Source organism: Microbacterium sp. TW_SC_2 (genome assembly GCF_055361165.1).
Genome location: NZ_CM143952.1, coordinates 1,642,919 through 1,866,195, shown reverse-complemented (window position 1 = coordinate 1,866,195; position 223,277 = coordinate 1,642,919). Strand labels below are relative to the sequence as shown.

General features: G+C 69.1%; 224 protein-coding genes, 6 tRNA genes and 1 other RNA gene (2 of these 231 running past the window's edge). 143 read left to right on the top strand and 88 right to left on the bottom strand.

Features of this window, described 5'->3' with window-relative positions:
- The 9 genes from hrcA to ACWA14_RS08825 form a co-directional block, all read left to right on the top strand.
- Positions 1-748: the 3' portion of a heat-inducible transcriptional repressor HrcA gene (hrcA, locus tag ACWA14_RS08865; protein WP_463792536.1), read on the top strand. It extends 284 nt beyond the left edge of the window; 748 of the gene's 1,032 nt are visible here — the last part of the coding sequence; its start codon lies beyond the left edge, outside the window; the stop codon is at positions 746-748.
- A gap of 36 nt (positions 749-784) precedes the next feature.
- Positions 785-1,897 carry a molecular chaperone DnaJ gene (gene dnaJ, locus ACWA14_RS08860; RefSeq protein WP_463792535.1) on the top strand — a complete coding sequence of 371 codons (1,113 nt, stop codon included), beginning with the start codon at positions 785-787 and terminating at the stop codon, positions 1,895-1,897.
- 3 nt (positions 1,898-1,900) lie between these two features.
- Positions 1,901-2,629: a 16S rRNA (uracil(1498)-N(3))-methyltransferase gene (locus ACWA14_RS08855; RefSeq protein ID WP_463792534.1), complete on the top strand. Its 729-nt coding sequence runs from the start codon at positions 1,901-1,903 to the stop codon at positions 2,627-2,629.
- 52 nt (positions 2,630-2,681) lie between these two features.
- Positions 2,682-3,032: an HIT domain-containing protein gene (locus ACWA14_RS08850; RefSeq protein ID WP_463792532.1), complete on the top strand. Its 351-nt coding sequence runs from the start codon at positions 2,682-2,684 to the stop codon at positions 3,030-3,032.
- 124 nt (positions 3,033-3,156) lie between these two features.
- Positions 3,157-4,185, top strand: a complete 1,029-nt coding sequence (locus ACWA14_RS08845; protein WP_463797414.1) for a PhoH family protein — start codon at positions 3,157-3,159, stop codon at positions 4,183-4,185.
- Positions 4,186-4,201: 16 nt separating this feature from the next.
- Positions 4,202-4,660, top strand: a complete 459-nt coding sequence (gene ybeY, locus ACWA14_RS08840) for an rRNA maturation RNase YbeY (RefSeq protein WP_463792530.1) — start codon at positions 4,202-4,204, stop codon at positions 4,658-4,660.
- Positions 4,657-5,952: a hemolysin family protein gene (locus tag ACWA14_RS08835; RefSeq protein WP_463792528.1), complete on the top strand. Its 1,296-nt coding sequence runs from the start codon at positions 4,657-4,659 to the stop codon at positions 5,950-5,952. The genes ybeY and ACWA14_RS08835 overlap by 4 nt, the downstream gene beginning before the upstream one ends.
- On the top strand, positions 5,945-6,841 hold the full coding sequence (gene era / locus ACWA14_RS08830; RefSeq protein WP_463792526.1) for a GTPase Era: 897 nt from the start codon (positions 5,945-5,947) through the stop codon (positions 6,839-6,841). The genes ACWA14_RS08835 and era overlap by 8 nt, the downstream gene beginning before the upstream one ends.
- Positions 6,842-6,900: 59 nt before the next feature.
- Positions 6,901-7,842 (top strand): NADP-dependent oxidoreductase, encoded by a 942-nt coding sequence (locus ACWA14_RS08825; protein WP_463797412.1) that lies wholly within the window; start codon positions 6,901-6,903, stop codon positions 7,840-7,842.
- Here ACWA14_RS08825 and ACWA14_RS08820 read toward each other — a convergent pair.
- Positions 7,839-8,486, bottom strand: a complete 648-nt coding sequence (locus ACWA14_RS08820; RefSeq protein ID WP_463792524.1) for a hypothetical protein — start codon at positions 8,484-8,486, stop codon at positions 7,839-7,841. The two genes, ACWA14_RS08825 and ACWA14_RS08820, sit on opposite strands and share 4 nt — an antisense overlap.
- Positions 8,487-8,682: 196 nt before the next feature.
- On the opposite strand from ACWA14_RS08820, the gene leuA reads away from it, so the two are divergent.
- From leuA to ACWA14_RS08805, 3 genes are all read left to right on the top strand, one after another.
- A complete protein-coding gene (leuA, locus tag ACWA14_RS08815; protein ID WP_463792523.1) occupies positions 8,683-10,437 on the top strand; it encodes a 2-isopropylmalate synthase in 1,755 nt (584 codons plus the stop codon).
- A 98-nt stretch (positions 10,438-10,535) separates the two neighbouring features.
- A complete protein-coding gene (locus ACWA14_RS08810) occupies positions 10,536-11,459 on the top strand; it encodes a DUF2268 domain-containing putative Zn-dependent protease (protein WP_463792521.1) in 924 nt (307 codons plus the stop codon).
- A 7-nt stretch (positions 11,460-11,466) separates the two neighbouring features.
- On the top strand, positions 11,467-12,237 hold the full coding sequence (locus ACWA14_RS08805) for a MerR family transcriptional regulator (protein WP_463792519.1): 771 nt from the start codon (positions 11,467-11,469) through the stop codon (positions 12,235-12,237).
- A gap of 36 nt (positions 12,238-12,273) precedes the next feature.
- Here the strand turns inward: ACWA14_RS08805 and ACWA14_RS08800 are convergent, their stop codons facing one another.
- On the bottom strand, positions 12,274-12,972 hold the full coding sequence (locus ACWA14_RS08800; protein WP_463792517.1) for a trimeric intracellular cation channel family protein: 699 nt from the start codon (positions 12,970-12,972) through the stop codon (positions 12,274-12,276).
- A gap of 34 nt (positions 12,973-13,006) precedes the next feature.
- On the opposite strand from ACWA14_RS08800, the gene recO reads away from it, so the two are divergent.
- Together recO and ACWA14_RS08790 are read left to right on the top strand one after the other, a co-directional pair.
- A complete protein-coding gene (gene recO, locus ACWA14_RS08795) occupies positions 13,007-13,750 on the top strand; it encodes a DNA repair protein RecO (RefSeq protein ID WP_463792514.1) in 744 nt (247 codons plus the stop codon).
- The gene (locus ACWA14_RS08790) at positions 13,747-14,547 is read left to right on the top strand and encodes an isoprenyl transferase (RefSeq protein ID WP_463792511.1); all 801 of its coding nucleotides are present in this window, start codon (positions 13,747-13,749) and stop codon (positions 14,545-14,547) included. The genes recO and ACWA14_RS08790 overlap by 4 nt, the downstream gene beginning before the upstream one ends.
- Here ACWA14_RS08790 and ACWA14_RS08785 read toward each other — a convergent pair.
- A complete protein-coding gene (locus ACWA14_RS08785) occupies positions 14,490-15,155 on the bottom strand; it encodes a P-loop NTPase family protein (RefSeq protein WP_463792509.1) in 666 nt (221 codons plus the stop codon). The two genes, ACWA14_RS08790 and ACWA14_RS08785, sit on opposite strands and share 58 nt — an antisense overlap.
- A gap of 131 nt (positions 15,156-15,286) precedes the next feature.
- Here ACWA14_RS08785 and ACWA14_RS08780 point away from each other — a divergent pair, with 131 nt between their 5' ends.
- Positions 15,287-15,961: a DsbA family oxidoreductase gene (locus ACWA14_RS08780; RefSeq protein WP_463792507.1), complete on the top strand. Its 675-nt coding sequence runs from the start codon at positions 15,287-15,289 to the stop codon at positions 15,959-15,961.
- Positions 15,962-16,036: 75 nt separating this feature from the next.
- Here ACWA14_RS08780 and ACWA14_RS08775 read toward each other — a convergent pair whose 3' ends face one another.
- Together ACWA14_RS08775 and ACWA14_RS08770 are read right to left on the bottom strand one after the other, a co-directional pair.
- Positions 16,037-17,263: a metallophosphoesterase family protein gene (locus ACWA14_RS08775; RefSeq protein ID WP_463792505.1), complete on the bottom strand. Its 1,227-nt coding sequence runs from the start codon at positions 17,261-17,263 to the stop codon at positions 16,037-16,039.
- Between the two features lie 153 nt (positions 17,264-17,416).
- Positions 17,417-17,908 carry a glutathione peroxidase gene (locus ACWA14_RS08770; RefSeq protein WP_463792503.1) on the bottom strand — a complete coding sequence of 164 codons (492 nt, stop codon included), beginning with the start codon at positions 17,906-17,908 and terminating at the stop codon, positions 17,417-17,419.
- Between the two features lie 60 nt (positions 17,909-17,968).
- Here ACWA14_RS08770 and dusB point away from each other — a divergent pair, with 60 nt between their 5' ends.
- From dusB to ACWA14_RS08745, 5 genes are all read left to right on the top strand, one after another.
- Positions 17,969-19,123: a tRNA dihydrouridine synthase DusB gene (dusB, locus tag ACWA14_RS08765; protein ID WP_463792501.1), complete on the top strand. Its 1,155-nt coding sequence runs from the start codon at positions 17,969-17,971 to the stop codon at positions 19,121-19,123.
- The gene (locus ACWA14_RS08760) at positions 19,113-20,516 is read left to right on the top strand and encodes a deoxyguanosinetriphosphate triphosphohydrolase (RefSeq protein ID WP_463792499.1); all 1,404 of its coding nucleotides are present in this window, start codon (positions 19,113-19,115) and stop codon (positions 20,514-20,516) included. Before dusB ends, ACWA14_RS08760 begins: the two co-directional genes overlap by 11 nt.
- Positions 20,516-22,375 carry a DNA primase gene (gene dnaG, locus ACWA14_RS08755; protein ID WP_463792498.1) on the top strand — a complete coding sequence of 620 codons (1,860 nt, stop codon included), beginning with the start codon at positions 20,516-20,518 and terminating at the stop codon, positions 22,373-22,375. Before ACWA14_RS08760 ends, dnaG begins: the two co-directional genes overlap by 1 nt.
- 36 nt (positions 22,376-22,411) lie before the next feature.
- Positions 22,412-23,185, top strand: coding sequence for an ATP-binding cassette domain-containing protein (locus tag ACWA14_RS08750; RefSeq protein WP_463792496.1), 774 nt, complete (start codon positions 22,412-22,414; stop codon positions 23,183-23,185).
- A gap of 97 nt (positions 23,186-23,282) precedes the next feature.
- Positions 23,283-23,358: transfer RNA gene (locus ACWA14_RS08745), tRNA-Asn, on the top strand.
- A gap of 198 nt (positions 23,359-23,556) precedes the next feature.
- Here the strand turns inward: ACWA14_RS08745 and ACWA14_RS08740 are convergent.
- Both ACWA14_RS08740 and def read right to left on the bottom strand, forming a co-directional pair.
- Positions 23,557-24,072: a septum formation family protein gene (locus tag ACWA14_RS08740; RefSeq protein WP_463792494.1), complete on the bottom strand. Its 516-nt coding sequence runs from the start codon at positions 24,070-24,072 to the stop codon at positions 23,557-23,559.
- Positions 24,073-24,203: 131 nt separating this feature from the next.
- Positions 24,204-24,770, bottom strand: coding sequence for a peptide deformylase (gene def / locus ACWA14_RS08735; RefSeq protein WP_463792491.1), 567 nt, complete (start codon positions 24,768-24,770; stop codon positions 24,204-24,206).
- Positions 24,771-24,831: 61 nt separating this feature from the next.
- Here def and ACWA14_RS08730 point away from each other — a divergent pair, with 61 nt between their 5' ends.
- Complete coding sequence (locus ACWA14_RS08730; protein WP_463797410.1) at positions 24,832-25,803, top strand: DMT family transporter; 972 nt, start codon at positions 24,832-24,834, stop codon at positions 25,801-25,803.
- Here ACWA14_RS08730 and pgl read toward each other — a convergent pair.
- Genes pgl through tkt form a run of 6 tightly spaced genes read right to left on the bottom strand, consistent with a single transcriptional unit; the run spans position 25,797 to position 33,910 of the window.
- Positions 25,797-26,576, bottom strand: a complete 780-nt coding sequence (pgl, locus tag ACWA14_RS08725; protein WP_463797409.1) for a 6-phosphogluconolactonase — start codon at positions 26,574-26,576, stop codon at positions 25,797-25,799. The genes ACWA14_RS08730 and pgl overlap by 7 nt on opposite strands.
- 5 nt (positions 26,577-26,581) lie before the next feature.
- Entirely contained in the window at positions 26,582-27,517 is a 936-nt protein-coding gene (locus ACWA14_RS08720) for a glucose-6-phosphate dehydrogenase assembly protein OpcA (protein ID WP_463792489.1), read from the bottom strand.
- Positions 27,514-29,064, bottom strand: a complete 1,551-nt coding sequence (gene zwf, locus ACWA14_RS08715; protein ID WP_463792486.1) for a glucose-6-phosphate dehydrogenase — start codon at positions 29,062-29,064, stop codon at positions 27,514-27,516. The genes ACWA14_RS08720 and zwf overlap by 4 nt, the downstream gene beginning before the upstream one ends.
- A gap of 21 nt (positions 29,065-29,085) precedes the next feature.
- On the bottom strand, positions 29,086-30,693 hold the full coding sequence (locus ACWA14_RS08710; protein WP_463792484.1) for a glucose-6-phosphate isomerase: 1,608 nt from the start codon (positions 30,691-30,693) through the stop codon (positions 29,086-29,088).
- Entirely contained in the window at positions 30,690-31,802 is a 1,113-nt protein-coding gene (gene tal, locus ACWA14_RS08705) for a transaldolase (protein WP_463792482.1), read from the bottom strand. The genes ACWA14_RS08710 and tal overlap by 4 nt, the downstream gene beginning before the upstream one ends.
- Positions 31,799-33,910: a transketolase gene (gene tkt / locus ACWA14_RS08700; RefSeq protein WP_463797408.1), complete on the bottom strand. Its 2,112-nt coding sequence runs from the start codon at positions 33,908-33,910 to the stop codon at positions 31,799-31,801. The genes tal and tkt overlap by 4 nt, the downstream gene beginning before the upstream one ends.
- Positions 33,911-34,118: 208 nt before the next feature.
- Between tkt and ACWA14_RS08695 the strand changes: the two genes are divergently transcribed.
- Complete coding sequence (locus tag ACWA14_RS08695; protein ID WP_463797406.1) at positions 34,119-35,039, top strand: heme o synthase; 921 nt, start codon at positions 34,119-34,121, stop codon at positions 35,037-35,039.
- Here the strand turns inward: ACWA14_RS08695 and ACWA14_RS08690 are convergent.
- Both ACWA14_RS08690 and ACWA14_RS08685 read right to left on the bottom strand, forming a co-directional pair.
- A complete protein-coding gene (locus tag ACWA14_RS08690; RefSeq protein WP_463792479.1) occupies positions 34,985-35,455 on the bottom strand; it encodes a hypothetical protein in 471 nt (156 codons plus the stop codon). The genes ACWA14_RS08695 and ACWA14_RS08690 overlap by 55 nt on opposite strands.
- Positions 35,456-35,537: 82 nt before the next feature.
- Positions 35,538-36,728, bottom strand: coding sequence for a COX15/CtaA family protein (locus tag ACWA14_RS08685; protein WP_463792478.1), 1,191 nt, complete (start codon positions 36,726-36,728; stop codon positions 35,538-35,540).
- 232 nt (positions 36,729-36,960) lie between these two features.
- Between ACWA14_RS08685 and sufB the strand changes: the two genes are divergently transcribed.
- Genes sufB through ACWA14_RS08650 form a run of 7 tightly spaced genes read left to right on the top strand, consistent with a single transcriptional unit; the run spans position 36,961 to position 43,577 of the window.
- A complete protein-coding gene (gene sufB, locus ACWA14_RS08680; protein WP_463792476.1) occupies positions 36,961-38,379 on the top strand; it encodes a Fe-S cluster assembly protein SufB in 1,419 nt (472 codons plus the stop codon).
- Between the two features lie 35 nt (positions 38,380-38,414).
- Positions 38,415-39,620, top strand: coding sequence for a Fe-S cluster assembly protein SufD (gene sufD / locus ACWA14_RS08675; protein WP_463792475.1), 1,206 nt, complete (start codon positions 38,415-38,417; stop codon positions 39,618-39,620).
- On the top strand, positions 39,617-39,943 hold the full coding sequence (locus tag ACWA14_RS08670; RefSeq protein ID WP_463792474.1) for a Rieske 2Fe-2S domain-containing protein: 327 nt from the start codon (positions 39,617-39,619) through the stop codon (positions 39,941-39,943). Before sufD ends, ACWA14_RS08670 begins: the two co-directional genes overlap by 4 nt.
- Positions 39,944-40,714 (top strand): Fe-S cluster assembly ATPase SufC, encoded by a 771-nt coding sequence (sufC, locus tag ACWA14_RS08665; RefSeq protein WP_463792473.1) that lies wholly within the window; start codon positions 39,944-39,946, stop codon positions 40,712-40,714.
- 9 nt (positions 40,715-40,723) lie between these two features.
- Entirely contained in the window at positions 40,724-41,053 is a 330-nt protein-coding gene (locus tag ACWA14_RS08660; RefSeq protein ID WP_045280093.1) for a metal-sulfur cluster assembly factor, read from the top strand.
- A 2-nt stretch (positions 41,054-41,055) separates the two neighbouring features.
- Positions 41,056-42,210 (top strand): MalY/PatB family protein, encoded by a 1,155-nt coding sequence (locus ACWA14_RS08655; RefSeq protein WP_463792472.1) that lies wholly within the window; start codon positions 41,056-41,058, stop codon positions 42,208-42,210.
- Positions 42,207-43,577, top strand: a complete 1,371-nt coding sequence (locus ACWA14_RS08650) for an MFS transporter (RefSeq protein ID WP_463792471.1) — start codon at positions 42,207-42,209, stop codon at positions 43,575-43,577. The genes ACWA14_RS08655 and ACWA14_RS08650 overlap by 4 nt, the downstream gene beginning before the upstream one ends.
- Here ACWA14_RS08650 and ACWA14_RS08645 read toward each other — a convergent pair.
- Positions 43,540-44,136, bottom strand: a complete 597-nt coding sequence (locus ACWA14_RS08645; RefSeq protein ID WP_463792469.1) for a TetR family transcriptional regulator — start codon at positions 44,134-44,136, stop codon at positions 43,540-43,542. The two genes, ACWA14_RS08650 and ACWA14_RS08645, sit on opposite strands and share 38 nt — an antisense overlap.
- Before the next feature lie 79 nt (positions 44,137-44,215).
- On the opposite strand from ACWA14_RS08645, the gene ACWA14_RS08640 reads away from it, so the two are divergent.
- The 5 genes from ACWA14_RS08640 (at position 44,216) to ACWA14_RS08620 (ending at position 48,419) form a co-directional block, all read left to right on the top strand.
- Entirely contained in the window at positions 44,216-44,806 is a 591-nt protein-coding gene (locus ACWA14_RS08640; RefSeq protein ID WP_463792468.1) for a biotin transporter BioY, read from the top strand.
- On the top strand, positions 44,796-45,488 hold the full coding sequence (locus ACWA14_RS08635) for an energy-coupling factor ABC transporter ATP-binding protein (protein ID WP_463792466.1): 693 nt from the start codon (positions 44,796-44,798) through the stop codon (positions 45,486-45,488). Before ACWA14_RS08640 ends, ACWA14_RS08635 begins: the two co-directional genes overlap by 11 nt.
- Positions 45,485-46,078 (top strand): energy-coupling factor transporter transmembrane component T, encoded by a 594-nt coding sequence (locus ACWA14_RS08630; protein ID WP_463792463.1) that lies wholly within the window; start codon positions 45,485-45,487, stop codon positions 46,076-46,078. The genes ACWA14_RS08635 and ACWA14_RS08630 overlap by 4 nt, the downstream gene beginning before the upstream one ends.
- Before the next feature lie 124 nt (positions 46,079-46,202).
- A complete protein-coding gene (locus ACWA14_RS08625; protein ID WP_463792461.1) occupies positions 46,203-47,801 on the top strand; it encodes an ABC-F family ATP-binding cassette domain-containing protein in 1,599 nt (532 codons plus the stop codon).
- A 33-nt stretch (positions 47,802-47,834) separates the two neighbouring features.
- Positions 47,835-48,419 carry a pyridoxamine 5'-phosphate oxidase family protein gene (locus ACWA14_RS08620; RefSeq protein ID WP_463792459.1) on the top strand — a complete coding sequence of 195 codons (585 nt, stop codon included), beginning with the start codon at positions 47,835-47,837 and terminating at the stop codon, positions 48,417-48,419.
- Positions 48,420-48,437: 18 nt separating this feature from the next.
- Here ACWA14_RS08620 and ACWA14_RS08615 read toward each other — a convergent pair whose 3' ends face one another.
- The 4 genes from ACWA14_RS08615 to ACWA14_RS08600 all read right to left on the bottom strand — a co-directional run bounded on the left by ACWA14_RS08615 (position 48,438) and on the right by ACWA14_RS08600 (position 50,287).
- Positions 48,438-49,253, bottom strand: coding sequence for an SURF1 family cytochrome oxidase biogenesis protein (locus ACWA14_RS08615; RefSeq protein WP_463792457.1), 816 nt, complete (start codon positions 49,251-49,253; stop codon positions 48,438-48,440).
- On the bottom strand, positions 49,250-49,444 hold the full coding sequence (locus tag ACWA14_RS08610) for a hypothetical protein (protein WP_463792455.1): 195 nt from the start codon (positions 49,442-49,444) through the stop codon (positions 49,250-49,252). The genes ACWA14_RS08615 and ACWA14_RS08610 overlap by 4 nt, the downstream gene beginning before the upstream one ends.
- Positions 49,441-49,791 carry a DUF3099 domain-containing protein gene (locus ACWA14_RS08605; RefSeq protein WP_463792453.1) on the bottom strand — a complete coding sequence of 117 codons (351 nt, stop codon included), beginning with the start codon at positions 49,789-49,791 and terminating at the stop codon, positions 49,441-49,443. Before ACWA14_RS08605 ends, ACWA14_RS08610 begins: the two co-directional genes overlap by 4 nt.
- Positions 49,792-49,867: 76 nt before the next feature.
- Complete coding sequence (locus tag ACWA14_RS08600) at positions 49,868-50,287, bottom strand: DUF4190 domain-containing protein (RefSeq protein ID WP_463792452.1); 420 nt, start codon at positions 50,285-50,287, stop codon at positions 49,868-49,870.
- Positions 50,288-50,609: 322 nt separating this feature from the next.
- On the opposite strand from ACWA14_RS08600, the gene ACWA14_RS08595 reads away from it, so the two are divergent.
- Entirely contained in the window at positions 50,610-51,320 is a 711-nt protein-coding gene (locus ACWA14_RS08595; protein WP_463792451.1) for a beta-ketoacyl-ACP reductase, read from the top strand.
- Between the two features lie 48 nt (positions 51,321-51,368).
- On the opposite strand, the gene ACWA14_RS08590 is transcribed toward ACWA14_RS08595, so the two are convergent.
- From ACWA14_RS08590 to glgC, 4 genes are read right to left on the bottom strand one after another with little or no spacing between them, the layout of a single operon-like run.
- The gene (locus ACWA14_RS08590) at positions 51,369-52,064 is read right to left on the bottom strand and encodes an alpha/beta fold hydrolase (RefSeq protein ID WP_463792450.1); all 696 of its coding nucleotides are present in this window, start codon (positions 52,062-52,064) and stop codon (positions 51,369-51,371) included.
- Positions 52,065-52,113: 49 nt separating this feature from the next.
- Entirely contained in the window at positions 52,114-52,866 is a 753-nt protein-coding gene (locus ACWA14_RS08585) for a BUD32 family EKC/KEOPS complex subunit (protein WP_463792449.1), read from the bottom strand.
- Positions 52,867-52,919: 53 nt separating this feature from the next.
- Entirely contained in the window at positions 52,920-53,555 is a 636-nt protein-coding gene (serB, locus tag ACWA14_RS08580; RefSeq protein WP_463792448.1) for a phosphoserine phosphatase SerB, read from the bottom strand.
- A gap of 50 nt (positions 53,556-53,605) precedes the next feature.
- Complete coding sequence (glgC, locus tag ACWA14_RS08575) at positions 53,606-54,847, bottom strand: glucose-1-phosphate adenylyltransferase (RefSeq protein ID WP_463792446.1); 1,242 nt, start codon at positions 54,845-54,847, stop codon at positions 53,606-53,608.
- A 46-nt stretch (positions 54,848-54,893) separates the two neighbouring features.
- On the opposite strand from glgC, the gene glgA reads away from it, so the two are divergent.
- The 3 genes from glgA (at position 54,894) to ACWA14_RS08560 (ending at position 57,231) form a co-directional block, all read left to right on the top strand.
- Entirely contained in the window at positions 54,894-56,078 is a 1,185-nt protein-coding gene (gene glgA, locus ACWA14_RS08570; protein WP_463792444.1) for a glycogen synthase, read from the top strand.
- A 17-nt stretch (positions 56,079-56,095) separates the two neighbouring features.
- Complete coding sequence (locus tag ACWA14_RS08565) at positions 56,096-56,881, top strand: ABC transporter ATP-binding protein (RefSeq protein ID WP_463792442.1); 786 nt, start codon at positions 56,096-56,098, stop codon at positions 56,879-56,881.
- Between the two features lie 92 nt (positions 56,882-56,973).
- Entirely contained in the window at positions 56,974-57,231 is a 258-nt protein-coding gene (locus ACWA14_RS08560) for a type B 50S ribosomal protein L31 (RefSeq protein WP_463792440.1), read from the top strand.
- A 90-nt stretch (positions 57,232-57,321) separates the two neighbouring features.
- Here the strand turns inward: ACWA14_RS08560 and ACWA14_RS08555 are convergent, their stop codons facing one another.
- Together ACWA14_RS08555 and ACWA14_RS08550 are read right to left on the bottom strand one after the other, a co-directional pair.
- Positions 57,322-58,569 carry an alpha/beta fold hydrolase gene (locus ACWA14_RS08555; protein WP_463792438.1) on the bottom strand — a complete coding sequence of 416 codons (1,248 nt, stop codon included), beginning with the start codon at positions 58,567-58,569 and terminating at the stop codon, positions 57,322-57,324.
- 29 nt (positions 58,570-58,598) lie between these two features.
- Entirely contained in the window at positions 58,599-60,599 is a 2,001-nt protein-coding gene (locus ACWA14_RS08550) for a DUF262 domain-containing protein (RefSeq protein WP_463792435.1), read from the bottom strand.
- Positions 60,600-60,774: 175 nt separating this feature from the next.
- Between ACWA14_RS08550 and ACWA14_RS08545 the strand changes: the two genes are divergently transcribed.
- Together ACWA14_RS08545 and ACWA14_RS08540 are read left to right on the top strand one after the other, a co-directional pair.
- Positions 60,775-61,548: a hypothetical protein gene (locus tag ACWA14_RS08545; RefSeq protein ID WP_463797404.1), complete on the top strand. Its 774-nt coding sequence runs from the start codon at positions 60,775-60,777 to the stop codon at positions 61,546-61,548.
- A 183-nt stretch (positions 61,549-61,731) separates the two neighbouring features.
- A complete protein-coding gene (locus ACWA14_RS08540) occupies positions 61,732-62,235 on the top strand; it encodes a DUF3145 domain-containing protein (RefSeq protein WP_463792433.1) in 504 nt (167 codons plus the stop codon).
- 200 nt (positions 62,236-62,435) lie between these two features.
- On the opposite strand, the gene yczR is transcribed toward ACWA14_RS08540, so the two are convergent.
- Complete coding sequence (yczR, locus tag ACWA14_RS08535) at positions 62,436-63,839, bottom strand: MocR-like transcription factor YczR (RefSeq protein ID WP_463792432.1); 1,404 nt, start codon at positions 63,837-63,839, stop codon at positions 62,436-62,438.
- Between the two features lie 96 nt (positions 63,840-63,935).
- On the opposite strand from yczR, the gene yczE reads away from it, so the two are divergent.
- Positions 63,936-64,598: a membrane protein YczE gene (gene yczE, locus ACWA14_RS08530; RefSeq protein WP_463792431.1), complete on the top strand. Its 663-nt coding sequence runs from the start codon at positions 63,936-63,938 to the stop codon at positions 64,596-64,598.
- 91 nt (positions 64,599-64,689) lie between these two features.
- Here the strand turns inward: yczE and ACWA14_RS08525 are convergent, their stop codons facing one another.
- From ACWA14_RS08525 to aceE, 6 genes are all read right to left on the bottom strand, one after another.
- A complete protein-coding gene (locus ACWA14_RS08525; RefSeq protein WP_463792429.1) occupies positions 64,690-65,928 on the bottom strand; it encodes a beta-ketoacyl-[acyl-carrier-protein] synthase family protein in 1,239 nt (412 codons plus the stop codon).
- A gap of 88 nt (positions 65,929-66,016) precedes the next feature.
- Entirely contained in the window at positions 66,017-66,265 is a 249-nt protein-coding gene (locus tag ACWA14_RS08520) for an acyl carrier protein (RefSeq protein ID WP_017830435.1), read from the bottom strand.
- Positions 66,266-66,333: 68 nt separating this feature from the next.
- The gene (locus ACWA14_RS08515; protein ID WP_463792427.1) at positions 66,334-67,335 is read right to left on the bottom strand and encodes a beta-ketoacyl-ACP synthase III; all 1,002 of its coding nucleotides are present in this window, start codon (positions 67,333-67,335) and stop codon (positions 66,334-66,336) included.
- Positions 67,332-68,252, bottom strand: a complete 921-nt coding sequence (locus tag ACWA14_RS08510; RefSeq protein ID WP_463792426.1) for an ACP S-malonyltransferase — start codon at positions 68,250-68,252, stop codon at positions 67,332-67,334. The genes ACWA14_RS08515 and ACWA14_RS08510 overlap by 4 nt, the downstream gene beginning before the upstream one ends.
- A 110-nt stretch (positions 68,253-68,362) precedes the next feature.
- A complete protein-coding gene (locus tag ACWA14_RS08505) occupies positions 68,363-69,565 on the bottom strand; it encodes a PucR family transcriptional regulator (protein ID WP_463797402.1) in 1,203 nt (400 codons plus the stop codon).
- 31 nt (positions 69,566-69,596) lie between these two features.
- A complete protein-coding gene (aceE, locus tag ACWA14_RS08500; protein ID WP_463792424.1) occupies positions 69,597-72,323 on the bottom strand; it encodes a pyruvate dehydrogenase (acetyl-transferring), homodimeric type in 2,727 nt (908 codons plus the stop codon).
- A gap of 155 nt (positions 72,324-72,478) precedes the next feature.
- Here aceE and ACWA14_RS08495 point away from each other — a divergent pair.
- A tRNA-Val gene (locus ACWA14_RS08495) sits at positions 72,479-72,551 on the top strand.
- 7 nt (positions 72,552-72,558) lie between these two features.
- On the opposite strand, the gene ACWA14_RS08490 is transcribed toward ACWA14_RS08495, so the two are convergent.
- The 7 genes from ACWA14_RS08490 to ACWA14_RS08460 form a co-directional block, all read right to left on the bottom strand.
- Positions 72,559-72,954 carry a YciI family protein gene (locus ACWA14_RS08490; RefSeq protein WP_463792422.1) on the bottom strand — a complete coding sequence of 132 codons (396 nt, stop codon included), beginning with the start codon at positions 72,952-72,954 and terminating at the stop codon, positions 72,559-72,561.
- 45 nt (positions 72,955-72,999) lie between these two features.
- Positions 73,000-73,356: a YciI family protein gene (locus ACWA14_RS08485; protein ID WP_463792421.1), complete on the bottom strand. Its 357-nt coding sequence runs from the start codon at positions 73,354-73,356 to the stop codon at positions 73,000-73,002.
- The gene (locus ACWA14_RS08480) at positions 73,353-74,627 is read right to left on the bottom strand and encodes an RNA polymerase sigma factor (RefSeq protein ID WP_463792419.1); all 1,275 of its coding nucleotides are present in this window, start codon (positions 74,625-74,627) and stop codon (positions 73,353-73,355) included. Before ACWA14_RS08480 ends, ACWA14_RS08485 begins: the two co-directional genes overlap by 4 nt.
- A 368-nt stretch (positions 74,628-74,995) precedes the next feature.
- Positions 74,996-75,250, bottom strand: a complete 255-nt coding sequence (locus tag ACWA14_RS08475; protein WP_463792417.1) for a DUF3892 domain-containing protein — start codon at positions 75,248-75,250, stop codon at positions 74,996-74,998.
- A gap of 145 nt (positions 75,251-75,395) precedes the next feature.
- Positions 75,396-75,686 (bottom strand): DUF6510 family protein, encoded by a 291-nt coding sequence (locus ACWA14_RS08470; protein WP_463792414.1) that lies wholly within the window; start codon positions 75,684-75,686, stop codon positions 75,396-75,398.
- Entirely contained in the window at positions 75,686-76,411 is a 726-nt protein-coding gene (locus ACWA14_RS08465; RefSeq protein ID WP_463792413.1) for an FAD-binding oxidoreductase, read from the bottom strand. Before ACWA14_RS08465 ends, ACWA14_RS08470 begins: the two co-directional genes overlap by 1 nt.
- The gene (locus tag ACWA14_RS08460) at positions 76,408-76,998 is read right to left on the bottom strand and encodes a sulfite oxidase-like oxidoreductase (RefSeq protein ID WP_463792412.1); all 591 of its coding nucleotides are present in this window, start codon (positions 76,996-76,998) and stop codon (positions 76,408-76,410) included. The genes ACWA14_RS08465 and ACWA14_RS08460 overlap by 4 nt, the downstream gene beginning before the upstream one ends.
- A 176-nt stretch (positions 76,999-77,174) precedes the next feature.
- Here ACWA14_RS08460 and ACWA14_RS08455 point away from each other — a divergent pair, with 176 nt between their 5' ends.
- The 33 genes from ACWA14_RS08455 to ACWA14_RS08295 all read left to right on the top strand — a co-directional run bounded on the left by ACWA14_RS08455 (position 77,175) and on the right by ACWA14_RS08295 (position 103,915).
- The gene (locus ACWA14_RS08455) at positions 77,175-78,101 is read left to right on the top strand and encodes a sigma-70 family RNA polymerase sigma factor (RefSeq protein WP_463792411.1); all 927 of its coding nucleotides are present in this window, start codon (positions 77,175-77,177) and stop codon (positions 78,099-78,101) included.
- 125 nt (positions 78,102-78,226) lie between these two features.
- Positions 78,227-79,087: a flagellin N-terminal helical domain-containing protein gene (locus tag ACWA14_RS08450; protein WP_463792407.1), complete on the top strand. Its 861-nt coding sequence runs from the start codon at positions 78,227-78,229 to the stop codon at positions 79,085-79,087.
- A gap of 102 nt (positions 79,088-79,189) precedes the next feature.
- A complete protein-coding gene (gene fliD / locus ACWA14_RS08445) occupies positions 79,190-80,557 on the top strand; it encodes a flagellar filament capping protein FliD (protein ID WP_463792403.1) in 1,368 nt (455 codons plus the stop codon).
- Positions 80,558-80,594: 37 nt separating this feature from the next.
- Complete coding sequence (fliS, locus tag ACWA14_RS08440; RefSeq protein ID WP_463792401.1) at positions 80,595-81,008, top strand: flagellar export chaperone FliS; 414 nt, start codon at positions 80,595-80,597, stop codon at positions 81,006-81,008.
- Between the two features lie 5 nt (positions 81,009-81,013).
- Positions 81,014-81,292: a hypothetical protein gene (locus ACWA14_RS08435; RefSeq protein WP_463792399.1), complete on the top strand. Its 279-nt coding sequence runs from the start codon at positions 81,014-81,016 to the stop codon at positions 81,290-81,292.
- Positions 81,293-81,416: 124 nt separating this feature from the next.
- Positions 81,417-81,764 (top strand): flagellar basal body rod protein FlgB, encoded by a 348-nt coding sequence (gene flgB / locus ACWA14_RS08430; protein WP_463792397.1) that lies wholly within the window; start codon positions 81,417-81,419, stop codon positions 81,762-81,764.
- A complete protein-coding gene (flgC, locus tag ACWA14_RS08425) occupies positions 81,761-82,156 on the top strand; it encodes a flagellar basal body rod protein FlgC (RefSeq protein WP_463792396.1) in 396 nt (131 codons plus the stop codon). Before flgB ends, flgC begins: the two co-directional genes overlap by 4 nt.
- Positions 82,153-82,473, top strand: a complete 321-nt coding sequence (gene fliE / locus ACWA14_RS08420) for a flagellar hook-basal body complex protein FliE (RefSeq protein ID WP_463792394.1) — start codon at positions 82,153-82,155, stop codon at positions 82,471-82,473. Before flgC ends, fliE begins: the two co-directional genes overlap by 4 nt.
- A gap of 11 nt (positions 82,474-82,484) precedes the next feature.
- Positions 82,485-84,116 (top strand): flagellar basal-body MS-ring/collar protein FliF, encoded by a 1,632-nt coding sequence (gene fliF / locus ACWA14_RS08415; RefSeq protein ID WP_463792392.1) that lies wholly within the window; start codon positions 82,485-82,487, stop codon positions 84,114-84,116.
- Positions 84,113-85,192 carry a flagellar motor switch protein FliG gene (locus ACWA14_RS08410; protein ID WP_463792390.1) on the top strand — a complete coding sequence of 360 codons (1,080 nt, stop codon included), beginning with the start codon at positions 84,113-84,115 and terminating at the stop codon, positions 85,190-85,192. Before fliF ends, ACWA14_RS08410 begins: the two co-directional genes overlap by 4 nt.
- A complete protein-coding gene (locus ACWA14_RS08405; RefSeq protein WP_463792389.1) occupies positions 85,192-85,836 on the top strand; it encodes a FliH/SctL family protein in 645 nt (214 codons plus the stop codon). The genes ACWA14_RS08410 and ACWA14_RS08405 overlap by 1 nt, the downstream gene beginning before the upstream one ends.
- A 5-nt stretch (positions 85,837-85,841) precedes the next feature.
- Positions 85,842-87,161, top strand: coding sequence for a FliI/YscN family ATPase (locus ACWA14_RS08400; RefSeq protein WP_463792387.1), 1,320 nt, complete (start codon positions 85,842-85,844; stop codon positions 87,159-87,161).
- On the top strand, positions 87,158-87,580 hold the full coding sequence (locus ACWA14_RS08395) for a hypothetical protein (protein WP_463792386.1): 423 nt from the start codon (positions 87,158-87,160) through the stop codon (positions 87,578-87,580). Before ACWA14_RS08400 ends, ACWA14_RS08395 begins: the two co-directional genes overlap by 4 nt.
- Complete coding sequence (locus ACWA14_RS08390) at positions 87,577-88,908, top strand: flagellar hook-length control protein FliK (RefSeq protein ID WP_463792384.1); 1,332 nt, start codon at positions 87,577-87,579, stop codon at positions 88,906-88,908. Before ACWA14_RS08395 ends, ACWA14_RS08390 begins: the two co-directional genes overlap by 4 nt.
- A 12-nt stretch (positions 88,909-88,920) precedes the next feature.
- Complete coding sequence (locus ACWA14_RS08385) at positions 88,921-89,370, top strand: flagellar hook capping FlgD N-terminal domain-containing protein (protein ID WP_463792382.1); 450 nt, start codon at positions 88,921-88,923, stop codon at positions 89,368-89,370.
- A gap of 27 nt (positions 89,371-89,397) precedes the next feature.
- On the top strand, positions 89,398-90,564 hold the full coding sequence (locus ACWA14_RS08380) for a flagellar hook protein FlgE (protein WP_463792380.1): 1,167 nt from the start codon (positions 89,398-89,400) through the stop codon (positions 90,562-90,564).
- Between the two features lie 123 nt (positions 90,565-90,687).
- Entirely contained in the window at positions 90,688-90,903 is a 216-nt protein-coding gene (locus ACWA14_RS08375; RefSeq protein ID WP_463792378.1) for a flagellar FlbD family protein, read from the top strand.
- Position 90,904: 1 nt separating this feature from the next.
- Complete coding sequence (locus ACWA14_RS08370; protein WP_463792376.1) at positions 90,905-91,714, top strand: motility protein A; 810 nt, start codon at positions 90,905-90,907, stop codon at positions 91,712-91,714.
- Complete coding sequence (locus tag ACWA14_RS08365) at positions 91,711-92,526, top strand: OmpA/MotB family protein (RefSeq protein WP_463792374.1); 816 nt, start codon at positions 91,711-91,713, stop codon at positions 92,524-92,526. Before ACWA14_RS08370 ends, ACWA14_RS08365 begins: the two co-directional genes overlap by 4 nt.
- A gap of 33 nt (positions 92,527-92,559) precedes the next feature.
- Entirely contained in the window at positions 92,560-93,450 is an 891-nt protein-coding gene (locus tag ACWA14_RS08360) for a flagellar motor switch protein FliM (protein ID WP_463792372.1), read from the top strand.
- The gene (locus ACWA14_RS08355; RefSeq protein WP_463792370.1) at positions 93,447-94,106 is read left to right on the top strand and encodes a FliM/FliN family flagellar motor switch protein; all 660 of its coding nucleotides are present in this window, start codon (positions 93,447-93,449) and stop codon (positions 94,104-94,106) included. The genes ACWA14_RS08360 and ACWA14_RS08355 overlap by 4 nt, the downstream gene beginning before the upstream one ends.
- A 2-nt stretch (positions 94,107-94,108) precedes the next feature.
- A complete protein-coding gene (locus ACWA14_RS08350; protein ID WP_463792368.1) occupies positions 94,109-94,543 on the top strand; it encodes a flagellar biosynthetic protein FliO in 435 nt (144 codons plus the stop codon).
- Positions 94,544-94,674: 131 nt separating this feature from the next.
- The gene (gene fliP, locus ACWA14_RS08345) at positions 94,675-95,505 is read left to right on the top strand and encodes a flagellar type III secretion system pore protein FliP (RefSeq protein WP_463797401.1); all 831 of its coding nucleotides are present in this window, start codon (positions 94,675-94,677) and stop codon (positions 95,503-95,505) included.
- Positions 95,502-95,780: a flagellar biosynthesis protein FliQ gene (fliQ, locus tag ACWA14_RS08340; RefSeq protein ID WP_463792367.1), complete on the top strand. Its 279-nt coding sequence runs from the start codon at positions 95,502-95,504 to the stop codon at positions 95,778-95,780. The genes fliP and fliQ overlap by 4 nt, the downstream gene beginning before the upstream one ends.
- Complete coding sequence (locus ACWA14_RS08335) at positions 95,777-96,538, top strand: flagellar biosynthetic protein FliR (protein ID WP_463792365.1); 762 nt, start codon at positions 95,777-95,779, stop codon at positions 96,536-96,538. The genes fliQ and ACWA14_RS08335 overlap by 4 nt, the downstream gene beginning before the upstream one ends.
- Entirely contained in the window at positions 96,535-97,638 is a 1,104-nt protein-coding gene (locus ACWA14_RS08330) for an EscU/YscU/HrcU family type III secretion system export apparatus switch protein (RefSeq protein WP_463792364.1), read from the top strand. The genes ACWA14_RS08335 and ACWA14_RS08330 overlap by 4 nt, the downstream gene beginning before the upstream one ends.
- Positions 97,639-97,677: 39 nt before the next feature.
- Positions 97,678-99,744 carry a flagellar biosynthesis protein FlhA gene (locus ACWA14_RS08325; protein WP_463797399.1) on the top strand — a complete coding sequence of 689 codons (2,067 nt, stop codon included), beginning with the start codon at positions 97,678-97,680 and terminating at the stop codon, positions 99,742-99,744.
- 89 nt (positions 99,745-99,833) lie between these two features.
- Positions 99,834-100,082, top strand: coding sequence for a carbon storage regulator CsrA (gene csrA / locus ACWA14_RS08320; RefSeq protein WP_463792362.1), 249 nt, complete (start codon positions 99,834-99,836; stop codon positions 100,080-100,082).
- A 121-nt stretch (positions 100,083-100,203) separates the two neighbouring features.
- Positions 100,204-100,686 (top strand): flagellar export chaperone FlgN, encoded by a 483-nt coding sequence (gene flgN, locus ACWA14_RS08315; protein WP_463792360.1) that lies wholly within the window; start codon positions 100,204-100,206, stop codon positions 100,684-100,686.
- 7 nt (positions 100,687-100,693) lie between these two features.
- On the top strand, positions 100,694-102,100 hold the full coding sequence (gene flgK / locus ACWA14_RS08310; RefSeq protein WP_463792359.1) for a flagellar hook-associated protein FlgK: 1,407 nt from the start codon (positions 100,694-100,696) through the stop codon (positions 102,098-102,100).
- Between the two features lie 16 nt (positions 102,101-102,116).
- Positions 102,117-103,004 carry a flagellar hook-associated protein FlgL gene (flgL, locus tag ACWA14_RS08305; protein WP_463792358.1) on the top strand — a complete coding sequence of 296 codons (888 nt, stop codon included), beginning with the start codon at positions 102,117-102,119 and terminating at the stop codon, positions 103,002-103,004.
- A complete protein-coding gene (gene fliW / locus ACWA14_RS08300; RefSeq protein WP_463792355.1) occupies positions 103,001-103,399 on the top strand; it encodes a flagellar assembly protein FliW in 399 nt (132 codons plus the stop codon). The genes flgL and fliW overlap by 4 nt, the downstream gene beginning before the upstream one ends.
- A 204-nt stretch (positions 103,400-103,603) precedes the next feature.
- Positions 103,604-103,915: an HU family DNA-binding protein gene (locus tag ACWA14_RS08295; RefSeq protein ID WP_463792352.1), complete on the top strand. Its 312-nt coding sequence runs from the start codon at positions 103,604-103,606 to the stop codon at positions 103,913-103,915.
- 16 nt (positions 103,916-103,931) lie between these two features.
- Here the strand turns inward: ACWA14_RS08295 and ACWA14_RS08290 are convergent, their stop codons facing one another.
- Positions 103,932-105,047, bottom strand: a complete 1,116-nt coding sequence (locus ACWA14_RS08290) for an AAA family ATPase (RefSeq protein WP_463792350.1) — start codon at positions 105,045-105,047, stop codon at positions 103,932-103,934.
- Between the two features lie 325 nt (positions 105,048-105,372).
- Here ACWA14_RS08290 and ACWA14_RS08285 point away from each other — a divergent pair, with 325 nt between their 5' ends.
- The 3 genes from ACWA14_RS08285 to ACWA14_RS08275 all read left to right on the top strand — a co-directional run bounded on the left by ACWA14_RS08285 (position 105,373) and on the right by ACWA14_RS08275 (position 107,111).
- A complete protein-coding gene (locus tag ACWA14_RS08285; protein WP_463792349.1) occupies positions 105,373-105,741 on the top strand; it encodes a hypothetical protein in 369 nt (122 codons plus the stop codon).
- Between the two features lie 122 nt (positions 105,742-105,863).
- Positions 105,864-106,109, top strand: coding sequence for a hypothetical protein (locus tag ACWA14_RS08280; RefSeq protein ID WP_463792345.1), 246 nt, complete (start codon positions 105,864-105,866; stop codon positions 106,107-106,109).
- 51 nt (positions 106,110-106,160) lie between these two features.
- Complete coding sequence (locus ACWA14_RS08275) at positions 106,161-107,111, top strand: L-lactate dehydrogenase (protein ID WP_463792342.1); 951 nt, start codon at positions 106,161-106,163, stop codon at positions 107,109-107,111.
- Positions 107,112-107,158: 47 nt separating this feature from the next.
- On the opposite strand, the gene ACWA14_RS08270 is transcribed toward ACWA14_RS08275, so the two are convergent.
- Positions 107,159-108,007 carry an aldo/keto reductase gene (locus ACWA14_RS08270; RefSeq protein ID WP_463792341.1) on the bottom strand — a complete coding sequence of 283 codons (849 nt, stop codon included), beginning with the start codon at positions 108,005-108,007 and terminating at the stop codon, positions 107,159-107,161.
- A gap of 41 nt (positions 108,008-108,048) precedes the next feature.
- On the opposite strand from ACWA14_RS08270, the gene ACWA14_RS08265 reads away from it, so the two are divergent.
- The 4 genes from ACWA14_RS08265 (at position 108,049) to rnpB (ending at position 111,345) form a co-directional block, all read left to right on the top strand.
- Entirely contained in the window at positions 108,049-108,471 is a 423-nt protein-coding gene (locus ACWA14_RS08265) for a YchJ family protein (RefSeq protein ID WP_463792339.1), read from the top strand.
- 38 nt (positions 108,472-108,509) lie between these two features.
- Positions 108,510-109,244 carry a zinc ribbon domain-containing protein gene (locus ACWA14_RS08260; protein ID WP_463792338.1) on the top strand — a complete coding sequence of 245 codons (735 nt, stop codon included), beginning with the start codon at positions 108,510-108,512 and terminating at the stop codon, positions 109,242-109,244.
- Between the two features lie 22 nt (positions 109,245-109,266).
- Positions 109,267-110,964: a bifunctional 3'-5' exonuclease/DNA polymerase gene (locus ACWA14_RS08255; protein ID WP_463792336.1), complete on the top strand. Its 1,698-nt coding sequence runs from the start codon at positions 109,267-109,269 to the stop codon at positions 110,962-110,964.
- Between the two features lie 24 nt (positions 110,965-110,988).
- Positions 110,989-111,345: RNase P RNA component class A (gene rnpB, locus ACWA14_RS08250), an RNA gene on the top strand.
- A 92-nt stretch (positions 111,346-111,437) separates the two neighbouring features.
- Here the strand turns inward: rnpB and ppgK are convergent.
- Positions 111,438-112,181, bottom strand: coding sequence for a polyphosphate--glucose phosphotransferase (gene ppgK, locus ACWA14_RS08245; RefSeq protein ID WP_463792335.1), 744 nt, complete (start codon positions 112,179-112,181; stop codon positions 111,438-111,440).
- A gap of 68 nt (positions 112,182-112,249) precedes the next feature.
- On the opposite strand from ppgK, the gene ACWA14_RS08240 reads away from it, so the two are divergent.
- Genes ACWA14_RS08240 through ACWA14_RS08225 form a run of 4 tightly spaced genes read left to right on the top strand, consistent with a single transcriptional unit; the run spans position 112,250 to position 117,769 of the window.
- Entirely contained in the window at positions 112,250-112,474 is a 225-nt protein-coding gene (locus ACWA14_RS08240) for an SPOR domain-containing protein (RefSeq protein WP_463792334.1), read from the top strand.
- A 2-nt stretch (positions 112,475-112,476) separates the two neighbouring features.
- Entirely contained in the window at positions 112,477-113,814 is a 1,338-nt protein-coding gene (glnA, locus tag ACWA14_RS08235; RefSeq protein ID WP_463792333.1) for a type I glutamate--ammonia ligase, read from the top strand.
- Positions 113,815-113,823: 9 nt separating this feature from the next.
- Entirely contained in the window at positions 113,824-116,799 is a 2,976-nt protein-coding gene (locus ACWA14_RS08230) for a bifunctional [glutamine synthetase] adenylyltransferase/[glutamine synthetase]-adenylyl-L-tyrosine phosphorylase (RefSeq protein ID WP_463792331.1), read from the top strand.
- Positions 116,800-116,848: 49 nt separating this feature from the next.
- Complete coding sequence (locus tag ACWA14_RS08225; protein ID WP_463792329.1) at positions 116,849-117,769, top strand: diacylglycerol/lipid kinase family protein; 921 nt, start codon at positions 116,849-116,851, stop codon at positions 117,767-117,769.
- Positions 117,770-117,797: 28 nt separating this feature from the next.
- Here the strand turns inward: ACWA14_RS08225 and ACWA14_RS08220 are convergent, their stop codons facing one another.
- Positions 117,798-118,901, bottom strand: coding sequence for an AI-2E family transporter (locus ACWA14_RS08220; RefSeq protein WP_463792328.1), 1,104 nt, complete (start codon positions 118,899-118,901; stop codon positions 117,798-117,800).
- A 320-nt stretch (positions 118,902-119,221) separates the two neighbouring features.
- Here ACWA14_RS08220 and ACWA14_RS08215 point away from each other — a divergent pair, with 320 nt between their 5' ends.
- The 3 genes from ACWA14_RS08215 to glsA all read left to right on the top strand — a co-directional run bounded on the left by ACWA14_RS08215 (position 119,222) and on the right by glsA (position 121,833).
- Positions 119,222-120,094 (top strand): AraC family transcriptional regulator, encoded by an 873-nt coding sequence (locus ACWA14_RS08215; RefSeq protein WP_463792326.1) that lies wholly within the window; start codon positions 119,222-119,224, stop codon positions 120,092-120,094.
- A 99-nt stretch (positions 120,095-120,193) separates the two neighbouring features.
- Positions 120,194-120,802, top strand: a complete 609-nt coding sequence (locus ACWA14_RS08210; protein WP_463792324.1) for a hypothetical protein — start codon at positions 120,194-120,196, stop codon at positions 120,800-120,802.
- Between the two features lie 92 nt (positions 120,803-120,894).
- The gene (gene glsA, locus ACWA14_RS08205) at positions 120,895-121,833 is read left to right on the top strand and encodes a glutaminase A (protein ID WP_463792322.1); all 939 of its coding nucleotides are present in this window, start codon (positions 120,895-120,897) and stop codon (positions 121,831-121,833) included.
- A gap of 30 nt (positions 121,834-121,863) precedes the next feature.
- Here glsA and ACWA14_RS08200 read toward each other — a convergent pair whose 3' ends face one another.
- From ACWA14_RS08200 to glnA (ACWA14_RS08190), 3 genes are all read right to left on the bottom strand, one after another.
- Positions 121,864-122,352 (bottom strand): pyridoxamine 5'-phosphate oxidase family protein, encoded by a 489-nt coding sequence (locus tag ACWA14_RS08200; RefSeq protein WP_463792320.1) that lies wholly within the window; start codon positions 122,350-122,352, stop codon positions 121,864-121,866.
- Between the two features lie 113 nt (positions 122,353-122,465).
- Positions 122,466-123,587, bottom strand: coding sequence for an AI-2E family transporter (locus ACWA14_RS08195; protein ID WP_463792318.1), 1,122 nt, complete (start codon positions 123,585-123,587; stop codon positions 122,466-122,468).
- 114 nt (positions 123,588-123,701) lie between these two features.
- Positions 123,702-125,126 carry a type I glutamate--ammonia ligase gene (glnA, locus tag ACWA14_RS08190; RefSeq protein ID WP_463792316.1) on the bottom strand — a complete coding sequence of 475 codons (1,425 nt, stop codon included), beginning with the start codon at positions 125,124-125,126 and terminating at the stop codon, positions 123,702-123,704.
- 145 nt (positions 125,127-125,271) lie between these two features.
- Here glnA (ACWA14_RS08190) and ACWA14_RS08185 point away from each other — a divergent pair, with 145 nt between their 5' ends.
- Positions 125,272-125,700: an RDD family protein gene (locus ACWA14_RS08185; protein ID WP_463792315.1), complete on the top strand. Its 429-nt coding sequence runs from the start codon at positions 125,272-125,274 to the stop codon at positions 125,698-125,700.
- A 27-nt stretch (positions 125,701-125,727) separates the two neighbouring features.
- Here ACWA14_RS08185 and ACWA14_RS08180 read toward each other — a convergent pair whose 3' ends face one another.
- Positions 125,728-126,216, bottom strand: coding sequence for an ATP-dependent zinc protease family protein (locus ACWA14_RS08180; protein WP_463792314.1), 489 nt, complete (start codon positions 126,214-126,216; stop codon positions 125,728-125,730).
- Between the two features lie 17 nt (positions 126,217-126,233).
- Here ACWA14_RS08180 and ACWA14_RS08175 point away from each other — a divergent pair, with 17 nt between their 5' ends.
- Positions 126,234-127,421 (top strand): RimK family alpha-L-glutamate ligase, encoded by a 1,188-nt coding sequence (locus ACWA14_RS08175; RefSeq protein ID WP_463792312.1) that lies wholly within the window; start codon positions 126,234-126,236, stop codon positions 127,419-127,421.
- Between the two features lie 93 nt (positions 127,422-127,514).
- Here the strand turns inward: ACWA14_RS08175 and ACWA14_RS08170 are convergent, their stop codons facing one another.
- Positions 127,515-128,225 (bottom strand): DUF4191 domain-containing protein, encoded by a 711-nt coding sequence (locus ACWA14_RS08170; protein ID WP_463792310.1) that lies wholly within the window; start codon positions 128,223-128,225, stop codon positions 127,515-127,517.
- Between the two features lie 175 nt (positions 128,226-128,400).
- On the opposite strand from ACWA14_RS08170, the gene ACWA14_RS08165 reads away from it, so the two are divergent.
- Positions 128,401-129,990, top strand: coding sequence for a hypothetical protein (locus tag ACWA14_RS08165; protein ID WP_463792308.1), 1,590 nt, complete (start codon positions 128,401-128,403; stop codon positions 129,988-129,990).
- Positions 129,991-129,999: 9 nt separating this feature from the next.
- On the opposite strand, the gene sucB is transcribed toward ACWA14_RS08165, so the two are convergent.
- From sucB to ACWA14_RS08150, 3 genes are all read right to left on the bottom strand, one after another.
- Positions 130,000-131,760 carry a 2-oxoglutarate dehydrogenase, E2 component, dihydrolipoamide succinyltransferase gene (gene sucB / locus ACWA14_RS08160; protein WP_463792306.1) on the bottom strand — a complete coding sequence of 587 codons (1,761 nt, stop codon included), beginning with the start codon at positions 131,758-131,760 and terminating at the stop codon, positions 130,000-130,002.
- A gap of 67 nt (positions 131,761-131,827) precedes the next feature.
- A complete protein-coding gene (gene lpdA, locus ACWA14_RS08155; protein ID WP_463797398.1) occupies positions 131,828-133,201 on the bottom strand; it encodes a dihydrolipoyl dehydrogenase in 1,374 nt (457 codons plus the stop codon).
- Between the two features lie 2 nt (positions 133,202-133,203).
- The gene (locus ACWA14_RS08150) at positions 133,204-134,676 is read right to left on the bottom strand and encodes a leucyl aminopeptidase (RefSeq protein ID WP_463792304.1); all 1,473 of its coding nucleotides are present in this window, start codon (positions 134,674-134,676) and stop codon (positions 133,204-133,206) included.
- 112 nt (positions 134,677-134,788) lie between these two features.
- Between ACWA14_RS08150 and ACWA14_RS08145 the strand changes: the two genes are divergently transcribed.
- The 3 genes from ACWA14_RS08145 (at position 134,789) to ACWA14_RS08135 (ending at position 137,836) form a co-directional block, all read left to right on the top strand.
- Positions 134,789-135,727 (top strand): proteasome assembly chaperone family protein, encoded by a 939-nt coding sequence (locus ACWA14_RS08145; protein WP_463792303.1) that lies wholly within the window; start codon positions 134,789-134,791, stop codon positions 135,725-135,727.
- 169 nt (positions 135,728-135,896) lie between these two features.
- Positions 135,897-137,144 carry an RNA polymerase sigma factor gene (locus ACWA14_RS08140; RefSeq protein ID WP_463792302.1) on the top strand — a complete coding sequence of 416 codons (1,248 nt, stop codon included), beginning with the start codon at positions 135,897-135,899 and terminating at the stop codon, positions 137,142-137,144.
- Complete coding sequence (locus tag ACWA14_RS08135; protein WP_463792301.1) at positions 137,141-137,836, top strand: coenzyme F420-0:L-glutamate ligase; 696 nt, start codon at positions 137,141-137,143, stop codon at positions 137,834-137,836. The genes ACWA14_RS08140 and ACWA14_RS08135 overlap by 4 nt, the downstream gene beginning before the upstream one ends.
- Before the next feature lie 90 nt (positions 137,837-137,926).
- On the opposite strand, the gene ACWA14_RS08130 is transcribed toward ACWA14_RS08135, so the two are convergent.
- Positions 137,927-138,943: a sugar-transfer associated ATP-grasp domain-containing protein gene (locus ACWA14_RS08130; protein ID WP_463792299.1), complete on the bottom strand. Its 1,017-nt coding sequence runs from the start codon at positions 138,941-138,943 to the stop codon at positions 137,927-137,929.
- A gap of 178 nt (positions 138,944-139,121) precedes the next feature.
- On the opposite strand from ACWA14_RS08130, the gene ACWA14_RS08125 reads away from it, so the two are divergent.
- Both ACWA14_RS08125 and ACWA14_RS08120 read left to right on the top strand, forming a co-directional pair.
- Positions 139,122-139,730 (top strand): alanine racemase, encoded by a 609-nt coding sequence (locus ACWA14_RS08125; RefSeq protein WP_463792297.1) that lies wholly within the window; start codon positions 139,122-139,124, stop codon positions 139,728-139,730.
- A complete protein-coding gene (locus ACWA14_RS08120; protein WP_463792294.1) occupies positions 139,727-140,767 on the top strand; it encodes an alanine racemase in 1,041 nt (346 codons plus the stop codon). Before ACWA14_RS08125 ends, ACWA14_RS08120 begins: the two co-directional genes overlap by 4 nt.
- A 48-nt stretch (positions 140,768-140,815) precedes the next feature.
- Here the strand turns inward: ACWA14_RS08120 and ACWA14_RS08115 are convergent, their stop codons facing one another.
- Positions 140,816-141,034 carry a DUF7455 domain-containing protein gene (locus tag ACWA14_RS08115; RefSeq protein WP_463792292.1) on the bottom strand — a complete coding sequence of 73 codons (219 nt, stop codon included), beginning with the start codon at positions 141,032-141,034 and terminating at the stop codon, positions 140,816-140,818.
- A gap of 181 nt (positions 141,035-141,215) precedes the next feature.
- On the opposite strand from ACWA14_RS08115, the gene ACWA14_RS08110 reads away from it, so the two are divergent.
- Positions 141,216-143,294: a DNA gyrase/topoisomerase IV subunit B gene (locus tag ACWA14_RS08110; RefSeq protein ID WP_463792290.1), complete on the top strand. Its 2,079-nt coding sequence runs from the start codon at positions 141,216-141,218 to the stop codon at positions 143,292-143,294.
- A gap of 9 nt (positions 143,295-143,303) precedes the next feature.
- Here ACWA14_RS08110 and ACWA14_RS08105 read toward each other — a convergent pair whose 3' ends face one another.
- Positions 143,304-144,515 carry a glycosyltransferase gene (locus ACWA14_RS08105; protein ID WP_463792289.1) on the bottom strand — a complete coding sequence of 404 codons (1,212 nt, stop codon included), beginning with the start codon at positions 144,513-144,515 and terminating at the stop codon, positions 143,304-143,306.
- 73 nt (positions 144,516-144,588) lie between these two features.
- Here ACWA14_RS08105 and ACWA14_RS08100 point away from each other — a divergent pair, with 73 nt between their 5' ends.
- From ACWA14_RS08100 to ACWA14_RS08085, 4 genes are read left to right on the top strand one after another with little or no spacing between them, the layout of a single operon-like run.
- On the top strand, positions 144,589-145,584 hold the full coding sequence (locus ACWA14_RS08100; protein ID WP_463792287.1) for an NAD-dependent epimerase/dehydratase family protein: 996 nt from the start codon (positions 144,589-144,591) through the stop codon (positions 145,582-145,584).
- Entirely contained in the window at positions 145,581-146,378 is a 798-nt protein-coding gene (locus tag ACWA14_RS08095; RefSeq protein ID WP_463792284.1) for an MBL fold metallo-hydrolase, read from the top strand. Before ACWA14_RS08100 ends, ACWA14_RS08095 begins: the two co-directional genes overlap by 4 nt.
- Positions 146,378-147,679 (top strand): F390 synthetase-related protein, encoded by a 1,302-nt coding sequence (locus tag ACWA14_RS08090; protein ID WP_463792281.1) that lies wholly within the window; start codon positions 146,378-146,380, stop codon positions 147,677-147,679. Before ACWA14_RS08095 ends, ACWA14_RS08090 begins: the two co-directional genes overlap by 1 nt.
- Positions 147,666-148,598, top strand: a complete 933-nt coding sequence (locus ACWA14_RS08085) for a 3-oxoacyl-ACP synthase III family protein (RefSeq protein WP_463792277.1) — start codon at positions 147,666-147,668, stop codon at positions 148,596-148,598. The genes ACWA14_RS08090 and ACWA14_RS08085 overlap by 14 nt, the downstream gene beginning before the upstream one ends.
- 31 nt (positions 148,599-148,629) lie before the next feature.
- Here ACWA14_RS08085 and ACWA14_RS08080 read toward each other — a convergent pair whose 3' ends face one another.
- The gene (locus tag ACWA14_RS08080; RefSeq protein ID WP_463792275.1) at positions 148,630-151,071 is read right to left on the bottom strand and encodes a DNA gyrase/topoisomerase IV subunit A; all 2,442 of its coding nucleotides are present in this window, start codon (positions 151,069-151,071) and stop codon (positions 148,630-148,632) included.
- Between the two features lie 45 nt (positions 151,072-151,116).
- Between ACWA14_RS08080 and ACWA14_RS08075 the strand changes: the two genes are divergently transcribed.
- Positions 151,117-152,238: an alkaline phosphatase family protein gene (locus tag ACWA14_RS08075; protein WP_463792273.1), complete on the top strand. Its 1,122-nt coding sequence runs from the start codon at positions 151,117-151,119 to the stop codon at positions 152,236-152,238.
- Between the two features lie 25 nt (positions 152,239-152,263).
- On the opposite strand, the gene sepH is transcribed toward ACWA14_RS08075, so the two are convergent.
- Positions 152,264-153,316, bottom strand: a complete 1,053-nt coding sequence (gene sepH / locus ACWA14_RS08070; protein ID WP_463792271.1) for a septation protein SepH — start codon at positions 153,314-153,316, stop codon at positions 152,264-152,266.
- Between the two features lie 197 nt (positions 153,317-153,513).
- On the opposite strand from sepH, the gene ACWA14_RS08065 reads away from it, so the two are divergent.
- On the top strand, positions 153,514-153,807 hold the full coding sequence (locus tag ACWA14_RS08065; RefSeq protein ID WP_463792267.1) for a DUF4193 domain-containing protein: 294 nt from the start codon (positions 153,514-153,516) through the stop codon (positions 153,805-153,807).
- 90 nt (positions 153,808-153,897) lie between these two features.
- On the opposite strand, the gene ACWA14_RS08060 is transcribed toward ACWA14_RS08065, so the two are convergent.
- Positions 153,898-154,371, bottom strand: coding sequence for a DUF3093 domain-containing protein (locus ACWA14_RS08060; RefSeq protein WP_463792266.1), 474 nt, complete (start codon positions 154,369-154,371; stop codon positions 153,898-153,900).
- Positions 154,372-154,374: 3 nt separating this feature from the next.
- Between ACWA14_RS08060 and dut the strand changes: the two genes are divergently transcribed.
- From dut to ACWA14_RS08025, 7 genes are all read left to right on the top strand, one after another.
- On the top strand, positions 154,375-154,845 hold the full coding sequence (gene dut / locus ACWA14_RS08055; RefSeq protein ID WP_463792264.1) for a dUTP diphosphatase: 471 nt from the start codon (positions 154,375-154,377) through the stop codon (positions 154,843-154,845).
- Positions 154,838-155,425 carry a DUF3710 domain-containing protein gene (locus tag ACWA14_RS08050; RefSeq protein ID WP_463792263.1) on the top strand — a complete coding sequence of 196 codons (588 nt, stop codon included), beginning with the start codon at positions 154,838-154,840 and terminating at the stop codon, positions 155,423-155,425. Before dut ends, ACWA14_RS08050 begins: the two co-directional genes overlap by 8 nt.
- On the top strand, positions 155,422-156,156 hold the full coding sequence (locus ACWA14_RS08045) for a DUF3159 domain-containing protein (protein WP_463792261.1): 735 nt from the start codon (positions 155,422-155,424) through the stop codon (positions 156,154-156,156). Before ACWA14_RS08050 ends, ACWA14_RS08045 begins: the two co-directional genes overlap by 4 nt.
- Before the next feature lie 153 nt (positions 156,157-156,309).
- Complete coding sequence (locus tag ACWA14_RS08040; protein ID WP_463792260.1) at positions 156,310-159,147, top strand: aconitate hydratase; 2,838 nt, start codon at positions 156,310-156,312, stop codon at positions 159,145-159,147.
- A 155-nt stretch (positions 159,148-159,302) separates the two neighbouring features.
- Positions 159,303-161,243 (top strand): 1-deoxy-D-xylulose-5-phosphate synthase, encoded by a 1,941-nt coding sequence (dxs, locus tag ACWA14_RS08035; protein ID WP_463792259.1) that lies wholly within the window; start codon positions 159,303-159,305, stop codon positions 161,241-161,243.
- A 95-nt stretch (positions 161,244-161,338) separates the two neighbouring features.
- Positions 161,339-162,256, top strand: a complete 918-nt coding sequence (locus ACWA14_RS08030; RefSeq protein ID WP_463792257.1) for a diacylglycerol kinase family protein — start codon at positions 161,339-161,341, stop codon at positions 162,254-162,256.
- A complete protein-coding gene (locus ACWA14_RS08025) occupies positions 162,243-163,880 on the top strand; it encodes a GMC oxidoreductase (protein WP_463792255.1) in 1,638 nt (545 codons plus the stop codon). The genes ACWA14_RS08030 and ACWA14_RS08025 overlap by 14 nt, the downstream gene beginning before the upstream one ends.
- Positions 163,881-163,943: 63 nt before the next feature.
- Here ACWA14_RS08025 and ACWA14_RS08020 read toward each other — a convergent pair whose 3' ends face one another.
- The 4 genes from ACWA14_RS08020 to ACWA14_RS08005 form a co-directional block, all read right to left on the bottom strand.
- A complete protein-coding gene (locus ACWA14_RS08020) occupies positions 163,944-166,103 on the bottom strand; it encodes a 3-hydroxyacyl-CoA dehydrogenase NAD-binding domain-containing protein (protein ID WP_463792254.1) in 2,160 nt (719 codons plus the stop codon).
- Between the two features lie 8 nt (positions 166,104-166,111).
- Positions 166,112-167,317 carry a thiolase family protein gene (locus ACWA14_RS08015; RefSeq protein ID WP_463792253.1) on the bottom strand — a complete coding sequence of 402 codons (1,206 nt, stop codon included), beginning with the start codon at positions 167,315-167,317 and terminating at the stop codon, positions 166,112-166,114.
- A gap of 73 nt (positions 167,318-167,390) precedes the next feature.
- Complete coding sequence (locus tag ACWA14_RS08010; RefSeq protein ID WP_463792251.1) at positions 167,391-168,584, bottom strand: ribonuclease D; 1,194 nt, start codon at positions 168,582-168,584, stop codon at positions 167,391-167,393.
- Positions 168,577-169,158 (bottom strand): DUF3000 family protein, encoded by a 582-nt coding sequence (locus tag ACWA14_RS08005; protein ID WP_463792249.1) that lies wholly within the window; start codon positions 169,156-169,158, stop codon positions 168,577-168,579. The genes ACWA14_RS08010 and ACWA14_RS08005 overlap by 8 nt, the downstream gene beginning before the upstream one ends.
- A gap of 25 nt (positions 169,159-169,183) precedes the next feature.
- Between ACWA14_RS08005 and ACWA14_RS08000 the strand changes: the two genes are divergently transcribed.
- On the top strand, positions 169,184-170,338 hold the full coding sequence (locus ACWA14_RS08000) for an alpha/beta hydrolase (protein WP_463792247.1): 1,155 nt from the start codon (positions 169,184-169,186) through the stop codon (positions 170,336-170,338).
- Here ACWA14_RS08000 and ACWA14_RS07995 read toward each other — a convergent pair.
- Both ACWA14_RS07995 and ACWA14_RS07990 read right to left on the bottom strand, forming a co-directional pair.
- A complete protein-coding gene (locus ACWA14_RS07995) occupies positions 170,322-170,753 on the bottom strand; it encodes a SufE family protein (RefSeq protein ID WP_463792246.1) in 432 nt (143 codons plus the stop codon). The two genes, ACWA14_RS08000 and ACWA14_RS07995, sit on opposite strands and share 17 nt — an antisense overlap.
- 19 nt (positions 170,754-170,772) lie before the next feature.
- The gene (locus ACWA14_RS07990) at positions 170,773-171,666 is read right to left on the bottom strand and encodes a sulfurtransferase (RefSeq protein ID WP_463792245.1); all 894 of its coding nucleotides are present in this window, start codon (positions 171,664-171,666) and stop codon (positions 170,773-170,775) included.
- Between the two features lie 144 nt (positions 171,667-171,810).
- Here ACWA14_RS07990 and zapE point away from each other — a divergent pair, with 144 nt between their 5' ends.
- From zapE to ACWA14_RS07975, 3 genes are all read left to right on the top strand, one after another.
- A complete protein-coding gene (gene zapE, locus ACWA14_RS07985) occupies positions 171,811-172,854 on the top strand; it encodes a cell division protein ZapE (RefSeq protein ID WP_463792244.1) in 1,044 nt (347 codons plus the stop codon).
- A gap of 128 nt (positions 172,855-172,982) precedes the next feature.
- Positions 172,983-174,221: an ammonium transporter gene (locus ACWA14_RS07980; protein ID WP_463792243.1), complete on the top strand. Its 1,239-nt coding sequence runs from the start codon at positions 172,983-172,985 to the stop codon at positions 174,219-174,221.
- A 20-nt stretch (positions 174,222-174,241) separates the two neighbouring features.
- Positions 174,242-174,829: a type II toxin-antitoxin system PemK/MazF family toxin gene (locus tag ACWA14_RS07975; RefSeq protein WP_463792241.1), complete on the top strand. Its 588-nt coding sequence runs from the start codon at positions 174,242-174,244 to the stop codon at positions 174,827-174,829.
- On the opposite strand, the gene ACWA14_RS07970 is transcribed toward ACWA14_RS07975, so the two are convergent.
- The 3 genes from ACWA14_RS07970 to ACWA14_RS07960 form a co-directional block, all read right to left on the bottom strand.
- Entirely contained in the window at positions 174,795-175,955 is a 1,161-nt protein-coding gene (locus ACWA14_RS07970; RefSeq protein WP_463792239.1) for a DUF1611 domain-containing protein, read from the bottom strand. The genes ACWA14_RS07975 and ACWA14_RS07970 overlap by 35 nt on opposite strands.
- A gap of 184 nt (positions 175,956-176,139) precedes the next feature.
- Positions 176,140-177,477, bottom strand: coding sequence for a flavin monoamine oxidase family protein (locus ACWA14_RS07965; protein WP_463792237.1), 1,338 nt, complete (start codon positions 177,475-177,477; stop codon positions 176,140-176,142).
- Positions 177,478-177,554: 77 nt separating this feature from the next.
- A complete protein-coding gene (locus tag ACWA14_RS07960) occupies positions 177,555-177,980 on the bottom strand; it encodes a GIY-YIG nuclease family protein (RefSeq protein ID WP_463792235.1) in 426 nt (141 codons plus the stop codon).
- A 142-nt stretch (positions 177,981-178,122) separates the two neighbouring features.
- On the opposite strand from ACWA14_RS07960, the gene ACWA14_RS07955 reads away from it, so the two are divergent.
- On the top strand, positions 178,123-179,307 hold the full coding sequence (locus ACWA14_RS07955) for an aminotransferase class I/II-fold pyridoxal phosphate-dependent enzyme (protein ID WP_463792234.1): 1,185 nt from the start codon (positions 178,123-178,125) through the stop codon (positions 179,305-179,307).
- A 42-nt stretch (positions 179,308-179,349) separates the two neighbouring features.
- Here ACWA14_RS07955 and ACWA14_RS07950 read toward each other — a convergent pair.
- A tRNA-Val gene (locus ACWA14_RS07950) sits at positions 179,350-179,422 on the bottom strand.
- Positions 179,423-179,573: 151 nt separating this feature from the next.
- Between ACWA14_RS07950 and ACWA14_RS07945 the strand changes: the two genes are divergently transcribed.
- The 3 genes from ACWA14_RS07945 (at position 179,574) to ACWA14_RS07935 (ending at position 179,872) form a co-directional block, all read left to right on the top strand.
- Positions 179,574-179,646: transfer RNA gene (locus tag ACWA14_RS07945), tRNA-Gly, on the top strand.
- A gap of 54 nt (positions 179,647-179,700) precedes the next feature.
- Positions 179,701-179,771: transfer RNA gene (locus ACWA14_RS07940), tRNA-Cys, on the top strand.
- Between the two features lie 29 nt (positions 179,772-179,800).
- Positions 179,801-179,872, top strand: a tRNA-Val gene (locus tag ACWA14_RS07935).
- A gap of 120 nt (positions 179,873-179,992) precedes the next feature.
- On the opposite strand, the gene ACWA14_RS07930 is transcribed toward ACWA14_RS07935, so the two are convergent.
- Positions 179,993-180,289 carry a DUF7882 family protein gene (locus tag ACWA14_RS07930; RefSeq protein WP_463792232.1) on the bottom strand — a complete coding sequence of 99 codons (297 nt, stop codon included), beginning with the start codon at positions 180,287-180,289 and terminating at the stop codon, positions 179,993-179,995.
- Positions 180,290-180,331: 42 nt separating this feature from the next.
- Here ACWA14_RS07930 and ACWA14_RS07925 point away from each other — a divergent pair, with 42 nt between their 5' ends.
- On the top strand, positions 180,332-180,604 hold the full coding sequence (locus ACWA14_RS07925; protein ID WP_463792231.1) for a hypothetical protein: 273 nt from the start codon (positions 180,332-180,334) through the stop codon (positions 180,602-180,604).
- A gap of 7 nt (positions 180,605-180,611) precedes the next feature.
- Here ACWA14_RS07925 and ACWA14_RS07920 read toward each other — a convergent pair whose 3' ends face one another.
- Positions 180,612-180,866, bottom strand: a complete 255-nt coding sequence (locus tag ACWA14_RS07920) for a hypothetical protein (RefSeq protein ID WP_463792229.1) — start codon at positions 180,864-180,866, stop codon at positions 180,612-180,614.
- Between the two features lie 202 nt (positions 180,867-181,068).
- On the opposite strand from ACWA14_RS07920, the gene ACWA14_RS07915 reads away from it, so the two are divergent.
- Positions 181,069-182,019 (top strand): manganese catalase family protein, encoded by a 951-nt coding sequence (locus ACWA14_RS07915; RefSeq protein ID WP_463797397.1) that lies wholly within the window; start codon positions 181,069-181,071, stop codon positions 182,017-182,019.
- Between the two features lie 37 nt (positions 182,020-182,056).
- The gene (locus ACWA14_RS07910) at positions 182,057-182,497 is read left to right on the top strand and encodes an SRPBCC family protein (protein WP_463792227.1); all 441 of its coding nucleotides are present in this window, start codon (positions 182,057-182,059) and stop codon (positions 182,495-182,497) included.
- Positions 182,498-182,519: 22 nt separating this feature from the next.
- On the opposite strand, the gene ACWA14_RS07905 is transcribed toward ACWA14_RS07910, so the two are convergent.
- Positions 182,520-184,061: a glycosyltransferase family 2 protein gene (locus ACWA14_RS07905; RefSeq protein WP_463792225.1), complete on the bottom strand. Its 1,542-nt coding sequence runs from the start codon at positions 184,059-184,061 to the stop codon at positions 182,520-182,522.
- 175 nt (positions 184,062-184,236) lie between these two features.
- Between ACWA14_RS07905 and ACWA14_RS07900 the strand changes: the two genes are divergently transcribed.
- On the top strand, positions 184,237-184,512 hold the full coding sequence (locus ACWA14_RS07900) for a hypothetical protein (RefSeq protein ID WP_463792222.1): 276 nt from the start codon (positions 184,237-184,239) through the stop codon (positions 184,510-184,512).
- On the top strand, positions 184,509-184,973 hold the full coding sequence (locus ACWA14_RS07895) for a BLUF domain-containing protein (RefSeq protein WP_463792220.1): 465 nt from the start codon (positions 184,509-184,511) through the stop codon (positions 184,971-184,973). The genes ACWA14_RS07900 and ACWA14_RS07895 overlap by 4 nt, the downstream gene beginning before the upstream one ends.
- Positions 184,974-185,035: 62 nt before the next feature.
- Here ACWA14_RS07895 and ACWA14_RS07890 read toward each other — a convergent pair whose 3' ends face one another.
- The 10 genes from ACWA14_RS07890 to ACWA14_RS07845 form a co-directional block, all read right to left on the bottom strand.
- Positions 185,036-185,206: a hypothetical protein gene (locus ACWA14_RS07890; RefSeq protein ID WP_463792218.1), complete on the bottom strand. Its 171-nt coding sequence runs from the start codon at positions 185,204-185,206 to the stop codon at positions 185,036-185,038.
- A 402-nt stretch (positions 185,207-185,608) separates the two neighbouring features.
- A complete protein-coding gene (locus tag ACWA14_RS07885) occupies positions 185,609-186,400 on the bottom strand; it encodes a polyprenol monophosphomannose synthase (RefSeq protein WP_463792217.1) in 792 nt (263 codons plus the stop codon).
- A gap of 22 nt (positions 186,401-186,422) precedes the next feature.
- On the bottom strand, positions 186,423-187,049 hold the full coding sequence (locus ACWA14_RS07880; RefSeq protein ID WP_463792216.1) for a class F sortase: 627 nt from the start codon (positions 187,047-187,049) through the stop codon (positions 186,423-186,425).
- Complete coding sequence (locus tag ACWA14_RS07875; protein WP_463792214.1) at positions 187,049-188,206, bottom strand: glycosyl hydrolase family 8; 1,158 nt, start codon at positions 188,204-188,206, stop codon at positions 187,049-187,051. The genes ACWA14_RS07880 and ACWA14_RS07875 overlap by 1 nt, the downstream gene beginning before the upstream one ends.
- Positions 188,206-189,048: a DUF4397 domain-containing protein gene (locus ACWA14_RS07870; protein WP_463792211.1), complete on the bottom strand. Its 843-nt coding sequence runs from the start codon at positions 189,046-189,048 to the stop codon at positions 188,206-188,208. Before ACWA14_RS07870 ends, ACWA14_RS07875 begins: the two co-directional genes overlap by 1 nt.
- A 33-nt stretch (positions 189,049-189,081) precedes the next feature.
- Positions 189,082-191,094: an ArnT family glycosyltransferase gene (locus ACWA14_RS07865; protein WP_463792208.1), complete on the bottom strand. Its 2,013-nt coding sequence runs from the start codon at positions 191,092-191,094 to the stop codon at positions 189,082-189,084.
- Positions 191,091-192,557, bottom strand: a complete 1,467-nt coding sequence (locus tag ACWA14_RS07860) for a glycosyltransferase (protein WP_463792206.1) — start codon at positions 192,555-192,557, stop codon at positions 191,091-191,093. The genes ACWA14_RS07865 and ACWA14_RS07860 overlap by 4 nt, the downstream gene beginning before the upstream one ends.
- Entirely contained in the window at positions 192,554-193,030 is a 477-nt protein-coding gene (locus ACWA14_RS07855) for a GtrA family protein (RefSeq protein ID WP_463792204.1), read from the bottom strand. The genes ACWA14_RS07860 and ACWA14_RS07855 overlap by 4 nt, the downstream gene beginning before the upstream one ends.
- 101 nt (positions 193,031-193,131) lie before the next feature.
- Complete coding sequence (locus ACWA14_RS07850) at positions 193,132-194,481, bottom strand: cryptochrome/photolyase family protein (protein ID WP_463792203.1); 1,350 nt, start codon at positions 194,479-194,481, stop codon at positions 193,132-193,134.
- 40 nt (positions 194,482-194,521) lie between these two features.
- The gene (locus ACWA14_RS07845; protein WP_463792201.1) at positions 194,522-194,935 is read right to left on the bottom strand and encodes a DoxX family protein; all 414 of its coding nucleotides are present in this window, start codon (positions 194,933-194,935) and stop codon (positions 194,522-194,524) included.
- Positions 194,936-195,080: 145 nt separating this feature from the next.
- On the opposite strand from ACWA14_RS07845, the gene thrS reads away from it, so the two are divergent.
- Both thrS and ACWA14_RS07835 read left to right on the top strand, forming a co-directional pair.
- Positions 195,081-197,009: a threonine--tRNA ligase gene (thrS, locus tag ACWA14_RS07840; protein ID WP_463797395.1), complete on the top strand. Its 1,929-nt coding sequence runs from the start codon at positions 195,081-195,083 to the stop codon at positions 197,007-197,009.
- Positions 197,010-197,072: 63 nt separating this feature from the next.
- Positions 197,073-197,615: an HIT family protein gene (locus ACWA14_RS07835; protein ID WP_463792199.1), complete on the top strand. Its 543-nt coding sequence runs from the start codon at positions 197,073-197,075 to the stop codon at positions 197,613-197,615.
- A 51-nt stretch (positions 197,616-197,666) separates the two neighbouring features.
- Here ACWA14_RS07835 and pdxY read toward each other — a convergent pair whose 3' ends face one another.
- Positions 197,667-198,518 carry a pyridoxal kinase PdxY gene (pdxY, locus tag ACWA14_RS07830; RefSeq protein WP_463792198.1) on the bottom strand — a complete coding sequence of 284 codons (852 nt, stop codon included), beginning with the start codon at positions 198,516-198,518 and terminating at the stop codon, positions 197,667-197,669.
- A 46-nt stretch (positions 198,519-198,564) separates the two neighbouring features.
- Positions 198,565-199,902 (bottom strand): aminotransferase class I/II-fold pyridoxal phosphate-dependent enzyme, encoded by a 1,338-nt coding sequence (locus ACWA14_RS07825; RefSeq protein WP_463792197.1) that lies wholly within the window; start codon positions 199,900-199,902, stop codon positions 198,565-198,567.
- Between the two features lie 114 nt (positions 199,903-200,016).
- Between ACWA14_RS07825 and pdxS the strand changes: the two genes are divergently transcribed.
- On the top strand, positions 200,017-200,916 hold the full coding sequence (pdxS, locus tag ACWA14_RS07820; protein WP_463792195.1) for a pyridoxal 5'-phosphate synthase lyase subunit PdxS: 900 nt from the start codon (positions 200,017-200,019) through the stop codon (positions 200,914-200,916).
- Positions 200,906-201,502: a pyridoxal 5'-phosphate synthase glutaminase subunit PdxT gene (pdxT, locus tag ACWA14_RS07815; protein WP_463792194.1), complete on the top strand. Its 597-nt coding sequence runs from the start codon at positions 200,906-200,908 to the stop codon at positions 201,500-201,502. Before pdxS ends, pdxT begins: the two co-directional genes overlap by 11 nt.
- On the opposite strand, the gene ACWA14_RS07810 is transcribed toward pdxT, so the two are convergent.
- Positions 201,486-202,913: a pyridoxal phosphate-dependent decarboxylase family protein gene (locus ACWA14_RS07810; protein WP_463792192.1), complete on the bottom strand. Its 1,428-nt coding sequence runs from the start codon at positions 202,911-202,913 to the stop codon at positions 201,486-201,488. The two genes, pdxT and ACWA14_RS07810, sit on opposite strands and share 17 nt — an antisense overlap.
- A 99-nt stretch (positions 202,914-203,012) precedes the next feature.
- Here ACWA14_RS07810 and ACWA14_RS07805 point away from each other — a divergent pair, with 99 nt between their 5' ends.
- From ACWA14_RS07805 to ACWA14_RS07765, 9 genes are all read left to right on the top strand, one after another.
- On the top strand, positions 203,013-203,615 hold the full coding sequence (locus tag ACWA14_RS07805; protein ID WP_463792190.1) for a hypothetical protein: 603 nt from the start codon (positions 203,013-203,015) through the stop codon (positions 203,613-203,615).
- A gap of 110 nt (positions 203,616-203,725) precedes the next feature.
- The gene (locus ACWA14_RS07800; protein ID WP_463792189.1) at positions 203,726-204,487 is read left to right on the top strand and encodes a YebC/PmpR family DNA-binding transcriptional regulator; all 762 of its coding nucleotides are present in this window, start codon (positions 203,726-203,728) and stop codon (positions 204,485-204,487) included.
- 46 nt (positions 204,488-204,533) lie between these two features.
- A complete protein-coding gene (gene ruvC, locus ACWA14_RS07795; protein WP_463792187.1) occupies positions 204,534-205,115 on the top strand; it encodes a crossover junction endodeoxyribonuclease RuvC in 582 nt (193 codons plus the stop codon).
- 9 nt (positions 205,116-205,124) lie between these two features.
- Entirely contained in the window at positions 205,125-205,745 is a 621-nt protein-coding gene (gene ruvA, locus ACWA14_RS07790; RefSeq protein WP_463792186.1) for a Holliday junction branch migration protein RuvA, read from the top strand.
- Positions 205,738-206,763 carry a Holliday junction branch migration DNA helicase RuvB gene (gene ruvB, locus ACWA14_RS07785; protein ID WP_463792185.1) on the top strand — a complete coding sequence of 342 codons (1,026 nt, stop codon included), beginning with the start codon at positions 205,738-205,740 and terminating at the stop codon, positions 206,761-206,763. Before ruvA ends, ruvB begins: the two co-directional genes overlap by 8 nt.
- 76 nt (positions 206,764-206,839) lie before the next feature.
- A complete protein-coding gene (locus tag ACWA14_RS07780; protein WP_463792184.1) occupies positions 206,840-207,268 on the top strand; it encodes a preprotein translocase subunit YajC in 429 nt (142 codons plus the stop codon).
- A gap of 53 nt (positions 207,269-207,321) precedes the next feature.
- Positions 207,322-209,052 carry a protein translocase subunit SecD gene (gene secD, locus ACWA14_RS07775; protein WP_463792183.1) on the top strand — a complete coding sequence of 577 codons (1,731 nt, stop codon included), beginning with the start codon at positions 207,322-207,324 and terminating at the stop codon, positions 209,050-209,052.
- Positions 209,052-210,041: a protein translocase subunit SecF gene (secF, locus tag ACWA14_RS07770; RefSeq protein ID WP_463792182.1), complete on the top strand. Its 990-nt coding sequence runs from the start codon at positions 209,052-209,054 to the stop codon at positions 210,039-210,041. Before secD ends, secF begins: the two co-directional genes overlap by 1 nt.
- Before the next feature lie 68 nt (positions 210,042-210,109).
- A complete protein-coding gene (locus ACWA14_RS07765) occupies positions 210,110-212,362 on the top strand; it encodes a RelA/SpoT family protein (protein WP_463792180.1) in 2,253 nt (750 codons plus the stop codon).
- Here ACWA14_RS07765 and ACWA14_RS07760 read toward each other — a convergent pair.
- Together ACWA14_RS07760 and ACWA14_RS07755 are read right to left on the bottom strand one after the other, a co-directional pair.
- Positions 212,349-212,900 (bottom strand): type IV toxin-antitoxin system AbiEi family antitoxin, encoded by a 552-nt coding sequence (locus ACWA14_RS07760; RefSeq protein ID WP_463792178.1) that lies wholly within the window; start codon positions 212,898-212,900, stop codon positions 212,349-212,351. The two genes, ACWA14_RS07765 and ACWA14_RS07760, sit on opposite strands and share 14 nt — an antisense overlap.
- A gap of 64 nt (positions 212,901-212,964) precedes the next feature.
- Complete coding sequence (locus tag ACWA14_RS07755) at positions 212,965-214,314, bottom strand: DUF349 domain-containing protein (protein ID WP_463792176.1); 1,350 nt, start codon at positions 214,312-214,314, stop codon at positions 212,965-212,967.
- A 213-nt stretch (positions 214,315-214,527) separates the two neighbouring features.
- On the opposite strand from ACWA14_RS07755, the gene nirB reads away from it, so the two are divergent.
- The 4 genes from nirB to ACWA14_RS07735 are packed head-to-tail and all read left to right on the top strand — an operon-like array spanning position 214,528 to position 219,807.
- Complete coding sequence (gene nirB, locus ACWA14_RS07750) at positions 214,528-217,107, top strand: nitrite reductase large subunit NirB (RefSeq protein ID WP_463792175.1); 2,580 nt, start codon at positions 214,528-214,530, stop codon at positions 217,105-217,107.
- A complete protein-coding gene (nirD, locus tag ACWA14_RS07745) occupies positions 217,104-217,448 on the top strand; it encodes a nitrite reductase small subunit NirD (protein WP_463792172.1) in 345 nt (114 codons plus the stop codon). The genes nirB and nirD overlap by 4 nt, the downstream gene beginning before the upstream one ends.
- Positions 217,445-218,680: a uroporphyrinogen-III C-methyltransferase gene (gene cobA / locus ACWA14_RS07740; protein ID WP_463792170.1), complete on the top strand. Its 1,236-nt coding sequence runs from the start codon at positions 217,445-217,447 to the stop codon at positions 218,678-218,680. The genes nirD and cobA overlap by 4 nt, the downstream gene beginning before the upstream one ends.
- The gene (locus tag ACWA14_RS07735; RefSeq protein ID WP_463792168.1) at positions 218,677-219,807 is read left to right on the top strand and encodes a uroporphyrinogen-III synthase; all 1,131 of its coding nucleotides are present in this window, start codon (positions 218,677-218,679) and stop codon (positions 219,805-219,807) included. Before cobA ends, ACWA14_RS07735 begins: the two co-directional genes overlap by 4 nt.
- 92 nt (positions 219,808-219,899) lie before the next feature.
- Here the strand turns inward: ACWA14_RS07735 and ACWA14_RS07730 are convergent, their stop codons facing one another.
- Positions 219,900-220,817 carry a formate/nitrite transporter family protein gene (locus ACWA14_RS07730; RefSeq protein ID WP_463792167.1) on the bottom strand — a complete coding sequence of 306 codons (918 nt, stop codon included), beginning with the start codon at positions 220,815-220,817 and terminating at the stop codon, positions 219,900-219,902.
- A 297-nt stretch (positions 220,818-221,114) separates the two neighbouring features.
- Here ACWA14_RS07730 and ACWA14_RS07725 point away from each other — a divergent pair, with 297 nt between their 5' ends.
- Entirely contained in the window at positions 221,115-222,353 is a 1,239-nt protein-coding gene (locus ACWA14_RS07725) for an NAD(P)/FAD-dependent oxidoreductase (RefSeq protein ID WP_463797356.1), read from the top strand.
- A 25-nt stretch (positions 222,354-222,378) separates the two neighbouring features.
- Here ACWA14_RS07725 and ACWA14_RS07720 read toward each other — a convergent pair whose 3' ends face one another.
- Entirely contained in the window at positions 222,379-222,681 is a 303-nt protein-coding gene (locus ACWA14_RS07720; RefSeq protein ID WP_463797355.1) for a hypothetical protein, read from the bottom strand.
- Between the two features lie 87 nt (positions 222,682-222,768).
- On the opposite strand from ACWA14_RS07720, the gene ACWA14_RS07715 reads away from it, so the two are divergent.
- A protein-coding gene (locus tag ACWA14_RS07715; protein WP_463797353.1) for a replication-associated recombination protein A crosses the window boundary here: on the top strand, positions 222,769-223,277 show its beginning. Its footprint extends 838 nt past the window's final position; only the first 509 of its 1,347 coding nucleotides appear in the window; the start codon lies at positions 222,769-222,771; the stop codon falls past the right edge of the window.

The window sequence follows — 223,277 nt, the reverse complement described above, 5'->3', positions numbered from 1 at the left end:
CCTCGGCGAACCCGCTGATCTCGACGATCTGATGGTGCGCACGGTCCGCGTGCTGACCCAGCTGACCGGCCAGGTCGCGCTCGCCCAGTACCCGTCGTTCGCGCGCGCGCACGTGACGCACATCGAACTGGTGGGGTTGGCGCCCAACCGGCTGCTGATCGTGCTGGTGACGGACGCCGGCGGGGTCTCCCAGCGCATCGCCCCGCTCCCGGTCGACCTCGACGAGACCGACCTCGCCATGCTGCGCGCTCGCCTCTCGGCGCTTGTCACCGGGCAGGCGATCAGCGACGCCTCGGATCGCCTGCAGACCCTGCTCGACGGCGAGGTGACGCCGAACGATCGCGCGCTGCATGCGGTGGCTGCGGTCGTGATGGACGAACTCGGCGAGTTCCGTCAGGAGCGTCTGGTGATGGCCGGCGCCGCCACCCTGGCGCGACGGGAACAGGACTTCCGCGGCAGCATCCATCCGCTCCTGGAGGCGATCGAAGAGCAGGTGACCCTGCTGCGGCTGATGAGCGAGATGGTCACCGACGAGCACGGCCTCGCCGCGAGCATCGGAACCGAGAACGCGTCGTTCGGTCTCGGTGAGGCCTCCATCGTGACCAGCAACTACGCCGCGCCGAGCGGCATGGCGCGCGTCGGCGTCATGGGCCCGACGCGCATGGACTATCCGAGCAACCTCGCTGCGGCACGGGCGGTCGCCCGCTACCTCACGCGGATGCTCGATGAAGACGAGGCGAGCCGCTGACGCGGCTCCCGATGAGACACACGCAGAAAGGCGATTGTGGCGGACCATTATGAGGTTCTCGGGGTTTCCCGGGACGCGTCCATCGATGACATCAAGAAGGCCTACCGGCGGCTCGCGCGGCAGTTGCACCCGGATGTGAATCCGGGGGAGGACGCCGCGGAGAAGTTCAAGCTCGTCACGCACGCCTACGACGTGCTGAGCGACGACGAATCGCGTCGACGCTACGACATGGGCGGTGGTGACGGCGCGGCGGGCAACTTCGGAGGCTTCGGCGGGTTCGGCGACATCTTCGAGACCTTCTTCGGGGCGGCCCAGGGCGGCGGACGAGGCGGTCGACCGCGTTCGCGTCGGGAGCGCGGTCAGGATGCGCTCGTGCGTGTCACGCTCGATCTCGGCGATGTCGTCTTCGGCGCGCATCGCGACATCGAGGTCGACACGGCGATCCTCTGCGAGACCTGCCAGGGATCGTGCTGCCAGGCGGGCACCTCGCCGGTCACCTGCGACATCTGCGGCGGGTCCGGTCATGTGCAGCGCCAGGTGCGCAGCCTGCTGGGCAACGTCGTCACCTCCCAGCCCTGCGGTACGTGTGAGGGCTACGGCACGACGATCCCGTACCCGTGCGGCACGTGCGGCGGTCAGGGGCGGGTGCGCTCGCGTCGGACCGTCTCGCTCGACATCCCCGCCGGTGTCGAGACCGGTCTGCGTCTCCAGCTCCCGGGTTCGGGGGAGGTCGGCAAGGCCGGCGGCCCGCACGGCGACCTGTACGTCGAGGTCACGGTCAACCCGCACGCGGCGTTCAGCCGCGACGGCGACGACCTGCTCGCCACCCTCGAGGTGTCGATGACCGATGCGATCCTCGGCACCGAGACCGCGATCGAGGGCCTCGACGGATCCGTCGACCTCGAGATCCGCCCCGGCGTGCAGTCCGGCGACGTGCTGACCATCAAGGGTCGCGGCATCACGCCGCTGCGCGGTACCCAGCGCGGAGACCTGCGGGTCGGCGTGCAGGTGGTGACGCCGACCAGGCTCGACTCGGCACAGCGTGCGCTGATCGAGGACTTCGCGAAGAAGGCCAAGGCGCCGGGACCGCAGCTGGCGCAGTTCCAGCAGGGCCTGTTCTCGAAGCTCCGCGACCGTTTCCGGCACTGATCCATGGCGCTGCACTTTCTCGTCGCGACCGCGACGGATGCCGCGGTGGGCGATGTCGTGTCGTTGACCGGGGCCGAGGCGAAGCACGCCGCGGTCGTGCGGCGTCTGCGCGTGGGCGAGACCATCACGCTGGGCGACGGTGCAGGCGTCTGGCTCTCCGGTGTGACCGAGGCGGTGTCGCCCGCGCAGGTCGAGGTGCGCATCTCCGAGCGCACCGTGCAGCAGGGGGCGAAACCGCGCGTGATCCTCGTGCAGGCTCTCGCGAAAGGCGACCGCGACGAGCTCGCGGTGCAGGCCGCGTGCGAGCTCGGCGTCGACGAGGTCGTGCCCTGGCAGGCGAGTCGCAGCGTCTCGCGGTGGGAAGGCGCCAAGGCGCTGAAGGGCCGGGAGCGCTGGTCGTCGATCGTGCGCGAAGCGGCGAAGCAGGCCCACCGGGCCTGGATCCCCCTGGTCGAGGTGCCCGTGACGACAGGGCAGCTGGCCGAGCGGGCCGGCGGCGAGCGGATGCTGGTGCTCGATCCCGGCGCGTCTCAGCGTCTGACCGACATCGAGCCGGACGGCCGCGACATCGTGCTCGTGGTGGGTCCGGAGGGCGGGATCGCGCCGGAGGAGCTGGCGCGACTGACCGCAGCCGGCGCCGAGCGCGTGCTGCTGGGCGACACCGTGCTGCGGACCTCGACGGCGGGACCGGCGGCCATCGCCGTGCTGTCGGCGAGTCTCGGTCGCTGGTGAGCGCATCCACGTCGCCCGCTCCGGTGTCCGCACGGTCAGTAGACTTGACGATATGACGGAACCCTCGATCTTCACGCGCATTCTGACCGGGGAGATCCCGGGAGAGATCCTCGGCGAGACCGACCGGCTGTTCGCGCTGCGTGACATCGCGCCCCAGGCGCCGGTGCACCTGCTCGTCGTGCCGAAGACCGGAGAGTTCCGCGATGTCGCCGAGCTCGCCGCCGGTGACCCCGAGCTGCTCGCCGAGCTCGTGGCCTTCGCCGCGCAGTTGGCCGCCGCGCACACGGATGACGGCGACTACCGTCTCGTGTTCAACACCGGCGCGAATGCCGGACAGACCGTTTTCCACGTCCACGCCCACGTCCTGGGCGGCGGACTGACCGAGAAGAGCGTCGGTGCCTGACGAAGACCTGACTCCCCGCGACGTGCCGGCCGACGAGGTGTCGGAGGCGCCCGCCCTGCGGGAACGATCCGTGAACCGACCGGCCCCCGAGGCCGTCGAGAAGATCTATGCCGACGGCGTGGCCATGGTGCAGCTGCTCGGACCCCAGGACCGCCTGCTGCGCATGCTGGAGAAGGAGCACGGCGACGTGCAGGTCCTCGTCCGCGGGAACGAGATCACCCTGAGCGGCACCCGCGCCGACGTCGCGAAGGCGACGCAGCTGGTCGACGAGCTCCTCGCGATGACGAAGGCGGGCCACGATCTCGCTCCGAGCGACGTCGCGAGCTCCGCCCGCATGCTGCGACGCGAGGGAGGCCCCCGCCCGAGCGAGGTGCTGGGCGAGGCGATCCTCACCACGCGCGGCAAGGTGATCCGCCCGAAGACTCCCGGACAGAAGGAGTACGTCGACGCGATCGAGGAGAACACGATCGTCTTCGGGATCGGCCCCGCCGGTACCGGCAAGACGTATCTCGCGATGGCGAAGGCGGTCCAGGCCCTCCAGCGCAAAGAGGTCACCCGCATCATCCTGACGCGTCCTGCTGTGGAAGCGGGGGAGCGCCTCGGCTTCCTCCCCGGCACGCTCACGGACAAGATCGACCCGTACCTGCGTCCGCTCTACGACGCGCTCAACGAGATGATGGACCCGGAGATCGTGCCGCGCCTCATGGCCACCGGCACGATCGAGGTGGCACCGCTGGCCTACATGCGCGGACGCACGCTGAACGATTCGTTCGTGGTGCTCGACGAGGCGCAGAACACGACGCCGGAGCAGATGAAGATGTTCCTGACGCGTCTGGGCTTCGGCACGCGCATGGTGGTCACGGGCGACATCACGCAGGTCGACCTGCCCCAGGGCTCCTCGGGACTGCGCATGGTCACGCGCGTGCTCGGCGACATCGATGACATCCACTTCTCCCGTCTCACCAGCGAAGACGTCGTGCGCCACTCCCTGGTCGGCCGTATCGTCGACGCCTACAGCGAGTACGACGAGAAGCGCACCGCGCAGCGGTTCGAGCGCGAACAGGCGGCGGAGTTCGCCAACCGCGCCGAACGCCGCAGCGGCACCCCCCGATCCGGCCCCCGCGACCGGATGCCGAAACGAGGCCTCTCCTGATGAAACGAGCACAGGCATGATCGAGATCAACAACGAGTCGGCGATCGACGTCGACGAGACCGTGCTCCAGCGACTGACCGACTTCAACCTCGCGCAGCTTCACGTCAGCGTCGACGCCGAGGTGGCGATCGTGCTGGTCGACGAGGGCGCGATGGAGTCGCTTCACGTGCAGTGGATGGACGAGCCGGGCCCGACCGATGTGCTCAGCTTCCCGATGGACGAACTGCGGCCCGGCACCGAGGACCGCCCGACCGCCCCCGGTCTGCTCGGCGACATCGTGCTGTGCCCACAGGTCGCGGAGGCTCAGGCGCAGGCGGCCGGACACACCCTGATGGACGAGCTGATCCTGCTCACCACACACGGGCTGCTCCACCTGCTGGGCTTCGATCACGCCGAGCCGGACGAGGAGCGCGAGATGTTCAGCCTGCAGAAGCAGCTCATCCAGGGTTTCGCCGCGGCTGAACGCCGCCGATGACCGCGGCTCTCCTGCTCGTCGGCGCGGTCCTGCTGGTCGCCTTCGGCGGATTGATGGCGGCGATCGACGCGGCCTTCGGCGTGACATCGCGCTCGGACATCGAGGAGATGAGCGAGGAGGGCCGCAACCGCGCGCAGCTCGCTCGCATCGCCGCCGATCCCGACGCGCACGTGAACGCCGTGGCGTTCATCCGCGTCCTCGCCGAGACCGCGGCCGCGGTGCTCGTGACCGTCGCGTTCATGTTCCTGATCGACAGCCTGTGGTGGGCGATGCTCGCCGCCGCCGTGCTGATGACCGGGATCACGTTCGTGCTGGTGGGTGCGAGTCCCCGCACCTTCGGGCGTCAGCACTCCGACGGCATCCTCCGGGCCACGGCGCCGGTCGTGCGGGGTGTCCGTCTGATCCTCGGACCGCTCGCGCAGGGGCTGGTCGTGCTCGGCAACAAGGTCACCCCGGGCGCCGGCCGCAGCTCCTTCAGCTCGGAGGAGCAGCTGCTCAGCATGGTCGACGAGGCGGCCTCGAACGACCTGATCGAGGCCGATGACCGCGATCTGATCCACTCGGTCTTCGACTTCACCGACCAGTTCGTGCGCGCCGTGATGGTGCCGCGCACCGAGATGGTGACGGTCGATGCGACCGCCACCACGAGCGAGGCGATGGCGCTGTTCCTGAACCGGGGTGTCTCGCGCATGCCCGTGGTCGACGACGACGCCGACGACGTGGTGGGCGTGCTCTATCTCAAGGATCTGGTGCAGTTCGCGTTCCGCGACGAGAGCGCCTGGCGGCACGCCTCGATCCGTCCGATCTCGCGTCCGGCCACCTTCGTGCCGGAGTCGATGCGCGCCGAGACGCTCCTGCAGCAGATGAAGCGCGATGCCGTGCACGTCTGCCTCGTGATCGACGAGCACGGGGGCATCTCGGGACTCGTGACCCTCGAGGACCTGATCGAGGAGCTCGTCGGGGAGATCTCCGACGAGTACGATCAGGTGTCCGCGGAGTTCGTCGATCTGGGTGACGGCCGCTACCGAGTCAGCGCGCGCCTCTCCCTCGAAGACGTGGGAGATCTCTTCGGACTCGAGCTCGAAGACGAAGAGGTCGACTCGATCGGCGGCCTGTTGGGCAAGACGCTCGGCCAGGTCCCGCAACCCGGTGCCACCGCGACCGTCGAGGGTCTGGTGCTCACCGGCGGAGCCTCCCGGGGCCGCGGGAGAGGAATCGCCACGGTGTTCGTCGAACGCGCGGCCATCGACACGGATGCAGCAGACCATGAGGGAGATCGACGCGATGACTGAGCAGAATCGAAGCGGATTCGTCACATTCGTGGGGCGCCCGAACGTGGGCAAGTCCACGCTGACGAATGCACTGGTGGGCGAGAAGATCGCCATCACGAGCGAGAAGCCCCAGACCACCCGGCGGGCGATCCGCGGGATCGTGAACCGCCCCGACGGGCAGCTCGTGATCGTCGACACTCCCGGCATCCACAAGCCGCGCACGCTGCTCGGTGAGCGCCTGAACGACCTGGTCGACCAGGTGCTCGGCGACGTCGACGTGATCGGCTTCTGTGTGCCGGCGACCGAGAAGGTCGGTCCGGGAGATCGTCGCATCGCGGCGTCGCTCGACGGCTACCCGCGTGCAAAGAAGATCGCGATCGTCACCAAGACGGATGCCGCGGACCGAGACGACATCACGGAGCGCCTGCTGGAAGTCGACGCACTCCGCGAGGACTGGGCGGCGGTCGTCCCGCTGTCCGCGCTCACGCGTGACCAGCTCGACGTCCTCTCGGACGAGATCCTGCGGCTGTTGCCGACCGGCCCGGCGCTCTACCCCGAGGGCATGACGACGGACGAGTCGCAGGAGGACCGGATCGCCGAGATGATCCGCGAGGCCGCGCTGGAGGGCGTCCGCGATGAGCTCCCGCACTCGATCGCGGTCATGATCGACGAGGTCTCCCTCCGTGAGGGAGGCGAGCTGACCGACGTGCACGCGCAGATCGTGGTCGAACGGGACAGCCAGAAGGCGATCATCATCGGACACAAGGGCAAGCGGCTGCGCGACGTCGGTGCGCGGGCGCGCGCCGGCATCGAGGAGCTCCTCGGCACCCGCGTCTTCCTCGGCCTGCACGTGAAGGTCGCGAAGGAATGGCAGCGCGACCCGAAGCAGCTCGGCCGGCTCGGGTTCTGACCCGCACGCGAGCGTCTCAGGACGACATCGGGCCGGCGAGGATGAGGACAGGGGACATGATGGCGCAGCACTGGATCGCTCCGGTTTCCGGAACACCCGAAACGTGGGAGTTCGCGGAGTACGAGGTGCCCGCCCCTGCGTCGGGCGAGGTAACGATCCGCGTGCACGCGGCCGGGGTGAACCCCGCCGACGCCAAGCATGTGATCTCGCCTCGGCCCGGCGTCGAGTTCCCTGTCCCGATCGGTTACGAGGTGTCCGGCGTGCTCAGCGCGATCGGAGCCGACACCGTGATCGGCTCGGGGCGTGCCGAGGTCGGCGATGAGGTGATCGCGTTCCGCATCTACGGCGGCTACGCCACCGAGATCACGGTGCCCGCCGAGAAGGTGTTCGCGAAGCCGTCGACGCTCAGCCACCCCGAAGCCGCCAACCTGCTGCTCGCCGGAACGACCGCCGCCGAGATGCTTGCCGTCACCGGTTCCGAGCCCGGCGAGACCATCCTGCTGCACGGGGCCTCGGGTGCCGTCGGGGTCAGCGTGCTGCAGCAGGCGCGGCTGCGCGGTATCCGAGTGATCGGCACGGCGGGTGAGTCGCGCTTCGACGAGGTGCGCCGTTTCGGCGGCATCCCGGTCCGCTACGGCACCGGACTGATCGAGCGCGTCCGGGAGGCCGCCGACGGTCCGATCGCCGCGGCACTCGATGCGGTCGGAACCGACGAGGCGGTCGACGTGTCGCTCGACCTCGTCGCCGATCGCGGACGGATCGTCACGATCGCCGCGTTCGCGCGTGCCTCGGACGACGGCATCCGTGCCATCCTCGGATCGATGCCCGCCAGCGCACGCTTCCGCGACGAGGTCCGGGCCGAGCTGATCGCTCTGGCGCAGAACGGGGACCTCGTGGTCCCCGTCGCACGGACCTTTCCTCTGGACCGGGCTCCGGAGGCGCACCGCTTCCTCGCGACGGGCCATCCCGGTGGCAAGCTCGCGCTTGTTCCTCCGGCCTAGTCGATCTCGCGGAGCGCCGAGGTGACGATCACGACGTCGTCCCCGTACTCGGCATCCGCCGCATCCTGGATCGTGCCGTCGTCCCAGACGACCTCCAGCCAGACGTACCCGCGGTCGCTCATGAGGCTGAGCGCATCGGCGCCCAGGCGCTCCGAGATGTCGTCCTGCACCCGCGTGAGCTCGGCCTCATCCGCGGCGCCGTCGACGCCGCCGGTGGGGTCCTCGGGGCGGATCGGGTCGTACAGCGCCAGCATGATGGGCGTTTCGGTGACGGCGTAGCGTTCCCCGTCGAAGGTCCCCTGCACGGCATACGTGCCCCAGGTGACGTCGCCACTGGTCTCGCTGCCGTCGACGCGGTCCCAGGTCCAATCGTCCACGGGCAGTCCCGCGCACTGCGGCGGGAAGGACTCCGCGACGGCACCGAGGCAGAACTGCACATCACCCGCGACGTCCAGCACGGTCCCGGTCGCGATCACCCGGCCCTGGGGGAGAGCGGGCCTGGTCGATGCGATGCCGTCACCCCCCGGGGCGGACGTGCTCGTCGGGGCGGGCGTGCTCCCCGGCCCGGACGCGCAGGCGCTGAGGGCGAGGAGGCCGACGAGAGATGCCGAGGCGAGGGCGAGGCGACGCTGCGAGGTGCTCATGATGAAGAGTGTCGGGGAACGCAGGATCGTCTCATGGAGGGTGCGATCGCGTCGGGCATCCCTGCTACCATGACCACATGCCTTTCGGTGGTCTGCTTCTTCTTAGCTGCCGCGACGAGTCCTAAACAGCTAGGGCCTTCCTCGTCGCGGCGCTTGTGTTGGCCCGTTTATCTTGACGAAGAGAAGAAGCCCCATCATGCAGAACACTCAGCGCCCGTCAGCGATGCCGATCCACAAGTATCGGCCGTTCCACGAGCAGATCTCCGTCCACCTGCCTGATCGCACGTGGCCCGACGCCCGCATCACCGAGGCTCCGCGTTGGTGCGCGGTCGACCTCCGCGACGGCAACCAGGCGCTCATCGACCCGATGTCGCCAGAGCGCAAGCGCGTGATGTTCGAGCTCCTCGTCAGCATGGGATACAAGGAGATCGAGGTCGGATTCCCCTCGGCCAGCCAGACCGACTTCGACTTCGTGCGTCAGCTCATCGAAGAGGACCTGATCCCCGACGACGTCACGATCCAGGTGCTGACGCAGGCACGCGAGCACCTGATCCAGCGCACGTACGAGTCGATCGCGGGCGCCAAGCAGGCCATCGTGCACCTGTACAACTCGACGAGCGTGCTCCAGCGCGAGGTCGTCTTCCGCACCGACAAGCAGGGCATCATCGACATCGCGCTCGAGGGCGCGCGTCTGTGCCGTCGCTTCGAGAAGACGATCCCCGAGACCCAGGTCTTCTACGAGTACTCGCCCGAGAGCTACACGGGCACGGAGCTGGAATTCGCGGTCGACATCTGCAACCAGGTGATCGAGGTGTTCGAGCCCACGCCCGAGCGCAAGGTCATCATCAACCTGCCCGCCACCGTGGAGATGGCATCCCCCAACGTCTACGCCGACTCGATCGAGTGGATGAGCCGCCACCTCGCGCATCGCGAGAACGTGATCCTGTCGCTGCATCCGCACAACGATCGCGGCACGGCGATCGCCGCGGCCGAGCTCGGCTACATGGCCGGTGCCGACCGCATCGAGGGCTGTCTGTTCGGCAACGGTGAGCGCACCGGCAACGTCGACATCGTCGCGCTCGGCATCAACCTGTTCACGCAGGGCATCGACCCGCAGATCGACTTCAGCGACATCGACCAGGTCAAGCGCACGGTCGAGTACTGCAACCAGCTGCCGGTGCCGGAACGCAGTCCCTGGGCGGGAGACCTCGTCTTCACCGCGTTCAGCGGATCGCATCAGGACGCCATCAAGAAGGGCTTCGAGGCCATGGCGGTGCGCGCCGAGGCGGAGGGCGTCACGGTCGACGACATCGAGTGGGCCGTTCCCTACCTGCCGATCGACCCCAAGGACCTGGGGCGGTCCTACGAGGCGGTCATCCGCGTCAACTCGCAGTCCGGCAAGGGCGGAGTGGCGTACCTGCTCAAGGCCGATCACGCGATCGACCTGCCGCGCAAGCTGCAGATCGAGTTCTCGGGTGTCGTGCAGGCCAAGACCGACGCCGAGGGTGGCGAGGTCACGAGCGAGCAGATCTGGTCGATCTTCAACGACGAGTACCTGCCCGCCGCGGACACCGCGGCGAAGTGGGGCCGCTTCGAGCTGCTCGGCACTCAGACCCGCAGCGACATGTCGGGCGATGTCGTGCTCGATGTCGTGCTGCGCGACGATGAGCAGCAGGTGTCGGTGTCGGGTAACGGCAACGGCCCCGTCGCGGCGTTCGTCGAGGTGCTGCGTGGACAGGGATTCGACATCACGGTCTACGACTACGTGGAGCACGCGCTCAGCGCGGGCGGCGACGCGCAGGCCGCGGCCTACGTCGAGTTGCAGGTGGGCGATCAGCGCCTGTGGGGCGTGGGCATCGACGGTGACATCTCGACCGCGTCTCTGAAGGCGATCGTCTCGGGCGTCAACCGGTCGATCCGCACGCGCACGCAGGAGCTCGCGACCGTCTGAGCGACCGGGCCCTTCGTCTCGCCGCTCGGAACGCGGCGGTGAGACGAAGGGGCGTCGCGTTTGACCCTGCCCCTGCGTCAATGTCTACCGTCGATATCATGACCATCACCGTGATCGACAGTGCCGCCGCGATGAACCGGATCCTGGATGCGGCACCACACCTCCGCCCGGATCTCGTGCGAGCGATGTGGGAGCCGATGGCCGGCATGTACCACTTCATCCCCGGAGGGCTGGACATGGCCTCCGTGCACCGTCAGAACTTCGGCTTCGACTGGGGGGCGTCGACGGATCGGCTGCGCGAAGGCGTGCGGCTGCTCGAGGAAGCCGACGCGTGGAACCGCGTCGCGGCGGCCCTCACCGCGGGGGTCGCGGCATTGACGGCTGCCGACCCCGGGCTCACCGTGCCCGATCTCACGGTGCTCCTGGTGCTCGGCGATCGCGATGACGATCATTTCCTGGATGAGGTGCAGGGGCTGTCGGGGTTCGGTGGTATCAGCGGATACATCGCCCTCACACTGTGGCCGACGCCGCGGGTCCTCGACCGGATCGAAGCGATCACGGTTCACGAGCTCCATCACAACGTGCGGTACTCGCCCGGCGGCGTCGTCTGGGATCCGGCCACGGTGACGGTCGGGGAACACGTGGTCTCCGAGGGGTTGGCCGACATCTTCGCGGCAGAGCTCTACGGCGCCGCGGGATACACCCACTTCGTGGCCGAAGCGACGCGCTCCGATGACCGCGTGCTCGCGAAGGTGGTGACCGGGCTCGACGTGACAGGAATGCAGGACTTCGCCGCCTGGGTTCTCGGCGACGCCACTGCGCTCCGTTTCGGCGGCTCTCCCGTCGGTCTGCCGACCGGGGCCGGGTACGCGGCAGGTGCGCGCCTGGTCGCCGCATACCTCGCGGAACGAGAGGTCACCGCGGCGCAGAGTGTGCGAACCCCGGCGGCGGAGATCCTGCGACGGGCGCTGCCCGGTCTCGGCGTCGGGCTTTCCCCGCGGATCCCAGGAGCGGGAAGATGAGGAGCACATGAGGGAGTGGACGGTCGCAGAGCTCGCGGAGCGGGCGGGGATCAGCGGTCGAACGCTGCGTCACTATCACCGCATCGGCCTGCTGTCGCCCGACCGTATCGGTTCCAACGGCTATCGCTTCTACGGCTCCGCTGCGGTCGCGCGTCTTCAGCGGATCCTGCTGCTCCGCGACACCGGGATGGGCTTGGCCGAGATCGCCCGCGTGGTCGACGCGCAGGACAGCTCCGACGCGGAGGCCGCAGCTCTCCAGGCGCACCTGCGACGACTGGGGGCGGAACGGGAGGCGCTGGAGCGGCGCATCGCCGCCGTGGAGCACACCGTGGCGATGCGGCGAGAAGGCCGTGAGCCGCAGATGGACGTGATGCTCCAGGGCTTCAACGACCGGTATGAGGCCGAGGTCGTCGAACGCTGGGGGCGTGAGGCGTTCGATGCCTCGAACCAGTGGTGGCACGGCAAGACCGTCGGGCAGCAGCAGGAGTGGAAGGCCGGGGCGGAGGCGCTCCTGACGCGCTGGCGCGAGCTCCAGGAGGACGGCCACGAACCGGAGTCCCCGGCCGCGCGAGAGCATGCCGCCGTGCACGTCGACTGGTTCGCGGCGATACCCGGGACTCCGACGCACGCCGGCGACACCGAGCAGTCCGCCGCGATGATTCTCGGCGTCGCCGATCAGTACGAGTCGGATCCTGAGTTCCACCGAGCGTTCGGCACCGAGGCGGCCGCGCGATTCGCCGCCAGGGCGTTGCGCGAGCACTTGCGGGATCCGTCCTGACGTCCGGCTCGCAGCGAGCGCGGAACCCGCGTGCTCCTAGATCTCCGCGCTCGGCTTGACGATCGCGATCGCTCCGGTCTCGGCGGCGACCTTGCGCCGGTAGAGACGGCGCTGCTCCGGAAGGGACACGTCGAAGCTTACGGCGAGCACCCGGATGACCGCGGTCACCACGATGCCGATCACCGCCGCGAGCGGGATCGGCATGCCGAGCAGGTTCGCGACCGAGATGAACGCGCAGCCCGCGCCGGCCGCCACGGCGTACAGCGATCCCACGTGCATGATCGACGTCGGAAGTCCCATCAGCATGTCGCGGAGCACGCCGCCACCGACCGCGGCGCACACCCCGATGAAGATCGCGGGAACGGGCGGGATGCCGAAGGCGATCGCCTTGCTCGTGCCGAAGGCGCCGAACATGCCGATGACCACGGCGTCGAGCACCACGATCACGGTGTTGAGACGGTTGAACAGACCGGCCAGCAGCATCCCCAGCAGGGCTGCCCCCGTGGCGGTGAGCAGATACCAGTTGCTCTGCAGAGTCGCCGGGGTCTGGCCGAGCAGGATGTCGCGGATCAGACCGCCGCCCATGCCGATCATGATGCCGATGATCGCGACCCCGAGCCAGTCGAGCCGCCTCTGCCCCTGGAAACCCGAGGCGAACATCGCACCCTGCACCCCGCCGAGGCCGACGCCGAGAAGGTCCGCCCACAGCGGAATGATGAAGAGCGGTTCGGTCACGCCTCCATTGTCGCGCACGGAGGATAATCGAACAGTGCCCACCTACCGAGACGAAGCGGTGATCCTCCGCACCCACAAGCTGGGTGAGGCGGATCGCATCGTCATCATGCTCTCCCGCGGGCACGGCAAGATCCGGGCGGTCGCGAAGGGCGTCCGACGCACGTCGTCGAAGTTCGGCTCGCGTCTCGAGCCGTTCATGGTCGCCGACGTGCAGCTGTACCAGGGCCGCTCGCTCGACATCGTGCAACAGGCGGAGTCGCTCGGCTCCTACGGGTCGGAGATCGCGGCCCACTACGAGCGCTACACGGCGGCGAACGCCATGGTCGAGACGGCCGATCGGCTCAGCGACTCCGAAGCGACCGCGAACCAGTACCTGCTTCTCGTGGGTGGTCTGCGTGCGCTCTCGCGGGGCGAGCATGCGGCGCGCAGCATCCTCGACTCCTACCTGCTCCGGGTGATGGCGCTGTCGGGCTGGGCGCCCTCGCTCGACGACTGCGCCCGCTGCGCCACGCCCGGTCCGCACACGAAGTTCGTCGCGCAGCTGGGCGGGATGGTCTGCGGTGCGTGCGCACCCGCCGGCAGCGCGCGCATCGCCGAGAAGACGCTCGAGCTGCTGCGATCGTTGATGCGCGGCGAGTGGGAGGCGGTCGACGCGGCGGCCGTGTCGGAGACCTCCGCGGCGTCCGGCCTCGTCGGCGCCTACGCGCAGTGGCACCTGGAGCGCGGCATCCGCTCGCTCGCCCACGTCACGGATCCGTCAGCAGAAGGAGCACGGTGAGCCCCAAGCCCTACACGCACAAAGACGCCGTGGCGTATCGCGCGCTCGACTGGACGGGGAAGTACCCGCCGGAGTTCCCCGCCGTTCCCGAGCATGTCGCGATCGTCATGGACGGCAACGGCCGATGGGCCAACCGTCGCGGACTCAACCGCGTCGAAGGGCACAAAGCCGGCGAGGAAGTGCTCCTCGATGTCGTCGCGGGCGCGATCCAGGCGGGCGTGAAGCACCTCTCCGTCTATGCGTTCTCGACGGAGAACTGGGCGAGATCTCCGGAGGAGGTCCGCTTCCTGATGGGCTACAACCGCGACGTGCTGCACCGGCGTCGCGATCAGCTCAACGAGTGGGGTGTGCGGGTGCGCTGGGCCGGGCGGAAGCCGCGGCTGTGGGGCAGCGTCATCAAGGAGCTGCAGTATGCCGAGCAGCTGACCCGCGACAACGACGTCCTCACGCTCACGATGTGCGTGAACTACGGCGGCCGCGTCGAACTCGTCGACGCGATGCGCGCGATCGCAGCCGATGTCGCCGCCGGGCGCGTCAAGCCGCAGGCGATCAGCGAGAAGATGATCCGCCGTCACCTTTACGTCCCCGAGATGCCGGACGTCGATCTCTTCGTGCGGAGCTCGGGGGAGCAGCGCACCTCGAACTTCCTGCTGTGGCAGTCCGCGTACGCCGAGATGGTGTTCCTCGACACGCTGTGGCCCGACTTCTCGCGCGAGGAGCTCTGGCGAGCGATCGCTGTCTATCTGTCGCGCGACCGGCGCTTCGGGGGAGCGATCGACGTACCGTCCGGTTCCTGAGCGGGCGACGTGCGTCCCGGATCCTGAGCGAGCGGTGCGAGACGAAGGGCGGACTGCACGTGCAGCCAGCGCTCCGTCTCGCGGGGATGCCGGAGTCGCACGATCGTCAGGTGCGGGAACGTCTCCTGCACCGCCGGCATCCGCTCGGACCACTTGTGCAGGGTCTTGGTCTGCCAGGCGAGGATGTTCTGCTCCGGGTCCTTGCCGAGCATCCGCCAGATCGGCTCCTCGACGTTGCCGTTCCACATTCTGGTGCGGAGGAGGCTGCGACTCAGCGTTCGCCGAATCAGACGCGTCCGCACGACGCGATAGGGGTAGTCGAGCCAGAGCGCGAGGTCGGCGCGGGGCGTGAGGATCTCATCGGTGCCCTTGCTGGTGTACTGCCACTCGGTGATCCAACGGTCCTCGGCGGCGAATGCACGGACGTCGGTCAGGAATTCGGGGCGGGGCCTCCAGTTCGGGCCGTGGAAGAGACCGTCGATCTCGACATGACGCAGACCCCACATCGCGGCGATCCGCCCGGACAGGGTGGTCTTGCCCGAACCCGAGACCCCGGCCACGAGCACCCGCTTCGGCTGCCTCGGCAGCGGGTCGTCGGCGGACAGCATCCGAAGATCCTATCGCTCGGCCCGTCTGCGTCGGCGCCCTTCGTCTCGCTGCGCTCGCTCAGGGAGCGGATGCTGCGTTCGCTCAGAGTGCCCACGGAATAGCTCATAGGCGCATGCGGTTGGATGAGGGTGTGAGCCAACCCATCTCGATCGACATCTGGTCCGACATCGCCTGCCCCTGGTGCTACATCGGCAAGCGCAACCTGGAGAAGGGCCTCGAAGCCGTCTCCGCCGACGACGACGCCCCCGAGGTGACCGTCACGTTCCATTCCTTCGAGCTCTCGCCCGACACCCCCGTCGACTTCCACGGTGACGAGATCGACTTCCTCGCCGGACACAAGGGGATGCCGCGCGATCAGGTCGAGCAGATGCTGTCGAACGTCACGGGTGTGGCGAAGGAGGCAGGCCTCGACTACCGCTTCGACCTGCTCCAGCACACGAACACCGTCAAGGCGCACGAACTGCTGCACTTCGCCAAGGAAGAGGGGCACCAGCACGCCATGGAGGAGCGGCTCATGTCCGCGTACTTCACCGAGGGCAAGCACGTCGGCCGGATCGACGACCTCGTCGCGCTTGCGGCCGAAGTGGGACTCGACGCCGACAAGGCGCGCGAGGCACTCGAGACCGAGCGCTATCTCCCGGCTGTGCGGCAGGATCAGGATCAGGCGCGTGCCTACGGCATCCAGGGGGTGCCGTTCTTCGTGATCGACGGTCAGTACGGCATCAGCGGCGCGCAGCCACCGGCTGCCTTCGAGAACGTGCTCCGCGACCTGTGGGCGAAGCGGGACGAGCCCGTCGAGGCCTGAGACGGCGCGCGATGACGGATGCGACAGGGCGGGGACCCGGAAGGGTCCCCGCCCTGTCGCTGCGTGAGCCGGGTGTCAGACGCGCTGCTGGCGCGGGGCGAGGGGCAGCGGCTCCATGGGCTGGTCGTTCGCCGTCAGGTCGATGCCGAGGTCGCGCGCGTAGGCCACGCGCGTCGCGATCGACACCTCTTCGCCCGACTCGGTGAGTTCGAAGACGCGACCGCCGCGCAGGCGGTTGCGTTCGGCTCCGTCGAGTCCGTACGCACCGAAACCCGTTCCGGGCGCGTAACCGAGCAGCACGCCGTAGTAGTCGCCGACGTAGTCGTTCACGTGGTCGTGGCCCACGAACACGCCCTTCACGTCTCCGCGTTCGATGATCGCGTTGTACATGCCGGAGTTGAAGGGACCGGGGCACTCGTCCTCATTGCGCTCCCCGACGATGCCGTGGCGGGCCTTCCCGCGCGCCGCATCCGCCTCCGTGCGCGTGTCGACGCCGCCCCACCACATGAAGCGGTGCTCCCAGAGGGCGATGTGGAGGAACATGAGGCCGGGCACCTTCCGTCCGCGGCGCTTCTCGAGCTGCTGAGACTGCTCCCGGTACCAGGCGACCTGGTCCATGCGCAGCCAGTCCCAGGTCGGATAGCCCTCGAAGTCCTGGCTGGCGATGGCGTCGGGTGCGTAGCGACCGGCGTCCATCAACCAGAGCGCGAATGCCTCGCGCTTCTTCTTCGCCGACGACGCGATCGAGACGATGGTGTTGCTGGTGCCGGTGACTCCGCGCGTGCTCTCGGCGTTCACGTTGTACTCGTACGACCGGTAGATCTTCAGCATGCCCGCCTCGTCCACCCCGGACTGGGGCAGCGAGTCCTCGTCGTGGTTGCCGTAGGTGACCGCCCACGGGATGCGGCGCGACTCCATCGGCCAGACGACGTTGTTGATGGCCTGTTTCACGGCGAGCCTCGTCTCGCACCCTCCGGTGATGACGTCGCCGTTGATGACCACGAAATCGGGCTTCTCCTGATCGAGGACCTTCTCGATCAGCTCGACGGTGCGCCGATCGGTGAGCTCGTCGTCCTGCGTGTCGTTGAACTGCACCACCTTGAACGTCCCGTCGGGGCGGAACCGCAGCTGCGAGGCGTGGGGGTGCGGCCCTGCCGACACCGCCCCTGCGCTCACCGCTGAGGGGGATGCGGACGAGCTCGCGGAGGCGGGATCGGAGCTGAGGGGGAACGCGGTGCCGAGGGCGCCGAGCGCTCCGGCGGTGAGGACGGTTCGCCGGCTGATCGGCAGTCGGTCGGACATGGTGGTCTCCTTCGTCTTACGCGCGATGTGCGCCGCGGTGAGACTAGGTCGGCCAGGTGGCGTCCGATCGACGTGCGGGTGAACGGACCTCTCGGACGAAGGAGAGTGAGCGGACAGCGCGGGTTACGCGCAGATGAAGGACTCGTCCGCGCTCTAGCGGGGGAGAGCGGCCTCGATCGCGCTGACGATCTCCGGGTCGTTCGGCTTCTGCTTCGGTCGGAAGCGCAGGACCTCCCCGTCCGGCAGCACGAGGAACTTCTCGAAGTTCCACTCGACGCGGCCGGCCTTGCCGTGGGCATCCGGTGCCTCTTTCAGCGCCTTGTAGAGGTCGGAGGCGTTGCGGCCGTTGACCTTCACCTTCTCGTTCACCGGAAAAGAGACGCCGTAGGTCGTCGAGCAGAACTCGAGGATCTGCTCGACGGAGCCGGGCTCCTGCAGGAACTGGTTGCTGGGGAAGCCGACCACGCTGAAGCCGCGGTCACCGTAGAGGCGCTGAAGTTCCTCCAACTGCTCGTACTGCGGGGTGAGACCGCACTTGGACGCCACGTTCACCACCAGGACGACGTCGGCGCCGAGGTCGTCGAGGGTCTTCTCGTTGCCCTCGGCGTCGGTGAACGGGATCGAACGGAGCGTGGAATCGGTCATAGCCCACAGCTTAGATCGCAGCGTCCGCACGGGCTCCGCGTCTGGGAGAATAGAGGCGACATGACTCTCGCCACTGCCACCGCCCGCCCCCTCCGCATCGGTCCGATCGACCTCGATGTCCCCGTCGTCCTCGCGCCCATGGCCGGGATCACGAACACCGCCTTCCGCCGGCTCTGCCGCGAGTACGGCGCCGGACTCTACGTGAGCGAGATGATCACCTCGCGCGCACTGGTCGAGCGCAATGAGACGACCATGCGGCTGATCCGCCACCACGAGTCGGAGACGCCGCGGTCGATCCAGCTGTACGGCGTCGACCCGAAGACGATCGCCGATGCCGTGCGCATCATCGTCGCCGAAGACCACGCCGATCACATCGATCTGAACTTCGGATGCCCGGTGCCCAAGGTCACGCGCCGGGGCGGGGGAGCGGCGCTGCCGTGGAAGACGTCGCTGTTCTCCGACATCGTCACGCAGGCCGTCAAGGCCGCGGGTCCCATCCCGCTGACCATCAAGATGCGCAAGGGCATCGACCGCGATCACCTCACATTCCTCGACGCCGGTCGGGCCGCGGAGGACGCGGGCGTCGCGGCCATCGCCCTGCACGCCCGGACGGCGAGCGAGTTCTACTCCGGTTTCGCCGACTGGAACGCGATCGGCGAGCTCAAGGAGGCCGTCACGAGCGTCCCGGTGCTCGGCAACGGCGACATCTGGTCCGCGGCCGACGCCGTGCGCATGATGGAGCAGACCGGCTGCGACGGCGTCGTGGTCGGGCGCGGCTGTCTCGGGCGCCCCTGGCTCTTCGGCGAGCTGGCCGCGGCCTTCGGTGCCGAGGCGCATCCGGTCGACGCCACGCTCGGTTTCGTCGCGAACGCGTTCCGACGCCACGCCGAGCTGCTCGTCGACTTCTTCGAGAGCGAGGACCGCGGCTGCCGAGATGTCCGCAAGCACGTCGCCTGGTACTTCAAGGGGTACCCGGTCGGCGGCGACATCCGCACGGGCCTCGCGACCGCGTCCAGCCTCGCCGAGATCGACGAACTGCTGGGACGCCTCGACCACGCAGCCCCGTACCCCGGAGCCGATGCCGAGGGTCAGCGCGGGCGCTCGGGCCACCCCAAGCGCACGGCGCTCCCGGAGAAGTGGCTGGAGACGCGGGAGATCGCGCCTGCCGCTTCCGAGATGATGCGCGGAGCGGAGATCGAGAACAGTGGTGGCTGATCATTCGAGCGTCTCCCCGCGCCCGCGCGGAGACGGATACGACCCCCGTGATGCCGAGCGCTTCGTCGCCGAGAGCCATCGCTCCGAGCGCAACGACTTCGCCCGCGACCGCGCCCGCGTCCTGCACTCGGCAGCTCTCCGCCGGCTCGCCGCCAAGACGCAGGTGCTCAGCCCCGCGAGCACCGCGGACTTCGCCCGCAACCGCCTGACTCATTCGCTCGAGGTCGCGCAGGTCGGGCGGGAGCTGGCCACGGCACTGGGAGTGTCGGAAGACGTCGTCGACACCGCGTGCCTGAGCCACGATCTCGGGCACCCGCCGTTCGGTCACAACGGTGAGCGGGCGTTGAACGATTGGGCTGAGACGATCGGCGGTTTCGAGGGGAACGCGCAGTCGCTGCGCATCCTGACGCGTCTGGAGGCGAAGGTCCTCGACGGGGACGAGCACTCGGTCGGACTGAACCTCACCCGGGCCAGCCTCGACGCCACCTGCAAGTACCCCTGGACGGTCGACAGCCCTGTTCCCGACCCGGGCGGGCGTCTGAAGTTCGGCGTCTACCCCGAGGACGAAGCGGTGTTCCGATGGATGCGCGAGGGAGCGCCCGGACGGCTCCGCTGCATCGAGGCGGAGATCATGGATCTCTCGGACGACATCGGGTACTCGGTGCACGACTTCGAGGACGCGATCGTCAACGGCTACGTCGACGTCGCCCAGCTCTCCGACCCGCGCCAGCACGAGGCGCTGCTCTCCCGCATCCAGCAGTGGGTGGGGTACGACTTCACCCGCGACGAACTCGCGGACGCCCTCTTCCGGCTGAGCTCGCAGGCGATGTGGCTGGGGTCGTTCGACCGCTCTCGTCGCGATCTCGCGCGCCTGAAGAACCTCACCAGCGACCTGATCGGCCGTTTCGCGCGCGCAGCCGTGTCGGCCACCCGTGAGGCGTATGCCGGGCCCGCGCTGGTGCGCTACAACGCCCACGTCGTCGTTCCCCGCGTGATCGAGGTCGAGATCGCGGTGCTGAAGGGCATCATGGGGCAGGCCATCGTCACGATCGAGGCGCGCAAGGGCGTCTACAAGGAGCAGCGCCGCGTCTTGAAGCGGCTGGCCGACGTGCTGTGGTCCACCGATGCGCTGTGGTCCGCGGGCGCCGACGTGCTCGAGCCCGCCTTCGCCGCCGACTTCCTCGACGCCGAGACGGACGCCGAGCGTGCCCGCGTGATCGTGGATCAGATCGCGAGCCTGACGGATCAGAGCGCGATCGACTGGCACAACCGGCTGGTCGGCGAGATCGATCCGGCCGAGGTCGGCATCTGGACGCCGCGAAACGCCCGTCATACCCGGGGGAGCGTTCAGGCCGGTGCCGAGAGGCAGGCCGTCGCCGAAGGGGTCGGCTGATGCCGCGGATCCGTCAGGCCGACGTCGACGAGGTCAAGGCGCGCACGAACATCGCCGACATCGTGGGGGAGCGGGTCGCCCTGAAATCGGCGGGCGTCGGGTCGCTGAAGGGGCTGTGCCCGTTCCACGATGAGAAGAGCCCGAGCTTCCACGTGCGCCAGCAGGTGGGCTACTACCACTGCTTCGGATGCGGCGAGTCCGGAGACGTCTACTCCTTCCTCCGGGAGATGGACCACGTCAGCTTCACCGAGGCCGTCGAGCGGCTCGCGGGGCGCATCGGCTACACCCTCCACTATGAGGACGGCGGTGCGGCCCCCGAGACCAGTGGACGCAGCCGCCTGTACGCCGCCAACACCGCGGCCGCGGAGTTCTTCCGCGCCCAGCTGCTGTCTCCGGATGCCGAGGCCGGTCGCCGTTTCCTCGGCGAGCGAGGTTTCGACGCGGGAGCCGCCGCGCACTTCGGCGTCGGCTTCGCCCCGCGGGGCTGGGACGGGATGCTGAAGGCGCTCACCGCGCAGGGCTTCACGCGCGAGGAACTCAGCACGGCGGGGTTGGTCTCGACCGGCCAGCGCGGTGTCTACGACCGGTTCCGAGGGCGCCTGGTGTGGCCGATCCGCGACGTGTCCGGTCAGACGATCGGCTTCGGCGCGCGCAAGCTGTTCGATGACGATCAGGGGCCCAAGTACCTCAACACCCCCGAGACGCCGATCTACAAGAAGGCGCAGGTGCTGTACGGACTCGACCTCGCCAAGCGCGACATCGCGCGCGGTGACCCGCGCCGCGTCGTGGTGGTCGAGGGATACACCGACGTCATGGCCTGCCACCTCGCCGGGCTGACCACGGCGATCGCGACCTGCGGCACGGCCTTCGGCACCGAGCACATCAAGGTTCTGCGGCGCGTGATGGGCGATGACAACGCCTCGGGCGAGGTGGTGTTCACGTTCGACGGCGACGAGGCCGGTCAGAAGGCGGCACTGCGTGCGTTCACGGAGGACGATCGCTTCAACGCACAGACCTTCGTCGCGGTCGCGCCCGAGAGCATGGACCCCTGTGATCTGCGGCTCCAGCGCGGCGATGCCGCGGTGCGGGGGCTGATGGATGCCAAGGTGCCGATGTTCGAGTTCGCGATCGATCGCAAGCTCGCCGGTTTCGACCTGTCGACAGTCGAAGGGCGCGTGGGTGCCCTCCGGGCGGCCTCCCCGATCGTGGCCGAGATTCGCGACCGCCTGCTGCGCCCGGGATACGAGCGCGTCCTCGCACGGCGCTTGGGGATGGACCCGACCGAGGTGCGCAATGAGGTCGAGCGCGCGGCACGGGGTGGGGCCTCGGAAGCGCAGACACGGAGGGATCCGGCCCCGGTCGATCCCGCGACGGGTGCCCCCGGCATCGCGCCGGTGACCCTGGCCGGCCTTCCTCGGTCACCCGACGTCGCCGTCGAGCGCGATGCCCTGATGGGCGCGCTGCAGTACGGGCATCAGGTGGACCAGACGCTCCTCAACCGCGCGCTCAGTGCGCCGTTCCGCACGCCGGGACTCGACGCGGTGCGTGAGGCCGTGGCCGCCGCTCCCGACCGGACGCGCGCGGGCTGGGTCACCGAAGCGGTGAACAGCGTGCGCGAGCCGTATCGCTCGCTCGGCGGCGAGCTCCTCATGACGCCGTTCCCGGCCCGCGACGAGGAGCGCGCGGTCGCCACGGTCACCGACCTGGCCCGTCGTCTCATCCTGCGTCAGCTCGAGCGTGAGAAGCAGGAGATGCTCGGGGCAGTCCAGCGAGTACCGGCCGACTCCGACGGCGGCCGTGCGCTGCGCATGCGCCTGCGTGACATCGATGCCGAGCGTCAGCGGTTCGCCGAGTCGTAACGCCGCTCGCCGCCGACCGCACGGCAGGATGGACTCATGTCTCGTCGCCCCGCCTCCGACAATGCGATCGAGTGCTCCGATCTGGTCATCGACCGCATCGGGCACGGTCTGCCCACGCGGGCGGTCGACGGCGTGAGCTTCTCGTTGGCGCCGGGCAATCTGATCTGTGTCGCCGGTCCGACCGGATCGGGGAAGTCGACGCTGGTCGCCGCTCTCGCCGGCTCCACCGATCCGTCGGTGAAGGTCAGCGGGGGGAGTGCGGTCGTCTGCGGTGTCGATGTGCGGCGTCCCGGGCGCAAGCACCGCATCCTCACCTATCGCACGGGCTTCGTACCGCAGGGCGCCGGCGCCGACCTGCCACCGCGCCTCACCGTCAACGAGGTGATCGCCGAGCCGATCCTGATGCGCGAGAAGCGGGTCAACAGCACGGCCCTCTCCATCCGCGTCGCGACGCTGCTCGACGAGTTGCATCTCCCACTGGGGACCGCCGACAAGTTCCCCTACGAGCTCAGCGCGGGGATGCGGCAACGCGTCGCGATCGCCCGCTCGTTCATCCTCGAGCCGCAGGTGCTCATCGCGGATGAACCCCTCGCGAACCTCGACCTCGAGGTGCGCCCGGTGGTCTTCGACGCGATCACGCGACGCCGCAAGGAGAGCGGTATGGCGGCACTGCTCGTCACCAACGACGCCGCCTTCATCCGCGAGTTGAACGCCGAGACGCTGATGCTGCGCGGGGGGCATGTCGTGGCCCGGGGCGTCGGCAAGGATCTGCTGTGGGCCCCCAACGCCGAGGCCGATTCGCAGCTCTGAGAGCGACACGCCCGGCGCCTCGGAACCCGCGCCCGATGTCATGAGTGGGCTCCGGAGTTTGCTAAGCTTGTCGAGTTGCCCGCGCAGCGGAGCACATTCCTCGGTAGCTCAATTGGCAGAGCAGCCGGCTGTTAACCGGCAGGTTCTTGGTTCGAGTCCAAGCCGGGGAGCCAATAGCCCCCGGGATTCTCACGAATCCCGGGGGCTTCCTTCTTGTCGCCATCTCGCGCCCTCGCGCCCGGGGGAACCCGGATGCATCTCCCGGGAGCGTGCGAGCTCGCCCAGACGCCCGCTGTGCTCATCTGCCTGGCGATGGACGCACGGAAGGCCTCGTCGAAGTCACGACGAGGCCTTCTCGGGTGAAGCGTGGATCAGCGCGCGGCGCCGGCGAGCGATCCGGTGGTCGGACCCGCCGGGTCGGAGATCACGCACTGGACGATGCGGTCGTTGAACTGGTCCCAGGTCTCCTGCGTCGGGGTGATCGGGTAGACGTCAAGGGTGGACTCGTCCCAGATGACACCGACGAACGTCGTGAAGGCCTCGCCGATGCACTCCTGCGAGGCGGTCTCGACGGCCGCGTCGGAGAACTCGCCGTCCTCCATCGTGATCTCGTGGTAGACCTCTTCGTCGTGCGGCTCCTCGCACGGCACGACGTCGGCGCTCTCGATCAGACCACTGGGGCTGGCCATCTTGCAGTCGCCCAGCTTGAGCGCGAAGATGTCGATGCTGGCGCTCTCGGTGACCTGACCGGTGTCCTCGTCACGGTCGGCGTCGGCGGGACCGCCGCCGAGAAGGTTGTTGATGGTGCTGCAGCCGCTCAGGGCGAGTGTGAGTGCGAGCGCGGAACCGGCCAGTGCCAGTGCGCGACGCGAGCGCGTGTTCTTCATGGATTTCCCCTCCAGAGGCGATGGCGGGCAGGCATGACGGAACCGGCCTCCTCTCGACGCTATCGGGCGCCGAGTCTGTGATGCAACTCCGAGAACACTGTGTTCCAGCTGGGAGGGGAGTGCGCGGTGCGTCAGGCTTCCAGGTCGTCGACGCCGGGCAGCCAGCTCGCCCCGGGCCGACCCCAGCCGCGCTTCCGGGAGATCTTCTGGACGGTCTTCCAGTCGCCGTCGGAGAGCCGATCGACGTAAAGGATGCCGTCGAGGTGATCGAACTCGTGCTGCATGATGCGCGCGCGCCAGCCGTCCACTTCGATGACGACCTCGTGGCCGTCGAGATCGACCCCGCTGACGCGGGCGCGTTCGGAGCGACGGAGCGGGAAGCGCTCACCCGGGAAGGACAGGCATCCTTCCGACTCGAGGTCAGGGTCCGGATCCCCCGGTTCCGGGGGAGTGATCCACAGTTCCGGGTTGATGAGGACGCCGCGCCACGGCTTGTCCTCCTCGTCGACGTACGAGTACGTGTAGATGCGCAGCGGGACACCGACCTGAGGGGCGGCGAGACCCACACCGGGAGCGAGGTCCATGGTCTCGAACATGTCGGCGACGAGCGTGCGGACCTCGTCCGTGATCTCTTCGACGGCCGAGGCGGGGGAGTGCAGAACGGGGTCGCCCATGATGCGAATCGGAAGTACAGCCACGTCATAACCCTACTGTGCAAGGTGCTCCCGGTAGGGTCGTACTGTGACTGCAGGCGTGTGGATGAGCGGGGCGGAAGAGGTCGGCGAACAGCTCGTCGGCGCGTTCCAGAACCCCGGATTGCTTCTCGGAATCCCCCTGGCCCTGGCCGGTGCCGTGTTCATGTCGCTGGGTGCGCAGTACCAGCATCGAGGCGTCGAGAAGGTCGAGCGCCTGAGCGGTTCTGCGGGTACCTCCGGCCTGAGCATGAAGCAGATCACGAGCCTGCTCACCCGTCCGTCGTGGTTGCTCGGCACCCTGATGCTCGCCCTGGCGATCGTCTGTCAGCTCGCGGCCCTCGTGCAGGCTCCGCTCATCGTCGTGCAGCCGCTCGGCGCGATCGCGCTCGTGATGACGACGCTGCTGAACGCCCGCATCTCCGGCCATTCGCCCACCAAACGCTCCATCACCGCGATCGTGCTCTGCGTCGGCGGCATCTTCCTGTTCGTCTTCTTCGCCGCGATCTTCGCCACGGAGCAGGAGATCACCGATCGCGAGCTCTTCGTGATCCTCGCCATCCTGCTCGTCGTGATCATCGTGCTCGGCGCCTGCTGGCTCATCCTCCGCTCGCGCATGCGCGCCCTGTTCTACGTGATCGGCGCCGGCATCCTCTACGGCTTCGTCGCGACGCTGGCGAAGGTCGTCATCAAGCGCATCGAGGCGGGCGACTTCGAGTGGATCACGGCGGTCTGCGTGATCGCTCTGATCGCGGCCGCCGCGGTCGGCGCGTACTTCGTCCAGACCGCGTACAGCTCCGGTCCTCCCGATCTCGTGATCGCCGGTCTCACCGTGGTCGACCCGCTGATCGCCGTGCTCATCGGCATGGTGATCCTCGGCGAGGCCGCCGCCGCACCGCCCTGGGTGCTTGCGATCTTCGCCGTCGCCGGCGGCATCGCCGTGTGGGGCGTCGTCGAACTGGCGCGCTACCACCCGCAGGTGATCAGCGACAGTCAGGACCTCGGGATCACCCGCGGCAGCGACGGCACCGCTCAGTAGGCGGGATCGATCAGGTCGGGGGAGACCTCGGAGGCCGCTGCCTCGTCGACGAAGAAGATGGTGCGCTTGCGCCCCTTCGCTCCGGCGGCCGGAACACTCGTGTAGCTCGCTCCGGCCAAGGCCAGACCCAGTGCCGACGCCTTGTCGGCTCCGGTCAGCACGAGCCAGACGCGCTTCGAGGAGTTCAGCACCGGGCGGGTGAGGGTCACGCGCTCGGGCGGGGGCTTCGGAGAGTTGCGCACGGGGAGCGCGGCGACATCGGTCACCGTGACCTCGTCGCGGTCCGGGAACAGCGAAGCGATGTGTCCGTCGGGGCCGACGCCGAGGAAGCACACCGCGAACGACGGCCACGGGTTCTCCTCGGTCCCGAAGCGCGACAACTCCTCCGCGTAGGCGGCGGCGGCCTCGTCGAGCGTGAGCCCGCTGTCGGATGCCGCGACCTCGTGGATGTTCTCCGCGGGGACGGCGATGCGATCGAGAAGTGCCTGCCGGGACTGCCGGGCGTTGCGGTCGGCGTCGTCGCGGGCGACGAACCGCTCGTCACCCCACCAGAAGTGCACGAGCGACCAGTCGATCTCCGCCGAACGCGGGTTGTCTGCCGTCGCGCTGAGCACGGCCGCGCCCATGGTGCCGCCGGTGAGGGCGATGTGCGCGATGCGCCCGTTCCGCGTGCGCGCACGCACCCGGGTCAGGAATCGCTCGGCGACGCTGGTCGCGAGTGCGGCCGGGGTGGCTTCGACCACGACCCGCTTCTCTGCGGATGCTGCCTGCATACGACTCATGCTCCTGTCTCGGGCGGACCCAACTTCTCCCAGCCCTCGGTGATCACTCGACCGTACAGGACGTCCGGGTCGAGGCGACGCAGCTCCTCCGCGAGGCATTCCCGCAGCGTGCGTCGCGGCAGATGCAGATCGTGGTTCGGCTGTCCCGGCTGCGTGAGCACCGCGACCCCGGGCGTGGGGCGCTCGAGGAGGATCTCGCCGCCGGCACGGGTGAGCCGCACCGACTTGATGCCCTCCTGCCAGTGCTCGGGGTCTTCGTACGACCAGGAGACGGGCACGTCGAGCGCGAGCTGCAACCAGGCGGCCAGCAGGGCGGTCGACGGCGATGCCGAGGCACCGCGGACCTCCACGGCGGTGATCTCCTCGTACGGCGGCTGGTCGAGAACCGCCGCGAGCTGCTCGCGCCAGTAGGTCAGACGGGTCCAGGCGAGATCGGTGTCGCCGGGCGCGTGGGTCTCGCCGAGGAGGGCGAGTCTGTCGCGGACGTCGGATGCCGTGGCGGCATCCGTGATCCGGCGCTGCGCGATCTTCCCGAGGGGGGAGTGCGAGGGAGCCGAGGGAGCCTCTTCCGGCCACCAGGCGACGACGGGAGCGTCGGGGAGCAGCAACCCCGTGATGAGGCTCTCCTCGTTGCTCGCGGCGTCGCCGAATGCGCGCAGCACGACGACCTCGCTCGCACCGGCGTCACCGCCGACGCGGATCTGCGCGTCGAGGCGGGAGTCGCCCTCGCCGGTGGTCAGGACGATCACGCGCATCGGGTGCTCGCGAGAAGCATCGTTCGCCGCATCGATCGCGGCTTCCGCGACCCCGTTGCGGGCTGCGATGACCAGCGTGAGCACGCGTCCGAGGGCGACGGCGCCACCCTCTTCGCGGACCTTGACCAGCTGCTTGGCGACCTGGCTGACGGTCGTGTCGGGAAGGTCGATGATCACGGGCGTCTCCAGACTCGTCCGTCGCGGGCCAGCAGGTCGTCGGCCGAAGCCGGTCCCCACGAGCCGGGCGCGTACTGTTCGACCGGGCCGCCGACGGCAGCCCAGTACTTCTCCACCGGGTCGAGGATCTTCCACGAGAGCTCGACCTCCTCGTGCCGCGGGAACAGCGGCGGGTCGCCCAGCAGGACGTCGAGGATCAGGCGCTCGTAGGCCTCGGGGCTCGCCTCGGTGAAGGCGTGCCCGTAGCCGAAGTCCATGGTCACGTCGCGCACGTTGGAGCCGCTGCCGGGAACCTTCGAGCCGAAGCGGATCGTCACGCCCTCGTCGGGCTGCACGCGGATCACGAGCGCGTTCTGGCCGAGCTCGGAGGCGTTGCCGCGCCCGAACAGGTGCTGCGGCGCCCGCTTGAACACGACCGCGATCTCGGTGACGCGGCGACCCAGCCGCTTGCCGGTGCGCAGGTAGAAGGGCACACCCGCCCAGCGGCGCGTGTCGATCTCGAGCTTGATCGCAGCATAGGTCTCAGTGGTCGATTCGGGGTTCATGCCCTCCTCGGAGAGGAAGCCGGTGACCTCTTCACCGCCCTGCCATCCGCCGTCGTACTGCCCGCGAGCCGTGGCGAGCGAGAGGTCCTCCGGCACGTGCACCGCGGCGAGGACTTTCTCCTTCTCGTTGCGCAGATCCGCGGCCGACAGGCTGATGGGCTCCTCCATCGCGGTCAGCGCGAGAAGCTGCAGCAGGTGGTTCTGGATGACGTCGCGCGCCGCACCGATACCGTCGTAGTACCCCGCGCGGCCCCCGACGCCGATGTCCTCGGCCATCGTGATCTGCACGTGGTCGACGTAGTTGCGGTTCCAGATCGGCTCGTACAGCTCGTTCGCGAAGCGCAGCGCGAGGATGTTCTGCACCGTCTCCTTGCCGAGGTAGTGGTCGATGCGGAAGATCGAGTCCGCCGGGAAGGCGACCTCGAGAGCCGCGTTCAGGGCGCGAGCCGATTCCAGATCGTGCCCGAACGGCTTCTCGATGACCACACGACGCCAGTGCTCGGCATCGTCGCTGTCCTCGCCGACGAGTCCCGAGTCCTTGAGCTGCTTCGCCACCAGGGGGAAGTCCTTCGGCGGGATCGAGAGGTAGAACGCGTGGTTCCCCATCGTGCCGCGTTCGACGTCGAGCTGCTGGATCGTCTCGCGCAGCTTGGCGAACGACTCCGGGTTGTCGAACTCGCCCGAGACGAAACGGATCCCCTGCAGCAGCTGCTCCCAGGTCTCCTCGCGGAACGGGGTGCGCGCGTACTGCTTCACGGCGTCGTAGACGACCTGCGCGAAGTCCTGGTCCTCCCAGTCGCGTCGGGCGAACCCCACGAGGGCGAATCCGGGCGGGAGGAGTCCGCGGTTGGCGAGGTCGTAGACCGCGGGCATGAGCTTCTTGCGTGAGAGATCCCCGGTGACGCCGAAGATCACGAGGGCGCTGGGCCCCGCGATCCGGTTGAGACGGCGATCGTCGGGGTCACGCAGCGGGTTGTGCCCGCGCGAGATGGGAACAGACATCGGTGGGGGGTTCTCCTGCTGTTACTTCTGTGCGGCTTCGAAGAGGGTGAGCACGTCGGCCGACGAATCGGTGATCGTGAGAGACACGACCGGACGTCCGTGCTCGGCGAGGACGGCGGCGTCGCCGGCGGCCTGCGCCTCGATGAGCTGTCCGAACGTGAAGGGACGCTCAGGGATCTCGAGGTCCACCTCGGTGCGCTCGAGGATCTGCAGGAACACACCCTGTGCGGGTCCGCCCTTGTGGTACTGGCCGGTCGAGTGCAGGAATCGCGGACCCCACCCGAAGGTCGTCGGGCGGCCCGAGTCGGCGGCGACGAGTTCGCGCAGACCCTGCAGCTGCGGGATGTCGAGGCGGTTCACGTACGCCTGGATCGACACGTATCCGTCTTCGGCGAGCTGAGCCCAGAGCGCGTCGAGGACGCCCTCGACGGTGCCGGACACGGCCAGAGCGGGGTCGGAGACCCGCACCTCGACACCGTTCTCGACGAACGACGGGACCGTCGGCTCGGGGCGCGCGTCGAGAAGACCGCGCGCGGCGATCTTCGCCGACTCGACATCGGGCTGGTCGAAGGGGTTGATGCCGAGCAGGTGGCCGGCGATCGCGGTCGCGTACTCCCAGACCACGAGCTGTGCGCCGAGGCTGCCGCTGACGAGGATCTCGCCTTCGTGGCGCTCGTGCAGGTGGAACTCGTTCGCGTCGTCGACGAGACGCACGATCTGCAGATCCGCCGGCAGCGCGTCGAGTTCGGGGGAGACGGGCAGCAGCACGACCGGGAGGATGCCCGTGCCGTCCTTTCCGGTGGACTCCGCGATCAGCTGCTCGATCCAGTCCGGCAGGCCGTTGATGTGCGTGCCGTCCGTGATCAGGCCCAGCTTGTCGCGGCGGGGGGTCGTCGCGGCGATCGCCGCGGCGAGACGCAGAGCCGGGTTGTCGGCGGAGTCGATGGCGACCTCGAGCAGCGAGGCCTCGGCCTCGTTCAGCAACTCGTCGATGTCGACTCCGGCGAGGCCGGAGGGCACGAGGCCGAACGCGGTCAGAGCGGAGTAGCGGCCGCCGACGTTCGGGTCGGCGTTGAACACGCGGTAGCCGGCGTCGCGCGCCGAGGAGTCGAGCGGCGAACCGGGGTCGGTCACGACCACGATGCGCTCGGTCGGGTCGATGCCCAGGTCACGGAACGCGGCCTCGAACGTCCGTCGCTGCGAGTCCGTCTCGACGGTCGATCCGGACTTGGACGAGACCACGAGCACGGTGTCGGAGATCCCGGCGTCGAGGGCGGCGAGCACCTGCCCGGGCGCGGTGGAGTCGAGGATCGTGAGGGGCACCCCGGCTGTCTGGGCGATCACCTCGGGCGCGAGCGAGGAACCGCCCATGCCCGCGAGGATCACACGGGTGACGCCCTTGGCGGCGAGGTCGTGACGCAGTGCGGTGATCTCGGCGACGAGCGGACGCGACACCGTGACGGCCTCGATCCAGCCCAGCCGCACGGACGCCTCGGCCTCAGCGGCCTGGCCCCACAGCGTGTTGTCGCCTCCGGTGAGGCGTGACGCGATCAGGTCCGCGACGAGGCGCGGCACCGTCTCGTCGATGGCAGCGCGTGCGGCGCCCGACGTGTGGATGGAGAAGGTCATCGCTGTGCCTCCAGAGCCTCGGCCACCTGGGCCAGCAGGTCGTGCCACGAGTCGATGAACTTGGCCACGCCTTCGTCCTCGAGCACCTGGGTGACGTCGGTGAAGTCGACGCCGACGGCCTCGAGGTCGGCGAACACCTGGTGGGCCTCGGCGTATCCGCCGGTGACGGTGTCACCCGTGACGATGCCGTGGTCGAACGCGGCCTCGAGGGTCTTCTCCGGCATCGTGTTGACGACGCCCGGGGCGACGAGCTCGGTCACGTAGAGCGTGTCGGGCAGCGCGGGGTCCTTGACACCGGTCGAGGCCCACAGCGGACGCTGGACGTTCGCCCCGAGGGCGAGCAGGTCGGTCGCGCGCTTCTCGCCGAACTTCTTCTCGAAGAGCTCGTAGGCGAGACGGGCGTTCGCGAGGCCGGCCTTGTCCTTCAGAGCCGCAGCCTCATCGGTGCCGATCGCGGCGAGCCGCTTGTTCGTCTCGATGTCGACGCGCGACACGAAGAACGAGGCGACCGAGTGGATGCTCGACAGGTCGACGCCCGCGCTGTGCGCACGCTCGAGACCCGCCAGGTAGGCCTCGATGACCTCGGCGTACCGCTCCAGGCTGAAGATCAGGGTGACGTTGACGCTGATGCCGGAGGCGATCGCCTCGGTGATCGCGGGCAGGCCGGCCTTGGTCGCGGGGATCTTGACCAGGAGATTCGGGCGGTCGATCTTGGACCAGAGCTGCCTGGCCTGGGCGACCGTGCCGTCGGTGTCGTGGGCGAGGTCGGGGGAGACCTCGATCGAGACGCGGCCGTCGACGTGGTCGGTGGCCTCCCAGACGGGGCGGAAGATGTCGAGTGCGTCGCCCACATCCTGCGTCGTGGCGGCGAAGACGGCGTCCTCGGCGCTCGTGCCTGCGGCGGCGAGCTCGCTGAGCTGCGCATCGTAGGACGTGTCGTTCTTGTCGGTGATCGCGTTGGCGAAGATCGTGGGGTTCGTGGTGACGCCGACGATGTTGTGCGATCCGATCAGATCCGCGAGGTTACCGGAGGTGATCCGGGTACGGGAGAGGTCGTCGAGCCAGATGCTGACGCCGGCGGCGGCGAGCTGTGCGGTGGGGGTGCTCATGCGTTCTCCTTGGTGCTGTGGGCGGCGATGGTCTCGCGCGCGGCCGCGATGACGGCCTCGGTGGTGATACCGAACTTCTCGAACAGGGTCTTGTAGTCGGCGGAGGCGCCGAAGTGGTCGATGCCGACCGAACGGCCGCGGTCGCCGACGATGCCGCGCCACGAGAGCACGGAACCCGCCTCGACCGAGACGCGGGCGGTGACGGCTGCCGGCAGTACGCTCTCGCGGTACGCGGCGTCCTGCTCGTCGAACCACTCCAGCGAGGGAGCGGAGACGACGCGGACGTTCACGCCCTCTTCGGCCAGAGCGGCGCGGGCCGCCACGGCGAGCTGCACCTCCGAGCCCGTGGCGATGATGATGACGTCCGGCGTGCCGTTCGGGGCCTCGGCGAGGACGTAGGCGCCCTTGGCCGTGTGCGCGGCCGAGGCGAACACCTCGCCGGAGGCGGCGTCCTGGCCGCGTTCGAACACCGGGATGTTCTGGCGGGTCAGTGCGATGCCGGCCGGGCCCTCCTGGCGGCGCAGGATCTCGAGCCACGCCTCGGCGGTCTCGTTGGCGTCCGCCGGGCGGACGACGGCGAGGTTCGGGATCGCGCGGAGCGTCGCGAGCTGCTCGACCGGCTGGTGGGTCGGCCCGTCCTCACCCAGGGCGACCGAGTCGTGGGTCCACACGAACACGCTGGGCACGTTCATGAGTGCGGCCAGGCGCACGGCCGGGCGCATGTAGTCGCTGAAGATGAGGAAGGTTCCACCGAACGCGCGGGTCTTGCCGTGCAGCACGATGCCGTTCACGATCGCGCCCATGGCGTGCTCGCGGATACCGAAGTGCAGGACCCGTCCGTACGGGGTGCCGGACCACTCGTGGGTCGACCACTCCGCCGGGATGAAGGACGGAGCTTCCTTGATGGTGGTGAGGTTCGACTCGGCGAGATCGGCGGAGCCGCCCCACAGCTCGGGGAGCTCGGCGGCGAGGGCGTTGATGACCAGGCCGGAGGCCGCACGGGTCGAGACATCCTTGCCGGTCTCGAACAGGGGGAGCGCCGAGGAGATGTCCTCGGGCAGCTCACCGGACTCGAGGCGGTCGAGCAGTGTCTTCCGCTCGGGGTTGGCCGCAGCCCACGCGTCGAAGCTCTTCTGCCATTCGGCGCGGGCCTCGGCGGCGCGATCGGCGAGGCCGCGCGTGTGCGCGATCACGTCGTCGGCGACGGCGAAGGTCTCCTCCGGGTCGAAGCCGAGGACCTTCTTCGTGGCGGCCAGCTCATCGGCACCGAGAGCGGAGCCGTGGATCTTGCCGCTGTTCTGCTTGCCGGGCGAGGGCCAGCCGATGATGGTCTTGAGGATGATGAGCGAGGGCTTGGCGGTCTCGCCCTTGGCGGCCTCGATCGCGGCGAACAGCTCGGCGGCGTCCTCGACGTACTCGCCGGTCTTCTTCCAGTCGACGGTCTGGACGTGCCAGCCGTACGCCTCGTAGCGCTTCGCGACGTCTTCCGTGAAGGCGACGTTCGTGTCGTCCTCGATCGAGATCTGGTTGGAGTCGTAGATCGCGATCAGGTTGCCGAGCTGCTGGTGACCGGCGAGCGAGGAGGCCTCACTCGTGACGCCCTCCTGCAGGTCGCCGTCTCCGGCGATCGTGTAGACGAAGTGGTCGAACGGGCTCGTGCCGGCCGCGGCCTCCGGGTCGAACAGCCCACGCTCGTAGCGGGCGGCGTAGGCGAATCCGACGGCGGAGGCGAGTCCCTGACCGAGAGGGCCGGTGGTGATCTCGACGCCCTTCGTGTGCCCGTATTCCGGGTGCCCGGGAGTGAGTGAACCCCACGTGCGGAGTGCCTTGAGGTCGTCGAGCTCGAGCCCGAAGCCGCCGAGGTAGAGCTGCACGTACTGCGTGAGGGAGGAGTGTCCCACCGAGAGGATGAACCGGTCGCGACCGAGCCAGTCGGTGTCGGTCGGGTCGTGGCGAAGAACGCGCTGGTAGAGCAGGTAGGCGGCGGGAGCGAGGCTCATCGCGGTGCCGGGGTGGCCGTTGCCGACCTTCTCGACGGCATCCGCCGCCAGAATCCGGGCGGTGTCCACCGCGCGCCGATCGATCTCATCCCACTGCAATTCCGACACGTTCATGCCCTTTCCGACAGTTCTGAGGGCGCCCGTATTCCCTGGCGTATCCGCAACGTGATCAGAAGGGGGTGTGCACAGCGCCGGGCGCGCGAGTGTTTTCAGCATAGTGGGGGGCCACCCCACACCGAGGGGGCTTGACAGCCGGATGACGTCATCCGGTGTCATACACTGGAGAGGTTGTCCTGGAACACGTGTGGAGGAGGCGATCGAGATCTCGACGATGTCTGGTGCGACCGTGAGGACACGGTCCTTCGGCCGCACGGTGAAGGCGTACGTCGCCCTCACGAAGCCGCGCGTTCTCGAACTTCTTCTCGTGTCGACCGTCCCGGTCATGTTCCTGGCGCAGGGCGGACTCCCCGATCTGTGGCTCGTGCTGGCCACGGTCATCGGCGGATCGCTGAGTGCGGGATCGGCCGCGGCGTTCAACATGTACCTCGATCGCGACATCGACGCCCACATGCACCGCACCGAGAACCGACCGCTCGTGACGGGCGAGATCACCCCGCGCGGTGCCCTGATCTTCTCGTGGACGCTCGCCGTGGTCTCCACCGTCTGGCTGCTCGCGACCACGAACTGGCTCGCCGCGTCCCTCTCCGCCGGCGCCATCTTCTTCTACGTGGTCATCTACACGATGATCCTCAAGCGCCGCACGGAGCAGAACATCATCTGGGGCGGCATCGCCGGGTGCTTCCCGGTACTGATCGGCTGGGCCGCGGTGACGAGCTCGCTGGATTGGCCCGCGTTCATCCTGTTCCTGCTGATCTTCCTGTGGACGCCGCCGCACTACTGGCCCCTGTCGATGAAGTACCGCGACGACTACACCGATGTCGACGTGCCCATGCTCGGAGTCACCCGCAACGCCTCGCAGGTCGGCCTCCAGGTCATCCTCTACGCCTGGGCGACCATCGCCTGCTCGCTGCTGCTCGTTCCGATCGCGAACATGGGCCTCGTCTACACCGTCTCCGCCCTCGTCTTCGGCGGATGGTTCCTCTACGAGTCGCACCGGCTGTACAACCGCGCGGTGCGTGGGGATGAGGCGCGCCCCATGCGGGTGTTCCACGCCTCGATCACCTACTTGACGCTGATCTTCGTCGCGGTCGCCGTCGACCCGCTGCTCCCGTTCTGATCGTCCTCCGTCGCGGAGCGGTCGTGGGGTCCGGCGTCTGAGGCGTCGTCCGACACGACGGTCTCCGTGACCTGAGTGGCGTGCGAGGCGTCGTCGGCCGCCTCGAGATCGTGGGCCGCGACCCCGTCGAGACGCGAGACCACGGGCGCGGCGGCTGAAGGCATGAGCGCCTGCACGGCGGTGGTGAGGCCGAGCGTGAGCAGCAGGCCGATGACTCCCGCGCCCAGGAGCGCCGAGCCGACCACGACGAGGGACTGCCCCACGTAGACCTCGACGCCCGTCGCGGTGCCGTCGGTGAGCGTGCTCGTCATCGTGCCGAGCTGCCCCGAGATGAGCCAGCCGCCGACGGCGGTCGCGCCGAGGGACAGGAGAAGGAGAAGCCAGAAGCCGATGCTGCGAGTCAGTGTCTTGTTCATGTCGACCACGCTCGCCGACACGTCGATGAGTCGCTGATGGACGGAATATGGATCCTCTGTGCGCACGCCTGCGGGGACGTCGTCAGTGAGCGGTGACCGCGTCCACCGCGTCGGCATCGGCGTCGGAGCCGGCAGACGCCGCGACGGGGCGACGAAGGTGCAGCACGACCACCGTGTAGGTGGCTGCGGAGAGTGCGGCCAGCACCATGTGGATGCCGACGAGCAGGGGCGGAAGACCCTCGCGTGCCTGCCAGATGCCGACGCCGACCTGCACGAGGATCGCGAGCACGAGGACCAGCAGCCACTTCCGCGGCCGCAGACGCAGCGTCCAGGCCGAGATCGTGAGGACGAGGACCAGGCCAGCGAGGATGTATCCGGGCCAGGCATGCACGTGCGCGAGCACGGTGGCGTCGAAGCCCTCTCTCAACACGGCGGCGTCGCCGGAGTGGGGTCCGGAGCCGGTGGTGAGCACGCCGAAGAGGATCGTCACGGCGAGGGCGAGACCGGTGAGGTGGCTGAGGGCGGCGAACCACGTCGGGACGGCGAGTTCGCGCCGGCCGGGAACGGCATACAGACGCACCAGGAAAGCGGCCGTGACGCAGACCAGCAGCAGCGAGGACGTGTAGTGGAAGCCGACGATGAAGGGGTTCAGTCCGGTCAGCACGGTGATGCCGCCGACCAGCGCCTGAGCGACGACCCCGGCGAGGACGATCCATGCCAGGGCCACGAGGTCGCGTCGATCCGGAGCGGTGCGCACGGAGTGCACCGCGGCGGCGATCACGGCGAGCAGGAGGACGCCGGTCGCGAACGGGAACGCGAGGTCGTCGAACACCGCCGCGACCGAGCTGAGGACGTACTTCGAGACCGAGTAGGCCACGACGGCCCCGGCGATCCCGCCCAGGGCGAACCACAGCGAGCGGACGAGGTGGCGCCGGCCGCCGATCGTCGAGATCACCAGCAGCACGACCGCCAGTGCGATGATCCCCACGACGCCGGTCATCAGCCGGTTGCCGAACTCGATCAGTCCGTGGACGCCCTGATCGGCATAGATCGGCACGAGCGACTCGGGCGTGCACAGCGGCCACTCCGAGCAGCCGAGCCCCGATCCGGTGAGCCGGACGGCACCGCCGGTCCCGATGATGATGGTCTCGCTGACGAACGAGAGCCACGCGAGGATCCGGAGCGCGCGACCCCACACCGGGGTGCGCGTCGCTGTCACCCGGGGACCGTCGCCGGTCTTCGCAGTGGCGGCGGGGATCTTCGTGTCGGGCATGGGTCCTCCGGACCGGGCTGACTCGGCGGGCACGGCCCGGTTGTCAGGCGAAACCTGTAGAATCGGATTGTTGTGATGAGCGCTTACCGCGCTGCACCATCGTCAACAGTTTAGGCGCGATGGATGCGTCGATGATGAGGGCCCACCAGCGGCACCCGCTCTCCGCCGACTCGGCGGAGGATCCGGTGTGTCGGGGCGGATGACACCGTTGAGGCCTGAAAAGGAGAGTGTGATGTCGGATGTGCTGATCGACCGCCCAGAGCTGGACAGCCTGGGGGTGTACGAATTCGGGTGGCATGACGCCGATGCGGCGGGTGCCATCGCGAAACGCGGTATCTCCGAAGAGGTCGTCCGAGGCATCTCGGCACTCAAGAACGAGCCCGAGTGGATGCTGAAGACCCGTCTCAAGGGATATCAGCTCTTCGGACGCAAGCCGATGCCGACGTGGGGTGCAGACCTCAGCGAGATCGACTTCGACAACATCAAGTACTTCGTGCGCTCCACCGAGAAGCAGGCGCAGACCTGGGAAGACCTTCCCGCCGAGATCCGCGAGACCTACGAGCGTCTCGGCATCCCCGAGGCCGAGCGCCAGCGCCTGGTCGCCGGTGTCGCGGCGCAGTACGAGTCCGAGGTGGTCTACCACCAGATCCGCGAGGACCTGGAAGAGCAGGGTGTCATCTTCATGGACACCGACACGGCACTCCGTGAGCACCCCGAGATCTTCGAGGAGTACTTCGGCACCGTGATCCCCGCCGGCGACAACAAGTTCGCCGCGCTGAACACGGCGGTCTGGTCGGGCGGCTCGTTCGTCTACGTCCCCAAGGGCGTGCACGTCGAGATCCCGCTGCAGGCGTACTTCCGCATCAACACCGAGAACATGGGCCAGTTCGAGCGGACCCTGATCATCGCCGACGAAGACAGTTACGTCCACTACATCGAGGGCTGCACCGCGCCGATCTACAAGTCGGACTCGCTGCACTCGGCCGTCGTCGAGATCATCGTGAAGAAGAACGCCCGCGTTCGCTACACGACGATCCAGAACTGGTCGAACAACGTCTACAACCTCGTCACCAAGCGTGCCGTCGCCCACGAGGGCGCCACGATGGAGTGGGTCGATGGGAACATCGGCTCCAAGGTCACGATGAAGTACCCGTCGATCTACCTCATGGGTGAGCACGCGAAGGGGGAGACCCTGTCGGTCGCCTTCGCCGGTCCGGGTCAGCACCAGGACGCCGGCGCGAAGATGATCCACATGGCTCCGTACACGCAGTCGTCGATCATCTCGAAGTCGATCGCCCGTGGCGGAGGCCGTGCAGGCTACCGCGGTGAGGTCCGTGTCGATGCCAACGCCCACCACTCGGCGAACACCGTGCGCTGTGACGCACTCCTGGTCGACACCAAGTCCCGCTCCGACACGTACCCCGCGATCGATATCCGCGTGGACGACGTCCAGCTGGGCCACGAGGCCACGGTCTCGAAGGTCAGCGAGGAGCAGCTGTTCTACCTGCAGTCCCGCGGCATGCCCGAGGACGAGGCGATGGCGATGATCGTGCGCGGCTTCATCGAGCCGATCGCGCGGGAACTGCCGATGGAGTACGCGATGGAGTTGAACAAGCTCATCGAGATGGGCATGGAAGGCAGTGTGGGATGACCGTCCCTCTGACGATGATTGGAAGTGTCAGCTAGATGACGGCCTCTACCACCGCGTCCGCAGGGACGCAGGAATCGAACGCGCACATCGACCCGGCGGCGCAGGTCGCCTCGGCTCGGTTCACGCCGGTGCAGACGCGCTCCGCGCGACCGCACTCGTTCGACCCCTCCGACTTCGGCGCCCCGACCGGGCGCGAGGTCAACTGGAAGCACACCCCGGTCGCGCAGCTGACCTCGTTGTTCGAGGTCGCGCCGGACGGTGACGGCGTGCGCTACGACGTGCGAGCGGGTGCCGAGTACATCTCGACGCCCCTCGCCGCCGGTACCGCTCCGCGCGGAGAGGTCTTCCTCGCCGAGGACATCACCGCCGCCGTCGCGTGGCAGGGTGCGGCCGAGGCGATGCACGTCCGCATCCCGCGCGAGGAAGAGGTCGCCGAGCCCGTCTTCATCGGGATCCACGGCCTCGGCGCCGAGCTCCGTGCCGACGCGCACATCGTGATCGAGGCGCTCGAGCACAGCGTGGCGACCGTGGTGCTGCAACACACGGGCAGCGCCCGCTATGCGCAGAACGTCGAGATCATCGCGCGTCCCGGGTCGAAGCTCACCGTGATCAGCCTCCAGCAGTGGCAGGACGATGCCGTGCACGCGGCCGCGCACCAGGCCCGCGTGGACGCCGACGCGACCCTCAAGCACTTCGTGATCAGCTTCGGCGGCGGAGTCGTGCGGGTCAACCCGAACGTCGAGCTCGCCGGTGCGGGCTCGGAGGGCTACCTGTACGGCCTCTCCTACGCGGATGCCGGACAGCACCTCGAGAGTCAGGTCTACCTGCACCACAAGGGCCCGCGCACCAAGGGCGACGTGCTCTACAAGGGTGCGTTGCAGGGCACCGGCGCGCACAGCGTCTGGATCGGCGACGTCCTGATCGGCCCGGACGCCACCGGCACCGACTCGTACGAGGCGAACCGCAACCTCGTGCTCACCGAGGGTGCGCGCGCCGACTCGATCCCGAACCTCGAGATCGAGACCGGCGACATCCTCGGTGCCGGCCACGCCAGCGCGACCGGTCGTTTCGACGACGAGCAGCTCTTCTACCTGCAGGCCCGCGGGATCTCGGAAGAAGAGGCGCGTCGCCTCGTGGTGCTCGGGTTCCTCACCGACATCGTCCAGCGCCTCGGCATCCCCGAGCTCGAGAAGGAGCTTCTCGACGCGATCGAGACCGAGCTCGCGGCGGTGACCGCATGACCGCCGAACGCGTCTGCGGCGTCGCGGATCTCGAGCAGGACATGCCCCTGCGCGTCGACCCGGGTGGGGTGCCGATCACCGTCATCAAGGACGGCGAGGGCGTCATCCATGCCATCGGCGACACGTGCACCCACGGCGAGATCTCGCTGTCCGAGGGCTTCGTCGAGGGTGACACGGTCGAATGCTGGGCTCACGGCTCCGCGTTCTCGCTGCTCACCGGCAAGCCCGGAAACCTCCCCGCTTACGAGCCCGTCCCGGTCTACGTCGTCGTGATCGACGGCGACGACGTGCTCATCGACCCGACCGTGATTAAGGAAGTCTGAATGTCTGTTCTCGAGATCCGCGACCTGTACGTGACGGTCGAGACCGAGTCGGGGAACACCCCGATCCTCAACGGAATCACCCTCACCATGAACACCGGTGAGACGCACGCCATCATGGGCCCCAACGGCTCCGGCAAGTCGACGCTGGCGTACACGATCGCCGGACACCCGAAGTACACCGTCACGAGCGGCTCCATCACCTTCGACGGCCAGGACGTCCTGGCGATGACGGTCGACGAGCGCGCCCGCGCGGGCCTGTTCCTCGCGATGCAGTACCCGGTCGAGATCCCCGGCGTCACCGTGACCAACTTCCTGCGCACCGCCAAGACCGCGCTCGACGGCGAGGCCCCCGCGATCCGCGGCTGGACCAAGGACGTCAAGGCCGCGATGTCGAACCTGCGCATGGACCCGAAGTTCGCGCAGCGCAACGTCAACGAGGGGTTCTCCGGTGGCGAGAAGAAGCGTCACGAGATCCTCCAGCTCGAGGTCCTGAAGCCGAAGTTCGCGATCCTCGACGAGACCGACTCCGGTCTCGATGTCGACGCGCTCAAGATCGTCTCCGAGGGCGTCAACCGCGCCAAGGAGACCACCGGTCTCGGCGTGCTGCTGATCACGCACTACACCCGCATCCTCCGCTACATCCGCCCCGATCACGTGCACGTGGTCGTCGCCGGGAAGATCGTGGAAGAGGGCGGCCCGGAGCTCGCCGATCGGCTCGAGGACGAGGGTTACGACCGCTTCCTCGACCCCGCCGCCCCCATCGAGGCGTAGGCTGACGGAATGACCGCGACGCTCACCGACCAGAAGTACGACGAGGTCACCGAGGCCCTGAAGGACGTCATGGATCCCGAGCTCGGGATCAACGTCGTCGACCTCGGCCTCATCTACGACCTCGCCTGGGATGACGAGAACGATGCTCTCGTCATCCACATGACGCTGACGAGTGCGGGCTGCCCGTTGACCGACGTCCTCGAGGACCAGACCGCTCAGGCTCTGGACTCGGTCGTCGATCGATTCCGGATCAACTGGGTCTGGATGCCGCCGTGGGGCCCGGAGAAGATCACGGACGACGGGCGCGACATGATGCGCGCCCTCGGCTTCGCGATCTGAGGATGCACCGGGTCACGGCGCTGCCGCTGGAACAGCTGCGCGAACGCACCAGCGCGAAGTGGCGGGAGTACCCTGCCGACGTGCTGCCTCTGTTCGTGGCCGAGACGGATTTTCCTCTCGCCCCGGCGATCACGGAGGCGCTCCAGCGTGCCGTGGCCTCGGGCGACACGGGGTACAAGCCCTCGCAGTCGCCGCTCGCGGAGACGTACGCCGGCTTCGCCCGACGCCGCTTCGGCTGGGAGATCGAGCCCGCGAGAGTGCGCAGCACAGCGGACGTGAGCATGGGGATCGTCGAGATCCTCCGTCGGGTGACGCGCCCCGGCGACCGTGTCGTGATCACCCCGCCGGTGTACCCGCCGTTCGCCGACATCGTCGAGGAAGCGGGCGCCGCGGCCCAGCGCGTTCCGCTCCACGACACCGGAGCGGGATGGGAGCTCGATCTCGAGGGCATCCGCGCAGCGTTCCAGAGCGGAGCCACAGCGATCCTGCTCTGCAACCCGCACAACCCGACCGGCACCGTGCATTCGGCCGACTCGCTCGCTGCGCTGGCCACCCTCGCCGCGGAGTTCGGTGTCAGTGTGGTCTCGGACGAGATCCACGCGCCGCTGACCCAGCCCGGCGCCGGGTTCACCCCGTTCCTGACCGCGGGAGACGACGCACGACGCGTCGGCTATGCGGTCGTGAGCGCGAGCAAGGCGTTCAACCTCGCAGGTCTCAAGTGCGCGCTCATGGTCACCGCGGACGAGGCGACGAGCCGAGTCGTGGACGCGCTGCCGGTGGAGGTCGAGTGGCGCACCGGGCAGTTCGGGCTGCTCGCCGCGGTGGCGGCGTTCTCGGAGGAGAGCGACGCCTGGCTCGACGGTCTGCTGCGCACGCTGGATGAGAACCGGCGGCTTCTGGCCGAGCTGCTGGCGCGTCTGCTCCCCGAAGCGCGCTACCGGATCCCGGATGCGGGGTATCTGGCCTGGATCGATCTGCAGGCGATGGGCTGGGGAGAGAACCCCGCGCGCCGTATCCTCCGCGATGCCAAGGTCGCGCTGCACTACGGGCCGGCCTTCGGCGACGAGGGCAAGGGGTACGTGCGGTTGAACTTCGGCACGAGCCCCGAGATCATCACCGAGGCCGTGGAGCGTATCGCCGCGCTCGCGCCGCGGTGACCGTCGAGGTCCCCGCGGCCTCGATCTGGGACCGCCAGCGCGTGTGGGTCACGCTCGGAGCGGTCGCGCTGATCTTCCTCGCCGCGATCGAATCACTCGCGGTGACCACCGTGATGCCCGTGGTCAGCGAGGCCCTCGACGGCGAGGCGCTGTACGCGGTGGCATTCGCCGGCACGCTCGCCACGAGTGTGATCGGGATGGTCGCCGCGGGAGCCTGGTCGGACGCCCGAGGGCCGCGCGGCGCCCTCTATGCGGCCGTCTCGCTGTTCCTGATCGGGCTGGTCGTCTCGGGTGTCGCGGTCACGATGCATCAGTTCCTGATCGGTCGACTCGTGCAGGGGCTCGGGACCGGCGGGCAGACGGTCGCGCTGTACGTCGTCGTGGCCCGGCTGTATCCGCCCCATCTGCACGGCCGGGTGTTCGCCGCGTTCGCCGCCGCGTGGGTGGTTCCCTCGATGATCGGTCCCTTCCTGGCCGGAGCGGTCGCCGAATACCTCCACTGGCGGTGGGCGTTCCTCGGGGTCGCCGTGCTGACCGCGCTCGCGTTCGCCATGGTCGCCGTGCGGCTGCGGGGAGTCGACCTCGGTCACGGGGTGCCGCAGGACCGTCGCGTCGTCTCGACCCGCCTGGTGCTCGCTGTGGTGGTCGCCGCCCTCGCGGTCCTCATCGGCTTCTCGGCCGACATGCCGCCTGCGGTCGGCTGGCCCGTCGCGCTCCTCGCGATCGTCATGATCGGCGTCGTGCTCCTGCCCCTGTTGCCGCGTCGCACGCTCCGTGCCGGTCGCGGGCTTCCCAGCGTGGTGCTGATGCGAGGGCTCGCCGCGGGGGCCTTCTTCACGTCCGAGGCGTATCTTCCGTATCTGCTCATCGAGCGCTTCGGCTTCTCCGTCACCTGGGCGGGGCTCGCTCTGATGCTCGCCGCCTTCGCGTGGGCGGGGGCATCGGCCCTGCAGGGGCGATTCGGGGAACGCCTCGGAAACCGGCGCATCAGTGCGATCAGCCTCTCCCTGTTGTTCATGGCGCTCCTGTGCGTGCTCGTCGCCGCGGTGTGGGGCATCACCCCGCTGCTGGTGATCTTCGGCTGGGCGTTCGCCGGAGGCGGCATGGGCCTGCTCTACCCGCGGTTGACCGTGCTCACTCTGGCGTACTCGACGGAGAGCGATCAGGGATTCAACTCCTCGGCGCTCTCGATCTCCGATTCCACCGGCGCGGCGGTCGTGATCGCCCTGGCCGGTCTCGCAGTCGCCAGCCTCGGGGGAGGCGCCGGAGCGTTCAGCATCGTCTTCGTGTTCTGCGCCGGGCTCGTGCTGCTCGCCGCCGTCCCGGGGTTCAGGCTCGGTCGCGCAGCGGAGCAGACGGCGCTCTGACGCCACCCGCGAGCGAGGTGACACCGAGGTCGAACACGCGATCGAGCCCGGCGGTCACATCGTGCTCGTCGTCCACATCGGCTTCGGTGCCGAGAGCACCGTGGCTGTCGGCGTGCATGCGCTGCTGCACGAGCGTCGCGTGACCGAGGATGAAATGCAGGAGGGCCGCCGCGCGGTCGTCCGGGGCGTCAGCGCCCTCGGCCCGGATCGCCTCCGCCAGCGCGGTCTGCGCGTGCGATGCGCCGAGACGCAGCGCATAGGTGCTGAGCACGAGCTCGGCGCCGTCGCGATGCGCGAAGAGCGCGTCTCGGATTCCGCGTGCGGTCTGCAGCACCGAGGCCGCGGGGTCGGGGATGTCCGCGGTGATCCGGTCGGCGAGTTCGGCGAGCAGCTCCTGCTTGTTCGCGACGTGCCAGTAGAGAGCGCTGGGCTGCACGTCGAGTCGGGCGGCGATGCGGCGCATCGAGAGGTCGGCGAGCCCGACCTCGTCGAGCAGAGCGAGCGCGGCGCGGGCCACGCCGTCGCGATCGTGACGGGGGGAGTTGTGCGCCGGGGTCATCGTCTCACTATACTGAACGCCGTTCAGGTGAACAGTGTTCAGGAGAACGATGTTCACGAGGGTCGACGGAAGGACCACCATGACCGAGAATCGCAGCGACGTGGGGCGCGAGCTGGGACGGGTGGCCGTCTTCGCCGCCCTCATCGTCGTGCTGGGCACCATCACCGTGCCCCTGCCGGGCGGCGTGCCGATCACAGCCCAGACCCTCGGCGTGATGCTGGCAGGTGCCGTGCTCGGGCCGCGCCGCGGGCCGCTGGCGGTGCTTCTCGTGCTCGCCCTCGCCGCCGTGGGGCTTCCGGTGCTCTCCGGCGGCCGCGGGGGGATCGGCGTGTTCGTGGGGCCGACCGCCGGATACCTGATCGGGTGGGTGGCGGGTGCGATCGTGATCGGCCTGATCGTGCACGGCGGGCGGGTCACCGTGTGGCGCACGGCCCTGGGCGCCGTCACGGGCGGCATCCTCGTCGTGTACGTGTTCGGCGTCCCGGTGCAGAGCCTCGTGCTCGGTCTCGACCTCGCTCCCACGGCCCTTTCGAGCCTGGTCTTCCTGCCCGGGGATCTGTTGAAGGTTGCAGCGGCGACCGCTCTCACCCTGGCGCTGCGGCGCGCGTACCCGCCCGCGTTCGGCATCGCCCGGGGTGCCGCGGGGTCGGTGGCGCAGAGTGCGGGCTGAGACCGCGCTGCGCACGATCGTCCTCGATCACGTCTCGGTCGAGATCGACGGGCGCCCCGTGCTGACCGACGTCTCGCTGAGCCTCGCCGCCGCCCGCATCGCGGTCATCGGCGCGAACGGATCGGGGAAGTCCACCTTCGCGCGCCTGCTCAACGGGCTGGCGGCGCCGTCGTCCGGTGCCGTGTCCGTGCAGGGGCGCGACACCGTGCGGGATCTGACCGAGGTGCGACGGCGGGTCGGGTTCGTGTTCACCGATCCGGCTGCGCAGATCCTGATGCCGACCCCGGCGGAGGATCTGGCGCTGTCCCTTCGGGGGCGCCCGCGCGCCGAGATCGCGGAACGGGTCCGCGCGGCTCTCGACGAGCACGGGCTCTCCGACCACGCCGACGTCCCGTCGTACGGGCTGTCCGGCGGGCAGAAGCAGATGCTCGCGCTCGCTTCCGTGCTCATCACGCGGCCGGAACTCATCGTCGCCGACGAACCGACCACCCTGCTCGATCTGCGCAACGCGCGGCGGATCGGCGACCTGCTTCTGACGCTGACCGCCCAGGTCGTGCTCGTCACGCATGACCTCGACCTCGCCTCCCGCTGCGATGAGGCGGTGCTCTTCCACGACGGACGGCTCGCCGACGTCGGCGCGCCCGGCGAGGTCATCGCGGCATACCGTCGGATGTGCGGGTGATCCAGCTGTATCGGCCGGGCGAGAGCATCCTCCACCGTGCGCCGGCGAGCCTCAAGCTCGCACTGCTCGCGAGCGGAGCGCTCCTCCTGTCTCTGGTGCCGCTCGACGCGCTCAGCGTGGGCTTCGCGCTCGGCAGCGCGTGCGCGTCATTCCTGCTCGCCGGTCTCTCCCCACGTGTCATCGGGCAGGAGCTCTGGCGTATTCGGTGGCTGGTTCTGGTGCTGGCTCTGGCCCTCGCGCTCCTCGTGTCACCCTTGACCGCCTGGATCAACACCGGCCGCGTCGTGACGATCCTCCTCGCCGCAAGTCTGCTCACCCTGACCACGCGGATGAGCGCGCTGCTCGACGTCCTCCACCGACTGCTCGCTCCGTTGCGCCGGCTCGGTGTGGACGCCGACGCCGTGGCGATGACCCTCGCGCTCACGCTCACGATGATCCCGGTCGTCGCCGGCTTCGCGCAGCGCGTGGGGGAGGCGCAACGTGCCCGCGGGGTGAGGCTCGGCGTCCGCGCGGCCGTGCCCCTGCTCGTCCTGGCCCTGCGGCACGCCGACGACGTGGGCGACGCCCTGGTCGCGCGCGGCATCCGGTGAGGGGCGGTGCGCGGGAGGGCCGTCTTCCTGACCCCCGGCGCGGACTCCTCCCAGCCGGAGCCGCTTATACTGGGAGTTTGGCCCCTCGGCCGCCCCTCCACCCCCGAAGAACGGATATCCCGCTGTGCTTGCCGTGCACGACCTCGAGATCCGCGTGGGCGCACGCATGCTCATGCAGAACGTTTCGTTCCGCGTCGCCGACGGCGACAAGATCGGACTGGTCGGCCGCAACGGCGCCGGGAAGACGACGCTGACCAAGGTGCTCGCGGGTGATGTGCTGCCGTCGGGAGGGTCTGTGACGCGGTCCGGCGAGCTCGGGTACCTTCCCCAGGACCCCCGCTCCGGGAACCCCGAGGACCTCGCTCGCACGCGCATCCTCGACGCCCGCGGGCTCGGCCAGCTGAACCTCGGCATGTCGGAGGCTGCGCTGGACATGGGGTCCGACGACCCTGCCGTCGCGGCCAAGGCCATGAAGCGCTACGCCCAGCTGACCGAGCGGTTCGAGGCGCAGGGCGGGTACGCCGCGGAGGCGCAGGCCGCGTCGATCGCGCACAACCTCTCCCTGCCCGACCGCATCCTCGATCAGCCGCTGTCGACGCTCTCGGGTGGTCAGCGCCGCCGCATCGAGCTCGCGCGCATCCTGTTCTCGGACGCCCAGACGATGATCCTCGACGAGCCGACCAACCACCTCGACGCCGACAGCGTCGTCTGGCTGCGCGAGTTCCTCAAGGGCTACAAGGGCGGGCTGATCGTGATCAGCCACGACGTGGAACTGGTCGGCGAGACGGTGAACCGCGTCTTCTACCTCGACGCGAACCGTCAGATCATCGACACGTACAACATGAACTGGAAGAACTACCTGCGTCAGCGGGTGGCCGACGAGGAGCGCCGCAAGAAGGAGCGCGCCAACGTCGAGAAGAAGGCGACGACGCTGCAGCTCCAGGCGGCGCGCTTCGGTGCGAAGGCTTCCAAGGCGGCGGCCGCGCACCAGATGGTCGCCCGCGCGGAGAAGATGCTCGCCGGACTCGACGACGTGCGTCAGGAAGAGCGCGTGGCCAAGCTGCGCTTCCCGAAGCCGGCGCCCTGCGGCAAGACGCCGCTCATGGCATCGGGACTGTCGAAGTCGTACGGATCCCTGGAGATCTTCACCGACGTCGACCTCGCGATCGATCGCGGCTCGAAGGTCGTCATCCTCGGCCTCAACGGTGCGGGAAAGACCACGCTGCTGCGGATGCTCGCGGGTGTCGACACCCCCGACACCGGGCAGCTCGAGCCCGGCCACGGTCTCAAAGTCGGCTATTACGCGCAGGAGCATGAGAACCTCGACGTGGGACGGTCCGTGCTCGAGAACATGGTCTCGGCCGCACCGCACATCACCGAGACCGAGGCGCGGAAGGTGCTCGGCTCGTTCCTGTTCACCGGCGACGACGTGCTGAAGCCGGCCGGTGTGCTGTCCGGCGGTGAGAAGACGCGCCTGTCGCTGGCGACGCTCGTCGTCTCCTCCGCGAACCTGCTGCTCCTCGACGAGCCGACGAACAACCTCGACCCCGCGTCGCGCGAAGAGATCCTCGGAGCGCTCGCGCACTACGAGGGCGCGGTGGTGCTGGTCTCGCACGACCCGGGCGCAGTGCAGTCCCTCAACCCCGAGCGCGTCCTCATCCTGCCCGACGGCGTGGAGGACATCTGGAGTCAGGACTACCAGGACCTGATCGAACTGGCGTGAGCCCGGCGTCATCCTCGTGGCATAGTCGAGAGTGTGACGCATACCGATCAGAACTCTGACGTCGTTCCTCTGAACCAGTGGCTCCGAGGCCGCCATGCTCTCACCGGCACGGCTCCGGAGTGGGATCTCGACCTGCTGCCGACGGATCCGGCAGAGCTGTTCCACGAGTGGCTTCTCGGGGCGGCGAGAGACGGCGTTCCGGAGCCCCAGGTCGCGACGCTCGCGACAGTGGATGCCGATGGTGTCCCCGATGCGAGAGCGCTCATCCTGAAGAGCGTCGACGAGCGCGGATGGAGCGTCGCCAGCACGCGGTCCTCCCGCAAGGGGGCGCAGTTGGCTGCTGCTCCCGCGGCGGCTCTGAACTTCTGGTGGCAGCCGCAGGTACGCGCGGTCCGCGTGCGCGGTCACGTGCAGGAGGCGACCGCCGAGGAGAGTGCCGCGGATCTGGCCGCCCGTTCAGCGGCGGCGCGGGCGGGCGTCGCGCCCGGCGACTGGGTGCTGTGGCGGATCGTCCCGGCACGGATCGAGTTCTGGCAGGGATCGAGAGATCGCCGACACACGCGCGTCGTCTACGAGCGAGCGGGCGAGGGTTGGTCGCACGCCATCACCCACGACTGAGCGTCCGCGACACCCGCGTCAGACGTTCGCGTCGAGGAGCTCGTCTTCGACGTCGGCATCCTTGTCGCGGCGTCGCGGAGTCTTCACCGGCGTCGGGATGCCCTCGACCTCTTCGCGGTGCTTCACGATCTCGGTGCGGATGATGTAGCCGATGAAGATGAAGCCCATGATCGCGAACAGGATCCACTGGATCGCGTACGAGAGGTGCGGCCCGGGGTCGTCGGTCGGGGACGAGAACCCGCCGAGCGCCGTCGCCGCCGCGGGATCCTCGCTGATCAGCTGTCCGTAGGCACCGGTGATCACGTCGCCCTCCACGAGATCGGCGATCGTGGGCAGATTGATGGTCGCGACCTGACCCTCGGGTGCCCCCCGTCCGGATGCGGGGACCTGCTCGCCCGGACGCAGCCGGACGATGACCTCGACCTCGCCCGCGGGCGGCTTGGCCACGGAGTCCGGCGAGTCGCCGTCTCCCGGCGGCACCCATCCGCGATCGACGATGAAGACGCGGCCGTCGACGTCGCGGAACGGCACCAGCACCTCGAAAGCGCTGGTTCCGCCGTGCGGGCGGTTGCGCACGAGGAGCTGCTGGTCGACGAGATATTCGCCGCGCAGGATCACAGGGTGCCACTCGTCTCCGGGCATCAGTCGTCCGTCGGCGCCGATGAGCTCCGACAGGGCGACCGGATCAGCATCGTAGTTCTGCTCGACCAGGGCGATCTGGTCCGCACGGTTCTCGTTGCGCTCGAACTGCCACTGCGACAGGAAGACACAGGCGACCGCGAATCCGATCGCGATCAGCACATACACGAACCATCGCGTCATCCGCCGACTCATGCGGGAACCCCTGCGCGGACGGCGACGGGGAAGTCACGGGCGGCCAGATAGTCGTGCAGGAACGCGACGTGCTCGTCGCAGGCGAGCCAGACCTTCTCCCGGTCGGCCGCGTGGATGCGCGGATTGCGCCACACCACATGCTGAGTCGCCGCATGCCGGCAGCCGGCGCGCGAGCATTCGAGTTCGGTCACGCCTCGTCCCGCCGCGTCTCGGTGATGCGGAACACCTGCGGTCCGCTGTCGTCGAGCGGTTCCGGCACGACGCGCGGCGCTTCCACCTGCAGCAGAGGAGATTCCGCGCCGGCATCATTGCTGTCGCTGCCCGCGTTCGCGAAGACGACCGCGATGTAGGGCAGGACCGCCGCAGCGATTGCGAAGACCCACGTGTACCAGCCGTAGGGCTGGATCAGCACCATCAGGAAGAAGCAGGCGATACGGATCGACATCGTGATGGCGTAGCGGCGCACGCGATGGTCACTCTCGGCCTGCGGAGACTCCGGCAGGGAGGTGACGGCGGGTACGGCGCGCTTGCTCTTCACGATGCCTCCAGCCTACGCCGGAACGTGCGCCTCGGCGCGCCCGAGAAGCGGGTTTCCGGGGCGGAATACGACCGCGTCAGCTGCTGAACAGGAACGGGAGCGTGAAGGCCCCGAAGAACACGAAGCTGATGACCGTGACGACGACGCCGAGTGCCAGGAAACCGAGCATGATGTAGCCGATGATCAGACCGGCGAAGGCGATGCCTCGTCCGCCGATCGCGCTGTTCGCCCGTGTCTGCTTGAGTGCCATGTGCCCGGTGATCACGGCGGCGACCGCGGCGAGGACCGGGAAGATGAGCCAGCTGAACACGACGCTCACGATGGCGCAGACGAGCGAGGTGATCGCCAGGCCGCTGGTCGGCCGGGCGACCGGGTACGAGGGCGTGCCGTATCCGGGCTGCGGGGCGGCTCCATAGGGCTGTGGGGGTGCGCCGTAGGGCTGTGGGGGTGCGCCGTAGGGCTGTGTCGGCGATCCGTACTGCTGCGGAGGTGACACGTACTGCTGCGGGGCAGGCGCGTTGTACGCGGGCGGCGGTGCGGCGGCCGATGGTGACGGCGGGGCGTAGGGCGCTGCGCCATAGGACGGCGCGGCTCCCGGGTAGGCCTGCGTCGGCGCAGGCGGGACGGGAGGAACAGGAGGGACGGGAGGAGGATTCCGCGCCGGTTCGCCTGCGGAGGGAGGGATGCTGTTGTCGCTCACGCGGAAGCCTTTCGTCCCGTTCAGCGTTCCAGCAGCACCCGCTTCTGTCAAACGTCCGGCTCGATAGGATCGAGGTGGTTCCGTCGCGGGACCATCGGATACATCAGGAGTGATACCCATGAGTGCTCAGCGCGTCGTCCTCGTCACCGGAGGCAACCGCGGCATCGGTCGTGCGATCGCCGAGCGTTTCGTGCGCGACGGCTATCGGGTGGCCGTGACCGCACGGAGCGGCGAAGGTCCGGAAGGCACGCTGACGGTCCGCGCCGACGTCACGGACGCCGCAGCCCTGGATGCCGCGTTCACCGAGGTGGAGCAGCAGCTCGGCCCGGTCGAGATCGTCGTCGCCAATGCCGGCATCACGAAGGACACGCTGCTGATGCGCATGAGCGAGGACGACTTCGACAGCGTCGTCGCCACCAACCTCGGCGGGACCTTCCGCGTGGTCAAGCGGGCGTCGAAGGCGATGCTGCGTGCACGGTTCGGTCGCATCATCCTCATCTCCAGCGTCGTCGGGCTCTACGGCTCCGCCGGACAGGTCAACTACTCGGCGTCGAAGAGCGCGCTGGTCGGTTTCGCGCGATCGCTGACCCGCGAGCTCGGCGCGCGCGGCATCACCGCGAACGTCGTCGCCCCCGGATTCATCGAGACGGACATGACCGCCGAGCTCCCGGAGGCGACGCAGAAGCAGTACAAGGCCAGCATCCCTGCGGGCCGTTTCGCGACGCCGGATGAAGTGGCCGGTGTCGTCACCTGGCTGGCGAGTGACGACTCCGGATACATCTCCGGTGCGGTGATCCCGGTCGACGGCGGCCTCGGAATGGGCCACTGACTCAGTCCACCGGCGCACGTCGCCGGCGCCCGTGGCAGACGTCGGCTGTCACCGGTCGATCGCGGCGATGATCAGCTCGGCGAGTCTGGTCGGCACGGTGAACTGCGGCCAATGGGCCGATCCGATCCGCACGATCTCGGCATCGTCGATGGCGCGGTACTCGGCCGCGTAGCCACCCCACTCGCCGATCATCGCCTCGAACTCCGCCTGGTCGATCCCGCCCATCAAGAGCGTGACCGGCACGCGGTGACGGGCCTCCTGCGTGAGCGCGATCGGTTCGGTGGGAACCCGCGCGGGTACGCTGCGGGTCAGCGGCAGCGTCCGTGCCCGGGTGGCGTCGTCGAGATCATGCACGTCCTCATCGGGGAAGAAGTCCCACCCGGGGAACGGGATGACGCCGTCCACGACATCGAACTCGCTGATCCCTGCTCCGGGCGGCGGTGGCACGGTGTCGACGAAGACGACGCGGGCCACACGATCAGGCCGGGCATCGGCGACGCCCCACGCCACGTTGCCGCCGCCACTGTGACCGACGACGACGCACGGCCCGGGGAGCGCGTCGACCGCGCGTACCGCGGCATCGACCCAGTCGGTCATCCCGATCTCGGACGACTCGGCCGCGTCGGCTCCGACGCCCGGCATCGTCAGGGGATGAGGGCGGTGCCCGGCATTCTCGAGCGCGGGGATCACGGTGTTCCAACTCGACGCCTCGAGCCAGAGACCGGGGATGAGGATGATGTCCATGGGCAGACGCTACCTCCGGTCACCGACATCCGCGACACCCCCGGACGGATCACGGCGCTGTGAGGGCGTCCTGCCAGATCTCGGCATGCTCCTGCAGATATCGGGCGACGGCATCCCAGTGCGCTCCGTGCCCGGCGGTGTACATCGACCCCCAGGGCTCCCGCCCGTCGCGGTGCGCGGTCGCGAGAAGGTCGTGCATCGCCCAGGCGCGGCGGGGGAGCGCCGTCGCGAGGTCGCCGCGCAGCCGGAGATCGGCACGATAGCCGTCGACGAAGGCCCGCAGGTCGTCGGCGGCACGCGCGGGGTCCGCCGCGGCATCGTTGAGGGTGAATGCCTGGGCGGAGTACGCGAGATCCCAGAGACGCGTGCTCGCCGACGCGCCGTCCCCGTCGATGAACACCCAGCGCTCTCCGATCAGCAGGTTCCACGGCGAGAGGTCGCCGTGGCAGACGAGGTCGGGGTCGGCGACGGGGATCAGCGCGGGACCGAGTCCGAGCGCATCGGCATCGAGCCCTTCGCTGGCATCGTGGATCGCCCGGACGAGCGCCCCGACCCGCCCGAGGTCGTCGTGCGACAGCGCGGGGGAGTTCATCGCGAGCGGTCCGACCACGTACTCGCTCATCAGGCGACCCTGCGCATCCCTCCCGAGCGGCGCGGGAAGATCGACCCCGCGCTCCCGAAGCAGGCGCATGTACTCGAGGACACCCGGCGAATGCGCGGACCAGGGCTTGCGGACCGTGTCACCGACGCGGACCACGCCGGCGCTCGCGTTGCCCCCGGACAGGGGGATCTCCTGCTGCATCCCGCCAGCGTACGCAGGATCGACGGACGCCGTCGGCGGCTCAGCGCCGGGTGCTAGGGAAGCAGCGGGATCACCGCGGAGAGATCTTGCGGGCCGATCACGAGGCTCGCGGCGGCACGGACCGCAGGCTTCGCATTGAACGCGAGGCCAAGGCCGGCTTCCGCCATCATCTGCAGATCGTTCGCGCCGTCGCCGATCGCGATCGTCGCCGTGTGCGGCACGCCGAGCTCATCCGCCCAGGCGCGCAGCGTCGCCGCCTTCGCCGCGGCATCGACGATGTCTCCGTCGACCTCGCCGGTCAGGTGGCCGTCGACGATCTGCAGGCGGTTCGCGCGCCAGCGGTCGACACCCAGGTCCGGAGCGATGTGGTCGAGGATCTCGTGGAAGCCGCCGGACACGACCGCCACGACACCTCCGCGTTCGTGGACCGCCGCGGTCAGGGCCTGCACGCCGGGGGTGGGCCGGATGCGCGCGCGCACCCTCTCGAAGGACTCCTCGGGTACGCCGCGCAGCGCCGCCACACGGGAGCGCAGGCTCTCCGCGAAGTCGACCTCGCCGCGCATCGCCGCCTCGGTCGCGGCCTGCACCTCCGCGCGCCGTCCCGCCTCGTCGGCGAGCAACTCGATCACCTCGTCGCGGATGAGGGTGGAATCGGCGTCGAGGACGACGAGGAAGCGCGCAGTGGTCACCCGAGAAAGCCTAGCGAGCCGGGCCCGCCCTCGACGACCGCGTGACGCGCTCAGCGCTCGATGAAGACGCCCTTGCCGACCACGGTGATGCCCGACTCGGTGACCGTGAAGCCGCGGGCCAGGTCGCGTTCGCGATCGACGCCGACGGTCGCGCCGTCGGCGAGCACGACGTTCTTGTCGAGGATCGCGCGATGCACCCGGGAGCCGGAACCGATCTGCACATGGTCGAACACCACGGAGTCGGTGATCGTCGATCCCCCACCGGCCAGTGTCCACGGACCCACGACGCTGCGCTCCAGATGTGTGCCCGAGAGCACGGAGCCGAGCGACACGATCGAGTCGATCGCGTTGCCGATGCGTCCGACCGAATCACGGACGAATTTCGCGGGAGGCGAGTTGACCGCCTGCGAGTGGATCGGCCACTCCATGTTGTACAGGTTGAAGATCGGCAGGGTCGAGATCAGGTCCCGGTGGGCGTCGTAGAACGAGTCGATCGTGCCCACGTCGCGCCAGTACGAACGGTCGCGGGGAGAGGATCCCGGGACCTCGTTCTGCTTCATGTCGTAGTAGCCGGCCTCGCCGCGGTCGACGAAGTACGGCACGATGTCGCCGCCCATGTCGTGCCCGGAGGTGGAGGACTCGCCGTCGGTCTCGACGGCCTCGATCAGTGCATCCGTGTCGAAGATGTAGTTGCCCATCGAGGCGAGGACCTCGTGCGGGGAATCGTCGAGTCCTGCGGGATCGGCCGGCTTCTCGAGGAACTGCTTGATGCGGCCGGTGCTCGAGTCCGCATCGATCACACCGAACTGCGAGGCGAGCGAGATCGGCTGTCGGATGCCGGCGACCGTCGCCTTGGCGCCCGAGGCGATGTGGGCGTCGAGCATCTGCCGGAAGTCCATGCGGTAGACGTGGTCCGCTCCGATCACGACGACGATGTCCGGCTTCTCGTCGTTGATCAGGTTGAGGCTCTGCAGGATGGCGTCCGCGGATCCCGAGAACCATCGCTTGCCCAGCCGCTGCTGGGCGGGAACCGACGTCACGTAGGAGTCGAGGAGCGCCGACATGCGCCACGTCTGCGAGATGTGACGGTCGAGACTGTGCGACTTGTACTGCGTCAGCACGACGACCTGGCGCAGTCCGGAATTGATGAGATTCGAGATCGCGAAATCGATGAGCCTGTACTGCCCACCGAAGGGCACTGCGGGTTTTGCGCGGTCTGCGGTGAGCGGCATGAGTCGCTTGCCCTCACCACCGGCGAGGATGATCCCGAAAACCTTCTTTGGAGCCGACATGGCTCCACCATAGATTGGATTCGGCTCGCTGTACTAGCGTTCAGGCATGCGAGTTGAAATGATCACCAAGGAGTATCCGCCGGAGATCTACGGCGGTGCGGGGGTGCACGTCGCCGAGCTCGTGACCGCACTGCGTGAGAGCATCGACGTGCGCGTGCGGGCCTTCGGGGCCCCCCGGGACGAGCCGGGCACCTTCGCCTACTCGACGCCGAGCGGGCTCGCATCGGCGAACGGTGCGCTGCAGACCCTGGGCACGGATCTCGAGATCGTCTCGGCGATCTCCGAGGCCGACATCGTGCACAGCCACACCTGGTACGCGAACTTCGCCGGACACCTCGCCTCGCAGCTGCACGGCATCCCGCACGTGCTCACCGCGCACAGCCTCGAGCCGCTGCGGCCGTGGAAGGCCGAGCAGCTCGGCGGCGGCTATGCCGTGTCGAGCGGGATCGAGAAGCTCGCCTACGAGAACGCGGCCGCCGTCATCGCCGTGAGCGCGGGGATGCGCGCGGACATCCTCCGCAGCTACCCGCAGGTCGATCCCGCCCGAGTGCGTGTGATCCACAACGGCATCGACGTCGAGCGCTGGCGTCCGGTGCAGGACGACGCCTTCCTCGAGTCCGTCGGCATGGACCCCACGCGGCCGTCCGTGGTCTTCGTCGGACGCATCACGCGTCAGAAGGGCCTGCCGTACCTGCTGCAGGCTGCCCGCCTGCTGCCCCCGGAGGTGCAGCTCGTGCTGTGCGCCGGCGCCCCGGACACGCCGGAGATCATGGCGGAGGTCCAGGAGGGGGTTCGGCTGCTGCAGCAGACCCGTGACGGCGTGATCTGGATCGAGCGGATGCTGCCGCGCGAGCAGCTCTCGGCGATCCTGACGGCGGCGACCACGTTCGTGTGCCCCTCGGTCTACGAACCGCTCGGCATCGTCAACCTCGAGGCCATGGCCTGCGGCGCCGCGGTGGTCGGCACCGCGACCGGCGGCATCCCGGAGGTCGTCGCCGATGGCGTCACGGGACGACTGGTGCCGATCGAGCAGTTGCAGGACGGCACTGGAACGCCCGTCGATCCCGACCGCTACGTCGCGGATCTCGCCGCCGTGCTCACCGAGGTCGCCATGGATCCGGAGCGGGCGCGCGAGTACGGGGCGGCCGGCCGCGAGCGGGCGCGCGACGACTTCAGCTGGGGGGCCATCGCCGACACGACCCGCGCGCTCTACGCGGAGCTCACCGCCTGAGCCGATAGGCTGGTCGTATGTCGATCGCCCTGGAATTCACCGACGTCGTCGTGCGCCGCGAGGGCCGCAACATCATCGATCACGTGACCTGGCAGGTCGCCGACGACCAGCGCTGGGTGATCCTCGGACCCAACGGCGCCGGCAAGACGACGCTGCTGCAGCTCGCCGACACGCTCCTGCATCCGACCGCGGGAACGGTCACCGTGCTGGGGGAGACCCTGGGCCGGACCGATGTGTTCGAGGTGCGCCCGCGCATCGGCTTCGCCTCCTCGGCGCTGGCCACGCGCGTGCCGCGGGACGAGACCGTGCTGAACACGGTGCTCACCGCCGCCTTCGCCGTGCTCGGACGATGGAACGAGAGCTACGAGGGCATCGACGAACGCCGCGCCCTCCGCGTCCTCGCCGACTGGAAGCTCGACCACCTCGCCGAGCGCACGTTCGGAACCCTCAGCGACGGTGAGCAGAAGCGTGTGCAGATCGCCCGCGCCGTCATGACCGATCCCGAGCTGCTGCTGCTCGACGAGCCCACGGCCTCGCTCGACCTCGGCTCCCGGGAAGAGCTGCTGGCGCTGCTCGCCGGATACGCCTCGTCGCCCCGGACGCCCGCCATGCTCATGGTGACGCATCACGTCGAGGAGATCCCGCTCGGTTTCACCCATGTGATGCTGCTGCGCGAGGGTCGTGCGGTCGCCGCAGGGCCGATCGAGGAGACGCTCACGGCCGAGTCGCTCACCGAGGCGTTCGGCATGCCGATCACGCTCTCGCGTGAAGACGGACGCTACGCCGCGCGAGCTGCCCTCTGATCCGAGTCTGCTAGACTCGACCCTTGGTGCTTTTCCGCGCCACAGACTTCCCTCGTCCCTGGCACAATCCAGGGCAGCACCTAAGGAATCCCATGAAGACTGACATCCACCCCGAGTACCGGGCCATCGTTTTCCGCGACCTCGGTTCGGGCGAGACGTTCCTCACCCGCTCCACCGTCACCAGCGACAAGACCATCGAGCTGGACGGTGTCGAGTACCCGGTCATCGACGTCGAGATCTCCTCGGCCTCGCACCCGTTCTACACGGGCAAGCAGCGCATCATGGACTCGGCCGGTCGTGTCGAGAAGTTCAACCAGCGCTTCAAGGGCTTCGGCGGCTCCTCCAAGTAAGGACCGTCCGCTCGAAGGCCCCGCACTCTCCGGAGTGCGGGGCCTTCGTCGTGCCGGGGGATGTGTCCGGTCTCGAAGCGGACACGGTGCTCAGCGGATGCGGCGCTGGTGCGCGAGGTCGATGAGGCGGCTCAGCACGGTGCCCGACCGGAGGCCGTTGTGCTCGTGCTCGCTCGTGACCCACAGCTGCACCCCGGGGAGCAGCTTCGCGGTCTCGAGCGAGAACTCCAGCGGGACGTACACGTCGTTCGCGTAGACCGCGGCGGCGCCGGTCGCTCCGGATGCCGCGATCGCGTCGGCGTCGTAAAGACGGGGCCACGCGAACTCCGCGAGCTCGAGAGTGACCTCGCGCCACGGCTGGAAGGCGGGGACGGTCTCGGTCCAGTCGCGCCGGATGTGCTCGCCGGTGAACAGAGTCACGTCGTCCCGGAAGTCGGCGGGTTCCGTGCGCTCGGCCGACCAGCGGGTCGCGTGTCCGTCGGCGTAGCTGGACTCGTGGAAGGCGAAGTAGAGCGGGTTGCGGCCGCCGTACGGCATCGCCTGGGCGAGATCGTGACGGAACGCGTTCGAGCGGTGGTCTCGTTCGAGCAGGGACCACACGGTCTGCCAGCCGTCGTTGGTGCCCAGCGCCGATCCCATCGAACGCAGCCGGGACGGCGAGACGATCTCGCCGTCGGGCAGCACGATGTCTCCCTCCGCGGCGCGGTCGACCAGGCGGCGCATGACATCGCGGTGCTCGGGGAAGCGGCGGTAGTAGTTCTCCGACGCGGTGCGCATCTTGTCGTAGCAGAGCGCGTACACGTCGTCGGGATGCCGTCCGATGGCGCTGAGACCGCCGGTGATGAACACGTCGGCGAGGGACGAGCTGTCGGTCGACAGGTACGCGAGGGTCGTGAACCCGCCGAAGGACTGGCCGAGCACGCTCCAGGTAGCGGCGCCCAGGTGCTCACTCACCGCCTCGCAGTCGCGCACGATCGCATCGGCGCGCAGGTGCGTGAGGTATTCGGCGACGACGGAGGATCCCTGCGCGAGATCGTCATCGCCGATCGGGGTCGACCGTCCGGTGCCGCGCTGGTCGAGCAGCACGAGACGGTAATGCGCGAGCGCTTCGTCGAGCCAGGCGGGGGCTGTGGCGCCGTGGAACGGGCGCGGAGCCTCGTTGCCCGGGCCACCCTGCAGGAAGACCAGGTAGGGGAGCGACTCCCCGCCCTCGCGGGAGACCACCGAGGCGAAGACCTCGATGGTGCGGGTGTCCGCGGGATCACCCCACACGAGGGGGACGGTGAGCGTGTGCTCCTCGACGGTCAGATCCAGCAGACGACGCACGACAGTACTCACCCGTCGAGCCTAACGCCGGAGCGCGTTGCTCACATCACGTTGCCGATGTAGGAGTACTTGACGAACACCTCGGCGGCGATGTCCGATTCGTCGAGCACGCCCTGCACCGCGTTCATCATGTAGTTCGAGTCCCACCCCATGTAGAGGTAGTGCCCGTCGTCGAGCATGTCCCACTGGCCCTTCCAGGCCATCTCGGAGTAGATGGGGCCACCGTGCCGCGCGCAGTACCGCAACGCGGCGTCGGTGGTGTCGGTCCAGGCACGCCGGAACACCCGGTTGAACAGGTGCCGGACGTCGTAGACCTCCCAGCGCTCGCCCCGGTACTCGACGTAGTCGAACTCGCGCTCCCAGCCGGCCGGCCAGCCGCGTCGGCGCACGGCATCCAGGATCGGCGTCAGGCCGTCGTCATCGATCTCGGGGAGCGCCGGGCGTGCCCAGATACGCAGGAGCTCGGCGGTCAATCGAACGGACCGGGCGGTGATGGCGGCGGTGTCCCAGACGGGGATCGCCTCCAGCTCGGCGGTCGCCGGCACGGAGCTGCGTGCATAGGCATCCGCGCGCTTGACGGGGTAGGAGGCGCCGAAGACCCGCTCGGTCAGCCCCTGCTCCAGCAGCGTCACGTTCCCGAGCGTCGGGGCGAGGGCGCGGTGGCTGTTCTGCTCGTCGTCGGAGTACTCGCTCCACGGTCGGAGCCCGTCGCCCGACCACGCGTCACCGGGGACGGTGGGCACGATGTGCTCGATGTCGTATGCGGACGTGTCGTCCACGCCCTGGAGCCGGCCGAGCACGTAGGCCGCGTGGGGGAGAGCGCTGTACTTCAGGACGGCGCTCACGCGCTCGTCCGAGGGGGTGATGCGCGCGAACGCCCGGGCCAGCGCGTCGCGACCTTCGCGTCGGGCTCGGCACAGGCGCGCGATCAGCCGTTCGTTCGGCAGCCCGACGAGGGTGCGTCGCAGGTACAGCGCCTGGATCCATTCGAGAGTCTCGATCAGCTCCGTCCGCGGCACGACGCCGCGCACGTGATCGCTGTAGACGCTGAGGATGAGGGGATAGGCCGAGCGTCCGAAGGTGTTGACGTTGCGCAGCTGCCGGGCGATCTCGGCATCCGGTTCCCGGGACGGGTCGAGGAGGATGCCGTAGATCTCGGCGTGGTGGCGCCACAGCTCGGCATGCTCCTGGAGGCGTGACACGTCGACGCGGGGGAACGACTGCCGGAAGGCGCTGTAGACGCCGTGCTCGCCGTCGGCGGCCACCTCGCGTCCGGTCGTCATCACGAGGAAGTGACGCCAGAACGCACCGATCGCCTCACCGGTGTGGTGCTCGATCGGCAACCAGAAGCGCGCTTCGACGTCGAGCTGTTCGGTGTGGGAGAGCCCCATCAGGATGTAGTTGTGGATCAGTTCGTGGTCGCGCAGAGGCTCGCCGGTGGAGTTGAGGCTCTCGAAGATCTGCTGCGCGTTCGCCTCAGCGCCCAGCGTGATCGACACGTGTTCCAGTCGCTGGAGGCCGCGCCAGATCGAGGACGCCTCCTCGGCGTGGATCTGGCTGCGGAAGAACGCGTAGTTGTCGTCGAAGCGCGACTCGCGGTCGGTGTCGTCGCGGCGATCGAGCACGACCGACTCGTACAGTTCGGCCCAGGCGTCGTGCGGGCGCAGCGTGGTGCGCGTCGGGTCGTCCTCGCGGACGAGAACGCGTTCGAGCTCCGCCGCGAGCGTCGGGTCGGAGTGCTTCACCGCGTGGTGCAGCGAGGCGACCAGGAGCATGAGTGTCGTGATGCGCTGCTGGCCGTCGATCAGGATGAGGTCGTTCTCGCTGACCGAGTCGTGCGCGGAGAGGATGGAACCGATGAAGTGCCGGTGTGCCGCGTCTTCACGGGCCACGGCGCGGACATCGGAGAGCAGCCGCTCGCAGCCGCCGATGTCCCAGCGGTACTGGCGTTGATAGACGGGGACCACGATCGTGGTGGAACCGGCTGCGAGCCACTCGATCGTGTTGACTGCTGTCGCCTCGACGTTGGTGGCAGTGCTCATGCTGGTCTCTGATCCTCCCGTGTCGCCGGGCACCGGGACTCGCCGGGCGCCCCGTCGAGTCTATTCGGTTATTCACGGCGACCCTCTGAGGTACGTCGGGGGTGCGCTGTTAGGCTTGCCTTATCAGGGCCTGTTAAAACGTGCTGGCCCCCGATGAAAGGACATGACGTCGATCATGGGTTATATCAAGTCTGCGGCACTCGAGGAAAAGGGCTTCGTCGTCCTCGACAGCTACAACCAGGAACTCGACCCCAAAGAGTGGCTCGACATCGAGTACAACGACTGGAAGTCGTCGGGAGACACCCGCTTCGCGCCGCTCGCCAGCGCGTTCGGTGACATCGAGTGCAACGGCTTCTGGAACCACAAGCCGCCGCGCACCGACAAGGACGGCGTGTGGATCGACTCGCAGGTCGCGAAGGCTCCGAACCTGACGCGTCGTGCGCAGGAGCCCGGTGCCAACGTCGGCCGGTGCCGCGTGATCGAACTGCAGCCCACGCCCTACGGCGAGTGCCTCTACAACCTGCACCAGGACGACAACAACCGTCTCAACCCGGACGGCACCGGGTGGGTCGTCCGCGGGTTCTTCAACCTGACCGACGACAAGGACAGCTACTTCGTCCTGCGCGAGAACCGCACCGACCCGAGCATCGAGTACCGTCTCGCGCTTCCGGCCGGCGCCCAGCTGATCGTCGACACGCAGCGCCTCTGGCACGCCGCGACGCACAACGGCACCGACCCGCGCTACTGCCTCATCACCTCCTGGACCTCCGGCCCCGAGCTGGATGCCTACATCGAGAAGTACAACGGCACCGACGACGTCCCCAACGTCGAGGTGCCGCAGGACGTGCTCGAGCAGGGATACGCCGAGCAGGCCCGCAAGGATGCCGCGCGCGCCGCGTACTACGCCGCCAAGGGTCAGCAGGTCAAGCAGGCGATGAGCGAGGCCTGAGCCGCTCTCGACGTCCTCTGACGCACAGGATAGGCCCCGGTCTTCGGACCGGGGCCTTTCCCGTCGGAATCACACGCTTGTGATTTCGCCGCCGGTGGGCGAGAATTAGCCCACAACTGCATATCGTCGCCACTCTTTGCATGAGGTCGTTGGGGAAGACGCACCTGATGAAACGGAGAGATCATGGCGACGGCTTACGCACGCGGAGTGGTTTACATCCACTCGGCGCCTCGCGCGCTCTGCCCGCACCTTGAATGGGCGGTCGGACGCGCTATCGGTCGCGCCGTGAACTTCGAGTGGGCGGACCAACCGGTTCTCGACGGCGCGCGCCGGGCCGAGTTCTACTGGGATGGGCCCGTCGGCACCGGTGCAGCTCTTGCGACCGCGATCCGCGGCTGGGAGCATCTGCGCTTCGAGGTCACCGAGGATCCGACTCCCCGCAGCGACGGCGGCCGGTGGTTGCACACGCCCGACCTCGGCATCCACTACGCCCAGACGGACGCCGCGGGGAACATCGTGATCGGTGAGGACCGCATCCGCTACGCGATGGAGATCTCCGCCGGCAACGCGCTCGAGCTGCAGCGCGAACTCGACATCGCCCTCGGCTCCGCCTGGGACGAGGAGCTCGAGCCCTTCCGCCACGCCAGCGACGACTCGCGCGTCGTCTGGCTCCACAAGGTCGGCTGAGTCGTTCACGCGACGCCGACCCGAGACCGCACCACCCAGAACCCGGAGTGCAGGAGGCCGAGTATCGGATGCCGGTGATCCATCCCGGTCGCTGAGAAACGTATCCAGCGCTCCCGCTGACGAGATCCCCGCCTCCCTCACGGGGGGCGGGGATCTCGGCGTCTGGCGCCCCGACGCCGGTCAGATGACCGCGGTATGCGTCAGATGACCGCGGTGTGGGTCGCGGCGAAGGGGCGTGCGGTCGCGCCGTCGCGCAGATCGTGCCAGGCGAGACGGAGACGCTCCATGGCGTCCGCCGTGCGCTCGGGCGGATGGGTGATCGGAATGCGGAGATAGCGCTCGAGAACCCCGCCGGTGGAGAATCGGGGCCCCGGTGGGAGGATCAGCCGACGGTCGCGGGCGGCGAGGGAGAGACGCGTGGAGTCGGGGGCGCCGAGGTCGATCCACGCGGACAATCCGCCGGGAGTCGACGGCATCTGCAATCCTCCGATCGCCTCGAGCCCCTCGGCGACGGCGGTGCGTCCGGCCTGCAACCGCGCGCGCACGTGCGCGCTGAGCGCCGGCATCTCCTCGAGCAGTTCGACCGCGATGCACTGGTCGAGCAGAGCGGTGCCGAGTTCGAACGAGGGACGGACGGCGAGCAGACGCGCGATGAGGGAGCGCTCGGCCCGGATCCAGCCGATACGGAGTCCGCCCCAGGCGATCTTCGACATCGAGCCGATCGTGATGACCTCGGGGCTGAACGCCGACATCGGCTGAGGCGACCAGCCGCGGTCGATGTCGAGCTCGGTGGTCGTCTCGTCAGCGATCAGGAATGTGCGAGAGTTGCGGGCCGTGCTCGCGATGCGCATGCGGTCGTCGTCGCTCAGGGACGCCCCGGTGGGGTTGTGGAAGTCGGGGATCGAGTACGCCACGAGAGGTCGACTGCGCAGCAGCAGCTCGGTCACGTGGCGCACGTCCCATCCGTCGACGCCGACCGGCGTCGGCAGCAGTCGATAGCCGTTGCGGTGCAGCGCGTCGATGGCGTGCGGGAAGGTCGGCTGCTCGACGACGGCTCGCTCACCCCGGCGCCCGATCGTGGAGAGGATCAGGTTGAAGGCGTTGAGGGCGCCCGAGGTGATGATGATCTCGTCCGCCGAGGTCGGAACTCCGCGCTGGCGGAAGCGCTGCGCGACGGCATCGCGGAGTTCGGGCAGCCCGCGCAAGGAGTAGCCGCTCGTGCCGCGGAGCGCTGCGAGCCGGGGCAGCGAGCGCACCGTCGCGTCGTACAGCCCCGGCGTGGAGTCCATCGAGGCGATCGAGAGATCGATGGCGGAATCGTCCTCGGTGTCGCTCGACGAGGAATCCGTGTGGGGGAGCGCGACCCGCGTGCTGCCGCCGTGCCGACGCGTGACGTAGCCGTCGCCCTCGAGCAGGGAGTACGTGCGGGTCATGGTGGACCGTGAGCGGCGCAGCTCGAGCGCGAGTGCGCGTTCACTGGGCAGACGCTCGCCGATCGTCAGACGACCGTCGAGGATCAGCGCACGGATCTGCCCCGCGAGCGCGGCCGCCGTCGCTCCTGCCGCGTTCTGCGCACCGAGCTGTTCCACCAATCGCGAGGTCATGACTCCTAGCATGGCGCAAAGTGGTCTGATATCTGCGGGCCACTTTTCCGGGAGTGGACTCCCTCATCTTCTCCCGACCAGGTCCACGATGGAGGGATGGCGCTGCGTTCCCTGTTTCTCCCCGTCACCGCATCGAGTCGGCGGGACCTCGTCGAGCGCATCGCGCAGCTGGGAGTCGGACTCTTCCTCTACGGCGTCGCCCTCGGCCTGATGGTCCGCGGCGGGATCGGTGTCGCCCCGTGGGACGTGCTCGCTCTCGGCGTGTCGGGGCAGTCCGGGATCGGCTACGGAACCGTCACGGTGCTGGTGTCGATCGTCGTCCTGCTGCTGTGGATCCCGCTGCGCCAGCGCGTCGGGGTCGGCACGCTCATGAACGCGCTCCTGGTCGGCCCGAGCGCCGACGTGACCCTCGCCGTGATCCCCCCGCCCCCCTCGATCTGGATCGGTGCCCCGATGTTCGTGGCCGGTCTCGTGCTGCTCGCGTTCGCCACCGGTCTGTACATCGCCGCCCACTTCGGTCCGGGACCGCGCGACGGTCTGATGACCGGGCTCGTGCGCATCACCGGGTGGCGGGTGTGGATCGTCCGCACGCTGATCGAGGGCAGCGTCCTGCTCGTGGGATTCCTCCTGGGCGGACCGGTCGGGGTCGGCACCGTGCTCTTCGCCTTCGGGGTGGGGCCGCTGATCGGCTGGATCCTCCCGCGCATCACCCGGTGGCGCGAGACGCGCTCCCGGAGGCTGGCGCCTCTTCCCGCCTGACGTGCTCCTGCCGCCGGACAGACGTCTTCCGCCCGATGAACGACGAAGGCCCCGGGAGTCCTCCCGGGGCCTTCGTCATGGGTGCAGCGGGTCAGTCGGCGCTCGCGAAGGCGACGACGGCGTTGTGGCCACCGAACCCGAACGAGTTGCTGATCGCGTACTGCGGCCCCTCGCCCAGCGGCGTCGGCTCTCCGGAGAGGCGGAACGGCACGGCAGGGTCCTGCTCGGTCATGTTGATCGTGGGCGGCGCGACGCGGTCGCGCAGCGCCAGGATCGCGAAGATGGCCTCGAGGGCTCCGGTGCCGCCCAGAAGGTGCCCGGTGGACGCCTTCGTGGCCGAGACGGGGATCTCGTTCAACCGCTCGCCGAAGACGCGCTTGAGGGCGACGTACTCGTTGGGGTCGCCGACCGGGGTCGAGGTGGCGTGCGCGTTGATGTGCGTCACCTGGTCGGGGGTGATGCCGGCCTCGTCGAGGGCCTGCGTCACGGCTCGAGCCGCGCCGGTGCCCTCGGGGTCGTTCCCCGTGATGTGGTACGAGTCGGCCGTGATCCCGCCGCCGATGAGGTAGGCGTAGATCTTCGCGCCGCGCGCCTTCGCGTGCTCCTCGGTCTCGAGGATCAGAGCGGCGGCGCCTTCGCCCATGACGAAGCCGTCACGGTCGATCGCGCCGGGGCGGGAGGCCGTGGCCGGGTCGTCGTTGCGACGCGACAGCGCCTGCGCCGACGAGAACGACGCCATGGTGATCGGGTGGATCGCGGACTCCGTGCCACCGGCGATCACGACGTCGGCGAGGCCGTCCTGCAGGTGGTGGAAGGCGTGGATGAGGGACTCGGTGCTGGAGGCGCACGCGCTGACGACGGTCTGCGCGTAGGCGCGGGCGTGGAACTGCAGCGACAGGTTGCCCGCCGCGGCGTTCGCCATCAGCATGGGAACGGTCAGCGGCATGACGCGGCGCGGGCCCTTCTCGCGCAGCGTGTCCCAGGCGTCGAGGAGCGTCCAGAGGCCGCCGATGCCGGTCGCGAAGTCGACGCCGAGGCGCTCGGGGTCGACCTCGGGGGAGCCGGCGTCCGCCCACGCCTCACGCGCGGCGATGAGCGCGAACTGCGACGACGGGTCGAGACGCTTCGCCTCGTGGCGGGGGAGCACCTCCTCCGGGCGCACCATCGCCTCGGCGGCGAACGTGACGGGGAGCTCGTACTGCTTCACCCACTCGTGCTCGAGGGTGCGGGTTCCGGACATCCCTGCGAGCAGGTTGGTCCAGTTCTCCGGGGCGGTGCCGCCGATGGCGGAAGTGGCGCCGATGCCGGTGACGACGATGCGCTTGGTCATGGTGGTTCCTGTCGGGCGGGTCGAGCGAGAGGCGGGGCAGGCGGAGGATGCCACACCCCGCGGGTGCGGGGGTGGCATCCTGCGGGGATTACTCCTGGCCTGCGACGATGAAGGAGACGGCGTCGCCGACGGTCTTGAGGTTCTTGACCTCGTCGTCGGGGATGGTGACGCCGAACTTCTCCTCGGCGTTGACGACGATCGTCATCATCGAGATCGAGTCGATGTCGAGGTCATCCGTGAACGACTTCTCGAGGGCGACCTCGGAAGCGTTGATGCCGGTCTCATCGGTGATCAGCTCTGCGAGGCCTGCGAGGACCTCATCGTTGGTGAAAGCCATGTGGTCTTCCTCTTTCTTACGGGTTGTATTCGGAACCGTGGAACAGTCTAGAGAAGGTCGGCGCGTTCTCAGGGGAGGACGACGACCTGAGCGGCGAACACGAGACCGGCCCCGAAGCCGATCTGCAGCGCGAGACCTCCCGAGAGCTCGGGGTGCTCGGTCATGAGACGATGGCTGGCGAGCGGGATCGAGGCGGCCGAGGTGTTGCCCGTGGTCTCGATGTCGCGGGCGATCACCGTGGTCTCGGGCAGCTTCAGCTGCTTCGCGAACTCGTCGATGATCCGCATGTTGGCCTGGTGCGGGATGAACGCGGCGATGTCGGACGGTTCGACACCGGCGCGGTCGAGAGCTTCGCGCGCGACCTTCGCCATCTCCCAGACAGCCCAGCGGAACACGGTCTGTCCCTCCTGGCGCAGCGTCGGCCAGGGCACCTCGCCGTCGCGGAACTGGGTGAGTGTGCCGTTCATGCCGACGGCGTCCGCCTTCGACCCGTCGGAGCCCCACACCGCCGGGGAGATGCCGGGCGTGTCGCTCGGGCCGATCAGGGCGGCACCGGCACCGTCGCCGAGCAGGAACGAGATGCTCCGGTCGGCGGGGTCGACGACGTCGGAGAGCTTCTCGGCGCCGATCACGAGTGCGTAGCGGGCGGCGCCCGCACGGATCAGCGCATCGGCCTGTGCGACCGCGTACGAGTATCCCGCGCACGCGGCGTTGACATCGTAGGCGGCTGCCGGATTGGCGCCCACCCGGTCGGCGACGATCGCGGAGACCGAGGGCGACTGCTTCGGATTGCTGATCGTGGCGACGATCACGAGGTCGACCTGGTCGGCGGGGATGCCGGCCTTCTCGATGGCCTCGGCGCCGGCGATGGCGGCGAGGTCGATCGCACTGGTGTCCTTGTCGGCGCGGACGCGGGTGATGATGCCGGTGCGCTGGCGGATCCACTCGTCGCTCGAGTCGATCGGTCCGATCAGGTCCTCATTCGGTACGGCGTTCTCGCCGCGGGCCGCTCCGAAGGAGTAGATGCGTGTGTACGCGGGGCCGGTGGCCTGCTTCAGGGTGGCGCTCATGCCGCTTCTCCGTTCAGCAGCGCGACGGCTGCATCGAGGTCTTCCGGGGTCTTCACGGCGACGGTCGGGATACCGCGCAGTCCGCGCTTGGCGAGACCGGTCAGGGCCCCCGCGGGTGCGAGCTCGATCAAGCCGGTGATGCCGTGATCGGCGAAGGAGGTCATGCACCTGTCCCACCGGACGGGCGACGACACCTGGTCGACGAGGTACGACAGCGCCGTGGCGCCGTCGGTGACCACGGAGCCGTCGCGGTTGGTCCACAGCGTGACCTGCGGATCGTGCGGGGTCACGGTCGCGACGGCGTCCTGCAGCGCGGTGACCGCCGAGGCCATGAAGGAGGTGTGGAAGGCGCCCGCCACCTGCAACGGGATGACCCGCGTGCCCGTGACCGGCTGCGACGAGAGCGCGTCGAGTCCGGCGAGCTCGCCGGCGACGACGAGCTGACCGCCACCGTTGTAGTTGGCGGGGGAGAGCCCGAGCTCGGTCAGTCGTTCGAGCACGACGGCCTCGTCGCCACCGAGGACGGCGGCCATGCCGGTCGGGGTCTGCGCCGCGGCATCCGCCATCGCGCGACCGCGGATGCCGACCAGGCGCATGCCGGTCTCGGCATCGATCACGCCGGCGCCCACGAGAGCGGCGATCTCGCCCACCGAGTGGCCGGCCATGCCGTCGGCCACGCGCCCGCCGCGCGCCTCGAGGGCGGAGGCAGCGATGAGCGACGCGGCGACGATCAGCGGCTGCGCGATGCGCGTGTCGCGGATCGTGTCGGCATCCGACACCGTGCCGTGCAGCTGCAGATCGACCTCGGCGGCGTCGGAGAACGCGGCGAGGCGATCAGCCACGCCGTCGAGCTCCAGCCAAGGGGAGAGGAAACCGGGGGTCTGCGAGCCCTGACCAGGGCAGACGACGACAATCACCCGTCCAGTCTGCCAATGAATGCGCGAGAACGGTGGATGATCCATCACAAGATTGCGGGAAAGCCTTGTGTGTGGCGCACAGACTCGGCGAAAGCGGGCCGAGGACGAGCTCAGCGCGGGGTGCGGCGGAAGGCCGGACGTCGGCGCGCCTGCTCGGTCGCGCCGATGGACCCCAGGATGAGAGCGGTCTGCAGGATCAGAGCCTCACGGGGGCCGGTGGCGTCCCAGCCGATGACCTCGCTGACCCGCTTGAGGCGGTACCGCACGGTGTTCGGGTGCACGAAGAGCTCGCGGGCGGTCGCCTCGAGCGAGCGTCCGTTGTCGAGGTAGCTCCACAGGGTGGTGACCAGGTCGGTCGAGTGCGCCTGCAGCGGCCGGAAGATCCGCTCGATGAGCGTCTGCTTCGCGAGGGGATCACCGGCGAGAGCCCGTTCGGGGAGGAGATCGTCGGCCTCGACCGGGCGCGGTGCACTGCGCCAGGCGCGGGCGACCGCGAAGCCCGCGAGCGCGGCGCGCGCGCTCTGACTCGCGTCGACGAGAGCGACCACCTCCGGGCCCAGGACGACGTAGCCCGGACCGAACGACGGTTCCAGGCGCGCGGCGATCTCCTGGAAGCCGAGCTCCTCCTCGCCCTCCTCGGGGTCCTGACCGGCCACTCGGGCACGCCCGAGGACCAGCACGAGGCGGGAACCCTGCACGCCGATCAGCACGTCGACGGCGAGCTTGCGCGCCGTGCGACGCACGAGATCGACATCGAACTGCGGGGGCGTCGTGCCGACCAGGACGGCGACCTCTCCGTGGCCGTGCCAGCCGAGAGCCGCGATGCGACTCGGCAGCTCCTCGTCGGCTTCGCCGGTGAGGATCGAGTCGACGACGAGGGCCTCGAGGCGGGCATCCCAGAGCCCACGGGCCTCGGCGGCGCGAGCATAGACGTCGGCGGCGGCGAAGGCGACGTCGCGCGAGTAGAGCAGGATCGCCTCGCGGAGATCGTTGCCCTTGCCGGCGACCCGCTCCTCGGTCACCTCGACGGTGACGCGGATGAGCTGCAGGGTCTGTTGCAGGCTGACGCTGCGCAGCAGTTCACGCGGAGCCGCGGCGAAGATGTCGGCCGCGATCCACGGCGTCGAGGTCGGGTCCTCGTACCACTGGATGAACGAGGTGATGCCGGCCTGCGCCACCAGCCCGACCGCAGAGCGGCGGGCTGGTGGCATGTCGGCGTACCAGGGAAGCGTGTCTTCCAGCCGCTTGATCGTCACCGAGGCGATGTCGCCCGAGATGCGGCGCAACCAGGTGAGCGTCGCGGTCTTGTCCATGCCGCGGGAAGACGAAGCTGTCACCGAGTGCTCAGCTCTCCCCGCCCGCGTTGCCGCTGGTGCCGGCGTTCACATCGAGCAGGCTGTACTTCTGGATGGCCTGCGCCGCGAGCGAGCGGTCGACCGTGCCGTCCTCGGCGAGCGACTGCAGAGTGCGCACGACGATGGACGGGCCGTCGATCTTGAAGAAGCGACGAGCGGCGGCGCGCGTGTCGGAGAATCCGAAACCATCGGCACCCAGCGTCGCGAAACGCTGCGGCACCCACGGGCGGATCTGGTCCTGCACGGCGTGCATGTAGTCGCTCACGGCGACGACGGGACCCTCGGCGCCCTGCAGCTTCTCGGTGAGGTAGGCCGTGCGGGGCTCCTCCTCCGGGTGCAGGAAGTTGTGCTCGTCGGCGGCGAGGCCGTCACGGCGCAGCTCGGTCCAGGAGGTCACCGACCACACGTCGGCGATCACGCCCCAGTCCTTCTTGAGCAGTTCCTGCGCCTCGAGAGCCCAGGGGAGTCCGACGCCCGATGCGAACAGCTGCGCGCGGGGACCGTCGCCCTCGCCGACGGAGACGCGGTGGATGCCGCGGACGATGCCGTCGACGTCCACGTTCTCCGGCTCGGCGGGCATGACGAGCGGCTCGTTGTAGAGCGTGATGTAGTACATCACGTTCGGGTCCTCGTGCTCGCCGCCGTACATGCGCTCGAGACCGGAGCGCATGATGTGCGCGATCTCGTAGCCGTACGCCGGGTCGTAGGAGACCGTCGCCGGGTTGGTGGCCGCCAGCAGGTGCGAGTGTCCGTCGGCGTGCTGCAGGCCCTCGCCGGTCAGCGTCGTGCGGCCGGCGGTGGCGCCCATGATGAAGCCGCGCGCCATCTGGTCGCCCGCGGCCCACTGCGCGTCACCGGTGCGCTGGAAGCCGAACATCGAGTAGAAGAGGTAGATCGGGATCAGCGGCTCGCCGTGCGTCGCGTACGACGTGCCGGCGGCGGTGAACGCCGCGAGGGCGCCCGCCTCGTTGATGCCGACGTGCACGATCTGACCCTGTGGGCTCTCCTTGTAGGCGAGGAGGAGTTCGCGGTCGACCGACGTGTAGTGCTGGCCGTTCGGGTTGTAGATCTTCGCCGTCGGGAAGTACGCGTCCATACCGAACGTGCGGGCCTCATCGGGGATGATCGGCACGATGCGGTGACCGAAGTCCTTCGAGCGAAGCAGGTCCTTCAGCAGACGGACGAACGCCATGGTCGTGGCGATCTCCTGCGTGCCGGAGCCCTTCTTGGGCAGGGCGTAGGCCGTGTCATCCGGCAGCGACAGTCCGACGTGGGTCGAGCGGCGCTCGGGCAGGAAGCCGCCGAGGGCCTGACGGCGCTCGAGCATGTACTGGATCGTCTCGTCCTGGGGGCCCGGGTTGTAGTACGGGGGCAGGTACGGGTTCTCCTCGAGCTGCGAGTCCGTGATCGGGATGTGCATCGCGTCGCGGAACGTCTTGAGGTTGTCCAGCGTCATCTTCTTCATCTGGTGGGTCGCGTTGCGGCCCTCGAAGTGCGGACCGAGGCCGTAGCCCTTGACGGTCTTCGCGAGGATGACGGTCGGCTTTCCCTTGTGCTCGGTCGCGGCCTTGAAGGCGGCGTAGACCTTGCGGTAGTCGTGGCCACCGCGCTTGAGGTTCCAGATGTCGTCGTCGGAATAGCCCTCGACCAGCGCGGCGGCGCGCTCGTCGCGGCCGAAGAAGTGCTCGCGGATGTACGCGCCCGACTCGGCCTTGTAGGTCTGGTAGTCACCGTCGGGGGTGACGTTCATCAGGTTGAGCAGTGCGCCCTCGGTGTCGCGGGCGAGCAGGTCGTCCCACTCGCGGCCCCAGACGACCTTGATGACGTTCCAGCCGGCGCCGCGGAAGAACGACTCCAGCTCCTGGATGATCTTGCCGTTGCCGCGCACCGGACCGTCGAGGCGCTGCAGGTTGCAGTTGACGATGAAGGTCAGGTTGTCGAGGCCTTCGTTCGCGGCGACCTGCAGCTGGCCGCGGCTCTCGACCTCGTCCATCTCGCCGTCGCCGAGGAATGCCCACACGTGCGAGGCGGAGGTGTCCTTGATGCCGCGGTTCTCGATGTACTTGTTCGACATCGCCTGGTAGATCGCGTTGATCGGGCCGAGACCCATCGACACGGTCGGGAACTGCCAGTACTCCGGCATCAGACGCGGGTGCGGATACGAGGGGATGCCGTTCGGGGAGTGCGACTTCTCCTGGCGGAAACCGTCGAGCTGGTCCTCGGTCAGGCGACCTTCGAGGTACGAGCGCGCGTACGTGCCGGGGGAGGCGTGGCCCTGGATGAAGATCTGGTCGGCGCCGCGCTCGCTGTCGGCACCCTTGAAGAAGTGGTTGAAGCCCACCTCGTACAGAGCCGCCGAGGAGGCGTAGGTCGAGATGTGTCCGCCGACACCGATGCCGGGGCGCTGGGCGCGGTGCACCGTGATGGCCGCATTCCAGCGGATCCACGCACGGTAGCGGCGCTCGACCTCTTCGTCACCGGGGAATTCCGGCTCGTTCTCGCTCGCGATCGTGTTGATGTAGTCCGTCGTCGGGACCATCGGAACGCCGAGGTGCAGCTCCTTCGAGCGCTTGAGGAGGCTGAGCATGATCTCGCGCCCACGGCCGTGGCCCTTGGCGTCTACCAGCTCATCGAGCGACTGCTGCCACTCGCCGGTCTCTTCGGGATCGCTGTCGAGGGGGCCCTGGGAATACGGATCCTGATCGTGGACGGTCACGGGTGGAGCCTTTCGTCAAGCTGGCAGGTCATGCCAATGAAACGGGAAGCGACACGGGCAGCCTTGTCGGCTGTACACAACGCGCGCCGGGTTCAGCCTATCCCTGTTCCACGACCGCGTCGCGCATCGGCCAGCGGATAGACTGTCGGGCACCAGGGCCTTTAGCTCAGCTGGTAGAGCGCCACGTTTACACCGTGGATGTCGTCGGTTCGATCCCGGCAGGGCCCACCGACGATCAGGTCGAATGCCCCTCGCTCCACTCCGGTGGTTTCGGAAGCGGCTCCTCCCTCGCGACAGGGCCGCCGCTGTGCACGGGACGTATCTCCACTCCGCCGCCGGAGAGCAGGGCCGGGTCCTTGCGGGCGAGCGCTGCCGCCTCCTCCGGGCTGGCGGCGTCCAGGATGTAGAAACCGGCGACGACATCGCCATCCGCTCGGTAGGGGCCATCCGTCGCGCCGTCGGCGCGAAGTGTGCGGGCGTGCTCACGGGGAGTGAAGGCGTACGCGCTGAGCAGCCTTCCCGTGGCCACCATCGATTCGTAGTGATCGTCGCACTCCTGCAACTGCTCCTTGGTCGCTTCGGGCGCGTGTGCGGAGTCGTTCGCGTAGATGAGAACGGCGTACTGAGGCATGGTCGTCTCGTTTCGTCGGTACCGGAAGGGTGGGCGCGCGCGGGCCTATTCCTCGTCCCACGGGAGCTTCACGACGGGCAGGATGTACACCCGCCCGAGCGTGGCGGTGGGATGCTTCGCCATGTACGCCGCGGCCTCGTCGATCGACTCGGCGGTGATGATGTCGTAGCCGGCGAACCACTCCTTGAACTCAGGGAACGGTCCATCGGTGACGATGACCCGCTCGTCGCGGACCGCCACCGATTTGGCCTGCTCGGGGCCCGCGACGGGGGCGCCGTCGTGCAGCCGCCCGTCGGCTTGACCCTCCTCAGCCCATTTCCCGAGCAATCGCTGATCCTCGGTCTGCGACAGGGGTGCGCCCGTCGAGTCGGTCATGTGGATGACCAAGTACTGACTGCTCATCTGATATCTCCCTCTGTTGTCGTGGTGGCGGCTTCCGGCTCGGCTGGCGAGGCCAGCTGACTCCGGCGTCGGGTGAGATGCGCTCGTTCCGCGGCGTTGCGTGCACGCTCGATGGCGACGCCGTACGCCGTGCGGGCCTCCTCGGTTCGACCGGTCGCACGCAGGAGCTCCGCCCGCGTCACATGAAAGCCGTGGAAGCCGTCGAGAGCGCCGCTCAGGCGCTCCACGATGGGCATCGCGACGAGCGGTGAGTCGAACTCGCTGAGGGCGATCGCCTTGCTCAGGGTGACGAGTGGATTGGGGTCGATCTGCTCCAGCTGTTCGTACAGCCGGACGATCCGCGCCCAGTCCGTGTCGCGCGGGTGCGGCGCAGTCACGTGAACCGCGTTGATCTCCGCCAACAGCGTGAACCGCCCTCGTGATGCTGAGCCGATCGTCGGTCGCTCGGCGTCTTCGAGCGCGGCGAGCCCTTCGCTGATCAGCATTCGATCCCACGATCCACGGTCCTGCTCCTCCAAGCGGACCAGCCTCTCTCCGTCCGCGCTGAGTCGGGCGTCCGCCCGTGCCTCGGAGAGAAGCATGAGTGCCAGGAGCCCTGCGGCCTCTCGGGCGTCGGGCAGCAGCTCCCGCACCAGACGGGCTAGCCGGATCGCCTCGCCGGTGAGGTCGCGGCGAAGCGGTGCCGCCGCATCCGGTCCGGAGGCGAAGTATCCCTCGTTGAAGATGAGATAGAGCACGGAGAGGACGCCGTCGATCCGACCTGAGAGATCGGTCGCGGTGGGCATACGGTACGGGATCTCCGATGCTCTGAGCTTCGCCTTGGCCCGGCTGATCCGCTGACCCATGGTGCTCTCCTGAACCAGGAAGGCGTGCGCGATCTCCGGCACCGTCAGGCCACCCACCATTCGCAGTGTCAGGGCGACCCGTGCCTCCATCGTCAGGGCCGGGTGACAGCAGATGAAGAACAGTCGCAGCCGATCGTCCTCCACTGCGCCGACGGGCTCGGGTGGCGTCGGGTCCTGGATCACGAGCGCCTCCCGATGCTTCGCCTCTCGGTTCGCCTCACGTCGCAGCCGATCGATCATCTTCCGATACGCGGTCGTCGTGATCCACCCCGCGGGGTTGGGCGGTATGCCATCGGCGGGCCAGCGAGCGACCGCGGAAGCGAACGCCTCCGCGGTCATCTCCTCGGCGAGGTCGAGATCCCCGCAGCGCCGCGCGAGTCCCGCGATGATGCGGGCCCACTCTTCGCGGTGAGTGCGCGCGACCACCTCATCACTGTCTCGAACCGTCACATCTCACTCCCGACCCGCGTTCGTCTTCCTGATGATGCTACGAACGAGACCCGCCCGATTCGACACCCCGGCCCGAGATCCGCGAAAACCCGCCTCGCGCGGGAACTCTTCGTGTCGAACGCCTCCTGTCGTCGAGGGGCTCCGGCATGTGGACGATGTTCTCCTCCGCACGCCGCACGTCCATCCGATACAGCAGGATCGCCATCATGGGGTCGTTGTACATCTCGCCGCACCTTCCGTCCCGGGCGGTGATGCGTATCGATCACCCGCCTCACGGGAACTACGAACGGCGGTGGAGTACTTCGACACTTCTGCGCCGATCTCCTGCGCGCACGGGACGGCGGTCAGAACGGGGGCAGCGCGTCGAGGTTGTTCCGCGTCGTCGTGTCGGCCGTCGTGCGCAGGTGTCGCTTCCAGTGGGGTGTCGCCGGCGCGACGAACACGTCGGCGAGCTGCGCGCCGACGCGGACGATGTACCGGTAGCGGCCGGCGTCGATGTCGCTCATCACCCTTGCGACGGTGTCTTCCCAGCGCTCGCCCCGCAGATGAGTGATATCCCCGTCGCCGTCCTTGCGGACGGCGAGTATCTCTCGCGTCATTCTTCCCCCCGGAACCGTGATCGGACTCACGCCAGCGTGCCTGATGCCCGCCGTGAAGTATGTCAGTCACGGCTATGGAAGTCACCGGCATGTCGCGTCGGACGCCGGGCGACGTCGCCGGACCGCGCGCGTGGCGACTCCGGCCTCACCCGGAGCCGCTCGTGGTCCACTCGAGCGCGGTGAGCCCGCGGACGGTGAGCGTCTCCCGCCCGCCGGTGCGCAGAGCGGAGAACAGCGTGTGTCCGCAGCCGCGGCAGAGGAGGATCACTCCGTCGGCGTCGACCTCGGCGACGGCATCGGCCACGAGCGCCGCTCGGGCGCAGTGCGCGCATGTGGCCCGGGCCGTCGTCATGTCGCGCCCGAAGATCGCGAACAGCTCACCGCCCGCGGCGTTGCCGTCGACGCGGGCGCCGTGGCCGGGATGCGAGGTGGTCATCAGCTGCCTCCGAAACGCTCGGTGCGGATGCGGTCGGGCGAGTGTCCCGCCGCGACGAGCAGGTCGGCCACTGCTTCGACGAAGCCGGTCGGACCGCAGACATAGACCGTCGGCTCCACAGCCGGTCGGAAGGTCGACGCCAGGATGGTCGCGGCGTCGACGCGTCCGGCCGGCCGGGCGGATCCGGGCGGAGCCGTGCGGGAGTACGCCCAGTCGAGGGTGAGGGTGTCGCAGGCGAGCCGTGCGAGCTCATCGGCGTAGAACGCATCGTCCGCCGAGCGCACGGCGTACAACAGTCGCATCGGAGCGGCACCCGCAGAGCCGGCGTGTACCCGGGTCATCGCGATCAACGGCACGATGCCCGAGCCGCCGGCGATGAGCTGCACGGGCTCGCGCTGCTCCGGGGACCAGACGAAGTAGCCCCCGATCGGACCGCGGACCTCCAGCTCATCGCCGGGGCGGACATCCTCGACGAGGTACGGCGAGACCTCGCCCTCGGGGACCTCGTCGACGGCGAGCTCGAGGACATCGCCCGAGCCGGAGGAGGCGAGCGAGTAGGACCGCACGGCCTGATAGCCGTCTTCCGCGGTGAGGCGGAGATCGACGTGCTGCCCGGCGAGATTGCCGGGCCAGTCGTCGACCCGCAGCTCGAGGATTCTTCCGTGACTTCCGGCTGTGCGGGCTGTGGCGACGGTCGCCCGCCGCCACAGCGGTGCGGTCGTCACCAGTACCGCTCCTCTTTCCACGGGTCTCCGTGCATGTTGTATCCGTTCTGCTCCCAGAAGCCGGGTGCGTCCTGCGTGCGCAGATTCAGGCCGTGCACCCACTTGGCCGACTTCCAGAAGTAGAGGTGGGGGACCAGGAGGCGAGCGGGGCCGCCGTGCTCCGGCGCGAGGGGCTGCCCGTCGAACTCGAACGCGATCCAGGCTCTGCCGCCCGCGAGATCAGCCCGGGACACGTTCGTGGTGTACCCGCCGTAGGAGAAGACCTCCGCGTAGGCGCCGTCGCCGGACTCGGCGAGCAGATGGTCGAGGGAGACACCGCGCCACTGCGTGCCCAGCTTGGACCAGCGGGTCACGCAGTGGATGTCGGTGGTGACGGTCTCGACGGGAAGTGCCTGCAACTGCTCCCAGGACCACGAGCGGCGGATCCCGTCGAGTCCGACGATCACGAACTCCCAGGTCTCGGTCGAGACGCGCGGGGTGGGGCCGGCGGAGAGGACCGGGAAGTCCGGGGTGAGGTATTGGCCGGGAGGGAGCCGGTCGTCGGACTCTCTTCTGCGTGCGCCGAAGCCACGGGAGATCACGCTCATGTTCGCCTGCTTTCACTCGTGGGGTCATTCAACCCGATGCACGCCGAGCGCCGCTACGCGGAAAGCCGACGGCAGCGGAGCCGACTGCCCGGGCAGCTCGGGGGAGCCGCACCCAATCCGTTACCAATTATTTGCTTGTGTATGAGTAATTCCTGATAACTTCACACGTAAACCAGTTGATAACTCGAGGAGTCACGTTGCCGCAGGGTTTCACTCTTTCTGCTGACTCCGGAACCGGCGCAGAAGCCCCCGCCACACCCGAACAGCTCGCCCGGGAGAACATGGCGTTGGCGACGTTCCTGGCGCTCGAGAAGGCCCGCACCGCCGAGCACGTCGACCTCGACGACCTGATGTCGGCCGCCCGGTGGGGACTCGCCCGCGCCGCCCTGACGTACGAGCCCGAGCGCGGTATCCCGTTCGGAGCCTTCGCCCGCACCCAGATCAACTGGGCGATGCTGTCGGAGATGCGTCGAGCCGACCCGGCGGGGGAGCGCGGTCGCGACAAGATCGAGCTGATCCGGGCCGCATCCGACACCGTGCTGGCCCGCACCGGTCGCCCGGCCACGATCGCCGAGCTGTCGAAGGAGTCGGGCATCGACGCGGCATCCATCGCGGAGATGCAGCAGCTCGACGCGATGGTGCGCACGGCCACCAGCTTCGAGGAGCACTTCGACCTCGAGTCCGGGCGGCAGGCCGCCGACCTCACCGACAGCATCATCCTCCCGGAGCACGCCGCCGAGCGGAACGAGACCCGGGCGATGCTCACCCGCGTGCTCGACGCGCTGCCGCCCGCGATGCAGCGCGTCGTGCGGGGCATCTACGTGGACGACCGCATGGTGAAGGATCTCGCCGATGAGATGGCCGTCAGCCACGCCTACGTCTCGAAGCTGCGCACCCGCGGCCTCGCCCTCATGCGCGAGGCCATGGATGCGTGGGAGAACGGCACCCCGGGCGACCGCTCCAGCGCCGCGAAGGCGGAGTTCTTCACGGCGCTGTTCGGCCCGCTGCCGGTACCCGCGCCCACCCCGGTGCAGGCGTCGACGCCGACGCGGGTGCCGACGCTGTCTGCGCCGCGGATCGGCGATCTGATCCCCGCGCTCTGAAAATCCTCCCGTGCTCTGAAAATCCTCCCGATCTCCGGTTACGGGGTCGCGGACCTGTCGCGAATGTCGGGTGTGCAGGCCCACGGATGGGCCCGCATTCGGTCCCATAACCACGGAGGATATTCATGGGTCTTCAGATCGCAACCAACGTCAGTGCGCTCAACTCGTACCGCAACCTGTCCGCCAACCAGAACGACGTCTCGAAGTCGCTCGAGAAGCTCTCGAGCGGCCTGCGCATCAACCGCGCAGCCGACGACGCCGCCGGCCTGGCCATCTCCGAGGGCCTGCGCTCGCAGGTCAACGGCCTGAACGTCGCAGCCCGCAACGCCCAGGACGGCATCTCGGTGATCCAGACCGCAGAAGGCGCGCTGACCGAGGTCCACTCCATCCTGCAGCGCGTCCGCGACCTCGCGGTCCAGGCAGGATCCGACTCCAACAACGCCGACTCGCGCACGGCGATCCACACCGAGGTCACCCAGCTGGTCGACGAGCTCGGTCGCATCGCCGACAGCACGAACTTCAACGGGATCAACCTGCTCGACGGTTCCGCCGGTGCGGCAAGCGACGGCATGCTGAGCTTCCAGGTGGGTGCGGACGGCAGCGCAGCGAGCCAGATCGCGGTGGACCTCGGTTCCGCCGACATCAAGACGCTCGCCGCAGGTCTCAAGACCGCCATCGTCGACACCGACGGATTCGCCACGCCGACGCTCGCGGCTGCGACCATCGGCACGGTCGACACGGCGATCAAGAGCGTCTCGTCGGCTCGCGCCGACCTCGGAGCGGTGCAGAACCGCTTCGAGTCGACGATCAACTCGCTGCAGGTCTCGGCCGAGAACCTGTCGGCGGCCAAGAGCCGTATCGCCGACACCGACATGGCGGCGGAGATGGTCAAGTACACCGCAGCGAACATCCTGCAGCAGGCCGGTACCGCGATGCTCGCGCAGGCGAACCAGTCGGGCCAGGGCGTTCTCCAGCTGCTGCGTTGATCCGCAGCACCTGACGCGCGCGGCGCCCGGGCGGGGTGATCTCCGCCCGGGCGCCGTTCTGCAGGACCCTCTCGACCCGCACCGCACAGAAGGCATCCGAGGATGAAACTCGACGGACTGGTATCCGGGCTCAAGACCGACGAGCTCATCACGGCGCTCATGGACGTCGCGGCGATCCCGAAGAAGCTGATCGCCAACAAGATCACCGACCGCGGCACGATCATCTCCAACCTGCAGTCGCTGAACAAGACGCTGCAGGACCTCGTCACGAAGGCGAAGACCGCCGCGGGCACGACGTCGCTGGCGGCCTTCACGGCCTCGTCCTCGGCGGAGAGCGTCTCCATCGTCGCGGGAGCCAAGGCCGGCGCCTTCTCCACGAGCATCGTCGTGGATGCCGTGGCCGCAGCCCACTCCGTCATCACGGCCTCCGCGGGCGCCGACGCCTGGGGCGGGGAGTTCACCCTGGTGGCCGCCGACGGCACCTCGACCTCGATCACGCCCGCCGGCTCGAGCCCGCAGGACCTGGCCAGGGCCGTCAACGCCGCGAAGGCGGGCGTCACGGCGACCGTCGTCCCCGCCGGGAAGGATGCCGACGGCAATCCGCTCTCGCGCGTTCAGCTCACCGCCACCGAGACCGGCGAGGCCGGGGCCTTCACGCTGCACCGCGGCACCGCGGCCGAGGTCGCGGCCGGCACCGCCGCGGACGTCTCGGGCGAGGCGGGGGCCGCCGTCCTCATGCAGGGCGCCGACGCCCGCATCCGGATGTTCGCCGGCACTGCGGCGGAGCAGACCCTGACCAGCGCCGGCAACACGTTCACGATCGGCGAGGACATCGACGTCACGGTCTCGATCGCGAGTGCCGACCCGGTCGTCGTGTCCGTCGTGCTCGACACCAAGGCGCAGACCACGAAGGCCGAGTCGTTCGTCAAGGAGATCGCGGCGCTGCTCACCCGTATCGACAACGGCTCCAAGGCCACGGTCGCGGCCGTGGGGGAGACGACCACGCTCGGCGTCTTCACGGGCGACAGCACGGTGCGCAATCTGCGGACCGCTCTCGCCGGCGCGGTGCAGCTGCCGGTCGACGGCACCTCGCCGTCGACCATCGGCATCTCGATCAGCGACAAGGGCGTGCTCTCGTTCGACGCGGAGAAGTTCGCCGCAGCGCTGGCGGAGGACCCCGAGAAGACGCAGGCCGTGTTCGCCGGCCTCGCCGGCCGACTGGAACAGGTCTCGGACACCTACTCCGACAAGTACGACGGTCTGCTCACGCAGCGGATCACCGGTCAGGAATCCGAGGTCAAGACGCTCAAGACCCAGGTGGAGCGCTGGGATGTGCGCCTCGAGCAGCGCCGTGCCACGCTCGAGCGCACCTACTCGCAGCTGGAGGTGCAGCTGTCGAAGCTGCAGTCGCAGTCCTCGTGGCTCGCCTCCCAGCTGGCCGGACTCTCGGCCTCGTCCTCCTCGTCCTGATCCCACCCCCTCTCGCACCCGGCAGGAGATCCGCATCATGTTCCTCACCTCACTCGAGCGCGCGAAGCAGCAGTACCTCGCGCAACAGGTGACCTCGGCCTCCCCGGAGCGCCTGCTCACGATGCTGTACGACCGCCTGCTCGTGGACGTCGATCGTGCGGCCGCCGCGCAGGACGCGACCGACTGGACGGCCGCCGGCGGCCATCTGACCCATGCGCAGCAGATCATCGCCGAACTCAGCGGCTCACTCACCGATGCCTGGGAGGGAGCGGGCGACCTGCGCGCGCTCTACACCTATCTGACCGGGCGCCTGATCTCGGCGAACATCGCCCGCGACCAGGCGGCGACCGCCGAGTGCCGTGCGCTCATCGCCCCGCTGCGCGACGCCTGGCATCAGGCCGCCGCGGCCACCTCCGCCGCGGCTCCCGTGCCGTCGTCGGCTCTGGCCTGACGATCGTGCCCGAGAATCTCGCCGCGTGGCTGACCGTGCTCGAGCAGTTCGAGCGGGCCCTCGACGCCGCGGACGAGCGGCTCGACGTGCAGCCGTTCGAGCCGCCGCCCGGACCGGTGCCCGAGGAGCTGCGCGCCCGCGCCGAAGCCGTGCTCTCCCGTCAGCAGCTCATGATCGGCGGCCTGATGGCCTCACGGGCGAACGTCGCGCGCGAGCTCGCGGCACTGCGACGGGTGCCGACCTCGGCGCAGGGAACCCCGGCGTACCTCGACGTGGAAGGCTGAGCGAGCACGCGGCGGAACTCGGGCGGTTACGGATCGCCGCGGCGTCGCGATAGTCGGCCACGAGCAGGGATCGCTCGACGACAGGCCACGGATCGGCTTCTCCCTCGACATCCGGAGTGCCCTCGTGCTCGAGTCCGTAACCTCTTCCGCGCTCATCAGCGCGCTCGACGGTCTGGCGCTGCGTCAGCGATCCGTCGCCGAGAACATCGCGAACATCAACACCCCCGGCTATCAGGCCAAGCGCGTGCAGTTCGAGGACGAGCTGCGTCGCGCGGTCGACGGGGGATCGGGCACCGTGGCCGCGACGGTCGAGCGCTCCCTCGAGCCGACCCGCCTGAACGGCAACAACGTCAACCTCGACACCGAGACCCTGTCGAACATCGACACCGTGCTGCGCTTCCAGTTCGCCAGCCAGGCGATCGGCGGCCAGGCGGCCTCGATCACCAAGGCGATCGGACAGGCTTCCGCATGACCTTCGATGCGATCGGCATCGCCGGCACCGGACTCACCGTGCACCGCAAGTGGCTCGACGCGGTGAGCGACAACATCGCCAACGTGAACACCGCGACGCCCGCAGGGCAGGAGGCCTTCCGCGAGAAGTTCGTCGCGGTCAGCGCGGGGACGGACGGCCCCGGCGTCTATGTCGCCGGCGTCGTCGAGTCCGAGGCCGAGGCCAAGCTCGTGTACGACCCGGAGCACCCCTACGCCGATGAGGACGGGTACGTGCAGTACCCCAACGTCGATCTGGGAGATCAGATGAGCATGCTGATCCTGGCGCAGCGCGGCTACGAGGCCAACGCCGCGGTGGTGGACCGCGCGAAGACCACCTACGAGGCCGCGCTGCAGATCGGACGCAACGGATGATCGAGCCGATCGGCGCGCCCTCGGCCGCGGGCGTCGCGCCCCTGACACCGCTCAGCTTCGAAACCGACCCCGGTATCGCGGGCCCCACGGCGTCGGCCGGCGCCTTCGCGACCTCGCTCACCGGCGCCGTCCAGGACCTGCAGCAGCTGCAGTCCACCTCGAACGAGCTCGCCGTGCAGGCCGTCACCGGCGACCTGCAGGACATCCACCAGGCCATGATCGCCTCCGCCCGCGCCGGTGTCACCCTCGATCTCGTCGTGGCCGTCCGTGACCGCAGCGTCTCCGCGTTCAACGAGATCATGCGGATGCAGGCCTGACCATGCCGAAGATGCTCACCACCCTCTACGACCGCAGCAAGACGGTCGTCTCCGGCTTCACGGTCGCCCAGCGGACGATCGTCATCATCGGCGCCGCGCTGCTCGTGATGGGGGCCGTCGCCCTCGGGTCCTGGCTGATGAAGCCACAGATGAGCCCGCTGTTCACGGGCCTCAGCGCGGGCGACGCCTCGGCGGTCGTCGAGCAGCTGAAGTCCGCCGGTGTCGGCTACGAGCTCACCGAGGGCGGCGCGACCATCCTGGTCCCGGACGACCAGGTGTACCCGCAGCGCCTCGCCGCGGCATCCGCGGGGCTCCCCGGCGACAGCAGCGAGGGATACACGCTGCTCGACAAGATGGGGGTGACGGCGAGCGAGTTCCAGCAGTCGGTCACCTACAAGCGCGCCATCGAGGGGGAGCTCGCGAGCACCGTCAGCGCGATGGACGGGATCTCCACGGCATCCGTGCAGCTCGCGATACCCGAGGAGAGCGTGTTCGTGTCGGAGCAGCAGAGCCCGACCGCCTCCGTGTTCGTGAAGACGGGCAACGGTGCGACGCTGAGCGACGAGAAGATCGAGGCGATCATCCATCTGACGAGCGCCGCCGTGCCCGGGATGACGCCGGAGGACGTCGCGGTGACCGACCAGAACGGCACGGTGCTGTCGGCGGTCGGCTCCGGCATCGCCGGGAACTCGTCGAAGCAGGCCACCGAGCACGAGGCCCGGGTCGCGGCCTCCGTGAGCCGGATGCTGGAGACGATCGTCGGTCCGGGCAATGCCACGGTCACGGTCGCCGCCGATGTCGCGAACTCCACCTCGGAGCGAATGGACGAGACCTACACCGCTCCCGAGGGCGATCTGAGCGCGTCGGAGCAGACGAAGACCGAGACCTACACCGGCGGTCAGGGCTCGGGCACCGGGGTGCTCGGTCCGGACAACATCGCGGTGCCCAACGGCGCGACGGGCGACGGTGCGTATGAATTCGAGGAGACCTCGCGCAGCAACGCCGTCAACAAGTCGACGGAGAAGACCATCACGCCGGCCGGAGAGGTGACGCGGCAGACCGTGAGCATCGCTCTGAACCGGGAGGCCGTGACGGGCGTCACGGCGAACCAGGTGGAGGCGCTCGTGGCCTCCGCGGCCGGTATCGACGTCGACCGCGGCGACACGATCGCGGTGGAGTTCGTCGAGTTCGCGGCGTCCGGCGCGACCGCTGCGCAGACCGCGCTCGAGGCGGCCGAGGCGGAGCGCGCAGCGCAATTCCAGCAGGAGCTGCTGCGATCCGTGATCATCGGCGGGTCGATCCTCCTCGCCGTCATCATCCTCGTGGTCTTCCTGTCGATCCGTCAGCGCATGAAGCGGCGCATCCTCTACACCGAGGACGGGCCGATCGAGTACCTGTCCACCCTCAGCGAGAACGAGGAGCAGAAGCTCAAGTCGCTCAAGGGGCTGCAGGACCGCGAGGCGATCACCGTCCCGCTGCTGCCGCAGGTCTCGCCCACCGCGATCCTCGACATCGAGGAGGAGCCGGAGCGCGATCAGGTGCTCGTCGACCGCCGCCGTCGCGAGATCGACGACATCGCCAGGCGCGAACCCGCCACCACCGCCACCGCGCTGGCTCGTCTGATGGATGAGGCCACGGTATGAGCGTGCAGATCGAGCTCCCCGCCACCGAGGCGGATCCGGGAGATGAGGTCTCCGCGGCCGGATCGACCGTCGCGGTCGTCGAGATGACCGGATTGCGCCAGGCCGCGATCGTCCTGCTGAACATGGACCGGGAGGCCAGCGCCGACGTGCTCCGTCACCTGGGCGAGGACCGGTCCGAGCTGCTGGCGGCCGAGCTCACGCAACTCGGCGGGGTCGACCTGGCCGCCACGGCGACGGCACTCGGGGCCTTCACCCGTATCGCCACGGGAGGCTCGGTGCCCTCGCGTGGGGGTCAGGAGCTCGCGACCGGCCTGCTCGAGACCGCGTTCGGCCGCGAGAAGGCCGTCGGCATGGTCGGTCGGGTGATGTCGCAGGGTGCCGTCTCGTTCGACTTCCTCAACGCCGCCGACCCGGCGCAGCTCGCCACGATCCTCGAGGGGGAGCTGCCGACGACCGTCGCGGTCGTGTTGGCGAACCTCCGGGCGGAACGCGCAGCCGCCGTGCTCACGGCGCTGCAGGACCCGCTGCGCACCGATGTCGCCCAGGCGATCGCGACCATGGGAACGGCGACCCAGGAGGCGATCTCGATCGTCGCCGACTCGCTGCGCTCCCGCACCGGTGTGTTCGCGATGCGGGACAACCACGAGTCCATCGGCGGCGTGCAGCCCCTGGTCGAGATCATCAGCCGGTCCGACACCGCCCTCGAGAAGGCGCTGCTGGCCAGCCTGGAAGGCCGGGACTTCGCGCTGGCGGAGGACATCCGCAGTCGGATGGTCACCTTCGCCGACTTCACCCGCCTCGAGGACCGCGACGCGCAGCGCGTGCTGCGTGGTGTGGATCTGCGGATGCTGGCGCTCGCCCTCAAGGGCGCCGACGAGCAGATCACGGCCAAGGTCACCGGCAACATGACCGAGCGCAACCGCGAGAACCTGGCCGAAGAGGCTCGCGTGCTCGGGTCGGTCCGCGTGCGCCAGGTCGACGAGGCCCGCGCCGAGGTCGTGCGCATCATCCGCGAGCTGGAGGCCGCGGAGGAGATCACGATCTCCCGTGAAGACGAGGACGAACTCATCGAATGATGCGCTCCGACACCGCCTTCCAGCCCCTCGTCGTGCCGCGCGTGGGCGAGACCCCGACCGACCCGCGCGGCGAGGCGGATCGGGCGCGCACTCGCGGGTATGCGGAGGGCTTCGCGGAAGGTCGGCGCGTCGCGCTCGACGAGGGCCGGGGGCAGCAGGTCCTCGATGCGGCTCGGCGGGAACAGGAGCGCGAGAACGATCTCCGAGTGCGCTGCTCGGTGCTGGCGGCCGTGCGCGCCTCGGCGGACGCGCTCGACCAGCGCACCGCCCAGGTCAGCACGCTCGCCGCGGAGCGGATCGAAGAGCTCGCGGTGCAGCTGGCGACCGCGATCCTGGGGGCCGAGCTGTCGGACTCCGCGCGCTCGGCCGCGCACGCGCTGCGCCGCACGCTCGCCGCGATGCCCGTCGAACGGTGGACGCGTGTCGTGTTCAGTCCGCAGGACGCGGCGGTGTTGCGGGAAGACGCCGACGCCGCGGCGATCCTGGACGGCATCGAGCTCCGGGAAGCCGCATCCGTCACCCCGGGCGGAGCGATCGTCGAGGTGGCGGAGGGTGCCGTCGACACCCGCATCCTGCAGGCACTCGCCCGTGCGGGCGCCGCGCTCGCGGGCGACGACGAGCAGCATTCCGGAGGGCGCGTATGAGCGTCATGACGGCGTCCTGGCGCCGCGCGCTGGATGCCGCGCGTCCGGAGCGCTCCGGCACCGTGAAGTCCGTGCTCGGCCTGGGCGCCGAGGTGGTCGGCATCGACGCCGCGGTCGGTGATCGCGTGCGGATCGAGATGGCGGACGGGCGTCCGGTCGACGCGGAGGTCGTCGCGGTCGACGGCGCCTCGGCCCGATGCATGCCGCTCGGTCCGCTCGACGGGATCACGGCCCGGGCGAAGGTGCTGCACGCGGGCGAGCGGCTGCAGGTGCCCACGGGGCACTCCCTGCTCGGACGCGTCCTCGACGGGCTCGGCCGCCCGATCGACGGCAAGGGGCCGTTGGACCGCGAGGTGGACTTCGTGTCGCTCGATCACGACGCGCCGAGCGTCCTGCACCGGCAGCGCATCGACACCCCGTTGGGCCTCGGCGTTCGCGTGCTCGACACCATGACCCCGGTGGGCATCGGTCAGCGCCTCGGTCTCTTCGCGGGCTCGGGGGTGGGGAAGTCCTCGCTCCTGTCCATGATCGCCCGCGGCTCCACGGCCGATGTCACCGTCATCGCCCTGGTGGGGGAGCGCGGCCGTGAGGTGCGCGAATTCATCGAGGACGACCTCGGCCCCGAAGGACTCGCCCGCTCGGTCGTCGTGGTGGCGACCTCGGATCAGCCGGCGATGGTGAGGATGCGATCCGCGTTCGTCGCCACCCGCATCGCCGAGCGGTTCCGGGAGGACGGTGCGAACGTCCTGCTGATGATGGACTCCCTCACCCGGGTCGCGATGGCGCAGCGCGAGATCGGTCTGAGCGCCGGCGAGCCGCCCGCGACCCGCGGATATCCGCCGTCGACGTTCTCCGTGCTCGCCCGGCTGCTGGAGCGCGCCGGCACGGGGCCGGTCGGATCGATCACCGGTCTCTACACGGTGCTCGTCGATGGCGACGACCACAACGAGCCCATCGCGGACGCCGCTCGGGGCATCCTCGACGGGCACGTGGTCCTGGATCGTGCTCTGGCCGTGCGCGGACACTTCCCGGCCGTGGACGTGCTGGGATCGATCTCCCGCGTCGTGTCGAAGATCACCACCGCCGAGCAGCGTGCCGACGCCGTGACGCTGCGCAGCGTGCTGGCCGCCCGGCGCAGCGCGAACGATCTGATCGACATCGGCGCGTATCGCCCCGGCGCCAACCCCCTGGTGGACGCCGCGATCGCTCATGAGGCCTCGATCTCCGGCTTCCTCACCCAGGGCATGGACGATCTCACGAGCGCCGAGGAATCCTGGCGGCGCCTGTCCGCTCTCACCACCGAGTTCGGAGGACTCCTCCCATGACGTTCCCCCTGGCCGGACTCCTGCGCGTCCGCGACGCACAGGAGCGAGTCGCCGCCGAGCAGCTCTCCCGCACCACCGCCGCCCGACTGCAGGCGGAGGCGGCCGAGCAGGGCGCCGTCGCGAGTCTGTCGGAGATCAGCGCGCAGGTCGGAGACGCCGCGACGCTGCTGGCGATGGCGGCCGCCCGCGCCGCGGGTCGCAGCGCGCTCGGCGATCTGCAGACGCTCGCCGCGATGCGTCGGGCGGAAGAGACCGAGGCCAAGGCATCGCACGTCGAGGCGCGGCGCGAGCTCAAGGGGCTCGAACGGCTGGAGGGCGCGCACCGCGTCGACAGCACGCGAGCGGAGCAGCACGCCGAGCAGGTGGCGCTCGACGAGATCGCCGTCGTGCGCAGCATCCGTGCGGAGCGGACGGCATGAGCGCCGTCTCCCCGGCTGCTGCCGGGCTCGCAGCCGGGCTCGGGGCGCTCGTCGGCGGCGCGTCGGACGGCAGCGGACTCGGAAGTGTGCCGGGGAGGGGTTCGTCGTCGTTCGGTGCCGCTCTCGCGTCGGCCGGGCGGAAGCTCGAAGCGGATGCCGAGGCCGCCGCGGGGGATGCCGTCGCTGATCACGAGTCCGAGAGTGCCCTCCCCGCAGACGCGGCGGTGACGGCACCGGGGCACGTCGCTGTGTCCGCGGAGGATCCGGATGCCGCGTGCCTGATCGACACGGCGGTCGAGGGACGGACCGTCACGGCTGCCGCACCGCCATCGGGGGAGACCGCAGCCCCGATGGCCGCGCCCGTGGTGCCCTCGATCGACTCGGCGGCGACCGCGCCGGGCTCCTCGACCGCGCCGGGCTCTTCGACCCAGGTCGTCGCGCCGGCCGTGGCCGCAGGTGCCGCGTCGGCTCAGTCGCAGACGTCGGCGGATGTGCTCCGCTCTGTCGAGCCGGCGGCGGCGCCGAGGGTGCGGGCGGGCGGGCCGGCGGAGACGGCGCCGGCGACCACTCGTGCGGCGGGGCCGTCGAGAGAGGTGTCCGTCGCCCATCCGGAGGCCGCAGCGACGTCGTCGCACCCGTCTCCGGTCGCCTCCGAGTCCCGCACGCCCCCGCCCGTTTCCGTCGTCGCCGCCGCACCGAAGGATCTCGGGGCACGTCCGGATCAGTCCGCGACGCCGCCGTCGCCGGTGACCGTGCCCGCGGCGGCGGTCGCGCCTCCGAGCGCACCTGTCCTCACGCCCGCCGATCCCACGGCCGCACCGACGCCGCGCACCGTCGCCGCGCAGGTCGTGCCCGCGGTCCTGAGCATCGTCCAGCGACCCGTCGGCAGCCATCAGCTCACCATGACCGTGACCCCCGACACCCTCGGTCCGGTCACCGTCCGCGCGCATATCGGCTCGGCAGGCGAGGTCCGGGTCGAACTGATCGGCGCATCCGAGGCCGGCCGCGACGCGCTGCGGTCGCTCGTCTCCGATCTGCGGCGTGATCTCGCCGCGATCATGCCGCACGCGAGCCTGTCCCTCGCGACAGGCAGCACCGCCGGCGCCGGCGCCAGCGGCGGTCCGACCGACGCCGGAGGTCTCGATCGCGGTTCCCACCCCGGGGGCGGCGGAGCGACGAACGGACAGTCATCCGGCGAGCGCACGCCCGGGCACGGTTCCGGCGCCGCCCGGCTGCGCGGCGATGACGGCACCGGCCGCGGCATCCTCCCCTTCGTCCCGACCACCACCCTCGCCGTGTCCGGCGGGGGTCTCGACATCTTCGCCTGAGAGGACCACCGCATGACCGTCGATGCCGTGAGCGCACCGAGTTCGATCCACACCGGCGGCACCGCCGACCCCGCAGCGCGCAAGCAGGTGCTGGACGGGGAGGTGTTCCTGAAGCTCCTGGTCACCCAGCTGACGCATCAGGATCCCTCGAGCCCGATGGACACCAACGAGATGATCTCCCAGACCACGCAGCTCGCGATGATGGAGCAGCTGACCACCCTCGCCGACAACGGCACCGAGGCATTCGCCCTGAACATGCGTCAGGCGGCGACCGCGCTGATCGGCCAGGAGGCGAGTTACCTCGATGCCGACGGGAAGACCGTGACGGGCATCGTGACCACGGTGTCGTTCGACGGGCCCATCCCGCAGGTGACCATCGGGGACAAGAAGGTCGCCCTCGACGCCATCACCGGGATCACTTCGAAGACCACCCCTGCCGCGAGCGACCCCGCCGCAGCCTGACTCCCTCATCCAGGAAAAGAGAACCCCATGCTCCGCTCGCTCTACTCCGGAATCTCCGGCCTCCGCTCGCACCAGACCATGCTCGATGTCACGGGCAACAACATCGCCAACGTCAACACAGCGGGCTTCAAGGGCTCGTCGGTCGTGTTCCAGGACTCGCTGTCTCAGCTCATCGGCAACCCCGGCATCCCCGACGGCGAGGTCGGCGGGCGCAACCCCGCCCAGGTCGGACTCGGCGTGCAGGTCGCCGGCGTCCGCACGAACTTCGCCCAGGGCTCGGCCCAGGCCACCGGTCGTGGCGGCGACCTGATGATCTCGGGGGACGGGTTCTTCGCGGTCCGCTCCGGCGGGGAGACGCTGTACACGCGCGCCGGCGGCTTCTCGTTCGATCCGACCGGGAAGATGGTCACCGCCGACGGCGCGATCGTGCAGGGCTGGTCGGCTCAGAACGGCGTCGTGAACACCGGCCAGGGCATCGGGAACATCGTCCTGCCGCTCGACGCGGTCTCTCCGGCGCGGGCGACGACCGGGGCCACCGTCACCGGCAACCTGCCCTCGACCGCGGCCGTCGGCGACGAGCTCGTGCGCGACGTCACCGTGTTCGACGCCCAGGGCACCCCGACGACGCTGAGCCTGACGTTCACGAAGTCGGCCACGGGCTGGGACGTGTCCGAGCCGACCAGCGGCGCCACCGGTTCGCTGACCTTCACCGACGGGGTGCAGACCGGCGGCGGTCTCAGCCTGGCCGCCGGCGCCGTGACCGTCGACCTCACGGCGGTCACGGGGTACGCGAGCCTGTCGACCGTCGCGGTCACCGAGCAGAACGGTGCCGCGGCCGGGACCCTCAAGTCCTACAGCATCACCGGCGACGGCTCGATCGTGGGCACCTTCAGCAACGGTGCCACGCAGACGCTGGGCAAGATCGCCATGGCGACCTTCGCGAACCCGGAAGGACTCGAGAAGGCCGGCGGCTCGGCCTACCGCGTCTCGGTCAACTCCGGCGGCGCGCAGATCGGGGAAGCGGGCCAGCCCGGGTTCGGCGGTCTCGTCTCCGGTGCGCTCGAGATGAGCAACGTCGACCTGTCGCAGGAGTTCACGAACCTGATCGTCGCGCAGCGCGGCTTCCAGGCGAACGCACGCATCATCACCACGAGCGACGAGGTGCTGCAGGAGCTCACCCAGCTCAAGCGCTGACCCGGTCGCACCCCACACGCGGATCCGCCCGTCGCACGCGGCCCGTCCTGGTTACCCGGGGCGGGCCGCGTCGCGATAGTCGGGGCTGCCCCGCCTCTCTTCCCCTGCCCGGAGACCCACCCGATGATCATCGTCACCCGCCTCGACCGCACCCGGTTCGCGGTGAACCCTGACCTGATCGAACGCGTGCACGCCTCACCCGACACGACCCTGCACATGGTCGACGGCGGCGTCTACGTCGTGCAGGAGAGCCTCGACCTCATCGTCGAGCTGATCGTGGCCTACCGGGCCCGGGTGCTCGACACGGCACAGGCCCTCGGCCGGAAGACGGGGGACTGAAATGGATCCCGCGTTCCTGATCGGCGTCTTCCTGGCGTTCGGTGCCCTGGTCGCCATGATCACGATGGAGGGCGCGAGCTTCGAGGCGCTGCTCATCCCGGCCCCGATCATCCTCGTGCTGGGATCCACGATCGGCGTGGGCATCGCCAGCCACACCCTGCGCGACACGAAGCTGGCGATCGCGAGCCTCGGTCGCATGGTCCGAGGCCCTCGTTCGACACCGGAGACCGTCATCCCGTTCCTCGTCGGCTACGCCGAGAAGGCCCGCGGCGAAGGGCTCCTCGCGCTGGAGCAGGAACTCGACGGTGCTCCGGACGACTTCACCCGACAGGCGCTGCAGGCTCTCGCCGACGGCACCGACGCCGACGACCTGCGCATGACGATGGACGACGAGATCGCGGCGACCTCCTCGCGAAACCGCGTCGCGGCGAAGTTCTTCTCCTCGCTCGGGGGCTACGCGCCCACGATCGGCATCGTGGGCACCGTGGTGTCGCTGACCCATGTGCTCGAGAAGCTCGACGAGCCCGATCACCTCGGCCCCATGATCGCCGCCGCCTTCGTGGCCACCCTGTGGGGTCTGCTGTCGGCCAACTTCATCTGGAACCCGATCGCGGGCCGTCTGGGCCGCATCGGCGCGGTCGAGCTGGAGCGCATGACGCTGGTGAGCGAGGGGATGCTCGCGATCCAGGCCGGCAGCGCACCGCACCTGCTGCAGGAGCGGCTGGAGGCCCTCTCGACCGTGAAACCGAAGCGCCGCAAGAGCGACGAGGCGAAGAACGCGGCGCCGAAGGGCGCGGAGGAGCCCCGGTGAGCACGGCTCGTCGCGCCGGCGGGCGCGGGCACGAGGACGACGCGCACGACGAACCCGATGAGCGCTGGGCCGTCTCCTACGCCGACATGGTCACCGTGCTGATGTGTCTGTTCATCGTGCTGTTCGCCGTGTCCAACGTCGACAAGACCAAGTTCGAGCTGCTCGCCAACAGCCTCGCCACGGGCTTCGGGCAGGAGGAGACGACCACCGGCGGTGCCGACATCTCCGAGGGGCTCGTGATCCCGCCCGAGATGGAGGACGAGAACGGCGAGGCCGATCTCACCGCGCGCGCGATCGCCGAGTTCGAGTCGCTGGAAGGACTCCGCGAGCGCATCCGGGCCTCGCTCGCCGCGCAGGGGCTGCAGGGCACGGTCGACTTCGCGATCGACGACCGCGGACTCAAGGTCGGGCTGGTCGGCGCCGAGACGTTCTTCGGCGACAACAGCACCGACCTCTCCGCGAAGGCCGACGTCGTCCTCGATGCGATCGGCGACGTGCTCGCCACCGTCGACAACCAGGTCAGCGTGGAGGGGCACGCGGACCGCCGGCTCGCCGCCGACCCCTACCCGACGAATTGGGAGCTCTCGGGAGGACGCGCGACGCAGGTCGCCCGGTTCCTCGTCGAGCGCGAGACCATCGAGGGCGCCCGCGTCAAGGCCACCGCGTTCTCCGACACGCGTCCGCTCCTGCAGGGCGACAGTCCCGAGGCTCTCGCCAGCAACCGCCGGGTCGACATCGTCGTCGAGTCCACCGAGGAGGACCAGGTGCGCGCGCTGCTGCCTGCCCTCGCCGATGCCGCGGGCGAGAGCTGAGGCATCGTGTCCACCATCTCCGAGGAGTCCTCCATGACCACCGTGATCGATGATCCGACCGGCCGCTATCCTGCGTACGACTTCAGCCGTCCGGCGCAGCTGGGACGCGACAGCATCCGTCGGCTCGAGGCGTCGTTCGAGTCGTTCGCGCGGCTCTGGTCATCGCAGCTGACGGCGAAGATCCGCGTCAGGACCCATCTGTCCCTCGACACGGTCGAACTGGTCTCTTACGAGGAGTACGCCCAGACGCTGCCGAGCACCACCGCGATGGTCGCCGGTTCGTTCGCCGAGCGGGACGAGCCCTGCGTCGTCCAGTTCGGACTCGACAGCGCGCTGCTGTGGGTCGTGCAGATGATGGGCGGCCGGAGCACGTCGCTTCCCGAGGCGCGTACCTTCACGCCCATCGAGCTCGCGCTGATCCGCAACATCATGGACGGCACCTTCGAGCACCTCTCCGCGAGCATGGGTTCCCTGCTGCCCGGAGAGCCGCTGTTCGGGGGCGTGCACTACAACCCTCAGTACCTGCAGGTCATCGCTGCCTCGTCCGCCGTCATCGTGGCGCGCTACACCCTGCGTCTGGGTGACACGCAGACCGTCGCCTCGGTCATGCTCCCCGCCTCCGCCGTGGTCGACCGCCTCGCGGCATCGGGAGCGGATGCCGGGGCGGCCCGCGGCGCCGGTCACACGCGCGACCAGGTGCACAGCACGCCGCTCGAGGTCACGCTGCGGCTCGCACCGATCACGATCGGAGCAGGCGAGGTGCTGAACCTCGCACCCGGCGACCTCCTGCGGCTCCCGCACCCGGAGACGACCCCCTACGAGCTCATGGCGGGGCGGACGCCCATCGCCCGCGCCACACCGGGCAGCCGCGGGTCACGCCTCGCCTGCACGATCACGACCACCCACGAGGAGACCCACTCATGAGCACCTTCCACGAGACCGCCGTCGCGGCGGCGATCGCCGGCAAGCTGCCGTTCGGCTACCCCGTCATCCCGACCCCGTCCACCGACCCCGGTGCCACCGGAGACGCGGTGGCCGTGACCTTCACAGGCACCCCCGGCGCCCGCCTGGCGATCCAGATCGCGAACCCGGCGCACCTCGAGGACGGATCCGCGGCGGCCGAGCTCGCCGACCGCCTGCACCCGGTCTTCGAGGCCGCGGCCGCCGTGCTCGGCACCGGAGCGCTCGGGGACGGGGAGCAGGTGAGCGCCGCCGAGCTGTTCACGGCACCGGGAACGCAGGTGTTCGACCTGGTGGATGCCGACGGGACCATCGCCGCCCGCGCATCCGTGCGCATCGACGGCGACCGTGCGGGCACGGCCTCCGGCGGCCCGCAGCGACTTCGCCGCATCGCCGGCGTCGAGATGGAGCTGGTCGTCGAGATCGGCCGCACCCGGATGCCGGTGCGCGACGTGCTCTCCCTCGAACCCGGCCACGTGGTCGAGCTCGATCGCGCCGCGGGTTCTCCGGCGGACATCAAGCTCAACGGACGCCTGATCGGGCACGGCACGGTCGTCGTGGCGGACGGGGACTTCGCGATCCGCGTCGAGCGCATCCTCGACGGCGCAGAGAGCGACTGAGCATGGATGATCTGCTCGTCGCGCTGCGCATGATCGTCGCCCTGGCGGCGGTGCTCGGCCTGCTGGTGTTCCTCAGCCGTCGGTTGCAGAAGGCGGGCGCGACGGGCAGCAGTCCGCTGGCCGGCCTCCTGCCCGCCAAGCTCGGACGCCTCGCGCGCAGCCGCCCCGCCCGCCCCGCGCGCGGCAGTGCGCCCCGCGTCCGCCAGGAGAAGATCACGGTCGTCGCCCGCTCGGGGATCGGCGCGCGGGCACAGCTCGTCGTGGCCGAGTTCGGTGGCATCCGCTACGTGTTGGGTGTCACGGAGCACGGGATCAACGTCGTCGACACGCAGGAGGCACCCGCCGCAGAGGTCGATGAGGCGGACACCGGTGCGGAGCCCCTCCTCGGGGCGGACCACCCCGAGGAGGACGAGCGTCCGCTGAAGTCGGTCGCCTGAGCGCCGGGGACCCCGGCGGCGGTTACCGGACCGCCTCGACGTCGCGATAGTCCCCTGCGAGCACGGATCGCTCGACCCTCTGGCTACGGATCGGCCATGTCACCCATCTTCGGAGTGCCGCCGTGCCCGCAATCGCCCTCACCGCTGCGCCGTCGGCGAGCGCCCGGCGAACGCGACGACGTCTCGGGATCCTGATCGCGGTCGGCCTGGGCGTCGCGGCTCTGATCGTGTGGGCGAGCGCGACCGGCGCGCATGCCGCGGCATCCGTTCTGCCGAGCGAGACGTCCGACAGCGAGGGCGTGACGATCAACGGCATCAACGGCACGCCGTCCGACAGCATCATGACACTGCTCGGCATCACGGTGCTGAGCGTCGCGCCGGCCCTGCTGCTGATGATGTCGAGCTTCACCAAGATCTTCGTCGTGCTCGCTCTGACCCGCAACGCCCTCTCGCTGCCGTCGATCCCGCCGAATCAGGTGCTCGCGGGGCTCAGCCTGTTCCTGACGCTGTTCATCATGTGGCCCGTGCTCACCGACATCAACGCGGTCGCCGTCGCCCCGTTCACGGATGGGCAGATCGAGTTCGGCCGCGCGTTCGAGCTGGCGCAGGAACCGCTGCGGCAGTGGATGCTCATGTACACGCGCGAGGAGGACATCGCCCTGATGCACCGCGCGGCGCAGATGGAGAATCCGAGCGACCCGTCCGCCCTCCCGCTGCAGACCCTCGTTCCGGCGTTCATGCTGAGCGAGCTGCGGGCCGCCTTCCTCATCGGCTTCATCATCTTCGTGCCATTCCTCGTGATCGACCTCGTCGTCGCCAGCGCCCTGATGTCGATGGGCATGATGATGCTGCCGCCGGTGATGATCTCGCTGCCGTTCAAGATCCTCCTCTTCCTCCTGATCGACGGGTGGGGGATGGTCATCACCGCCCTGGTGCAGTCCTACAACGGAGGTGGGGGATGAACCCCGAAGCCGTCATCGACATCGGCCAGGCCGCCCTGATCCTCGCGGCGAAGCTGTGCGCTCCGCTGCTGATCACGGCACTCGTCGTCGGGTTCGCGATCTCGCTGCTGCAGTCCATCACCCAGGTGCAGGAGATGACGATCTCGTTCGTGCCGAAGCTCGTCGCCGTCGGCATCGCCCTCCTGGTGAGCGGGCACTGGATGATCGCCGAGATGATCGCCTTCACCGACGAGCTCTTCGCCCGGATACCGTCGCTGCTGAACGGCGGCGGATGAACATCCCGATCGACTTCACCTGGCTCGAGGCGACCGCTCTGGCGTGCGTGCGCATCACGGCGTTCCTCGTCATCGCGCCGCCGTTCAGTCACGGCACCGTGCCCATGCGCATCCGGGCGATGCTGGGCGTCGGGCTCGCCCTCGCCGTGTCGCCCGTGGTCACCGCCGGGTACGAACGTCTCGACACGGGCGCGTTCCTGCTCGCTCTCGCCGGACAGGCGCTCACCGGTGCACTGCTGGGCTTCCTGGTGATGGTGCTGTTCAGCGCGATCCAGGGGTCGGGCCACCTGATCGACACGTTCGGAGGATTCCAGCTGGCGCAGGCGTTCGATCCCGGGATGGCCGTGAACGGGGCTCAGTTCACGCGCCTGTTCCAGATGACGGCGATCGTGCTGCTGTTCGCCTCGGACGGCTACCAGCTCGTGCTCGGCGGACTGTTCCGGTCGTTCGACGCGATCCCCGTGAGCGGGATGATCGATCTCGCCCGACCGGCCGAGGCCCTGGTCGGAGCCACCGCGCAGATGATGCTCAGCGCCGTGCAGATCGCCGGTCCACTGCTGATCGTGCTGTTCCTCGCCGACGTCGGTCTGGGCCTCGTGACCCGGGTCGCCCCGGCGCTGAACGCCTTCGCGATGGGCTTCCCGATCAAGATCGGCCTGACCCTCCTGCTGGTCGGCTTCGTCTACGCGGCCCTGCCCGGTGTGGTCGCCGCGATCGCCGATGACGCGGCCCGGCTGCTCCTGGGGGTGACCGGATGAGCGAGACCGACACGGGGGAACGGACCGAGAAGACCACCGACCGCCGCCTGAAGGAGGCCCGCCGCAAGGGGCAGATCGGACGAAGTCAGGACTTCACCGCCTGGGTCTGCATCGCGGCCGCGGCGATCATGGCGCTGCCGGCCATCGCCTCGGGCACCCAGGTGCTGACCGAGCTCTTCCTGCGCGTGGCCCCGGTGGCGGCCGATCCGACCGAGGGCGCAGCGGTCGAGGTGCTCGGCGTGGCGCTGGGGTCGATGGGCGGCATCCTCGTGCCGATGCTGGTCGTCGTGCTGCTCGCGACCACGGCCACCGCGGTCGCTCAGGGCGGGATCCACCTGCGGGGTGTGACCATGCGCACGGAGCAGCTGAACGTCATCGCGGGCCTGAAGCGCGTGTTCGGCCGCCAGGCACTGTGGGAGGGCGCCAAGGCACTGCTGAAGACGGTCGCGATCGGCCTGTCGCTCTGGATCGTGGTCTCGGGACTCGTGCCGGTGCTGATGGCGAGCGGCAGCCACAACATCACGTGGCTGCTGGAACAGGCCGCCGGGGGAGCGATGGCCCTGCTGCAGGTGGCGGTGGTCGTCGGCATCCTGCTCGCCGCGATCGATGTGGCCGTCGTGATGCGCCGCAACCGCAAGCACACGCATCTCACGAAGAAGGAAGCCAAGGACGAGCACAAGAAGAGCGAGGGCGATCCGCTGGTCCGCTCGCAGCGGCGCTCACGCCAGCTCGCCCTGAGCCGCAACCGCATGATCGCCGCGGTCGCGGACAGCGATGTGGTGCTCGTGAACCCCACGCATGTCGCGGTGGCGCTGCGGTACGAGCCCGGCAAGTCCGCCCCGCGCGTCGTCGCCAAGGGTGCCGGGATCGTCGCCCTGAAGATCCGGGAGCGGGCCGATGCCGCGGGCGTGCCGATGGTGCGCGACATCCCGCTCGCGCGCGCCCTTCACGGCGCCTGCGAGATCGGCCGGGAGATCCCGGAGGAGCTCTACACCGCGGTCGCCCAGGTGCTCGCCTTCATCGAGCATCTGAAGCGGCGCGGATCCGCCCGCGGCACCCACACGATGCCGTTCGCGAACACTCGAGAACGCGGCCTCTGAGCCGATGTCTCCCCGAACAGAAACGACAAGGTGGAACGCATGATCGGTCAGCTGCTGTCCAAAGGAGCGGTCCCGGTCGGTGTCGTCGGCATCGTCCTGCTGCTCATCGTCCCCATCCCGACGGGTCTCCTCGACGTCCTGATCGTGGTCAACATCGCGTTCGCGCTCCTGATCCTGCTCACCGCGATGTTCGTGAAGAAGCCGCTGGACTTCTCCGTGTTCCCGAGCCTGCTGCTCGTCGCGACGCTGTTCCGTCTCGGCCTCAACGTCGCCTCCACCCGACTCGTGCTCAGCGAGGCGCACGCGGGACAGGTCATCCAGGCGTTCGGACAGATCACGATCAGCGGATCTCTCGTGATCGGTGCCGTGATCTTCCTGATCCTCACGGTCATCCAGTTCGTGGTGGTGACCAAGGGCGCCGAGCGGGTGGCCGAGGTCGGGGCACGCTTCACCCTGGACGCGATGCCGGGCAAGCAGATGGCGATCGACGCCGACCTGAACGCGGGGCTCATCACGGATGCGGAGGCCCGCCGGCGCCGTGCCGAGGTGGCCGCGGAGGCCGACTTCTACGGCGCGATGGATGGTGCGTCGAAGTTCGTCAAGGGTGACGCCATCGCCGGCATCGTGATCGTCGTCATCAACTTCGTCGGCGGGATCATCATCGGCATGGCCCAGCACGGCATGGAGATGGGCGACGCGCTGCAGACCTACAGCGTCCTGACCATCGGCGACGGACTCGTGACCCAGATCCCGGCGCTGTTGATGGCGGTCTCCACCGGCATGATCGTCACGCGGGAGAACGTCGAAGCCGAGATGGGTCAGGCCGCGGCCAAGCAGTTGCTGCAGTCGCGCACCGCGCTCCTGATCACGGGCCTCGCGGCGATCGCGATGGGGTTCATCCCCGGGATGCCGCTGCTGGTGTTCGCGGGGATCGGGGCCGTGCTGCTGTTCGCCGCCTCGCGGGTCAAGGCGAACGAGGACCGGGAGGCCGCCCTCGAGGCCGACGCGCAGCATCAGGAGGCCGTGGAGGCCGGCGCCGAAGGCCCGGAGGATCTCATGGACCGCATGCGCGTGCACGCGCTCGAGATCTCCCTGTCGACCGACATCGTCGACCTGGCATCCGGGGGAGCCGGCGATCTGCTCACCCGGGTCAAGTCGCTCCGCCGCAAGCTCGCGCTCGACATCGGCATCCTGATGCCACCGGTGCGCACCCGGGACAACGTCGAGCTGCCCGCCGAGACCTACGCGATCCTCATCGCGGGGGTCGAGGTCGGTCGTGGCTCCGTGCCGCGCGGGCACGTGCTCGCGATCGGCGCGGGGCTCGAGCAGCTGCCGGGAAGCGTGGTGGTGGATCCGGTGTTCGGGCTCGAGGGCAAGTGGGTGCCCGCCGAGATGTCCTACGCGGCCGACATGGCCGGTGCCACGGTGATCGATCGCGCGAGCGTCATCATCACGCACCTGTCCGATGTCGTGCAGAGCCAGGCGCACCGCCTGCTGTCTCTGGAGGACGTGCGTCAGCTCACCGAGCACCTGAAGCAGTCGAGCCCCACCACGGTCGAGGAGCTCACCCCGGCGGTCCTGCCGCTCGCCGGCATCCAGCGCGTGCTCGCCGGGCTGCTCGCCGAACGTGTCCCGATCAACGACCTCGCGCGCATCTACGAGGCGCTCGCACTGCGGGGCAAGACGTCGACCGAGACGTCCGGACTGATCGATGCCGCGCGTGCCGCGCTGGGCCCGGCCATCGCCGCGCGGTTCGCCGAGGACGGGCGCCTGCGGGTCGTCATGTTCGACCCGATGCTGGAGCAGCAGATGCTCGAGGGCATGCGCGTCGTCGACGGACTTCCCCAGATCGTGCTCACACCGGAGGCGACCATGCAGGTGCTCGAGGGCCTCCGCCGCACAGTGGCCGAACTCGACCAGGCGGGACCGGAACCCGTGCTGGTGTGCGCGCCCTCGCTGCGTCAGGCGGTGCGGCGCATGACCTCGTCCCAGGTCGCCGGCCTGCCGGTGCTGTCGTACGACGAGGCCGGTGCCGGTGCCCTCGCCACCGACGTCGTGGGTGTCGTGCGCATCACGCAGTCCGTCTTGCCGAGCGCGGCGGGGTAGCACTCGGAATCCACTCGTTTACGAGGCTATGCATTAGCTTGGTGTGCGGGATGGCGTGAATGCGCCGCAGCCAGGGAAGGCGGATGGACATGCTGGTGCTGACGAGGCGCGCGAACGAGAGCATCGTGATCGGAGACGACATCACCGTCACCATCCTGGCGGTGACGCCGGGAGGTGTGCGGGTCGGCATCGACGCCCCGCGCGACATGCGCATCCACCGCGCGGAGATCGTCCTCGCGGTCGGTGACGCCAATCAGGAAGCCGTGCAGACGGCGGCGGACGCCGCGGCGGAGGCTGCCCTCCTCGGAGCCCTCGGGCACCGCATCAGCGCGCCCTGACAGCGCCGCATGGGGAGTTCTGCCCATCCCGTCCGAGTTACTGCCCCTCGGGTTGTCGCGATAGTCGTGGGTGTGACGGAGACGCTGTCACGGAGAACCCGACCCGACGAGGTGACCTACTGTGGCCGCTCACGACCTGAGCATGCAACTGCTGCGGGAGCGCGAACTGCTCGAGATGCTGCTCTTCAAGCTCGACGAGCAGCAGATGCTCCTGGCGACCGGACGCAACCGCTGGATCCGCCACGCCTCGACCGAGATCGAGCGTGTCCTGTCCGCCATGCCGACCGTCGCGCTCTCGCGAGACGCCCTCGTCGTCGCGACCGCTGACGAGTGGGGTGCGCCGGAGGCGACCACTCTGCGGGCGCTGATCGACGCTGCTCCGACCGACGGATGGCGCGAGGTGCTCACCGGGCACCTGACGACCATGACCGCTCTCGCGGAGGAGATCGAGCAGATGAAGCAGATCAACGAGCAGCGGCTGCGCACCGCGATCCGCGTCACCCAGGAGACGATCGCCGGTCTCGGTGCGCCGAGTGGCGAGTACAGCCCGTCCGGTGGTGTCGTGCGCGATGGCGACGCCCGACTGCTCGACACCCGGATGTGAGGTGACCGTGTCTTCCTTCGCAGGACTTCGACTGGCGGAATCCGCCCTCTCCGCGGCGCGCGCGGGCATGACCGTCACGGGGCAGAACATCGCCAACCAGACCACGACCGGGTACACCCGTCAGCGCATCGATCAGACGTCCGTGCTCGGCCCGGGACAGACCGGGCTGTGGAAGAGCGGCCTCGGTGCGGACGGGGGAGTGACCGTGACCGGCGTCGCACGATTGGGGGATGCCGTCCTGGACGCCCGCGTCCGCGATGCCCTGTCGACCGCGGGGTTCTGGGATGCCCGGGCGACAGCCGCCGCCCGCGCCGAGAGCATGCTGGCCGAGCCGACCGCCGCCGGGCTCGCCGCCAACCTCAACCGCTTCTGGTCCGGATGGTCCGACCTCGCGAACACGCCGGAGCCGGCGGCCGCGCAGGTCGTGCTCACGAATGCGCAGGTGCTCACCGGACAGATCGCCGCGGGCTACGAAGCGGTCGCGGGGCAGTGGACCGATCTGCGCGGCCAGGTGGACCGCGACATCGCCGACGTCAACGCGGTCGCCGGCCAGGTGGCCACGCTCAACGGACAGATCCGTGAGGCGTTGCAGTCCGGGCGCAACGCCAACGAGCTGATCGATCAGCGCGACGTGCTCGCGCAGCAGCTGTCGACCGCGGTCGGGGCCACGGGGCTGGTCGAGAGCGACGGCACGCTCACGGTGCGCGTCGACGGCAACGCCCTCGTCTCCGGCGACAGCCACCGTGCACTCGTCGTGAGCGGTCCGCGCGAGATCGAGGACGGCGGTCGCATCGGCGTCGCCTGGGCCGACCGCCCCGATCTCGCGGTCGCCACCGGCGGCGGCGTGATCGGGGGAACCATCAGCGCGCTCGCCCCGGCAGGGGAGGGCGGTTCGCTCGCGCGTGTCGCCGCGGCCTACAACGAGACCGCGACCGCGCTGGCCACCACGGTCAACGAGCTCCACCGGACGGGTGTCACCGCGACCGGGGCGCCGGGCGGGGACTTCTTCGCTCTCGACGGCGGCGGACCCGCGGCCCTGGGCCTGCGGGTCGTCCCCACCGGGCTCGACCAGTTGGCCCTGGCGGCGCCGGGAGCCGGAGCCAAGGACACCACGATCGCCGATCGCATCAGCGCGCTGGGCGTCTCCGACACCGGGCCGAGCAAGACGTGGTCGAGTTTCGTCACCGGATTCGCGGTCGCGGTCGCGGGAGACCTGCAGCGCGCGGACATCGCCGACATGGGTGCGGTGGCCGCGGTCACGGCCCAGCAGTCGAACGCCTCGGTGGACGGCGACGAGGAGACCGTCAATCTCCTCACCTATCAGACGGCCTACCAGGCGGCTGCCCGCGTGCTGACCGCCATGGACGAGGCGCTGGACCTGCTGATCAACCGAACCGGCCTCGTCGGCCGCTGACCTGGGGAGAGCCGAGATGATCGGACGCATCACGAGCAGCACCATGACGCAGCAGTCGCTGCGCACGCTGCAGACCACCCTCGCCGACCGCGAGCGCCTGCAGAATCAGGCGGCCTCGCAGCGGGCGTTCCGCTCGCCGAGCGAGGATCCGGCTGCCGCGGCGACGGTTCTGGGCGTGCACGGCGAGCAGTCCCGTATCGCGCAGTACGCACGCAATCTCAGCGACGGCATGGCCTGGGTGACCACGGTCGACACCGCGCTGGGCGCGAGCACCGACCTGCTGAACCGCGCGCGCGACCTCACCGCGCAGGGAGCGAACTCGGGAGCGCTCAGCCCCACGGCCCGCGAGTCGATCGCCCAGGAGCTCGAGACGATCAGCGCCGAACTGCTCGCCCAGGCGAACACCACGGTGCTCGGCCGCAGCGTCTTCGCCGGCACGAGCGACTCCGGCGCGGCGTTCGAGCCGGGGACTTTCACCTTCAGCGGCAGCCCGGGGGAGGGCGTGCGCCGTCGGATCAGCGACAACGAGACCGTGCGGGTGGACTTCGATGGATCTCAGGCGTTCGGGGAAGGGGCCGACAGCGCGTTCGCGCTCCTCCGCGACATCGCCGCCGAGCTGCGAGGAGGCGCGAACGTCGGCTCGCGTCTCGACGACATCGATTCCCGCCTCACGGACATGGTCGCCGCCCGCGGCACGACCGGAGCCCGTCAGGTGCAGATCGAGCGTGCGGCCTCCCAGAACCTCTCGACGTCGACCGACCTGGAGGCCCGCCGTGCCGAGGTCGAGAACGTCGACAGCCTCGAGGTGCTCGTGCGACTGCAGTCCGCCGAGCTCGTCTTCCAATCCGCCCTGCAGGTGACCGCGAAGTCGCTGCAGACCAATCTTCTGGAGTTCCTGCGATGATCGCCACGACACCCGATCAGGCCGCCGCCGTCCTCGAGTTCGCCGCCCCGATGCACGGTCTCAGCCCGTACACCGCGTTCCGGCTGCAGAACGTCGCCGGCGTCGCGGGGCTCTTCACGCTGCGCGCCGTGGATGCCGACGTGCGGCTGTTCCTTCTCGACGCGGAGTCGGTCGATCCGGCGTACGCGCCGCGGATCCCCGCCGGAGCGCGGGCCGAGCTCGGTGCCGTCGACGGGGATCCGCTCCGGATGCTGGTGATCGCGAACCCCTCCGACAATGGCGTGCACGTGAATCTGCGCGCCCCGATCGTCGTCCACGCCGATACCGGACGGGCGCTGCAGGTCATCCTGGAGGACCAGGATTACCCGATCCGCGCGCGCCTCGGCGGCTCGTGAGATCGGGTCGACACGGCTCGGGAACCAGCACAATCGCAGATTCACCGCAGATACGAAGGAAGACGCACTAGTGTCTGAGGGGTAAGGGCTGGGGCCTCACAGAACCCGGTGTCGTCGGGATGGGACTCGACGATCCGCGGAGCTGGCTGTCGGGGTACAGCGAAAGCCGCTCGGCGACGGGCGAACACACAGGGGACGAAGATCATGAGCACGACGAAGACGCTCGATGCCGGACGCGTGAGCAAGCGCGAGTTCGTACAACGGTTCGCACGCCGCGGGGGGATCTCGGTCTTCGCCGCGCAGACCGCGTACAACGCCATGATCGACGAGCTCCTCGATCTCGTGAGTCAGGGCAACACCGTGACGCTCACGAACTTCGGCAAGTTCTACCCGCAGACCCACAAAGGGCACCGTGTGCAGTTCGGCAAGGATGAGGGCGCCGGCGAGGTCACCGACTACACCGTGCTGAAGTTCTCCGCCACGCGCGAGGTGAACCGGCGCGTCAAGGCCGACTGACGGTCGCGGAGCCAGGCTACCGCGAGCGGATCTCGGCTGCGGGCCAGAGCCCGAAGCCGTAGCTCGACGAGCCGACCAGCGTGAGGCTGACGGTCGTGGGGTACACCTCGGGCTCCTCGTCGTCGTCGCCGAGCAGGTCCAGACGGTCGATCGGCACGACGATGCTCCCGTCCGGCTCGAACAGCAGGTCGCGCGGCAGGAACGACACGAAGATCGAGCGGGTGGAGTTGCGCAGCTCGAACGTGCGACCGACGTCGCCGCGCTCGAACAGGTTCATCTCCACCTCGTCGGTCCAGACCTTGCCGTCGGGGAAGCGCGCGTCGATGCGGTAGGTGCTCGGCTCGATCGCCCGGATGTTGAGGTCGTCGACGATCTCGGAGAAGAGGGTGTCCGGCTGCTGCAGCTCGAAGGCGATGGCCCGCAGATGGTCGTAGTTCAGACGGGCGCGCCGGGAGAAGAGGGCGACGTTCTCGATCTCGTCGGGGTCGGCGCCGGGCGCCTGATCCACGAGGTACTGGCGCACCTCCTCCGGGCCCGGGTAGTCGAAGCGCAGGTGGTAGTGGAAGCGTCCGGGGCGGTTGACGAGGTACGCGCTCACGTCGGCGATGTCGTTCACCGAGAGGCAGTAGATGCGCTTGGCGGAGGAGAGGCCGTCGAAGAGCGAAAGGAACTGGTTCTGGCGGTTGAGACCGTCGGCGAGCCCGCGCCGCCCCGCGGGGAAGATCTTCTCGAACTCGTCGAAGATGATGAGGCATTCGTCGAGGCTGTCCAGGAACTCCACGACGCCGTCGTTGTCCTCCGACACGATCACGACGGGCAGCCCGTGCTCGCGTGCCGCCTCGGCCACCATCCGGAGGAACAGGGACTTTCCGATGCCCTTGTCTCCCGAGAGCATCACGCCCAGGCTGCGGTCGGACCGGGCGTAGGAGTGGAAGATCTTCGCGACCTTCCGATCGCGACCGCCGTACACGCGCTCCGTCCCGACGGTGAGGTCGTCGATGCGGACGAGGCTGAAGCCGTCCGTGGGGGAGAAGCACACGCGATAGGTGCCCGACGGGAATGCCTGGTGAGTCCGCACGGCGTCGCCGTAGACACGGACGTGTCCGCCGGTCTCGATGTAGGTGCTTGCCAACACCCTCCTCCTTCATGCCCCGATGTCCCTGCCCGCCGGATTCCGCGACGATGAGGTGTGTCTCGACGAGGAGTCTCCCGCCGCGATGCGCGCAGGAGACGCTCCGGGCTCGGCAGGAGTGAGCGGTGGGGGCTCCGCCTGGATACCTTTCCACGTCACCGTGCGCCGCGACAACTGCGCGGCGGCGTGTCGAATGAGAGTTATCTCTTCGTTTACGTGGAGGCGCGAAGTCGACGCATCGACGTCGGCGCATCCTGCCCGGCGAACAGTATCCTGAGCGCACAGCGACGGGGCGACGCAGCCCGGAGCAGGTCGGAGCGTGAGCATGGACGGCATCGAGGACGAGGCGCCGGTCACCGGTTCCCTCGTGGTCCAGGTCGAGGCCGCGCCGCAGGGTGTGTTGCGGTACACGGTCGATCCCGACGGCCCGCAGCGCGTCTGGCAGACCGCGCTCCTCGCACATGATGACGTCGTGATGGGAGCTGCGACGTCGCCGGAGCAGGCCGCAGCGCTCCTGGTCCGCGGCAGCATCGACTACATCCGTGAGCGCCTCCCGAGCCTCGAGGTCGGTGGTCTCACCATGCGGCCGGAGCTCGGCCCGAACGGCAACGCGCAGATCGTCTCCACCGGTACCGTCCGGTTCCGTGCCTCGGAGTGGGAAGCCCTCGTCCGCGCTCAGCGGCACCGAGAATGACGGTCACGGCAGTGGACGCCCAGCCGACGTGGTCCATACTGAAGAGTCTTCTCCTGTCATGACAGGAGAAGTCCCGGCACCGTCGCGCGATCGCGCGGCACCCTCGAGCGAAGTGGAAGACCGTGCACGCCGACGCCCTCCGGTCCGTCAAGGCGGAGATCCTGCGCGCCACCGCGGCGGATCTCCGTCGCGCGGCAGACGCGGGCACGGATCCGGAGTCGAACCGCGTCGCCGCCGACCTGCTCGATCGACGGGCGGCCCGGATCCTCGCCGGCGCAGACGATCACTCCGCTCTCCCGGTCGATGGATCGATGCCGTCGGGCGCCGCAGGCCGGGCGTCGGAGGCCCCGGACGCGCGTTCGGAGTGAAGGTGACCGGGACCCTGGATCACCGGGCCCCCGGACTGCGAGACTGAGCCCATGGAGATCATCGAGAACTCGAAGCTCACGGTCGTCGGCGCCGGCAGCGTCGGATCCAGCGTCGCCTACGCGGCCCTGATCCGCGGCTCCGCCCGCCATGTCGCCCTGTACGACATCGCGACCGAGAAGGTCGAGGCCGAGGTGCTCGATCTGGCGCACGGGACGCAGTTCACCGGCACCAGTGACATCATCGGCGGCAGCGACATCTCGGTGGTCGCGGGATCTCATGTGGTGGTCATCACCGCGGGAGCGAAGCAGCGTCCCGGGCAGAGCCGCATCGACCTGGCCGCCGTCAACGCGGGAATCATCCGCTCCATGATGCCGCAGCTGCTCGAGGTCGCACCGAACGCGATCTACGTGATCGTGACGAACCCGTGCGACGTGCTGACCGTGATCGCCCAGGAGGAGACCGGCCTTCCTCCTGAGCGCATCTTCGCCTCCGGCACGGTGCTCGACACCTCGCGCCTGCGATGGAAGCTCGGGCAACGCGCAGGGGTGTCGACCGCGAGCGTGCACGCGCACATCGTCGGGGAGCACGGCGACACCGAGTTCCCGCTCTGGTCGCGGGCGACCATCGGCACCGTCCCGATCCTGGAGTGGGAGGCTCCCGGTCACCCGCCGATCCGGCGCGAGGAACTCGACGAGATCGCCGTCGACGTGCGGAACGCCGCCGAGACCGTGATCCGGGGCAAGGGGGCGACGAACTACGCGATCGGCCTGTCGAGTGCCCGGATCGTCGAAGCGATCCTCGGTGATGAACACGCCGTGATGCCGGTGAGCACCGTGCTGCGCGACTTCCACGGCGTCGACGGCGTCGCGCTCTCGGTGCCGTCCATCGTCAGCGCGCAGGGTGCGGTGCCGATCCGGAACACCGCTTTCTCCGAGGAGGAGAGCGCGTTGCTGAAGCGGTCCGCCGCGGCTCTCGCCGACGTCGCGGCGTCGCTTCGCTGAGCTCTCGCGGGAGAATCCCTCTGGTCTCGCCGGTCAGACGACCCGTATCAGGATTCCTCGTGGGTGGCCGGGTCGGCGGCGAAGAGCCGCCCGTCGGGCCGGCCGAGAGCGGAGATCGCCGCCACCTCCGCCTCGTCGAGCACGACCTCGGCAGCGGCCAGGTTCGCGCTCTGGTGATCCGCCGACGACGCCTTCGGAATCGAGACCGTCCCGCGCGCGACGTGCCAGGCGAGGACGGTCTGCGCGGCCGTGATGCCGTGTGCCGCCGCGACCTCGCGGATCACCCCTTCCTGCAGGAGCTCCCGGGCGCGGCCGAGCGGGCTCCAGGCCTCGGTGAGGATGCCGTGCTCCCGGTGGTGGGCGAGCTGCTCCTCCTGCGGGAAGTACGGGTGCACCTCGATCTGATTCACGACGGGGCGGACGCCGGTCTCCTGCTCGATGCGTTCCAGATGCGCGGGCAGGAAGTTCGAGACGCCGATCTGGCGGACGACGCCGCGCTGCTGGGCGTCCACGAGCGCGGCCCAGGCCTGCACGTACTCGTCCTGGCTCGGATTGGGCCAGTGGATCAGGTGCAGGTCGGTGATGTCGAGGCCCAACCGTGAGCGGCTCTCCTCGATGCTCGTGCGCGCCTTCGCCGAGGAGTGGTGGCGTCCGGGGAGCTTCGTCGTGACGATCAGTTCGGCGCTGTCGACGGATGCGGCGGCGACACCGCGACCGACCGACCCCTCGTTCTCGTAGTTGAAGGCCGAATCGATGAGACGGTATCCGCCTTCGATGGCGCGGGCGACGGCAGCCGCGCCATCGTCTCCGTTGAGGGCGTACGTGCCCAGACCGATCGCCGGGAGGGCGAAGCCGTTGTGCGCGGTGAACTGGGGGACGACGGGCTGACTGGTCACGGTTCTCCTTCTCGACTGGAGTCCCAGCGTACGCTGGGGCGGTGACGACGACAGGCGCGGTGCCGGCAGCAGAGGGCGTTCCGACGGACTCCGATCGGTGTCCGTGCGGCTCGGGAGACGTGTTCGGCGGCTGCTGCGGACCGTTGCTGCGCGGTGCGGCGGCCCCGACCGCCGAGCGTCTGATGCGGTCGCGGTACACGGCCTTCGCCACGGGCGACGCGGGCTACCTGCGAGCGACCTGGCATGCGTCCACGCGTCCCGGATCGATCGAGCTCGACGAGGATCTGCGGTGGCGGCGACTGGTCATCGTGGACCGCGTCGCCGGGGGCCCGTTCGACGGCGACGGCATCGTGGAGTTCGAGGCGTTCTGGCGTCAGGGCGACGAACGCGGGTCCCTGCACGAGCGCAGCCGCTTCGCCCGCGTCGACCGCCGATGGTTCTATGTCGACGGCGAGGTGCGGTGAGCACCGGTGGGCCGGACGGCAGACGGTAGATTGGGACGGTGAACTCCAGTCCCCAGAACCAGCGCATCCTGCTCGACATCGCCGACCTCGATCGCCGGATCGCGCAGGCAGAGCGTGCACGGGCGAATCCCACGCAGGGCGCGCGCATCACCGAGCTGGTCGCCCTGCGCCAGGCGCAGCTGCGGGAGCTCACCACGCTCGCCGGTACGCGGGACGACGCGCGCACCGAACTCAGCCGTCTGGAATCCGACGTGGCCCTGGTGGAGAAGCGCCGCACCCGCGATGCCGAGCGCCTCGCCGTGTCGACGAGTCCGAAGGACGCACAGGCGCTGGAGCACGAGATCGCGAGCCTCGCGCGCCGGCAGAGCGAGCTGGAGGACATCGAGCTCGACGTCATGGGCCGCCTCGAGGAGGCGGATGCCGCGGTCGCCGCCCAGCAGGCACTGATCGACACCACGACGAGCGAAGGTTCCGCGCTCACCGCGCAGGCCAAGGCCGACGTCGCTGCGGCGACCGAGCTCGGGGCCCAACTCGCCCGTGACCGCGAGGCGATCGCCGCACAGATCCCCGCCGATCTGCTGGCGGAGTACACGCGCCGCGCGTCGAACAGCGCGGGTGCCGCCCTGCTCACCCGGGGCACCTGCCAGGGCTGCCGCATCGAGCTCCCGCGCACCGATCTGAGCCAGATCCGCAACGCGGCCGATGATGCGGTCGTCTCCTGCCCCGAGTGCGGCTGCATCCTGGTGCGTACCGACGAATCCGGCCTGTCGTGACCGGAAGAGGCGTTCGCCGGCCATGACGGCATCGCCGCCGGCGGAACGGCGGATCGCCCTCGTGACCAGCGGAGGCGGCAGCTACACCGCCGTCACCCTGGGCGAGGACGACACGGAGCAGCATCGAGACGTGCTGACCTCGGCGGAGCTGGCCCCCTGGGTGGCCGCCGCCGATGCGTCCGAGCAGACGCGGTGGATCATCCGCAGCGCACGGGAGGTCTACGCGGTGCTGTTGAGCGAGGGCATCCGCCTCAACCGCACCCACGACCTCCTGCTCTGCCACGCGATCCTCCGCGACACCGACTCGGTCGCCCGCCCCCTGGCTCCGTCGCCGTTCTGGGTGCGCCGCGAACCGACCGAGGAAGCACCCTCGCTGTTCGACGTGATCCACGACAGCTCCGCCGATGACCCTGTCGCCGAGATGCTCGACCAGTACCGGGAACAGCGACGCGTGATGGCTTCGGCTCGAGACGGACGCCTCACGCTGCTCTGCGCCGCGGAATCCGCGGGTGGGGTCATCGCGGAGGAGATGCGCGTCGCCGGACTCCCGTGGGACGCGGGCGTGCATGACGCGATCCTCACGGAGGCCCTCGGCAATCGTCCGATGGCCGGCGGACTGCCGAGCCGGATGGCCGAGCTCGGCGAGCAGGTGCGCAGCATCCTCGGCGACCCCACGCTGCACCTCGACAGTCACCAGAAGCTGCTCCGCGCGCTGCACCGGGTCGGAGTGCAGGTCGAGTCGACGAGCCGCTGGGAACTCGCGCAGCACGCACATGCGGTCGTCGCGCCCCTCCTGGCCTACAAGAAGATGTCCCGGTTGCTGAGCGCCAACGGCTGGGCCTGGCTCGCCGAATGGGTGCATGACGGTCGATTCCGCCCCGTGTACATCCCCGGCGGGGTGGTGACCGGGCGCTGGGCGTCCGCGGGCGGTGGCGCGCTGCAGCTCCCGCGCAGTCTCCGTCCTGCCGTCCGGGCGGACCCCGGGTGGACGCTGGTCGTCGCCGATGTGGCGCAGCTGGAGCCGCGGATGCTGGCGGCGATGGCGTCCGACAAGGCGATGGCGCGGGCGGCGCAGGGTACCGACCTCTACGCGGGCGTCGTCGAGTCCGGAGCTGTGGGCACCCGGGAGGAGGCGAAGTACGCGGTCCTGGGTGCCATGTACGGCGCGACGACGGGGGACAGCGGACGGTTGGTGCCGCGATTGCGCAAGGTCTACCCGCGGGCGATGGCCCTGGTCGATGCGGCAGCGCGAACGGGCGAGGACGGCGGCATCGTGTCGACCTGGCTCGGGCGCTCGTCGCCGCGCCCGGCGGCCGAATGGTCGCGACTCCAGTCCGAGGCCTCGTCGGCCGACGCCGACCCGGCGGTCGTGGCGCTCGCCCGGCGACGGGCACGGGACTGGGGGCGCTTCACCCGCAACTTCGTTGTGCAGGGAACCGCCGCCGAGTGGTCGCTGATCTGGCTCGCAGAGATCCGGCATCGCCTGCAGCAGCTCCCCGAGACCTTCAGCGAGGCGGCCGCATCCGGTCCCTTCGCACGGACGGCGCATCTCGCGTTCTTCCTGCACGACGAGGTGATCCTGCACGTTCCGGAGCAGCATGCCGAGGCGGCGGCCGAGGCGGTGCGCGAGGCGGCCGCCGTCGCCACCCGTCGCCTGTTCGGCGGATTCCCGATCGATGTGCCGCTGGACCTGCGCATCGTGATGTCGGCGGAGAAGTAGCGCGGCGTAGACTGGACGCGCGAATGGGTCGACTGGACGGTCGCGTGGCGGGAGACCGCACCGAGGAACGTCCGGGCTCCACAGGGCAGGGCGGTGGGTAACACCCACCCGGAGCAATCCGCGAGACAGTGCCACAGAGAGCAGACCGCCCCGCAAGGGGTAAGGGTGAAAGGGTGGTGTAAGAGACCACCGGGGGTCATGGTGACATGACCTGCCAGGTAAACCTCGTCCGGAGCAAGGTCAGACAGAGGATGTTGACGCGGCTCGCCGAGTCCTCGGGTAGACCGCTGGAGCGCCACGGCAACGTGTCGCCGAGAGAGATGGCCGTCGAAGGGGCGAAGAACCCCGGAACAGAACCCGGCGTACAGGTCGGCCCATTCGCCTCGACGTGGAGAAGGGCCTGATGATCGAGGAGATCATCAGGCCCTTCCCGGTCTGTCGGTCCGATTCCGGTGGGCGCGCGGTGCTGCGGGTCAGTCGCCCGCGAGGGAGGCCGCGCCGATGATGCCCGAGGAGTTGCGGTGAATCGCCGCGACGATCGGGGTCTTCAGATCGAGCAACGGGAGGAAGTTCTCCGGGTGCTTCGACACGCCTCCGCCGACCACGAACAGGTCGGGGCTGAAGAGGAACTCGACGTGGCTGAAGAAGACCTGGAGGCGGGCGGACCACTCCTCCCAGTTCAGCTTCTCGCGCTCCATGGCGGAGTAGGCGGTCCACTTCTCGATGGACTCCCCGTTGTACAGCAGGTGCCCGAGCTCGGTGTTCGGCAGAAGCACGCCGTCGTAGAGGAACGCCGAGCCGATGCCGGTGCCGAGGGTGGCGAGGATCGTCAGGCCCTTGGCTCCGCGAGCCGCGCCGTGGCGCACCTCGGCGACGCCGGCGGCATCCGCATCGTTCACGAAGGTGATGCCGCGTCCCAGTCCGTCCTCGAAGAACTTCTCCGCTTCGAAGTCGATCCAGTCCTTCGAGACGTTCGCGGCGGAGAGCGTCTTGCCGTTCTTGACGATCGCGGGGAAGGCGACGCCGAGGGGCAGCGAGGAGTCGCGCACCTCGAGGGCGTCGAGCACCTGGTGCACCGCCGCCAGCACGTCGGACGGCGACGCGCCTTTCGGAGTGGGAACGCGTACGCGATCCGAGTCCATCGTCCCGTGAGTGAGGTCGACGATGCCTGCCTTGATTCCCGTGCCGCCGATGTCGACGCCGATCGCTTTTGCCATGGGCGATAGCTTAGCGACCGAGGTGCACGCCAGTAGGATCGATGACATCACGTGAAGAAGGGGCAGACATGTCTGACGGTGACAGCAAGTACTGGTACAACTCCGAGTCCGGCGAGGTCGAATTCGGCATGATCTCGCCCTCCGTCGACCGGATCGGACCCTTCGACACGGAAGCCGAAGCCCGCCGTGCCCCCGACGTGGTCAAGGAGCGCGCGCGCGCCTGGGCCGAGGAGGAAGCCGCCGAGCAGGGCTGGGATGCCGGGAACGACGCGAAGGGCCAGGGCGCAGAGTAGGCATGGACAAGCAAAGGGATTTCGTCCTGCGGACGATCGAAGAGCGCGGCGTCAAGTTCGTCCGCCTGTGGTTCACCGACGTGATCGGCACACTCAAGTCGGTGGCGATCGCCCCGGCCGAGGTCGAGGGTGCGTTCGCCGAGGGCATCGGCTTCGACGGTTCCGCGATCGAGGGCCTCACGCGCACCTATGAGTCGGATCTGCTGGCGCAGCCCGACCCCACGACGTTCCAGACGCTGCCGTGGCGCGGGGAGATCGACCCCACGGCTCGCATGTTCTGCGACCTCACCACGCCCGACGGGCAGCCGGCCGTCGCCGACCCGCGTCACGTGCTCAAGCGCACGCTCGCGAAGGCCGCCGATGCGGGATTCACGTTCTACACGCACCCCGAGATCGAGTTCTACCTGTTGAAGTCCTCGTCCTTCGGACCGGAGGGCCCTGTGCCGGTCGACTCGGCCGGCTACTTCGACAACGTCCCCGGCGGCACGGCGCACGACTTCCGCCGCCGTTCGGTGCGAATGCTGGAAGACCTCGGCATCTCCGTGGAGTTCAGCCATCACGAGGGTGGACCCGGACAGAACGAGATCGACCTCCGCTACGCGGACGCCCTGACCACGGCCGACAACGTGATGACGTTCCGCACCGTGATCAAGGAGGTCGCGATCGAGCAGGGCGTGTACGCGACGTTCATGCCGAAGCCCCTCAGCGGACACCCGGGCAGCGGGATGCACACCCACATGTCGCTGTTCGAAGGCGATCAGAACGCGTTCTACGAGGAGGGCGCGAAGTACCAGCTGTCCAAGACCGGACGGCACTTCATCGCCGGACTCCTGCGCCACGCGAACGAGATCTCCGCGGTCACGAACCAGTTCGTGAACTCGTACAAGCGGCTCTGGGGAGGCGACGAGGCGCCGAGCTTCGTGACCTGGGGCCACAACAACCGGTCCGCGCTCGTTCGCGTGCCGATGTACAAGCCGAACAAGGGACAGTCGTCGCGCGTGGAGTACCGCGCGCTCGACTCCGCAGCGAACCCCTACCTGGCCTACGCGCTCATGCTCGCGGCCGGGCTCAAGGGCATCGAGGAGGGCTACGAGCTGCCGCCCGAGGCCGAGGACAACGTGTGGTCGCTCAGCGACGCCGAGCGCCGTGCGCTGGGATACTCGTCGTTGCCGGCGAGCCTCGACCACGCTCTCGAGTACATGGAGGACTCCGAGCTCGTCGCGGAGACGTTGGGCGAGCAGGTGTTCAACTACGTGCTGCTCAACAAGCGCAAGGAGTGGGAGGCGTACCGCGGTCAGGTGACGCCGCTCGAGCTGAAGAACAACCTCGAGTTGCTCTGAGGCGGGTCCATGGCGCGCCCGGACGACTCCGTCTCGCTCTCGGCCCTGGCCAGGCTCGGCTTCTCCGAGCTGAGTGAGGCCGCTGCATCGCTGTCGGAACTCGCGGAGATCCTCGGATCCACGCGCACCGAGGTGCTGGAGGCGGCCGGGGTCGCCGATCCCGATGCTGCGGTGCGCGGACTCGTGCGTGTCGCGAGGCGTGACCCGGCGCCGGTGAAGCTGCTGCTCGACGAGCCTGAGTCGCGCCGCCGCGCGTGGCGGGTGTTCGGGGCGTCCGAGGGGCTCGCCGACTTCTTCCTCCGCCATCCCGACGAGCTCACCGCGCTGGCGGCGGGCATCGACGCGCCCCCGTCGGCGATCGAGCTGCGCGAGCGTCTTCTGGCATCCGTGGACTCGGTGGCGGGCTTCGCCACCTCGGGTGAGGATGCGGCGGTCGTGGCGCTGCGCGTCGCGTACCGTTCGAGCCTCGCTGCCATCGCGGCCTACGATCTCACGCACCCGGACCCCGTGTCCGTGGTCGGGGTGGTCTCCGCCGCCCTCGCCGACATCGCGGGTGCTGCACTCGAAGCCGCCCTGGCGGTCGCCCGTGCCCGGCTGCGGGCCACGTATCCGGAGCCCGAGGTCGCCGCGACCCGTCTGGCCATCATCGGCATGGGCAAATCGGGTGCGCGGGAATTGAACTACGTCAGCGATGTCGACGTGATCTTCGTCGGCGGGACCGCCGACGAAGAGATCGTGGGCGAGGCGAAGGCGATCGACATCGCCACGCGTCTGGCACGCGAGACGATGCGCGCGCTCAGCGGCATCGAGATCGAGCCACCGCTGTGGGAGGTCGACGCCAATCTCCGGCCCGAGGGCAAGCAGGGGGCCCTGGTGCGCTCGCTGGCCTCGCATCTGGCCTACTACGATCGGTGGGCCAAGAGCTGGGAGTTCCAGGCGCTGCTCAAGGCGCGGCCCCTCGCGGGAGACGAGGAACTCGGTGCCGAGTACATCGCCGCCGTGCAGCCGAAGATCTGGTCGAGTGCCGCCCGGCAGGACTTCGTCGACAGCGTGCAGCGGATGCGTCAGCGCGTCATGGAGCACATCGACCCCGAGGATGCGCCGTACCAGATCAAGCTCGGATCCGGCGGGCTGCGCGACATCGAGTTCACGGTCCAGCTGCTCCAGCTCGTGCACGGGCTGACCGACGAATCGCTGCGCACCCGCGGCACGCTCGAGAGCCTCGACGCGCTGGTCGAGGGCGGCTACATCGGTCGCGCCGAGGCGTCGGCGTTCGCGAAGGACTACTGCATCCTGCGGGTCATGGAGCATCGTCTGCAGCTGCGCGAGCTCAGCCGCACGCACCTCATGCCGCGCACCCCGGCCGGCCTGCGCGTCCTCGCCCGCAGCACGGGGCTGGCCGAGACCGGTGACGGCGTGTGGGCTCGCTGGGAGAGCGTGCGCCGTGAGGTGCGCGACATCCACACGCGACTGTTCTACCGCCCGCTGCTCAGTGCCGTCGCGGCGCTGCCCGAGGAAGAGCGGACGCTGTCCACGGCGCAGGCGCACGACCGCCTCGCGGCGATCGGGTTCCGGGATCCGGCCGGGGCGTTGCGGCACATCGGGGCGCTCACGACCGGGCTGAGCCGCAAGGCCACCATCCAGCGACACCTCATGCCGATCATGGTGCGCTGGTTCGCCGACGGCAGCGACCCCGACTACGGCCTCATCGCCTTCCGACGCATCAGCGAACGGCTGGGGGACACCCCGTGGTTCCTCCGCATGCTGCGCGACTCCTCGGGGGCCGCCGAGAGCCTCACCCGGATCCTGTCCTCGTCGCGGTACATCGGCGAGCTGATGGAGTGGATCCCGGAGTCGGTCGCCTGGCTCGATCGGCTCGAACAGCTGCGCCCGCGCGGAGCCGCCGCGCTCGACGAGGAGGCCCGCGCGATCCAGACACGGCACGAGTCGGTCGGAGATGCGCTGCGCGCCGTCCGGGCGAACCGGCGCCGCGAGCTGCTGCGTACGGCGATGGGGGCGGTGCTCGACGTCCTCACGATCGAGGAGATCGCGACGGCGCTGACCGACATCACCGAGACGACGATCCAGGCAGCCCTCCGCGCCGTGTTCCGCGAGGTCGTGCCGCCGGAGGACGAGGCACTGGACTTCGCGGTGATCGCGATGGGGCGCTTCGGCGGCGCGGAACTCGGCTTCGGCTCGGATGCCGACATCCTGTATGTGTACGACGCGAACGGTCTCGACCCGCAGCGGGCCCAGGTGCTGGCGAACCAGGTGGTCACGCGCCTGCGCGAGCACCTGACGGATCATCGCGTGCCTCTCGAGCTCGACGCCGATCTGCGTCCGGAGGGGCGCAGCGGCCCGCTCGTGCGATCGATCGAGGCGTACACGACCTATTACCGTCGCTGGTCGCTCTCCTGGGAGGCGCAGGCTCTGCTCCGAGGGCGCGGAGTGGCCGGCAGCGCCAAACTGATCGCCCGGTTCGTCGAGCTCGCGGACTCCATCCGGTATCCCGAGACGGTCGACCAGCAGGGACTGCGCGAGATCAAGCGCATCAAGGCGCGCGTCGAGGGGGAGCGGCTTCCGCAGGGCGCCGACCCCCGGCGGCACCTCAAGCTCGGTCCCGGCACGCTCAGCGATGTGGAGTGGCTGGTGCAGCTGCTGCAGCTGCAGCATGCCCACGCGATCCCCGGTCTGCGAACGACATCCACGATCGCGGCACTGGATGCCGCCGTCGAGGCCGACCTCGTGCCGGTGGAGGCCGCCGAACGACTCAGCGAGGCCTGGCGGCTGGCGAGCAGGTTGCGCTCGGCCATCACGATCCTCTCCGGGAAGACCAGTGATGTCCTGCCATCCGACCGCCGCGACCTCGACGCGATCGCACGGCTGCTCGGCTACCCCGACCGCTCCGCCACGGAGCTCGAGGAGGACTATCTCGGCGTCACGCGACGGGCTCGCAAGGCCTTCGAGCACCTGTTCTACGGGTAGTCCCTGCGCTCGAGTTGCAGTATGCCTCCCGGTCGCCCATCATGACGCTATGACCCACGCACGCATCGGAATCGTCTGGAACCCTTCGAAGGTCGAGAAGGAGGTTCTGCAGGACGCCGTGAGCACGGTGTTCGGCGATGCGACCGACGTGCGCTGGTGGGAGACGACACCGGAGGACCCGGGCCGCGGCATGGCTCGCGAGGCGCAGGAGGACGGTCGCGACACCGTCATCGCCGTCGGGGGAGACGGCACGGTCCGCGCGGTCGCGGAGTCGCTCGCCGGCTCCGACGTCGCGCTCGGGATCGTGCCGCAAGGAACGGGCAACCTGCTCGCGCGCAACCTCGAGGTGCCGCTGAACAACATCCCCGCCGCGTTCGAGCGCGTCCGCGACGCGGAGCCCCGTCGCATCGACCTCGGCTGGGTCTCCTACGATGACACCGAGCACGCCTTCGCTGTGATGGTGGGCTTCGGGATCGACGCGCAGATGCTCGTCGAGACCGACGACGACCTGAAGTCGAAGGCCGGATGGCTGGCGTACGTGGAGGCGATGGGGCGCGCCCTCGCCGGCACCGAGATGACCGACATCACCCTCGCCATCGATGGCGAGAAGGCGGTCGCGGTGCGCGGCCACACGCTGCTGATCGGCAACTGCGGCATGGTCCAGGGTGGCATCCGCCTGCTTCCCGACGCCGTGCTCGACGACGGCAAGCTCGATGTGCTGATGGTCAGCGCCGACGGTGCGTTGCAGTGGCTCGACACGTTCCGTTCGTTCGTGTGGGACAACGGCATCCGTCGCTTCTTCGGTGGCGCCGATGAGGCCGTCAGCACGGACTCCGCCCGTCACCTGCCCGTCGAGACGATCTCGGTCACCCTGAACACTCCGCTCGTGTTCGAGATCGACGGCGAGGAGATGGGCGAGGTGTCGTCCTTCGACGTCCGCGTGCAGCCGGGGGCCCTGCTCATCCGTTGAGACGAGACCGGACCGCCGGCGCCCCGGGTCAGACCGTGGCGACCGGCGGCGCGGTCTTCCGGTCCTGATTCGGGAAGACCACCTTCTGCACGATGATGATGATGCTCGCGGCGACGGGGATCGCCACGAGAGCCCCGAGGATTCCACCGAGGGCGCCCCCGGCGACCGCAGCGATGACCACGAGGGCGCCGGGAACGGCGACGGCCTTGCTCATGATGCGGGGCGAGAGGATGTACGCCTCGATCTGCATGTACACCAGGTAGTAGCCGAAGGCGATCAGCGCGGTCACCGGACTCGCGATGAGGCAGATGAGCGAGTTGATGATCGAGGCGCTCAGCGTTCCCACGAGCGGGATCATCGAGCCGATGAAGGCGATCAGCGCCAACAGCGCGGGGACCGGGGCTCCGATGATGGTGAGCAGGATCAGACTGAGGATGCCGTTGATGAGCGCGAGGCTGGCCTGCCCCATCACGTAGCGGCCCACCGCGCCGGAGACGTCCTCGAGGAGTCCGCTGAAGGTGTCGCGCTGGTACGCGGGAACGAAGCGCGCCGCGACCTTCTTCATGGTCCGCAGCGACGCCATGAAGTAGAGCGTGAGGATCAGCACGATCGTGATCCCGGTCAGACCGCCGGCGATCCCGGCTCCCACCGCGAAGACGCCGCCGCTGATGTTGGCGAGGTTGCCCGGGTCCTGCAGGAAGGAGAGCACGCCGTTGGCGGCGTCTTCGAGCGTGGAGCCGAACTGGTCGTTCAGATCCTGGAACCACGAGGAGGCCATGATGTCCTTGACCATCTGCGGGCCGTCGTCGATCAGATTCGCGATCTGCTCGACGAGGATCGGGACGATCGCCAGGATGATGCCGGCGAAGGCCAGCAGCACTCCGGCGACGACGATGGCGACGGCCGCGGGACGGGGGAGCTTGCGTTCGATGAACGCCACGATCGGATCGAGGCCCAGCGCGAGGAACACGGCGACGCCGATGTAGACGAGGACGGTCGCGAGCTGTTCGACGATCCCGCCGATGAGCAGGGCGACGAGGACACCGAGAGCGCCGAGCAGCCCGAGCTTGAACGGATTCGTCCGGGCGAGGGCGGCGACCGAGGCGGTCGGGATCGGCGGAACCTCCGTCATTGCGTGCTCGGCCTTCGTTGTGTCGGTCTTGCGACGCATGACGCCCCCACTCTATTCGTTTCGACCTCTCAGTTGACCACCCGGCCCGCACTCGGTCAAGCAAGCCACGCCGACGTTCTCCGGCAGTCGTCCGCCCCGCACACGGGCGAGCCCGTCACGGTCCGAGTCGGGGGATCGCAGATCCCCTAGTATCGGGGGTGCGCCTTGCCCGAGGCGTGGCCGCGGTGGGGATCTGCGGCAGATCCGCCTGGGGAGGGTCACATGACGAATTCCGTCGCGCGCGCACGCGCCGTCCTCGTCGTCTCGGGCGCCGCGTACCCATGCCCGTGACGCGAGCGCGCACGCTGGCGATGTTCGGCAGTGTGCGCATCCGAGAGTTCGTGATGGGACGTGACAACGAGCGCTCCCGCCTGGATCGCTTCGCCGGGATGGTCGGCCTGCACAGCGTGCGCTCCGGCGCCATGGACATCGACACCGCCACGGGGCGTCTGCGCGTCGGCGCACCTCAGGCGTTCCTGCTCGACCACGGTTCCCCGATCCACGCGGCGCCGCTCGGCGATCTCCGGCTGCTGTCGATCGTGGTCCCGTCCGAGGCCCTGACCGGGGCGACCGCGCCCGCGCCGGGCGAGGTCCGGCCTGTCCCCGCGGACAGCACTCTTCTCGATCCCACGCTCGCGTTCGCCGAACGGGCGGCAGCAGTGGATGCCGAACCCGTCAGCGGATTCGGCAGCTACTACGTCGAGCGCCTTCTGCAGGAGATGGTCATCGGCGTTGCCGTGGAGGGGGTCAGGTCTCCGCGAAGAGTCCCCCAGGTCGATGTCCATCTGAGTGCCGTGGCGATGATCGCGGCACAGCGCGAGGATCCGTCGCTGTCGCCGCAGGTCATCGCCGACCAGCTGGCGATCTCGGTGCGGCAGCTGCAGCGGGTGTTCCGAGCTCACGACACCACTCCGGAGCGGCAGATCCGGAAAGCGCGCGTGGAGCACGCCACGAGACTGCTCTCCGATCGCACCTACGATCCGCTCAGCGTCGCGGACATCGGCCGGTACGCGGGCTTCGCCGACGGCTCCAGCCTCGCGCGCGCGATGGCGAGGGAAGGTCGCAGCTCTCCGTCGACCGTGCGTCGTCGATCCCGCGAGGAGTCGGGGGACGGGGACGCCGTCATACCGGATGCGACAGACGACGGACCGTGAGCGACACCGTCGTCGGATCCGGTCCTCGCTGAGCGGCTCCCGGCCACGATGTCCTGCGGAAGTTCCCATCCCGTAGACATCCACCCAGAGGAGTACGACATGAGTGTCCACGAGCGCGGACCGCAGTCCGCCACCGGTATGAACCGGCGCACCGTCATCAAGGCCGCGGCCTGGTCCACCCCGGTGATCGCTGCGGCGATCGCGACCCCGCTGGCCGCCGCCAGCGTCGCGCAGCCGCTGGTCGCACCCGGCGGAGGCCTGTCGGAGTGGCAGGGTGGCACGTCGGTCGGCACCTGGACGGTGTCGCAGCCGAACCGCGTGCAGATCAATGCGGGGCAGAGCGTGGGGTTCAACGTGTTCGACCCCGACACCGGCGAGGTGGCTCCCGCGGGACGCTACACGTCGGGCGGCGTCACCGTCACCGTGCAGTGGGGCGCGGGCAACGGTGTGACCACCCCCACCAGCTATCGCCTCGAGGAGCGCAGCCTGAACGGGTGGGTGCGCGTCGGCGAGCTTCCCGCCGAAGGCACCAGCGGGACGGTCCAGTACGTCTACACCGGCCTTCTCAACGGTGGGTCGAACCTCGTCCCGCTCCCCGTCGTCTGGCTGTACCCGTCCGAGGGAGGCGCACTCACGCCCACCTATGTCAACACGGCGCTGTCGGCGGAGTACCTGAGCGAGAAGACCTCGGGCGCGCGCGTCCCCTGAGCCCCCTCGCCTGAGGCACGAGTCGGCCTCGCCCGGGCCGGCTCGTGCCGCGGACGTCGCCGCCGAGCTCGCGGTCGTGCAAGGCTGAGGAGATGAGCAGCTCTCCGGATCCCCGCACCTATGACATCGCATCGCTGCGCGACCGCGTTCGGCGGACGAGCGGTGGGCAGGTCGACGACAGCATTCCGGAGCTCGCCGACGCCGATCCCGACCTCCTGGGTCTGGCGATCGTCACCACCGGCGGAGAGAAGGTGTGCAGCGACCAATCGGACGTCGCCGTGAGCATCCAGTCGGCGGTCAAGCCCTTCCTCTTCGCACTCGCGCTCCAGGACACGGGCGGACGTGCGCTGGACCGCGTGGGCATCGAGCCGACGGGCGAGGCCTTCGACGCCATCAAGCTCGAGAGCGGCACGGGACGCCCGCCGAACCCGATGGTCAATGCCGGGGCGCTCCTCACGGCATCCCTGGTGGACGGATCCGATGTGGCCGCGCGCGATGAGCGGATCCGGAGCGGGCTGTCGGCGTTCGCCGGACGTGCCCTGCAGGTCGACGACGGCATCGCCCGCAACGAGCATCTGTTCGGAGATCGCAACCATGCGCTCGCTCATCTGATGCGATCAGAGGGAACGCTCGAGGTCAGCGCCGATGATGCGGTCGCGGTCTACGCCCGCGCCTGCGCGGTGCTCGTCGATGCCGTCGATCTGGCGCTGATGGGGGCGACCCTCGCGAACGGCGGCGAGAACCCGGTGACCGGCGAGCGGGTGGTGTCGGAGCGGATCGCGCGCGATGTCGTCTCGGTCATGGCCACGTGCGGCGTCTATGACGGGTCCGGGCGGTGGCTGCAGCAGGTCGGCATCCCCGCGAAGTCGAGCGTGTCCGGTGCGATCGTTCTCGCCGCGCCCGGCGTGCTCGGTGCAGCGGTGATCAGCCCGCCGCTCGACGAGTTCGGGACGAGCGTGCGCGGACACGAGGCGAGCGTCCTTCTCAGCGACGATCTCGGGCTGCACGCGTTCGGGGCCGTCTCGCGCTGAACCGTCGCGAGACGGCCCCGTCCGTGTCGATCAGTCGCGGGGGAGTTCGACCTTCTCGTTGTCGGCGTCGTACTGCTCGCCGGTGATCTTGGACTTCACGAAGCTGAAGATCGACGCGAGCTTTCCTCCGGGGCTGTCCCAGTACTCCGCCGACTCGGCGGAGAACTTCAGCAGCCCCACATCGGGGTCGTCGGGACCGTTGGTGAACCACGCCTCGACGGTGGGGCTCCACAGCTCGCGCACCTTCTCGCGGTCCTCGACGAGTCCGGCGGTGCCGGAGAGGGACACCCACGAGTCATTCGAGCTCAACGACACGCCGGCACGCTCGTCGCGGGCCAGGTCGACGATGAACGACGCGCCCTTGGAGACGAGGAACCACAGATCGCCGTCGAACTCGGTCTCCTGAACCGTGAGCGGGTGGGCGACGAGACGATCCTGCGCATTGCGGGTCGTGAACATCGCGAAGCGGAAGTCCTTGATCAGCTCGGCGACTCGCTGAGTGGGGGTGGTGTCGGTCATGAGTGGCATCCCTTTCGCGCGGGCCCGGAACGGGCGGAGATCCCATCATGCGCGGAGCGCGTCCGCGCGACGAGGGGCTTGCGGATCGGAGCGTGCCGCGATATCCGGCGGGGCTAGACGGTCTCGTCGCGCTTCTGGCGGAAGGGCCGCGCCGGAGTCGACGGTCCGTCCCACACTGTGATGATGCCCCAGGCGACAGCCGCGAGGGGCACCGAGAGGACCGCGCCGACGATGCCGCCGAGGATCGTGCCCGCGGTCAGGGCGAGCAGGATGACCAGAGCATGCAGCTTCAGCGACCGCGCCATCACGACCGGCTGCAGGAAGTTGCCCTCGAGCTGGTTGACGAGCACCACGATCCCGACGACGATCAGCGCCGCGACCGGCCCGTGGGTGACGAGCGCGACGAGGGCGGCGAGGATGCCCGCCGCTGTCGCTCCGACGAGGGGGATGAACGCGGTCAGGAAGACGATGACGGCCAGGGGGAGCGCGAGCGGGATCTGGAGGATGGCGAGGCCGATCCCGATGCCCAGGGCGTCGGCCGCCGCCACGATCGAGGTGCCGCGGATATACCCGCCGAACACCTCCACGGTCTTGTCGCCCACGCGACGGGCACGCTCGTAGCTCGCACCGGTGAAGGGGCGCAGGAGGAACTCCCAGATCCGGGGGCCGTCCTTCAGGAAGAAGAACAGCACGACGATCATCAGGACGAGCCCGGTGAAGAAGCTCGCCGTCGCCGACACTCCGGCGAGAGCGCCCTGGCCGAACGATGCGCTGGTGAGGAAGCTCCCGACCGACGACCAGACGTCGTCGAGATCGATCGCGTCGACGTCGAAGGGCAGCGTGCCGAGCCAGTCGGTCACCTGGCCGATCCCGTCGGTGGCGGATTCGACGAGGTCATCCCATTGGGTGCGCACCGTGAGGACGATCACCCAGACGACCGTGCCGAGCACGGCGATGATCGTGATGAGCGCGATCCACGTCGCGAGGATCGACGGGATCCCGCGACGACGCATCAGGCTGACGACGGGGTGGATCGCGGAGGCGAGGATGAGGGCGATCGTCACCGGGATGAACACCAGCGACAGCTGGGTGATCACGAGCACGCCGACCGCGACGAGAGCGAGCACGGCGAGCGTCTGCAGGCTGCGGGTCGCGACGATCCCGAAGCCTCGGGACCACAGTCCCTTCTCGACGGGTGCGGGATCCTGCGGTCGACCGAAAATCGGGAACATCATCCTGCACTCCTCAATACGCGGGGTAAGTCACCCTATCAACCAGCGGCGGCCTCACGAGACAGAGCCCGCCCCCGCAGATGCGGGGGCGGGCTCTGTGCGGCGATGCCGTGTGGGTCAGACGCCGAAGTACAGCTCGTACTCGAACGGGTGCGGGCGCTGGGCCATCGGCAGGATCTCGTTCTCGTACTTGTAGGAGATCCAGGTCTCGATGAGCTCCTTGGTGAACACGCCGCCCTCGAGGAGGAACTGGTTGTCCGCGGCCAGGGCGTCCAGCGAGTCCAGCAGCGAGTTCGGAACCTGCGGGATGCCCTTGGCCTCCTCGGGGGGAAGCTCGTAGAGGTCCTTGTCGACCGGCTCGTGCGGCTCGATGCGGTTCTTGATGCCGTCGAGACCGGCCATCAGCTGAGCGGCGAACGCGAGGTACGGGTTGCCGGACGCGTCAGGAGCGCGGAACTCGATGCGCTTGGCCTTCGGGTTCGATCCCGTGATCGGGATGCGGATCGCCGCGGAGCGGTTACCGGCCGAGTAGACCAGGTTGACCGGCGCCTCGAATCCCTTGACCAGACGGTGGTAGCTGTTCAGCGTCGGGTTGGTGAAGGCCAGCAGCGCCGGCGCGTGCGCCAGGATGCCGCCGATGTACCACCGGGCGATGTCGCTGAGCTGGCCGTAGCCCGCCTCGTCGTAGAACAGCGGCTTGCCGTCGCTCCAGAGCGACTGGTGCGTGTGCATGCCCGAGCCGTTGTCGCCGTAGAGCGGCTTGGGCATGAAGGTCGCGACCTTGCCCCACTCTTCCGCGGTGTTCTTGACGATGTACTTGAACTTCAGGATGTCGTCGGCCGCGTGCACCATCGTGTCGAAGCGGTAGTTGATCTCCTGCTGGCCGCCCGTGCCGACCTCGTGGTGCGAGCGCTCGAGGATGAAGCCCGCATCGATCAGCTTGAGGGTGATGTCATCGCGGAGGTCCGCCGTCTTGTCGACGGGGCTCACCGGGAAGTAACCGCCCTTGTACGGGGTCTTGTTGGCGAGGTTTCCGCCCTCTTCCTCGCGTCCCGTGTTCCACGCGCCCTCTTCCGAGTCGACGCTGTAGAAGCTGGAGTTCGAGGTGACGGAGTACCGCACGTCGTCGAAGATGTAGAACTCGGCCTCGGGAGCGAAGAACGCGGTGTCGGCGATGCCGGTGGAGGCGAGGTACTTCTCCGCCTTCTTGGCGACCTGACGCGGGTCCTTCGAGTAGATCTCACCCGTGCGCGGGTTGTAGATGTCGAAGATCATGACGAGCGTGCTGGCCTCGCGGAACGGGTCGACGTACGCTGTCGTCACGTCCGGGATGAGCTGCATGTCGGACTCGTGGATGCTCGCGAATCCGCGGATCGAGGAGCCGTCGAAGAGCTGCCCCTCCGTGAAGAACGCCTCATCGACCGTGGATGCCGGAATGTTGAAGTGCTGCTGGACACCAGGGAGATCGGTGAAACGGATGTCAAGGAACTTGACGTCGTTCTCCTTGATGTAGCTCAGCACTTCGGACGAATCTTTGAACATATACGACTCCTGTGTAGCGGAACGATGGCTTCACGGCCATTCTGCACAGTACGGCTGGGGGATTTCTCCTTGGTGTCCGCTTTGTTTCGAGCTTGTTACGCCGCTCCCGGTCCGACGCCGCGATCCCGCTGGGTAGGCTGGAACGGTGACGGATGCTGTGAACACGTACCCCGGCGAGCGACTCGGACTGCCGACGTCGGGGCCGGGGAGCATCGCTCGAGCGGGGCGCCGCATCGGCGCGCTCCTCATCGACTATCTCGCAGCGACCATCATCGCCACCGCGTTCCTGGGCTTCGACCAGTTCGCACTGCCGTCGGAGGCGGGGCTGTCGCAGTTCGCCCCGATGGCGGTCTTCGCGCTGCTGCAGATCGTGTTCATCCCGACTGCCGGCGGCAGCCCGGGGCACCGCATCCTCGGCATGCGCGTGGTCCGGATGGACGGCTCGTGGATCGGCCTGTGGCGTCCGATCGTGCGCACCCTGCTGCTGATCGTCGTGATCCCCGCCGTCATCTGGGACGCGGATCAGCGCGGTCTGCACGACAAGGTGGTCGGCACGATCCTGATCCGCGCCTGAGGGCGTCTGAGCGCCGTCGAGCGGGCGTCAGTCCTTTCCGCGGTTGCGGCGACGCGCCTCGCGGGGTGCCCGGCCGCCGAGGAACGAACGTGCCGGGTCCACGGAGTACCCCTGACGCAGAGCCTCGCGTCCGATCAGCATGCGGAAGCCCATCTCGTCGCGATTGCTCAGGGTGACCTCCGCCAGGACCTCGCGGTCGACCAGCCGGATCAGCATCTCGATCACGAGTCGCTGCTGTGCGTGACCGGAGGAGCTCCGGACCGCACGTCGGTCGTGGATCGGCGACTCGACGACGACGGCATCCAGCTGCGAATCCTGCCACGGCTTCACGCGGAACCGCACCCAGTCCTCGCCGTCCTGGTCGAACTCCTCGATGTCGAACGCGTGCAACGAGGATGTGCGCGCGCCGGTGTCGATCTTCGCCTTGATCCAGTCCACGCCGAGATCGGGGAGCGCCACCCATTCTCGCCACCCGGTAAGAGTGTTTGAATGGGATGTCTTCGTCACTCGATACATCTTGGCAGGAAATCCCCGTGAAGCTCGCAGTACTCTCCCGTGCGCCACAGGCGTACTCCACGCAACGACTGCGCGCTGCCGCGCTTCAGCGCGGCCATAACGTCAAGGTCCTCAACACCCTGCGCTTCGCCATCGATCTCACGGCCGATGAACCCGATCTGCACTACCGGGGGCGTCAGCTGAGCGACTACGACGCCATCCTGCCGCGGATCGGCAACTCGATCACGTACTTCGGCACGGCCGTGGTCCGCCAGTTCGAGCAGATGGACGTCTACACGCCGAACACGGCGAACGGCATCTCGAGTGCGCGGGACAAGCTTCGCGCCAACCAGATCCTGTCCCGTCACAACATCGCGATGCCGCCGACCGCCTTCGTGCGCAACCGCGCCGACGTCCGACCGGCCATCGAGCGCGTCGGCGGGGCTCCCGTCGTGATCAAGCTGCTCGAGGGCACGCAGGGCATCGGCGTGATCCTGGCGCCTCAGGTCAAGGTCGCCGAGGCGATCATCGAGACCCTCCACTCGACGAAGCAGAACGTGCTGATCCAGAAGTTCATCTCCGAGAGCAGAGGCCGCGACATCCGCGCTCTCGTCGTCGGGGACCGTGTCGTGGCCGCCATGCGCCGCTCCGCGGCGGGCGACGAGTTCCGCTCCAACGTCCACCGCGGGGGATCGGTGGAGGCCGTCGAGCTCGATCCGGTCTACGAGCGCGCCGCGGTGCGCTCCGCTCAGATCATGGGGCTGCGCGTGGCGGGCGTGGACATGCTGGAGGGCGATGACGGCCCCCTGGTCATGGAGGTGAACTCCTCACCGGGCCTGCAGGGCATCGAGATGGCGACCAAGCTCGATGTGGCGGGTGCGATCATCGACTACATCGCCGGCCAGGTGGCCTTCCCCGAGATCGACGTGCGCCAGCGCCTCACGGTCTCGACGGGCTACGGCGTCGCCGAGCTCATGGTGCACGGCGCGGTGGACCTGGTCGGCAAGACCCTCGGAGAAGCGGGCCTGTGGGAGCGTGACATCACGGTGCTGACGCTGCACCGCGGCGTCAGCGTGATCCCGAACCCGCGCAAGCACGTCGTCTTGGAAGCGGAAGACCGTCTGTTCTGCTTCGGCAAGCTCGACGAGATGCGCTCCATGGTCCCGGAGCGCCGCCGCCGCCGCGCGAAGGTGCGCCGGCTTCCGCGCCAGCCGCTGTCGGAGTGACCCTGCGCGAGAGACGCGCCGGCGCCACCGGATGACACAAGCGAGGCCGCACCGTCATCGGGGCGGCCTCGCTTGTGTCATCCGGGCTGAGGATCAGCGCGGACGCTGAGCGCGCACCTTGGTGGGGTCGATCCCCTTGGGGATCGGCAGCGAGGACAGCGACTGGGACACGGATTCGATGCGACGGATGACCGCGCCCATGGTGGCCTTATCGATCGTCTTCGGCAGCTTCTTGATGGTCTTCGACAGGTTGGCGATCGTGACCTCGTCGTCGCCGTGCCCGACGTAGAGCACCGTGACAGGGACGCCGTTGGCGACGCGCTGCACCTTGCTGCGCTCTTCGTTGACGAGACGTGTGAGGCGACCGCGCGCGCCTTCGCCGATGATCACGACACCGCCGCGACCGACCGTGCGATAGACGGCCTCCTGAGTCTTGGGGTTGATGCCGACCGGTGTCTCCGACGCCTGCCAGCGGCGACCCAGGCTCGTGCTGAGCACGTGCCCGGTGGCGCCGGGCATGCCGTCGATCTTCGCGTACATCGCGGAGGTGGACAGGCGGGTCATGAGGAACATCGCCCCGAGGACGCCGAGCATCAGGCCGGTGATGCCCCAGAGGACGAGGGTCCACACCTGGAAGGGAGGGATCAGGTATCCGGCGACGAGTCCGAGCAGGACACCGCCGATGAGGATGCCGATCTGTGCCCACGGGAGCCACGGGTAGGCCTCGCGGGTGAACCGGAAGAGGGACTTGATCTGGGAGAAGAACCCAGGACGCTTCTCGGGTTCAGGAGCACTTTTCGCCATAGGGTCCAGCCTACCGATTCCGGCGGTGTCCGATGGCGTCGTTCGCGTGAAGCGGAGAACGTGCGAGCTCGCCTGTTCGGTTGACTCTCCCTCCACATTTTCCGGAATCTCCATGTCCTGTCCCCATCGGGTCAGTTGCGCCCCGACCGGATCGCCGGTCCGATGTGATGGAGCCATGACAGACACTCGGGATGCCGGAGCGAACACGACGCTCGTGCCAGGGGCTCACCGCGTGATCCGCACGCTGGAAGCGGACGAGGGGCCGTTCGAGGGAGTGCTGGTGACCGACGGTGCGGATGTCGTGGTGCGCACGGACTCGACGGAGTTGAGCGGGTGGCTCGGGTGGGGGTTCGCCGGATCGGAGCACGTGGCGGCACCCGTCGATCTGGTGCGGCGCACGGACGGCCATGATGTGTTGCTTCCGTGGTGCACCGAGCGCGTCGTCGGGTTTCTCGCACGTCGTGGTGCCGCGGGAGAACCGCTGAGTGCAGGCGAGTGCGTGACCTTGCTGGTCAGTCTGCTTCGTGCGCTGTCGGAGCTGGGGTCCGATGCACGCGATGGTGAGCCACGCGGGACGTGGTGGCTCACCGATGATGGGAGGCCGATGCTCGTCATCGGGGAGGGGGATGAGGCGCGTGCCGGGGTGGCGCGTCTCATCACCTCATTGATCGCGACCAACGAGGACCGGCCGCTGGGGCGGCTGCTCGTGGCCGTGCAGGCGGGTGTGCAGACCAGCATCGAGCAGCAGCCGCGCGTGTCGCCGCTGCTCCTCGAGAGATGGGAGGGCGAGATGCTCGCGATCGCCGCGCCGCGTCCGCTCCGACGGGAAGCCGCGGCCTCGACGTCGATGCTCCCGTCGAGCGACGTGAGTGGCTTCGCCCGGGATGCCTCCGCGTCCGGGGTCTCCCGGCGGGGAGCGCTCGTGCCCGATCTGTCTGAGCGGGGCTCGTCGGCGGCCGTGAGAAGGAGCACGACGACGCGGAGCGCCGCGCGCAGACGCCCGATGGTCGGAAGAACCGGCGGACGGCGGGCAGGGCGGATCGCGGGGTGGAGCGCGGCCCTGGGCATCGGGCGGAGCACAGTGGGGGCGGTGGTCGGCGGTCTGCATGGTCGACTCCGCAGAGGCGCACGCACGTCGCGTGTGGGGGCGCGGACGGCCGAGGTGGCCAGGCGACGGGGACGAACGCCCGGCGGCAGACGACGGTCGATCCTGGTGGCCTCCGGATCGGCGGCCGCCGTGCTGATCGTCGGGGCGCTCTGGCCGGGCGACGGAGGAGAAGGAGCATCCGGCGCCTCTGAGTCCTCGACGCCCGCGATCGAGCGCGGGGCGGCCCCGGCGTCCGGGCCATCGGAGGATCTTCGGGAGACAGTCTCGGCGGCGCCTGAGCAGGAGGTGTCGGCACCGGAGAGTGCCGTACCGGTGGACTCCGTCGAGGCCGCGGCGTCGCTCTGGCGGGAGCTCGAAGGTTGCAGCGAGAACGGTGACGAGGAGTGCCGCGCGGCGGTGGCTCCGGACTCGGCCGTCGTGCGGGGCGATCTCGTCTTCGCGGGCACGGGTGAGCCGAGCTTCACGCTTCTCGACGAGTACGGCGACATCGCCGTCGTGCGCCTGGAGGGAAGCGCCGGGGTGTCGTCGAAGGCGTCGGAGGCGGAAGGGGAGACGGCAGACGGAGAATTGCCTGACGGCAAAGTCGTGGTTCTCGTGCGCATCAACGAGAAATGGCTGGTCCGCGACATCTACGACGTCGCGGACCAGCCGAAATGATCGTTCGGGTCAGGCGCCCAGGTTCGCCTCGAACTGGGCCGCCTCGAGGCGGGACTTCACCGCGCCCAGGAAGCGTGCGGCGTCGGCGCCGTCGATGATCCGGTGGTCGTACGAGAGCGCGAGGTACACGTACGAGCGGATTGCGATCGCGTCGGAGCCGCCGACCTTGACCAGACCGGGCCGCTTCACGACCGTTCCGGTTCCGAGAATGGCGGACTGAGGCAGGAACACGACGGGGGTGTCGAACAGCGCGCCACGCGAACCGGTGTTGGTCAGCGTGAACGTGCCACCGGCGAGCTCGTCGGGCTTCAGCTTGTTGTCGCGCGTGCGAGCAGCGAGGTCCGCGATCTCGTGAGCGATCTGGGCGATCGTCTTCGAGGCGGCATCCCGCAGGACCGGGGTGAGCAGTCCACGCTCGGTGTCGACCGCGATCGAGACGTTCTCGGTTGCCGGGTACACGATCTGCTCACCGTCGACCGTGGCGTTCACGATCGGGAACGCGCGCAGCGCCTCCGCCGTAGCCAGTGCGAAGAACGGCAGGAACGAGAGCTTGTCGCCGGTCTTCTCGAGGAAGGACGCCTTCACCTTGTCGCGGTACTCCGCCACGGCCGTGACATCGACCTCGACGACCGTGGTGAGCTGAGCCGTCTGCTGCATGGACTCGACGGCCCGCTTGGCGAGAACCTTGCGCAGACGGGACATCGGCTGCGTGGTGCCACGCAACGGCGATGCCTCCAGCGGAGCCGGAGCTGCCGGCGCTGCCGCAGCTGCCGGAGCGGCGGACGCCGACTCGGCGGCCTTCAGGACGTCTTCCTTGCGGATGCGCCCACCGACACCGGTACCGGTGACCGAGGCGAGGTCGACACCCTGCTGCGCGGCGAGCCGACGAACCAGCGGAGTCACATAGAGGTTGTCGCTCTCACCGGACGGTGCAGCGGCTGCCTCCGCCGGTGCGGGCTGCACGGGAGCGGGGGCGGCGGTCTCCGCGGCCGACGGTGCAGGTGCAGCCTCGGGCGCGGTCGGCGTTTCGGTGGCTGCCGGAGCAGCGGGCGCCTCGGGAGCAGGGGCCGGAGCAGCAGGGGCCTCGGCAGCGGGTGCCGGAGCAGCAGGGGCCTCGGCGGCCGGGGCTTCGGCTGCGGGCGCTGCGCCGGAGCCGACGCGGGCCAGGACGGCGCCGACGGCGACGGTCTCGTCCTCGGCGGCGACGATCTCCTGAAGGACGCCGGCGACGGGGGAGGGGATCTCGGTGTCGACCTTGTCGGTGGAGATCTCGAGCAGCGCCTCGTCGACCTCGATCGAGTCGCCCACCTGCTTCAGCCAGCGAGTGACCGTACCCTCGGTCACGCTCTCGCCGAGCTCCGGAAGCACGATGTCGGTCGCATCGCCGGCGGGGGCGGACTCTGCAGCCGGTGCCGCGGCGGGCTCTGCGGCCGGAGCCGACTCTGCGGCCGGAGCGGATTCAGCGGCCGGTGCGGACTCGGCAGCCGGTGCAGACTCGGCAGCAGGAGCCTCTGCGGCAGGGGCTGCGGCACTGCCGTCGCCGATGCGCGCGAGCAGGGCGCCGACCTCGACGGTCTCGTCTTCGGACACGAGGATCTCCTCGATGACACCGCTGACGGGGGAGGGGATCTCCGTGTCGACCTTGTCGGTGGAGATCTCGAGCAGGCCCTCGTCAGCCTGCACGGTGTCTCCCACCTGCTTGAGCCAACGGGTGACCGTACCCTCGGTGACGCTCTCTCCGAGAGCGGGGAGGACCACGGATGTGCTCATGACTGAGTCTCCTTCAAGAAGTTGTATGACGCTTGTCTAGCTTAGTGACTCGGGCACCGGTTGGTGCTCAGAGGGCGTGCAGTGGCTTTCCGGCCAAGGCGAGGAATGCTTCACCCAGGGCCTCGCTCTGGGTGGGATGCGCGTGGATGAGCGGGGCGATGTCCTCGGGGTGCGCTTCCCATGCCACCGCGAGCTGCCCCTCGGCGATCAGCTCGCCGACGCGGTCGCCGAGCAGGTGAACCCCGAGCACCGGGCCGTCCTTGAGGCGGACGACCTTGACCAGTCCACTCGTGCCGATGATCTCGCTCTTGCCGTTCCCGGCGAGGTTGTACTCGTACGACGCGACCGCGTCCGCACCGTGCTCCGCGATGGCGGCCGCCTCCGTCACGCCGACGGAGGCGACTTCCGGGCTCGAATACGTGACCTTCGGGATCTGGGAGTCCGGGATGTTCGGAGGGGTGAGGCCCGCGATCCGCTCAGCGACCGCGATGCCCTGCTGGAACCCGCGGTGGGCGAGCTGCAGCCCCGGCACGATGTCTCCGACAGCCCAGACACCGGGAACCCCGGTGCGAAGCTGCTCGTCGACCGTGACGAAGCCTCGGTCGAGCGTGATGCCGGCCTCCTCGAATCCGAGGCCCGAGGTGACGGGACCACGTCCGACGGCGACGAGCAGGTAGTCGCCGCTGATCTCCTTGCCGTCTTCGAGCGTCACCGTCACGGAGTTCTCGTCCTGCGCGGCCGACTGGAAGCGCACACCGAGCGAGTACTGGATGCCGCGGCGTCGGAACGCGCGTTCGAGACCCTTGCTGAGGGCGATGTCCTCCGCCGGGACGAGGTGCGGCAATGCCTCGACGATCGTGACCTCGCAGCCGAACGAACGCCATACGCTGGCGAACTCCACCCCGATCACGCCGCCCCCGAGCACGATCACGTGCGCGGGGATGACATCGAGCTCGAGCGCCTGCTCGCTGGTCATGATCCGGCCGCCGACCTCGAGACCCGGGAGAGTGCGGCTGTACGACCCCGTCGCCAGCACGACGTCCGTCCCGGCGTAGACGTCGTCGCCGACGCTCACCGTGCGGTCGGCGTTCAGACGCCCGGTTCCGGAGACCGTGGTGATTCCACGCGCCTTCACGAGCCCCTCGAGGCCCTTGAACTTCTTCGCGACGATGCCCTCACGGTAGGTGCGCACGCCGACGGGGTCGATGCCCGCGAGTGTCGCCGTCACACCGACATGCGCGGAGCCGCGCACGTGGTCGGCGACCTCGGCAGCGTGCAGCAGTGCTTTCGTGGGGATGCATCCGCGATGGAGGCAGGTGCCGCCCACCTTGTCCTTCTCGATCAGCGCGACCGACTTGCCCAGCTCGCTGGCTCGCAGCGCTGCCGCGTACCCGCCGCTGCCACCGCCCAGGACGACGATGTCGAAGGAGTGTGTGGTCATGGTCATGCCTCCGAGTGGGATGCTTCGGCGAAGGCGACGATCGAGCGGACCATCGCCCCGGTGGGACCCTTGCCGGTGAAGCCGTACGGCGCCCCGGCGTGCTCGCCCGAGCCCGCGATGTCGAGGTGGACCCACGGGATGCGCGGGGCGTCATCGGCGTCGGACACCCGACCCACGAAACGCCGGAGGAAGAGTCCGGCGAAGGATGCCCCGCCCGCGCGATCGCTCATGTTCGCGTTGATGAGATCCGCGATCGGGGACTCGAGGGTCTCCTCCATGTAGTCGGGGAGCGGCATCTGCCAGGCGGGCTCGTCGGCGGCACGAGCCGCCTCGAGGAATGCCGCGACGGTCTCGTCGTCGCCCATCACGCCGGTGTGGCGATGACCCAGGGCCATCACGATCGCTCCGGTGAGGGTGGCGACGTCGAGGATCACGTCGGGGTTCTCGCGGCTCGCGGCCACGAGTCCGTCGGCCATCACGAGGCGCCCTTCGGCATCGGTGTTGAGAACCTCGACGGTGGTCCCGTCGAGCATCCGCAGCACGTCGCCCGGGCGGGTCGCGCGACCCGACGGCATGTTGTCCGCGATGCAGAGCCAGGCGGTCACGCGCACCGGGAGGCGCAGCGTCGCGATCGCGCGCAGCGCGGCGAGGCTGGTGGCCGCACCCGCCATGTCGAACTTCATGCCGACCATGGAGGCGGCAGGCTTCAGGGAGAGCCCGCCGGTGTCGAACGTGATGCCCTTGCCCACGAGCGCGATGTGCCGAGCGGCATCGGCGGGGGAGTAGTCGAGTCGGACCAGACGCGGCGGGCGGTCCGACCCCTGACCCACGCCCAGGATGCCCCCGTAGCCCTGCTCCGCGAGAGCGACCTCGTCGAGGATCTCGACCGTGACGTCGAGGTCGGCGACGCTCTCGGCGGCGCTCTGCGCGAGCTGCGCGGGGCTCTGCCATTCGGCGGGAACGGTGACGAGGTCCTTCACGAGGGCGACCGCGTCACCGATCGTCTGTGCTCGCTCGATCGCGGCGTCGTCGATGTCGGCGTGCAGCGTGATGGTCGATGCGCGGACCGGCCCCTTCTCGGTGCGGTAGCCGGCGAAGCGATGTCCGCCGAGGACGGCGCCTTCCGCGGCGGCCGTCGCGAAGCTCTCGAGTCCGGGCGCGAGCGCGACGGAGAGGCTCTCGAAGCCGGTGAAGGATCGCACCGCGGCCCCCACCGCGTTGCGCACGGCGAGGTCGTCGACGTCGGTACCCGCGCCGACCACGGCGAACGGCACAGCAGAGACCTCGGGGGCATGCACCCGGGTGAAGGACGAGGCGGAGCCGGTGAAACCGACACCCGCGAGGATGTCGGCGAGTCCGGGGTACGCGTCCAGAGAGGTCGGCGACGTCGAGATGTCGGGGACGACGAGCACTGCGGCATCGGCAGCGCTTCCGGGAAACTGATCGGTGGTGTGCGAGAGCACGGGAAGCGTCATACCTCCATCCTAGGGACGGGCGCGTCGCCTCGGGCGCGAGCGGGATCCGCGTGTTCGCTCTCAGCATGATGCCGCCAGCCCGTCGGTCCGACGGTCCTCGTAGCATGGAGGAATGCCCTTCTCCGGTGAGATCCACGAACGAGTCGCGAATGCGCCAGCCGTCCCCCGAGGACTGCCCCTGGTGGTGCTCCTGACCGGGTTCACGGATGCCGGGAGCGCCGTCTCCGGACTGATCGATCACCTGCGCGAGACGGCGTCCCCCCAGCCCCTCGTCGTGTTCGACAACGACGTCCTCCTGGACTACCGCGCGCGCCGCCCGGTGATCTCCTTCGATCAGGATCACCTGACCGAGTTCCGGCCGCAGCGGCTCGAGCTCGCGCTGGCCACGGATGCCCTCGGACAACCGTTCCTGCTCCTCTCGGGCTATGAGCCCGACTTCGCCTGGAACGCCTTCGCCCGCACCGTGCTCGACCTCGCGACCGAGTTCGAGGCGTCCGGCCTCAACTGGGTGCACTCGATCGCGATGCCCGTGCCCCACACCCGTCCGATCGGCACGACCGTCAGCGGCAACCGTCGCGACCTCGTCGTCGCGCACTCCGTCTGGCGCCCGCGCACGCAGGTCCCCGCGACCGCCGGACACCTGCTCGAGTTCCGCTTCGCGGAGCGCGGGGACCGCACGGTCGGCTTCGTCCTGCTCGTGCCGCACTATCTGGCCGAGACCGAGAATCCGGATGCCGTGATCACCGCGGCTCAGCGCCTGATGGCGTCGACCGGACTCGTGCTGATGCTCGACGAGGTGCAGGAGCGGCGCGAAGACTACGTCTCGCGCGTCGATGAGCAGGTCGTCGGCAACGACGAGCTCCAGCAGATGGTGCACAACCTCGAGCGGCGCTATGACGCGTATATGGCAGGCCGCAACCCGGATGACGATTCGTACGACGACGGCGCCTTCAGCGAGCGCGACCTCCCCAGCGCCGACGAACTCGCCGCCGAGCTGGAGCGATACCTGGCATCCCGTCCGTCCGACGAGGACAAGCCGGGTCGGAGCTGAACAGGCGTCCGCACGAACTTCGTCGTAATGCCACCGCATCGCCACACGTGTGCGATACTAGGAGTCTGACCCGTTGTCAATCAGTGCTTTTCCAGACTGGACTTGACAAGGGTCTTACTAGTGTCCGAAATGTCCCGGAGTGGTTCTTCCGCTCCGTGAAAGGCGAAACGTGACTCCTGCCACGACCAACAAATCCCGGACGACGAAGAAGGCCGCTGCCGAGACGACGTCTGACGCGCCGGTCGAGTCGAAGGATGCGGCTGAGAAGCCCGCGCCGCTGAGCGCAGCGAAGCGCGCGGCTGCCAAGCGCGCTCCTGTCAAGAAGAAGAAGGCCGACGACGTCGTCGAAGACGACGAGGCCCCCGCCGCTGCCGCCGAGGTCGGCGACGACGAAGAGGACGACAGCAAGCCGAAGTTCACCGAGCCGCTCCCGACGGGCGCGATCGTCATCTCGTCGAGTGACGACGAGGACGTCCCCGTCTACTCGACGCAGATCACCGGCGCGACGGCCGACCCGGTCAAGGACTACCTGAAGCAGATCGGAAAGGTCGCGCTGCTGAACGCGGCCGAAGAGGTCGAGCTCGCGATGCGCATCGAGGCCGGACTCTTCGCCGAGGAGAAGCTGTCGACCATGACGGCCGCCGAGAAGGCCGGCCAGCTCGGGCTCGACCTGCAGTGGGTGGCCCGCGACGGTCAGCGCGCCAAGAGCCACCTGCTCGGCGCCAACCTGCGACTCGTGGTCTCGCTCGCCAAGCGCTACACCGGTCGTGGCATGCAGTTCCTCGACCTCATCCAGGAGGGCAACCTGGGTCTCATCCGTGCGGTCGAGAAGTTCGACTACACCAAGGGATTCAAGTTCTCGACCTACGCGACGTGGTGGATCCGCCAGGCGATCACCCGTGCGATGGCCGACCAGGCCCGCACCATCCGCATCCCGGTGCACATGGTCGAGGTCATCAACAAGCTCGCCCGCGTGCAGCGCCAGATGCTTCAGGACCTCGGTCGCGAACCCACTCCGGAAGAGCTCAGCCGCGAGCTCGACATGACCCCGGAGAAGGTCGTCGAGGTGCAGAAGTACGGGCGTGAGCCCATCTCGCTGCACACCCCTCTCGGTGAAGACGGCGACAGCGAGTTCGGCGACCTGATCGAGGACACGGAAGCGGTCGTCCCGGCCGACGCCGTCGGCTTCACGATGCTCCAGCGGCAGCTCGAGCAGCTGCTCGACTCGCTCTCGGAGCGCGAAGCCGGAGTGATCCGGATGCGCTTCGGTCTCGGTGACGGTCAGCCCAAGACCCTCGACCAGATCGGCGACACGTTCGGCGTGACCCGTGAGCGGATCCGTCAGATCGAGTCGAAGACGATGGCGAAGCTGCGCCACCCGAGCCGCTCGCAGTCGCTGCGGGATTACCTCGAATGAGCCAGGCGAACGACGGCAAGGCCCTCGAGACAAGCGTCGACGGCACGAGCTACGCCCGCATCCCGCTGCGCACCCGCGTCGTCATGCCCGACGACGACCTCGACGCCATCATCACGGAATACGCGAAGGATCACGTCCAGGCGGGCGACCTCCTGTTCGTGACCGAGAAGATCGTGGCGATCACGCAGGGGCGGTCCTACCGCCTGGACGAGATCCAGCCGCGCAAGCTGGCGCTCTTCCTGTCGAAGTACGTCACGCGCACCCCGTACGGCATCGGCCTCGGCATGCCCGAGACCATGGAGATGGCTCTGCGCGAGTGCGGCACACCGCGGATCCTGTTCGCGGCCGCCGTGGCGGCCGTCACGAAGGCCTTCGGACGACGCGGCGACTTCTACCGGATCGCGGGTGACAAGGCGCGCGCGATCGACGGGCCGACCAAGCACACCATCCCTCCGTACAACGAGGCGGTCGTGCTCGGGCCCAAGAACCCCGATGAGGTCGCGGCGCGGATCAAGAAGCTCGTCGGAGGCGCCGCAGAGGTCGCGGTGGTCGACATCAACGATCTCGGCGGCAACATCCTCGGCTCCACCCTCGACAAGGACGGCGAGCGTCGTCTCGTCAAGATCCTCGGAGACAACCCGCTCGGTCAGGGCCTGGAGTCCACGCCGCTCGGCATCGTCCGCGCGGTCTGACCCCGCATCAGGCTCAGGAACCGAACGGCGGAAGGCCCGGATGCTCGGCATCCGGGCCTTCGTCGTCTCGTGCGGAGGCGGTACCTGCTGTCAGAAGCCGATGGCCTCGCGGTAGCGCGGCTTGTGCCCGGTGCGGATACCCGTGACGCTCGGCTTGTTCTCGTACACGCCGGCGCCCCAGTTGCCCTCGACCAGGACTGGACCGTCGGGGGAGACCACGATGTCCCAGCCCACGTACTGGACCTGGGGGACCACGCGCGCCACCTTGTCGATGAAGGCGCGGACCTGGTCCATGTGGGGGAGCTGGAAGTCGGCGATCGGGAAGCCCGTGTCCGGGTGCTTCTCGTGCACATGACCGTGCGAGTCGTATCCTGCGCCGACCGCGTGTCCATCGGCGTCGAGCATCGTGTAGAAGCCGCCGAAGGTCATCTGATCGCTCACCGCACCCCGTCCGAACTTCTGTGCCATGGCGAGGATGTGCGCCTTCTCGCCGTCGAAGAAGGCGGTGATGCGGGTGGTGTTCACGGTGCCGGGGCACACGGCCGAGAGCGCCTCGTGCTGGCGGATGACCTCTTCGATGAGCAGCTCGCCGCGGCTGAGCAGCCCGCGGTGGAACTCATCCCAGTCCTCGATGCCGGCGGCGTGATAGCGATGCACGCCGGTCCCGGCCTGGCCGACGGGCTCCTTGGTGACGACGGTGCCGAGGCGCTGGGTGAACTCGCGCACGGCGTCCGCGTTCCCCTCTTCCACGACCATCCAGTCGCGATGCAGGTACTCGGCGAAATGACGGTCGAAGGCGACCTTGTCCTGGAAGATCCAGCGGAAGTCGGGGTGGTCGTACCGCTGCGAGAGCTGGTTCGACACCGGGTGCGTCATGAACGTCTCGCGCTCGGCGCGGGTCAGCATGGCGAAGTCGTAGTCGATGTAGTCCTGGAAGCCGACGTTGTGCCGCGCCGCAGACCACAGCATGTCGGCGACGACCGAGGGCACGGGCTTGTGGTGCTGGGCGGAGGCCTCACGGGCGCGCTCCACGACCGACCCGACGTCGATGCGTCGAGCGCGACCCAGCAGATAGCGCACGCGGGGCGCAAGGGAAAGACGAGACATTGTGCTCCGAAGGTTGGGGGTGATTCCAGTCTACGGGGGCGCCGCAGGGAACCCTGAGTGAGCGGAAGCTAGTGTGGAGAGCGTGTGTGACACGACATCGAGTGCCCGTCCGCGGGCGGTGATCTCCCGTTCGGCCCTGGCGTCGTCGGCGCAGTCCGCCGTCCGGAAAGGGGGGCTGTTGGCCGATCTCCGACGCGACGCGTGGGGGCATGGCATCCTTCCCGTCGCGCACGCGGTGACGGCGGCCGGCCCCGCGCGGGTGCTGGTCGACTCGGCCGGAGACGTCGCAGCTCTGGCGCTCGAGGGGATCGACGCGACGACGGACGGCGTGCCGGACATCGATGCCTTCGCGCTGTACGGCCTCCCGAGCCTCGGCGGCGTACTCGAGACGACCCCGGTGATGCGACTCGTCGGGCGCGTGCTGTCGACCAAACCGCTCCGCGCCGGTGATGCCGTCTCCTACGGCTACACGCACCGGGCGACCGTGGACACCACGGCGGCGCTCGTCACAGGCGGCTACGCGCAGGGCATCGTCCGAGCCCTCGGCAACGCGGCGCACGTCGAGATCGACGGCGTCGAGAGACCGATCATCGGGCGCGTCGCGATGGACGTGTGCGTGGTGGACCTCCAGGGCGCGGACGTCGCGATCGGCGCGGAGGTCACCTACTTCGGGGGCACCGGTCCGGCTGCTCCGGCGCTCGCCCGCTGGGCAGCCGTCACGGGACTCTCGATCCCTGAGCTCATCTGCGTCGCCGGCATGCACGCGGTCCGGGGGTGGGAGGCATGACCCGCCCCGAACTGCGGCTGGATGCTCGAACCTTCCGCGACAACATCCGCGCTGTCCGCGCGCGCATCGAGCCGTCGGAGCTGATGCTCGTGGTGAAGGACGACGCCTACGGGCACGGGCTGGCGTGGACGGTCTCCGAGGCGGAGCGCGTCGGTGTCTCCTGGTTCGGCAGCTACGACGTGCGCACCGCACTCGATGTGCGCCGGGATGCGGGAGGCCGCGTGCGCATCTTCGCGTGGGCGACCTCGACCGACGAGGAGATCGACGAGGCACTCCGGAACGGGATCGACCTCGGTGTCGGGAGCGCGGAGTACCTGGACCGGGTGATCCGACGGGCCCGTGACCTCGGTGTCGTCGCCCGCGTGCATCTCAAGATCGACACCGGACTGCGTCGCAACGGACTGCTGCCGCAGGAGTGGGCCGAGGCGGTCGGGGTGACGCGCGCCGCGGAAGACGCGGGGATCGTCGAGTTCGCCGGTGTCTGGAGCCATATCGCCGAGGCGAGCGACGCGGAGGACGACGAGGCCCAGGCCGTGTTCCTGGAGGCGATCCGCGTCGTGGAGGAGGCGGGAGCGCGACCCGTTCTCCACCACCTCACGGCATCGGCTGCGTCCTGGTGGCGATCGGAGCTCCGTGGCTCGTTGTCGCGCATCGGGGCGTTCTGCTACGGAGTGCGGTCTGCGGACGGCCCGGATCTCGAGGGCATCGCGCCGATCGCTTCCCTGGTCGCACCGGTCACACGGCTCGACGGTGAAAGCGCGGTGGTCGGGATCGGCAGCTTCGACGGGCTCCCTTCGACGCTGGCGGGGTCCGTGGTCGGCACGCCCGACGGCTCACGGGTTCTCCGGCGCGTCGATCCCACGAGTTGCGTCGTCGAGGGGTGGCCGGGAATGGCCGTCGGCGACGAGGTGCATCTGTTCGGACCGGGCGCACACGGCGAGATGAGCGCGACCACGCTGGCTGAGTCCATCGACACGGTCGGGGAAGAGATCCTGACGCGGCTGAGCACACGAGTGCGCCGGAGCGTCATCGACTGACGTCCCGGCGCGAGCCGTGCGGCACCTCGTTCGGAGCGGGCGAAGCCCTCAGACGGCGTCGATGAGACGCGAGGTCTCGTCGTGCCAGCTGGTGGCGACGCTGCGGAGCTTCTCTTCGTACTTGCGGCCGTGGTGGGCGCAGAAGAGGAGCTCGGAGCCGTTGACCTCGGCGGCGATGTACGCCTGAGCGCCGCATGAATCGCAACGGTCCATCGCGGTGAGGCGGAACTCGACGGTAGAGGTCTCACGTTCGGTCGTAGCGTTCATCTCGGTGCCTCCTCGGGTGTCGGGTTCGCTGTGGAGCGTGCTCAATACAACCACGGGATACCTGGGTGCATGCCCGGATCACGGCGTGTTTCGCTCAGCGCGTACGCGAGTGGTCGCGGCCGGAGCCTGCCGGGGAGTGTCTGCAGGGCGGATGGTCCGACCGAGAATAGACTCGGAGATTGTGACCGCCGAGTATTCAGCCCATCATCTCCAGGTGCTCGAGGGCCTCGAGGCTGTCCGCAAGCGTCCCGGGATGTACATCGGGTCGAACGGATCGCCCGGGCTCATGCACTGCCTGTGGGAGATCATCGACAACGCCGTCGACGAGGCGGTGGGCGGCAGCGGCTCCAAGATCGACATCATCCTGCATTCCGACGGCAGCGTCGAGGTGCACGACCTCGGCCGCGGCATCCCGGTCGACGTCGAACCCCGCACGGGGCTCACCGGCGTCGAGGTCGTGTTCACGAAGCTGCACGCCGGCGGCAAGTTCGGCGGCGGCTCCTATGCGGCATCCGGCGGGCTCCACGGCGTCGGTGCCTCTGTCGTGAACGCGCTCTCGGAGCGCCTCGACGTCGAGGTGGACCGCGGCGGCAAGACGTACGCCATGTCCTTCCACCGCGGCGAGCCCGGCCGGTTCGCCGATTCCGGGGAGAAGCGTCCCGACGCACCGTTCACGCCCTTCGAGGACGGCAGCGAGCTGCTCGTGGTCGGCAAGACCAAACGCGGCGTCACCGGAACCCGGGTGCGTTATTGGGCCGACCGACAGATCTTCACGAAGGATGCGGCCTTCCAGCTCGGCGAGCTCGAGAACCGTGCCCGCCAGACGGCCTTCCTCGTCCCCGGTCTCGAGATCGTCATCCGTGACAACCGTGCCGAGGAGCGCATCGAGACGTCGTACCGCTACGAGGGCGGTATCTCCGAGTTCGTCGACTATCTCGCCTCCGATCCTCCCGTGACCGACAACTGGCGCATCCAGGGCGAGGGGACCTTCACCGAGACCGTCCCGGTCCTTCAGGCCGACGGTCACATGATCGCCACCGAGGTCGATCGTGTCTGCAAGGTCGATATCGCTCTGCGGTGGGGCACCGGATACGAGACCACCATCCGCTCCTTCGTCAACATCATCGCGACGCCGAAGGGCGGAACGCACCAGCAGGGCTTCGAGCAGGAGATGCTCAAGGTGCTCCGCGCCCAGGTCGATCAGAATGCGCGCCGACTCAAGGTCGGCAACGACAAGCTCGAGAAGGACGACGTCCTCGCCGGCCTCACGGCCGTGCTCACGGTGAATGTCCCGGAGCCGCAGTTCGAGGGGCAGACGAAGGAGGTGCTCGGCACGCCTGCCGTGCGCCAGATCGTGGCCCAGGTCCTCCGCAAGGAGTTCGGCGCCCGCTTCAGCTCGACCAAGCGCGACGACAAGAACCAGGCGACTCAGCTGCTCGACAAGATCGTCGCGGAGATGAAGGCCCGCGTCTCGGCGCGCGCGCACAAGGAGACCCAGCGGCGCAAGAATGCGCTGGAGTCGTCCACGCTCCCGACGAAACTCGTCGACTGCCGCACCAACGAGGTCGATCGGAGCGAGCTCTTCATCGTCGAGGGGGACTCGGCGCTGGGCACGGCCAAGAACGCGCGCAACAGCGAGTTCCAGGCGTTGCTGCCGATCCGTGGCAAGATCCTGAACGTGCAGAAGGCCTCGGTGGGCGACATGCTGTCGAATGCCGAGTGCGCGTCGATCATCCAGGTCATCGGAGCAGGCTCCGGCCGGTCTTTCGACATCAGCGCGGCCCGCTACGGCAAGGTGATCCTGATGAGTGACGCCGACGTCGACGGCGCGCACATCCGCACGCTGCTGCTCACGCTGTTCTTCCGCTACATGCGTCCGCTGATCGAGGACGGCCGGGTGTTCGCCGCGGTGCCGCCCCTGCACCGGATCATCGTGATGAACCCCGGCTCCAAGCCGAACGAGACCATTTACACGTACAGCGAGCAGGAGATGCATACGCTGCTGGCGAAGCTGCGCAAGGCGGGCAAGCGCTGGCACGAGCCCATCCAGCGCTACAAGGGTCTCGGCGAGATGGATGCCGAGCAGCTGGCGAACACCACCATGGACCGCTCAGGGCGTCTGCTGCGTCGCGTGCGCATGGAGGACGCCGAGGCCGCCGGACGCGTGTTCGAGCTCCTGATGGGCAACGAGGTCGCTCCGCGCCGGGAGTTCATCATCGACTCGTCCGATCGGCTTTCCCGCGAGGCCATCGACGCCTGAGCGCCGGTGTCATCCGGTGATCGCGGCGCGGTACACGTCCACGAGCGCGTCCCTGTGTGCGGTCTGTGCGATGTGCGGGCGATGCGAGATCGCTGCGGCGCTCATCGCCGTCAGGCGTGCAGGATCGTCTCGGAGGGTGCGGAGCGTCCGGGCGAGAGCCGCGGCATCCGGTGCCGCGGTGGCGATCGCGCCTTCTCGGGGCAGCGCCTCGAGAAGGTCGGGGTCGGTGACGACGACCGGGAGGCCGGAAGCGATGCCCTCGAGGATCACCATCGGTTGATTGTCGAAATCGAAGGACGTCGACACCAGCACGTCTGCGTCGCGCATCCCCCGGAGCACCGCGGTCTGCGGCACCGGTCCGTGCACCGTCAGCCGCCCGGCCGGAAGCGCAGCGGCACGGCGTGCGATCGATCGGCGGGCGACGCCGTCCCCGTACATATGGGCGGCGATCCCCGGCACCTGTGCGATGGCATCGAGGAACACCTCGGGTCGCTTCTCGGGAGAGAGTCGACCGCACCAGACCACGCGCAGGGGGCCGCGTCGCTCCGGCACCCGCACGGTGGGTGTGCCGATCGCCGCGAGCACCGAGTCTTCCAGCCCGTTCGAGAGCACGCTCAGGGGAGAGCGCACGCCCTGATCGCGGAGCTTCCGAGCGAAGTGCGCCGACGGGACGATCACCTGGTGGGCGGCGTTCGCCTGGCTCACCATGAGGCGCCACATGCGCCGCGCCGTCGGGGTGCGGGCATATCGTGCCTCGATGCCGGAGGGCAGTTCCTGGTGCGGCAGCCGACGCCGGTGCATCGCGGCCAGCACGGCCGTCGTGACCCCCGGCACCGGCAGCACGGAGCGCGTGTACACGTCGATCCGTCCGTGCATGGTCTGCACCAGCGGGATGCCGAGCGCGCGTGCTGCCTCGAAGGCACCGAGCGCGGCGAACATCTCGGTGTGGACGTGCACGACGTCGAAACCAGCGCCGGCGAGCCCCGCGCGCAGCGCGGCCGCGACGGCCGAGGGCTTCCAGGCGAAGGGATAGCCGTCGGGGGCGAACAGGCGGGCGGTGGGCAACCGCCGCACTGCGTCGTCATCGCTCGGCGCGGAGAGGGGAGCGAACACCACGACCTCGTGTCCAGCCTGCTCGAGCGCCTCCTTGTGCGCCTTGATCACCGTCTGCACACCGCCCAGGGTCGGCAGGTAGTAGTCGGTGACCATCGCGATGCGCACCTCCTCACCCTAGAGGCGCCACGCGCACTCCTCGTCCCCGGCCAGGGTGACGGCGTGGCCTAGCATCGGGGATATGTCGGAGTCCGGGGACCGTGTGCTGGTGACGGGGGCCAGCGGGTTCCTGGGCGGATACGTCGTACGCGAGTTGCGTGCGCACGGCCACGAGGTGTTCGCCGCCGGTCGCGACACCCGGGCTCTCGCCCGTGTCGCCGACCCCGAGCACCGCATCGTCGGAGATCTCGCGGCTCTCGCGACGGTCGTGCTCCCCGTCGATGCCGTGATCCACTGCGCGGCACTGTCGAGCCCCTGGGGGCGTTGGGCGGAGTTCCGCGCGGCGAACGTCGAGGGCACAGCGCACGTCGTCGAGTTCGCTCGTCGCAACGACGTGCGCCGCGTCGTCCATGTCTCGTCGCCCAGCGTGTACGCCGCACCCCGCGACCGGATCGGGATCGATGAGGATGAGGTCGACACGGACAACCGTCTGAACGGGTACATCCGCTCGAAGATCGCGGCGGAGCGGTTGCTCCAGGAAGCCGGGGTGCGAGGCGTGCTCCCGGAACTGGTGATCGTGCGGCCCCGGGGACTGATCGGCATCGGAGATCCCAGCCTCATCCCTCGGCTGCTCGAGGTGCATGCCCGTGTCGGGATCCCGGTGTTCGACGGCGGGGACAACGTCATCGACGTCACCGCAGTGGAGAACGCCGCCTCGGCGCTCCGGCTGGCACTCGATCGCGGCGACCCGCGCGGCGGCGTCTACAACATCTCGAACGGAGAACCGCGCCGGTTCCGCGAGCTGCTGGCCACGCTCCTCTCGCTCGTCGGAGAGGAGCCACGGATGCGCCCGATGAACCGCCGTCTGGCCTGGGCCGCGGCCACCGCCCTGGAAGCCGTCTGCGGCGTGCTTCCCGGGCGCCCCGAGCCTCCGCTGACCCGATACACGCTGAGCACGATCGCCTACTCGCAGACGCTGGACCTCACGCGGGCTGTCCGCGATCTCGGCTACCGGCCGACAGTCACCCTCGATGATGCCCTGACGCGGGTCGCCGCCGACCTGCGGGGTCGCGCATGACCGCGCGGCTCCGCCACTACGTGTGCGGCCGCACCTCGCACGACCTCGCCGGGATGTTCCGGGGCGCCGAGGGCGGCGTCCGTGAGTTCCCCGCCGGCGTCTTCCTGTTCGACGCCCCGGGCGATCGCCGCGTGCTGTTCGACACCGGCTACGCGGTCGGTGCCTGGAACACGGGGTGGCGCGGCGCGGTGTACCGCCGCCTCCTGCCCCCTCGGATCGAGCCCGCGGACGACGTCGCCCTGCGCCTGGAGCGGGACGGGGTGGATCCCGCCTCCGTGACCCACGTCGTGCTCTCGCACCTGCACCCGGACCACATCGGCGGCGTGCAGCGGTTCCCGGATGCCACGTTCGTCCTGACCGCCGGCCACCTGCGGACGCTGGCGTCTCCGCCGCTCACGGCGGGGGTGCTCACGGGCCTGCTGCCCGCGTGGTTCCCCGATGCTCGGCGCCGGGTGCTGGACGACGCCGACTTCGCACCCGTCGAGATCGCCGGTGTCGCGCTCCGGGCGGCCGATCTCCTCGGCGACGGAAGCTACCTCGTCGTCGATCTGCCAGGACACGCCGACGGGCACGTCGGAGCGCTCGTCGACCGGCGCGTCCTGCTCGCCGGCGATGCCGCCTGGGGTGCCGATCTGCTGGGGGCGGCGGACGACCTCCGCGCCGTGCCGCGTGCGGTGCAGCACGATGCCAGGGCGTACGGCGCGACGGCCCGTCGTCTGCAGGCGCTCGCTGACGCCGGCATCCGGATCGTCTGCAGCCACGACCCGGTGGAGCAGACGGAGCTGTTGAGCTGATGTCGTCCCTGCGGATCCTCGCGCGGTTCGCGGCCGTGCGCTGGCTGCGGCCGCTGCGCACGCGACGCGCCGTCGAGCGACGCCAGGCGCGGCTGCTGCGCCGTCACCTGCGGTTCCTGCGGAGGAGGTCGCCGTACTTCGCCGACCTCCTCGCGGACCGCCCCTTCTCCAGGCTGCCGACGATGGACAAGGGGCTGATGATGGCCCGCTTCGACGACATCAACACGGTGGCTGCGAGCCGCGATGAAGCGCTCGAGCTGGCGATCGCGAACGAGCGCTCGCGCGACTTCGACGCGGATCTCGGTGAGCACTCGGTGGGGCTGTCCAGCGGAACCAGCGGTCACCGGGGACTGTTCGTGGTCAGCCCCCGCGAGCGCGATGCCTGGGTCGGCACCGTGCTCGCGCGCACCCTCCCTCGTGGCCGGCTGTGGGGACACCGGATCGCCCTGTTCCTGCGCGCCGACAATTCTCTCTACGAGTCGGTGGGATCACGCGCGGTGTCGTTCTCCTACTTCGACGTCTACGCCGACATGGACGAGAACATCCGCCGTCTGGCCGACTACGCGCCGACGATCCTCGTCGCCCCGCCGTCGGTGCTCCGCGTACTCGCGCGCGCGGCCGATGCCGGCCTCCTGACCGCGATGCCCCAGAAGGTCTACGCCGTCGCGGAGGTGCTGGAGATCGCCGACGCGCGTCTGATCGCCGCCTCGCTGCGGCAGCCGCTCCTGCACCAGCTCTACCAGTGCACCGAGGGGTTCCTGGCCCACACCTGCCCGCTCGGGGTCCTGCATCTCAACGAGGATGCGGTGCTGTTCGAACGCGAGGCGCTCGACGCGCAGCGGTTCACCCCGATCATCACCGACCTGGAACGCCGGGCGCAGCCGATCGTGCGCTATCGACTCGGTGATGTGCTGCGGAGCCGGGTCGAGCCATGCCCGTGTGGGAGCGCCCTCGCGGCGATCGAGCGGATCGAGGGGCGGGAGGGAGACACCCTCCTCCTGCCGGGGCGGGACGGCGGCGCGGTCCCCGTCTTCGCTGACCTGGTGACCCGGTCGCTGCTGTACGCCGAGGGATTCGAGGAGTACCGCGTCGTGCAGACCGCGGCGCGGCGTTGGGAGATCGCCCTCGATGTGGTCGATGATCGGAGCCGGCGTCGGGTGAGCGAGGAGATCGCGATCCTCGCCGATCGACTCGGATGCGTCATGCCGCAGCTCGAGTTCCGGACGTTCGTGCATGACGGATCGGTGAAGCTGCGTCGTGTGATGCGGACCTGGGAGGGGGATGCCGATGAGACGCTGTGAGATCGTCGGGTGGGGGAGCGTCCTCCCCGAGGGGATCGTGCGGTTCGGCGATCAGGTGCGCTACCGCATCGGCGAAGAGATGACGCACCTCGACATGCTCGCGACGGCCTGCGAGCGTGCCCTGGCTCACGCCGGCATCGACCCGGACGAGGTGGACCTCGTGGTGGGAGCATCCGCGGCCGGTGTCCAGCCGATTCCCTGCACCGCCGCTCTCGTGTGGGAGCGTCTGACCCTGCAGGGGCACGCCGCCGCATTCGACGTGAACTCGACCTGCACGAGCTTCATCACCGCGCTCGACATCGCTTCCCGCTATCTGGACGCCGGTGACCACGAGACGATCCTGGTCTTCGCGGGCGACGTGGGCTCGCGCTTCCTCGATCCGGAGCAGCGGGAGAGCTACGAGCTGTTCAGCGATGCGGGGGTCGCTGTGGTGCTGCGCCGCTCCGAGTCACCTGACCGCGGCGTGATCGCCAGCGCCCAGCAGACCTGGCCCGCCTATGCCCACGACACCGAGATCCGCGGAGGCCTCTCGCGGTCGCCCGCGCAGGCGTACGCGTCGTCCGCGCCCGGCGACTACCTCTTCGACATGGACGGCCGTCGTGCACTCCTCGGGATGATGCGCGTGCTGCCCGATTTCTTCGCGCGGTTCCATGCTCGCTCCGGCATCTCGTACGACGATGTCGCCCTGTGGATTCCGCATCAGGCGTCCGCGGCGCTGGGGCCCATGCTCGACCGCCTCGGGGTGCCGCGGGATCGCCGCGTCGATGAGGTGTCGGCGTACGGCAACATGGTGTCCGCGTCGGTGCCGTTCATGCTCGCTCGTGCGCTCGACGCCGGGACCGTCTCGTCCGGCGACACGGTGGTGCTCTGCGGCACGGCGGCGGGGCTGACCGCGAACGTGCTCGCCCTGCGTCTCTGAGTCCCGCAGCGCAGCGCGCGAGCTGTGGCGCTCAGACCAGCGTGCGACCGATGCTTCCGATCAGTCCTTCGATCGGCTGGCCCGAGGCGTCGCGGCGCGCGCCCGCCTCGGGGAGCTTGCGCACCGCACCGGTCGGATCGACGGCCTGCGCCGGCGCCGGACCCACCCAGGCGACAGTGAGACGGTCCTCGCCCTTCAGGAAGGAGTGCGCACGTACTCCGCCCGTCGCGCGGCCCTTGGCCGGGTACTCCGTGAACGCCGTGACCTTGGCGCGTCCGGCGTCGGTGCCGGGCAGGATGCCTTCGGCTCCCGAGACGGTGGCGACCACGGCATCCTCCAGCGCACCCACGGCGCCGAAGAACAGCACCGAGGCTCCCGCGCCGAGCTTGATGCCGGCCATGCCGCCGGCGGGTGCGCCCTGCGGACGCACGATCGCGGCCGAGAAGCGCAGCAGCTGAGCATCGGTGGTGACGAAGACGAGCTGCGCGTCATCCGGGGCCTCGGCCGCACCGACGACGGTGTCGCCGGTCTTCAGTCCGATGACCTCGATCTCGGGGCGAACCGGCAGGGTCGACGGCACGATGCGCTTCACCGTGCCCTGCAGCGTTCCGAGGGCGATCGGGGTCTCGCTGTCGAAGCGCACGAACCCGACGACCCGCTCGCCCCGCGTCGTGATGTTCAGATAGTCGCGCAGCGGGGTGCCGGCTGCCAGCTGCACCGAGCTGGACGGCACGGAGGGCAGATCGACGGGGGAGAAGCGCACCACGCGTCCCGCGCTGGTCAGCGCGCCGATCTCGGCGCGCACGGTCGTCTCGAACGTGGTCAGGATCGCGTCGTGCTTGCTGCGGCGGGCCGGCACAGTGAGCTCCTGGCCCTCGACGAGGTCGACGCGGGCGGCGCGCCCCGTGGTGGACAGCACCAGCACGGTCGGCGCGTCGGCGATCTGAAGGTCGACCGCGCCCTTGGTGGCGCGGGGCTTGGGGGGCGCGGCGTTCATCAGCAGCGTGCGGCGGGGGGTGCCGTAGGCGTCGGCCGCCGCGTCCAGCTCCGAGGCGACCGCGGCGCGCAGCAGCGCGGGGCTTCCGAGCAGCTCCCGGAGCTTCGCGATCTCGGCCTTGAGCGCGTCACGCTCGGCCTCGAGCTCGATGCGCGAGAACTTCGTCAGACGCCGGAGGCGCAGCTCGAGGATGTACTCCGCCTGCAGCTCGCTCAGGTCGAACACGGAACGCAGTCGGCTGCGCGCCTGCTCGGAGTCGTCCGACGACCGGATGACCTGGATGACCTCGTCGATGTCGAGGATCGCGATCAGCAAACCCTCGACGAGGTGCAGGCGCTCCTCGCGGCGCGCGAGCCGGTAGCGGCTGCGGCGCGTGATGACCTCGAGACGGTGCGCCACGTAGACGCTGAGCATCTCCTTGAGGCCCAGGGTGCGCGGTTGCCCGTCGACCAGGGCGACGTTGTTGATGCTGAAGGAGTCCTCCAGCGGCGTCAGCCGGTAGAGCTGTTCGAGCACGGCGTTCGGGTCGAACCCGGTCTTGATCCCGATCGCGACACGCAGACCGTGGTTGCGGTCGGTGAGGTCGGTGACATCGCTGATGCCCTGCAGCTTCTTCGACTGCACCGCGTCGCGGATCTTCTCGATCAGCCGCTCAGGGCCGACCATGTAGGGCAGCTCCGAGACGATGATGCCGGTGCGGCGCGGTCCCAGCGGCTCCACGGAGACCTTCGCGCGCACCTTCAGCGCGCCGCGTCCCGTGGCATAGGCGTCCTTCACGCCGTCGAGACCCATCAGCACGCCGCCCGCCGGGAAGTCGGGACCCGGGACGAACTCCATCAGGTCTTCCGTGGTCGCATCCGGATTCTCGAGCAGATGCGTGGCGGCCGCGACGACCTCGATCAGGTTGTGCGGAGCCATGTTGGTGGCCATGCCGACCGCGATGCCGCTGGCGCCGTTGACGAGCAGGTTCGGGAAGGCGGCGGGCAGCACCGAGGGCTGCTGGAACTGTCCGTCGTAGTTCGGGATGAAGTCGACGACGTCCTCGTCGAGGTTCTCGGTCAGCGCGAGGGCCGGGGGCGCGAGCCGCGCCTCGGTGTAACGGGCCGCGGCGGGACCGTCGTCGAGAGAGCCGAAGTTGCCGTGTCCGTCGATCAGCGGCACGCGGAGGGCCCACTCCTGCGCCAGGCGCACCAGGGCGTCGTAGATCGCGGTGTCGCCGTGCGGGTGCAGCTTCCCCATCACCTCGCCGACGACGCGGGCGCTCTTCACGTGTCCGCGGTCGGGCCGCAGACCCATCTCGGCCATCTGGTACAGGATGCGTCGCTGCACGGGCTTCAGTCCGTCGCGCGCGTCCGGAAGAGCCCGGGAGTAGATGACCGAATACGCGTACTCGAGGAACGAGCCCTGCATCTCGCTCGAGAGGTCGATGTCCTGGATGCGCTCTTCGACGGGCTCGGGCGGAGGAGTTTTCGGCATGGACTTCCTGAGGGCGTTCTGGTGGCCTGTGCCAGACTGGCACGGATGTCCCTCATGCTACCGTCCGAGGCCGCGTCGACCCGGAGTGTGGTCGGGGTGGCGTCCGACCTGTTCGCCGCGCTCCGCGGGGAGTCGGACGCCCTGCCGCCGGTGCAGTCCGTCGTGCTCGTGGTGATCGACGGCCTCGGGGCGATCAGCCTCCGTGCTCACGCCGGTCACGCCCGAGCGCTCACGACGGGCATGTCGAAGAAGGATGTCGCCGAGTCGGTGTTCCCGTCGACGACGGCTGCGGCTCTGACGAGCATCCTCACGGGCGCCTCGCCGGGCCTCCACGGCCTCGTCGGGTACCGTGTGCTCGACCGCGCGCGCGACCGGCTGGTGAACCAGCTCACGGGCTGGGAGAGCGAAGGCATAGACCCGGCGACGTGGCAGCCTCGACCGACGATCTTCGAGCGGGCGCAGGACGCGGGGCGTCCGGCCTTCGCGGTGGGGGTCGCCGCCTACGCCGGGAGCGGATTCACCCGCGCGACGCTCCGGGGAGCCGAATTCGTCGCCGCCGCCACTGCGGCCGAGCGCGTGGAGGCGGCCTACGAGCTCGCGGAGCGGCATCCCGGCGCGCTCGTCTACTGCTATCTGCCCGAGGTGGACAAGGCGGGTCACAAGCACGGCGTCGACTCGTCCGCCTGGCTCGCGGCGCTCGAAGACGTCGACGCCGCGCTCGCGCGGCGTGTCCCCGGGCGCGTCGGCGTGCTCGTGACCTCCGACCACGGGATGGTCGATGTTCCGGTACGCCGTCAGGTGATCCTCGAGAGCGCGCATCTGGACGGCATCCGCCATCTCGGAGGAGAGCCGCGGATGCTGCACGTCTACCTGGAGCCGGATGCCGATCCCGCGGGCGTGCACGCGCGGTGGCGCCGCGATCTGGAGGGGACGGCGGATGTGGTCTCCCGTGACGAGGCGATCGAGAGCGGACTGTTCGGCCCGTCGGTCACGGACGCCGCGGCATCACGCATCGGTGATCTCCTCGCGATCGCGCGCGGCACCGCGGCCCTGTACGACGGCACGGCGGCCGATCAACGCGGGCGCGGCATGGTCGGACAGCACGGGGCTCTCACGCCGGAGGAACGACGGGTGCCACTGCTCCGGCTGGGCGCCTTCGCACGCTGAGCGGCCGGTCAGCGGAAGGCGCTGCTCACTCGTCGGTGCGGGCTCCGAAGACGATCTCATCCCACGACGGCATCGCGTTGCGACGTCGTCGGCGACCGTTGGTGTCTCCCGGGGTATCGGGAGTCGTGTCGGTGGGCGCATCGTCGTCGGGCAGCGGCTCGACCGGTGCCGTCTCGAACGCGTCGAAGAGGGCGATCGGGGTGGGGTCGGCGGCGGGAGCGACGTCATGATCGTCGATCAGCGGGGCGTTCTCGCGCTGACCCCGGCGGCGACGCAGCGCCTCGAGAAGATCGGCGGTCTCGGGATTCGTCGACCCCGACTCCGGAGCGCGCTTGATGGCCGCGTGCTGCGCGGCCGCATCGGAGCGCTCGGGGAGCGCCGGATCCTCCACGTCCGCCTCGGGGGTCGGAAGCAGTCGAGGGCCGAAAGCGCCGGAGTCGAATCGGCTCTCGTCCTTGTACGGCGAGTTCGTGCGGTCCGCGTCCACGGCACGCAACCGGGGGATGAGCCCCTCCGGAAGGGAGCCCTGACGCGAGAGCTGGGTGGCGTCGGCGTTGAGGGGAGCGAGGGCGCTGCGGCGGGGATCGAAGCTCCACCGTGCGTCATGGTCGACCTCGCTCGCGGTGAACTCGAGCTTGACGATCCAACCGGACTCGTCCTTCCAGCTCGCCCAGCGCTCGTCGGAGGCGCCGACATCGGCGAGCTTGGCGCGCACGGCCACACCGAACGTCGGCTGCGCGTCGGGTTCGACCTCGCTGCCGATCAGCACGGGAACGGCGAGCGCCTGTCCGATGATGTGCTCGCGCTCCGCGAGGACGGGACCCTCGAACCGGATGACGTCGTCGACACTGATGCCGAGGAGTTCCGAGACCTCCGGCGCGGTCAGCCCGGCGCGGATCTGAGCCTGGATGTCGCGGGGGCTGGCGGCGAGCCGCTGCGCCCCGGGTTCTGCCTGTCGTGTGGCGCGACGGAGTTCGCGCTGCAGGACATCGTCGATGGCCAGCGCGAAGCGCTCGCCCGACTCGGTGGCGAGGACGAGCACTCCTGCTTCTGTGCCGACGATCGTGACGTTTTCCATGCGAATGCCCCTCTGATGGGTGTTCGTTCATGGTGTCACGCATGAGGGGCGGAGGCCGGGAATAGTCTGGGCGTGCCGTGAGTTTGTTCTGTCGCACAGATCAGCATTTGCGAAATGGCATTTGGTCGTGCAAACTGTGGCCGCCGATACCCGACGGCGCACCACCCACTCGCACCATGAAAGTGGAGAATTACCGCATGGCAACCGACTACGACGCTCCCCGAAAGAGTGAAGACGACTCCGAGTCGATCGAAGCCCTCAAGGAGCGTGTTCCGGACAAGTCCTCCGGATCCTCCGGGGACGAAGACTCCGACAACCCTTCGAACTTCGACCTCCCTGGCGCCGACCTCTCCGACCTCGAACTGGACGTCGTCGTGCTGCCCGCGCAGCAGGACGAATTCACCTGCATGAACTGCTTCCTCGTGAAGCACCGTTCGCAGCTCGACCACGAGGGTTCTTCCGGCCCCATCTGCAAGGAGTGCGCTGCCTGAGCACGCGCACGCGAATCACAACGCGCCCCCGACCTTCCGGTCAGGGGCGCGTCGTCATTCCGGGGAGTCCCGGTCCAGGCGCTCCCGGCGTCAGGACCGTGAGGCGCGGATCGCGGCCGCGAGACGGTCCGGGGTGCGCGTCGAGATGCTCCACGACTCGATCGGATCGTCGGGATCGGTGTTCGGCACCACCACGATGCCGTCGATCCCGCCGCGGATGAGGTGCCAGCCACGGGCAGGCAGTCCGGGCCCTCTCGCCTGCCGCGCGTCGTCGCCGGTCAGGGCGACCGGCTCGCCGAGGTACCGCGTGTCGATGTGCGCACGCCCGGCGCGCAGCACGGATCCGGTGACCGAGACCACGGGCGTCAGTGCGACGAAGAGGACGACGAGCAGCGCGGAGACCGCGGCGCCGATGATCAGTGCCACGGTCGATCCGACCGGTACGAAGATCAAGGACACCATGGGACCCGCGAGGGCGACGGTGACCAGCAGCCGGAGGCCGGGGGACAGCCGCTCGCGGTAGGACGTCCGTGTGTCTGTCGTGGGGTTCTGCATTAGCCTCATGGGGTGACCGATTCCGTTGATGTCCCCATTATCGCTCCTGTTCTGGACGGTGTTGTCGTGGCCCCCGGATACGCGCACCCGGGAGATGCCGGTGCGGATCTCGTGGCGGCCGAGAGTGTGCACCTGGCCCCTGGCGAACGAGCGCTCGTCGCGACCGGCGTGCGCATCGCCCTGCCCGACGGGTACGCGGCGTTCGTCGTGCCGCGCAGCGGTCTCGCGGCGAAGCACGGCATCTCCATCGTCAACTCCCCGGGAACCGTCGATGCGGGCTACCGCGGCGAGATCAAGGTGAGTCTGATCAACACGGACACGCACAGCGCGTACGATGTGGCGGTCGGCGATCGCATCGCGCAGCTGATCGTGATGCCCGTCTCGCGGGCCACCTTCATTCCGGTCGACGAGCTGCCGACCAGCGTTCGAGGCGACGGCGGATTCGGATCCACCGGATATCAGGCAGGGAAGAGCAATGACTGACAACACCCCCCACTCCGCGAAGTCCGCTCCGGTGAACCGGGCGACCGACGGCCCCTTCGACGACTCCGAGGCCAACCCGGTACGTCCCTACATCGACCTCGGCGGGATCAAGATCCTCCCCCGGGAGGGCCTGAACCTCCGGCTCGAGGTCGAGGAGCAGTCGAAGCGCATCGTGGCCGTCGGCCTCGACTACGCCGATTCCTCGCTGCAGGTGCAGCCCTTCGCGGCCCCGCGGTCCGGCGGCCTGTGGGATGAGACCCGCGTGCAGCTGCGCGATCAGGTCAAGGCGCAGGGCGGACGGGTCGAGGAGCGTGACGGCGCACTGGGCAAGGAGCTCCTCGCCGAGGTCCCGGCCACCGCGAACGAGGGCTCCGGCCTCCGTCTGGCCCGCTTCATCGGCATCGACGGTCCGCGCTGGTTCCTCCGCGGCGTGATCGGCGGAGCCGCGGCATCCGATCCGGAGGCGGCGGAGAAGGTCGAGGACCTGTTCCGCTCGATCGTCGTCGTGCGCGGCGGATCGCCCATGCCGCCCCGCGATCTGATCCCGCTGAAGATGCCGGCGACGCCGGGCTCCGCGTGAGCGCTCCCGAACCGGAGGCCCCGCGGGAGAAGAGCACGTCCGACGTGCTCGGCGAGGCGCTCGGCGGCGCGGCGCGTCGTGCCGGAATCGACCCGTCCGAGGATGCGACGGCGCCGAAGGTCGTGTGGTCCGCGATCGGCGGGTGGCGCGGAATCCTCGAGTCCGTCCTGCCCAGCCTCGCCTTCGTCATCCTCTTCACGCTCCAGCCCGAGCCGCTGATCCTCGCACTCGGGGTGTCGGTGGGGTTGGCCGCGGTCTTCACGCTCGTGCGCATCGTCCAGAAGTCGCCCCCGTCGGCCGCGATCGGCGGTCTGGTGGCTGCCGCCGCCGCCGCCGCGCTGGCGCTGTTCACCGGGCGCGGTGAGGACAATTTCGTCCCGGGGCTCATCACCAACGCCGTGTACGGCTCCGTCCTGCTCGTCTCCGCCCTCATCGGCTGGTCGCTCATCGGCGTCGCCGCGGGGTTCCTCATGGGGGAGGGCACCGCATGGCGGAACGACCGTCGCAAGAGGCGCGCCTTCCTCTGGTTGGGCATCGCCTGGGCTGCCCTCTTCTTCGCACGACTCGCGGTGCAGCTCCCGCTCTACCTCGCGGGAGACGTCACGGCCCTCGGCACGCTCAAGCTGATCATGGGTCTGCCGCTGTTCGCACCCCTGATCGCGATCACCTGGCTCGTCGTCCGTGCGCTCTATCCCCGCGTGCCGAGCGACGAGAGCACCTCTCCGGCGTGATAGATTTATCTTGATGTCAAGATAAATCGCAGGCTTCTGCACGGGCCTGAAAAGGCGCAGACTGGTTAGGTACGCCTTGCTAGCCGCAGAACCTCCGAGGCGAGCAAGATGGAAGCGCCTGTCGCTCCCATTCGACCAGAAGGAGACGGATCCGTGTCCACGGTGAACAGCTTCGGTGCCAAGAGCACCCTGACAGTCGGCAGCACCGACTACGAGATCTTCCGCATCGACACGGTGCCCGGCTACGAGAAGCTCCCCTTCAGTCTCAAGGTCCTCCTGGAGAACCTGCTGCGCACCGAAGACGGTGCGAACGTGACGAAGGCGCAGATCGAGGCTCTGGGTTCGTGGGATGCCGCGGCAGACCCCACCACCGAGATCCAGTTCACGCCGGCCCGTGTGGTCATGCAGGACTTCACCGGCGTGCCCTGCATCGTCGACCTCGCCACGATGCGCGAGGCCGTCACGGCTCTCGGCGGCGACGCGAACAAGATCAACCCCCTCTCCCCGGCAGAGATGGTCATCGACCACTCCGTGATCGCAGACCTCTTCGGCTCCGAGAACGCGCTCGAGCGCAACGTCGAGATCGAGTACGAGCGCAACGGCGAGCGGTACCAGTTCCTGCGCTGGGGCCAGACGGCCTTCAGTGACTTCAAGGTGGTGCCCCCGGGCACCGGCATCGTGCACCAGGTGAACATCGAGCACCTCGCCAAGGTCATCTACGACCGCGAGGTCGACGGCGTGCTGCGTGCCTACCCCGACACCTGCGTCGGCACCGACTCGCACACCACCATGGTCAACGGCCTGGGCGTGCTCGGGTGGGGCGTCGGCGGCATCGAGGCCGAGGCCGCGATGCTCGGTCAGCCCGTGTCCATGCTCATCCCGCGCGTCGTGGGCTTCAAGCTCAGCGGCGAGATCCCCGCCGGCGTCACCGCGACCGACGTCGTGCTGACGATCACCGATCTGCTGCGCAAGCACGGCGTGGTCGGCAAGTTCGTCGAGTTCTACGGCGAGGGCGTGGGGTCGGTTCCGCTCGCGAACCGCGCCACGATCGGCAACATGAGCCCCGAGTTCGGTTCGACCGCCGCGATCTTCCCGATCGACGACATCACGCTCGACTACCTGCGCCTCACGGGCCGCAGCGACGAGGCCGTCGACCTGGTCGAGGCCTACGCGAAGGAGCAGAAGCTCTGGCACGACGAGACCGTCGAGCCCACCTTCAGCGAGTACCTCGAGCTCGACCTCGGTACGGTCGTCCCCTCGATCGCCGGTCCGAAGCGCCCGCAGGACCGCATCCTGCTCTCCGAGGCCAAGTCGCAGTTCGAGCAGGACATCCTGTCCTACGCCGCGGCGTCGACCTCCGACTCGATGGTCGACCTCGAGTCGAAGCACTCGTTCCCCGCATCCGACCCGGGTTCGGTTCCCGGCGAGGAGGAGCCGGTGACCACGCGCCCCGTGCACATCAACAGCGGCGCGCCGGCGAACGCCTCCAAGCCTGTGCCGGTGACCACGCCGTCGGGGGAGAAGTACATCCTCGACAACGGTGCCGTCACGCTCGCCGCGATCACCTCGTGCACCAACACCTCGAACCCCTCGGTCATGATCGCCGCAGGTCTCGTGGCGCGCAAGGCGCTCGAGAAGGGTCTCAAGCAGAAGCCCTGGGTCAAGACGACTCTGGGCCCGGGCTCGAAGGTCGTCACCGACTACTACGAGAAGTCCGGACTCGACAAGGACCTCGAGGGCCTCGGCTTCTACACCGTCGGCTACGGCTGCACGATCTGCATCGGCAACTCGGGTCCGCTCATCGAAGAGGTCTCCGCGGCGATCAACGACCACGACCTCGCGGTCACGGCGGTGCTCTCCGGAAACCGCAACTTCGAGGGCCGCATCAGCCCCGACGTGAAGATGAACTACCTCGCCAGCCCGCCGCTGGTCATCGCGTATGCGCTGGCCGGGTCGATGCACTTCGACTTCGACACGGATGCGCTGGGCAAGGACACCGAGGGCAATGACGTCTTCCTCAAGGACATCTGGCCCACGCCCGACGAGGTGCAGGCGCTCGTCGACTCGTCGATCTCGCGCGAGCAGTTCATCAAGCAGTACTCGACCGTGTTCGAGGGCGACGAGCGCTGGAAGAGCCTTCCGACGCCGGATGACGCCATCTTCCAGTGGGATGAGCACTCGACGTACGTGCGCAAGGCCCCGTACTTCGACGGCATGACGATGGAGCTCACCCCGGTGCGCGACATCGAGGGCGCGCGTGTGATGGCGACGCTCGGCGACTCGGTCACGACCGACCACATCTCGCCGGCCGGCAACATCAAGCCCGGAACACCCGCGGCGCAGTACCTGACCGAGCACGGTGTGGACCGCAAGGACTTCAACTCCTTCGGCTCGCGACGTGGCAACCACGAGGTCATGATCCGCGGGACGTTCGCGAACATCCGCCTGAAGAACGCCATGGTGGCCGCGGTCAACGACGGCCAGGTCGTCGAGGGCGGGTACACCCGCGACTTCACGCAGGAGGGCGGCCCGCAGTCGTACATCTACGACGCGAGCATGAACTATCAGGAGCAGGGCACGCCCCTCGTCATCTTCGGTGGCAAGGAGTACGGCTCCGGCTCGTCCCGCGACTGGGCGGCCAAGGGCACGAGCCTGCTGGGCGTCAAGGCGGTCATCACCGAGAGCTTCGAGCGCATCCACCGCTCCAACCTCATCGGCATGGGCGTCGTCCCGCTGCAGTTCCCGGCCGGCGAGAGCTGGGAGACCCTGGGCCTCGACGGCACCGAGATCGTGTCGATCTCCGGTCTGGAAGAGCTCAACAACGGTGTGACGCCGAAGACGGTCCGGGTCACGGCCACCCCGAGCGAGCACTCGCCCGAGGGGAAGCAGGTCGTGGAGTTCGACGCGGTCGTCCGTATCGACACCCCCGGTGAGGCGGACTACTACCGCAACGGCGGCATCCTGCAGTACGTGCTGCGCTCGCTCGTCTGAGCCATCTCGATCGAAGGGGATCCGGCATCGCGCCGGGTCCCCTTCGTCGTTCCCTGCGGGTGCGCCTCCGGGCCGATTCCCGGTCGGGCGCGATAGGATCGTCAGGACGTTCGCAGTCGTGCGGGCGCCTCAGACGGAGCCTGTAGGAGGTGCAGATGCCCATTCTTCCGAGCATCTCAGGACCCCGCGATCTGGACGCTTTGTCCGAGGATCAGCTTGTCGAACTGGCGGGCGAGGTCCGTGAGTTCCTGATCGAGAACGTCTCGCGCACGGGTGGGCATCTCGGCCCGAATCTCGGAGTGGTCGAGCTCACGATCGCGCTGCATCGCGTCTTCTCCTCGCCGGACGATCCGTTCATCTTCGACACGGGGCATCAGTCCTACGTGCACAAGCTGCTCACGGGCCGCCAGGACTTCTCCGGTCTGCGCCTGCGGGGCGGCCTGGCCGGATACCCGCAGCGCGGCGAGAGCGCACATGACGTGGTCGAGTCCTCGCACGCGTCGAGCTCGCTCAGCTGGGCGGACGGCGTCTCCCGCGCGCTGACGGCGACCGGGCGGGCCGACCGCCACGTCGTCGCCGTCGTCGGCGACGGCTCGCTCACGGGCGGCATGACGTGGGAAGCGCTCAACAACATCTCCGACGACAACGACCGCAACCTCGTGATCGTCGTGAACGACAACGGACGCTCCTATGCGCCGACCATCGGCGGCATGTCGCGCTTCCTGAACCGCGTACGCACTGCGGCCGCCTACAAGGATCTGCATCACAAGTCCGATCGGCTGTTCCGCGCGTTCGGCCCCGTCGGGCGCGCCGTGTTCCGCGGTGTACGCGGCGGAACACATGGCTTCCTGTCACGCTTCACGAACAATGAAGCGCTGTATTCCAATCTCGACATCAAGTACCTGGGTCCCGTCGACGGTCACGATCTGCCGGCGCTGCTGGAGACCCTCGCTCTGGCCAAGTCGTACGGCGCACCGGTGATCGTGCACGCCATCACCGAGAAGGGTCACGGCTATCAGCCCGCTCGCGACGACGAGGCCGATCAGTTCCACGCCGTCGGGCAGATCGATCCCCTCACCGGCGAGACGCTGTCCGCCGGGGGGCGGGGCTGGACGGATGTCTTCTCCGACGCCCTCGTCGATGTCGGCGAACGCCGGGAGGACGTGATCGCGATGACCGCGGCGATGCTGCGTCCGACGGGGCTGGCGCCTTTCGCGGAGCGCTTCCCCGACCGCGTCTACGACGTGGGCATCGCGGAACAGCACGCGGTCGCCTCCGCCGCCGGGCTCGCCTTCGGCGGCCTCCACCCCGTGGTCGCGCTGTACGCGACGTTCATGGGCCGTGCCTTCGACCAGGTGCTCATGGACGTGGCGCTGCACCGCGCCGGGGTCACCTTCGTGCTCGACCGCGCCGGGGTCACCGGTCCCGACGGTCCCAGCCATCACGGCATGTGGGACCTCGCGATGCTGCAGATCGTCCCGCACATCCGCATCGCCGCGCCGCGAGACGGCGCCCGGCTCGCCGAAGCCCTCGACGAGGCGGTCGACGTCGCGGACGCGCCCACCGTGATCCGCTTCCCGAAGGGATCCGTCGCCGCTGATCTGCCCGCGATCGAGCGGCTGTCGGACGGCGTCGACGTGCTCGAGCGCGGTGAGTCGGAGGACGTCCTCCTGGTCGCGATCGGACCCTTCGCGACCCTCGCCATGGACGTGGCCGCACGTCTGCGTGCGCAGGGCATCGGCGCCACCGTGATCGACCCGCGGTGGGCGATCCCGGTCCAGCCGTCCGTGGTCACATTGGCCGCTCGTCACCGCCTCGTGATCACACTGGAGGACGGCATCCGGGTCGGGGGGATCGGCACGCGCGTTCGTCAGGTGCTGCGTGAGTCCGGGATCGACACGGCGGTCGACGAGCTGGGGTTGCCTGATGAGTTCATCGATCACGCCACGCGCGACGAGATCCTCGTCGATGCGGGACTGACGGCTTCCAAGATCGCGCAGGACGTGGTCGCGCAGGTGCTCGGCACCCGCATCCCGATGGCCAGGAACGCCGGCGAGACCGGTGCGATCGACCTCCCACAGCACGAGCGGCGCTGAGCGCTGCGCGCTCCGGGAGGTGACCGACATGCGGTATCTCCTGGAGACCGGAGTGGTCCGGTGCGAGCACGCCGTCTCGAGCGGCGAGCACTGAGATGGGAACGCACATCGCTGTGCTCGCGAACCCTGCGGCGGGGAGAGGTCGCGGTGCGCGCGCCGCGACGGTCACGATCGACCGACTGCGAGGTGAGGGAGCGGTGGTGCGCTCCTACCGGGGAGAGTCGGCGGAGGACACGGTCCGTCTCGCGGCCGAGGCACTGGGGGCCGGACCGCGATCGCTCGTCGTGGTGGGCGGTGACGGCACACTCGCGGGCATACTCGACATCGTGATCCGCCACTCCGTCCCGATCGTGCTGGTTCCGGCAGGCACGGGCAACGACCTGGCACGTGCACTCGGGATACCGCTGCGCGACCCCGGCGCCGCAGCCGTGCTGGCCTTGCGGGGCGCGCCGCGACGCATCGACGTCGGTGAGATCCGCAGCGACCTGGGCGTCCGGCTGTTCCTCTCGGTCGCGGCGCTCGGGTTCGACGCCAAGGTGAGCGACCGGACCAACCGCCTGCGCTGGCCACGTGGCGTGCTGCGTTACTACCTCGCACTGGTGATCGAACTCGTGCGACTGCGCCCGATGGCCTTCCGGCTCGGGGTCGACGGGGGACAGCCCCGCGCGCTGCCCGGCACGCTGATCGCCGCCGGCAACACGGAGAGCTACGGCGGGGGTATGCCGGTGTGCCGAGGAGCGCGACCCGATGACGGGATGCTGGACGTGGTGCATGTGCGGCCGATCGGGCGGTTGCGACTGCTCCGGCTGTTCCCGTCACTGTTGCGCGGTCGGCATCTCGAACGCCGCGAGGTGTCGCACCGGCGTGCGCGCACGATCACCGTGTCCGCGCCCGGACTCGTCGCCTACGCCGACGGGGAGCGGGTGGGGACGGGTGTGTGCACGATCGGCGTTCGACCGGGAGTACTCACGATCATGGTGCCGCGAGAGGAGGACGCGCATGCCGTTCGATGAGGACGTCGTGGTCATCGGGTCCGGTTTCGGCGGCTCGGTCGCGGCCCTCCGTCTCGTCGAGAAGGGCTACCGCGTGCGGGTGCTCGAGGCCGGGCGCCGCTTCGCCGATTCCGACTTCGCGAAGACGAACTGGAACCTCCGACGCTACCTGTGGGCTCCCGCTCTCGGCTGCTTCGGTGTGCAGCGCATCCATCGGCTCCCGCACGTCATGATCCTGGCGGGTGCCGGGGTCGGCGGCGGATCGCTCAACTACGCCAACACGCTGTATCAGCCCGGTGCCGCGTTCTTCGACGACCCGCAGTGGCACGGTCTCGCGGACTGGGAGCGCGAGCTGGCTCCGCACTACGCCACCGCGAAGCGCATGCTCGGCGTCGTCGAGCACTACCCGCACACCGGGCCGGTCGAGCGGATCATGGCCGGTGCCGCCTCCGACCTCGGCGTGGGAGACACCTTCCGCCATGCGCCGGTCGGGGTCTGGTTCGGCAAGCCCGGCGAGCGCGTCTCGGACCCGTTCTTCGGGGGCGAGGGCCCCGACCGCACCGGATGCACGCTGTGCGGCAACTGCATGGTCGGATGCCGCGTGGGCGCGAAGAACACACTGATGAAGAACTATCTCGCCCTCGCGGAGCGACGGGGAGCCGTGATCGAGGCCCTGCGCACGGTCACCGACATCCGCGAGCTGCCCGGCGGGGGATTCGCGGTCACGACGCGGCGGAGCGGGGCCTGGGTCCGTCGTGCGCGGCGCACCGTCACGGCCTCTCAGGTCGTGCTCGCGGCGGGCACGTGGGGGACGCAGCAGCTGCTGCACCGCATGAAGCACGAGGGACGACTGCCGCGCATCTCCGATGCCCTGGGACGGCTCACACGCACGAACTCCGAGGCGCTGGACGGCGCGGTGGCGACGCGGGTGCCCGAGTCGCTGCAGCTCGCGCGCGGCGTGGCGATCACGACGTCGTTCCACATCGACGAACGGACGCACGTCGAGAACGTCCGGTACGGCCCGGGCTCGAACCTGATGGGCGCGCTGGCCTCGGTCGTCGTGCCCGGAGACCGCGCGTTATGGCGGCGCCTGACGAGCGTGCTCGGACAGCTGCTGCGCGCGCCGATTCGCCAGCTGCGGCTCGGTTCCCTGCACCGCTGGAGCGAACGAGGCATCATCGCCCTCGTGATGCAGACCGCGAACAACTCCCTCACGCTGTCGCTGCGCCGCAGGTTCGGGCGCCTCGTCATGACGAGCGCGCAGGGGCACGGCGAACCCAACCCCAGCCATCTGCCGCAGGCGCATCGGGCGGCGCGGGCGATCGCGGCGCGGGTGGCCGCGGACGGCGGGGTGCCCGCCGAAGCCCGGGGATCGTGGCCCGAGGTGTTCGGGGTGCCGCTCACGGCGCACTTCCTCGGTGGTGCCGTCATCTCGGCCTCGCCGGAGGAGGGCGTGATCGACGCCTATCACCGGGTGTGGGGGCATCCGGGACTGCATGTCGTCGACGGCGCCGCGGTTCCTGCCAACCCCGGCGTGAATCCCTCGTTGAGCATCACCGCACTCGCGGAGCGTGCCCTGTCGTACTGGCCGCGTGCCGGGGAGTCGGACGAGCGCCCGGCGCAGCAGGATCCGCGTCGTCCCTGACGGGCGCAGACGGGACGACGGAGGGGCCGCGCCGAAGCGCGACCCCTCGTGCGAGCATCCGGATCAGCGGCTCTCGACACCCCGGATCTGCGGGGTGTGGAAGGAACCTCCGAAGGCGCGGTCGGATGCGCCCTCACGGTCGAGGTACGGCGAGGCGCCGCCGTCGATGAACGGCCAGCCGGCGCCCAGGATCAGGCAGAGGTCGATGTCCTCCACCTCGGGAACGACGCCCTCATCGAGCATGAGCTTGATCTCCTGTGCGAGTCCGTCCTGCACCCGCGCGAGGATCGTCGCCGCGGACGCCGGAGCCGAGCCGACGGCGGGCTTGAGCAGCTTCTCCGCCTGCTTGGTCCATCCCGTGACCCTGCCGCCCTTGTCCTTCTCGACCACGGCGTCGAGCGCCGCGAGAGCGTGGAAGTTCTCGTTCGCGTAGAAGCGGTCCGGGAACGCCTGCACCATCGTGTCCTGCACGTGCGCGGCGACCTTCCAGCCGACCAGGTCGATCAGCTGGAACGGCCCCATCGGGAGACCGAGCGGGCCGAAGGCCTTCTCGACATCGGCGATGGGCGTGCCCTCGTAGACGGCCCGAGCAGCTTCGCCCATGACCTTCGCGAGCAGGCGGTTCACGACGAACCCCGGAGCGTCGGCGGTCAGCACGGCGCTCTTGCCGAGGTTCTTCGCGACCACGAACGCCGTCGAGAGCGCGGCATCCGACGTGTTCGGCGTCCTGACGATCTCGATGAGCGGCATGACAGCCACCGGGTTGAAGAAGTGGAAGCCCACCAGGCGCTCGGGGTGAGCGAGCTGGGAACCGATCTCCTCGACCGACAGCGACGAGGTGTTGGTCGCGAGGATGGCGTCGTCCGCGATGATCTTCTCGATCTCGCCGAACACCTGCTGCTTGACGCCGACCTCTTCGAACACCGCCTCGATCACGAAGTCGCAGTCCGCGTAGAGACTCTTGTCGGTCGTTCCCGTCACCAGCGCACGCAGCCGGTTGGCGGTGTCGGCATCGAGACGGCCCTTGCCCTCGAGCTTCCCGATCTCCTCATGGATGTACGCCACGCCCTTGTCGACACGCGCCTGGTCGAGGTCGGTGATGAGCACCGGCACCTGCAGCTTGCGCACGAACAGGAGCGCGAACTGGCTCGCCATGAGTCCGGCGCCGATGATGCCGACCTTCGTGACCTTCTTCGCGAGTGCCTTGTCGGGAGCGCCGACCGGCCGCTTGGCGCGCTTCTGCACGAGGTCGAACGCATACATGGATGCCGCGAACTGGTCGCCCGTGACGAGATCCGCGAGTGCCTCGTCCTCGCGCGCGAAGCCCTCGGCCTTGGTGCCGCTCTTCGCCTTGTCGAGGAGTTCGAGCGCGGCGTACGGCGACTTCGGCACCGTGCCGATCTTCGACTCCAGCATGCCGCGGGCCATCTTGATCGCGATCGGCCACTTCGTGAGGCGCTCGATCTTGCCCGGCTCGTTCTTGCGCTCGACCTTCTTGCCGCCGAGAACGGCGTCGGCCCAGGCGAGCGAGTTCTCGAGGTAGTTCGCGGCCGGGAAGATCGCGTCCATGATGCCGAGGTCGAAGGCCTGTTGCGGCTTGAGCATGCGGTTCTGCTTGAGCGGATTCGAGATCACGACCTCGAGGGCGTTCTCGATGCCGATCAGATTCGGCAGCAGGTACGCGCCACCCCACCCGGGGATGATGCCGAGGAAGACCTCGGGCAGCGCGATCGCAGCCGCCGATGCATCGACCGTGCGGTAGGTCGAGTTCAGCGCGATCTCGAGCCCGCCGCCGAGCGCGAGTCCGTTGACGAACGCGAACGAGGGCACACCGAGCTCCGAGATCGAGCCGAGGACCTTGTGACCGAGCTGGGCGATGAGCCGAGCGTTGTCGCGGGAACCGACCTTGCTGATGTCCGACAGATCGGCACCGGCGGCGAGGATGTACTGCTTGCCCGTGATGCCGACGGCCTGGATCTCCCCGGCGGCGGCACGGGCCTTCAGCCCGTCGAGCGTCTCGCCCAGTTGCGTCAGCGTGGCGGGCCCGAGGGTGTTCGGGCGCGTGTGGTCGCGGCCGTTGTCGAGGGTGATCAGCGCGAGCACCTTGCCCGACGCGAGTCGGATGTCGCGCACCGGCGACTGCGTGATGACCTCGCCGTCGGTGAGCGCCTGGATCGGCGAGAAGTCGACCGCCGCGTACTGTTCGGAAACCGTGTTCGTCATGGCCGCGCTCACTTCCGCTTCTTGCCGTTGTAGTGCGGGTTCTCCCAGATGACCGAGCCGCCCTGACCGAGACCGACGCACATGGCGGTGAGGCCGTAGCGCACGTCGGGGCGCTCGGCGAACTGCGCCGCGAGCTGGATCATCAGACGCACGCCGGACGCGGCCAGCGGGTGCCCGAGAGCGATCGCGCCGCCCCACTGGTTGACCCGGGGGTCGTCGTCGGCGATGCCGAAGTGGTCGAGGAGCGAGATCACCTGGATCGCGAAGGCCTCGTTGAGCTCGAACAGTCCGATGTCGGAGATGTCGAGACCGGCCTTCTTGAGCGCCTTCTCGGTCGACGGGATCGGTCCGATGCCCATGATCTCCGGCTGCACGCCGGCGAAGGCGAACGAGACCATCCGCATCTTCGGGGCGAGGCCCAGCTCCTTGACCGCCGTGCCGCCGGCGAGCAGCGACATCGTCGCGCCATCCGTGAGCGGCGACGACGTGCCCGCGGTCACCCGACCGTGCGGGCGGAACGGCGTCTTGAGCGCGGCGAGGTCGTCCATCGTCGTCTGCGGGCGGCGACCCTCGTCCTCGGCCGCGAGACCCCAGGCCCCGTCGGCGCCCTTGGTGGCGACGGACACGAGGTCGGGCTGGATCTTGCCGGCGTCGTACGCGGCCTGCACCTTGTGCTGGCTGAGCATGCCGAACCGGTCCGAGCGCTCCTTGGTCAGGTGCGGGAAGCGATCGAAGATGCGCTCCGCGGTGACGCCCATGTTGAGCGCGCCCGGGTCGACCATCTTCTCCGAGACGAAGCGCGGATTGGGGTCGGCGTTGCCCCCGATCGGGTGGTGGCCCATGTGCTCGACACCGCCCGCGAGCGCCAGGTCGTACATGCCGACTCCGATCGACGCCCCCATCGTGGTGACGCTGGTCATGGCACCGGCGCACATGCGCTCGATCGCCAGACCGGGAACGGTCTGCGGAAGGCCGGCGAGGATCGCGACCGACCGCCCGAGGGTGAGGCCCTGATCGCCGGTCTGCGACGTCGCGGCGATCGCCACATCGTCGATGCGGTCCGCCGGGACCGCGGCGTTCCGCTCCATCAGTCCGATGGTCGCCTTCACGGCGAGGTCGTCTGCGCGGGTGTTCCAGTACATGCCCTTTTCGCCGGCGCGCCCGAAGGGGGTGCGCACTCCATCGACGAAGAAGACGTCCGAGATCTCGGCCACTCTGCCTCCAAGTTTGTGCGGTGGCCTCAGTCTAAGGAGGGCCGAAAACCGGGAGGAATCGGTTGGGTCGAACCTACGAAGCCGGGGTGGGGGGCTCGTCGGGCAGTTGACCAGCCTCTACAAAAGCGTCCGCGATCTTCTGTGCAGTGTGTGCAATCTGCCAGGGGCGTGCGCCGAGCGCTGCGAGAGCCTCGCCGATCGCTTCGGGCGACTCGAGAGAGACGTCCCACGCGATGCGACGCAAGAAGTCCGGGGTGAGGAGATTCTCCGTGGGCATCGACAGCTCTTCGGCCACGGCCTCGACCACCGGACGGGCCGCCTTCAGGCGTGCGTCCGCCTCCGGATTGCGATCGGCCCAGGCGCGCGGCGGGGGCAGCGTGTCGCTGGGGACCCGCTCGCGGGGGAGCTCTTCGGTGGCGCGACCCTCGACGAACGCCTGCCACCAGCGGTCGAGCTGCGTGCGGCTCGCGCGCCCCTGGAACTCCTTGATGCCCGCGAGGGCCTGCTTGCTCTGCGGATTGCCGAGCAGGGCCGCCATCAGTGAGCGATCGGGGACCAGTCGGCCGGGGGAGACGTCCTGCTCCTGCGCGTACGCCTCCCGCGCCTGCCACAGCGCGCGCGCGACGGCGAGGTTGCGGGCTCCGCGGACCTGATGCAGGCCGCTCAGACGCCGCCAGGGATCTTCGCGCGGAGGCTTCGGCGCGCGGGACAGCGTCGCCGCGAACTCCTCCGCCGCGATCTCGGTCTTGCCCTGCGCGGCGAGTTCCTCGACGAGCACATCCCGCACATCGACGAGGTGGAGTACGTCGAGAGCGGCGTAGTCCAGCCAGGATGCGGGGAGCGGACGCGTCGACCAATCCGCTGCGGAATGCTCTTTCTTGAGGGTGATCCCGATCGTGTGCTCGACCACGGCGGCCAGGCCGACCCGCTCATGGCCCAGCAGCCGGGAGGCGAGCTCGGTGTCGAAGATGGTGGGCGGCTCGAGCTCGAGCTCGCGCAGCGACGGCAGGTCCTGGCTGGCCGCATGCAGCACCCACTCGACCGTGCCGATGGCCTCCTGCAGGGGCGCGAAATCGCCGATCGCGGGTGGGTCGAACAGGAAGACGCCGGCGTCGCGGCGGAACACCTGCACGAGGTAGGCGCGCTGCGAGTAGCGGAACCCGGATGCCCGTTCCACGTCGACGGCGACCGGACCGGTGCCGGCGGCGATGGCCGCACAGGCGGCGAGGAACTCCTCGGCATCCGAGATCACAGAGTATTCAGTCACGTACAGCCTTTCGCGCGCCGATCACGGCGATGCCCTCGGAACCCGGCGGAAGCCCCGCCAGCATTCCGACCAGCTCGGCCCATGCTTCGACGTGCGGTCGGAAGGGGCCATGCGGAGTCCAGGACGCCCGCAATTCTATCTGTGCCCCGTCTCCCTCGTCAGCGAGGCCCCCGAAACCCTTGGAGAGTGTCTTCGTCGAGGTGCCGGAAGGGGAGTGGTACACGGCGTCGCGGGAGTCGAGCGCGTCGACGAGCCACGACCAGGTGACGTCAGCCAGAAGCGGGTCCGTGCCGATCTCCGTCTCCAACGGCGCCTGCGCGAAGATGATGATGCGCCAGGCGCCGCCCCAGGCATCCGGCTCGTCGGGATCGTGCATCAGCACGAACCGCCCCGTGCCGTAGATCGACTCGCCGTGCTCGTCCGGGCGCACGTCGGCCGCGAGGGCGAAGGCGAACGGGGCGAGCCCCTGAGGGGTCGCGATCTCGTGCGCGACGATGTCTCCGCGGAACGCGGTCTCGCGAAGTTCAGCTATGGCGCTGTCGAAGAGCGACCTTGCTTCGGGGTGTGCGGTCACGGCATCAGGCTAGAGTCAGGAGGCGATGAAGAGTCTCAGGCACGCCGTTGCACTTCTTGTCCCCGCGCTGTTCGCCCTCGGGGGCGTGCTGGCGTTCCTCGTCCTGAAGGTCGCGCGCAGGGTGGTCACGCCGATGCGCGGTTCGACGGATGCCGCGATCCTCGCGGTCGACACCGGAGCGCAGACCATCGAGCTCGTCCGGACCCTCGACACCGAGCTGCCGGGGCGGTACGGCCTCTTCACCTCGGGCACGTACGGCTATGTGAAGCTCGGCGCCGTGCTGAGCGCGGACGCGACGCGCGTCCGACGCAAGCTGCTCACGCAGATCGAACCCGGTGCGCAGGTGGACAGGGACGCGCGCTTCAGCGGCTGGTACTACGCATCGCCGTCCGAGCTGCACCTGCCGTCCGAGAACCTGTTGATCGGGTCGCCGGCCGGGCCGTGCCCCGCCTGGTTCTTCCCCGCCGCGTCGTCGACCTGGGTCATCCAGGTGCACGGCCGCGGTGCCACGCGCGCGGAGTGCCTCCGCGCGGTGCCCGTGCTGCACGGGGCCGGGCTGCCCACGCTCGTCGTGTCCTATCGGAACGACGGTGAAGCGCCCCGCAGCCGCGGAGGCGCCTACGCTCTCGGCACGGCCGAATGGCGCGACGTCGACGCGGCCATCACCCACGCCCTGCGACACGGCGCCGAACGGGTGATCCTGATGGGCTGGTCGATGGGGGGCGCGATCGCGCTGCAGACGGCGGTGAACTCGGGGAACCGCGATCGGATCGTCGGGCTCATCCTCGAATCCCCCGTGGTCGACTGGCGCTCGGTGCTGCGGTTCCAGGCGCGCAAGGCCGGGATGCACGCACCGCTGCCGGATCTCGCTATGGGGGCGCTGTCGTTGCCGGTCACGGCGCGTCTGAGCGGCGCGGAGGACGCGATCCACTTCGACCGGCTCGACATGGTGGCCCGGGCGGACGAGCTGACGATCCCGATCCTCATCCTGCACAGCGAGGACGACGGCTTCGTCCCCGCCGATGCCTCGCACGCGCTCGCGCAGGCGCGCCCCGATCTCGTGACCATGCCGCGCATCACCGTGGCACGGCACACCAAGCTCTGGAACTACGACGAGACCGGGTGGAACACCGCGATCACCGCGTGGCTGCAGACGCAGGCCTTCAGCGCTTCTGACTGACCTGCTTCTTCGCCCGCATCAGCATGCCGGTCATCCCGCCGATGCGGAGCGGAGACACCGCCCTGGTCAGTCCGATCGACTGCGGGTAGTCGTCGGGGATCGCCAGCACCTGATCGGGGGACAGGCCGGAGATGCCCTGGGCAAGGATGCTCGCGAACCCCCGCGTCGTCGGCGCCTCCACCGGAGCCGTCGCGTGCATCGTCACGACGCCTTCGACGATCTCGACGTAGATGTAGACGGGGGACTGGCACTCGGCCACACGCTCGTACATCTCGGGATGCTCGGCCACCTCGTCGGACACAGCGGGAAGCTCGTCGGCGAACTCCAGGAGCAGGAGCAGACGGTCCTCCTCCGGAGTCTCGAGGAAGGCGTCGCGGATCTCCGCGAGGGTGTCAGGGACGTCCGTGGTGCTCATCCCTGACATTCTCCCACGATCAGACCGAGCCGGGCTCGGTACCCGTGACGATGGGGACGCGCACGGCGCTGCCCCATTCGGTCCACGACCCGTCGTAGTTGCGCACGTTGTCGAACCCCAGCAGGTGGCGCAGCACGAACCACGTGTGGCTCGATCGCTCGCCGATACGGCAGTAGGCGACGACATCGTCGCCGTCCTGGAGCCCGGCGCCGTCGCGGTAGATCGCGTCGAGCTCGCTGCGCGTCCGGAAGCCGCCGTCCTCCGCCACCGCCTTCGCCCACGGCACGCTCTGCGCGGTCGGGATGTGTCCGGCGCGCAGCGCGCCCTCTTCGGGGTACGCCGGAGCCGTCGTGCGCTCCCCGCTGTACTCCTCCGGCGATCGGACGTCGATCAGCGGATTCCCGATGTGGGCGAGGACATCCTCCTTGTACGCCCGGATGACCGAGTCGTCGCGCTCCACCACCGGGTAGGCCGTGACCGGACGATCCGTCTTCTCCCGCGTGATCTCGCGTCCTTCCGCGATCCACCGATCGCGGCCGCCGTCGAGGAGGCGGACGTCTTCGTGTCCGAAGAGCGAGAAGACCCAGAGCGCGTAGGCCGCCCACCAGTTGTTCTTGTCGCCGTAGATCACCACGGTGTCGTCCCGCGCGATCCCCTTCCGGCTGAGCAGTGCCGCGAAACCCTCTCCGTCGACGTAGTCGCGCACGACGGGGTCGTTGAGTTCGGTGTGCCAGTCGACCTTCACGGCGCCGGGGATGTGTCCGGTCTCGTACAGCAGGACATCTTCGTCGGACTCCACGACCACCAGTCCGGGGGTGTCGAGGTGCGCGGCGAGCCACTCGGTGGTGACCAGGCGACCCGGGTCGGAGTACTCGGCGAACTTGGGTGAAGTCGAATCGAACTCGATGGCCACAGGGATCTCCTCCAGGGTGAGCGGGCGATGGCGCGGTGCGGACGGCGTAATGTGGAGCCGTCCCTTCGACGATAGACTCTGCCGCCCGACCTGCACCTGATTCGTAAGACTTCGACACAGGCAGGCACCCGATCCAGGATCGTGATGACCGAAACGCCTTCCCGCACGGGTGTCGTGCACCTGACCGCGCGTCAGCCCGCCGTCACCGGAGCAGAGATGCTCGCCAGCCTCGTGCCGCCGCCGCAGTTCGATGCCGCCACGTTCGAGAGCTACCGCGCCGATGAGGCGTACCCCTCCCAGGAGGAGGCGAAGGAGACGCTGATGCGCTTCGCCGGGCGCGGTGCGCCGGTGAAGCGCGGCGGGCTGTTCAGCCGCGCGAAGAAGGAGCCGGCGGTGAGGCCGGGCGTGTACCTCGACGGCGGGTTCGGCGTGGGCAAGACCCACCTGCTCGCGGCCATCTATCACGCGATGCCCGCTCGTCGGAAGTACTTCGGTTCGTTCATCGAGTACACGGCTCTGGTCGGCGCCCTCGGCTACAAGAACACCGTCGACCTGCTCAAGGGAGCAGATCTTCTCTGCATCGACGAGTTCGAGCTCGACGATCCCGGCGACACCATGGTGATGACGCGACTGCTGGGCGAGCTCGTGCCGACCGGCACGAAGCTGGCGGCGACCTCCAACACCCCGCCCAACGCGCTCGGCGAGGGGCGTTTCGCGGCGCAGGACTTCCTCCGCGAGATCCACGCGATGTCGGACAGCTTCCAGACCATCCGCATCGACGGGGTCGACTTCCGTCAGCGCGCCCTCGACGGCCACGCGGTCGCCCTCGACGAGGCCGAGTACGAGTCGGCGATCTCCGCCGTCGGCCCGTCGCGCACGGCATCCGACGATGGTTTCGACGAACTGATCCGCCACCTGGCCCAGGTCCACCCCTCGCGGTACATCCGGCTCATCGACGGGATCGACCTCGTCGGGCTGCGGGGCGTGCATCAACTGGTCGACCAGTCGGAGGCGCTGCGTCTGGTCGCTTTCGTGGACCGGGTGTACGACGCGCAGATTCCCGTGCGGGCCACCGGGACCCCCTTGGACTCCGTGTTCTCGGACGAGATGCTCGCCGGTGGATACCGCAAGAAGTACCTGCGCGCCATCTCTCGGCTCAATGCCTTGACACATTCTGCGCAAGCCTGAAGTCCCGTGTAACGCGATGTTCACACGCAGAGCCTCGCTGTAACAGCGGGGAAACAAACCTCACGCATCCGCGAAACGGTGCGTCGTCACACTGAAGCTCTCAACTACTTCGGATGTGAGGTTTTCCTATGGATGCTCCCGGCAACATCTCGTGGGCGATCACCGCGACAGCGCTGGTCCTGCTCATGACGCCAGGCGTCGCTTTCTTCTACGGCGGACTCGTCAAGGCGAAGAGCGTCGTCAGCATGATGATGATGAGCTTCGGCTCGATCGGTCTCGTCGCTGTGCTGTGGATTCTCTTCGGTTTCTCGATGAGCGCCGTCGACAGCCCGACCGCCTTCGCCGGCAACCCCTTCGCCGACATCGGGCTCTCCAGCCTGGCGGCGGGCGAGGGATCGAACGTCGCCCTCCTCGGAGTCGCCTACGGCGCCACCTTCGCGATCATCACGGTCGCCCTGATCTCGGGAGCCATCGCCGACCGCGCCAAGTTCGGCAGCTGGCTCATCTTCGCGGGCATCTTCGCGACCGTCGGCTACTTCCCGGTCGCCGCCTGGGTCTGGGGTGGCGGATGGATCATGAACCTCGGCACCACCCTGTTCGGTGAGGACAGCGGGATCGGCGTCATCGACTACGCCGGCGGAACCGCCGTGCACATCAACGCCGGTGCCGCAGCTCTGGCGCTCGCGCTGGTCCTCGGAAAGCGCATCGGGTTCCAGAAGGGCATCCTCAAGCCGCACAACGTGCCGCTGACGCTCCTGGGCGCTGCGCTGCTGTGGTTCGGCTGGTTCGGCTTCAACGCCGGAGCGGAGTGGCTGGCGGAGGACATGGGCGGCGTCGGACTCATCGGTCTGAACACGCTCGGTGCCACCGCCGCAGCGATCCTCGGCTGGATCCTGATCGAGAAGATCAAGGACGGCAAGCCCACCTCGGTCGGCGCCGCGTCCGGTGCCGTCGCCGGTCTCGTCGCGATCACTCCGGCGTGCGCCAACCTCACGCCCGGCTGGGCCCTGCTGCTGGGTCTGCTGGCCGGCGTGGTCTGCGCACTGGCGATCGAACTGAAGTTCCGTCTCGGCTTCGACGACTCGCTCGACGTGGTCGGCATCCACCTCGTCGGTGGCCTCATCGGAACCGTCTACCTCGGCTTCTTCGCCACCGGCACCGGACTGTTCGTCGGGGGCGACGCCCGCCAGCTGGCCGTCCAGGTGATCGCCGCACTCGGTGTTCTCATCTACTCGTTCGTCGTCGCCTTCATCATCGGCTTCGCGATCCAGAAGACCATCGGGTTCCGCGTCACCAACGAGGACGAGATCGCCGGTGTCGACCAGGTCGTCCACGGCGAAGAGGGCTACGCACTCGCCGACGCCTGAGTCGCGGTTAGGGTGACGGGATGAGTTCTTCCCGCGGCATCCTCGCAACTCTCGCGGACATCCTGCGCTCAGCGCTGGGAACACGTCGGGCGTCTCGGACCACTCCAGGTCCGGGACGCCCGTCGTCGCGTCTGCGCACACCCGAGGAACGCCGGGGCGGGGGAGTCACGGCCGCCGATCCCGGCTCGCCACGAGGCACGGAGACCGTGCGGGTCGACCCCGCCCGCATCCGCTCGCTGCGGATCACGTTCACGCCGAACCGCGACGGGGCACCGGACGCCGGTGAGGTCATCTGGACCTGGGTGCCCTACGCCGAGAACGACGGACGCGGGAAGGATCGACCGGTGCTCGTGATCGGCCGTCAGTCTCCGGATCGCGTGTACGCGGTGCGCATGACCAGCAGACCGCACGACGGCGACCGCGACTACCTGTCGATCGGCTCCGGTCCCTGGGACTCCCAGGGACGCGAGTCGTGGGTGGACATCGAGCAGCTCTACAGCGTGCACGAGCAGGGCCTGCGGCGCGAAGCCGCCGTCCTGGACCGGCGACGCTACGACCGCGTCAGCGCCGCCCTCACGCGGCGCTACGGGTGGTCGGCTGCGGGGTGAGCGCCGGGAAGGCCAGCAGCACCATGTCGACCAGATCGTCCAGCGAACGTGTCAGCGGATCGGTCGCGGGCCGCCCCGTGTCGAGCTCGATCTCATCGATCGCGGCGGACAGCTGATCGGCAGAGAGGTTCTCGTGGTTGACGGTCACCCCGATCACCCGCGTGTCGGCGAAGGCCTCGATGAGGGCGATCTCGCTCTGCACCGTGGGCATCGCGACCATGGGGAAGTCGCCGAGCATGGCGCGTCCCGGTGCGTGCTGCACGATGACGCCGGCCGGCTGGCTGCCGCGGAGGATGTGCGCTGAGGTGATGTAAGCGGGGTGGCTGAGCGCGCCCTGGCCCTCGACGATGATCACATCGGGGTCTTCGCCTTCGAAGGCGGCGACGACCTGGTTCTCCACCTCGCCGGAGCAGAACTGCGGCACGAGAGCATCCAGGGCCACACCGTAGCGGCCGCCCTGGATGATCGTGGTCTGTCCCGTCCCGACCATGACGGCGTGGATGCCGCGATCTGTGAGCGCGCGCACCAGCAGGGTCGACGTCGTGCGCTTGCCGATGGCGCCGTCGGTGCCCAGCACGGCGATCCTCGGGCAGGTGACGTCGAAGATCCGCCCGGAGAACAGATGCAGATCCTTCTTCTCCTTGGGGCGTCGGACGTCGGTGATCGTGACGCCGGCGAACAGGCTCGCGGCGACGAATTCGGCGTCGTCGTTCAGGAACTCGTGGAGGCCGTTGATGATGTGCATGCCGCGGGCGATGCCGTCCAGCAGCACCGTGCGCTGATCGGCGGAGAGCAGCCCGTCGGCCGGTGCGACACCGCAGATGAGGTAGTCGGGAACCTGTCCCGCGTGACGGATCGCGGTCGTGAGTCCGTCGAGCACGGGGATGCCGTTCGCCGCACCGTCGAGCAGCCTGCCGGCATCCGCCCCCGCATGTGTCGAGTCGATGACGCTGAGGATCTCGTACTTCTCCGAGTGCCGGACCAGGCCGTTGGCGGTCTTGCCGTCCTGCTCGCCGAACTGACCCTCGCAGTAGATGATCGCCGTCGAGCCGGTCGGCAGAGCGATCGGCTCGGCCCACACCTGCTCGGCGGGTACGCGGGAAGACGGAATAGACGGGCTGGACATGACGCTCCTCGGCTCACACAGAGGAGGCGACGGAGAACGAAATGGCCGGAAAGGCCCGTTGGTCGACAAGAAGTCTTCCCTGATGCCGGCAAGATACCGGCGTGATCACCGTAGCAGGGCGGCCTGGGACTCGGCCCCGAACGCCCGTCCGGAGGACGCCGCAGCTCGTCCAGGGCGGAATCGCTCAGTCCCTGGCCCAGCTGCGTGCGATCGCGACGTCGTGTCCGAGGATGCGGCAGGCGGCACGGTGGCCCGAGAACATGGCCGCTGGCACGGTCGCCGGATCGTCGGTCCACGTGGCTTCGCCCGCGATGTGGACGGCGCCGGCACCCCCTGATCCGCCGAAGGGGGTGGCGAGATCATCGTGATCCCCCGTCGTCGATCCGCGGGTCATGTACGCGTACGAGCCGTGCGAGAACGGGTCGTCCTGCCAGGCCGTGCGATGCACGAGGGTGGGTGCGGGCACATCATCGCCGTAGAGCCGACGCAGCTGGTCGAGAACCGATGCCGCGACGCGCCCGTCGTCCCAGTCGCGCGTGAGCGTCGCCGCCGGTCCCGCGGCGAACGTGAGCAGCGTCGGCTCGCCGTGCAGGGCGGTGAGGTCGTACCAGGAGTGCCACCACGCCCCCTCCGGCCCCTGCTGACGGATCGCGTAGACATCCTCGTCCCAGAACCGCGTGGGAAAGCGGAGGAAGATCTTCTCGAAGGCGTTCATCTCGAGCCGGGACAGCGCGGCCGCGTTGACCGGGGGAAGCGGCGGCTCTATCTCGATCGCGCCGGATTTCAGCACTCCGACCGGTACCGTCACGACGGCGGAATCGGCGTGGAAGGTGCCGTGCGGTGTGCGGACACGGATGCCGTCGGACCAGTCGATCCCCGTGACGGTGTGTGCGCGGCGGATGTCGAGGCCGTGCGCGAGATTTTCCGGGAGCCGGTCGTAGCCGTCGGGGAACACGACCTCGTCTCCGTCGATCGAGTCGTCGTCGAGTCCGTGGGCCGCGAGGTCCTCGATCCACGCACCGTACTGCTCTTCCGAGCGATGCTCGAGATACTCCCGCACGCGCTGGACCCGCTCGGCGTCCCAGGGCTGCTGCGCGAGCGCGGCCTCGGTGACCTTCCGGTAAGAGGCGTCGGCCGCTGAGGCGGCGATCGTCTCGAGGAGTGCCGCGTCGACTGTGTGCACGTCGTCGGCGAAGGCCTTCGCCTGCGCAGCGGTCAAGCGCGTGCCGTCCGGGCCGTAGTACGCGATGGGACGGCTGTCGACCTGGTAGCCGCCGACGGTGAACTCGAGCGTGCGCATGCCGAAGGCGGCCGCGGCCTCTGCGACCGGGCTGCCCGCGACGCCGTGGATCCACGACGCACCGAGATCGGTCGCGCCCTGCGTGCGGTCGGTCGTGACCCGACCCCCGACGCGGTCGCGCGCTTCCAGCACGACGACCGAGCGTCCCGCGTCGCGCAGCAGAGCGGCGGCGGTGAGTCCCGCGACGCCGGCGCCGACCACGATCGTGTCGAAATGCTCCATGACGACTCCCTTCACGGCCGCGGAACCGCGTCCTCGCCTCCGACGATAGCCATCCGAGCCGCACGGGCGATAGGCCGTCATCCGCGCAGCGCATCACTGAGCATTCGCGCATAGAGCTGCCAGGGATCACCGCCCGCACGAAGGGTCTCGATGTGCGTGCGGAGTTGCTCCGTGAGCGTGAACCACTCGCCCCCTTCCCGGATGTCGGCGAACTCCCGATGACGTCGCTGCTCGACGGCGCGGTCTCCCGGCTCGAAGGCGAGGAGCTCGTCGTGGCGGATGCTGCGCAGTCGTCGCCGCGGATGTCTGCTCGTCCCGATCTTCACGCGCCGGTCATAGCGGAGGTAGTAGACCACGTCGACCCGGGGGAGGGGGAGATCGGCATCGGGCACGTCTCCGTAGCGCCAGCCGCAGGCGGTGCAGAACCAGGCATCGCCGATTCTCGCACCGTGGCTGCCTCCGCAGAGGTGGCAGGGGCCGGGGAGGTCGGAGGTCGTCGTCACAGGGGGAGGCTACGCCGGGGGTGCGACGCCGCCGCGAGCGGGAGCGCGGTTGCGTGATCGGTGGCGCCGGACATGGCATCCTGACACTCGACGGCGTGCTCGGTGCGTCGTCGTCCGTGGCCCTCGTCCGACAGGAGACCCGATGAGACTCGCTCGACGTGCGCGCGACGCAGAACCGTTCCACGCGATGGCGATCGGTGAGCGTGCAGCCGAGCTTTCGGCGCAGGGCCATCACGTCGTGCGCCTCTCGATCGGCGAGCCGGACTTCGGGGCGCCGCCCGCGGTGCGCGAGGCCATGCGAGAGGTCATGGACGGACGTCCGCTGCCGTACACCGCGGTGCTCGGCCTTCCTGCGCTGCGCCGTGCCATCGCGGACTTCTATCGCGACAAGCACGGTGTCGAGATCGATCCCGGCCGCATCCTGATCACCTCGGGCGCCTCTTCGGCGCTGCTCGTGGTGACCGCGGCGACCACCGACCCCGGCGACGAGGTGATCATCGCCGACCCTTCGTATCCCTGCAACCGGGAACTCGTGCGAACGTTCGGCGGGACCCTGGTGGCGATCGCGGCGACCGCTCAGAACCGCTACCAGCTCGACGCGAGCTCGGTGGCGTCGGCGTGGAGCGAGCGGACGTCGGCGGTGATGATCGCGAGCCCGGCGAACCCGACGGGGGCCTCCATGCCCGTCGCGGAACTCGCGGCGATCTGCGAGCTCGCGCGCGGTCGGGGCGCCTGGCGCATCGTCGACGAGATCTACCTGGACCTCGCCGATCCGGCCGATGACGGCACTCCGGCCCCCACGGTGCTCTCCGTCGACCCCGAAGCGATCGTGATCGGCAGCTTCTCGAAGTACTTCGGGATGACGGGGTGGCGCCTGGGATGGGCGATCCTCCCGGAGGAACTCGTGCCGGCCGTCGAGCGCCTCGCGGTGAACTACTTCCTCTCCAGCTCCGCCCCCGCACAGCAGGCGGCGGTCGCAGCCTTCACGCCGGAGTCCCTCGCGCTCTGCGAGGAACGACGCCTCGAACTGCTCGCCCGGCGCCGCCTCGTGCTCGAGGCGCTCGACACGCTGGGGCTCGCGGTGCCCGTGATCCCCGACGGCGCCTTCTACGTCTATTTCGACGTCAGCAGCACGGGGCTCGACTCGTGGAGCTTCTGCGAACGTGTGCTGGAGTCCGCGCACGTCGCCCTCACCCCGGGGCGCGACTTCGCGACCGCCACCGCCGACACCCACGTGCGACTGTCCTACGCGGCCTCCCGCCCGGAGCTCGCCGAGGGCATGCGGAGGATCGGGGTCTTCCTCGCAGAGCTGCAGCGGGAGCGGTGAGTCCGGACACAGAAAAGCCCCCGTCGATGCGGGGGCTGACTGTGGGCGATACCGGACTCGAACCGATGACCTCTTCCGTGTGAAGGAAGCGCGCTACCAACTGCGCCAATCGCCCTAAGCCGTGAGGCTCGACAACCGATACTACCGGACGAGAAGGGCCGCCGCTGACCAGTGCGGGAGACACGCGCGAGATTCGAGATCGGTTTGGAGACCGGCGAAAGTTCGGCTAATGTTTCATGAGTGCCCGGGACAACCGGGAACGAAATGCGGATGTAGCGCAGTTGGTAGCGCACAACCTTGCCAAGGTTGGGGTCGCGAGTTCGAGTCTCGTCATCCGCTCGAGTGCAGAATGTCTTCTCCGGAAGGCTCACAGCACGTGGGGTCAATCCACACGGTGGCGTGGCCGAGCGGCTAGGCACCGGCCTGCAAAGCCGTTTACACGGGTTCGAATCCCGTCGCCACCTCGTCGCACATAACTGAACAGCCTGAATAGGCGCGATTGGCGCAGCGGTAGCGCGCTTCCCTGACACGGAAGAGGTCACTGGTTCGATCCCAGTATCGCGCACACTGAAACCCCCGGATTCCCGGGGGTTTTTTCGTGTTCCCGCAGTGTCACGGCTCGCTGCTCGTCGAATGCCGAGGCACAGGAGCCCCCGGGCGCGCCCGGGAGCCTCCTGGGGTCGTGCTAGTCCATCTGATCGATGACCAGCTCGCCGTGCGCGTTCAGATTCTCCATCATCCGGGCGATCCGCGCGGGATCGATCTTCGGCATCGTGGCCTCGTCGAACGCGAGGACCATGGGGATGCTGGGATGCACCCAGGCGGTCAGACGGCCCGCCGGGTTCTTCTTCTCCGGGAGCCAGGTCATCATGAACGCCTCCTGGCGGCGCAGCTTCGTCCCGATGATGATCTTCAGGTGCGCCAGAGTCACGTCCTCGATCTCGATCGGAGGGCGCGAGCTGTTGTATTCGAGTTTTCCCATGCGCTCACACTAACCGCGTCGCGAGCGAATTAGGCTGGGGTCATGCTCTCCGCCCTCATCCGCCCGGCCGAAACACGCACGCTGATGGCTGAGGGCACGGAGCTCCCTGATCTTCGCGCGCAGCTCATGGCGCAGATGCCGCCCGGCTGGGAGATGGTGTCGTCGCACGTCGAGATGAAGCCCGGCGGCATCCGTGTCGTCGCGGGCACGTTCGCCCGCCGCGACGAGCCCACCGTGATCGAGGCCGATGACATGGCGGGTCTCGAGGCGAAGGTGCCCGAAGGGTGGCAACTGCTCGCGGTGCGCCGCCACTGAGACCCGTCTAGCGCGAGCGCGCGACGATCCGGGTGATCAGGGTGTGCCAGTCGTCCGGTCCGCTGCGGTGGCCGCGCCGGTTCACGAACGCGTAGCCGTGCGGCGAACGGGTGAGCACGCCCAGATGCCGGCGTTCGCGCGAGCCGTCGCGCCGCACCCACAGCACCCACGCTTCGCCGAGAGGACGGAGAGTGGCCCACGCGGGTCCTCTCGCGGTGTCGAGCTTTCCCAGCTCGATCGCCTGTCCGTACTCCGGTTCCATGTTCGCACTGTATCCAGCGCGGCCCGGGGGAGGGCAAGGGGTAGACCTGCCCTTCCGGCCCCTTCAAGGGCGAATCCCGGGGAACGCGTGCGGTGTGAGCGCATGCTACGTCTCCGTGGCCCTCAGGTCGAGGGGGAGCCCGAAATGGCTCGATGCGCGGAGCATGAGGACTCCACCAGCCGCAGCACCGACGGAGGTCGTCATGTATTTCCACCTGCAGGAGTTCATCACCGAGATCGCACAGGACGAACCGGACCCCTCGGCGGCCAACGCGCTGCAGGAAGGCCTCGGTGGTCAGTTCGGTGAGATGCGCACGATGATGCAGTATCTGTTCCAGAGCATCAACTTCCGGGGCCCGGAGGGGAAACCCTACAAGGACCTGATCCAGGGGATCGGCACCGAGGAGATCAGCCACGTGGAGCTGATCGGCACCACCATCTCCCGCCTGCTCGACGGCTCGCCCCAGTACCAGGGCAAGCCGACCGACCCCCTCGACAAGCCGGGCGCCGCAGGCGCGACACCGCTGAGCATCGCCCCCGATGCGAAGAACGTGCATCATTTCCTCGTCGGAGCGCAGGGCGCACTGCCCGTGGATGCCGCAGGGAATCCCTGGATGGGCAGCTACGTGTACAACTCCGGCAATCTCGTGCTCGATCTGCTGTACAACCTCATGCTGGAGTCGACCGGCCGTCTGCAGAAATGCCGCCTCTACGAGATGACCGACAACAAGATGGCCCGCGGGACGATCGCCTACCTGATCGTCCGCGACCAGGCGCACGAGAACGCCTATGCGAAGGCCCTCGAGACGCTCGGCGTGAACTGGCGGACGTCGCTTCCGATCCCGAAGACCAACGCGGAGAGGTTCCCCGAGGTCAAGAAGCTCCTCGACCTCGGTCTGCAGAGCACCCAGTACTCCTTCGATCTGTCGGACCAGTCCGAGGCAGGGAAGATCTTCCAGGGTGCGTCGCCGTCGAACGACGGGACCGACCTCGACGCGAGCAAGCAGGCTCCGGCGGGTGCGCCGATGACGATCTCTCCCGAGCGCCCCGAAGAATTCGCGCCCGGCGCCGACGACGAGCTGCGTGCACTGATCGAGGCGACCGCGGCGATGGAGATGGCCGACATCGACGCCACCTTCGGCCGGATGACATGATGATTCGCACCACCCGTATCCCGACGACGGAGGCATGATGGCCAGCAACACCCGCCGGATGAACTGCCGGCCCGAAGACGTCTTCCGTGTTCTCAGCGACGGCTGGCTCTACCCCGCGTGGGTGGTGGCGGCCACGCGCATGCGCGACGTCGACGAGAGCTGGCCGCAGCCGGGTGCCGAGCTCCATCACTCCGTGGGAGTCTGGCCGGTCGTGCTCGACGACACGACCCGCAGCGTCGAGTGGGCACCGCCCGGACGCGTGCGCATGCTCGCGCGCGGCTGGCCCTTCGGAGAGGCGGCGGTGACCATCCGGGTGCGTCGTGACGGCGAGGGGTGCGTCGTCCGTATCGACGAGGAGCCGGTCAGCGGACCGGCGATGCTCATCCCACGGTTCCTGACGACCCCTCTGCTGCGCTGGCGCAACGCCGAGACGCTCCACAGGCTGGCCTATCTCGCCGAAGGCCGCGCCGGCGCCTGATCCCCCGGGCTTCGGGCCGCCGCTATGAGCGCTTACGGGCGGCGCGCACCCGGCGGACTGCTCGTCCGACCAGATCCTTCATCCCGCCCGCAGCCCCGTCCCGGCGGAGCTCCACGACGCCGCTCTCGTCGACCATGAGCGTGCAGTCGCGTCCGGCGAGCAGCGGAGAGCGGCCGGCGCGGACGAGTACCGCGGGATCGGCCGTCACCGGGATGTCGAAGGTCCACCCCGCACGCCGCACCCGCAGGCGGAGTGTCGCGCGGCGCGCGGCGTCTTCACTGCGGAAGACCTTGAGCGGGTCCACAGCGACCTCGATCACGTCGACGCCGGCGGAGGCTCGTCGGAAGAGGCGACGCTCCGCCTGGACGGCATCCGTGCGGGCGAGGAGTTCGATCTGGTCGTCGCGCACATCCCGGCTGGCGTCCAGGGCCGCAGCGGGGAGATCAGCCAGCCACGTCGGGGGGACCCAGGTCGACACGGGACGCGTCGCGTCGGAGACGGCGAACCGGAGCGCCTCCTGCCCGGCGTGCAGCACCCGCACCCGGATGCGGAGCTGGAGACCCCCTCCGCGCGTCCAGCGGGCGGAGCTCACCTCGGCACTCGCCTCGAGCTCGTTCTCGAACTTCGCGAACCGCAGGAGGTCGGCGCGGCGATCGGCGCGGAGCAGTGCCGCGCGGATGCGGTGCGGGAAGGCGAGCCCGGCATCGACGCCGGGGCCGAAGCGACGCTCGGCGAGCGGCCGCACGACATCGATGAAGCCGTCCCGATACTCGTCGGGATACCGCAGCATCTGTCGTCCGGACAGGCGCTTCAGGATCTTCCCGCGGAACCAGTGCCGCAGCAGACGATCACGCAGCCTCCCCGGCTCGGTGTGGGCCTCGACGAGGTCGAGCACGGACTCGAGGTGGGGGAAGTAGGTGACGGGATCGATCCGGGAGGAGCTGGCGCTTCCCGGATGCTTGATCCAGGCGTAACAGGGCACGCTCGCGAGCACTGAGATCGTGTCGGCAGCGAAGTACGCCTCCATCACGAACAGGTGATCCTCGAGGCGCACGCGTCCGTTCGGGAAGTGGATGTCGTTGTCGCGGAGGAACGCGGTGCGGAACATCTTGTGCGGGGTCAGGAGTTCGAGGATCGGGTCTTTCCCGAGAGTCGCGCGCGGGATGTCGCGTCGGAAGATCCGGCGCGGGAGTGCGCGCCCGACTCCGACCTCCTTGCCGATGACGACGTCGGACGAGTGCAGGTCGGCGTAGTCGCAGAGCTTCTCGAGGGCGGATTCGAAGAGGCGGTCGTCCTGATCGACGAACTGCACGTACTTCCCCGCCGCCTCCGCGATGCCGTGATTGCGCGGGGTGCCCGGCCATCCCGAGTGGGGGAGCGTGAGCACGCGGACGTTGGTCCGTGCTCGAGCGATCGTCGCCAGCCTCTCCTGCGTGGCCTGATCGGACCCGTCGTCGCACAGGATCACCTCGAAAGCCGAGGTCTCGAGTGTCTGCTGATCGAGAGACTCGATGAGCTCGTCGAAGGTGGGTCCGGGGTTGAACACAGGGACGACGACGCTCACACGAACTGACACTTTTTTCCATTCACTGGGGAGGGCCTCTCAGCATCCCATGTCCGTCGGGTCCAGACCTGGGGGTTGCATGTTCCGGCCCGCCGCGGTGAGGGGTGCGGGACGTCGCCCTGCCATATCGATCGGGCGATGCGCAAGGGGCATCCGTTCCTGACGGAGGCGTCCTATGGTTTCAGATGTGAACAATCCCGGCCCGTATTCCTCCGACGTCCTCTGGGCGTGCGTCGAGGAAGGTTTCCACGTCGGCAGTCGCGGCGGCGACTTCCTCGGTTACGTCGATCGGCAGGCGGGCGGTGACTACATCGCCTACGATGCGCGGTCGCATGCGCTCGGAAGCTTCCCGACGCTGGAAGAGGCGACCTCCGCCGTGTCGCGCTCCAACGAGGACACCGCGATCGCGGGCATCTCGGACGAGGGAGCGAAGGGGACCGTTCAGCGATGACCGCCGAGGACAACGACCTCATCTCGCTCGTCTACGCGAGCTCTGCCTCGGCCTCGTTCCGGGAGACGGCGCTCGCCCACCTTCTGGAAGAGAGTCGAGTGCTCAACGGAGCACGCGACATCACCGGGATGCTGCTCTACCGCGGCGAGCGCTTCATCCAGGTACTCGAGGGTCCCGCCGCCGTCGTGCGTGCTCTGGCCGCGCGGATCAGCCAGGACGTCCGGCACCGCGACATGCGCGTTCTCCTGGAGGAGCCGATCGAGGGCCGCCGTTTCGCCGAGTGGACGATGGCCTACCGGCCTCTGCACCAGCACCCGGAGGAGGCCCCAGCGGGATTCCGCGACTCCTTTGCCGACCTGGAGGAGGGTGGGGAGCGCTCGATGACGGTGCGCGCCCTGCAGGAGCTGACTCTGTGGTTCCGAGTGCGATCGGGCACTCTCGCCCCGACGGCGCACGGATGACCACCGCCGGGATCTGAGGCTCGAGGTCATACCGTCGGGCATCAGATCCCGCGACGGGACGATCAGCCGCCGGAAGGATTCTCCAGGGGTGCGTCGTTCTCATCCGTCGTGTGGTCGGACGTGACCTCGTCCGGCGACGCGTCGTGATCCGGCTTCTCCGGGGCGCCGCCCGAGGCGGTGTCGGCCTCGGCGTCGATTCCGGGAGTGCCTTCCACTTTCTGTCGTTCGCTCATGGTGATGCTCCTTTCGGTCGGTTCTGCGACCGTAGACCGGTCTGCTCCCGGCGGGGCAGGGGGTTGACGGCCCCGCCCCGGGCGGGGTTCACTTCCTGGCATCCACGGTGGCACCGACTGCCGATGTGCACAGGAGTCCGATCTTCCGGGACCGGAATCTCCCCGATCGACGACAACGGATTGGACAGATCTCGCTTCTCTCCAGAGAATGGAGTTATTCAGTCGGGGGGCTGAATAACTCCCGATGACGGGTCGAGCGGTTCACGCCACCGTCTGAGGGAGACGGCTCGGATGCCTGGGGTCTGCGTCCGTGTGAATGCACGCCCGGACGTCTCGGACCATCGGACCCCCCTCGCACCTCGAGATCGGTGCGAGGGGGATCCGAAACGTCGTGGCTGTCCGTCAGGGGCGCACGGGCGGCAGCATCCGGTGCGACAGTGCACGCACCGAACGGAGTCGGCGGCCATGACGAACGAGCATCCCGACCGCGGTCAGGCGCCGCCGCATGCCCCACCACGTCACGAGGGCGAGCGACTCCGACACGATCGATCCGCTCATCTTCGACTCGCCGTGCACGCGTTCGACGAACGTGATCGGAACCTCGACGACGCGCAGCCCGCGCTCGAGTGCACGCCACAGGAGATCGACCTGGAAGCAGTAGCCCTGCGATGCCACGTGCAGCAGATCGATGCGTCGGAGCGCGGCCGCACTGAAGACGCGATACCCGCCGGTGGAATCGCGCACGTCGATGCCCAGTGCCAGGCGTGCGTACAGGTTGCCGCCGCGGCTGAGGATCTCGCGCCTCTTGGACCAGTTCAGCACACGGCCTCCCGGCACCCACCGCGACCCCAGCACGAGGTCGTGGTCGATGAGCTGATCGACGAGCTTCGGCAGTTCCTCGGGCTGGTGTGAACCGTCCGCATCCATCTCGACCAGCGCCCAGTAGTCTCGCTCGAGCCCCCATGCGAAGCCCGCGAGGTATGCGCCGCCGAGGCCGTTCTTCTCGGACCGATGCAGCACATGCACTTCGGAGTGGCGTTCTGCCAGGCGGTCGGCGAGTTCACCGGTGCCGTCGGGCGAGGCGTCGTCGACGATCAGGACGTCCGCGGAGGCGGAGGCGAGCACGCGACCGACGATCGCCTCGAGGTTCTCGATCTCGTTGAAGGTCGGGATGATGACGAGTGTCTCGTTCATGGGGTTCCTTTCAGGGCGGTGCTCAGCCGCGGAGCTGCGCGAACACGATGAGATTGTCGAGGTAGTGGCCGGTCGAGGAGTCGAAGGCGCCGCCGCAGGTGATGAGGCGGAGCTCCGGGGCCGGGACGTTGCTGTACACGGCCGCGGTCGGGAACTCCGCCTTGGCCGACTGCATCGAGCCGCTCACCTCGAACGTGAGCGCGGCGCCGTCCGACAGGGTGACGATGACCTCGGCCCCCGGGGCCAGCTCCCCGATGCGGGCGAAGACCGCGGGCGCCGTGGGCGAGTCGACGTGCCCCGCGATGATCGCCGGGCCGACCTCGCCGGGCACCACACCGTCGGAGTACCAGCCGGCGAGATCGAAGTCCACGGGAGCATCGAGTCGTCCGCCGTCGCCCAGGGCCAGGTCCTCCAGCGCCGAGTCCACGCCGATCGACGGGATCTGCACCCGTTCCGGGACCCCCGCCGCCGACTCCGGTGCGGACGTCGGAACCGACGGATCCTGCAACCCGCCCGCGGAGAACGGGGCAGGGGATCCGCTGGACGACGGAGAGGCCGCACCTTCCGTCGGCGCGCACGCACCCAGGAGCAGCGCGATCGCCAATACTCCCGTCGCGGCCAGCGCGCGGATCCCACTGCCCCTGCCCATCAGACCGTTCCCGTCGCGCAGCCGCCGAGAGAATCGCCCGTGAGCATCGCCGTGGCGAGCATGACCCAGGCGGTCCCGTAGTACGTGGGGTACTCGGCCGTCAGCTCCGCGGCGCGTTCGAGGTCGGCCGTGCTCGCCACCGTGTCTCCCGATGCCTGCGCCGCGGCCGCGCGCGCGGTGAAGCCCAGCGCGGACTGCTCGTCCGACAGTGCGCCTCCACCGAGGTCCAGGCGCGATGCGACATCCTGCTCACGGTCGAGCGTGGCGAACGGCAGCCCGGCCAGCGTGATGTCTTCCGCCGTGCAGGATTCGGCGTACCGCAGCATGAGGCGCGGCGCGTCGAAGCCGTACTGCACGGGGTCGCCCCCGCCGAGCGGCCCCGGCATCGGCTCGATGAGCCCGTCCCTGTGCACCTGCGCCCAGTCCGGCGGCAGATCCGTCGCCGTGAGGATCTCGGCGGTGACGGCGGCGCTGCCCGCCTGGAGTTCGGCCCATCGCGGGTCTCCGGTCGCCTCGCCGAGCAGGTCGTACGCCACGGGCGACGCATAGCTCGGGTTGTAGGCGTACGGCTCCCGCTCCGCGGCCCAGAGGCCCGGAAGCAGGATGCGGCCGCGCTCGGTCTCCACGGTCAGCCGATCGGCGATCACGGTCGCGAGCTCGACACCTGCCTTACGCAGGTCGGCGCGGTCGAAGCGGTCGCCGGCGAGCACGAGGGCGCGCGCGGCATCCAGATCGGCATCCGACGCCGGCTGGTCATCGACGACGCTGCCGTCGTCCCATCGCCAGGCCATCAGACCGTCACTCCGCACGAGCTCCGCGGTCGTCCATTCCCAGATCTCGTCGAACGACTGCTCGTCGTCGGCGATGACAGCGGCGAACAGGCCGTATGCCTGCCCCTCGCTGACGGTGTCGCCACCCTCGTCGTGCCGCACGACACGGCCGTCCTCGACCCACTCGTCCAGGAAGGACGCCGCCAACGCGGGCGCGTCGAGGTCGGGAGCACCGCGGTCGTCTGCGGGCAGGGGAATAGAGGTCGCTGGTGGCGCCGTCTCGGGGGGAGCATGATCGCTCGTGGTCAGTCCGACCGCGAGCACCGCGGCACCCGCCGTCACGGCGACCGCGCCGGCGGCGATGCCGATGATCGTTCCGCGACGCATCAGAGCAGCTCCCCGCGGAGCTTCGCCGGTGCGTCCGAGGTCGCCTCACCGGCGGCGAGGTAGCCGCCGCCGGTGTCGACGCCACCGTCCGGCGCATTGCCGACGGACGCGCTGTCCAGCACGGGGAGGATGGTGAGTCCGCCGTCGGAGGTGTCGAGCACGAACAGCGTGGTGACGCTGCCCGGATCGACGGAGACCTCGGCGGTGTCGCTGACGCCTGTGCCGGTGAGCTCGAGCGACCAGTCGCCGGCGGGGATCTCGGCATAGCCGGTGGCCGAACCCGCCTTCGCATCCTGCGCGATCGAATCGCCCGTGGACGTCGAGACGTCGACCTCCGGCGTGATCGTCGATGCCTGGATCAGACGGACGCGGGCCGAACCACTGCCCGGCTCGGTGAGGTCGTCCTCGAAGGCGCGGACCTGCAGATCGGCCGTGGGGCCGTAGGCGGCGACGGTCGTCGCGGTGTCGGACGAGATCGTGACCGTCTCCGAGATCACCGGGACACCCGAACCGGATGCTCCTGCCGGCACCATGCTCACGGTGTAGCTGCCGGCCGGGAGCGACTTGTAGGTGGAGACGTCACCGTAGCTGACGCCGTTCAGCTCGAAGACCGTGGATCCGCCGCTGAGCGCGGCGACGCGCACGTCCACCGACTTCGTGTCGGGCGAGAGGTGCCCGAGCCGCAGCCATCCGGTCGAGTCACCGACCGCGGTCGGGGCCGCGGCGGCGTCGACCGCGCTCGTGGCCGCGGCGGCGGGCAGGGGGGCGGCGACCGCGACCAGCATGGCGGTCGCTCCCGTCGCCAGGGCTGCTGTCAGGTGCGGGAATCGTGAATTCTTCATGATGTGCTCCTTCGATGGGGTGATGATGAGAAGTCAGGGGAGTGTCGGCTGCAGGGAGACCGGGTAGCGCAGCACGATGCTGTCTCCGTCGATCCCGATCCGGCTCGGTTCGTACGTGCCGGACAGCGCGTCGACCAGCGATCGCGCGTCGTCGCTCAGCGCTCCGTCGGTGACGGTCGGGAAGCCGCCGATCGCCGAGATCGCCACCTGACGGAAGGGGCGATCGTCCTCGCCGTCCACGATCGGGAAGCCGGACACGGCCACCGATCCGGAACCGGCCAGCGCGCCGATCACCGCGGTGATCCGCGCATCGACCTGCCCGGCGGTCAGGCGATCACGATCGGCATCCGCGATGGTCACCTGCGGGTTGGTCACCAGCTGTGCGCCGAGTGCGGCGCGCGACGCCGCCGCGTCCTCCTGGGAGACCGCCGCCTGTTCGGCTCCGTCCACCGCGACGCGGCGCACCTCCACCGCCTGGGTTCCCGAGCCGAAGGACGCGACCACGACGGAGTTGTCGATCGCCTCCTGCACCTGCGGGAAGGCGCCGGGGAACGTGCGCATCGAGTCGGTCGTGACGACGTAGTCCGCGTCACGCCAGCCGTTCGGCGACTGCGCCTGCACGGCGGGGTCGGTGTCGAGCTTGTAGTACCAGATCACGTTGTCGCGGTCCCAGCCCGCCTCGACGAGGTCGACCCACATCGCGTCGTCCACGATCACACGCTGGTCGGTCGAGGCGTTCTCGATGAGCCACTCCTGGGCGCCGCGGAGCGGCTGGTCCAGGTCGGCGAGCACGAACCCGCGGAGCTGAGTGGTCCACAGCGGCACAGCGACGATCGCAGCGATCGACGCGGCGGCGAGCGTTCCGAGCGCGAGCGTGCGGCGGCCCGTGCCCTTGCGTCGGATCCGGACGAACGCGGCATCCACGACGCCGGCGATGAGCAGCGCCCCGAACGGCAGCAGCATGATGACGTACGGCACCGGGAGGTACCCGCCGGGACGGAACATGAACGCGGTCATGGCGAGCACCAGCACCGCATAGGGCCGCAGCCGTGCCAAGGAGAGCGCCGCGACACTGGCGAGCAGACCCGCGACGATGAAGACGGGGTCGAGCTGCCACCACATCCCGAGCGTGCGATTGATGAGGGAGTCCGGATCGGTGATCGAGCCGCTGCCCTCGCGGGAGCCGAGCTGGAACGTGATGCCGTCCATCAGGCTCACGCGGCCGGCGCCGCTGAACAGCTCGCCCTTGACCGCCGCGAGCAGCAGATAGCTGCCGCCGATCAGGGTGAGGATGCTGGCGGCGACCGAGAGCGTGTAGCGCCTCGTCTCGCGGCGAGCGCTGCGGACCATCACCCAGACGAGGATCGGGAGCGCCAGGAGGAAGGTCTCCTTCGTGAGCACGGAGATCCCGAACGCGACCGCGGATCCGGCGAAGGCGGCGAGCTGACCTCGACGGTTCGTCGCGAGGAAGAACGCGAGCAGCAGCCAGGGCACCGCGATGTTGTCGAGGTAGACGGTGCGGTGGAACTGCAGGGCCAACGGCGACAGCGCGAAAAGCAGACCCGTTGCTGCGGCGGCGCCCCGGGACATTCCGAGGCGGCGTGCGAGAGCCCACAGCAGCACGACGGCGATCAGCGAGGCGACCAGCACAGCCTCGCGGCCGGCGAGCACAGCGATGTCCCAACGCTCGAAGGCACCCGTGAGCTGCGTGTATCCGGCGATCTGGAGCCAGCCGAGCGGCGGGTGGTCGTACCAGTACGTGTAGTGGGCGAGCTCGCCGAGGTGTGTGACGGCCCAGGCCTGCGCCGTGTAGGTGCCCTCGTCATCGATGCGCTGCGGTGATCCGCCGACGTTGATGAAGCTGACCAGCGCGCCGACCAGGAGCACGGGGAGCAGCCAGGCGAGATCTCGGCCGTTGGCGCGGACCCACGATCCGAGGCGGCGGGCGCCCTGGCTCACCATCTCGATCGGAGCACGGTGGTCGTTCTGCGGCGTCCCGTCCTCGGAGATCTGCGACCCGGTCGGTCGCTCGAGTGTGGTGCTCATGCGGCGACCCCTTCGGGAATGCGGTCGTGGGCGGTGGCGATACTCGCGTCGTCTTCGCGGTGCGCACCGGTGTGCTCGGTCTTCTCCCACCCGCGCTCTCCGCGGAGCTCGCGGAACACGGCGCGGATCGCGGCGCCGGCCAGCAGCACCTGGAACGGGATCGTGCCGAGCACGAGGCGCACGTAGTCGCGCACCCGCACCTTCTGTCCGTAGAGCCGGCCGAATTCGCCGAGGCCGGCGATCTCCACCGCCACGGTCACGAGGGTCGGAGCGAGCGGGATGAAGGTGAGGAGCGCGACGAGCGTCGGCACCTTGACCACCAGGATCAGGAAGACGGACAGGGGGATGAGGAGTCCCGTGGCCGCCTGCAGGAACGGCATCGCCAACATGTAACGGGCGAAGAGCCTCTGCGATCGGGTGGGCAGCGAGCGCCACTCGCCCTTGCGGAGCACCTGGAGGAATCCCTGGTTCCACCGCGTGCGCTGCTTGTAGAACGATTTCAGCGTGCCGGGGGTCTCCTCACGCGTCACGTATTCGGGGCTGTACGCCACGACGACCTTCTCGCCCTGGCTCGACAGCCGGACACCCAGCTCACAGTCCTCGGCGAGGCACTCCGCGTCCCAGCCGTCGTTGCGCACCAGCGCATCCTTCTTGACGAACACGGTGTTGCCGCCGAGCGGGATGAAACGGGCGCCGGCGTGGAAGTGCAGACGCGAGCGGAACCAGAAGTAGTACTCGAGCACATTGCGGAGAGACCACCACGTGGTGCGGAAGTTCATGAGCTGCACGCCGCCCTGCACGACCGTGGCTCCGGTCTCCGTGAAGCGGGAGTCGATGTGGCGGAGCAGCTCGGGGTGCACTTCGTCCTCGGCATCGAACACGCCGATGATCGAGCCGGCAGCGAAGGGCAGGGCCCTGTTCAGCGCCTTCGGCTTGTTCTTCGGCACGCTGTCGTCGACGACGACCTCGATGCGATCCGGGTGACGGGCGGCCGCCGCGCGCACGACTGCCGTGGTGCCGGGGTCGTCGTCGCCGACGATCGCGATGATCTGCACGTCGGGATGGGTCTGCGCCGCGAGCGCGTCGAGCGTCTGACCCATCACCTCCTCCTCGTGCCTGCCGGGAACGAGGAGTGTGAACGTGTGCTGAGGCGCGTGGGGCTCCTTCGAGAAGGCGGTGTTGTCGTAGGTGGTCTTGGAGCGCCACGCGTACAGCATCCACCACAGGGTCGTCACGGCGATGAGCGCGAGCGAGAGGGCGATGGCGACGAGGCCGCTGTAGCCGACGACCCCGATCCAGTCGACGCCGGCCATGCCCTGCGTCGGGTCTTCGGCGAGTCCGGGGTCGACGACCTGGCGGTTCGGGACGCTGTCGGGAGCGGGGGCCTGATCCGGCTGCGGCGTGAGGAGCGGGTTCGGCGCCGGCTCGGTCTCGAACGGGCGGAGGGCGAGGGGGAGGATCATGCTGTCGCCTCCTGCGGGGAACGGAAGACGAGGAACCGGTACGTGAAGTACCGGAAGAGGGTGCCGAGGACCAGACCGACGACGTTCCCGGAGATGTTGTCGGCGAGCGCGGAGGTGAATCCGAGGACGTAGTGGGAGACGAACAGGCAGCCGGCCGCGATCAGCAGTCCCCCGCCGTTGGCGAGCAGGAAGAGCAGGAGCTCCTTCGCGACGGCGGGTCGACGCGTGGAGCGGAAGGTGAAGTAGCGGTGGCCGAGCCACGCGACGCCGGTGGCGATCGTCACGGAGACGACTTTCGCCCAGATCACCTGGTCGGTCATCACGGTGGCGCGGAGCAGGTTGTACCCGCCCACGTCGACGATGAAGGCGAGGAGCCCCACACCGCCGAATGTGGCGAGCTGAGGCACGGCTTCGCGCACGGCGGTGACGATGCGGGCGAGCAGGAATGATGGCGCGGAGGGGGCGAGCGACATGTAAGGGGTTCGGAGGGAACCCGTGCGCGGATTGAATTGATTCTGCGCGCGGCGAAATGCGCGGCGTGTCGCCGTCGTGGATCGCGGCGGCGGGGACCGGCTCAGTCGGCGCTGCGCGTCGCCCGTCGGAACTCGTCGTACGCGGCGAGCGCGGCCTTGCGTGTCTCGCCCAGATCGACCATCGGCTCCGTCGGAGCGTCACCCGCCCACTGGCCGATGTAGAGCCGCTGCGGGTCGAACTTCTTGGCCTGGAGCTCGGGATTGAACACGCGGAAATACGGTGCGGCATCCGCACCCGATCCGGCCACCCACTGCCAGTTGAAGGGGTTGCTGGCGCCGTCGGCATCCACCAGGGTGTCCCAGAACCACTCCTCGCCCCGCCGCCAGTCGATCAACAGGTTCTTCACCAGGAACGACGCGGTGACCATACGCACACGGTTGTGCATGACACCGGTGTGCCAGAGTTCGCGCATCCCGGCATCCACGAGCGGGATGCCGGTGTCGCCCCGCTGCCATGCCGCGAGGTCGGTCGGGCGGAGACGCGGCCAGGGGAACGCGTCGTACTCGCGGCGGAGGTTCTCGGTGGCGAGCGCGGGGAAGTGGTACAGCGTGTGCCACGCGAACTCGCGCCAGCCCAGCTCGGAGAGGAAGCCGCCGGCGCCGTCCACGGAGACCGCCGCGTGGTAGACGGTGAAGGGACTCAGCTCACCCCAGCGCAGCCGCGGCGAGAGCATCGATGTCGCTCCCGCGGAAGGCGCGTCGCGCGCGCGGTCGTAGTCGCGCAGATCTTCGTCGAGGAACTGCTGCAGGCGGCGCCGGGCGGCCGGCTCCCCGGGCTCCCACGTCTCGCGCAGCCCGGCAGCCCAGTCCGGTCGCGTCGGCAGCAGGTTCCAATCGTCGAGCGTGTCGGACGCAGGCGTCTGCGCCGGTCCGTCGATCGTGCGGGGCTCGGGGAGGGGCTCGCGCGGGGCAGGGAGCGCGAGGCATGCCCGCCAGAACGGCGTGAAGACCGAGTAGTGCGTACCGCTTCCGGTCGTGACCGTCCACGGCTCGTGCAGCAGCGATGCCGCGTAGGAGGTGACCTCGAGGCCGTCATCGCGGAGGCCCGACTTCAGTGCGGAGTCGATCTCGCGCTCGGCGCCCCCGTATCGACGGTTCCAGAAGATCGCGGTCGCGCCGGTGTCCGCGACGGTCTCGCGCACCATGCGCTCGGCCGGGCCCCGGCGGAGCACGAGGGCGCCGCCGCGTTCGCGCAACCGCTCTCCGAGCGACGCCAGGGAGTGATGCAGCCACCAGCGGGCAGCACCTCCGAGCGGCCGGACGCCCGGGCTCTCCTCGTCGAGCACGTAGAGGGCGATCACGGGCTCGCCGCGATCGATCGCCGCGCGGAGCGCCGGGTTGTCGGCGAGACGGAGGTCGTCGCGGAACCAGACGAGCGAAGGGGAAGTCATGGCACCATTCTCATCGACGACGTGCGGCTGTCGCGCGGACTCACCGTCGGCGACGAGACCGGGGCCGGGGCTTCTCATCGCCGGTCGACCACAGCGCCCACGCCACCAGGACGGGCTGCAGGAAGAGCCGTCCGAATCGCCGGGCGTCGGTGTCGAGACCGGGCGTCGAACGCCGGGTCTGCCACTGATGGATGTTGCCGGGCAGGACGGCCACGAAGAACGCGGCGGTGGCCCAGCCCACGCGGCGGCGCTCCTTCGGCAGGGCGAGCAGACCCGCGGCGAGCGCCACCTCGGCCGCGCCCGACGCCAGCACGATCGTGTCCTTGTCCATCCGGGTCAGCCGCGTGGCCCACTCCGGAACCACGACGCGGAACCCGCGCGTGCTGAGGAAGTGAGCGACGCCGATCGCCCCGAGGGCGACGGCCAGGATCCATCGTGCGACTGCTCTGTGCATCCGTTCACGCTACATCGACGGACGGTCCGGGAGCGCTCGGCCATACGAGTAACCTGGGTATCGACCCAGATGGAGAGTTTCTGTGCCTGAAAACGCCCGGCCGAATGACGGCTTCGCCCTGTTCACTGACCGAAACGTCGTCGCGATGCGCGTCAACGGCGACCTCAAGGATCTCGCCACGACGCTGAGCGACACGGATGTGGTCGAGGCGGTCACGATCGACAGCGCCGACGGGTTGAACATCCTCCGGCACTCCGCGGCCCACGTGCTCGCGCAGGCCGTGCAGCGCATCAACCCGCAGGCGAACCTCGGCATCGGGCCTCCCATCACGGACGGTTTCTATTACGACTTCGGCGTCGAGACCCCGTTCACCCCGGAGGACATCAAGGCCATCACCAAGGAGATGCAGCGCATCATCCGCGAGGGGCAGCGCTTCGTCCGCCGCGTCGTGACCGACGACGAGGCCCGCGCCGAGCTCGCCGACGAGCCCTTCAAGCTCGAGCTGATCGGGCTCAAGGGGCCGGGCAAGGAAGCCGCGGAGGGAGCGTCCGTCGAGGTCGGCGAGGGCGAGCTGACGATCTACGACAACACGACGCGTGATGGCGAGGTCGTCTGGAAGGACCTCTGCCGCGGGCCGCACCTGCCCAACACCCGCATGATCGGCAACGGCTGGGACCTCACCCGCATCGCGGCGGCCTACTGGCGCGGCAGCGAGAAGAACCCGCAGCTGCAGCGCATCTACGGCACGGCCTGGCCCTCGAAGGACGAGCTGCGCGCCTACCAGCACCGTCTCGAGGAGGCCGCCAAGCGCGACCACCGCCGTCTCGGCAAGGAGCTCGACCTGTTCTCCTTCCCCGAGGAGATCGGCTCCGGCCTCAGCGTCTGGCACCCGCGCGGGGGAACGATCCGTGGCGAGATGGAACAGCACGCCCGCAAGCGGCACATCGAGGGCGGCTACACCTACGTCTACACCCCGCACATCTCGAAGGAAGACCTCTTCCTCACCTCCAACCACCTCGTCACCTACAAGGACGGCATGTTCCCGCCGATCGTGATGGACGAGGAGCGCGACGAGAACGGCGAGATCACCAAGCAGGGCCAGGACTACTACCTGAAGCCCATGAACTGCCCCATGCACATCCTGATCTACAAGGAGCGCGCCCGCAGTTACCGCGATCTTCCGCTGCGATTCGCCGAGAACGGCACGGTCTACCGCAACGAGCTGTCCGGGGCGTTGCACGGACTGACCCGAGTCCGCGGCTTCACCCAGGACGATTCGCACCTCTTCGTCACTCCGGATCAGCTCGAAGGCGAGGTCACCAAGGTCCTCGACTTCATCCTGTCGATGCTGCGCGATTTCGGTCTGACCGATTTCGAGCTCGAGCTCTCGATGAAGGACGACGAGAAGGCCAAGTGGATCGGCTCGGACGAGTTCTGGGAGTCGTCGACCGATGCGCTGCGCCGGGTCGCGGTGTCATCCGGTCTGAAGCTCACCGAGGTCCCCGGCGAGGCGGCCTTCTACGGGCCAAAGATCGATCTCAAGACGCGGGACGCGATCGGTCGTGTCTGGCAGCTGTCGACCGTGCAGGTCGATCCCAATCTGCCCGAGCGCTTCGATCTCGAGTTCATGGACAAGGACGGGCAGAAGAAGCGTCCGATCATGATCCATCGCGCGCTGTTCGGCTCGATCGAGCGGTTCTTCGCGATCCTGCTCGAGCACTACGCCGGTGACTTCCCGGTGTGGCTCTCGCCGCTGCAGGTGGTGGGGATCCCCGTCGCCGAGGAGTACGCGGACTACCTGGGCGACATCATCCGCACCCTGCGCGACTCCGGCGTGCGCGCCGAGCTCGACACCTCCGATGACCGGATGCAGAAGAAGATCCGCACGCACACGACCGGAAAGGTCCCGCTGCTGCTGATCGCGGGGGACCAGGACCGCGCGGCGGGCACCGTCTCCTTCCGCTATCGCGACGGGACGCAGGAGAACGGCGTGCCGATCGCGGATGCCGTCGCCCGCATCCGCACCGCGATCGATGCGCACACGCTCGTGCAGACAGCAGGGGACCTGGCGTGACCCGTCTTCGACGCTTCTCCTCACCGCGCTCGCTCGGCGCAGCGCCCGTGCAGGAACCGACCGGTGTCTGAGGTCGAGGACGGCAGGGACTTCGCCGGCGTGCCCGACGAGTTCCAACGGCTGTGGACCCCGCACCGCATGGCGTACATCCAGGCGGGTCCCGAGCCGCTGCGCGAGGAGTGCCCGTTCTGCGAAGCGCCGGAGCATCCGGATGCCGAGCGGCTCATCGTCGCGCGCGGTGAGACGGCCTACGTGCTGTTGAATCTGTTCCCGTACAACTCGGGGCATCTCCTCGTGTGCCCGTACCGCCACATCGCCACGTACGATCAGGCGACTCGCGAGGAGGTCGCCGAGATCGGCGAGCTCACGCAGACGGCGATGCGGGTGCTGCGCGAGGTGTCACGCTGCGACGGATTCAACCTGGGCATGAACCAGGGGGCCGTGGCCGGCGCCGGCGTGGACGCCCACCTGCACCAGCACGTGGTGCCGCGCTGGACATCGGATGCGAACTTCTTCCCGATCATCGCCAAGACCAAGGCGCTCCCGCAGCTCCTCGGCGAGGTGCGGGAGGCCGTCGCGAACGCCTGGCCGCGCCCCGCACGGTGAGCGAGCGCCCCGCCGCACCCGCAGGTTGAGCGAGCGCAGCGAGACGAAACGTCAGCGCACCTGGCGTGCGGCGAACTGCATCCGAGGGTTGGCGTAGAACTCCTGCGCCTCGACCAGCTGCAGCTCGCGGTCTCCGGAGTCGAGCGTCGCCTTGAGCAGGTCCCACACGCTCGACGCCGTGCGCTCGAGAGCGATCTGGGCGCTCCGGGTCTCGACGTAGTGGGCGGTGAAGAGGGCGGCGGTGACATCGCCGGAGCCGTTCGCCTTCATCGGAAGGTGCGGCGTCTGCACGATCCAGGCACCGTCGTCGTCGACCGCGAGCATCTCGATCGTGCCGTCTTCCCGGTCGGGACGCTCGACGCTCGTGACGAGCACGGTGCGCGGTCCCATCGCGCGCGCCAGATCCACCGAGGCGAGGGTCGACTCGAGCGTGTCAGGCTCGGTCTCGGTCAGGAAGCCCAGCTCGAACTGGTTCGGGGTGATGATGTCCGCGACGGGCACGACCTTCTCACGCAGCAGGACCGGGATGGCCGGGGCGACGAAGCACCCGGACTTGGCGTTGCCCATCACGGGGTCGCAGGCGTAGAGGGCCTCGGGGTTCGCGGCCTTGACGCGCGCGACCGCGTCGATGATCACGTCGCCGATGCCCTCGCCGCCCTGGTAGCCGCTCAACACGGCATCGATCGCGCCGAAGACACCGCGCTCCTCGATCCCCGTGATGACCTCGCGCACGTCATCCGGCGAGATCATCGGGCCGCGCCATGCGCCGTACCCGGTGTGGTTGGAGAACGTGACCGTGTAGACGGGCAGCACCTCGACGCCGATGCGCTGCAGCGGGAAGACGGCTGCCGAGTTGCCGACGTGGCCGTACGCGACCGCGGACTGGATGGAGAGGATCTTCATCTCCCGATCCTTTCATTCAGGGCGGGCCGGTGCCCGCGTCGGGTGGTCATCGCATCGCCTGCGCGGCGACGGTGGAGATGCCGGCGGCGGAGACGAGGTCGGCGACGAGCGTGTCGGCATCGTCGTCGGACAGGTCGTGCACCGTGAGACGGAGATGGTGGGAGGCGCCGGCGCGATCACCCAGGGCGAAGTCGTCGCCGGTGCGGGCGAGCCAGCCGCGTCGCATCAGCTGCTGGGCGACCTGGCGAGCCGGCTGGGGGAGTTCCACCCAGAGGCTCAGTCCCTCCGTGTCCGCGATCGGGATGCCGTGTGCGCGCAGCCGTTCCGCGAACGCCGCGTTGCGCTGCGCGTAGTGCGCACCGGCCTCCGCCACCCGCGCGACGGCGTCCGCGTCGGTGAGCTGCGCCAGCGTGAGCCGCTGCAGCAGGTGGCTGACCCACGTCGTGCCGGGGCTCAACCGCATCGCGAGGCGCTCGGCCGTCTCCGGGTCGGTGGCCGCGATCGCGAGGCACATGTCCGGACCGAGGAACTTCGACACCGAGCGGATGAGCGCGAAGCGCCGGTGGGTGGGGCTGATCAGCGTCTCGTAGGTGCGCTGCGACAGCATCGAGTAGTGATCGTCCTCGATCAGCAGCACGTACGGGTGATCCACCAGGACGGCGCGGAGCTCCTCTGCCCGGCGAGCGCTGAGGCTCGCACCGGTCGGGTTCTGGGCGCGCGGTGTGCAGATGATCGCGCGGACGCCGGCGGCCAGCGCGGCCCGCAGCCCGTCGACGGTCATGCCTTCGGCATCCACGGGCACCGGGACGGCCCGGTAGCCGCCGAGTCGCACGGTGTGGATGCTGGCGAGGAAGCACGGGTCTTCGAGGGCGACCGCATCATCGCGGGTCAGGGCCTGAGCGAGGAGCCGTTCGACCGCGTCGACGGCGCCGCTGGTGATGGTGATGCGGTACGCGCTGCCGTCGAGGTCAGGGGCGACCCACTCGCTGGCCCAGTGCTCGAGTCCGCGGTCGATGACAGGTTCGCCGTAGAGCACGGGGCGGCCGGCCACCGTCGCGAGCGCGGACGACGGATCGGGGATCAGAGCGGGGTCGGGATTGCCCGTGCCCACGTCGCGGAGCACCGTGTCGGAGGCGTAGCCCTCCTGGGCGACGGCATCCATCCCCGCCACGACCGTGCCGGCGCGACCGCGGGAGATCACGAGTCCGGCCTGCGCGAGCTGGCGGTACGCGGCGACGGCGGTGTTGCGGTTGACGCCGAGCGTCGCGGCGAGCTCGCGCACCGGAGGAAGCACGTCTCCGGAGCGGAGCGTCCCCCGTTCGAGGAGGGCGCGCACGCTGTCGGCGATCTCCGCCGCGGTGGTTCCTGTGATGTCGTCGCTCATGTGTCCTCCCCTCGATACTAGGTCGTCCCGGACGGTGCTATCTTTTGACATAGATCAAATCTGACTTTGGATCCCGCAGTAAACGCGGCGATCGATTCATCCGAGAGGACCGTCATGACCGTCACCGAACAGCCCACCACCGGATCAGCGCGCGTGAAGCGCGGACTCGCCGAGATGCTCAAGGGCGGCGTCATCATGGACGTGGTCACGGCAGACCAGGCGAAGATCGCGGAGGATGCAGGAGCCGTCGCGGTGATGGCACTCGAGCGCGTGCCGGCTGACATCCGCGCCCAGGGCGGCGTCTCGCGCATGAGCGATCCCGACATGATCGACAGCATCATCGACGCGGTCTCGATCCCGGTCATGGCCAAGGCGCGCATCGGCCACTTCGTCGAGGCGCAGATCCTGCAGGAGCTCGGAGTCGACTACATCGACGAGTCCGAGGTGCTCTCGCCCGCCGACTACGTCAACCACATCGACAAGTTCGGCTTCACGGTGCCGTTCGTGTGCGGGGCGACGAACCTCGGCGAGGCGCTCCGTCGGATCAACGAGGGTGCGGCGATGATCCGCTCGAAGGGCGAGGCCGGCACCGGCGATGTCTCCGAGGCGACCAAGCACATCCGCAAGATCCGCTCCGAGATCAACGTGCTGCGCTCCATGACCAAGGATGAGCTGTTCGTCGCGGCCAAGGAGCTGCAGGCGCCCTACGAGTTGGTCGCCGAGATCGCCGAGACCGGCAAGCTGCCCGTCGTCCTGTTCGTCGCCGGCGGTGTCGCGACCCCGGCGGATGCCGCGATGATGATGCAGCTCGGAGCGGACGGCGTGTTCGTCGGCTCCGGCATCTTCAAGTCCGGCAACCCTGCCGAGCGTGCGGCGGCGATCGTCAAGGCCACCACGTTCTACGACGACGCGAAGGTCGTCGCCGAGGTCTCCCGCGGCCTCGGAGAGGCGATGGTGGGCATCAACGTCGCCGACCTCCCCGCACCGCACCGCCTGTCCGAGCGTGGCTGGTAAGCCCCACGTCGGAGTCCTCGCCCTGCAGGGCGACGTGCGCGAGCACGCCGCCCTGCTCGCGGGACTCGGCGCCGAGGTCTCCCTCGTCCGTCGACCTGCGGAGCTCGCGGCGGTCGACGGGCTCGTGATTCCCGGCGGCGAATCCAGCGTGATCGACAAGCTGTCGCGGTTGTTCGGGATGCAGGATCCGATCCGTGCGGCGATCTCCGCGGGGATGCCGGTTCTCGGCACGTGTGCGGGACTGATCCTGCTGGCGGATTCCGTCGTGGACGCCATCGACGGGCAGCAGTCCTTCGGCGGCCTCGACGTGGTCGTCCGTCGCAATGCCTTCGGCCGACAGGTCGAGTCGTTCGAAGCGGAGCTCACGGTTCCCGCGCTGGGCGGAACACCCGTGCGTGCCGCCTTCATCCGCGGTCCCGTCGTGGAGTCGGTGGGCCCGGATGCGACGGTGCTCGCGGCGTTGCCGGACGGCCGGGTCGTCGCGGTCGAGCAGGGTGATCTGCTGGGGCTGAGCTTCCACCCCGAGATCACGGGGGAGACGCGGTTCCACGAACGCTTCCTCGCGAAGGTCAGCGCGCGCCGGTGACCCGGGCCGTCGAGGCGGCCGGGGAGGCCAGCCGGCGCACCGCAGCCACCGTGCGGGCGATGTCCTCGTCGCTCGTCACCCAGGACGACATCGAGCACCGGAGTACCGCGCGCTCTCGCCACACGGCGCCGGTCACGGCCGCGGTGCCGTCCGCCAGGATCGCGTCTCCCAGCGCGCGGGTCGCGGCGTCCGAACCCGTCGCGAACATCACCTGCGTGTAGTCGACGTCGTTGATGACCTCGATCCCCTCGATCGAGGCGAGTCCCTCCGCCATGGAGACGGCGTTCGCGTGCAGACGATCGATGAGCGCCGAGATGCCCGTGGTCCCGAGGCTGCGCATCGCGGCCCAAGCGGGAACCCCGCGTGCGCGGCGCGAGAGCTCGGGTGTCACGTCCCAGGGATCGAGTCCCGAATAGATCAGATAGTCCCCGCCCGTCCGGAACGCGGCGATCGAGTCGGCCGGATCCCGCACGATGGCCATGCCGCAGTCGTAGGGCACGTTCAGCGTCTTGTGCGCGTCCGTCGCCCAGGAGTCGGCCTCGCCCATCCCGGCCGTCAGCGACCGCAGCGATGCGGAGGCGGCGGCCCAGAGTCCGAACGCACCGTCGACATGCACCCAGGCGTCCCGTCGCCGGGCGATCGGGATCAGCGCCGCGAAGTCATCGAAGGCTCCGGTGTGCACCTCCCCGGCCTGCAGGCACACGATCAGCGGCCCCTCGGTCGCGGCGAGCGTCGATTCCAGCGCGTCGGCGCGCATCCGCCCCTGCTCATCGGAGGCGACCACGGTGATCTCGCGACGTCCGATCCCGAGGAACCGTGCCGCCCGATCGATCGAGCCGTGCCGATCGGCGCCCACGACGAACCGCAGCGGAGGAGCGTCGCGCAGTCCGCGCTCCGCGACATCCCATCCGGATCGCGCCAGCACGGCCTGACGTGCGGCGGCGAGACAGGCGAAGTTCGCGATCTGCCCGCCGGTGACGAACCCGACGCTGGCGGTCGACGGCAGGTCGAACAGATCGAGCATCCATCGACCGGCGATGCGCTCCATCGCCACGACGGCCGGCGCCAGTAGCGACGAGCCGGCGTTCTGGTCCCACGCCGACACGAGCCAGTCCGCGGCGAGCGCCGCCGGATGCGTCGAGCCGATCACGAATCCGAAGAAGCGACCGCCGGGGATCGCGACGAGGCCCGGGCCGGCGCGTTCCGCCATCTCCCGGATCACCTCTGCCGGGTCGACGCCCGCAGCAGTCAGCGGGCCGCCGAACGCCGCGAGCATGTCCTCGAGGGTCGCGCGGGGCCACACGGGTCGCTCCGCCACGGAATCGAGGAAGAGTGCCGCCTCGTGCCGTGCCGCGGCGAGTGCGCGGGCCCTCTGGTCGCCGACGTCTTCCGCCCTGCTGCTGTCGTCCATGACTCAGGCGTACACCCGCCGGGTGCGAGACGCCAGGCCTCCTCGCGCGAAGACCGGCGGCGTCGGACGGAGGCGGCGCCCCTCTCTAGGATCGGAGGCATGACGAGTCCCCGAGAGTGGCAGCTGATCGCTCTGAACACCCTCTACTTCAACCTGCAGCGCCTGCACGTGTTCGACCGCGCGACGGCCCTGATCCACGGCACTGCGGAGGACGAGGCGCGCGTGTCCGCACTCCGCGGATGGATGGACGCGGTCGGGGCGTCCCTGACACCCGCGCTCGACGGCCAGGAACTGGATGAAGCCGGACAGGACGCTCTCGCTCCTCTGGCACCGTGGCTGCGGGATGAGGTCGAACGCTATTACGCGTCACACGATCCGGAGGCGCCGTTGCGCGAGCAGGCAGCCTTCGGCGCGGCACACGTGCTCGCCAGCGACTACCAGACCAAGGGAGAGCGAGCCATCGCGGATGCCGTGGGCGACGAGGTCGCAGCCGATCGCCTCCTCCAGTACGCGCCGCGGATGATGGCGCTCGTCCGGCAGGCGAACGCCGCCGTCGGGATGAGCGCCGAGGGCACCCTGACTCCGGAGGTCGAGGAGTACATCGTCGAGCACGCGCGCGTCGCCCGCGGAGACCGTTCGCGCGTCGCCCTGCAGCTCGACGCGATCCCGGTCGCGCTGAAAGGCGACGATCCGAGTCGGTGAGCACCCGCTTCCTCGTCCCACCTCGGAAACGCTCGGGTCGTCGCGGCGATTCGTTAGACTGGTCGATGCCCTGGGCCGAGCCCCGGGGCGGATACGACGAGCGGAGACACATGTCCGGGCATTCCAAGTGGGCCACCACGAAGCACAAGAAGGCCATCATCGACTCCAGGCGCGCCAAGTCCTGGGCCAAGCTCATCAAGAACATCGAGGTCGCCGCCAAGCTCGGCGGAGCCGATCTGCAGGGAAACCCCACGCTCTTCGACGCGATCCAGAAGGCGAAGAAGACCTCGGTCCCGAAGGACAACATCGACCGCGCAGTGAAGCGCGGAGCGGGTATCGGCGGCGAGGCCGTCGAGTACACCTCGATCATGTACGAGGGATACGGACCCAATGGTGTGGCCCTCATGATCGAGTGTCTGACCGACAACAAGAACCGCGCCGCCGCGGAGGTCCGCACCGCGCTCAGCCGCAACGGAGGCACGCTGGCCGACCCGGGCAGCGTGGCATACAACTTCAGCCGCAAGGGCGTCATCGTGGTCGGCTCCGAGGGAACCACCGAGGATGACGTCATGATGGCGGCGCTCGAGGCGGGTGCCGAGGAGATCGAGCCGCACGCCGAGGGCTTCGAGGTCATCACCGAGGCCACGGATCTGGTGTCGGTGCGCAGCGCGTTGCAGGATGCCGGGATCGACTACGAGTCCGCCGACGTCGAGTTCGTCCCGAACCTCAAGGTCGAGATCGACGCCGACACGGCCCGCAAGATCTTCCGTCTGATCGACGCGCTGGAAGACAGTGAGGACGTGCAGAACGTGTTCACCAACTTCGATCTCACGGCCGAGGTGCAGGCCGAGCTGGAGAACGACGAGGGCTAGGCGCGGCGCACCCGACTCGTCGCCCGCGCGGGCGTAGCCTGAAGCGGTGACCTCCTCTCTGCGCGTCCTCGGCATCGACCCGGGACTGACCCGGTGCGGGGTCGGCGTCGTCGACGTCGATCGCACCCGGCGCGGCACGCTCGTGCACGTGGGGGTGATCCGCTCGTCGCCGGATGCCGACATCGGTGATCGTCTCGCGATCGTGGCGGCGGGGATCCGTGAGGTCATCGCCGAGTTCCGCCCGGAGGCGGTCGCCGTCGAGCGGGTTTTCGCCCAGCAGAACACCCACACCGTGATGGGCACCGCCCAGGCGAGCGGCGTGGCTCTCCTGATCGCTGCCGAGCACGGTCTCCCCGCCGCCACGCACACCCCGAGTGAGGTGAAGGCCGCCGTCACCGGATACGGATCGGCCGACAAGCGCCAGGTGCAGGCGATGATCGCCCGGATCCTGCGCCTCGACGCTCCACCGCAACCGGCGGACGCGGCGGACGCCCTCGCGATCGCCCTCTGCCATGCGTGGCGTCGCGGAGCGGCCGGTGCCCCCGGCGGAGCCGCGCTCACGCCGGCGCAACGCGCCTGGGCCGACGCGGAGCGTGTCGCTCGAACATACCTACGATCGGCACCGTAGGCTGAGGGGATGATCTCCTCCCTGCACGGTGTCGTCCTGCATGCGACGACCGACCAGGTCATCGTCGAAGTGGGCGGGGTCGGGTTCTCGGTCTCCGTCCCGGCTGACGTGGCGCACACCGCCACGCTGGGGGAGCGCCTGGCGCTGCATACGAGCCTCATCGTGCGCGAAGACGCCCTCTCGCTCTACGGGTTCGCCGAGCGGGGGGAGTTGGAGATCTTCGGGCTGCTGATCAGCGTGACCGGGGTCGGACCGAAGTCCGCGCTCGGAGTGCTCTCGCACATGACGGTCGACCAGATCGCCTCCGCCGTCACGGCAGAGGACGACGCGCCGTTCCGCCGTGTCTCGGGCATCGGACCCAAGACCGCGAAGCTGATCGTCGTGCAGTTGGCCGGCAAGGTGCATGCGGTCGCCGCGGCATCCCCGACGCCCTCGGCCTCGGGGACCGACGTCGTCGCTCAGGTGACGGCCGCCCTGATCGGTCTCGGGTGGTCGGAGAAGATCGCCGCCGAGGCCGCGACGCAGACGGCGGGGGAGGCGACCGACGCCGAGCGCTCCTCGGTGTCCGCCTTGCTGCGTCGCACGCTCGCGCTGCTCGGTCCGGCGCAGGGAGGCTCGTCGCGTGTCTGATGAACTCGACGCCACCGAGCCGGTCGACGATACCGAGCTCGCGATCGAGGGCGCGCTGCGCCCGACCAGCCTCGGCGAGTTCGTCGGCCAGCAGAAGGTGCGCGGACAGCTGCAGCTCCTCCTGGATGCCGCTCGGATCCAGAGCCGTCCGGCGGACCACATCCTCCTCGCCGGCCCTCCGGGGCTCGGGAAGACCACGCTGGCGATGATCATCGCGCACGAGAGCGAGCGCCCGCTCCGTCTGTCGAGCGGTCCGGCCATCCAGCATGCCGGAGATCTGGCCGCGCTGCTGTCGAGCCTGGTGCCGGGCGAAGTCCTCTTCATCGACGAGATCCACCGGATGGCGCGCTCCGCCGAGGAGATGCTCTACCTCGCGATGGAGGACTACCGCATCGACATCATGGTGGGCAAGGGCGCGGGTGCGACGAGCATCCCGCTCGAGCTCGCTCCGTTCACACTGGTCGGTGCCACCACGCGCTCCGGCCTCCTGCCGAACCCGTTGCGCGACCGTTTCGGCTTCACCGGACACCTCGAGTTCTACGAGGAGTTCGAGCTCGAGCAGGTCATCGCGCGTTCGGCCGCCGTCCTGGGCGTCGACGTCCCCACCGACGCCCTCTCCGAGATCGCCCGGCGCTCGCGCGGTACGCCCCGCATCGCCAACCGTCTGCTGCGCCGCGTGCGCGACTACGCGCTGGTGCACAGCAACGGGGACGCAACCCTCCGTGACGTGCAGGCGGCGCTCGAGCTCTACGACGTCGATCCGATCGGCCTCGACCGTCTCGACCGGGCCGTGCTCGAAGCGCTCGTCCGCCGCTTCCGCGGCGGTCCTGTCGGCCTGAGCACGCTCGCCGTCGCCGTGGGAGAAGAAGGCGAGACGGTCGAGAGCGTCGTCGAGCCGTACCTCGTGCGCATCGGCTTCCTCGGGCGCACGCCCCGCGGTCGCGTCGCGATGCCGGAGGCGTATGCGCATCTCGGTGTGAAGCATCCGGACGGGATGCTTACCCTCGATGACCTATAATCGCTGGAGACTTCCCCCGGACATCTTCGCGCGCCCACACACTGTTGCGTGCACCTGAGAAAGGCGCTACCCCACCATGGAAATCATCCTCTTCGGACTTCTCGCTGTGCTCCTGGTCTTCATGATCTTCAACACGCGCAAGCGCACGAAGCAGATGAAGGCCGAGCAGGAGGAGAAGGCGACCAAGACGGTTCCGGGTGTGAAGGTGCTGCTCCAGGGCGGCATCTTCGGCACGATCGTCGCGTACGACCCTGAAGACCTCGACACGCCGGCACTGGTCGAGATCGCCCCCGGCACCATCATCGAGGTGCACAGCCAGGCCATCCTGCGCATCGTGGAGCCCAAGGACGTCGTGGTGGACGATGTCGTGGCCGCTGACGCGGTCGACGGGGACGTCGTCACCGAGCACGTCGTCGTCGACGAGGTCGCACCGACCGCTCCCGCGTTCGAGACGCCTGAGGAGACGCGCGCGCGTCTCGAGCGCGACGCAGACGACAAGAAGTAACGCGCGACCGCGCGGTGCTTCGCAACTCCGGCCTTCAAGAAAGCTGAACACACGTGGCTTCATCCTCTCCGGTCCGTCACGCCTGGCGGGTCCTCCTCGGCCTGCTCCTCGTGACGGGTGTGCTGTTCGGCATCAACGCCGTGGGCGTGCACATCCTCGGGAAGAGCTCCTGGGCACCTGAGCTCGCGCTCGACCTTCAGGGCGGCACCCAGATCATCCTGGGGGCCGAGACGGAGGACGGCGCGGATCCCTCGGCGGAGCAGCTCGACCAGGCCGCGTCGATCATCCGCCAGCGCGTCGATGCATCCGGCGTCGCCGAGGCCGACATCACCACCGAGGGCGGCCGCAACATCGTCGTCCAGATCCCGGGCGCGGCCGACGAGCAGACCCGCGAACGCATCCAGTCCAGCGCACAGCTCGAGTTCCGCGCGGTGCTGGCGACGACCGTCGCGAGCACCGAGTTCGTCGGCGAGGACGGCAACTCCACCCCGTATCCCACGCCGGATCCCGGGCTCGAGGCGACGCCCACCGCGACTCCCACCGACGGCAGCGACCTCGCCTGGGTCACGCCCAAGCTCGCGGCCGAGTTCCAGGCGTACGACTGCGCCAACCCGGCGTCCGATGCCGCCAGCGCACCTCAGGACGAGCCGCTCATCGCGTGCGACCCCGCAGGACAGGCGAAGTACCTGCTCGGACCGACCGAGCTCACCGGCACCGCGATCGACGACGCGACCAGCGGCCGTGACCCGCAGTCGGGCGCGTGGACCGTGCAGCTGACCATGAACGGCGAGGGCGCCGACGCCTTCGGTCAGGTCAGCACCCGCCTGAACCAGAACCGCATCGACAACCTCTCGCCGCGCGATCAGTTCGCCTTCGTGCTCGACGGCTCCGTCATCTCGGCGCCCACGATGAACGGAGTCATCCTCGACGGCCGCCCGAGCATCTCGGGCAGCTTCACGCAGGAGAGCGCCACGACGCTGGCCGACCAGCTCAAGTACGGTGCCCTGCCGCTGAGCTTCACGGTCCTGAGCTCCGACACGATCTCCGCGACCCTCGGCACACAGCAGCTGCAGATCGGTCTGATCGCCGGGCTCATCGGTCTCGCGCTCGTCGCGATCTACTCGCTCATCGTATATCGCGCCCTGGGGTCGGTCATCATCGCCTCGATCGCCGTGATGGCAGTGTTGACCTACATCGTCATCTGCATCCTCGCGTGGCGTCTGGGCTTCCGCCTCTCGCTCGCCGGTGTCGCGGGTCTGATCGTCTCGATCGGCTTCACCGCCGACTCGTTCATCGTCTACTTCGAGCGAATACGCGATGAGCTGCGCGACGGCAAGTCGATCACCTCCGCCGTGGAAGACGGATGGGGCCGTGCCCGGCGCACGATCTACATCTCGAAGTCGATCAACATCCTCGCGGCCGTGGTGCTCTACATCCTCGCCGACTCGACGGTGAAGGGCTTCGCGTTCACACTCGGCCTCACGACGCTGATCGACGTCATGATCTTCGTGATCTTCACGCACCCCGTGATGCAGCTGCTCGCGAGGACCCGCTTCTTCGGCGGCGGTCACAAGCTCTCCGGTCTCGACCCGGAGGCGCTCGGGGCCGTCTACCGCAGCCGGTCCCAGTTCCGTCCCGTGTCCACCGCCACGGCCGGACGGGGCGCCAAGAACGCCCGTGCCCGCGGGGAGGCGGAGCGCCGGCAGACCATCGCGGAGCGCAAGCGCGCCGAAGCCCTCGCCGGCGACACATCGAAGCCAGCCGGAAGAGAGGGAGACAACTGATGCCTTCCATGAATGAGTTCGGCAACAACCTGTACTCGGGCAAGACCTCGTTCCCGTTCGTCGGGAAGCGCCGCCTGTGGTTCATCATCGCGATCATCCTGGTGGTCGGGTCGGCACTCGTCCCGCTGATCCGCCCTGTGCAGTTCTCGATCGAGTTCACCGGCGGATCGCAGTTCACCGTGCAGGCGCCGGACAGCACGGAACAGGACACCGCGACGCAGGCCGTGCGGTCGATCGTGCCCGATGCCGCCGCCAAGGTGGTCATCGTCAGCGGCACCGATGTCCGCGTGCAGACCGACCAGATGAGCGCGGACGAGACGCAGCAGGTCGCCAACGCCCTCGCCGAGGCCTATGGCGTCGCTCCGGACGAGGTCACCTCGTCGTTCATCGGACCGGCCTGGGGAGAGAACGTCACCAAGCAGTCCCTGTGGGGGCTCGCGATCTTCCTGGCGCTCACGTTCCTGATCCTCGCCATCTACTTCCGCACCTGGAAGATGTCGGCGGCAGCGATCATCGGACTGCTCGACGTGCTCGTGATCACGGTCGGCGTCTACGCGCTGGCCGGCTTCGAGATCTCGCCGGCGGCCGTGATCGGTTTCCTCACGATCCTCGCCTACTCGCTGTACGACACGACCGTGGTGTTCGACAAGGTCAGAGAGAACACCCTGGAAGACGGGGAGATCTCGTCCCGCCTGTTCGGGGAATCGGTGAACCTCGCTGTGAACCAGACGCTGGTGCGCTCGATCAACACGTCCGTCGTCGCGGCGCTTCCCGTCGGCGCGGTGCTCTTCATCGGTGCCTTCTGGCTCGGTGCGGAGTCGCTGACCGACATCTCGCTCTCGATCTTCGTCGGCATCATCGTGGCGACGTACTCGACGCTGTTCGTCGCGGCTCCCCTCTACTCGCTGTTCCGCGAGAACGAGCCGGCCCTCAAGGAGCGCGATGAGCGCGTCCGCGAGGCTCGCGGCAAGGCCGCCGTCGAGGTCTGATCGTCGCCATCGCGCGGGCCGACCACCCGGTCGGCCCGCGTAGGATTGAGTAGTTCGGAGGTGAGTGGATGGCGGATGCACCGTCGACATCGCAGGGATCGAGCCTGCGACGTCTGGTACCCCGCATCTTCTCGCGCGCGTCCCGGGTCAACGATCTCGATAATCTGATCCGCACGGTCCGCGCCAATCACCCCAAGGGCGACTTCTCGGTGATCGAGCGTGCCTACGCGGTCGCGAAGGAGAAGCACACCGGACAGCAGCGGCAGAGCGGCGAACCGTACATCACGCATCCGCTCGCCGTGGCTCAGATCCTCGCCGAGCTCGGTCTCGGCCCGCGAGCGATCGCCGCGGCCCTGTTGCACGACACGGTCGAGGACACCGGCTACGCGCTCACCGAGCTGACGGCCGAGTTCGGTGACGAGGTCGCGATGCTGGTCGACGGCGTCACGAAGCTCGACAAGGTCAAATACGGTGAGAGCGCCCAGGCCGAGACCGTCCGCAAGATGATCGTGGCGATGTCCAAGGACATCCGCGTGCTGCTCATCAAGCTCGCCGACCGCCTGCACAACGCGCGCACCTGGGGCTTCGTGCCGCCGGAGAAGGCGACGAAGAAGGCCAAGGAGACGCTCGAGATCTATGCGCCCCTGGCGAATCGACTCGGAATCCAGGCCATCAAGTCCGAGCTCGAAGACCTGTCCTTCGCGGTGCTGCATCCGAAGATCTACAACGAGATCCACAGCCTCATCGCCCAGCGCACCCCGCAGCGCGAGAAGTACCTGACGCAGGTCGTCGAGGAGATCGACGAGGATCTGCGCGATCTGCGTATCCGAGGCAAGGTCATCGGCCGTCCGAAGCAGCTCTACTCGGTGTACCAGAAGATGGTCATCCGGGGGCGCGAGTTCGACGACATCTACGACCTCATCGGCATCCGCGTGATGGTCGCATCGGTGCGCGACTGCTATGCGGTGCTCGGAGCCATCCACGCCCGCTGGACGCCGCTGCCCGGCCGCTTCAAGGACTACATCGCGACCCCGAAGTTCAACCTGTATCAGTCGCTGCACACCACGGTGATCGGTCCCGCGGGGCGCACGGTCGAGATCCAGATCCGCACGCACGAGATGCACCAGCAGGCGGAGTACGGCGTCGCTGCGCACTGGATGTACAAGGAGCGTATGAACGGCGGTGGCAAGACCGAGGTCCGTGCCTCCGACACCGACATGGCCTGGCTCGCCCACATCTCCGACTGGCAGGCCGAGACGGCCGACCCCGGGGAGTTCCTCGACTCGCTCCGGTTCGAGATCGGCGCGAAAGAGGTCTACGTCTTCACGCCGAAGGGGCGCGTCATCGGGCTTCCCGCGAGTGCGACGCCGGTGGACTTCGCCTACGCCGTGCACACCGAGATCGGCCATCGCACGATGGGCGCGAAGGTCAACGGGCGGCTGGTCCCGCTGGAATCCGAGCTCACGAGCGGCGATGTCGTCGAGGTGTTCACCTCGAAGAACCCGGATGCCGGACCGAGCCAGGACTGGCTGGGGTTCGTCGCCAGCACCCGGGCGCGGAACAAGATCCGCGGGTGGTTCACGAAGGAGCGACGCGAAGAGGCGATCGAACAGGGCAAGGAGGCGATCGCGCGTGCGATGCGCCGTCAGAACCTGCCGCTGCAGCGTCTGATGAGCCAGGATTCCTTCGCCGAAGTCGCGCAGCTCCTGCACTACGAGGACGTCTCCGCGCTGTACGCCGCGGTCGGCGAGGGGCATGTCTCCACGCAGTCCGTGCTCGAGAAGGTCACGGCGCTGATCTCGGCGAACGAACCCGCCACGGGAACGATCGATCTGCCCGGAAGCGTGCCGACCCGCGAACCGCGCGCCGGCGACTCCGGTGTGCTGGTGCGCGGGGCCTCCGACATCCTGGTCAAGGTGGCCAAGTGCTGCACGCCCGTGCCCGGAGACGACATCGTCGGCTTCGTCACCCGCGGCAGCGGCGTGTCGGTGCACCGCGCGGACTGCGTCAACGTGAAGGCACTCTCCGCTGAGCAGGACCGCTTCGTCGAGGTGTCGTGGGCGCCCACCACGAAGAGCGTCTTCCGCGTGCAGATCCAGGTCGAGGCGTTGGATCGTTCCGGGCTGCTCTCGGATGTCACCCGGGTGCTGAGCGAGCATCATGTGAACATCCTCTCGGCGACCGTCACGACGAACGACGAGCGTCTCGCGCTCAGCCGCTTCGTGTTCGAGATGGGCGACGCGGTGCATCTGGACCGCGTGCTCAACGCCGTCCGGCGCATCGAGGCCGTGTACGACGTCTATCGCGTCACCTCGTCCTGAGCTCCAGCCGCTCGAGGATCGCCCGCCCTGTCCGACTGCCCGGAACGCGGTCGCGGGACTGGAGAGCTGTGCGCGCCTCGCCGACGAGCGACGGACAGGCGAGAGCGAGGTGCTCGATCCACGACTTCAGGCGGGGATCGCGGTGCACCCCGACGGCCAGATCGAGCATCGTGCGCAGCGGCGTGGCCACGAGGATGCCGCCGAGCGACGTCACCTCCGACTCCGACAGCGCGGTGTCGTGGAAGACCACCCGCAGACTCGGGCGTGGTCGCAGCCGGCGGGCACTGGCCCTCTGCACGTGGTGCACGACCGGGGGAGCGTCGCCGGCGCCATGGATCCAGGCGGCGCTCGGTCCCGCGGCCGCCGTGCCGCGTCGCACCAGGGCGGCGATCGCACTGGCCCGCACGTCCGAGGTCTCCACGAGATCGGCAGGGATGTAGGCGTCGCCCATCTCCACGACGTCTCCGTCGAGTCGCGCCGCGCTCAACTCGGAGAGGCTGAGACGTTCGCCGGGGACGAAGAGGAGCGCGGGATGCATCACGCCAGTGTGGCGCAACGCATCCCGCGCTCGGGGCCGGCTGACCGGACTGTGGAGAGAGCGATCAGCCGCCGAGGGCGTTCAGCCAGGCGCGACGTGCCTCCAGGGCATCCGCCGCGCTCTTCGCGGCCTTCTTGTCGCCCGACTTCTCGGCAGCGGCCAGCTCGGACTCGAGCTTCTCGATCGCCTCGAGCAGCTGCGAGCTCATATCGTTCGCACGCGCCTTGGTCTCGGGGTTGTTCTTCTTCCAGTCCACTTCCTCGCGCGCCTTGAGGGCGTTCTCGATCACGCGGAGGCGGTCGTCGAGCGCCCGCTCCTTCTCCCGAGGGAAGACGCGTCCGATCTCGTCCCACTGGCGCTGGATGCGGGTGAGCAGGGCCCGGGCGCGCTTGATGTTCGCCTCGTCGGCCACGGCCTTGGCTTCCTCGAGCAGGGCCTCGCGAGCCTCGATCTTGGGGGCCGAGTCGGCCTCCTCGGCCGCGGACTGCTCGGCGCGGGCGGCGTAGAGGGCGTCACCCGCCGCCTTGAACCGGGCCCAGAGAGCGTCGTCGGCCTTGCGTCCGGCGCGGCCGGCCGCCTTCCACTCGTCGAGGAGCGTGCGGTACGCCGGGATGCCGTCGACACCGCGGGGCGCGAGGGCCTCCGCGCGCTCGACCAGACGCGACTTCGCGTCTCGTGCGGCCTTGTGCGTGTCGTCGAGCTCGGAGTAGAACGCGCGGCGGTGCTTGTCGACGACGGCCCGTGCGTCGCGGAATCGCTTCCACAGCTGCTGCGAGACGCCCTTCGACAGCCGGGGGCCGTTCTGTTGCTGCGCCTGCCAGGCGTCGAACAGTTCGCCGAGCTCGGCCGTGACCTGCTTCCACTGCACCTTGCTGAGGTCGCGGGCGGCGATCGCCTCGGCGCGCTCGACGAGAGCGGTGCGCTCCGCGATGGCCTGGTCGACGAGCTCCTTGGCCTGCTGGGCTTCCTGCGCCGTGGCTTCCGCCAGCGACGAGGTGAGGGCGTTGAGACGGTCGCGCAGACCGGCGAGATCGCCGACCGCGGCGGCGTCCGTCGCCTCCTGCAGCACGTGGCCGGCCTGCTTGTTCAGGTCGCTCGCGGAGGCGCCACCGGCCTGGTGACGCTGCTCGAGGGCGTGCACCTTGAACGCGATGTCGTCGAACTTGCGCACGAAGTAGGCCAATGCCTCCTCGGGGGTGCCGTCCGGATACTGCCCGACGACGCGCCAGGCATCACCCTCGAGGACCTCGACGGTGCCGTCTTCGGAGACCCGACCCCACTTCGCGGCGTCGGAGTTCGCGGCGGCAGCCGGTGCGGACGGAGCAGCCGCCGGCGTCGGAACGCGCGGGGGCGCCGGCAGGCGCGGCGGCGCGGGAACAGGGGGAGTCGGCTTCGACGATTCGGTGGCAGACAAAAGTGCACTCCTTGCGCGGTCATCCCGCGGGAGGGGGAAGGGACGGGGTTCAGCCTAGTACGCAGCGCGCCGCGGCGTCCGATGCATCGGGTCGAGCGGTCTCACATCGCCGTTACCGGGTTGTGAGCGAAACGTTCGTCCGGCGTAACAGCCCGCCGACTCTCCGTGAAACACCGGGTCCCTAACGTCGAGTCAACGGACAGGGGAGGGCGCGTGGTCGTTCGACACAGCACATCATCGGATGTCGTCGTGGTGGGGGCGGGAATGGTCGCCCACCGATTCGTGGAGAGCCTGCTCCGCGGCGCCGGCACCGCCCCGCGGGTCACCGTCCTCGGCGAGGAGGGACGAGCGCCCTACGACCGGGTCGGCCTGACGTCCTACTTCACCGGCGCCCCCGTCGACGAGCTGCAGCTCGACGAGAGTGTGCTGGCGGACGATCGGGTCTGCTTCCTCCCCGGTGATCGGGTGACGAGCATCGACCGGGATGCGCGCGCCGTCCGCACGAGCTCGGGAGCAGCGCACGTGTACGGCGCCCTGGTGCTCGCGACGGGGTCATACGCCATGCGTCCGGCCGTCGACGGCGCGGAACTCCCCGGATGTTTCGTCTACAGAACGCTGGACGACGTGATCGCGATCCGTGAGTTCGTGTCGCGTCGTTCCGCGCAGCTCGGTCGTCCGCTGCACGGAACGGTCATCGGCGGGGGCCTCCTCGGTCTCGAGGCCGCCGGCGCCCTGCAGGGTCTCGACGTCGGCTGCACGGTGGTGCAGTCCTCCGACCGCCTGATGTCCGCCCAACTCGATCTCGCCGGCGGAGGAATGCTGCGGCGTCTGATCGAGTCCTCCGGCATCGCGGTGCGTACGCAGACGCGCACGACCCGGCTGGATCCCGACGCCTCCGGTGCTGTGGCGGCGTTGCAGTTCCAGGACGGAAGCATGCACGCGACGGACATCGTCGTCTTCACCGTCGGAGTGCGTCCGCAGGACGCACTGGCGCGGCTCGCCCAGGTGGCGGTCCACCCGTCCGGCGGCGTGCTGATCGACTCCCGCTGTCGCACCTCCGACGAGAACATCCTCGCCATCGGAGAGGTGGCGAACTTCGAGGGGCGCTCGGTCGGTCTCGTGGCTCCCGGGTACGCCATGGCGGAGGTCGCCGCGACCCGGCTGCTCGGGGGAGACGCGACCTTCCCCGGGTATGACGACTCGGCCAAGCTCAAACTCTCCGGCGTCGACGTCGCGAGTTTCGGCGATGCGATGGCGCTCACCCCGAACGCTCTCGACGTGGTCTACACCGATCCGGTCTGCGGGGTGTACAAGAAGCTCGTCCTCTCCGACGACGCCACGACGCTGCTCGGCGGGATCCTCGTGGGTGACGCCTCGGCGTACGGCGCGCTGCGGCCGCTCGTCGGGGCGGCTCTGGGGGCCGACCCCGCGGCGTACCTTCTTCCGGCGGGGGGAGCGGCGCTGCCGGACAGCGAGCTTCCCGAGGAAGCCGTGGTCTGCTCGTGCTCGAACGTGACCGCCGGGCGCATCCGCGAAGCCGTGCACGCCGAGGGCTGCACGGATGCGGCGGGCGTGAAGGCGTGCACGAAGGCCGGGGCCACCTGCGGCTCCTGCGTCTTCGCGGTGAAGAAGATCGTCGGACAGGAGCTCACCAAGCTCGGGCAGACGACTTCCGATGCCCTCTGCGAGCACTTCACGATGTCGCGGCGGCAGCTCTTCGACGCGGTCCGCGTGTCCGAGCTGTCCACCTTCAGCGCGATCATCGCCCGCTTCGGGACCGGCCGCGGCTGTGACATCTGCAAGCCGGCGCTCGCGAGCATCCTCGCGGTTCTCGTCGGCGCCCACGTGCTGGACGGCGAGAACGCCGCGCTCCAGGACACCAACGATCACGTGATGGCGAACATGCAGAAGGACGGGACGTACTCCGTCGTCCCGAGGATGCCCGGCGGCGAGGTGACACCCGCCGGACTCATCGCGATCGGCAGCATCGCAGAGAGCTACGGGCTGTACACGAAGATCACGGGAGGGCAGCGCATCGACATGTTCGGAGCGCGCCTCGAGCAGCTGCCTCAGATCTGGCAGCGGCTCGTCGACGCGGGATTCGAGTCCGGTCAGGCGTACGGCAAAGCCCTGCGCACCGTGAAGTCGTGCGTCGGCTCCACCTGGTGCCGCTACGGCGTGCTGGATGCGGTCGGCATGGCCGTGCGTCTGGAGCTGCGCTATCGCGGGCTGCGTGCGCCGCACAAGCTCAAGGTGGGAGTCTCCGGGTGCGCCAGGGAGTGCGCCGAGGCGCGGGGCAAGGACGTGGGCGTGATCGCGACCGAGACCGGGTGGAACATGTATGTCGGCGGGAACGGCGGGTTCTCTCCGAGACATGCCGAGTTGCTCGCCGCCGATCTCGATGACGAGGGACTGATCCGTGCGATCGATCGCTTCTTCATGTACTACATCCGCACCGCGGATCGTCTCCAGCGCACCGCGGTCTGGTGCAGTGAGCTCGACGGTGGTCTGGACGGTCTGCGGGAGGTGATCTTCGCGGACAGCCTCGGGATCTGCGACGACCTCGACGCGGCCATGGACCGACATGTCGATCGATATGAGGACGAGTGGGCGGCGACCCTGCGCGACCCGGTCAAACTGCGTCGATTCGAGTCGTTCGTGAATGCGACGGACACCCCGGATCCGTCGCTCGCCTACGTGGCGGAGCGCGGGCAGGTGCGTCCCGCCACCGCCGCCGAGCGCGCCGAGGGCGCGGTGCTGATCGCCGGGACGACGCTGGAAGTGCGGCGATGACCGCCCGGGTCCGCGTCTGCGCCGTGAGCGATCTGGAGGTCGAGCGTGGCCGAGCAGCCCTGTTCGGCCACATTCAGGTCGCGCTGTTCCTGCTCGCGGACGGCACCGTGCATGCCGTGTCGAACCTCGATCCGTACAGCGGTGCGCACGTGATGTCGCGCGGGATCGTGGGGACGCGCGGCGATGTCCCGACGCTGGCCTCTCCCATGCACAAGCAGGTGTTCGACCTCCGTACGGGGGAGTGCCTGGAGACGCACGGCGGAGACCCGGCCGCGCTGCGTGTGTGGGACGTGAGCGTCGTGCACGGACACGTGGAGCTGACGATGGAGGAGAGACGATGACCGTGATGCTGGGGGTGACCCTGAGCGGCCGGGACGTGCTGCTGGTCGGCGGAGGTGCGGTCGCGGCGAAACGGCTGCGGCGATTCCTCGACGAGGGTGCCCGGGTGCGCATCATCGCGCCGGAACTCCACGAGGAGACCGCCCGGCTGATGGCGGAGAACGCCGTGCCGTGGAGGGAACGACGCTTCCGGAGCGCCGACCTCGCCGGCGCCTGGCTCGTGCACGCGGCCACCGGCGATCACCGCGTGGACCGTGACGTCGCGGAGCACTGCGAGCGTCGTCGCATTCTCTGCATCAATGCCTCCGACGGGGCCCACGGCTCGGCACGGCTCACCGCACAGGCGGAGATCGGCGACGTCACCATCGCCGTGGCCAGTACCGTCGGCGCGGATCCCCGGCGCTCCGTCGCCGTGCGTGAGGCGATCCTGGGGCTGGTCGACGACGGACGCCTGCCGCTGCGACGCCGCCGTGCCGGGCACAGCGGGCGCGTCGACCTGGTCGGTGGAGGACCGGGACCGGCGGATCTGATGACGATCCGCGCCCGCCGACTGATCGCCGAAGCCGACGTCATCGTCACGGATCGTCTCGGGCCGGCGGCCGAGGTCATCCGCGACCTCGATCCGGACGTCGAGGTCATCGACGTGGGCAAAATGCCCGGCGCGCATGCTGTCCCGCAGGCGGAGATCAACCGTCTGATCGTCGCTCGAGCCGCCCAGGGACACCGTGTGGTCCGTCTCAAGGGCGGTGATCCGTTCGTGTTCGGCCGCGGCGGCGAGGAGATGCGGGCGTGCCTCGCCGCAGGCATCGCTGTCGATGTCACGCCGGGGGTCACCAGCGCGATCGCCGTGCCCCAGTCCGCCGGCATCCCGGTGACCCACCGCGCAACCGCGGGCGCCTTCCACGTCGTCAACGGCCAGGGTGAGGTCGGGCCGAGTACGTTGGGAGCGATGGCGGATGCGACGGTGACGACGGTGGTGTTGATGGGCGTCGCCGCGCTCGAGCGCCTCGTGGATGCGGCCATCGCTCACGGCGTGCCGCCGGACCGCCCGGTCGCGTTCGTCGAGAGCGGGCACACCCCCCAGCAGCGGACGACGCGGACGACGCTGGGACATGCGGTGGCCGATGCCCGCTCCATCGGATTGAGCAACCCGGCCGTCGTCGTGATCGGCGAGGTCGCGCGCGAGAACCTGCTGATGCCCGTCCCGGACACGAGCGAGGCTGCCCTGGCGTGACGACATCTGCTCCGCTCGCACCGGCACTCGCCGGCTGCACGATCGTGGTCGCCGCCGACCGACGGGCCGGCGACCTGGCCGCCGCGCTCGAACGCCGCGGCGGTCAGGTGTACCGCGCGCCCGCCCTCAGCATCATCCCGAACGAGGACGACGACGAACTCCTCGCGCGGACGCGCGACCTCATCGCCCGGCCTCCCGACATCGTGATCGTCACGACCGGCGTGGGCTTCCGGGGCTGGATCGACGCCGCGCACGAGAACGACCTGGCGGAGGAGCTCGCTGCCGCCCTCGACGGAGCGCAGTTCGTGGCCCGAGGGCCGAAGGCGCACGGCGCGATCCAGCAGGCAGGATTCATGGCGGACTGGGTGGCGGAATCGGAGACTTCCGCGGAGGTCGGAGAGTATCTGACGGCCGACGGCGTGTCCGGTCGCCGCATCGCCATCCAGCATCACGGGGCGGGAGCCGACGGGCTCGACGTGCTGCTCGCGGAGCAGGGTGCGGATGTCGTCAGCATCACCGTGTACCGGTGGGGGCCGCCGCCGGATCCCCGGATCGTGCATCGTTCTGTCGTGCAGGCGGCCGCGGGAGAGGTCGATGCCGTCCTGTTCACCTCCGCCCCCGGAGCCGCCGAGTGGATCAGAGCCGCCGAGCGCGCGGACGTGCTGGAGGCCGTACGCCAGCGGGCCGGGAGGGGACGGCTGCTCCTGGCCGCCGTGGGACCGATCACGGCCCTGCCTCTTCACGATGCCGATCTGCGCACCACCATCGCCGCGCGGGGGCGACTCGGGTCACTCGTGCGCTGCGTGGTCGACCACTTCGCGAGCGGTGCCGCCCCGCAACTGCACACCGCGGCCGGCGTCATGGAGATGCGCAGCGGGGGAGTGCTGGTCGACGGCGCCTTCGTCCCGCTGTCCCGATCGGGGGCGAGCGTTCTGAGTGCTCTCTTCGATGCCGCCGGTCGGGTTCTCTCCCGCGAGGAGCTGGGCCAGGCGCTGCCGCGCGGCGGGGAGAGCGTGCACGCGGTCGAGATGGCTGTGGCCCGCCTGCGCGAGGCGCTCGGGGCGGCTTCCGTGATCCAGACGATCGTCAAGCGCGGATACCGACTGACCGTGGACGAGGCCGGATAGCGGCTTCGTGGTCGGTTGGCGCTCGACCGACGCCGACGGCGGTGGGGATGCCGGAGCATCCCCACCGCCGCACGTCCTGACCGAGTCCGACGTCAGACCCGGGAGGGTTCGCGCTCCGCTGCTCCGGCATCCGCGGTCGACGGCGCCGTGGCCGTGGCCGTGCTGGTGAGGGACACGGCGGGGAGGCCGGCGTTCCTGGTCGCACGCGCCTTTCGCGCCTTCGGGCGACCGTGAGTGACGTAGATCGGCAGTCCGACGAACAGCAGCCCTCCGACGAGGTTGCCGATCACCGTCGGCAGCTCGTTCCAGATGATGTAGTCCCAGACCGTGAAGTCGGCTCCCATCAGCAGGCCCGAGGGGAACAGGAACATGTTGACGATGGAGTGCTCGAAACCCATGTAGAAGAAGAGCATGATGGGCAGCCACATCGCGACGATCTTCCCGACCGTGCTCTCGGAGACCATCGCCAGCACGACGCCGGTCGAGACCATCCAGTTGCAGAGCACGCCGCGGATGAACAGGCTCAGCATGCCCGCGGCGCCGTGGTCGGCGTACCCGACCGTGCGCCCGTGACCGATCTCGCTGATGGCTTCGCCCACCGCACTGGGCGCGGTGGAGAATCCGTAGGTGAAGTAGACGGCCATCAGGATCGCGACGAGGAACGCGCCGCCGAAGTTGCCGAGGAACACGAGTCCCCAGTTGCGCATCAGGGAACCGAAGGTGGCACCGGGGCGGCGATCGAGCACGGCGAGCGGCCCGAGCGTGAACACTCCGGTGAGCAGGTCGTAGCCCAGCAGGTACAGCATCACGAAGCCGACCGGGAACAGCACCGCGCCCAGCAGGGGCTGGCCGGTCTGGGTCGAGACCGTCACCGCGAAGGCGGCGGCGATCGTGAGCAGGGCCGCACCCATGAAGGCGCGGATGAGGGTGTCGCGGGTGGACAGCTGGAGCTTGTACGCGCCGGCGTCGGTCATGCGGACGGCGAGCTCGGCGGGTTTGACGTAGGACACGGGACCTCCACGGGGACAGGAGCACGGATGCTCGGCTGGGTCGAGCATGACCGAGCGCGGTTTCCGGGGCGGACCGCCGAGGTTACGGCTGTGGACCGAAGCGCTCACATCGGCCGGAGGACGGTGTGAGGACTGTCGATCCGCGCACGCCGGCGGCGATCCGCGTCGCCGCCGTGATCGTTACGCATCTGTGAGCGGATCGTTCGCTCCCGGAAACACGGTCCGTGATCTCCGGGAAACATGTCCCGTCTAGCGTCACCGGTACGGCATGATCGCCGCCGACAGGAGCAGCACGGAATGAACGACTCGAGCCCCGCCGAGATCCTGATCGTCGGTGCGGGAATGGCCGCGCAACGCTTCGTGGAGGAGATGCTCCATCGTGCGTCCGACCCGGTCCGAGTGACGGTGATCGGAGACGAGGCCCGGCCGCCGTACGATCGCTCGCGGCTCGGCGATCTCTTCCTCGGCGCGGTGCCCGAAAATCTGCTCCTGGACGCGTCGGTGTTCGACGACGACCGTGTCGAGCTGATCGTCGATGATCGGGTGCTGCGCATCGACCGGCGTGCGCGGACGGCCCTCACCCGGTCACGACGCGTGCACCGCTACGACACGCTCGTCCTGGCCACCGGGGCGTATGCGGCTCGCGTGGCCGTGGACGGGTCGAGCCTCCCCGGATGCTTCGCCTATCGCACCGTCGATGATGTGGAGGAGCTCCGCGACTTCGTCCAGAACCGCAGCGCCGAGCTGGGCCGAGACCTTCGCGGTGTCGTGATCGGTGGGGGAGTGCTGGGTCTGGAAGCCGCGGGTGCCCTGCAGGCGATGGAAGTGGATGCGACGATCGTGCAGTTCGCGGATCGGCTGATGTCCACGCAGCTCGACGGCACGGCCGGCAGCATCGTGAAGCGCCATCTGCAGGCCCGGGGGATCGCGGTCCGGACCGGGACGCGCGCGACCCGGATCGATCCGGACGAGTCCGGAGCCGTCACCGCCATCGAGTTCCAGGACGGCACGTTCCAGCGAGCCGACGTCGTGATCTTCACGGTGGGAACGCTCGCCCGGGACGAACTCGCGCGCAACAGCGGAATCGAGGTGCACCCGCGGGGTGGGGTCGTGATCGACGCGCAGTGCGGCACGTCGGACCTCGCGGTGATGGCGATCGGGGAGGTCGCGAACTTCGGCGGACGCTGCGTGAGCCTGGTGGCACCGGCGCGCGAGATGGCGGAGGTCGCGGTGGACCGACTCCTCGGCGGCGACCGGACGTTCTCGGGATACGACGAGTCGGCCGCCGTCACCCTCGCGGGTGTGGATGTCGTGAGCTTCGGCGATGCGCTGGCGTGCACCCCGGATGCCGTGGACGTCCTGTACGCGGACCCGATCGCCGGGGTGTACAAGAAGCTGGTGCTGGCGGAAGACGCGCACACGCTCCTGGGCGGGATCCTGATCGGCGATGCATCGGCCTACGGGTCGCTGCGTCCGCTGGTGGGCGCACGGCTCAGCGGCGATCCGTCGTCGTATGTCCTGCCCGCCCGGGGCTGAGCGCCGGGGCCCGCTCCGCGGTGGCCTAGCCGGTGGGGGCCTCGGACGGAGCCGGCACGGGAGTCTCGGGGACCGAGGTGTCGATCGGCGCCGGTGTGGACGTCGGGGACGGGGTCGGCATGGGGTCGGATGCCGTCACCTGGGCATGCACGACCTGGCTGACCACGGCGGCGGCGACGATGAGGGCACCGGCCACGCCGGCGATCACGTTGTCACGCACGCGGCGACGGATCTGGCCCTCGTGCCATGCGGTGCGGGCGGCATGGATACGAGCGCGTTCCGCCTGAGCGCGAGCCTGCTGTGCGTTCCTCGATCCGCGTGCGGCCATGCCCGTGTTCCCCTCACCCCGTCGGCGGTCGACGTCGCCTGAGAGCCTACCGCCGTGAAGGTCGTGCCCCCGCATTAGCCTGGAGTCATGACGTCTCCTGCCGCGCTGCTCTCCGGGCAGACGCCCCTTGCCGTGCGCATGCGCCCGGTGTCGCTCGACGAGGTCGCCGGCCAGAAGCACCTGCTGCGTGCGGGGTCGCCGATCGTCGCTCTCGCAGACCCCGACGCGTCGTCGCCCGGCGCGGTGTCGATCATCCTCTGGGGCCCGCCCGGAACGGGCAAGACCACCCTCGCTCAGGCCATCGCGCGCTCGTCCGGGCGCCGCTTCGTCGAGCTGTCCGCGATCACGGCCGGGGTGAAGGACGTGCGCGAGGTCATGCAGGAAGCCATCACCCAGCGCGACCTCTACGGCCAGACCACGATCCTGTTCCTCGACGAGATCCACCGCTTCACCAAGGCCCAGCAGGACGCCCTGCTGCCCGGTGTCGAGAACGGCTGGGTCATCCTGATCGCCGCCACCACCGAGAACCCGTCGTTCTCCGTGATCTCGCCGCTCCTCTCCCGGTCGCTGCTGCTCACGCTCCAGGCACTCACCGA

What these genes read in the sequence shown, in the direction of transcription:
- ACWA14_RS08855 (WP_463792534.1), top strand. Translation starts at nt 1,901, where the DNA reads ATGGCGCTGCACTTTCTCGTCGCGACCGCGACGGATGCCGCGGTGGGC.
- ACWA14_RS08850 (WP_463792532.1), top strand. Translation starts at nt 2,682, where the DNA reads ATGACGGAACCCTCGATCTTCACGCGCATTCTGACCGGGGAGATCCCG.
- ACWA14_RS08845 (WP_463797414.1), top strand. Translation starts at nt 3,157, where the DNA reads ATGGTGCAGCTGCTCGGACCCCAGGACCGCCTGCTGCGCATGCTGGAG.
- ybeY (WP_463792530.1), top strand. Translation starts at nt 4,202, where the DNA reads ATGATCGAGATCAACAACGAGTCGGCGATCGACGTCGACGAGACCGTG.
- ACWA14_RS08835 (WP_463792528.1), top strand. Translation starts at nt 4,657, where the DNA reads ATGACCGCGGCTCTCCTGCTCGTCGGCGCGGTCCTGCTGGTCGCCTTC.
- era (WP_463792526.1), top strand. Translation starts at nt 5,945, where the DNA reads ATGACTGAGCAGAATCGAAGCGGATTCGTCACATTCGTGGGGCGCCCG.
- ACWA14_RS08825 (WP_463797412.1), top strand. Translation starts at nt 6,901, where the DNA reads ATGGCGCAGCACTGGATCGCTCCGGTTTCCGGAACACCCGAAACGTGG.
- ACWA14_RS08820 (WP_463792524.1), bottom strand. Translation starts at nt 8,486, where the DNA reads ATGAGCACCTCGCAGCGTCGCCTCGCCCTCGCCTCGGCATCTCTCGTC.
- leuA (WP_463792523.1), top strand. Translation starts at nt 8,683, where the DNA reads ATGCAGAACACTCAGCGCCCGTCAGCGATGCCGATCCACAAGTATCGG.
- ACWA14_RS08810 (WP_463792521.1), top strand. Translation starts at nt 10,536, where the DNA reads ATGACCATCACCGTGATCGACAGTGCCGCCGCGATGAACCGGATCCTG.
- ACWA14_RS08805 (WP_463792519.1), top strand. Translation starts at nt 11,467, where the DNA reads ATGAGGGAGTGGACGGTCGCAGAGCTCGCGGAGCGGGCGGGGATCAGC.
- ACWA14_RS08785 (WP_463792509.1), bottom strand. Translation starts at nt 15,155, where the DNA reads ATGCTGTCCGCCGACGACCCGCTGCCGAGGCAGCCGAAGCGGGTGCTC.
- ACWA14_RS08775 (WP_463792505.1), bottom strand. Translation starts at nt 17,263, where the DNA reads ATGTCCGACCGACTGCCGATCAGCCGGCGAACCGTCCTCACCGCCGGA.
- ACWA14_RS08770 (WP_463792503.1), bottom strand. Translation starts at nt 17,908, where the DNA reads ATGACCGATTCCACGCTCCGTTCGATCCCGTTCACCGACGCCGAGGGC.
- dusB (WP_463792501.1), top strand. Translation starts at nt 17,969, where the DNA reads ATGACTCTCGCCACTGCCACCGCCCGCCCCCTCCGCATCGGTCCGATC.
- dnaG (WP_463792498.1), top strand. Translation starts at nt 20,516, where the DNA reads ATGCCGCGGATCCGTCAGGCCGACGTCGACGAGGTCAAGGCGCGCACG.
- ACWA14_RS08750 (WP_463792496.1), top strand. Translation starts at nt 22,412, where the DNA reads ATGTCTCGTCGCCCCGCCTCCGACAATGCGATCGAGTGCTCCGATCTG.
- ACWA14_RS08740 (WP_463792494.1), bottom strand. Translation starts at nt 24,072, where the DNA reads ATGAAGAACACGCGCTCGCGTCGCGCACTGGCACTGGCCGGTTCCGCG.
- ACWA14_RS08730 (WP_463797410.1), top strand. Translation starts at nt 24,832, where the DNA reads ATGAGCGGGGCGGAAGAGGTCGGCGAACAGCTCGTCGGCGCGTTCCAG.
- pgl (WP_463797409.1), bottom strand. Translation starts at nt 26,576, where the DNA reads ATGCAGGCAGCATCCGCAGAGAAGCGGGTCGTGGTCGAAGCCACCCCG.
- zwf (WP_463792486.1), bottom strand. Translation starts at nt 29,064, where the DNA reads ATGTCTGTTCCCATCTCGCGCGGGCACAACCCGCTGCGTGACCCCGAC.
- ACWA14_RS08710 (WP_463792484.1), bottom strand. Translation starts at nt 30,693, where the DNA reads ATGACCTTCTCCATCCACACGTCGGGCGCCGCACGCGCTGCCATCGAC.
- tal (WP_463792482.1), bottom strand. Translation starts at nt 31,802, where the DNA reads ATGAGCACCCCCACCGCACAGCTCGCCGCCGCCGGCGTCAGCATCTGG.
- ACWA14_RS08690 (WP_463792479.1), bottom strand. Translation starts at nt 35,455, where the DNA reads ATGAACAAGACACTGACTCGCAGCATCGGCTTCTGGCTTCTCCTTCTC.
- ACWA14_RS08685 (WP_463792478.1), bottom strand. Translation starts at nt 36,728, where the DNA reads ATGCCCGACACGAAGATCCCCGCCGCCACTGCGAAGACCGGCGACGGT.
- sufB (WP_463792476.1), top strand. Translation starts at nt 36,961, where the DNA reads ATGTCGGATGTGCTGATCGACCGCCCAGAGCTGGACAGCCTGGGGGTG.
- sufD (WP_463792475.1), top strand. Translation starts at nt 38,415, where the DNA reads ATGACGGCCTCTACCACCGCGTCCGCAGGGACGCAGGAATCGAACGCG.
- ACWA14_RS08670 (WP_463792474.1), top strand. Translation starts at nt 39,617, where the DNA reads ATGACCGCCGAACGCGTCTGCGGCGTCGCGGATCTCGAGCAGGACATG.
- sufC (WP_463792473.1), top strand. Translation starts at nt 39,944, where the DNA reads ATGTCTGTTCTCGAGATCCGCGACCTGTACGTGACGGTCGAGACCGAG.
- ACWA14_RS08660 (WP_045280093.1), top strand. Translation starts at nt 40,724, where the DNA reads ATGACCGCGACGCTCACCGACCAGAAGTACGACGAGGTCACCGAGGCC.
- ACWA14_RS08655 (WP_463792472.1), top strand. Translation starts at nt 41,056, where the DNA reads ATGCACCGGGTCACGGCGCTGCCGCTGGAACAGCTGCGCGAACGCACC.
- ACWA14_RS08645 (WP_463792469.1), bottom strand. Translation starts at nt 44,136, where the DNA reads ATGACCCCGGCGCACAACTCCCCCCGTCACGATCGCGACGGCGTGGCC.
- ACWA14_RS08640 (WP_463792468.1), top strand. Translation starts at nt 44,216, where the DNA reads ATGACCGAGAATCGCAGCGACGTGGGGCGCGAGCTGGGACGGGTGGCC.
- ACWA14_RS08615 (WP_463792457.1), bottom strand. Translation starts at nt 49,253, where the DNA reads ATGAGTCGGCGGATGACGCGATGGTTCGTGTATGTGCTGATCGCGATC.
- ACWA14_RS08595 (WP_463792451.1), top strand. Translation starts at nt 50,610, where the DNA reads ATGAGTGCTCAGCGCGTCGTCCTCGTCACCGGAGGCAACCGCGGCATC.
- ACWA14_RS08590 (WP_463792450.1), bottom strand. Translation starts at nt 52,064, where the DNA reads ATGGACATCATCCTCATCCCCGGTCTCTGGCTCGAGGCGTCGAGTTGG.
- ACWA14_RS08585 (WP_463792449.1), bottom strand. Translation starts at nt 52,866, where the DNA reads ATGCAGCAGGAGATCCCCCTGTCCGGGGGCAACGCGAGCGCCGGCGTG.
- glgC (WP_463792446.1), bottom strand. Translation starts at nt 54,847, where the DNA reads ATGTCGGCTCCAAAGAAGGTTTTCGGGATCATCCTCGCCGGTGGTGAG.
- glgA (WP_463792444.1), top strand. Translation starts at nt 54,894, where the DNA reads ATGCGAGTTGAAATGATCACCAAGGAGTATCCGCCGGAGATCTACGGC.
- ACWA14_RS08565 (WP_463792442.1), top strand. Translation starts at nt 56,096, where the DNA reads ATGTCGATCGCCCTGGAATTCACCGACGTCGTCGTGCGCCGCGAGGGC.
- ACWA14_RS08560 (WP_463792440.1), top strand. Translation starts at nt 56,974, where the DNA reads ATGAAGACTGACATCCACCCCGAGTACCGGGCCATCGTTTTCCGCGAC.
- ACWA14_RS08550 (WP_463792435.1), bottom strand. Translation starts at nt 60,599, where the DNA reads ATGAGCACTGCCACCAACGTCGAGGCGACAGCAGTCAACACGATCGAG.
- ACWA14_RS08545 (WP_463797404.1), top strand. Translation starts at nt 60,775, where the DNA reads ATGGGTTATATCAAGTCTGCGGCACTCGAGGAAAAGGGCTTCGTCGTC.
- ACWA14_RS08540 (WP_463792433.1), top strand. Translation starts at nt 61,732, where the DNA reads ATGGCGACGGCTTACGCACGCGGAGTGGTTTACATCCACTCGGCGCCT.
- yczR (WP_463792432.1), bottom strand. Translation starts at nt 63,839, where the DNA reads ATGACCTCGCGATTGGTGGAACAGCTCGGTGCGCAGAACGCGGCAGGA.
- yczE (WP_463792431.1), top strand. Translation starts at nt 63,936, where the DNA reads ATGGCGCTGCGTTCCCTGTTTCTCCCCGTCACCGCATCGAGTCGGCGG.
- ACWA14_RS08525 (WP_463792429.1), bottom strand. Translation starts at nt 65,928, where the DNA reads ATGACCAAGCGCATCGTCGTCACCGGCATCGGCGCCACTTCCGCCATC.
- ACWA14_RS08520 (WP_017830435.1), bottom strand. Translation starts at nt 66,265, where the DNA reads ATGGCTTTCACCAACGATGAGGTCCTCGCAGGCCTCGCAGAGCTGATC.
- ACWA14_RS08515 (WP_463792427.1), bottom strand. Translation starts at nt 67,335, where the DNA reads ATGAGCGCCACCCTGAAGCAGGCCACCGGCCCCGCGTACACACGCATC.
- ACWA14_RS08505 (WP_463797402.1), bottom strand. Translation starts at nt 69,565, where the DNA reads ATGGACAAGACCGCGACGCTCACCTGGTTGCGCCGCATCTCGGGCGAC.
- ACWA14_RS08490 (WP_463792422.1), bottom strand. Translation starts at nt 72,954, where the DNA reads ATGCCTCAGTACGCCGTTCTCATCTACGCGAACGACTCCGCACACGCG.
- ACWA14_RS08485 (WP_463792421.1), bottom strand. Translation starts at nt 73,356, where the DNA reads ATGAGCAGTCAGTACTTGGTCATCCACATGACCGACTCGACGGGCGCA.
- ACWA14_RS08475 (WP_463792417.1), bottom strand. Translation starts at nt 75,250, where the DNA reads ATGACGCGAGAGATACTCGCCGTCCGCAAGGACGGCGACGGGGATATC.
- ACWA14_RS08470 (WP_463792414.1), bottom strand. Translation starts at nt 75,686, where the DNA reads ATGACCACCTCGCATCCCGGCCACGGCGCCCGCGTCGACGGCAACGCC.
- ACWA14_RS08460 (WP_463792412.1), bottom strand. Translation starts at nt 76,998, where the DNA reads ATGAGCGTGATCTCCCGTGGCTTCGGCGCACGCAGAAGAGAGTCCGAC.
- ACWA14_RS08450 (WP_463792407.1), top strand. Translation starts at nt 78,227, where the DNA reads ATGGGTCTTCAGATCGCAACCAACGTCAGTGCGCTCAACTCGTACCGC.
- fliD (WP_463792403.1), top strand. Translation starts at nt 79,190, where the DNA reads ATGAAACTCGACGGACTGGTATCCGGGCTCAAGACCGACGAGCTCATC.
- fliS (WP_463792401.1), top strand. Translation starts at nt 80,595, where the DNA reads ATGTTCCTCACCTCACTCGAGCGCGCGAAGCAGCAGTACCTCGCGCAA.
- flgC (WP_463792396.1), top strand. Translation starts at nt 81,761, where the DNA reads ATGACCTTCGATGCGATCGGCATCGCCGGCACCGGACTCACCGTGCAC.
- fliE (WP_463792394.1), top strand. Translation starts at nt 82,153, where the DNA reads ATGATCGAGCCGATCGGCGCGCCCTCGGCCGCGGGCGTCGCGCCCCTG.
- fliF (WP_463792392.1), top strand. Translation starts at nt 82,485, where the DNA reads ATGCTCACCACCCTCTACGACCGCAGCAAGACGGTCGTCTCCGGCTTC.
- ACWA14_RS08410 (WP_463792390.1), top strand. Translation starts at nt 84,113, where the DNA reads ATGAGCGTGCAGATCGAGCTCCCCGCCACCGAGGCGGATCCGGGAGAT.
- ACWA14_RS08405 (WP_463792389.1), top strand. Translation starts at nt 85,192, where the DNA reads ATGCGCTCCGACACCGCCTTCCAGCCCCTCGTCGTGCCGCGCGTGGGC.
- ACWA14_RS08400 (WP_463792387.1), top strand. Translation starts at nt 85,842, where the DNA reads ATGACGGCGTCCTGGCGCCGCGCGCTGGATGCCGCGCGTCCGGAGCGC.
- ACWA14_RS08395 (WP_463792386.1), top strand. Translation starts at nt 87,158, where the DNA reads ATGACGTTCCCCCTGGCCGGACTCCTGCGCGTCCGCGACGCACAGGAG.
- ACWA14_RS08390 (WP_463792384.1), top strand. Translation starts at nt 87,577, where the DNA reads ATGAGCGCCGTCTCCCCGGCTGCTGCCGGGCTCGCAGCCGGGCTCGGG.
- ACWA14_RS08385 (WP_463792382.1), top strand. Translation starts at nt 88,921, where the DNA reads ATGACCGTCGATGCCGTGAGCGCACCGAGTTCGATCCACACCGGCGGC.
- ACWA14_RS08380 (WP_463792380.1), top strand. Translation starts at nt 89,398, where the DNA reads ATGCTCCGCTCGCTCTACTCCGGAATCTCCGGCCTCCGCTCGCACCAG.
- ACWA14_RS08375 (WP_463792378.1), top strand. Translation starts at nt 90,688, where the DNA reads ATGATCATCGTCACCCGCCTCGACCGCACCCGGTTCGCGGTGAACCCT.
- ACWA14_RS08370 (WP_463792376.1), top strand. Translation starts at nt 90,905, where the DNA reads ATGGATCCCGCGTTCCTGATCGGCGTCTTCCTGGCGTTCGGTGCCCTG.
- ACWA14_RS08360 (WP_463792372.1), top strand. Translation starts at nt 92,560, where the DNA reads ATGACCACCGTGATCGATGATCCGACCGGCCGCTATCCTGCGTACGAC.
- ACWA14_RS08355 (WP_463792370.1), top strand. Translation starts at nt 93,447, where the DNA reads ATGAGCACCTTCCACGAGACCGCCGTCGCGGCGGCGATCGCCGGCAAG.
- ACWA14_RS08350 (WP_463792368.1), top strand. Translation starts at nt 94,109, where the DNA reads ATGGATGATCTGCTCGTCGCGCTGCGCATGATCGTCGCCCTGGCGGCG.
- fliQ (WP_463792367.1), top strand. Translation starts at nt 95,502, where the DNA reads ATGAACCCCGAAGCCGTCATCGACATCGGCCAGGCCGCCCTGATCCTC.
- ACWA14_RS08335 (WP_463792365.1), top strand. Translation starts at nt 95,777, where the DNA reads ATGAACATCCCGATCGACTTCACCTGGCTCGAGGCGACCGCTCTGGCG.
- ACWA14_RS08330 (WP_463792364.1), top strand. Translation starts at nt 96,535, where the DNA reads ATGAGCGAGACCGACACGGGGGAACGGACCGAGAAGACCACCGACCGC.
- ACWA14_RS08325 (WP_463797399.1), top strand. Translation starts at nt 97,678, where the DNA reads ATGATCGGTCAGCTGCTGTCCAAAGGAGCGGTCCCGGTCGGTGTCGTC.
- csrA (WP_463792362.1), top strand. Translation starts at nt 99,834, where the DNA reads ATGCTGGTGCTGACGAGGCGCGCGAACGAGAGCATCGTGATCGGAGAC.
- flgL (WP_463792358.1), top strand. Translation starts at nt 102,117, where the DNA reads ATGATCGGACGCATCACGAGCAGCACCATGACGCAGCAGTCGCTGCGC.
- fliW (WP_463792355.1), top strand. Translation starts at nt 103,001, where the DNA reads ATGATCGCCACGACACCCGATCAGGCCGCCGCCGTCCTCGAGTTCGCC.
- ACWA14_RS08295 (WP_463792352.1), top strand. Translation starts at nt 103,604, where the DNA reads ATGAGCACGACGAAGACGCTCGATGCCGGACGCGTGAGCAAGCGCGAG.
- ACWA14_RS08285 (WP_463792349.1), top strand. Translation starts at nt 105,373, where the DNA reads ATGGACGGCATCGAGGACGAGGCGCCGGTCACCGGTTCCCTCGTGGTC.
- ACWA14_RS08275 (WP_463792342.1), top strand. Translation starts at nt 106,161, where the DNA reads ATGGAGATCATCGAGAACTCGAAGCTCACGGTCGTCGGCGCCGGCAGC.
- ACWA14_RS08255 (WP_463792336.1), top strand. Translation starts at nt 109,267, where the DNA reads ATGACGGCATCGCCGCCGGCGGAACGGCGGATCGCCCTCGTGACCAGC.
- ppgK (WP_463792335.1), bottom strand. Translation starts at nt 112,181, where the DNA reads ATGGCAAAAGCGATCGGCGTCGACATCGGCGGCACGGGAATCAAGGCA.
- ACWA14_RS08240 (WP_463792334.1), top strand. Translation starts at nt 112,250, where the DNA reads ATGTCTGACGGTGACAGCAAGTACTGGTACAACTCCGAGTCCGGCGAG.
- glnA (WP_463792333.1), top strand. Translation starts at nt 112,477, where the DNA reads ATGGACAAGCAAAGGGATTTCGTCCTGCGGACGATCGAAGAGCGCGGC.
- ACWA14_RS08230 (WP_463792331.1), top strand. Translation starts at nt 113,824, where the DNA reads ATGGCGCGCCCGGACGACTCCGTCTCGCTCTCGGCCCTGGCCAGGCTC.
- ACWA14_RS08225 (WP_463792329.1), top strand. Translation starts at nt 116,849, where the DNA reads ATGACCCACGCACGCATCGGAATCGTCTGGAACCCTTCGAAGGTCGAG.
- ACWA14_RS08220 (WP_463792328.1), bottom strand. Translation starts at nt 118,901, where the DNA reads ATGACGGAGGTTCCGCCGATCCCGACCGCCTCGGTCGCCGCCCTCGCC.
- ACWA14_RS08215 (WP_463792326.1), top strand. Translation starts at nt 119,222, where the DNA reads ATGCCCGTGACGCGAGCGCGCACGCTGGCGATGTTCGGCAGTGTGCGC.
- ACWA14_RS08210 (WP_463792324.1), top strand. Translation starts at nt 120,194, where the DNA reads ATGAGTGTCCACGAGCGCGGACCGCAGTCCGCCACCGGTATGAACCGG.
- glsA (WP_463792322.1), top strand. Translation starts at nt 120,895, where the DNA reads ATGAGCAGCTCTCCGGATCCCCGCACCTATGACATCGCATCGCTGCGC.
- ACWA14_RS08200 (WP_463792320.1), bottom strand. Translation starts at nt 122,352, where the DNA reads ATGACCGACACCACCCCCACTCAGCGAGTCGCCGAGCTGATCAAGGAC.
- ACWA14_RS08195 (WP_463792318.1), bottom strand. Translation starts at nt 123,587, where the DNA reads ATGATGTTCCCGATTTTCGGTCGACCGCAGGATCCCGCACCCGTCGAG.
- glnA (WP_463792316.1), bottom strand. Translation starts at nt 125,126, where the DNA reads ATGTTCAAAGATTCGTCCGAAGTGCTGAGCTACATCAAGGAGAACGAC.
- ACWA14_RS08180 (WP_463792314.1), bottom strand. Translation starts at nt 126,216, where the DNA reads ATGTATCGAGTGACGAAGACATCCCATTCAAACACTCTTACCGGGTGG.
- ACWA14_RS08170 (WP_463792310.1), bottom strand. Translation starts at nt 128,225, where the DNA reads ATGGCGAAAAGTGCTCCTGAACCCGAGAAGCGTCCTGGGTTCTTCTCC.
- ACWA14_RS08165 (WP_463792308.1), top strand. Translation starts at nt 128,401, where the DNA reads ATGACAGACACTCGGGATGCCGGAGCGAACACGACGCTCGTGCCAGGG.
- sucB (WP_463792306.1), bottom strand. Translation starts at nt 131,760, where the DNA reads ATGAGCACATCCGTGGTCCTCCCCGCTCTCGGAGAGAGCGTCACCGAG.
- lpdA (WP_463797398.1), bottom strand. Translation starts at nt 133,201, where the DNA reads ATGACCACACACTCCTTCGACATCGTCGTCCTGGGCGGTGGCAGCGGC.
- ACWA14_RS08150 (WP_463792304.1), bottom strand. Translation starts at nt 134,676, where the DNA reads ATGACGCTTCCCGTGCTCTCGCACACCACCGATCAGTTTCCCGGAAGC.
- ACWA14_RS08145 (WP_463792303.1), top strand. Translation starts at nt 134,789, where the DNA reads ATGCCCTTCTCCGGTGAGATCCACGAACGAGTCGCGAATGCGCCAGCC.
- ACWA14_RS08135 (WP_463792301.1), top strand. Translation starts at nt 137,141, where the DNA reads ATGAGCCAGGCGAACGACGGCAAGGCCCTCGAGACAAGCGTCGACGGC.
- ACWA14_RS08130 (WP_463792299.1), bottom strand. Translation starts at nt 138,943, where the DNA reads ATGTCTCGTCTTTCCCTTGCGCCCCGCGTGCGCTATCTGCTGGGTCGC.
- ACWA14_RS08120 (WP_463792294.1), top strand. Translation starts at nt 139,727, where the DNA reads ATGACCCGCCCCGAACTGCGGCTGGATGCTCGAACCTTCCGCGACAAC.
- ACWA14_RS08115 (WP_463792292.1), bottom strand. Translation starts at nt 141,034, where the DNA reads ATGAACGCTACGACCGAACGTGAGACCTCTACCGTCGAGTTCCGCCTC.
- ACWA14_RS08100 (WP_463792287.1), top strand. Translation starts at nt 144,589, where the DNA reads ATGTCGGAGTCCGGGGACCGTGTGCTGGTGACGGGGGCCAGCGGGTTC.
- ACWA14_RS08095 (WP_463792284.1), top strand. Translation starts at nt 145,581, where the DNA reads ATGACCGCGCGGCTCCGCCACTACGTGTGCGGCCGCACCTCGCACGAC.
- ACWA14_RS08090 (WP_463792281.1), top strand. Translation starts at nt 146,378, where the DNA reads ATGTCGTCCCTGCGGATCCTCGCGCGGTTCGCGGCCGTGCGCTGGCTG.
- ACWA14_RS08085 (WP_463792277.1), top strand. Translation starts at nt 147,666, where the DNA reads ATGAGACGCTGTGAGATCGTCGGGTGGGGGAGCGTCCTCCCCGAGGGG.
- ACWA14_RS08080 (WP_463792275.1), bottom strand. Translation starts at nt 151,071, where the DNA reads ATGCCGAAAACTCCTCCGCCCGAGCCCGTCGAAGAGCGCATCCAGGAC.
- ACWA14_RS08075 (WP_463792273.1), top strand. Translation starts at nt 151,117, where the DNA reads ATGTCCCTCATGCTACCGTCCGAGGCCGCGTCGACCCGGAGTGTGGTC.
- sepH (WP_463792271.1), bottom strand. Translation starts at nt 153,316, where the DNA reads ATGGAAAACGTCACGATCGTCGGCACAGAAGCAGGAGTGCTCGTCCTC.
- ACWA14_RS08065 (WP_463792267.1), top strand. Translation starts at nt 153,514, where the DNA reads ATGGCAACCGACTACGACGCTCCCCGAAAGAGTGAAGACGACTCCGAG.
- ACWA14_RS08060 (WP_463792266.1), bottom strand. Translation starts at nt 154,371, where the DNA reads ATGAGGCTAATGCAGAACCCCACGACAGACACACGGACGTCCTACCGC.
- ACWA14_RS08050 (WP_463792263.1), top strand. Translation starts at nt 154,838, where the DNA reads ATGACTGACAACACCCCCCACTCCGCGAAGTCCGCTCCGGTGAACCGG.
- dxs (WP_463792259.1), top strand. Translation starts at nt 159,303, where the DNA reads ATGCCCATTCTTCCGAGCATCTCAGGACCCCGCGATCTGGACGCTTTG.
- ACWA14_RS08030 (WP_463792257.1), top strand. Translation starts at nt 161,339, where the DNA reads ATGGGAACGCACATCGCTGTGCTCGCGAACCCTGCGGCGGGGAGAGGT.
- ACWA14_RS08025 (WP_463792255.1), top strand. Translation starts at nt 162,243, where the DNA reads ATGCCGTTCGATGAGGACGTCGTGGTCATCGGGTCCGGTTTCGGCGGC.
- ACWA14_RS08020 (WP_463792254.1), bottom strand. Translation starts at nt 166,103, where the DNA reads ATGACGAACACGGTTTCCGAACAGTACGCGGCGGTCGACTTCTCGCCG.
- ACWA14_RS08000 (WP_463792247.1), top strand. Translation starts at nt 169,184, where the DNA reads ATGAAGAGTCTCAGGCACGCCGTTGCACTTCTTGTCCCCGCGCTGTTC.
- ACWA14_RS07995 (WP_463792246.1), bottom strand. Translation starts at nt 170,753, where the DNA reads ATGAGCACCACGGACGTCCCTGACACCCTCGCGGAGATCCGCGACGCC.
- zapE (WP_463792244.1), top strand. Translation starts at nt 171,811, where the DNA reads ATGACCGAAACGCCTTCCCGCACGGGTGTCGTGCACCTGACCGCGCGT.
- ACWA14_RS07980 (WP_463792243.1), top strand. Translation starts at nt 172,983, where the DNA reads ATGGATGCTCCCGGCAACATCTCGTGGGCGATCACCGCGACAGCGCTG.
- ACWA14_RS07975 (WP_463792241.1), top strand. Translation starts at nt 174,242, where the DNA reads ATGAGTTCTTCCCGCGGCATCCTCGCAACTCTCGCGGACATCCTGCGC.
- ACWA14_RS07970 (WP_463792239.1), bottom strand. Translation starts at nt 175,955, where the DNA reads ATGTCCAGCCCGTCTATTCCGTCTTCCCGCGTACCCGCCGAGCAGGTG.
- ACWA14_RS07965 (WP_463792237.1), bottom strand. Translation starts at nt 177,477, where the DNA reads ATGGAGCATTTCGACACGATCGTGGTCGGCGCCGGCGTCGCGGGACTC.
- ACWA14_RS07955 (WP_463792234.1), top strand. Translation starts at nt 178,123, where the DNA reads ATGAGACTCGCTCGACGTGCGCGCGACGCAGAACCGTTCCACGCGATG.
- ACWA14_RS07930 (WP_463792232.1), bottom strand. Translation starts at nt 180,289, where the DNA reads ATGGGAAAACTCGAATACAACAGCTCGCGCCCTCCGATCGAGATCGAG.
- ACWA14_RS07925 (WP_463792231.1), top strand. Translation starts at nt 180,332, where the DNA reads ATGCTCTCCGCCCTCATCCGCCCGGCCGAAACACGCACGCTGATGGCT.
- ACWA14_RS07920 (WP_463792229.1), bottom strand. Translation starts at nt 180,866, where the DNA reads ATGGAACCGGAGTACGGACAGGCGATCGAGCTGGGAAAGCTCGACACC.
- ACWA14_RS07915 (WP_463797397.1), top strand. Translation starts at nt 181,069, where the DNA reads ATGTATTTCCACCTGCAGGAGTTCATCACCGAGATCGCACAGGACGAA.
- ACWA14_RS07910 (WP_463792227.1), top strand. Translation starts at nt 182,057, where the DNA reads ATGGCCAGCAACACCCGCCGGATGAACTGCCGGCCCGAAGACGTCTTC.
- ACWA14_RS07900 (WP_463792222.1), top strand. Translation starts at nt 184,237, where the DNA reads ATGGTTTCAGATGTGAACAATCCCGGCCCGTATTCCTCCGACGTCCTC.
- ACWA14_RS07895 (WP_463792220.1), top strand. Translation starts at nt 184,509, where the DNA reads ATGACCGCCGAGGACAACGACCTCATCTCGCTCGTCTACGCGAGCTCT.
- ACWA14_RS07890 (WP_463792218.1), bottom strand. Translation starts at nt 185,206, where the DNA reads ATGAGCGAACGACAGAAAGTGGAAGGCACTCCCGGAATCGACGCCGAG.
- ACWA14_RS07885 (WP_463792217.1), bottom strand. Translation starts at nt 186,400, where the DNA reads ATGAACGAGACACTCGTCATCATCCCGACCTTCAACGAGATCGAGAAC.
- ACWA14_RS07880 (WP_463792216.1), bottom strand. Translation starts at nt 187,049, where the DNA reads ATGGGCAGGGGCAGTGGGATCCGCGCGCTGGCCGCGACGGGAGTATTG.
- ACWA14_RS07875 (WP_463792214.1), bottom strand. Translation starts at nt 188,206, where the DNA reads ATGCGTCGCGGAACGATCATCGGCATCGCCGCCGGCGCGGTCGCCGTG.
- ACWA14_RS07870 (WP_463792211.1), bottom strand. Translation starts at nt 189,048, where the DNA reads ATGAAGAATTCACGATTCCCGCACCTGACAGCAGCCCTGGCGACGGGA.
- ACWA14_RS07865 (WP_463792208.1), bottom strand. Translation starts at nt 191,094, where the DNA reads ATGAGCACCACACTCGAGCGACCGACCGGGTCGCAGATCTCCGAGGAC.
- ACWA14_RS07860 (WP_463792206.1), bottom strand. Translation starts at nt 192,557, where the DNA reads ATGATCCTCCCCCTCGCCCTCCGCCCGTTCGAGACCGAGCCGGCGCCG.
- ACWA14_RS07855 (WP_463792204.1), bottom strand. Translation starts at nt 193,030, where the DNA reads ATGTCGCTCGCCCCCTCCGCGCCATCATTCCTGCTCGCCCGCATCGTC.
- ACWA14_RS07850 (WP_463792203.1), bottom strand. Translation starts at nt 194,481, where the DNA reads ATGACTTCCCCTTCGCTCGTCTGGTTCCGCGACGACCTCCGTCTCGCC.
- ACWA14_RS07845 (WP_463792201.1), bottom strand. Translation starts at nt 194,935, where the DNA reads ATGCACAGAGCAGTCGCACGATGGATCCTGGCCGTCGCCCTCGGGGCG.
- thrS (WP_463797395.1), top strand. Translation starts at nt 195,081, where the DNA reads ATGCGCGTCAACGGCGACCTCAAGGATCTCGCCACGACGCTGAGCGAC.
- pdxY (WP_463792198.1), bottom strand. Translation starts at nt 198,518, where the DNA reads ATGAAGATCCTCTCCATCCAGTCCGCGGTCGCGTACGGCCACGTCGGC.
- ACWA14_RS07825 (WP_463792197.1), bottom strand. Translation starts at nt 199,902, where the DNA reads ATGAGCGACGACATCACAGGAACCACCGCGGCGGAGATCGCCGACAGC.
- pdxS (WP_463792195.1), top strand. Translation starts at nt 200,017, where the DNA reads ATGACCGTCACCGAACAGCCCACCACCGGATCAGCGCGCGTGAAGCGC.
- ACWA14_RS07810 (WP_463792192.1), bottom strand. Translation starts at nt 202,913, where the DNA reads ATGGACGACAGCAGCAGGGCGGAAGACGTCGGCGACCAGAGGGCCCGC.
- ACWA14_RS07805 (WP_463792190.1), top strand. Translation starts at nt 203,013, where the DNA reads ATGACGAGTCCCCGAGAGTGGCAGCTGATCGCTCTGAACACCCTCTAC.
- ACWA14_RS07800 (WP_463792189.1), top strand. Translation starts at nt 203,726, where the DNA reads ATGTCCGGGCATTCCAAGTGGGCCACCACGAAGCACAAGAAGGCCATC.
- ruvA (WP_463792186.1), top strand. Translation starts at nt 205,125, where the DNA reads ATGATCTCCTCCCTGCACGGTGTCGTCCTGCATGCGACGACCGACCAG.
- ACWA14_RS07780 (WP_463792184.1), top strand. Translation starts at nt 206,840, where the DNA reads ATGGAAATCATCCTCTTCGGACTTCTCGCTGTGCTCCTGGTCTTCATG.
- secF (WP_463792182.1), top strand. Translation starts at nt 209,052, where the DNA reads ATGCCTTCCATGAATGAGTTCGGCAACAACCTGTACTCGGGCAAGACC.
- ACWA14_RS07765 (WP_463792180.1), top strand. Translation starts at nt 210,110, where the DNA reads ATGGCGGATGCACCGTCGACATCGCAGGGATCGAGCCTGCGACGTCTG.
- ACWA14_RS07760 (WP_463792178.1), bottom strand. Translation starts at nt 212,900, where the DNA reads ATGCATCCCGCGCTCCTCTTCGTCCCCGGCGAACGTCTCAGCCTCTCC.
- nirD (WP_463792172.1), top strand. Translation starts at nt 217,104, where the DNA reads ATGACCGCCCGGGTCCGCGTCTGCGCCGTGAGCGATCTGGAGGTCGAG.
- cobA (WP_463792170.1), top strand. Translation starts at nt 217,445, where the DNA reads ATGACCGTGATGCTGGGGGTGACCCTGAGCGGCCGGGACGTGCTGCTG.
- ACWA14_RS07725 (WP_463797356.1), top strand. Translation starts at nt 221,115, where the DNA reads ATGAACGACTCGAGCCCCGCCGAGATCCTGATCGTCGGTGCGGGAATG.
- ACWA14_RS07720 (WP_463797355.1), bottom strand. Translation starts at nt 222,681, where the DNA reads ATGGCCGCACGCGGATCGAGGAACGCACAGCAGGCTCGCGCTCAGGCG.